At 43.4% G+C, this 230,686-nt stretch carries 202 protein-coding genes, 8 tRNA genes, 3 rRNA genes and 1 pseudogene (1 of these 214 only partly in view); 144 read left to right on the forward strand and 70 right to left on the reverse strand.

Annotated elements, in window-relative coordinates:
- The first annotated feature begins 219 nt into the window (after window positions 1-219).
- Window positions 220-1,008, forward strand: coding sequence for a 30S ribosomal protein S2 (gene rpsB, locus AC5JPT_RS11490; RefSeq protein ID WP_201607367.1), 789 nt, complete (start codon window positions 220-222; stop codon window positions 1,006-1,008).
- A 375-nt stretch (window positions 1,009-1,383) separates the two neighbouring features.
- On the forward strand, window positions 1,384-2,265 hold the full coding sequence (tsf, locus tag AC5JPT_RS11495) for a translation elongation factor Ts (RefSeq protein ID WP_201607368.1): 882 nt from the start codon (window positions 1,384-1,386) through the stop codon (window positions 2,263-2,265).
- Window positions 2,266-2,490: 225 nt separating this feature from the next.
- On the opposite strand, the gene AC5JPT_RS11500 is transcribed toward tsf, so the two are convergent.
- From AC5JPT_RS11500 to hflX, 4 genes are all read right to left on the reverse strand, one after another.
- Window positions 2,491-3,303: a lytic transglycosylase domain-containing protein gene (locus AC5JPT_RS11500; RefSeq protein WP_493858187.1), complete on the reverse strand. Its 813-nt coding sequence runs from the start codon at window positions 3,301-3,303 to the stop codon at window positions 2,491-2,493.
- Window positions 3,304-3,885: 582 nt separating this feature from the next.
- Complete coding sequence (locus AC5JPT_RS11505) at window positions 3,886-4,575, reverse strand: LrgB family protein (RefSeq protein ID WP_493858188.1); 690 nt, start codon at window positions 4,573-4,575, stop codon at window positions 3,886-3,888.
- Window positions 4,576-4,591: 16 nt separating this feature from the next.
- Window positions 4,592-5,026, reverse strand: coding sequence for a CidA/LrgA family protein (locus AC5JPT_RS11510; RefSeq protein WP_443525478.1), 435 nt, complete (start codon window positions 5,024-5,026; stop codon window positions 4,592-4,594).
- A 329-nt stretch (window positions 5,027-5,355) separates the two neighbouring features.
- Window positions 5,356-6,783 (reverse strand): ribosome rescue GTPase HflX, encoded by a 1,428-nt coding sequence (gene hflX, locus AC5JPT_RS11515; protein ID WP_493858189.1) that lies wholly within the window; start codon window positions 6,781-6,783, stop codon window positions 5,356-5,358.
- A gap of 306 nt (window positions 6,784-7,089) precedes the next feature.
- Here hflX and AC5JPT_RS11520 point away from each other — a divergent pair, with 306 nt between their 5' ends.
- A complete protein-coding gene (locus AC5JPT_RS11520; protein ID WP_493858190.1) occupies window positions 7,090-7,890 on the forward strand; it encodes a lysophospholipid acyltransferase family protein in 801 nt (266 codons plus the stop codon).
- A gap of 161 nt (window positions 7,891-8,051) precedes the next feature.
- On the opposite strand, the gene AC5JPT_RS11525 is transcribed toward AC5JPT_RS11520, so the two are convergent.
- Together AC5JPT_RS11525 and AC5JPT_RS11530 are read right to left on the reverse strand one after the other, a co-directional pair.
- Window positions 8,052-9,092 (reverse strand): aldo/keto reductase, encoded by a 1,041-nt coding sequence (locus AC5JPT_RS11525; RefSeq protein ID WP_493858191.1) that lies wholly within the window; start codon window positions 9,090-9,092, stop codon window positions 8,052-8,054.
- A 65-nt stretch (window positions 9,093-9,157) separates the two neighbouring features.
- Window positions 9,158-9,655: an FKBP-type peptidyl-prolyl cis-trans isomerase gene (locus AC5JPT_RS11530; RefSeq protein ID WP_493853585.1), complete on the reverse strand. Its 498-nt coding sequence runs from the start codon at window positions 9,653-9,655 to the stop codon at window positions 9,158-9,160.
- 192 nt (window positions 9,656-9,847) lie between these two features.
- Between AC5JPT_RS11530 and AC5JPT_RS11535 the strand changes: the two genes are divergently transcribed.
- Window positions 9,848-10,504: a DUF1294 domain-containing protein gene (locus tag AC5JPT_RS11535; protein WP_493858192.1), complete on the forward strand. Its 657-nt coding sequence runs from the start codon at window positions 9,848-9,850 to the stop codon at window positions 10,502-10,504.
- 143 nt (window positions 10,505-10,647) lie between these two features.
- Here AC5JPT_RS11535 and lspA read toward each other — a convergent pair whose 3' ends face one another.
- The 4 genes from lspA to AC5JPT_RS11555 all read right to left on the reverse strand — a co-directional run bounded on the left by lspA (window position 10,648) and on the right by AC5JPT_RS11555 (window position 16,929).
- Window positions 10,648-11,286, reverse strand: a complete 639-nt coding sequence (gene lspA / locus AC5JPT_RS11540; RefSeq protein WP_493858193.1) for a signal peptidase II — start codon at window positions 11,284-11,286, stop codon at window positions 10,648-10,650.
- Window positions 11,279-14,140 carry an isoleucine--tRNA ligase gene (gene ileS / locus AC5JPT_RS11545; protein ID WP_493858194.1) on the reverse strand — a complete coding sequence of 954 codons (2,862 nt, stop codon included), beginning with the start codon at window positions 14,138-14,140 and terminating at the stop codon, window positions 11,279-11,281. The genes lspA and ileS overlap by 8 nt, the downstream gene beginning before the upstream one ends.
- 460 nt (window positions 14,141-14,600) lie before the next feature.
- Window positions 14,601-15,164: a protein disulfide oxidoreductase gene (locus AC5JPT_RS11550; protein ID WP_493858195.1), complete on the reverse strand. Its 564-nt coding sequence runs from the start codon at window positions 15,162-15,164 to the stop codon at window positions 14,601-14,603.
- 127 nt (window positions 15,165-15,291) lie between these two features.
- Window positions 15,292-16,929: a carbon-nitrogen hydrolase family protein gene (locus AC5JPT_RS11555; RefSeq protein WP_443525495.1), complete on the reverse strand. Its 1,638-nt coding sequence runs from the start codon at window positions 16,927-16,929 to the stop codon at window positions 15,292-15,294.
- Between the two features lie 539 nt (window positions 16,930-17,468).
- On the opposite strand from AC5JPT_RS11555, the gene AC5JPT_RS11560 reads away from it, so the two are divergent.
- Window positions 17,469-18,098, forward strand: a complete 630-nt coding sequence (locus AC5JPT_RS11560) for a BLUF domain-containing protein (RefSeq protein ID WP_493858196.1) — start codon at window positions 17,469-17,471, stop codon at window positions 18,096-18,098.
- Window positions 18,099-18,192: 94 nt separating this feature from the next.
- On the opposite strand, the gene AC5JPT_RS11565 is transcribed toward AC5JPT_RS11560, so the two are convergent.
- Window positions 18,193-19,635 (reverse strand): FAD-binding oxidoreductase, encoded by a 1,443-nt coding sequence (locus AC5JPT_RS11565; protein WP_493858197.1) that lies wholly within the window; start codon window positions 19,633-19,635, stop codon window positions 18,193-18,195.
- Between the two features lie 345 nt (window positions 19,636-19,980).
- Here AC5JPT_RS11565 and serA point away from each other — a divergent pair, with 345 nt between their 5' ends.
- Window positions 19,981-21,207 carry a phosphoglycerate dehydrogenase gene (serA, locus tag AC5JPT_RS11570; RefSeq protein ID WP_319051872.1) on the forward strand — a complete coding sequence of 409 codons (1,227 nt, stop codon included), beginning with the start codon at window positions 19,981-19,983 and terminating at the stop codon, window positions 21,205-21,207.
- 106 nt (window positions 21,208-21,313) lie between these two features.
- Here the strand turns inward: serA and trhO are convergent, their stop codons facing one another.
- From trhO to metX, 4 genes are all read right to left on the reverse strand, one after another.
- The gene (trhO, locus tag AC5JPT_RS11575; RefSeq protein WP_493858198.1) at window positions 21,314-22,387 is read right to left on the reverse strand and encodes an oxygen-dependent tRNA uridine(34) hydroxylase TrhO; all 1,074 of its coding nucleotides are present in this window, start codon (window positions 22,385-22,387) and stop codon (window positions 21,314-21,316) included.
- A gap of 275 nt (window positions 22,388-22,662) precedes the next feature.
- A complete protein-coding gene (locus AC5JPT_RS11580; RefSeq protein WP_319051871.1) occupies window positions 22,663-23,244 on the reverse strand; it encodes a tetratricopeptide repeat protein in 582 nt (193 codons plus the stop codon).
- A 387-nt stretch (window positions 23,245-23,631) separates the two neighbouring features.
- A complete protein-coding gene (metW, locus tag AC5JPT_RS11585) occupies window positions 23,632-24,249 on the reverse strand; it encodes a methionine biosynthesis protein MetW (RefSeq protein WP_319051870.1) in 618 nt (205 codons plus the stop codon).
- Window positions 24,246-25,574: a homoserine O-acetyltransferase MetX gene (gene metX, locus AC5JPT_RS11590; RefSeq protein WP_493858476.1), complete on the reverse strand. Its 1,329-nt coding sequence runs from the start codon at window positions 25,572-25,574 to the stop codon at window positions 24,246-24,248. The genes metW and metX overlap by 4 nt, the downstream gene beginning before the upstream one ends.
- A 490-nt stretch (window positions 25,575-26,064) precedes the next feature.
- Here metX and hemH point away from each other — a divergent pair, with 490 nt between their 5' ends.
- On the forward strand, window positions 26,065-27,084 hold the full coding sequence (gene hemH, locus AC5JPT_RS11595; protein ID WP_493858199.1) for a ferrochelatase: 1,020 nt from the start codon (window positions 26,065-26,067) through the stop codon (window positions 27,082-27,084).
- A 115-nt stretch (window positions 27,085-27,199) separates the two neighbouring features.
- On the opposite strand, the gene AC5JPT_RS11600 is transcribed toward hemH, so the two are convergent.
- The 4 genes from AC5JPT_RS11600 to AC5JPT_RS11615 all read right to left on the reverse strand — a co-directional run bounded on the left by AC5JPT_RS11600 (window position 27,200) and on the right by AC5JPT_RS11615 (window position 32,489).
- Window positions 27,200-27,553, reverse strand: a complete 354-nt coding sequence (locus tag AC5JPT_RS11600) for a hypothetical protein (protein WP_493858200.1) — start codon at window positions 27,551-27,553, stop codon at window positions 27,200-27,202.
- 270 nt (window positions 27,554-27,823) lie between these two features.
- A complete protein-coding gene (locus AC5JPT_RS11605) occupies window positions 27,824-28,360 on the reverse strand; it encodes a hypothetical protein (RefSeq protein ID WP_493858201.1) in 537 nt (178 codons plus the stop codon).
- Between the two features lie 348 nt (window positions 28,361-28,708).
- Entirely contained in the window at window positions 28,709-31,696 is a 2,988-nt protein-coding gene (polA, locus tag AC5JPT_RS11610) for a DNA polymerase I (protein WP_493858202.1), read from the reverse strand.
- 379 nt (window positions 31,697-32,075) lie between these two features.
- A complete protein-coding gene (locus AC5JPT_RS11615; protein WP_493858203.1) occupies window positions 32,076-32,489 on the reverse strand; it encodes an Ohr family peroxiredoxin in 414 nt (137 codons plus the stop codon).
- A gap of 361 nt (window positions 32,490-32,850) precedes the next feature.
- Here AC5JPT_RS11615 and AC5JPT_RS11620 point away from each other — a divergent pair, with 361 nt between their 5' ends.
- The 12 genes from AC5JPT_RS11620 (at window position 32,851) to rimI (ending at window position 43,129) form a co-directional block, all read left to right on the forward strand.
- Window positions 32,851-33,756 (forward strand): hypothetical protein, encoded by a 906-nt coding sequence (locus AC5JPT_RS11620; protein ID WP_493858204.1) that lies wholly within the window; start codon window positions 32,851-32,853, stop codon window positions 33,754-33,756.
- Window positions 33,757-33,950: 194 nt separating this feature from the next.
- The gene (locus tag AC5JPT_RS11625; protein WP_319051785.1) at window positions 33,951-35,546 is read left to right on the forward strand and encodes a peptide chain release factor 3; all 1,596 of its coding nucleotides are present in this window, start codon (window positions 33,951-33,953) and stop codon (window positions 35,544-35,546) included.
- Between the two features lie 328 nt (window positions 35,547-35,874).
- The gene (locus tag AC5JPT_RS11630) at window positions 35,875-36,606 is read left to right on the forward strand and encodes an RsiV family protein (RefSeq protein ID WP_493858205.1); all 732 of its coding nucleotides are present in this window, start codon (window positions 35,875-35,877) and stop codon (window positions 36,604-36,606) included.
- Between the two features lie 115 nt (window positions 36,607-36,721).
- Window positions 36,722-37,978 (forward strand): FHA domain-containing protein, encoded by a 1,257-nt coding sequence (locus AC5JPT_RS11635; RefSeq protein WP_493858206.1) that lies wholly within the window; start codon window positions 36,722-36,724, stop codon window positions 37,976-37,978.
- Window positions 37,979-38,223: 245 nt separating this feature from the next.
- Window positions 38,224-39,720 carry an anthranilate synthase component I gene (gene trpE, locus AC5JPT_RS11640; protein ID WP_493858207.1) on the forward strand — a complete coding sequence of 499 codons (1,497 nt, stop codon included), beginning with the start codon at window positions 38,224-38,226 and terminating at the stop codon, window positions 39,718-39,720.
- Between the two features lie 193 nt (window positions 39,721-39,913).
- Window positions 39,914-39,989, forward strand: a tRNA-Thr gene (locus tag AC5JPT_RS11645).
- A 67-nt stretch (window positions 39,990-40,056) separates the two neighbouring features.
- A tRNA-Tyr gene (locus AC5JPT_RS11650) sits at window positions 40,057-40,140 on the forward strand.
- An 83-nt stretch (window positions 40,141-40,223) separates the two neighbouring features.
- A tRNA-Gly gene (locus tag AC5JPT_RS11655) sits at window positions 40,224-40,297 on the forward strand.
- Window positions 40,298-40,401: 104 nt separating this feature from the next.
- Window positions 40,402-40,476 (forward strand) — tRNA-Thr (locus AC5JPT_RS11660).
- Between the two features lie 211 nt (window positions 40,477-40,687).
- Window positions 40,688-41,005: a DUF6122 family protein gene (locus AC5JPT_RS11665; protein ID WP_493858208.1), complete on the forward strand. Its 318-nt coding sequence runs from the start codon at window positions 40,688-40,690 to the stop codon at window positions 41,003-41,005.
- A gap of 280 nt (window positions 41,006-41,285) precedes the next feature.
- On the forward strand, window positions 41,286-42,476 hold the full coding sequence (gene tuf, locus AC5JPT_RS11670; RefSeq protein WP_319050997.1) for an elongation factor Tu: 1,191 nt from the start codon (window positions 41,286-41,288) through the stop codon (window positions 42,474-42,476).
- Between the two features lie 164 nt (window positions 42,477-42,640).
- Complete coding sequence (gene rimI, locus AC5JPT_RS11675; protein ID WP_493858209.1) at window positions 42,641-43,129, forward strand: ribosomal protein S18-alanine N-acetyltransferase; 489 nt, start codon at window positions 42,641-42,643, stop codon at window positions 43,127-43,129.
- Between the two features lie 97 nt (window positions 43,130-43,226).
- Here the strand turns inward: rimI and AC5JPT_RS11680 are convergent, their stop codons facing one another.
- The 3 genes from AC5JPT_RS11680 to trxB are packed head-to-tail and all read right to left on the reverse strand — an operon-like array spanning window position 43,227 to window position 45,530.
- Window positions 43,227-43,661, reverse strand: a complete 435-nt coding sequence (locus tag AC5JPT_RS11680; RefSeq protein ID WP_493858210.1) for a MerR family transcriptional regulator — start codon at window positions 43,659-43,661, stop codon at window positions 43,227-43,229.
- A gap of 33 nt (window positions 43,662-43,694) precedes the next feature.
- Entirely contained in the window at window positions 43,695-44,507 is an 813-nt protein-coding gene (gene aat, locus AC5JPT_RS11685) for a leucyl/phenylalanyl-tRNA--protein transferase (protein WP_493858211.1), read from the reverse strand.
- Window positions 44,508-45,530 carry a thioredoxin-disulfide reductase gene (gene trxB, locus AC5JPT_RS11690; RefSeq protein WP_493858212.1) on the reverse strand — a complete coding sequence of 341 codons (1,023 nt, stop codon included), beginning with the start codon at window positions 45,528-45,530 and terminating at the stop codon, window positions 44,508-44,510. It abuts the gene before it with no gap.
- Window positions 45,531-46,090: 560 nt separating this feature from the next.
- Between trxB and AC5JPT_RS11695 the strand changes: the two genes are divergently transcribed.
- Both AC5JPT_RS11695 and AC5JPT_RS11700 read left to right on the forward strand, forming a co-directional pair.
- A complete protein-coding gene (locus tag AC5JPT_RS11695) occupies window positions 46,091-49,501 on the forward strand; it encodes a DNA translocase FtsK (RefSeq protein ID WP_493858213.1) in 3,411 nt (1,136 codons plus the stop codon).
- Between the two features lie 281 nt (window positions 49,502-49,782).
- Complete coding sequence (locus tag AC5JPT_RS11700) at window positions 49,783-51,276, forward strand: amidase (RefSeq protein WP_493858214.1); 1,494 nt, start codon at window positions 49,783-49,785, stop codon at window positions 51,274-51,276.
- A 61-nt stretch (window positions 51,277-51,337) separates the two neighbouring features.
- On the opposite strand, the gene AC5JPT_RS11705 is transcribed toward AC5JPT_RS11700, so the two are convergent.
- The 8 genes from AC5JPT_RS11705 to dapC all read right to left on the reverse strand — a co-directional run bounded on the left by AC5JPT_RS11705 (window position 51,338) and on the right by dapC (window position 60,289).
- A complete protein-coding gene (locus AC5JPT_RS11705) occupies window positions 51,338-52,231 on the reverse strand; it encodes a DODA-type extradiol aromatic ring-opening family dioxygenase (RefSeq protein ID WP_493858215.1) in 894 nt (297 codons plus the stop codon).
- Between the two features lie 84 nt (window positions 52,232-52,315).
- Window positions 52,316-52,804, reverse strand: coding sequence for a 23S rRNA (pseudouridine(1915)-N(3))-methyltransferase RlmH (rlmH, locus tag AC5JPT_RS11710; RefSeq protein ID WP_493858216.1), 489 nt, complete (start codon window positions 52,802-52,804; stop codon window positions 52,316-52,318).
- A 74-nt stretch (window positions 52,805-52,878) separates the two neighbouring features.
- Complete coding sequence (locus AC5JPT_RS11715; RefSeq protein ID WP_493858217.1) at window positions 52,879-53,427, reverse strand: DUF421 domain-containing protein; 549 nt, start codon at window positions 53,425-53,427, stop codon at window positions 52,879-52,881.
- A 126-nt stretch (window positions 53,428-53,553) separates the two neighbouring features.
- On the reverse strand, window positions 53,554-54,039 hold the full coding sequence (locus AC5JPT_RS11720) for an ABZJ_00895 family protein (RefSeq protein WP_493858218.1): 486 nt from the start codon (window positions 54,037-54,039) through the stop codon (window positions 53,554-53,556).
- Window positions 54,040-54,178: 139 nt separating this feature from the next.
- The gene (locus AC5JPT_RS11725) at window positions 54,179-56,158 is read right to left on the reverse strand and encodes a D-alanyl-D-alanine carboxypeptidase/D-alanyl-D-alanine-endopeptidase (RefSeq protein ID WP_493858219.1); all 1,980 of its coding nucleotides are present in this window, start codon (window positions 56,156-56,158) and stop codon (window positions 54,179-54,181) included.
- Window positions 56,159-56,350: 192 nt separating this feature from the next.
- A complete protein-coding gene (locus AC5JPT_RS11730) occupies window positions 56,351-56,956 on the reverse strand; it encodes a 3'-5' exonuclease (protein ID WP_443527217.1) in 606 nt (201 codons plus the stop codon).
- 17 nt (window positions 56,957-56,973) lie between these two features.
- Complete coding sequence (locus AC5JPT_RS11735) at window positions 56,974-58,926, reverse strand: DUF294 nucleotidyltransferase-like domain-containing protein (RefSeq protein ID WP_493858220.1); 1,953 nt, start codon at window positions 58,924-58,926, stop codon at window positions 56,974-56,976.
- Window positions 58,927-59,080: 154 nt separating this feature from the next.
- On the reverse strand, window positions 59,081-60,289 hold the full coding sequence (gene dapC, locus AC5JPT_RS11740) for a succinyldiaminopimelate transaminase (RefSeq protein ID WP_493858221.1): 1,209 nt from the start codon (window positions 60,287-60,289) through the stop codon (window positions 59,081-59,083).
- 264 nt (window positions 60,290-60,553) lie between these two features.
- Between dapC and AC5JPT_RS11745 the strand changes: the two genes are divergently transcribed.
- Window positions 60,554-61,225: a hypothetical protein gene (locus tag AC5JPT_RS11745; RefSeq protein ID WP_493858222.1), complete on the forward strand. Its 672-nt coding sequence runs from the start codon at window positions 60,554-60,556 to the stop codon at window positions 61,223-61,225.
- Between the two features lie 121 nt (window positions 61,226-61,346).
- Here the strand turns inward: AC5JPT_RS11745 and glnD are convergent, their stop codons facing one another.
- Window positions 61,347-64,064 carry a [protein-PII] uridylyltransferase gene (gene glnD / locus AC5JPT_RS11750; protein WP_493843694.1) on the reverse strand — a complete coding sequence of 906 codons (2,718 nt, stop codon included), beginning with the start codon at window positions 64,062-64,064 and terminating at the stop codon, window positions 61,347-61,349.
- Window positions 64,065-64,305: 241 nt separating this feature from the next.
- Window positions 64,306-65,097 (reverse strand): type I methionyl aminopeptidase, encoded by a 792-nt coding sequence (gene map, locus AC5JPT_RS11755; RefSeq protein ID WP_443527212.1) that lies wholly within the window; start codon window positions 65,095-65,097, stop codon window positions 64,306-64,308.
- A gap of 299 nt (window positions 65,098-65,396) precedes the next feature.
- Here map and AC5JPT_RS11760 point away from each other — a divergent pair, with 299 nt between their 5' ends.
- The 10 genes from AC5JPT_RS11760 to AC5JPT_RS11805 all read left to right on the forward strand — a co-directional run bounded on the left by AC5JPT_RS11760 (window position 65,397) and on the right by AC5JPT_RS11805 (window position 80,004).
- Complete coding sequence (locus AC5JPT_RS11760; RefSeq protein WP_443527211.1) at window positions 65,397-66,473, forward strand: esterase/lipase family protein; 1,077 nt, start codon at window positions 65,397-65,399, stop codon at window positions 66,471-66,473.
- A 90-nt stretch (window positions 66,474-66,563) separates the two neighbouring features.
- Window positions 66,564-67,667 carry a lipase secretion chaperone gene (locus AC5JPT_RS11765; RefSeq protein ID WP_493858223.1) on the forward strand — a complete coding sequence of 368 codons (1,104 nt, stop codon included), beginning with the start codon at window positions 66,564-66,566 and terminating at the stop codon, window positions 67,665-67,667.
- A 177-nt stretch (window positions 67,668-67,844) separates the two neighbouring features.
- Window positions 67,845-67,976, forward strand: coding sequence for a hypothetical protein (locus tag AC5JPT_RS11770; RefSeq protein ID WP_319051759.1), 132 nt, complete (start codon window positions 67,845-67,847; stop codon window positions 67,974-67,976).
- A gap of 374 nt (window positions 67,977-68,350) precedes the next feature.
- On the forward strand, window positions 68,351-68,839 hold the full coding sequence (locus AC5JPT_RS11775) for an META domain-containing protein (protein WP_493858224.1): 489 nt from the start codon (window positions 68,351-68,353) through the stop codon (window positions 68,837-68,839).
- Window positions 68,840-69,101: 262 nt separating this feature from the next.
- Window positions 69,102-70,106, forward strand: coding sequence for a Xaa-Pro aminopeptidase (locus AC5JPT_RS11780; RefSeq protein ID WP_493858225.1), 1,005 nt, complete (start codon window positions 69,102-69,104; stop codon window positions 70,104-70,106).
- A 181-nt stretch (window positions 70,107-70,287) separates the two neighbouring features.
- The gene (locus tag AC5JPT_RS11785; RefSeq protein ID WP_493858226.1) at window positions 70,288-70,944 is read left to right on the forward strand and encodes a hypothetical protein; all 657 of its coding nucleotides are present in this window, start codon (window positions 70,288-70,290) and stop codon (window positions 70,942-70,944) included.
- 116 nt (window positions 70,945-71,060) lie between these two features.
- Window positions 71,061-73,136 (forward strand): hypothetical protein, encoded by a 2,076-nt coding sequence (locus AC5JPT_RS11790; protein ID WP_493858227.1) that lies wholly within the window; start codon window positions 71,061-71,063, stop codon window positions 73,134-73,136.
- Between the two features lie 254 nt (window positions 73,137-73,390).
- Window positions 73,391-79,594 carry a DNA repair ATPase gene (locus AC5JPT_RS11795; protein ID WP_493858228.1) on the forward strand — a complete coding sequence of 2,068 codons (6,204 nt, stop codon included), beginning with the start codon at window positions 73,391-73,393 and terminating at the stop codon, window positions 79,592-79,594.
- A gap of 80 nt (window positions 79,595-79,674) precedes the next feature.
- Window positions 79,675-79,836, forward strand: coding sequence for a DUF2256 domain-containing protein (locus AC5JPT_RS11800; RefSeq protein WP_075106903.1), 162 nt, complete (start codon window positions 79,675-79,677; stop codon window positions 79,834-79,836).
- 27 nt (window positions 79,837-79,863) lie between these two features.
- Window positions 79,864-80,004, forward strand: a complete 141-nt coding sequence (locus AC5JPT_RS11805; RefSeq protein ID WP_493853551.1) for a DUF2256 domain-containing protein — start codon at window positions 79,864-79,866, stop codon at window positions 80,002-80,004.
- An 11-nt stretch (window positions 80,005-80,015) separates the two neighbouring features.
- Here the strand turns inward: AC5JPT_RS11805 and AC5JPT_RS11810 are convergent, their stop codons facing one another.
- From AC5JPT_RS11810 to metH, 3 genes are all read right to left on the reverse strand, one after another.
- Window positions 80,016-82,211, reverse strand: coding sequence for a KAP family P-loop NTPase fold protein (locus AC5JPT_RS11810; RefSeq protein WP_493858229.1), 2,196 nt, complete (start codon window positions 82,209-82,211; stop codon window positions 80,016-80,018).
- 225 nt (window positions 82,212-82,436) lie between these two features.
- Window positions 82,437-83,366 carry a bile acid:sodium symporter family protein gene (locus AC5JPT_RS11815; protein WP_493858230.1) on the reverse strand — a complete coding sequence of 310 codons (930 nt, stop codon included), beginning with the start codon at window positions 83,364-83,366 and terminating at the stop codon, window positions 82,437-82,439.
- A 210-nt stretch (window positions 83,367-83,576) separates the two neighbouring features.
- Window positions 83,577-87,380 carry a methionine synthase gene (metH, locus tag AC5JPT_RS11820; RefSeq protein ID WP_493858231.1) on the reverse strand — a complete coding sequence of 1,268 codons (3,804 nt, stop codon included), beginning with the start codon at window positions 87,378-87,380 and terminating at the stop codon, window positions 83,577-83,579.
- 592 nt (window positions 87,381-87,972) lie between these two features.
- On the opposite strand from metH, the gene AC5JPT_RS11825 reads away from it, so the two are divergent.
- Both AC5JPT_RS11825 and AC5JPT_RS11830 read left to right on the forward strand, forming a co-directional pair.
- Window positions 87,973-88,527: a fasciclin domain-containing protein gene (locus tag AC5JPT_RS11825; RefSeq protein ID WP_319051748.1), complete on the forward strand. Its 555-nt coding sequence runs from the start codon at window positions 87,973-87,975 to the stop codon at window positions 88,525-88,527.
- Between the two features lie 420 nt (window positions 88,528-88,947).
- Entirely contained in the window at window positions 88,948-89,562 is a 615-nt protein-coding gene (locus AC5JPT_RS11830; protein WP_319051747.1) for a fasciclin domain-containing protein, read from the forward strand.
- 544 nt (window positions 89,563-90,106) lie between these two features.
- Here the strand turns inward: AC5JPT_RS11830 and AC5JPT_RS11835 are convergent.
- A complete protein-coding gene (locus AC5JPT_RS11835; RefSeq protein WP_319051746.1) occupies window positions 90,107-91,645 on the reverse strand; it encodes an alanine/glycine:cation symporter family protein in 1,539 nt (512 codons plus the stop codon).
- Window positions 91,646-92,723: 1,078 nt separating this feature from the next.
- On the opposite strand from AC5JPT_RS11835, the gene AC5JPT_RS11840 reads away from it, so the two are divergent.
- From AC5JPT_RS11840 to AC5JPT_RS11855, 4 genes are all read left to right on the forward strand, one after another.
- Complete coding sequence (locus AC5JPT_RS11840) at window positions 92,724-93,350, forward strand: LemA family protein (RefSeq protein ID WP_443527198.1); 627 nt, start codon at window positions 92,724-92,726, stop codon at window positions 93,348-93,350.
- A gap of 124 nt (window positions 93,351-93,474) precedes the next feature.
- On the forward strand, window positions 93,475-94,653 hold the full coding sequence (locus tag AC5JPT_RS11845) for a TPM domain-containing protein (RefSeq protein ID WP_493858232.1): 1,179 nt from the start codon (window positions 93,475-93,477) through the stop codon (window positions 94,651-94,653).
- Window positions 94,654-94,721: 68 nt separating this feature from the next.
- A complete protein-coding gene (locus AC5JPT_RS11850; RefSeq protein ID WP_493858233.1) occupies window positions 94,722-95,270 on the forward strand; it encodes a TPM domain-containing protein in 549 nt (182 codons plus the stop codon).
- Window positions 95,271-95,502: 232 nt separating this feature from the next.
- On the forward strand, window positions 95,503-96,501 hold the full coding sequence (locus tag AC5JPT_RS11855) for an adenosine deaminase (RefSeq protein WP_493858234.1): 999 nt from the start codon (window positions 95,503-95,505) through the stop codon (window positions 96,499-96,501).
- A gap of 99 nt (window positions 96,502-96,600) precedes the next feature.
- Here AC5JPT_RS11855 and AC5JPT_RS11860 read toward each other — a convergent pair whose 3' ends face one another.
- Window positions 96,601-97,401 (reverse strand): NAD-dependent deacylase, encoded by an 801-nt coding sequence (locus tag AC5JPT_RS11860; protein WP_493858235.1) that lies wholly within the window; start codon window positions 97,399-97,401, stop codon window positions 96,601-96,603.
- Window positions 97,402-97,436: 35 nt separating this feature from the next.
- Here AC5JPT_RS11860 and AC5JPT_RS11865 point away from each other — a divergent pair, with 35 nt between their 5' ends.
- Window positions 97,437-97,796: a hypothetical protein gene (locus AC5JPT_RS11865; RefSeq protein WP_493858236.1), complete on the forward strand. Its 360-nt coding sequence runs from the start codon at window positions 97,437-97,439 to the stop codon at window positions 97,794-97,796.
- 604 nt (window positions 97,797-98,400) lie between these two features.
- Here AC5JPT_RS11865 and AC5JPT_RS11870 read toward each other — a convergent pair.
- The gene (locus AC5JPT_RS11870; RefSeq protein ID WP_493858237.1) at window positions 98,401-99,870 is read right to left on the reverse strand and encodes an ATP-binding protein; all 1,470 of its coding nucleotides are present in this window, start codon (window positions 99,868-99,870) and stop codon (window positions 98,401-98,403) included.
- A gap of 1 nt (window position 99,871) precedes the next feature.
- Complete coding sequence (locus AC5JPT_RS11875) at window positions 99,872-100,591, reverse strand: heavy metal response regulator transcription factor (protein WP_493858238.1); 720 nt, start codon at window positions 100,589-100,591, stop codon at window positions 99,872-99,874.
- A 220-nt stretch (window positions 100,592-100,811) separates the two neighbouring features.
- On the opposite strand from AC5JPT_RS11875, the gene AC5JPT_RS11880 reads away from it, so the two are divergent.
- The 14 genes from AC5JPT_RS11880 to AC5JPT_RS11945 all read left to right on the forward strand — a co-directional run bounded on the left by AC5JPT_RS11880 (window position 100,812) and on the right by AC5JPT_RS11945 (window position 113,457).
- Window positions 100,812-101,138 (forward strand): hypothetical protein, encoded by a 327-nt coding sequence (locus tag AC5JPT_RS11880; protein ID WP_189585232.1) that lies wholly within the window; start codon window positions 100,812-100,814, stop codon window positions 101,136-101,138.
- A 134-nt stretch (window positions 101,139-101,272) separates the two neighbouring features.
- On the forward strand, window positions 101,273-101,551 hold the full coding sequence (locus tag AC5JPT_RS11885) for a hypothetical protein (RefSeq protein ID WP_201588556.1): 279 nt from the start codon (window positions 101,273-101,275) through the stop codon (window positions 101,549-101,551).
- Between the two features lie 105 nt (window positions 101,552-101,656).
- Window positions 101,657-102,250 (forward strand): c-type cytochrome, encoded by a 594-nt coding sequence (locus AC5JPT_RS11890; protein ID WP_493858239.1) that lies wholly within the window; start codon window positions 101,657-101,659, stop codon window positions 102,248-102,250.
- Window positions 102,251-102,389: 139 nt separating this feature from the next.
- On the forward strand, window positions 102,390-103,025 hold the full coding sequence (locus AC5JPT_RS11895) for a DUF411 domain-containing protein (protein WP_493858240.1): 636 nt from the start codon (window positions 102,390-102,392) through the stop codon (window positions 103,023-103,025).
- A gap of 118 nt (window positions 103,026-103,143) precedes the next feature.
- Entirely contained in the window at window positions 103,144-104,844 is a 1,701-nt protein-coding gene (locus tag AC5JPT_RS11900) for a copper resistance system multicopper oxidase (protein ID WP_493858241.1), read from the forward strand.
- 25 nt (window positions 104,845-104,869) lie between these two features.
- Window positions 104,870-106,027: a copper resistance protein B gene (locus tag AC5JPT_RS11905; protein ID WP_493858242.1), complete on the forward strand. Its 1,158-nt coding sequence runs from the start codon at window positions 104,870-104,872 to the stop codon at window positions 106,025-106,027.
- 95 nt (window positions 106,028-106,122) lie between these two features.
- The gene (locus tag AC5JPT_RS11910) at window positions 106,123-106,599 is read left to right on the forward strand and encodes a DUF305 domain-containing protein (protein ID WP_037059145.1); all 477 of its coding nucleotides are present in this window, start codon (window positions 106,123-106,125) and stop codon (window positions 106,597-106,599) included.
- Between the two features lie 150 nt (window positions 106,600-106,749).
- Window positions 106,750-106,905, forward strand: a complete 156-nt coding sequence (locus tag AC5JPT_RS11915; RefSeq protein ID WP_201555241.1) for a hypothetical protein — start codon at window positions 106,750-106,752, stop codon at window positions 106,903-106,905.
- Window positions 106,906-107,020: 115 nt separating this feature from the next.
- Entirely contained in the window at window positions 107,021-109,642 is a 2,622-nt protein-coding gene (locus AC5JPT_RS11920; protein ID WP_493858243.1) for a copper-transporting P-type ATPase, read from the forward strand.
- A gap of 77 nt (window positions 109,643-109,719) precedes the next feature.
- The gene (tatA, locus tag AC5JPT_RS11925; protein ID WP_493858244.1) at window positions 109,720-109,992 is read left to right on the forward strand and encodes a Sec-independent protein translocase subunit TatA; all 273 of its coding nucleotides are present in this window, start codon (window positions 109,720-109,722) and stop codon (window positions 109,990-109,992) included.
- Window positions 109,993-110,050: 58 nt separating this feature from the next.
- The gene (gene tatB / locus AC5JPT_RS11930) at window positions 110,051-110,422 is read left to right on the forward strand and encodes a Sec-independent protein translocase protein TatB (protein ID WP_240216649.1); all 372 of its coding nucleotides are present in this window, start codon (window positions 110,051-110,053) and stop codon (window positions 110,420-110,422) included.
- A 113-nt stretch (window positions 110,423-110,535) separates the two neighbouring features.
- On the forward strand, window positions 110,536-111,252 hold the full coding sequence (gene tatC, locus AC5JPT_RS11935; RefSeq protein ID WP_371532759.1) for a twin-arginine translocase subunit TatC: 717 nt from the start codon (window positions 110,536-110,538) through the stop codon (window positions 111,250-111,252).
- A gap of 147 nt (window positions 111,253-111,399) precedes the next feature.
- Entirely contained in the window at window positions 111,400-112,692 is a 1,293-nt protein-coding gene (locus AC5JPT_RS11940) for an ATP-grasp domain-containing protein (protein ID WP_240216647.1), read from the forward strand.
- A 342-nt stretch (window positions 112,693-113,034) separates the two neighbouring features.
- Window positions 113,035-113,457: an ion channel gene (locus AC5JPT_RS11945; protein WP_371532716.1), complete on the forward strand. Its 423-nt coding sequence runs from the start codon at window positions 113,035-113,037 to the stop codon at window positions 113,455-113,457.
- A gap of 120 nt (window positions 113,458-113,577) precedes the next feature.
- Here the strand turns inward: AC5JPT_RS11945 and AC5JPT_RS11950 are convergent, their stop codons facing one another.
- Window positions 113,578-114,075 carry a hypothetical protein gene (locus AC5JPT_RS11950; protein ID WP_290176787.1) on the reverse strand — a complete coding sequence of 166 codons (498 nt, stop codon included), beginning with the start codon at window positions 114,073-114,075 and terminating at the stop codon, window positions 113,578-113,580.
- A 264-nt stretch (window positions 114,076-114,339) separates the two neighbouring features.
- On the opposite strand from AC5JPT_RS11950, the gene AC5JPT_RS11955 reads away from it, so the two are divergent.
- Window positions 114,340-114,729, forward strand: a complete 390-nt coding sequence (locus tag AC5JPT_RS11955) for a DUF6122 family protein (protein ID WP_290176786.1) — start codon at window positions 114,340-114,342, stop codon at window positions 114,727-114,729.
- 209 nt (window positions 114,730-114,938) lie between these two features.
- On the opposite strand, the gene AC5JPT_RS11960 is transcribed toward AC5JPT_RS11955, so the two are convergent.
- From AC5JPT_RS11960 to AC5JPT_RS11980, 5 genes are all read right to left on the reverse strand, one after another.
- On the reverse strand, window positions 114,939-115,532 hold the full coding sequence (locus tag AC5JPT_RS11960) for a hypothetical protein (RefSeq protein WP_290176785.1): 594 nt from the start codon (window positions 115,530-115,532) through the stop codon (window positions 114,939-114,941).
- A complete protein-coding gene (locus tag AC5JPT_RS11965; RefSeq protein ID WP_443526827.1) occupies window positions 115,529-118,594 on the reverse strand; it encodes a tyrosine-type recombinase/integrase in 3,066 nt (1,021 codons plus the stop codon). The genes AC5JPT_RS11960 and AC5JPT_RS11965 overlap by 4 nt, the downstream gene beginning before the upstream one ends.
- Window positions 118,594-121,131 (reverse strand): hypothetical protein, encoded by a 2,538-nt coding sequence (locus AC5JPT_RS11970; protein ID WP_371532714.1) that lies wholly within the window; start codon window positions 121,129-121,131, stop codon window positions 118,594-118,596. Before AC5JPT_RS11970 ends, AC5JPT_RS11965 begins: the two co-directional genes overlap by 1 nt.
- 118 nt (window positions 121,132-121,249) lie before the next feature.
- Window positions 121,250-122,425: an Arm DNA-binding domain-containing protein gene (locus tag AC5JPT_RS11975; protein WP_371532758.1), complete on the reverse strand. Its 1,176-nt coding sequence runs from the start codon at window positions 122,423-122,425 to the stop codon at window positions 121,250-121,252.
- 2 nt (window positions 122,426-122,427) lie between these two features.
- Entirely contained in the window at window positions 122,428-122,643 is a 216-nt protein-coding gene (locus AC5JPT_RS11980) for a hypothetical protein (RefSeq protein ID WP_021813684.1), read from the reverse strand.
- Between the two features lie 124 nt (window positions 122,644-122,767).
- Between AC5JPT_RS11980 and AC5JPT_RS11985 the strand changes: the two genes are divergently transcribed.
- The 3 genes from AC5JPT_RS11985 to AC5JPT_RS11995 all read left to right on the forward strand — a co-directional run bounded on the left by AC5JPT_RS11985 (window position 122,768) and on the right by AC5JPT_RS11995 (window position 128,663).
- On the forward strand, window positions 122,768-122,989 hold the full coding sequence (locus AC5JPT_RS11985) for a helix-turn-helix domain-containing protein (protein WP_371532713.1): 222 nt from the start codon (window positions 122,768-122,770) through the stop codon (window positions 122,987-122,989).
- 225 nt (window positions 122,990-123,214) lie between these two features.
- Window positions 123,215-123,493 (forward strand): hypothetical protein, encoded by a 279-nt coding sequence (locus tag AC5JPT_RS11990; protein WP_371532712.1) that lies wholly within the window; start codon window positions 123,215-123,217, stop codon window positions 123,491-123,493.
- A gap of 490 nt (window positions 123,494-123,983) precedes the next feature.
- Window positions 123,984-128,663 (forward strand): NACHT domain-containing protein, encoded by a 4,680-nt coding sequence (locus AC5JPT_RS11995; protein ID WP_493858245.1) that lies wholly within the window; start codon window positions 123,984-123,986, stop codon window positions 128,661-128,663.
- A 298-nt stretch (window positions 128,664-128,961) separates the two neighbouring features.
- Here the strand turns inward: AC5JPT_RS11995 and AC5JPT_RS12000 are convergent.
- A tRNA-Arg gene (locus AC5JPT_RS12000) sits at window positions 128,962-129,038 on the reverse strand.
- A gap of 367 nt (window positions 129,039-129,405) precedes the next feature.
- Between AC5JPT_RS12000 and AC5JPT_RS12005 the strand changes: the two genes are divergently transcribed.
- The 4 genes from AC5JPT_RS12005 to queF all read left to right on the forward strand — a co-directional run bounded on the left by AC5JPT_RS12005 (window position 129,406) and on the right by queF (window position 133,122).
- Window positions 129,406-130,071 carry a c-type cytochrome gene (locus AC5JPT_RS12005; RefSeq protein ID WP_443526831.1) on the forward strand — a complete coding sequence of 222 codons (666 nt, stop codon included), beginning with the start codon at window positions 129,406-129,408 and terminating at the stop codon, window positions 130,069-130,071.
- A 311-nt stretch (window positions 130,072-130,382) separates the two neighbouring features.
- Window positions 130,383-131,345, forward strand: a complete 963-nt coding sequence (locus AC5JPT_RS12010; RefSeq protein WP_319051738.1) for an ABC transporter ATP-binding protein — start codon at window positions 130,383-130,385, stop codon at window positions 131,343-131,345.
- A 29-nt stretch (window positions 131,346-131,374) separates the two neighbouring features.
- The gene (locus AC5JPT_RS12015; RefSeq protein WP_319051792.1) at window positions 131,375-132,148 is read left to right on the forward strand and encodes an ABC transporter permease; all 774 of its coding nucleotides are present in this window, start codon (window positions 131,375-131,377) and stop codon (window positions 132,146-132,148) included.
- 89 nt (window positions 132,149-132,237) lie between these two features.
- The gene (gene queF, locus AC5JPT_RS12020; RefSeq protein ID WP_493858246.1) at window positions 132,238-133,122 is read left to right on the forward strand and encodes an NADPH-dependent 7-cyano-7-deazaguanine reductase QueF; all 885 of its coding nucleotides are present in this window, start codon (window positions 132,238-132,240) and stop codon (window positions 133,120-133,122) included.
- Between the two features lie 100 nt (window positions 133,123-133,222).
- Here the strand turns inward: queF and AC5JPT_RS12025 are convergent, their stop codons facing one another.
- Window positions 133,223-134,941 (reverse strand): proline--tRNA ligase, encoded by a 1,719-nt coding sequence (locus AC5JPT_RS12025; protein WP_493858247.1) that lies wholly within the window; start codon window positions 134,939-134,941, stop codon window positions 133,223-133,225.
- Window positions 134,942-135,520: 579 nt separating this feature from the next.
- On the opposite strand from AC5JPT_RS12025, the gene AC5JPT_RS12030 reads away from it, so the two are divergent.
- On the forward strand, window positions 135,521-136,252 hold the full coding sequence (locus AC5JPT_RS12030; protein WP_493858248.1) for a DUF4230 domain-containing protein: 732 nt from the start codon (window positions 135,521-135,523) through the stop codon (window positions 136,250-136,252).
- Between the two features lie 8 nt (window positions 136,253-136,260).
- On the opposite strand, the gene AC5JPT_RS12035 is transcribed toward AC5JPT_RS12030, so the two are convergent.
- Window positions 136,261-137,880, reverse strand: a complete 1,620-nt coding sequence (locus AC5JPT_RS12035) for a cryptochrome/photolyase family protein (RefSeq protein ID WP_493858249.1) — start codon at window positions 137,878-137,880, stop codon at window positions 136,261-136,263.
- Window positions 137,881-138,125: 245 nt separating this feature from the next.
- Between AC5JPT_RS12035 and AC5JPT_RS12040 the strand changes: the two are divergent.
- From AC5JPT_RS12040 to AC5JPT_RS12070, 7 genes and pseudogenes are all read left to right on the forward strand, one after another.
- Window positions 138,126-138,815: pseudogene (locus AC5JPT_RS12040) on the forward strand (phosphoribosylanthranilate isomerase); the annotation flags it as partial.
- Between the two features lie 129 nt (window positions 138,816-138,944).
- Entirely contained in the window at window positions 138,945-140,219 is a 1,275-nt protein-coding gene (gene trpB, locus AC5JPT_RS12045; RefSeq protein ID WP_493858250.1) for a tryptophan synthase subunit beta, read from the forward strand.
- A gap of 141 nt (window positions 140,220-140,360) precedes the next feature.
- Window positions 140,361-141,185: a tryptophan synthase subunit alpha gene (gene trpA, locus AC5JPT_RS12050; protein ID WP_493858251.1), complete on the forward strand. Its 825-nt coding sequence runs from the start codon at window positions 140,361-140,363 to the stop codon at window positions 141,183-141,185.
- Between the two features lie 396 nt (window positions 141,186-141,581).
- Window positions 141,582-142,526 carry an acetyl-CoA carboxylase, carboxyltransferase subunit beta gene (gene accD, locus AC5JPT_RS12055; protein ID WP_319051791.1) on the forward strand — a complete coding sequence of 315 codons (945 nt, stop codon included), beginning with the start codon at window positions 141,582-141,584 and terminating at the stop codon, window positions 142,524-142,526.
- 181 nt (window positions 142,527-142,707) lie between these two features.
- Entirely contained in the window at window positions 142,708-144,066 is a 1,359-nt protein-coding gene (locus AC5JPT_RS12060; protein ID WP_493858252.1) for a bifunctional folylpolyglutamate synthase/dihydrofolate synthase, read from the forward strand.
- 247 nt (window positions 144,067-144,313) lie between these two features.
- On the forward strand, window positions 144,314-145,495 hold the full coding sequence (locus AC5JPT_RS12065) for a LysM peptidoglycan-binding domain-containing protein (protein ID WP_493858477.1): 1,182 nt from the start codon (window positions 144,314-144,316) through the stop codon (window positions 145,493-145,495).
- Window positions 145,496-145,799: 304 nt separating this feature from the next.
- On the forward strand, window positions 145,800-146,333 hold the full coding sequence (locus tag AC5JPT_RS12070; RefSeq protein WP_493843653.1) for a DUF2726 domain-containing protein: 534 nt from the start codon (window positions 145,800-145,802) through the stop codon (window positions 146,331-146,333).
- A 149-nt stretch (window positions 146,334-146,482) separates the two neighbouring features.
- On the opposite strand, the gene AC5JPT_RS12075 is transcribed toward AC5JPT_RS12070, so the two are convergent.
- The 6 genes from AC5JPT_RS12075 to gatC form a co-directional block, all read right to left on the reverse strand.
- Window positions 146,483-147,448, reverse strand: a complete 966-nt coding sequence (locus tag AC5JPT_RS12075; protein WP_493858253.1) for a DUF1853 family protein — start codon at window positions 147,446-147,448, stop codon at window positions 146,483-146,485.
- Between the two features lie 239 nt (window positions 147,449-147,687).
- Window positions 147,688-148,299 carry a DUF4760 domain-containing protein gene (locus AC5JPT_RS12080; RefSeq protein WP_493858254.1) on the reverse strand — a complete coding sequence of 204 codons (612 nt, stop codon included), beginning with the start codon at window positions 148,297-148,299 and terminating at the stop codon, window positions 147,688-147,690.
- A gap of 220 nt (window positions 148,300-148,519) precedes the next feature.
- Window positions 148,520-148,596 (reverse strand) — tRNA-Pro (locus AC5JPT_RS12085).
- Between the two features lie 114 nt (window positions 148,597-148,710).
- Complete coding sequence (gene gatB / locus AC5JPT_RS12090; protein WP_493858255.1) at window positions 148,711-150,237, reverse strand: Asp-tRNA(Asn)/Glu-tRNA(Gln) amidotransferase subunit GatB; 1,527 nt, start codon at window positions 150,235-150,237, stop codon at window positions 148,711-148,713.
- A complete protein-coding gene (gene gatA / locus AC5JPT_RS12095) occupies window positions 150,237-151,733 on the reverse strand; it encodes an Asp-tRNA(Asn)/Glu-tRNA(Gln) amidotransferase subunit GatA (RefSeq protein WP_493858256.1) in 1,497 nt (498 codons plus the stop codon). The genes gatB and gatA overlap by 1 nt, the downstream gene beginning before the upstream one ends.
- 94 nt (window positions 151,734-151,827) lie before the next feature.
- Window positions 151,828-152,142, reverse strand: a complete 315-nt coding sequence (gene gatC / locus AC5JPT_RS12100; protein WP_493858257.1) for an Asp-tRNA(Asn)/Glu-tRNA(Gln) amidotransferase subunit GatC — start codon at window positions 152,140-152,142, stop codon at window positions 151,828-151,830.
- Window positions 152,143-152,757: 615 nt separating this feature from the next.
- Between gatC and AC5JPT_RS12105 the strand changes: the two genes are divergently transcribed.
- The 33 genes from AC5JPT_RS12105 (at window position 152,758) to rplQ (ending at window position 172,570) form a co-directional block, all read left to right on the forward strand.
- A complete protein-coding gene (locus AC5JPT_RS12105) occupies window positions 152,758-153,795 on the forward strand; it encodes a rod shape-determining protein (protein WP_319052277.1) in 1,038 nt (345 codons plus the stop codon).
- Window positions 153,796-154,012: 217 nt separating this feature from the next.
- Complete coding sequence (gene mreC / locus AC5JPT_RS12110; protein WP_493858258.1) at window positions 154,013-154,870, forward strand: rod shape-determining protein MreC; 858 nt, start codon at window positions 154,013-154,015, stop codon at window positions 154,868-154,870.
- A 150-nt stretch (window positions 154,871-155,020) separates the two neighbouring features.
- Window positions 155,021-155,506: a rod shape-determining protein MreD gene (gene mreD, locus AC5JPT_RS12115; RefSeq protein WP_493858259.1), complete on the forward strand. Its 486-nt coding sequence runs from the start codon at window positions 155,021-155,023 to the stop codon at window positions 155,504-155,506.
- Window positions 155,507-155,610: 104 nt separating this feature from the next.
- Window positions 155,611-156,294, forward strand: a complete 684-nt coding sequence (locus tag AC5JPT_RS12120) for a Maf family protein (RefSeq protein ID WP_493858260.1) — start codon at window positions 155,611-155,613, stop codon at window positions 156,292-156,294.
- 149 nt (window positions 156,295-156,443) lie between these two features.
- The gene (locus AC5JPT_RS12125) at window positions 156,444-158,048 is read left to right on the forward strand and encodes an Rne/Rng family ribonuclease (RefSeq protein WP_493858261.1); all 1,605 of its coding nucleotides are present in this window, start codon (window positions 156,444-156,446) and stop codon (window positions 158,046-158,048) included.
- A gap of 419 nt (window positions 158,049-158,467) precedes the next feature.
- The gene (rpsJ, locus tag AC5JPT_RS12130) at window positions 158,468-158,779 is read left to right on the forward strand and encodes a 30S ribosomal protein S10 (RefSeq protein ID WP_010196670.1); all 312 of its coding nucleotides are present in this window, start codon (window positions 158,468-158,470) and stop codon (window positions 158,777-158,779) included.
- A 42-nt stretch (window positions 158,780-158,821) separates the two neighbouring features.
- Window positions 158,822-159,460, forward strand: a complete 639-nt coding sequence (rplC, locus tag AC5JPT_RS12135; RefSeq protein WP_319052266.1) for a 50S ribosomal protein L3 — start codon at window positions 158,822-158,824, stop codon at window positions 159,458-159,460.
- A gap of 14 nt (window positions 159,461-159,474) precedes the next feature.
- On the forward strand, window positions 159,475-160,077 hold the full coding sequence (gene rplD / locus AC5JPT_RS12140; protein ID WP_319052267.1) for a 50S ribosomal protein L4: 603 nt from the start codon (window positions 159,475-159,477) through the stop codon (window positions 160,075-160,077).
- Complete coding sequence (gene rplW, locus AC5JPT_RS12145) at window positions 160,074-160,424, forward strand: 50S ribosomal protein L23 (RefSeq protein ID WP_319052268.1); 351 nt, start codon at window positions 160,074-160,076, stop codon at window positions 160,422-160,424. Before rplD ends, rplW begins: the two co-directional genes overlap by 4 nt.
- Before the next feature lie 11 nt (window positions 160,425-160,435).
- The gene (rplB, locus tag AC5JPT_RS12150; protein ID WP_319052269.1) at window positions 160,436-161,263 is read left to right on the forward strand and encodes a 50S ribosomal protein L2; all 828 of its coding nucleotides are present in this window, start codon (window positions 160,436-160,438) and stop codon (window positions 161,261-161,263) included.
- A gap of 12 nt (window positions 161,264-161,275) precedes the next feature.
- Complete coding sequence (rpsS, locus tag AC5JPT_RS12155; RefSeq protein WP_010196682.1) at window positions 161,276-161,551, forward strand: 30S ribosomal protein S19; 276 nt, start codon at window positions 161,276-161,278, stop codon at window positions 161,549-161,551.
- A gap of 10 nt (window positions 161,552-161,561) precedes the next feature.
- On the forward strand, window positions 161,562-161,891 hold the full coding sequence (gene rplV, locus AC5JPT_RS12160) for a 50S ribosomal protein L22 (RefSeq protein WP_021813373.1): 330 nt from the start codon (window positions 161,562-161,564) through the stop codon (window positions 161,889-161,891).
- 3 nt (window positions 161,892-161,894) lie between these two features.
- On the forward strand, window positions 161,895-162,617 hold the full coding sequence (rpsC, locus tag AC5JPT_RS12165; RefSeq protein ID WP_057758704.1) for a 30S ribosomal protein S3: 723 nt from the start codon (window positions 161,895-161,897) through the stop codon (window positions 162,615-162,617).
- 3 nt (window positions 162,618-162,620) lie between these two features.
- Window positions 162,621-163,034 (forward strand): 50S ribosomal protein L16, encoded by a 414-nt coding sequence (gene rplP / locus AC5JPT_RS12170; protein ID WP_025644399.1) that lies wholly within the window; start codon window positions 162,621-162,623, stop codon window positions 163,032-163,034.
- Entirely contained in the window at window positions 163,034-163,231 is a 198-nt protein-coding gene (gene rpmC, locus AC5JPT_RS12175; RefSeq protein ID WP_102094164.1) for a 50S ribosomal protein L29, read from the forward strand. Before rplP ends, rpmC begins: the two co-directional genes overlap by 1 nt.
- Window positions 163,228-163,503 (forward strand): 30S ribosomal protein S17, encoded by a 276-nt coding sequence (gene rpsQ / locus AC5JPT_RS12180; RefSeq protein WP_319052270.1) that lies wholly within the window; start codon window positions 163,228-163,230, stop codon window positions 163,501-163,503. The genes rpmC and rpsQ overlap by 4 nt, the downstream gene beginning before the upstream one ends.
- A gap of 182 nt (window positions 163,504-163,685) precedes the next feature.
- Window positions 163,686-164,054, forward strand: coding sequence for a 50S ribosomal protein L14 (gene rplN / locus AC5JPT_RS12185; RefSeq protein WP_010196702.1), 369 nt, complete (start codon window positions 163,686-163,688; stop codon window positions 164,052-164,054).
- A gap of 8 nt (window positions 164,055-164,062) precedes the next feature.
- Complete coding sequence (gene rplX, locus AC5JPT_RS12190; protein ID WP_011279796.1) at window positions 164,063-164,380, forward strand: 50S ribosomal protein L24; 318 nt, start codon at window positions 164,063-164,065, stop codon at window positions 164,378-164,380.
- A gap of 21 nt (window positions 164,381-164,401) precedes the next feature.
- The gene (gene rplE / locus AC5JPT_RS12195) at window positions 164,402-164,938 is read left to right on the forward strand and encodes a 50S ribosomal protein L5 (protein ID WP_443526867.1); all 537 of its coding nucleotides are present in this window, start codon (window positions 164,402-164,404) and stop codon (window positions 164,936-164,938) included.
- A 12-nt stretch (window positions 164,939-164,950) separates the two neighbouring features.
- A complete protein-coding gene (gene rpsN, locus AC5JPT_RS12200; RefSeq protein WP_193006033.1) occupies window positions 164,951-165,256 on the forward strand; it encodes a 30S ribosomal protein S14 in 306 nt (101 codons plus the stop codon).
- An 11-nt stretch (window positions 165,257-165,267) separates the two neighbouring features.
- Window positions 165,268-165,666 carry a 30S ribosomal protein S8 gene (gene rpsH, locus AC5JPT_RS12205; protein WP_319052272.1) on the forward strand — a complete coding sequence of 133 codons (399 nt, stop codon included), beginning with the start codon at window positions 165,268-165,270 and terminating at the stop codon, window positions 165,664-165,666.
- Window positions 165,667-165,842: 176 nt separating this feature from the next.
- Complete coding sequence (gene rplF, locus AC5JPT_RS12210) at window positions 165,843-166,376, forward strand: 50S ribosomal protein L6 (protein WP_201599217.1); 534 nt, start codon at window positions 165,843-165,845, stop codon at window positions 166,374-166,376.
- A gap of 11 nt (window positions 166,377-166,387) precedes the next feature.
- Window positions 166,388-166,738 carry a 50S ribosomal protein L18 gene (gene rplR, locus AC5JPT_RS12215; RefSeq protein ID WP_319052273.1) on the forward strand — a complete coding sequence of 117 codons (351 nt, stop codon included), beginning with the start codon at window positions 166,388-166,390 and terminating at the stop codon, window positions 166,736-166,738.
- 2 nt (window positions 166,739-166,740) lie between these two features.
- Window positions 166,741-167,256 carry a 30S ribosomal protein S5 gene (rpsE, locus tag AC5JPT_RS12220; protein ID WP_010196711.1) on the forward strand — a complete coding sequence of 172 codons (516 nt, stop codon included), beginning with the start codon at window positions 166,741-166,743 and terminating at the stop codon, window positions 167,254-167,256.
- Window positions 167,257-167,276: 20 nt separating this feature from the next.
- Entirely contained in the window at window positions 167,277-167,456 is a 180-nt protein-coding gene (gene rpmD / locus AC5JPT_RS12225) for a 50S ribosomal protein L30 (protein ID WP_057758718.1), read from the forward strand.
- A complete protein-coding gene (gene rplO, locus AC5JPT_RS12230; protein ID WP_443526868.1) occupies window positions 167,456-167,896 on the forward strand; it encodes a 50S ribosomal protein L15 in 441 nt (146 codons plus the stop codon). The genes rpmD and rplO overlap by 1 nt, the downstream gene beginning before the upstream one ends.
- Before the next feature lie 19 nt (window positions 167,897-167,915).
- Window positions 167,916-169,247 (forward strand): preprotein translocase subunit SecY, encoded by a 1,332-nt coding sequence (gene secY / locus AC5JPT_RS12235; RefSeq protein WP_443526908.1) that lies wholly within the window; start codon window positions 167,916-167,918, stop codon window positions 169,245-169,247.
- 30 nt (window positions 169,248-169,277) lie between these two features.
- Window positions 169,278-169,394, forward strand: a complete 117-nt coding sequence (rpmJ, locus tag AC5JPT_RS12240) for a 50S ribosomal protein L36 (protein WP_010196721.1) — start codon at window positions 169,278-169,280, stop codon at window positions 169,392-169,394.
- A 252-nt stretch (window positions 169,395-169,646) separates the two neighbouring features.
- The gene (gene rpsM / locus AC5JPT_RS12245) at window positions 169,647-170,003 is read left to right on the forward strand and encodes a 30S ribosomal protein S13 (protein WP_021813384.1); all 357 of its coding nucleotides are present in this window, start codon (window positions 169,647-169,649) and stop codon (window positions 170,001-170,003) included.
- A 20-nt stretch (window positions 170,004-170,023) separates the two neighbouring features.
- Complete coding sequence (gene rpsK / locus AC5JPT_RS12250) at window positions 170,024-170,413, forward strand: 30S ribosomal protein S11 (RefSeq protein WP_045454458.1); 390 nt, start codon at window positions 170,024-170,026, stop codon at window positions 170,411-170,413.
- A gap of 48 nt (window positions 170,414-170,461) precedes the next feature.
- The gene (gene rpsD / locus AC5JPT_RS12255) at window positions 170,462-171,103 is read left to right on the forward strand and encodes a 30S ribosomal protein S4 (RefSeq protein ID WP_301449228.1); all 642 of its coding nucleotides are present in this window, start codon (window positions 170,462-170,464) and stop codon (window positions 171,101-171,103) included.
- 80 nt (window positions 171,104-171,183) lie between these two features.
- Entirely contained in the window at window positions 171,184-172,191 is a 1,008-nt protein-coding gene (locus AC5JPT_RS12260) for a DNA-directed RNA polymerase subunit alpha (protein ID WP_201599219.1), read from the forward strand.
- 19 nt (window positions 172,192-172,210) lie between these two features.
- Entirely contained in the window at window positions 172,211-172,570 is a 360-nt protein-coding gene (gene rplQ / locus AC5JPT_RS12265; RefSeq protein WP_021813387.1) for a 50S ribosomal protein L17, read from the forward strand.
- 85 nt (window positions 172,571-172,655) lie between these two features.
- On the opposite strand, the gene AC5JPT_RS12270 is transcribed toward rplQ, so the two are convergent.
- Window positions 172,656-173,276 (reverse strand): L-threonylcarbamoyladenylate synthase, encoded by a 621-nt coding sequence (locus AC5JPT_RS12270; RefSeq protein WP_319052276.1) that lies wholly within the window; start codon window positions 173,274-173,276, stop codon window positions 172,656-172,658.
- A gap of 260 nt (window positions 173,277-173,536) precedes the next feature.
- Window positions 173,537-174,265, reverse strand: a complete 729-nt coding sequence (locus AC5JPT_RS12275) for an elongation factor P hydroxylase (RefSeq protein WP_493858262.1) — start codon at window positions 174,263-174,265, stop codon at window positions 173,537-173,539.
- A gap of 199 nt (window positions 174,266-174,464) precedes the next feature.
- On the opposite strand from AC5JPT_RS12275, the gene AC5JPT_RS12280 reads away from it, so the two are divergent.
- Together AC5JPT_RS12280 and rpmF are read left to right on the forward strand one after the other, a co-directional pair.
- Window positions 174,465-175,058, forward strand: coding sequence for a YceD family protein (locus tag AC5JPT_RS12280; RefSeq protein WP_493858263.1), 594 nt, complete (start codon window positions 174,465-174,467; stop codon window positions 175,056-175,058).
- A 318-nt stretch (window positions 175,059-175,376) separates the two neighbouring features.
- Window positions 175,377-175,559, forward strand: coding sequence for a 50S ribosomal protein L32 (gene rpmF / locus AC5JPT_RS12285; RefSeq protein ID WP_057758809.1), 183 nt, complete (start codon window positions 175,377-175,379; stop codon window positions 175,557-175,559).
- 164 nt (window positions 175,560-175,723) lie between these two features.
- On the opposite strand, the gene AC5JPT_RS12290 is transcribed toward rpmF, so the two are convergent.
- Window positions 175,724-175,873: a hypothetical protein gene (locus tag AC5JPT_RS12290; protein ID WP_493853512.1), complete on the reverse strand. Its 150-nt coding sequence runs from the start codon at window positions 175,871-175,873 to the stop codon at window positions 175,724-175,726.
- 108 nt (window positions 175,874-175,981) lie between these two features.
- On the opposite strand from AC5JPT_RS12290, the gene fabD reads away from it, so the two are divergent.
- The 4 genes from fabD (at window position 175,982) to lysM (ending at window position 178,988) form a co-directional block, all read left to right on the forward strand.
- On the forward strand, window positions 175,982-176,950 hold the full coding sequence (fabD, locus tag AC5JPT_RS12295) for an ACP S-malonyltransferase (protein ID WP_319052062.1): 969 nt from the start codon (window positions 175,982-175,984) through the stop codon (window positions 176,948-176,950).
- Window positions 176,947-177,675, forward strand: a complete 729-nt coding sequence (gene fabG, locus AC5JPT_RS12300) for a 3-oxoacyl-ACP reductase FabG (protein ID WP_057758813.1) — start codon at window positions 176,947-176,949, stop codon at window positions 177,673-177,675. The genes fabD and fabG overlap by 4 nt, the downstream gene beginning before the upstream one ends.
- Window positions 177,676-177,935: 260 nt before the next feature.
- Window positions 177,936-178,172, forward strand: coding sequence for an acyl carrier protein (gene acpP / locus AC5JPT_RS12305; RefSeq protein WP_057758815.1), 237 nt, complete (start codon window positions 177,936-177,938; stop codon window positions 178,170-178,172).
- A gap of 306 nt (window positions 178,173-178,478) precedes the next feature.
- The gene (lysM, locus tag AC5JPT_RS12310; RefSeq protein WP_071003170.1) at window positions 178,479-178,988 is read left to right on the forward strand and encodes a peptidoglycan-binding protein LysM; all 510 of its coding nucleotides are present in this window, start codon (window positions 178,479-178,481) and stop codon (window positions 178,986-178,988) included.
- 128 nt (window positions 178,989-179,116) lie between these two features.
- Here the strand turns inward: lysM and queG are convergent, their stop codons facing one another.
- Window positions 179,117-180,289 carry a tRNA epoxyqueuosine(34) reductase QueG gene (gene queG / locus AC5JPT_RS12315; RefSeq protein WP_493858264.1) on the reverse strand — a complete coding sequence of 391 codons (1,173 nt, stop codon included), beginning with the start codon at window positions 180,287-180,289 and terminating at the stop codon, window positions 179,117-179,119.
- A 197-nt stretch (window positions 180,290-180,486) separates the two neighbouring features.
- Here queG and AC5JPT_RS12320 point away from each other — a divergent pair, with 197 nt between their 5' ends.
- Window positions 180,487-182,310, forward strand: coding sequence for an NAD(P)H-hydrate dehydratase (locus AC5JPT_RS12320; RefSeq protein WP_493858265.1), 1,824 nt, complete (start codon window positions 180,487-180,489; stop codon window positions 182,308-182,310).
- A 15-nt stretch (window positions 182,311-182,325) separates the two neighbouring features.
- Here AC5JPT_RS12320 and AC5JPT_RS12325 read toward each other — a convergent pair whose 3' ends face one another.
- Window positions 182,326-182,823 carry a DUF4124 domain-containing protein gene (locus tag AC5JPT_RS12325; RefSeq protein WP_443526875.1) on the reverse strand — a complete coding sequence of 166 codons (498 nt, stop codon included), beginning with the start codon at window positions 182,821-182,823 and terminating at the stop codon, window positions 182,326-182,328.
- A gap of 970 nt (window positions 182,824-183,793) precedes the next feature.
- On the opposite strand from AC5JPT_RS12325, the gene AC5JPT_RS12330 reads away from it, so the two are divergent.
- The 8 genes from AC5JPT_RS12330 (at window position 183,794) to AC5JPT_RS12365 (ending at window position 191,531) form a co-directional block, all read left to right on the forward strand.
- Window positions 183,794-185,506 carry an acetolactate synthase 3 large subunit gene (locus AC5JPT_RS12330; RefSeq protein WP_319052070.1) on the forward strand — a complete coding sequence of 571 codons (1,713 nt, stop codon included), beginning with the start codon at window positions 183,794-183,796 and terminating at the stop codon, window positions 185,504-185,506.
- Complete coding sequence (gene ilvN, locus AC5JPT_RS12335; RefSeq protein WP_319052058.1) at window positions 185,506-186,003, forward strand: acetolactate synthase small subunit; 498 nt, start codon at window positions 185,506-185,508, stop codon at window positions 186,001-186,003. Before AC5JPT_RS12330 ends, ilvN begins: the two co-directional genes overlap by 1 nt.
- A 149-nt stretch (window positions 186,004-186,152) precedes the next feature.
- Entirely contained in the window at window positions 186,153-187,169 is a 1,017-nt protein-coding gene (gene ilvC / locus AC5JPT_RS12340) for a ketol-acid reductoisomerase (protein ID WP_238038758.1), read from the forward strand.
- A 255-nt stretch (window positions 187,170-187,424) separates the two neighbouring features.
- On the forward strand, window positions 187,425-187,850 hold the full coding sequence (locus tag AC5JPT_RS12345; RefSeq protein ID WP_319052057.1) for a hypothetical protein: 426 nt from the start codon (window positions 187,425-187,427) through the stop codon (window positions 187,848-187,850).
- Window positions 187,851-188,219: 369 nt separating this feature from the next.
- On the forward strand, window positions 188,220-188,432 hold the full coding sequence (locus AC5JPT_RS12350; protein WP_057758834.1) for a cold-shock protein: 213 nt from the start codon (window positions 188,220-188,222) through the stop codon (window positions 188,430-188,432).
- A 249-nt stretch (window positions 188,433-188,681) separates the two neighbouring features.
- Entirely contained in the window at window positions 188,682-189,257 is a 576-nt protein-coding gene (locus tag AC5JPT_RS12355; RefSeq protein WP_493858266.1) for a DUF421 domain-containing protein, read from the forward strand.
- Between the two features lie 444 nt (window positions 189,258-189,701).
- A complete protein-coding gene (locus AC5JPT_RS12360) occupies window positions 189,702-190,451 on the forward strand; it encodes an electron transfer flavoprotein subunit beta/FixA family protein (protein WP_101204853.1) in 750 nt (249 codons plus the stop codon).
- A 147-nt stretch (window positions 190,452-190,598) separates the two neighbouring features.
- Window positions 190,599-191,531, forward strand: a complete 933-nt coding sequence (locus tag AC5JPT_RS12365) for an electron transfer flavoprotein subunit alpha/FixB family protein (RefSeq protein ID WP_443526879.1) — start codon at window positions 190,599-190,601, stop codon at window positions 191,529-191,531.
- 206 nt (window positions 191,532-191,737) lie between these two features.
- On the opposite strand, the gene AC5JPT_RS12370 is transcribed toward AC5JPT_RS12365, so the two are convergent.
- Together AC5JPT_RS12370 and AC5JPT_RS12375 are read right to left on the reverse strand one after the other, a co-directional pair.
- Complete coding sequence (locus AC5JPT_RS12370) at window positions 191,738-192,532, reverse strand: TrmH family RNA methyltransferase (RefSeq protein ID WP_493858267.1); 795 nt, start codon at window positions 192,530-192,532, stop codon at window positions 191,738-191,740.
- 105 nt (window positions 192,533-192,637) lie between these two features.
- Window positions 192,638-193,621: a class 1 fructose-bisphosphatase gene (locus tag AC5JPT_RS12375; RefSeq protein ID WP_493858268.1), complete on the reverse strand. Its 984-nt coding sequence runs from the start codon at window positions 193,619-193,621 to the stop codon at window positions 192,638-192,640.
- Between the two features lie 385 nt (window positions 193,622-194,006).
- Here AC5JPT_RS12375 and AC5JPT_RS12380 point away from each other — a divergent pair, with 385 nt between their 5' ends.
- The 3 genes from AC5JPT_RS12380 to AC5JPT_RS12390 are packed head-to-tail and all read left to right on the forward strand — an operon-like array spanning window position 194,007 to window position 196,891.
- Window positions 194,007-195,080, forward strand: coding sequence for an aspartate carbamoyltransferase catalytic subunit (locus tag AC5JPT_RS12380; RefSeq protein ID WP_493858269.1), 1,074 nt, complete (start codon window positions 194,007-194,009; stop codon window positions 195,078-195,080).
- A 58-nt stretch (window positions 195,081-195,138) separates the two neighbouring features.
- Entirely contained in the window at window positions 195,139-196,350 is a 1,212-nt protein-coding gene (locus tag AC5JPT_RS12385) for a dihydroorotase (RefSeq protein WP_493858270.1), read from the forward strand.
- The gene (locus AC5JPT_RS12390; RefSeq protein ID WP_493858271.1) at window positions 196,343-196,891 is read left to right on the forward strand and encodes a DUF2127 domain-containing protein; all 549 of its coding nucleotides are present in this window, start codon (window positions 196,343-196,345) and stop codon (window positions 196,889-196,891) included. Before AC5JPT_RS12385 ends, AC5JPT_RS12390 begins: the two co-directional genes overlap by 8 nt.
- A gap of 76 nt (window positions 196,892-196,967) precedes the next feature.
- Here AC5JPT_RS12390 and AC5JPT_RS12395 read toward each other — a convergent pair whose 3' ends face one another.
- From AC5JPT_RS12395 to AC5JPT_RS12405, 3 genes are all read right to left on the reverse strand, one after another.
- Window positions 196,968-198,242, reverse strand: a complete 1,275-nt coding sequence (locus AC5JPT_RS12395) for a cation:proton antiporter (RefSeq protein ID WP_493858272.1) — start codon at window positions 198,240-198,242, stop codon at window positions 196,968-196,970.
- A 135-nt stretch (window positions 198,243-198,377) separates the two neighbouring features.
- Window positions 198,378-199,997 (reverse strand): DUF2254 domain-containing protein, encoded by a 1,620-nt coding sequence (locus AC5JPT_RS12400; protein WP_493858273.1) that lies wholly within the window; start codon window positions 199,995-199,997, stop codon window positions 198,378-198,380.
- A gap of 131 nt (window positions 199,998-200,128) precedes the next feature.
- Window positions 200,129-201,706 carry a YihY/virulence factor BrkB family protein gene (locus AC5JPT_RS12405; RefSeq protein WP_493858274.1) on the reverse strand — a complete coding sequence of 526 codons (1,578 nt, stop codon included), beginning with the start codon at window positions 201,704-201,706 and terminating at the stop codon, window positions 200,129-200,131.
- 270 nt (window positions 201,707-201,976) lie between these two features.
- On the opposite strand from AC5JPT_RS12405, the gene wrbA reads away from it, so the two are divergent.
- Window positions 201,977-202,594, forward strand: coding sequence for an NAD(P)H:quinone oxidoreductase (wrbA, locus tag AC5JPT_RS12410; protein WP_319052043.1), 618 nt, complete (start codon window positions 201,977-201,979; stop codon window positions 202,592-202,594).
- Window positions 202,595-202,721: 127 nt separating this feature from the next.
- Window positions 202,722-203,174: a hypothetical protein gene (locus AC5JPT_RS12415; RefSeq protein ID WP_493858275.1), complete on the forward strand. Its 453-nt coding sequence runs from the start codon at window positions 202,722-202,724 to the stop codon at window positions 203,172-203,174.
- Between the two features lie 137 nt (window positions 203,175-203,311).
- Here AC5JPT_RS12415 and AC5JPT_RS12420 read toward each other — a convergent pair whose 3' ends face one another.
- Window positions 203,312-204,067 (reverse strand): DUF3108 domain-containing protein, encoded by a 756-nt coding sequence (locus AC5JPT_RS12420; RefSeq protein ID WP_493858478.1) that lies wholly within the window; start codon window positions 204,065-204,067, stop codon window positions 203,312-203,314.
- Window positions 204,068-204,532: 465 nt separating this feature from the next.
- Here AC5JPT_RS12420 and groES point away from each other — a divergent pair, with 465 nt between their 5' ends.
- Both groES and groL read left to right on the forward strand, forming a co-directional pair.
- Window positions 204,533-204,823 (forward strand): co-chaperone GroES, encoded by a 291-nt coding sequence (gene groES, locus AC5JPT_RS12425; protein WP_058024926.1) that lies wholly within the window; start codon window positions 204,533-204,535, stop codon window positions 204,821-204,823.
- Window positions 204,824-204,937: 114 nt separating this feature from the next.
- The gene (gene groL / locus AC5JPT_RS12430) at window positions 204,938-206,590 is read left to right on the forward strand and encodes a chaperonin GroEL (RefSeq protein WP_493843612.1); all 1,653 of its coding nucleotides are present in this window, start codon (window positions 204,938-204,940) and stop codon (window positions 206,588-206,590) included.
- Window positions 206,591-206,878: 288 nt separating this feature from the next.
- Here the strand turns inward: groL and AC5JPT_RS12435 are convergent, their stop codons facing one another.
- The gene (locus tag AC5JPT_RS12435) at window positions 206,879-207,334 is read right to left on the reverse strand and encodes an Lrp/AsnC family transcriptional regulator (RefSeq protein WP_493858276.1); all 456 of its coding nucleotides are present in this window, start codon (window positions 207,332-207,334) and stop codon (window positions 206,879-206,881) included.
- Between the two features lie 147 nt (window positions 207,335-207,481).
- Between AC5JPT_RS12435 and AC5JPT_RS12440 the strand changes: the two genes are divergently transcribed.
- Genes AC5JPT_RS12440 through AC5JPT_RS12450 form a run of 3 tightly spaced genes read left to right on the forward strand, consistent with a single transcriptional unit; the run spans window position 207,482 to window position 210,290 of the window.
- Window positions 207,482-208,399: a DMT family transporter gene (locus AC5JPT_RS12440; RefSeq protein WP_493858277.1), complete on the forward strand. Its 918-nt coding sequence runs from the start codon at window positions 207,482-207,484 to the stop codon at window positions 208,397-208,399.
- 18 nt (window positions 208,400-208,417) lie between these two features.
- On the forward strand, window positions 208,418-209,596 hold the full coding sequence (locus AC5JPT_RS12445; protein WP_493858278.1) for an amino acid aminotransferase: 1,179 nt from the start codon (window positions 208,418-208,420) through the stop codon (window positions 209,594-209,596).
- Window positions 209,597-209,621: 25 nt separating this feature from the next.
- The gene (locus AC5JPT_RS12450) at window positions 209,622-210,290 is read left to right on the forward strand and encodes a glutathione S-transferase family protein (protein ID WP_493858279.1); all 669 of its coding nucleotides are present in this window, start codon (window positions 209,622-209,624) and stop codon (window positions 210,288-210,290) included.
- 125 nt (window positions 210,291-210,415) lie between these two features.
- Here the strand turns inward: AC5JPT_RS12450 and yaaA are convergent, their stop codons facing one another.
- On the reverse strand, window positions 210,416-211,237 hold the full coding sequence (gene yaaA, locus AC5JPT_RS12455; protein ID WP_493858280.1) for a peroxide stress protein YaaA: 822 nt from the start codon (window positions 211,235-211,237) through the stop codon (window positions 210,416-210,418).
- 479 nt (window positions 211,238-211,716) lie between these two features.
- On the opposite strand from yaaA, the gene AC5JPT_RS12460 reads away from it, so the two are divergent.
- The 6 genes from AC5JPT_RS12460 to AC5JPT_RS12485 all read left to right on the forward strand — a co-directional run bounded on the left by AC5JPT_RS12460 (window position 211,717) and on the right by AC5JPT_RS12485 (window position 216,426).
- On the forward strand, window positions 211,717-212,871 hold the full coding sequence (locus tag AC5JPT_RS12460) for a Re/Si-specific NAD(P)(+) transhydrogenase subunit alpha (protein WP_493853490.1): 1,155 nt from the start codon (window positions 211,717-211,719) through the stop codon (window positions 212,869-212,871).
- 115 nt (window positions 212,872-212,986) lie between these two features.
- Entirely contained in the window at window positions 212,987-213,325 is a 339-nt protein-coding gene (locus AC5JPT_RS12465) for a proton-translocating transhydrogenase family protein (protein ID WP_319052069.1), read from the forward strand.
- Window positions 213,322-214,722, forward strand: coding sequence for an NAD(P)(+) transhydrogenase (Re/Si-specific) subunit beta (locus tag AC5JPT_RS12470; RefSeq protein ID WP_443526898.1), 1,401 nt, complete (start codon window positions 213,322-213,324; stop codon window positions 214,720-214,722). Before AC5JPT_RS12465 ends, AC5JPT_RS12470 begins: the two co-directional genes overlap by 4 nt.
- Before the next feature lie 205 nt (window positions 214,723-214,927).
- Window positions 214,928-215,464: an acyl-CoA thioesterase gene (locus AC5JPT_RS12475; RefSeq protein ID WP_493858281.1), complete on the forward strand. Its 537-nt coding sequence runs from the start codon at window positions 214,928-214,930 to the stop codon at window positions 215,462-215,464.
- Between the two features lie 174 nt (window positions 215,465-215,638).
- The gene (gene iscX / locus AC5JPT_RS12480) at window positions 215,639-215,848 is read left to right on the forward strand and encodes a Fe-S cluster assembly protein IscX (RefSeq protein ID WP_201572234.1); all 210 of its coding nucleotides are present in this window, start codon (window positions 215,639-215,641) and stop codon (window positions 215,846-215,848) included.
- 65 nt (window positions 215,849-215,913) lie between these two features.
- Entirely contained in the window at window positions 215,914-216,426 is a 513-nt protein-coding gene (locus tag AC5JPT_RS12485) for a GyrI-like domain-containing protein (protein WP_493858282.1), read from the forward strand.
- Window positions 216,427-216,526: 100 nt separating this feature from the next.
- Here AC5JPT_RS12485 and dapE read toward each other — a convergent pair whose 3' ends face one another.
- Together dapE and AC5JPT_RS12495 are read right to left on the reverse strand one after the other, a co-directional pair.
- Window positions 216,527-217,744: a succinyl-diaminopimelate desuccinylase gene (gene dapE, locus AC5JPT_RS12490; RefSeq protein WP_493858283.1), complete on the reverse strand. Its 1,218-nt coding sequence runs from the start codon at window positions 217,742-217,744 to the stop codon at window positions 216,527-216,529.
- A gap of 61 nt (window positions 217,745-217,805) precedes the next feature.
- A complete protein-coding gene (locus tag AC5JPT_RS12495) occupies window positions 217,806-218,561 on the reverse strand; it encodes a 2OG-Fe(II) oxygenase (protein WP_493858284.1) in 756 nt (251 codons plus the stop codon).
- A 141-nt stretch (window positions 218,562-218,702) separates the two neighbouring features.
- Here AC5JPT_RS12495 and AC5JPT_RS12500 point away from each other — a divergent pair, with 141 nt between their 5' ends.
- From AC5JPT_RS12500 to AC5JPT_RS12550, 11 genes are all read left to right on the forward strand, one after another.
- Window positions 218,703-219,590, forward strand: a complete 888-nt coding sequence (locus AC5JPT_RS12500) for a 23S rRNA (adenine(2030)-N(6))-methyltransferase RlmJ (protein ID WP_319052029.1) — start codon at window positions 218,703-218,705, stop codon at window positions 219,588-219,590.
- A gap of 58 nt (window positions 219,591-219,648) precedes the next feature.
- Window positions 219,649-220,551, forward strand: coding sequence for a CDP-diacylglycerol--serine O-phosphatidyltransferase (gene pssA, locus AC5JPT_RS12505; RefSeq protein WP_493858285.1), 903 nt, complete (start codon window positions 219,649-219,651; stop codon window positions 220,549-220,551).
- A gap of 746 nt (window positions 220,552-221,297) precedes the next feature.
- A 16S ribosomal RNA gene (locus AC5JPT_RS12510) occupies window positions 221,298-222,836 on the forward strand.
- A gap of 73 nt (window positions 222,837-222,909) precedes the next feature.
- Window positions 222,910-222,986, forward strand: a tRNA-Ile gene (locus AC5JPT_RS12515).
- Window positions 222,987-222,996: 10 nt separating this feature from the next.
- Window positions 222,997-223,072, forward strand: a tRNA-Ala gene (locus AC5JPT_RS12520).
- A gap of 350 nt (window positions 223,073-223,422) precedes the next feature.
- A 23S ribosomal RNA gene (locus tag AC5JPT_RS12525) occupies window positions 223,423-226,278 on the forward strand.
- Between the two features lie 161 nt (window positions 226,279-226,439).
- Window positions 226,440-226,553: ribosomal RNA gene (gene rrf / locus AC5JPT_RS12530) — 5S ribosomal RNA — on the forward strand.
- Together the 16S, 23S and 5S rRNA genes with 2 tRNA genes alongside form the textbook arrangement of a ribosomal RNA operon.
- A 134-nt stretch (window positions 226,554-226,687) precedes the next feature.
- A complete protein-coding gene (locus AC5JPT_RS12535; RefSeq protein WP_493858286.1) occupies window positions 226,688-228,358 on the forward strand; it encodes an ATP-dependent nuclease in 1,671 nt (556 codons plus the stop codon).
- Window positions 228,359-228,513: 155 nt separating this feature from the next.
- On the forward strand, window positions 228,514-228,927 hold the full coding sequence (locus AC5JPT_RS12540; protein ID WP_493858287.1) for an OsmC family protein: 414 nt from the start codon (window positions 228,514-228,516) through the stop codon (window positions 228,925-228,927).
- A 1-nt stretch (window position 228,928) separates the two neighbouring features.
- On the forward strand, window positions 228,929-229,393 hold the full coding sequence (locus tag AC5JPT_RS12545; RefSeq protein ID WP_493858288.1) for a flavodoxin family protein: 465 nt from the start codon (window positions 228,929-228,931) through the stop codon (window positions 229,391-229,393).
- A 107-nt stretch (window positions 229,394-229,500) separates the two neighbouring features.
- Window positions 229,501-230,160 carry a DUF938 domain-containing protein gene (locus AC5JPT_RS12550; protein WP_493858289.1) on the forward strand — a complete coding sequence of 220 codons (660 nt, stop codon included), beginning with the start codon at window positions 229,501-229,503 and terminating at the stop codon, window positions 230,158-230,160.
- A gap of 102 nt (window positions 230,161-230,262) precedes the next feature.
- On the opposite strand, the gene AC5JPT_RS12555 is transcribed toward AC5JPT_RS12550, so the two are convergent.
- Window positions 230,263-230,686, reverse strand: partial view of a dienelactone hydrolase family protein gene (locus AC5JPT_RS12555; protein WP_443524796.1) — the 3' portion only. 368 nt of this gene lie beyond the right edge of the window; only the last 424 of its 792 coding nucleotides appear in the window; its start codon lies beyond the right edge, outside the window; the stop codon is at window positions 230,263-230,265.

The raw sequence follows: 230,686 nt of genomic DNA on the forward strand, positions 1-230,686 counted from the left end.
TTTGGATTTGAGTGTTTCTTGAATCTAATGATAGCTTCTTTTTTAAACCAACCAATGACACACACATCATGGCAAAAAATTGCTGGGTGTTTGGCGACTTGATTAATTTGTGAACCGTTAGTGCTTTACTAATGAAAACTAACCGGTAGCAGATGCGTGTCGCTAAATAGGCTGTTTTTGTGATGTGGAGGCATAACCCAACCAATAGGATATATTCTCATGGCTACAAAGAACCCAACCAAAATCGAAATGCGCGACTTACTACAAGCCGGCGCTCACTTTGGTCACCAAACACGTTTTTGGAACCCAAAAATGGGACCATACATCTTTGGCGCACGTAACAAGATCCATATCATCAACCTAGAGCACACCGTAAAAGCATTCAACGAAGCGTTGACTTACGTAAACGGCCTAGCTGCTAAGAAAAACAAAGTATTGTTTGTTGGTACTAAGCGCGCTGCAAGTGGTATCGTACGTGAGCAAGCTGCTCGCGCTGGCATGCCATACGTTGACCATCGCTGGTTAGGTGGTATGTTGACTAACTGGAAAACTCTACGCCAGTCAATCAACCGTCTAAAAGAGCTAGAAAAGCAAGCAGAAGACGGTACTTTCGCGAAGCTAACTAAGCGTGAAGCGTTAGAGCGTACTCGCGATATGGAAAAACTTGAGCGTTCACTAGGCGGTATCAAAGACATGGGCGGCCTACCTGACGCTATCTTTGTAGTAGACGTAGATCACGAAGCGATCGCTATCAAAGAAGCCAAGAACTTGGGTATCCCAGTTATCGGTATCGTTGATACTAACTCTAGCCCAGACAACGTTGATTACATCATCCCAGCTAACGATGATGCTATCCGTGCTGTGACTTTGTATGTAACTTCTATGGCTGATGCTATCATCGCTGGTAAAGAATACGCACAAACTCAAGCTGGTGGCAAAGCTGAGCAAGCACCTGCTGCTACTGAAGAAGCACCAGCTGCAGAAGAAGCTGCTACTCCAGCAGAGTAAGTAACTGAATCAAAAAGTTTAACGTTGTAAGTATACCTTGATAACACGTTTATCAGTATTCATATAATACGTTGAACAGCGTATAAGCTCATAATAGGCATGATGTAGTTTTACTCGTCATGCCTTGTTATTGAATAAAGCCTTATTAATAACACCATGTGTATCAGCGAGTCGCTATCGGGCGAGTATTATCGTTCCTACTGGTCATATCGCTGTACTGTAGAGATGTTATTTTTTTGACATCAACTACGGCTATATTAGTAATCGTTCAAAACGAGCTGTCTGCTAGATTTTAAGTAATACCAAGATATCGAATAGAAATACAGCACTTAGAAGTACAGTGCTCCTATAAATAACTATACTAAGGTGACTCTTATGACAGAAGTAAAAGTATCTGCCAAAATGGTAAAAGAATTGCGTGACCGTACTGGTCTTGGCATGATGGAATGTAAAAAAGCGTTAGAAGAATCAAACGGTGATGTTGAAGTTGCCATTGATAACCTACGTAAATCTGGTCAAGCAAAAGCAGCTAAAAAAGCGGGTAACATCGCAGCTGACGGCGCTATCATCATCGCTCAAGGCGAAGGCAAAGCATTCCTATTAGAAGTTAACTGCCAAACTGACTTCGTTGCAAAAGATGACAGCTTCACTGCATTTGCAGAAAAAGTAGCTAACCTTGCACTAGAAAACAACGTCACTGACGTTGCTGCTATCTCTGCATTGCCTTATGGCGATGGTCAAACTGTAGAAGAAGCACGTGTATCACTAGTACAAAAAATTGGTGAAAACATCCAAATCCGCCGCGTTGAAACGCTTGAAGGCGCAAACATTGCATCGTACCGTCATGGTCTACGCATCGGTGTTGTGGTCTCTTATGAAGGCGGTGATGCTGATACTGGTAAGAACCTTGCAATGCATATTGCAGCGTTCAACCCTGTTGCTGTAGATGACGAAGATGTTGCGGCTGACGTACTAGCACGCGAAAAAGACATCATCGAAGCAAAAGCAAAAGAATCTGGCAAGCCTGACAACATCATTGAAAAAATGATCGAAGGTGGCCTACGTAAGTACCTAGACGAAGTTACTTTACTGCGCCAGCCATACGTTATGGACAATGAGAAAAAAGTTGGTGACGTACTAAAAGCTGAAGGCGTAAAAGTACTTGGTTTCAAACGTCTAGAAGTTGGCGAAGGCATCGAGAAGAAGCAAGAAGACTTCGCTGCTGAAGTTGCTGCAACTCAGGCTGCTAACAAGTAAGCACGACGTATATTGGACAAGGCTGCGGGTGCTCAATGAGCACCCGCAGCTTGGCTCTACTTTTTGCTTTAATCTAGAGTAGAGCATCCAAGCACAAAAAAGCCCGTTAGTCTTTTAACGGGCTTTTTTGTGTCTGATTATTTAGCGAATATTTAGTTAGAGAATGTTTATTTAAAAAGTCTTTAGAGCTAACAATGCCTAGACCTAATAGCATGTAAACTTATTTTAGCGCAAAGCATCATAAGCTGAGTTGGCGTAGCTGGCACTATTCACATTACTACTGGTACCGTAACTGACATTTTGTAAGCCGCTACCTGTAATGGTACTGCCTGTCTGATTACTAGCATTGATGCTTGCACCAGATAGACCTGCATCATTTTTATACAGGCTATGATAGCGGCTCATGACCTTTTGAACATAGTTACGCGTTTCTTTAAATGGAGGAATACCGCCGTATTTATCAACATTGCCTTCGCCAGCGTTGTAGCCTGCTATGGCATACTCGACGTTGTTGTTGAAGCGGCGCATGAGCCAAGCGATATATTTGGCAGAGCCTTCGATATTATCGGCAGGGTTCCAAGGGTTACTTACTTTGAACCGGCGGGCAGTGGCAGGCATCAACTGCATTAGGCCTTGAGCACCTACTGGCGAGCGGGCATTAGGATTAAAAGCAGATTCGGTATGCATCATTGCTTTCATCAAGCCTGGATCTACGCCATGACGTTCAGCAGAGGCGCGAATGTAGCTGTCATAAGCATTGCGGCTGCCGCTATTGCTAGCAGCGCTGCTGCCATAACTGTTGCTGCTACTGCCACTATCATACGTTTTAGAATCTTTATAATAAGTGACTTTTACTTTTTTCGTAAATTTATCAAAATTTCCACTAGGGTTTACGTTGGTCAGTAATACTTGCCCACCTTTGTCTTTATAGATATACATATTGCCAGCATTGGCAGCAACAGAAAAACTAGACAGAGCAAATGCACTTAATAAAATAGGAGACAAACAGCGAGTAATCAAAGTAGCAGTATTTATCATAGTGTTATCACTTTTCATCGAATAATGGCAAATTGTTTTGACTATAGACGCGTTGTTTTGTGCGTTTAAGCGGTTATCAGTAATGCCGGATTTTGTAGCTCATCATGAACACAGCTACTTAGCGGATACCACGTCTAATAAGAACCACTTGCAATAGATACAAAAAATAATAGTTGCTTACTATAACATATAATAACTTTTTGCCGTATTAGATTGGCAAAATAAGTTGTAAAATCAAGTTTTTACCATCGTGCAATGTAAGGTGCGTACCATGCTATAGGTTCAGAGACTTTCGAGCGAAACCCTCATATCATGCGACCTCTAATTGCTTGCAGTCTATTTCAAAGTGAATGCAGCATCTTAACGCTCTAAAGTTTAATCATGATGACAATGTTTAAAAATAACGCTCAGAAATAGTATTTAGTTCAGGTAGTGTCAAAAATTAAAAACAGTGCTTAGAACAGAGGTTGCCACACATACCAAGATCAAAATCGTGTTCAGCAACGGTAAAAAACGACAACATAGCTATCGACCAGTTATTATAGCCTGTTACTAAAGCCAGCAGTTAGAAAGGTCTAAGCGCTAAGCAATAAGGGCACTGATAAATACAGGTACCCAGACAGCAGTAACCAGACCATTAACAGCCAGTCCAAAGGCAGCATATCGTCCAGCCGTATGACTGATTTGCCATGCCTCTACGGTACCAAATGCATGAGCGGCCAGTCCGAGCGCCAGCCCTTTGGCACGATCGTCGTTAATACCGCGAAACAAAAAGCGGGCGACCGTGCCGCCGATGAGACCTGAGACGATAATAATGAGGTTAGCCATCGCTAATGGGGCCTTAATTAAGTCTGCGACACTGAGGCCAATAGGCGTGGTCACAGAGCGGGTAGCGAATGCCAGTATGGTGTCATGGCTGAGCGAAAACAGATAAGCCAGCGACATGGGCAGTAGGGCGCCAACGACGCTAGCAATTGCAACGATTATAGACAGTTTTTTGACTGGTAAGCCTTTAAAGTTCATCGCTGCTAGTGGCACGGCCAATAGTACAGTGACATATCCCAAGAGATGATCGAATACGGGCTTGGCTGCGCTATAGTAGTTGTTGTAGTCCCATTGCAATACAAACAAGAAGACCAGTACGAGAACGAGTGCGGTAATGACCATCGGTAACCAAGTCAATTTACGCGCCAAGACACGAGCAGTCACGTGTGCTACTAAAGTTAAGAGTACAGCTGCTAGGGTCGCCATCAATACGCTGTCAAAAGTCATAATATCTCTCCGCAGCTCACTGCTGTCCCTTTTGCTCATTAGTGGTCACACTATCAGCATTGGCATCTTGATTTAACCAACGGTTGGCTAGTATCGCAAGTCCCCACAGTGGTATGAGTGTACTGATCAGCATCGTTATCATCACTCCCCATAGCTCATCTCCTAACGCAAATAACAACAAGCCTGCACCCGCCGAAACAGGCAAAAAAGCGAAGCCACTATCGACTAACAAGGTGTTACTTGCTCTAGTCATCCAGTTAGGTAACCCCTTGCTCAGTCGCCATACCATCAAGATAACAAACATCGCGACCAATCCCACGATATTGGCGGCTTTTTCGATACCAGCCATTTGACAGAGAATGACAGCAGTTTCACGAACAGTGATAACCATGGTTAGCGTTAGAATTAACGCAAGCCACAGCGGTATATGTGAGGATTGAGTAGGCTTCATAAGTAGTGTGGCCAAGTCAGATATAGATAGACTATATGCAAAAGCGAGTAAGTAATAGCATCAAGAATACTATAGAGAGAGTGATGTTGTGAACACCGATAATTTTGAGATTCTGGCTTTTGGTTAGCTGATGCTATCTATCAATATTTGTTGAATGTATAACAGGCGATTATATAGAGAGTGAGCCAACTAATAAAGCGTACAAGCAATAGCAATGTATATCCAAAAAAATGGACGATATCGATTGATACCGTCCATTTATGATTGAACTATATACTAAGTACTATCTGGTATCACCCAATAATCAGTAGCCTTATCAGGATAATGGGTTATTTTTCTGAATCTATCGCTTCAGAGCTCAGCGCATCAAACTCGTCAAACGCCTTTTCTTCGGCTTCTGTCATCGTCGGCTCTTCAATATTGTCTACCTTCTCGAATTCCTCGAGTACCGGCATCAATAGTGTGGCTTGGGCAAGTGGTAACACATCTATTGGTTTTAGGTTGGCTTGACCGAGTAGCTGTCGCAAACGATCACTTGGTAGGCGAATAGTGAGACACTCACGCCCAGTATCGTCATAGCTTTCTTCTAAGATAACGCCCAGCTCATACAAAGTGTTTTTGAACTGTCCAGCATCATACGGCAAGGTCAAATCAAACGTAGTCAGCTTACCAGTAAGCAATTGCTGTACCGCAAGTGTTAGTCCTTCCACACCGAGGTTCTCTCTAGAAGAGACATAGACGCGGTTTGGCTGTCCTTCGCTCGCATAGCCGATATGAGCAGGCTCATCAGTCAGATCGATCTTGTTGTAGACATTGAGCACAGGCACATCGTTGTCGATCTCTGCCAATACTTCTTTGACCGCCTGAATTTGCTCATGCATGTCTTCGCTAGAAGAGTCAATGACGTGCAACAATAAGTCCGCCTCTAGCGTCTCCTCTAATGTCGCATGGAAAGACTCAACCAGTTCATGTGGTAGATGACGGACGAAACCAACGGTATCGACCAGTACCACGCGCCCAACACCTTGCCAGTCCAAACGGCGCAGCGTCGGATCTAGCGTGGCAAATAGCTTATCAGCAGCGTAGATATTTTCGTCGACCAGGCGGTTGAACAACGTCGATTTACCCGCATTGGTATAACCGACAAGTGAGATAGTCGGTACATCAGATTTTTGTCGACGGGCACGACCTTGCGCGCGGGTTTGACGAACTTTTTCTAGTTTGCTTTTGAGCTGATTGACACGAGTCTGTAGTAGACGACGATCGGTCTCAAGCTGGGTCTCACCAGGTCCACGCAGACCAATACCACCTTTTTGACGCTCCAAATGCGTCCAACCACGTACCAGACGGGTTGATAGGTGGTTGAGCTGCGCCAACTCTACTTGCAGCTTACCTTCGTAGGTACGGGCACGCTGCGCAAAAATATCCAAAATCAAACCCGTACGATCCAGCACGCGGCACTTCACTAGCGCCTCGATGTTACGCTCTTGTGATGGCGACAAGCTATGGTTAAACAATACGATATCGGCATCGTGCTCGCGAACCATTTCTGCAATTTCTTCTGCTTTGCCGCTACCGACAAAGTACTTAGCATCAGGACGTGAGCGTGAGCCCGTAACCAGTGCCAAACGATCGGCACCCGCCGAATCAGCCAATAGCTCAAATTCACCCAGATCGTCAGGATCTTGAATTTGGCGGATGTCTAAATGTACTAAAATGGCGCGCTCGCCACCTTCATGTCTTTCAAAATAATCCAAAGAGTATCACCTATTTAATAAAGTAAATGTCTCGCTATCATCAGCTTAGTAAGCTTTGTCGTAGCGTTCATATGGTTCTCTATATATGGTCTTATCACTTGATATTAAAGGGTATGAGCACAATTAGCGATAGTTTTATGTTACAGCGTTTGCTGCAGATAAATTGTTATAAATCTGCTTTATTGCCTATTTGTATAAAAGTAAAGATACACTGAGTGAACAAGCTATCACTGAGCGCACGAACTTTGCTATACTGGGCTCGTTTTTTGACTATTAAACACCCGTTATTTAATCATGAGGGCGCAGATGAGCCAAGCTAAATCAAGCTTTTCACTCAGACGACAGTTGGGCCGCGGCAAGCAAATCGCTGGTATGACCACGACCATGGTCGGCGGTTTACGTGCGGCACAGCGTATTGGTGCATTTAAGCAGCCACCACGCGAAAAACTACCACGTTATATTCAGACGTTTTGTCGTAAGATGGTAGGTTCGTTTGGGGTAAAAGTAGTTGAAGTTGAGCCTGTAGAGCAGCTTCACGGGCTATGGGTGTCGAACCATGTCTCATGGATGGATATCCCTGTTGTTGGGACGGTAAGTCCAGCATTCTTTTTGTCCAAAGCTGAGATTGGTGAGTGGCCTGTATTTGGCAAGCTCGCTCACGCCGCAGGAACGCTTTTTATTGAGCGTGGTTCCGGTGACGCAGGCTCAGTGGCATCACAAATTGCTGATTTCTTAGCCAAAGGTTTTTCAGTGGTTTTCTTCCCTGAAGCGACCACGACCAGTGGCAAAAAAATTAAGCGTATTCATGGGACACTGCTGCAATCAGCCATAGACGCTGACGTGCCTATCAGACCAATCATCATTGCTTATGTCAATAAAGATGGCACCTTAAGTGACGCGCTACCATATTATGGCAAACTGACCATGAAAGAGAGCATGAAAAAAGTGCTCGATAGCAAAGATGTCACTGCTTATGTCTTGCCATTAGCACCGATTGATCCAAAAGGCTGTACTAAAAGTGAGCTGACCAATGTATTGCAGGCACGCATGAACGAAGGGTTAGCAGAACTACATTCAAGAGTCCTTAGCGCACCAGTTGAAGACTGATAGACTTGTAGTATCGAGTGCTTGTAACGCAGTCTAGCCAATAAAAAGGCGCAAATCGCGAGTCATATGACTACGATTTGCGCCTTTTTTTGTGTTAGTGCTGATAGGCTGAATACAATATCATGCAGTAAACGCTATCAGCACTTATGTCCTCCAACGAGCTATGGTGATGGATTAGGCTGCTGCGCATGTACCGCTTCAATAGCCTCTAACACATCTGCTGTCAGCTCTACATTGACACTATCGATGTTTGATTTGAGCTGTTCGGTCGTCGTGGCTCCAATGATGTTACTGGCGACAAAGTGACGAGAGTTCACAAAGGCTAATGACATATGTGCCATGTCTAGACCTGCCTCAGCGGCTATCTTGGCATATTGCTCAGTGGCTGATTTGGCTTGTTCATTCACATAACGTCCGAAACGCTCATACATCGTCAGACGCGCACCAGCTGGACGTTTGCCATCGAGGTATTTACCAGACAACACACCAAAACCAAGCGGTGAATACGCGAGTAGACCAACATTCTCACGATGGGCAATCTCAGCCATATTAACTTCATACAACCGGTTCAACAAACTATATGGGTTTTGTACGGTAATGGGTGCAATCAAGCCGTTTTTATCCGCTTCCCATAAGTAGCGCATGAGACCCCAGGCGGTATCGTTTGATAAACCGTAAGCACGAATGCGACCTTTTTTGATCTCGTCATTCAGCGCCTGAATAGTCTCTAGAAAAGGCGTTAAGTCATCTAATGACTGCGCTGCCATGTCTTCTGTATAGCCGCGCTGACCGAAAAAGTTTGTTTTACGCTCAGGCCAGTGTAACTGATAGATATCGATATAATCAGTTTGGAGACGTTCAAGGTTGCCGTCAATAGCGCTACTGATATGCTGCGCGTTAAAGCGCGTTTGACCATCACGCAAAAAATCCATGGGTGATATTTTGCTAGCAAGAACAACTTTGTCACGCTGTTTGGTCTTGTCAAACCAAGTACCCATGAATCGCTCGGTATCACCCTGTTTGTCTTTGTCTGGTGGTGACGGATACATCTCGGCAGTATCCCAAAAGTTCACACCTTCAGAGAGTGCCATGTCCATTTGCTCATGAGCCTCAGCTTCATTGTTTTGCTGTCCCCAAGTCATCGTACCTAGACAGATCTTAGATACTTTTTCATCGAGTTGCGGTAATATTTGATACTGCATGCAAGTCTCCTTTTTGACTGTTTTTTATCGATATTTATTTTTAGAGGGGTTGTACTTATTGATGTTTACATCAATTTGATACCAGTAACACCAGGCGGTGTGACCTTAAAGACTTTTACTTTAAACAGAACATCTTGCCCTGCCAGTGGGTGATTAAAGTCTACTTCGACTTGGTCCTCATCGATGGCGCTGATCGTACCAGGTAGGGTATTTTTGCCTTTGTCTTCGAACTCAACCATCATACCAATCTCTGGGTTGTCAGCGACGAGGGCAAACTGAGTACGGCTAAAGTGTTGGATGTTTTCAGGATTCCATTCGCCAAACGCTTGCTCTGGCTCAAGGTGCGCAGTACGAGTGTCACCAGCGCGTAGGTTCATCAGCACTTGCTCAAAACCAGGCAACAAGCTCTCATCGCCGATAGTCAATGACACAGGCGCATCTCGATTAAAGGTCGAGTCGATGATGGTGCCGTTTTCTAATGACACTTCGAAGTGTAGCCTTACAAGGCTACCGTAAGCGATACGAGTGTCTTCGTTTGGATTAATAAATTGAGATTGAGTCATAATAAAAAGCCATCTGTTGCTAGAATAAATGAATAGAAAATGCTGCGTTGGATTGCAGTCTCTTTAGTTGCAGTAATTACAGTATTATAGTGTAAGAAATAATAAGCCATCTAAGGCCAGATGTAAGCGTCAATAATGTAACGCATATGGTGTACTATAATTGGCAATTCTAAAAGATATGAGGTGTCGGTGGTGAATAAACAACAAGGCACTGTCAAAAAATGGCAGGATGATAAAGGGTTTGGCTTTATCGAAACTGAGGCAGGGGATTCAATCTTCTTTCATGTGAGTGAATTTAGAGCGCAGCGCCGCCCCGATGTTGGCGAGCAGGTTGTTTTTAGCATTAGACAAGATGCAGAGGGTCGCAGGCAAGCCAAGCAAGTACAAGAGCTTGGCTTTGTGCAGCAAAAAATGGCGCAAAAGAACCAGCAAATCCGTCAGCGCAATCAGAAGCGTAGCCATCAAGCGGAGTTTGAAGCAGGACAGAAGAAACGCTCGTTCCTTGGCATTGCCTTTTATGGTGTCTTAGCCTTATTAGCAGCGACAGATAAGCTGAGCTGGCTGGTAGTCGGCTGGTACGTCGCATTAGGGATCATTACTTATAGCATGTATGCCAAAGATAAGGCGGCCGCGCAAAGTGGCGACTGGCGTACGCCTGAGTCAACCTTGCACATGCTGAGCGCGCTCGGCGGTTGGGTAGGCGCGCTATTGGCTCAGACGTATCTGCGTCACAAATCACAAAAGCCTGAATTTCGTGTGACCTATTATTTGACCGTTGTCATCAATATGGCAGGGTTGTTGTTTTTACTGGCAGGTGGCGGGTTAGAGGCTTTGACAGAGTTTTTCTAAAACGTTATCAGTAGGGCTTTGGTCGGTAGCATCAATACCTTTGCAATGAAAGTAATAAATAGGTCGAAAAAAAAGGTGGATTACGACTGCGTAACCCACCTTTTTTATTTATAAGTTGAACTAACGTCTCTAGTTATAGACGGTTATGACCGTGGCATTTCACGCTTTCTTTCCAAAAACAGCATATCGATGATAATCAGTACAACACCGATAGAAATACCAATATCCGCGATATTAAAAATTGGATAATGCCAAACATCAGCATAGTGCACATGGATAAAATCAATCACATGACCATGCAATAGACGATCGATGAGGTTACCAACTGCGCCGCCCAATACTAAAGCCAGACCAAATGATAGCAAGGTAGCCTTGCGCGGTGCTTTAATCAGATAAACAATCAAGACCAGTGACATAAGTAATGCCAGTCCCGAAAAAAACCACTTCTGCCAACCGCCCGCATCTGCCAAAAAGCTAAACGCCGCACCGTAATTATAAGCGAGTGTCCAATTGAGAAATGGCTCAATCACTGGCACTGGATCATGAAAGGTTAGTTTGGTTTCTGCCAGCCATTTGGTCCATTGATCGATAATGACGATAATTATCGCCAGCGCATACCACATAAAAGCGCGACTGCCGTTAGCTACCATCTTTGGCACTTTAGTCAGACGACTTCTAGGCGTGGTCGAGCTACCTGTGGTCGCATGAGCAGGTTTAGGCGAATGGTCAACCTCAACCTGCGAGTCATGCTGGCTATCAGATGAATCCGTTGGGTTAGGCATAGTAACGCACCTCGCCGTCACCACTGACATTGGTCACGCAGCGCGCGCATAGTTCAGGGTGCGCGCTATCTGTGCCGATGTCATCACGAATGTGCCAGCAGCGTACGCACTTAGTACCGCTAGCTGCACTTACTTGTACGACTAAGTCGACAACCTCTTCTGTACTCTCTGCGTCCGCATCGTCTGTCTGCTTGACGCTATCAGCAGGTGCTTCACTCATCGGTTTTAGAGCTGCCTTGCTGGTAATCAATACAAAGCGTAGTTCTTCACCCAGCTTGGCTAAGCTCTCATGCATAGCACCATCAGCATATAGGCTTACATCAGCAGACAAGTTAGCATTGATGATTTTTTCGCCACGTGCGGTCTCAATATGTTTGTTTACCATGTCTTTGGCAAACATAATGCGCTGCCAGTCATCGTTGCTGATGTCACTCAGCTCAAATGCTGGGAACTCGTACCACTCTTGAGTGAATACATAGCCGCCTTTGTCTGCTTCACGTTGGTTCAGCACTTCCCATGCCTCTTGTGCCGTGAATGACAAGATTGGTGTGATCCAGCGAATAAGGGCATGAGTGATATGGTAGATGGCCGTCTGTGCAGAGCGACGCGGCTGTCCATCCGCCTGCGTGGTGTACTGACGATCCTTGATAATATCTAGATAGAAACTACCCAAGTCTTGCGAGCAGAACGCCGTTACGTGCTGCGTGACCTGATGGAAGTCCATCGCATCATAAGCACTCATGATTTGCGCTTGTACAGTTTGCGCACGCTCAATAATGAATTTATCAAGGCTAACCAACTCATTGATGTCAATGCTGTCAGTTGCTGGATCAAAATCATCGGTGTTGGCAAGTAAGAAACGCAGAGTATTACGGATACGGCGATATTGATCTATCGCCCCTTTAAATGATGCTTTACCAGCGCTCATCTCGTAACGATAGTCACTAGAAGCAATCCACAGACGCAGCATATCAGCGCCCGTTTTATTGATCTCTTCTTGCGGGGTGATGATGTTGCCCAATGACTTACTCATCTTACGACCGTTTTCATCAACCACAAAGCCATGGGTCAATACCTGCTTGAACGGTGGACGCTCATATATGGCTTCTGAGGTCAGTAGAGAGGTCTGGAACCAACCGCGATGTTGGTCAGAGCCTTCTAGATACATATCAGCTGGATTGGTCAGCTCATCGCGCTGGTCAAGTACCGCAAAATGCGTCGTGCCTGAATCGAACCACACGTCCAACGTGTCCGTTGCTTTGTCATAGTCAGCTGCTTCATTGCCTAAGAAGTCCTCACAGCTGGCATCAAACCAAGCCTCAACACCGCCCTCAGCGATTTTTTGTGCGGCAGTTTCCATCAGCTCAAGCGTGTTTGGATGCAGCTCGCCTGTTTCTTTGTGGGTAAAGAACGTAATTGGCACGCCCCACGTACGCTGACGTGAGATACACCAGTCAGGACGACCATTCATCATCGCCTCGATGCGGTTCTGTCCCCATGCTGGTGTCCAGTTCACTGACGGGATATCAGCAAGCGCGCGAGCACGTAGACCTTGGGTTTCCATATTGATAAACCACTGCGGGGTTGCACGGAAAATAATTGGCGACTTATGACGCCAGCAATGCGGATAGCTGTGCTCGATTTTGGTATGGCTGACTAAGTGACCATTGTCATGTAGGGCAGCGATGATTTTTGGATTGGCTTTATAGATGTGCTCACCTGCAAATACCGCTGCGCTATCTAAATAAACGCCCGTACCGCCTACTGGGTTTTCAACAGGTAAGTTATATTTTAGACCCACGATATAATCGTCCAAACCATGACCAGGTGCGGTATGTACCAGACCAGTACCACTATCGGTAGTGACATGATCGCCCAAGATGAGTGGCACTTGACGGTCTTCAATCAGTGGATGCTGAGCACGTAGGCCTTCAAGCTCACTACCTGAAACAGTTGCTAATATACCGTTGTTGTCTAGTTTAAGCTCACTCAATGCTGTTTCAACCAGATCAGCAGCGAGTAGCAAGTTGCCCCTTGAAGTCGCAACGACACTATAGTTATGCTCAGGATGGACTGAGATTGCTTGGTTAGCAGGTAGTGTCCACGGCGTGGTCGTCCAAATAACCGCAGCGATGTTATCTGCGATATCTGCCAATGCAGCTACTTTGTCCGTATCAAGTACATCAAAACTGACATAGATCGCGTCAGAGACCTTGTCTTGGTATTCTACTTCAGCTTCTGCAAGAGCTGAGCTACAGTCCAAGCACCAGTTGACTGGCTTCATACCGCGAGTCACATGACCATTGTCATAGATTTTGGCAAGCGCGCGTACGATATTGGCTTCCTGCGCGAAGTTCATGGTTAGATAAGGGTTGTCCCAATCACCAAATACCCCTAAACGCTTGAAGTCTGCCTTTTGCAGTTCAATCTGCGTGCTCGCATACTCGCGGCATAGACCACGGAATTCGGTAGCAGACACTTTTTGACCGACTTTACCAACTTTGGCTTCGACCTTTTGTTCGATCGGCAGACCATGACAATCCCAACCAGGGACATAAGGCGCATCAAATCCTGATAGCGTTTTTGATTTTACAATAATGTCCTTTAACACTTTATTAACTGCATGACCCAAGTGAATCTGACCGTTGGCGTATGGAGGGCCATCGTGCAAAATATATTTGGTTGCACCAGCACGCGCCTGACGAATTTTACCGTACACGTCATCCGCTTCCCAAGCAGCTAACCAATCTGGCTCGCGTTTGGCAAGGTTTGCGCGCATTGCAAATGGCGTATCCGCAAGGTTTAGCGTATCTTTGTAATCTTGGCTTGGGGTATCAGTGCTTTTATCAGTCATAGAAGATATCTTTTTAAAAGGTAGGTTTGTGTGTCGGTTCAAAACCGGCTATAAGGCTCGATTTTCAGTGTGGTTCAATTCAGTGTGGTTCAATATAATACTGAGGGCCACGCGGTATTGATAATGCTTAATTACGAATAGTAGGTATATTGCTCATGATAGTCGGTTTATCAACCGTCATACCAGTAAATAGCCATTATCGCTTATTAGCCCATAAATAGTTATGTCAATAATAAATGGTAATGAGACGATTGCAACATAAAATATGCTTGTGTAAATAATAGGAAAAAATATTTAGATCGGCAGCTATTATATGACAAAAAGGGTAGGGTAAAAAGAGCTGAGCAATCTCATCCTCATTTTGACCAATATCAATCGTTTATCTACGTTATATGTCGTTGATGAGAGTATAACGATGACCTCTTTTTGAAATGATTTTAAAAAAAGTCAGGTTCAGTCGCTAAAAAACAGAGGCGAGCCATAAGCGTAGCTTCAACGACCATAATGGCTGTATGCCAGTCAGTCCTTGCGTCATTTTGCCATTTTCTAACACCACATATGATGGGGTAACTTGCCCTTGCCAATCGTCAAAGATATCGCCCTCTTGATCATTTATCGTCCTAAAACTAAAATCGTTTTCATCAAGGTAGCTATGTAAGTCCAGATCAGAGCCTGATTGGACAGCGATGGTGACAACAGGATAGTTATCTGCCACTAGCTTATTTATGGTAGGTGAAGTAAAACTACAGACTGAACACCATGTACCCCAAAAATAGACCAGCGTCGGCTGTTCATAACTCAACTCAGCCAGATCAATAGTCTCTCCCTGATAATCAGTCAGTTGCAATTGCGGACTGGCTGGCATGACTGGTTGTCGCCACCAGTTGACCGCTATATAGATGACCGCGAACATCAAGCTATATATCACGACCGTTTTTAGGATAGATAATATCTTTTGCTTTGTTGTCTTGGCAGGGTTTACTTCTTGATGCTTAACTTCTTGATGCATAGTATCAATTGTCATTACGTCAGCTTTTTGGTTTAGACAAGTCTATTTAATAAATGAGTGAGTAGATAGTAGATAAAAATAAACGGCTGAAAATCAGCCGTATTATTTATAAAGTCTACTATAAGTGCGCTACGTCAACCTATTATGGCTTTTGCGCGCGGTTTTGTAGCGGATCACCGATGAGTACGCTGCCTGAGTTTTCACGGCGCTGCTCATCAGTTAATTTGCTCGCTGGAACTTTGGATTTTCGCTTCCATTTCAAGCTAAACAAGTCATCACGGCGATCAATCAAGTTATGTACTGAACCTTCATGGCGGACATGAGTAAGTTTGTCTAAGTTTACATCAGAGAAGAATACCATTTCGGTGTTGGCCGTGGTTTCTGCCATAATCGCATCATGCGGGAACGCAAAATCTGACGGTGAAAAAATCGACGACTGAGCGTACTGAATATCCAAGCTCTCTACTTGTGGCAAGTTGCCTACCGAGCCGCAAATCATGACATAGCATTCGTTCTCGATCGCACGCGCTTGGGCACAATGACGTACACGCAGATAGCCGTTTTTGGTGTCTGTCCAGAAAGGTACGAATAAAATATCCATATCGTCAAGTGCCATCAGACGGGCAAGCTCAGGGAACTCAACATCGTAGCAGACCAAGATACCGATGCGCCCAGCATCTGTATCAAACACTTTGACTTCATCACCACCTTCGATAACCCAAGCACTACGTTCATGCGGAGTGATGTGGATTTTGCGCTGTTCTTCAACTGTACCATCGCGACGACACAAGTAGCTGACGTTGTATAGCGTATCGTCTTCATCCAAGTACGGCATAGAGCCTGTAATCACATTGACGTTATAACTGACCGCTAAGTGCGAAATCTCATTTTTGAACCACTCGGTATAACCCGCCAAAAAGCGAATGGCAATATTTTGATCTGTTTCTTCACATAGCCCCATCAATGGCGCATTAAAAAACTCAGGCAAGCACGCGAAGTCTGAGTTGTAATCAGCCATGATATCGACAAAGAACTCAACCTGTTGTAGGAGCTCTTCAGGAGATTCAACTTCACGCATCTGCCACTGAATACCACCGATGCGCACTTCAGATTTGCGTGTGTTTGGCTTGTAGTCTTTAGGCTCATAATAGATGTTGGCCCACTCGAGCAAGGTAGCAAAGCCTTTTGATTGCTTATCGTCTGGTAGATAAGCGGTCAAGATACGTTTGACAATAAAGCCATTTGATAACTGAAAAGACAGCGCTGAATCATGAATTTCGCGGCTTTCGACCGCATCGATGTACTCGCCTGGGGTCAGGTCTTTATGATTGTGGTAATTAGGAATACGACCGCCGGCAAGGATAGAGCGAAAATTCAACTGACGACACAGCTCTTTACGAGCATCATAAAGACGGCGACCAAGGCGATAGCCACGATAATCAGGGTCGATCAGCGCGTCCAAACCGTAAATTGCATCACCTTCAGGGTTGTCTCTGATGATTTCTTTTTGCCCAATCAAATCATCATAGGTGTGCGGGTTAGAGAACTTTGCGTAATCGACACGCATTGAGAGCACGATACCGATTAATTGGTCATGGTCAAACAAGGCAATCTGACCTTCAGGAAAAGCATCAATCAAAGTATGAATGGTTGTCTTTGACCATGCGCCGCCCAAGTTGACATAGACACGATCCATCAATGCTTTGAGTTGCGGGTAGTCTTTTTTCTTAATTTCAGCGATCGTAAGATGAAAGTCGTCTAGCTTTTCAATTTTGCTCATAATATTCCTGTGTTAAGTCTCTACTAAATTTGAGTATGTCTAAGATAAAGATATCAAAAACTGTATTCTGTCAATTTTTTATAAAAAAACCAATAAAAATATGTCAATAACCAGACAGAGCCGTTACAATGATTTATTGCCGTATTTACAATAGGTTATAGCCACATCTTATGCCGTATTGCTCAGTATGTTTGAGGTTTATTTTGACTACTATAGAAAGTAAACGGCAGTAACTATTGCATGCTGTATTGTGTGATCTTTATCGCATCATCGACAGCGAAAAAACATAATCATACAATGCTTTTATAACGGTTATTGTTTTGCTATTTATTATATAAATACATAATCTAAGTAATATCTATCAGTACCTTTCATTTTGCTTGCTATGATAGCAAGCTGCAGAGGTAATAATAGTCCTACGTAGTAACTATTTGCTACGTTTGTGTGAGTCAGTACCTTTATTTACTTCAGGCATAGTCATAGTATCGTTTTGCTTGTTTCATTTAGCCATATTTATCGGCTTTTAGGATTGTTTTATTATGCCCTCAAATCGTAGCAATAGAATCAAGAGATGGGAAGATATAGAAGAATCAGCACTGGTGCAGCTGGTTTATGTGAGTACATTGACCATCAGCTCACGCCTGAATACTTCTATTTTTGATGAAGTAGAAGGGCATGCACGTAATTACAACGAGCAGCACGGTATTACCGGTACTTTATGTTATGGCAATGGTCATTTTTTGCAGTGTATCGAAGGTGAGAAAAGACACGTATTTGAGCTCAAAGAGCGTATATTTGCGGACAGTCGTCACAAAAACATCGAAGTATTGTTGCTAGAGGTGATCGATCATCGTAGCTTTACGGATTGGCGTATGCGTTTACTGTTTTTGGAGCGCTGGCTATGGTCGCCTGCTACCAAAGAGCAAGCAGCACAGCTGTCGCCGTTTTTGCCATTTGCACCGCACGGTTGGTCATCTGATCGTACAGAGCGGTTTTTGCAAACGATAAAAACCTTTGATAGTCCACCGCATATCAAAGCGGCAGGCATCACTTACAATGCATTGGGTAACATGTTTCGCCATATTGCAGCACCGCATCAGGCATTTTTGATCATTCAAGGGTTTTTAAGTGTGTTACTGGTCGTCGCGCTGATACTGTTATATTTATAAACGATAGATATTAGTTGCAAAAAAGACGCTAAGCCTAATGGTTTAGCGTCTTTTTTGTGACAAAGCATTGGAGTATATTTGTGAACTCTAATGCTTACATATCAAAAATCTTACCACGGTTCATAATGTTATTTGGATCAAATACTTTTTTGATGTCTCGCAAGTAATTGATCTCTGTCTCGCTGCGACTATATTGTAGATAAGGCTTTTTTGTCATACCTACGCCATGCTCAGCAGATACTGAACCGCCGTATTTTTGTACGGTTTCAAACACGTGTTTATTCACTACCTGACACTCTGCAAAGAAATCATCCTTGCTCATGTTCTCAGGTTTTAAGATATTAAGGTGCAAATTGCCATCGCCGATATGACCGAACCAGCAGACTTCAAAATCTGGATAGTTAGTGCTCACAATACTGTCGATCTCTTCGATAAAATGAGGCACATGACTTATCAGTACAGAGACATCATTCTTATAAGGCGTAAACACTGAGATGGTCTCAGAGATGTATTCACGCAGTTTCCACAGCTCAGCCGCTTGTGCTAAGCTTTGGCTCATCACACCATCGACGACCCAGCCTTGCTCCATGCAGTGCTCAAATATAGCCATGGCCTTATCCATGATAGGCTCATAAGGTGCTTCGAACTCTAGTAAGGTATAAAACTTGGTACGTGATTCGAACGGCTCTTGTACTTGACCATGTGCCATCAACTTATCGATTGCCACGTCGTCAAAGAACTCAAAAGCGGTCAAATCAATCTTCGCTTGAAAAGCAGAGAGTACATTCATGACATCATTAAAGCTGTCCATGCCAAGCACCATGACATTTAAGTCTTGTGGCTGACGCTCAAGCTTGATTTGTGCATGGGTGACGAGGCCAAGCGTGCCTTCGCTACCAATAAATAATTGACGCAAGTCGTAGCCAGTAGCGTTCTTTACCATACCGCGATTGAGGTGCAAGATATCGCCTTTACCCGTGACGACGGTCAGCCCCATGATCCATTGACGAGTCATGCCATAACGAATGACTTTGATACCACCAGCATTGGTGCCGATATTACCGCCCATTTGGCTAGAGCCTGCTGAAGCAAAATCAACAGGGTAATATAACTCTTTTGATTCAGCAAACTGTTGCAGTTGTTCTGTGATGACACCTGCTTCAATCTCGACCATACGATCAGCAGGATAGAACTGCCCAATCTGGTTCATTTTATCCATACTAACGACAATCTCGCCATTGGCTGCTACTGCACCAGCAGACAGTCCAGTACGACCGCCACTTGGGGTCAGCACGACGTTGTGCTCATTAGCCAGTAGCACAATGGCTTGTACTTGCTCAGTGCTTTTTGGAAAGACGATGGCAGCGGCAGCAGGGGCGAAGTGCTTGGTCCAGTCTTTGCCCCAATGCTCTAAGCTCTCCGCATCGGTTTTGATTTGGCTGGGGTCAAATTGATGAGTGTCAGTCAGTGTGCTCAAGATCGTTTGCACAGCAGTGGTGTTGGTATCGGATATGGGCTGATCGGTAATGGTCGTCATGGTCAACTCTCAATATTAGCGTAAGCACGATGCTAGGAATGTTGGTACTGCTTATTATATAGCGAAACGACTATAAATTCAGTGATGAGTCTGCTCGTGATAACAATAAGTGGGTGGCGGTTTTTACAAATAAGAAGCGGTCAATGATAAAGAAGCAGTTCGATAGGTTTTAAGTAGAATGATTCACTATAGCATAAAAATTTTTCAGGCTTGATAACCAATAATTCATCTAATCTGCTAACATCGACCTCAAATTTTGTGTAAGATATCGGGACTGTTTTCGTTTCACTCATCATAGATTATCCAACAGATAATCTTATAAAACAATTATAGGACAGTTCTCATATGGCGTTATCACTACAAAAAGACAAAATCCGGTTTTTATTGCTTGAAGGTCTACATGACAATGCCCTAAAAGTACTAGAAGGCGCTGGTTATCACAACATCGAGAATATCAGTCACGCACTAGACAAAGATGAGCTGATTGAGAAAATCAAAGACGCTCATTTTATCGGTATTCGTTCGCGTACTCAGCTGACGCGCGAAGTACTTGAGCATGCGCACAAGCTTATCGGCATTGGGTGCTTTTGTATTGGTACCAACCAAGTAGACCTAGAGGCAGCTCGTGACTTAGGTATTCCTGTCTTTAACGCGCCATTCTCGAACACCCGTTCGGTGGCTGAGCTGGTACTGGCCGAAGCCATCATGCTATACCGCGGTATCCCTGAAAAGAATGCCACTGTACATCGCGGCGGCTGGGGTAAGTCTGCGACCAACTCGCATGAAGTGCGCGGTAAGACTATCGGTATCGTCGGTTACGGCTCTATCGGCTCGCAGTTGTCTGTGCTGGCAGAGAGCTTCGGCATGAAAGTTATCTATCATGACGTCGTGACCAAATTGCCGTTAGGTAATGCGGTACAAGTAGGCAGCCTAGAAGAGCTACTATCAACGGCTGATATCGTGACCTTGCATGTACCTGATGTGCCAAGCACTCGCTATATGATGAAAGCGGAGCAGTTCGCTCAAATGAAAGAAGGCAGTTACTTTATCAACGCGGCACGCGGTACCTGTGTCGAGATTGATGATCTGGCGGCTGTACTTGAGTCTGGTAAAGTATTGGGCGCGGCTATCGATGTGTTCCCAAAAGAGCCAAAATCAGCGGACGAAGAGTTTGAGTCACCACTGCGTAAGTTCGATAATGTGATTTTGACGCCGCATATCGGTGGGTCAACGCAAGAAGCTCAGGCCAATATAGGTCTTGAAGTTGCAGATAAGTTCGTTAGATACTCTGACCAAGGTGATACAGCGACTGCGGTAAACTTCCCAGAAGTATCTATTCCGTTCAAAGAAAACTCGCATCGTCTGCTACATATCCACAAAAACGTACCAGGTGTACTATCGCAGATTAACCGTCTGTTTGCTGAAGCAGGGATTAACATCCTAGCACAGAGCCTGATGACAGAAGGCGATGTGGGTTATCTAGTCATGGATGTCGATTACAACGACTCGACTGCTGCACTAGATCAGTTAAAAGATGTGGAAGAGACTATCCGCGTACGCATTTTATTCTAATATAGTCAATTCATTAGAAAAAAGTGACAGCGTTAACCTTGCTTGAAGTCAAAAAAAGAGAGGCTCTATTTAATAGAGCCTCTCTTTTTATTTTGCCAAATCTAAACTAGTTGGCTTTTGCTTTATTGGCAGCTTCTGCTTGTAGACGCGCTTCAGTCTTAGCGACTTTACGCTTTTCGATGACGTCTATTACGTCACTACCGATATGAGCTTCGCCGCGTTGTTTTGCCAACTGCATTTGGTGCTCACGCTCACGGAAGCGGGCTTTTTGCTCATCAGTCGCTTTGTCGATACAGTGCGGGCAGGATTCGCCTTTGATATAGGCTGGACTCTGTATATCATCGGCAGTGATGGGCATACGGCAAGCAAAACACTGCTCGTAGCTGCCTTTTTCTAAGTTATGATTGACCGATACACGGTTGTCAAAGACGAAGCAATCACCCTGCCACATAGAGTCGCTGGCAGGAACTTCTTCTAGATATTTTAAGATACCACCTTCTAGATGATAGACCTCTTCAAACCCTTGCTCGCGCAAATAGGCAGTAGATTTCTCACAGCGAATACCGCCCGTACAGAACATGGCGACTTTTTTGTGCTTGGTGGGGTCCAGCTCTTTTGAGACGTACTCTGGAAACTCACGGAAGGTTTCCGTATTTGGATTGACCGCATTTTGGAAAGTGCCGATTTGCACCTCGTAATCGTTACGCGTGTCGATCAAGGTGACCTCAGGATCTGAGATTAATGCATTCCATTCGCTTGGTTTTACATAGCGACCAACAGACTCCAAGGGGTCGATGTTTTCTACGCCCATGGTAACGATTTCTTTTTTTAGCTTTACCTTGGTACGATAAAACGGCTGTGCATCAGTATAAGACTCTTTGAAAGTAAACGTACCAATCGCCTCGATACTGCGTAGATAGTCAAGTACAGTATCAATACCTTGGCGCGTACCAGAAATCGTTCCGTTGATGCCTTCACTTGCCAGCAACAACGTACCTTTTACATCGTTACCTAGCATAGTATTTAGGATAGGCTCACGATAGTGCTCAAAATCGGCAAAGCGTGTGAACTTATATAATGCAGCAACGACGATGTTGTTGGTAATGCTATCGTAGACAGGTGCTGACTGGTTATCCGTTATCGCGTTTTCTTTGGTATTACTATCTTGGTTGGTGCTCATGTATCTCTCCTGCTGGCTAGGTCGCAAACCTAGTGCAATGTTAATAAAAAAGTAGATATATATAACATTAGCTCAATTGTGGGATTACTAATGCGCGCGTAGTGTAGCAAATTTTAATAAGGTTTTGAATAGCTTATCGTGTTTGAGCCGAAACCGTTAAAAAGGATCTGCAGTTTCTCTATTAATTGACGGTTTCTTCATAAGATAAAAAACAAAAAAGCCCAGTAAAATACTGAGCTTTCTTTTATATTCACTGCGTCATGCAAAACTAGCGTTTATTTACTCTGGAACCAAGTGTCTGCTTTGGTACGTGCGCTGGCAATGTCATCACTTGATAAGTTTAATGCCAACTGACCAATTTTACCGCGAGCTTTGTTACGGACTTTTTCATCTAGCATGCCATCACGGGCAGCCAAATCATACCACTTATAAGCATCGACCAGATTCTTTTGCTTTTCATCTAATAGGGCAAGTGTATAGCTGGCACGATTATCACCACGCATGGCGGCTTTTTCTAACCACAGACGTGCTTGTTGCAGGTTAGGCTGTACGCCTTCACCGCGTAAGTACATAATAGCAAGGTTTAGCTGAGCAGGAGCAACGCCTTGTTGAGCCGCTTTGGTGTACCACTGGATTGCTTGTTGGGTATTTTGGGCAATACCTTCACCTTTTTGCAAACGCTTGGCTAGATAGAACTGAGCGTGATCGTTACCTTGAGAAGCACGACTGGATAGCTCACTCACAGGCATAAGCTCAAAACGTGAGGTATCAAGCGGTACGTTTGATATTAACTCAGCATTGGCTAAACCAGCACAAGAGAATAATGCAGTAAACAACGCAGCTTTTAATAATTTCATAGCAGCTCCAAAATTAGGCAGTTAATAAGCAAAAAAATTGTACCGCCAAAGTGTTTTAGACGGCGATAACAACTAGGTGACATCTTGCGATATGAACTTACCTAATCATTAGCAATGGGTTTTATCATTTTTGTATCGTCGCTTGAACCCCAATAATTAGACAGACGGTCGTAATAGTAGGGTGGCTGACAACATTTTGCTAGCTTAACACCCAAACTTACGAAACTCAAATACTAATTACAAGATTTCATAGTCATCTATACCTGATTGTCCCTATTAAAATCATAGAGTTACTATAAGACAATAACCAATTAACGGTTTGACGGGCACGAATATCTACTGATGAGCACGTTGTTATTTGCGTCAGTATAAATCAAACAACTGACATTACTTCGGTTTTTTCTTCGTTACTCGGTAGATAGCAACATCTGCTAACAAATTAGGCGCTTGGCGTATGAGCGCTTTCATCAATGGTGTATGTCCTTTCTCAGAATCACTAACAGCAAAACGATTGATGATATGAATATCATGCTGCGCGCATAGCTGCTCAAAGTCCTTGAATGTACACAGATGAATGTTTGGAGTGTTGTACCACTCATAAGGCAGCGCTTCTGAAACAGGCATCATGCCTTTAAGCCCTAGATGGATACGGTTTTGCCAATGGGCAAAGTTAGGGAAGGTAATAACCGCTTCACGAGCAACTCTCAACATATCCAGCAATAGCACATCAGGGGACTTTACCGCTTGCAGGGCGCGCGCCATGACCACCGTATCAAAACTGTCATCAGCAAAACGTGCCAATCCATCGTTTAGATCCTGCTCAATAATCGATAAGCCATTACCAATGGCCTCATTGATTTTATCTTCATCAATCTCAAGCCCATAGCCTGTTACGCCTAGCTTGTGTTGCAAATGTGCGAGGAGTTCGCCATTGCCACAGCCCAGATCAAGTACGTGTGCTTGCGGCGCAATCCAGCGCTCTGCCAATTGGTGATCCATTCTCATGAGCGCGCTCCTGTGGCTTGGCGACTAGGGGTAATAAAAGGCGCCGTCAAAAACCCTTCGACCGCACCCATATAGCGTGGGATATCAAACAAGAAGGAGTCATGACCATGCGGGGCATCAATATTGATATAACTGACGGGTTTGCCCGTTGCCATTAGCGCGTCCACGATCTCTTGCGAGCGCTCGGGTGCAAAGCGCCAATCGGTGGTAAATGATACGACTAGATATTGACACTGTGTATGAGCAAGAGCAGCTTTGAGCGCAGAAAGTTCTTGCTGACGATCAGATTCAATCTCTTCAATCGTCGCTACTGCACCTTCTAACTCATTTTGTGTGTTTTTCTTATCCGTCTCAACAGCCGCTGCGATTGAATCCTCTAGCGGTACAGCAGACTCTGTACTGTTTTTTACTGCGACTGATGGGTAGCCACGTGTCGGATCAAAATAGTCTAACGCTTTGGTCATGAGCAGATAGGTATTGGCATCGAAGTTTTCGCTAAAGCGCTCGCCTTGATAACGCAGATAGCTCTCAACTTGGAATTCGACATCGTAGCCATACATAAATTTGCCAGATTTCAAGTCACGCCCAAACTTGGCTTTCATCGCGTCATCAGTCAGATAAGTGATATGACCGACCATGCGTGCGAGGATGAGTCCGCGGCGAGGGTATGTGCCCGCTTGGATATAACGTCCATCCTTAAAGTCAGGATCAGACAATATAGACTGACGTGCGACTTCGTTAAAGGCGATGTTTTGGGCAGAGAGCTTTGGCGTACTAGCAATAACCACGCAGCGTTTGAGTCTGTCTGGATAGTCGACAGACCATTGTAGCGCTTGCATACCGCCCATTGAGCCGCCAACGATAGCATGCCATACATCAATGCCTAGGCGATCTGATAGCATGGCTTGGGTTTTTACCCAGTCTTTAATGGTGATGAGCGGAAAGTCAGGGCCATAAACTTGTGGCTCACTGCTGCTATTTGTATTGCTAGTATCTGAGCCAACGCTATCTGGATTAATAGTAGTAGGACCTGTCGATCCAAAACAGCTACCGATATTATTGACACATACCACATAGAATCGATTGGTATCGATAGCTTTATTGGGACCGATCATATTGTCCCACCAACCCGCTTTTTTGTCGTCGCTGTTATGAAAACCTGCGGCGTGATGGTTACCTGATAGTGCATGACAAATTAAAATAGCGTTTGAGTGGTCGCTATTGAGTGTCCCATAAGTCTCTACCATTAAGTCAAAAGAGGGTAGAGTCCGGTTGCACTCTAGGGTTAATGGTTCAGCAAAATGGTAGTTCTGTGGCGTAACAATACCAACTGATCTAGCAGCAGAATTGGCTGGGCTGCTGGCTTTGGCATGAGAGTTGAGTTGCTGGTCATTAGTGTTATCAGAGCGTGCGTTCAAAGCTACCTCACAGGACGACAATCATCAATAAAATAAAAACAAAATGGCAAGCGGTTGGCAGACTATTTTGCCTACCCAGTTTTTATAAACAGGGCTTGCCTATTGTATGGCGATGCGCGTAGGAGTACAACCTTTGGGCAGACCTTTCGAACGCCATTTCTATAGCAAATGGATCATAGGCAAATAATGAATAAGTGCTAAATACAGTGAATAAGGGAAGAATAAAGGACAACTGCGTATCAAATTGTATAAGGGTGCTTTTGCCATGCGCTATTCATGGATAAAATGCTACACTAAAGATGTCTATATTCCATAGTGTCTACACAATCCTGCGTGCTCTCATTGTGATAGTTGTGACATTATCTCCAATAACTTACTGCTGATAAATAGTGCTGCTATGAAACCTGAATTGCCTCCACGTATTGCTGTCCTGTTAGTCAACCTCGGTACACCAGATGAGCCAACGGCACCTGCCGTACGTCGCTATCTCAAACAGTTCTTGTCAGACCCGCGAGTGATTGAGATTCCCAAGTTTTTATGGGCAATCATCTTGAATCTGTTTGTATTGCCCAGTCGTCCTAAGCGCGTGGCAAAAGCTTATGCCAGCATTTGGGAAGGTGACTCACCGATTCGTAAGATACTCAATAGCCAAGTTGAGCTATTGGAACCGCGTCTGGCAAACAGCGTGGCGCCATTTCGTGTCTCTGTGCATCCTGCGATGAGCTATGGCAATCCTGGACTGCCTGATGTCATGGATGCACTACGCGAAGAAGGGGTGGATCACTTTGTCATTCTGCCATTGTTTCCGCAGTATTCGGCCTCTTCTGGTGGCGCGGTATACGATGCGCTGACGAAGTGGACACTCAAGCAGCGTAATCTGCCAAACTATACGATTGTCAAAGACTACTTTGCTCATCCGCTATACATTCAAGCATTAGCCAACTCAATTCGCCGCTTCCAAGAGAAGCATGGCAAACCTGAAAAGTTGATGTTTAGCTTCCATGGTATCCCGCAGCCTTACGCGGATAAAGGCGATCCGTATCCTAAGCGTTGTAAATGTACCGCAGCACAAGTAGCGCACGCACTTGGTCTAAAAGAGGACGAATGGATTATTAGTTTCCAGTCACGTTTTGGTAAGCAAGAGTGGGTAAAGCCGTATACTGATGTGGTGTTAGAAGACTGGGGCAAGTCTGGGGTACGCTCAGTACAAGTGGTTAGTCCTGCATTTTCAGCGGATTGTCTTGAGACGCTAGAAGAGCTGGCCATTGAAAACCGTGATAATTTTCTGGAAGCAGGCGGGCAAGAGTATCACTACATTCCCGCACTTAACCTTGATGAGACCCATATTGAGTTGCTTGAAGCATTGAGCTTGCCTCTTGTAAAAGGGTGGGCGGGTACGCTTGATGGTTGGGCATAGCATGGTTAGCATCTATATAATTATCAACTGAATTACAAGCTATAAAAAAGCACACCTACTATCGTTAGGTGTGCTTTTCTGATTTAAAGAAGTACTCCAGTAGTCGTATTAGATTCTAAAAATCATCGTCATTGCTGCGCTCTGCAGCATCTCTATCGGCGATATCCATCGCATCTGGATAATCACTGTCATCAAGATTGTCCTGTACCAACACCTCATCTACGCGTGATTCATCAATGTTTTGACGGTGCATCGGCGTTAACCCCTGTGTAGCTGCGCTACCAACTTCTGAGTTATCAAAACCAGCACTGTTATCGATGACATCGTCATTATCGATAGTATGCAGCATTGGGTTGTCTAGATCGACCAACTGATTGTCTGCATCGGTTTGACCAACGGTACCGTCATTGCGGCTGTTGCCATCGATATGATCCATCTCTTCTGGTAGTGGGTTTTCTGAGTTTTCCATAAGTCATTCCTTATTGTAATTATTGGCAGTAAAATTATTGTACGCGCTTGTAAAAGCATTATTTATTTTGACAGTGTTATTCTACTGAACAGTCTGTACGGTTATTAGAATTTTCACTAGTAGTAAGGTGTGACAGGATGTTCAAAATATGTAAGGCGATTGCCAGAATGCAAAACGGCTACTCATATTGAGCAGCCGTCCGATTTTGCAGCATTTTTTATACAGTTTGAGCCACTAATCTATTAAGTATAAGCCATTATAATGATCGTTTTAGCTATTGGTATGCTTGAATTTATAATTTAATTTCTGCATCAGATACGACTCATAGTCAGCCAGTTTGAAACGCCATAGATATATTAAGGCAATCGCATAGATAGCCGTTTCCGACAATTCTTCGACAATTTCTCCCCATGTATGCGGGAATACAATGGCGTTCTCTCCCATATATTGGATGATTGCCAGTACTGCAGCGCTGAGATAGAGTGAGACAGGCACGTTCTTTAGTACTGCCCAGAGGTATTTTCTCGAATAAGCCAATAGACCAAGCGCCACAAGATAAATAACGGTCAGCACACTATCTTCCCACCAGTCATAAGACTGATTCAAAAAAGAGAAGTCGCTTGGAACCCATAAGTCTGGTAGATAGTTCAATTCCCGTCGTATCACAGCGACAAATACCAGTAGCGCTGCCAACCAAAAAGCCTGAATGTGTTTGATATGACTTTGTACAAGGTATTGTGTGCAACGTAGCAAACAGGCAAACAACAGGATCATACCGGGGATTTCAATGAGGCCATCTGAATTCAAAATAACTGGCTCCTGCGCGTCAAAAGAATGTGTTAAAAACAAAAAAGTGAGCCCGCAGGCTCACTCTAACCAAAACTGTCTCACTAAATACAGATAATCTATAGGACGCTATTATAACCTAGCTTGACGATGATAACGTCATAAAATATAACCAATTGGTCATAAGTGATTGTTTGTATAGGTAATATAAAGATAAATGTTACCCTTCACTCTATTGATAATTGTACTAATTGACTAAACATAGCAAACAATGGGTTAAGTTTGACTTTCAGTATTGGTAAGTATAAAAGCACAAAACCCATGTTATCTCTACGTTGTGGGAAGCTATAAACTCCCCAAAATCAATAATTAGTGTGCTTCATCCCAGTTCTGACCGCTATCAGTCTCAACCAATAACGGCACTGCAAAGTCGACAGTCCAGCCTTTATCGACCGCGGTAGTCGCTAGGACATCTTGCATAGCATCCGTAATCAATTGGCTAACCGTATCTACCTTATCGACATCCACTTCAAAAACGAGTTCATCATGAACCTGTAGCAGCATTTTGGCCTGATCTTTAGGCAGTACTTTATCAACAGCAATCATGGCAAGCTTAATCAAATCAGCGGCTGAGCCTTGTAATGGCGCATTAATCGCCGCGCGCTCGGCACCTTGCTTAACCATACGATTGCTATGATTGATATCAGGCGTATAGAGTTTACGACCCAATATCGTCTCGACATAGCCTTGCTCGTAGGCGCTGGCACGCGTGTTAATCATATAGTTTTTGACACCTGGATAGCGCTCAAAGTACATGTCGATATAGTCTTGTGCTTCGCCGCGGCTCATTTGTAACTGCTTAGCAAGTCCAAAGGCACTCATGCCATATAGCAGTCCAAAATTAATAGCCTTGGCATTACGGCGCTCCGTTGGCGTAACGTCCGCGACCTCTTTGCTTAGCACTTCGGCAGCAGTGGCAGCATGAATATCTAGACCTTCGTTAAAGGCATGAGTCAGGTTGCTATCGCCTGAGAAGTGCGCCATCAGACGCAATTCAATCTGTGAATAATCCGCCGCTAAGATCACACGACCTTCTGGTGCGATAAAGGCTTGGCGAATCAGGCGACCCGTCGCCGTACGAATCGGAATATTCTGTAAGTTAGGATCGGTTGATGATAGACGACCTGTACTCGTTAATGCCTGATGATAGCTGGTATGGACGCGATCCGTCTCGCTATCTGCGACGTTATCGAGCGCATCGGTATAAGTGCTCTTGAGCTTAGATAACCCGCGATACTCTAAGGTGATATCGACCAAAGGATGATCGATTTTTGATAAGACCGCTTCACCAGTAGAGTATTGGCCAGACTTGGTTTTCTTACCGCCAGGCACGCCAAGCTTATCAAATAGCATTTCACCAAGCTGCTTTGGTGAGCCTAAGTTAAATTCTTCACCCGCCACCTCGTAGGCACGCTGCTCGAGCGCGATGATTTCTTCATCAAAGCGTTTTGATAGCTCGTTCAAGAAGGAGCGTTTGATGAGAATACCCTTTGCTTCCATTTGGCAAAGTATCTCAGCCGTTGGGATCTCTAACTCGTGGAGTAATTTGGCATTGTTGGCATCATTCGCCAGCTCAACGCTGAATATGTCAAACAGCTGATAGGTGATATCGGCATCTTCACACGCGTAATCGCTCGCAATATCGATAGCTACTTGGTCAAAGGTGACTTGTTTCGCGCCTTTACCTGCCACCTCTTCAAAACTGATGGTCTGCGTTTGTAGATAATGGCGCGCCAAGTCGTCCATACCGTGGCGAGTGGCTGCTGCGTTAATGACGTAGCTTGCCAGCATGGTATCCATCGCCCAGTTGTTTGGCTCCTCATGTATCGCACCAACTAAGTCGATGTCATAGTGTGCGAGGATATGTGCGTCGTATTTTAGATGCTGTCCGATTTTACCGATATTTGGGTTTTCTAGCACAGGCTTTAAGCGTGCCAATACCGTATCGCGGTCGAGCTGTTTTGCTGTTAGCTCATCACCTTCTAAGCTATGGGTGAGTGGCACATAATAAGCCTCGTGTGCTTGCACAGCAAACGATATACCGACGATCTGGGCCTCGCGCCAATGGACGCTGGTGGTTTCGGTATCGATGACAAAATGCGGCGCTGCTTCTAATAATTTGACTAAGCTATCAAACGCTGGCTCGTCGAGTATAGTATGCCACGCTTTATCCTGATGGTTGACCTTGATGTCATCGCCACTGTTTGCTTGTAGAGATTTGGCGACTTGTGCTTGTGACTCAGCATTGGCTTGGCTATCCGCGACACTCTTTGAGCCGTTTGCAGGATGGTTTGGATGATCGAGCGATGCCAACTCGTTTCTAAACTCAAGCTCATTATACAATTCGCGTAGCTCGTCTATATATGCACAAGGGTCGGTGTTGATTTTTAGATCGTTCCAGTCCTGACCTATTTCTAGATTGGTGACGATGGTAGCGAGCTGTCTGTTAAAAGGGATATCATTGGCGTGTTCGATCAACCCTTTGGCGCCGCGACCTTTGATAAAGCCAATATGCTTGAGCATGTTGTCGATGTCACCATACTCAACCAGCAGGTCTTTTGCGGTCTTTTTACCGATACCCGGTACGCCTTTAATACCGTCAGAGCTGTCACCCATCAGGGTTAAAAAATCAATCATTTGATTTGGGTTGATACCGAACTTGTCGATGACGGCTGGCGTGTCCGTGACTTTACCCGTAAAGCTGTCTTCCAATATCACACAGTCATTGACCAGCTGCATCATGTCTTTATCACCCGTTGAGATAACGACATGATGACCTTGCTCGACCGCACGATGGGCAAGCGTACCGATGATATCATCCGCTTCTGCGCCTTCAATACGTAGCAGCGGAATACCTAGCGCGCTGACCAAACGATGGATATAAGGAATTTGCTCTACCAGCTCTACGTCTATAGGCGGACGGGCGGCTTTATAGTCAGGTGACATATGATGGCGAAAGGTGGGTGACTTGGTGTCGAAGCAGACCGCCATATGCGTCGGATGATAACGGCGCATCAATTTTAGCAGTGCATTTAAGGTGCCACGAATCGCATTGGTTATCAGACCTTGCGAGTTTTGCATGGTTTTTGGAAGAGCGTGATAGGTGCGAAACAGATAGTAAGAGCCATCAACCAAGATAAACGGTGGCTGATCTTTGTCCACATGACTGGTATCCATTAAAGCAACATTAGGCATATCGTCAAAATTTGGCAAGGCTTTTGGGTCTAGGGCTTGATGGGAGTGGTGGTCATTGCTGGTCGTATTACCAGCTGTATTGTCGGCTATATTATCAGTCATAAAGGTCACTTATCAGCTATTAGATAGAAATATGCTCTTATTATAACGATAAAATCCGCGTGTGCCGAACTCCTTAACCGTTACGAGATATTGTAGTGGTATTAGGGCGTGTCCCTAATTCAAACGCTTATCACTAAATGGGCTAAAAATGGCTAAATCTTTGATAAACGGCGCTAAATAGCTGATTAATCTCTCGATATTGTCTGCACTATTTTCCTTGTTTGCCTGCGATTTATTTCATTTTTATTACCATTTTTAAAATAGGGACACTCCCTAGTTTTTCACCAAAATGTCAAACAAAAAAAGAACCCAGACCAGCTGAGTTCTTTTATAATTAACTTATTCTTAATTACTTATTGATAATAAGTCTAATAATGCGTTATTTTACTTCTGAAGTGACTTCAACATCAATGTTGCCGCTGGTTGCTTTTGAGTATGGGCATACTTCATGTGCTTTTTCTACCAGTTTTTGGATGTCATCAGCAGATAGGTCTGTGTTATCAGCGATAACGTGGATTTTTACAGCAAGCTTGTATTCGTGATTGTCACCTTGTAGTAAATCGACAGAGGTCTCAACAGTTGAGCCAAATGTGGCGCTTTCCATTTTTTTGACCACACCTAGAGCGCCATCAAAACAAGCACCATAACCCATAGCAAGTAATTGCTCAGGGTTGTTACCTTTTTGATTACCGCCTGGTGGTACCATGTTGATTTCAAGATCACTATCGCTCAAGGTTGCTGTACCCATACGACCGCCAGTAACCGTAGATTTTGTAGAATATAGAGATTTCATGACACATCCTTTGTTTTGAGTTTTTATGTTGAAGTGGTAAATCTAAATGTCCAATCTAGGATAGCAAATCATTGAGGCAGCTCAGTGAGTCAGTAGTAAATATTTACAACAAGTTTGTAAATGATTCTTGAATAACGCTTGCATGAACAGTTTAAGTAGCAAAGCATGTCAGTATCGGTGATATCAGAACCTGTTGAATAAGTACTGGCAGTCATTAGTAGTGCTGCAAGCACATGATCAATGCTACAGGCATTCAGTGCTACAGGTGTCCATCACTATAGGCATTGCTATAATAGACTTTTAATCCGTCCTAATCTCCTCAAAACAGATAATAGAGTCTGACTCATAAGGATAGTATTCGATGAATAGAGTGGTTGCAATATCTGGTGTTCTATCTGTGGTAGCACTTACTGTAGTGGGCTGCGGAGAAGAGGACGGCGCCTCTTATGGTTCTGGTAGTAGCACGATAACGCTCACAAGCTTTGATAGTAGCTATGATAGTAAAGCCAATGATACTGCCATTGCCCGAATCGATGAGACGTATCGCACTGGGGCACGTGATATCAAAACCACCAACCTCATCAACAGTTATAGCAATCAGAGTCTTAATGATCTAGACAGAACGGTACTAGCAAATGATTTTGAAGGTCGACTCGAAAATAAAGACATCGAAGTCAATAACCGCACCGTTAAACGTCCTATTTATGAAGTAAACAGCAATAATAAACTAAACTACGAAACCACCTATCAGACGCTTAATCTATCAGGACTCCGTGCAAACAATTATAGTGCTGGCACGAATGTCGAAGATCGCCGCGGTATTCGGACCGCCTTGAGTAACTACACCAACATTCCTACTAATATTGCCTTCCCTGAAGGGTCTGTTTGTTACATACCGGTCGTGACAAGCGAACGTTCATTTTTGGCATTTAACGACAAAAACAAGACAGGTTACTCGTCATTAGATAAATGGCTTGATGCGGCCAAACAGCGCTTTAGCGACGACAGAGATCATAGAACCTCTCAATTCGGTGTGGGTATAGGAAACAAGCAAGCAGCCGCGCAAGTGATGTTCTTTGCATATAACAATCAGCCTGCTTATGAATATAGCGGTGTTGAATATGGCAACGACATCTATGAGGCAAACTATATTGCCAAGGGCAGTATTAATCCAAATACGGACAGTCGCTTTGGCGTCGTAGATTGTACGCTTGTCAATGAGGTAGCAGGAGATTTCTTAGCTGAGCAAATCAAACGCTATTATTAAAATCAAGCAAGCTCTACGATGACGGTTAAAAATTTTGTTAACACGCTTTGTCTGATTGACAGAGCGTGTTTTTTTATACGCTAACTCTGCACCCTAACGCTAAATCGGCTACAATACGCTCATTATTTATTCTATTTATTTAGATTACTGTCTAAAAGACAGCCTTTTTGAAGTTAAGGTTGAAGCCAAAAACTATGAGTGTAGATCCAAAGAAATTAAACAAAGAAGTGGCCAAGCGCCGCACCTTCGCTATTATCTCGCATCCCGATGCGGGTAAGACCACCATGACCGAAAAGCTGCTGTTATGGGGTCAAGCGATTCAGGTAGTAGGTGAAGTCAAAGGCCGTAAGACTGATCGTCATGCGACTTCAGATTGGATGAGTATGGAGCAAGAGCGTGGTATTTCGATCACCACGTCTGTCATGCAGTTTCCTTATCAAGATCATATGGTTAACCTGCTAGACACTCCAGGTCACGCCGACTTTAGTGAAGATACGTACCGTACATTGACCGCCGTAGACAGCGCCCTGATGATGGTCGATGGGGCAAAAGGTGTCGAAGAACGAACCATCAAGCTGATGGAAGTGTGCCGTATGCGCGATACGCCAATCATCTCATTTGTTAATAAGCTCGATCGTCAGATTCGTGAGCCGCTTGAGCTGCTAAGTGAAATCGAAGCGGTGCTCAAGATTAAATGCGTGCCTGTTACATGGCCAATTGGTATGGGGCAGGATTTTGTTGGGGTATATCACCTTGCAGAAGACAAAACCTATCTCTACGAAAAAGGCAACGGCGGCAAAATGACCGTCTCTGAGACTCGCGAGGGCTATGACTATCCGGATATACGTGAGCGTCTTGGGCAGTTGATGTTTGATGCGTTTGAAGAGTCATTAGAGCTGGTACAAATGGCGCTAGAAGAGTTCAGTGTTGACGCGTTCTTAGCAGGTGAGATGACGCCAGTATTGTTCGGTACGGCATTGGGTAACTTCGGTGTCAATATGGTCCTTGATACCTTAGTCAAATATGCCCCGCCGCCAAAAGCCCATCCAACGACTGAGCGCGAAGTATCAGCAACCGAAACTGATTTCACAGGTTTTGTCTTTAAAATTCAGGCAAATATGGATCCGCGTCACCGTGACCGCATTGCGTTCTTGCGCGTGTGCTCTGGTAAGTACGAGAAGGGCATGAAGATGAAGCACGTGCGCTTGGGCAAAGACGTCCGTATTGCCGATGCGCTGACCTTTTTGGCAGGTGACCGCGAGGCGCTAGAAGAGGCTTATCCAGGTGATATTATTGGTTTGCATAACCATGGCACAATCTCTATCGGTGACAGCTTCACGGAAGGCGAGGAGCTGAGCTTTACTGGTATTCCTCACTTTGCGCCTGAACTGTTCCGCCGTGTGGTGTTAAAAGATCCGCTTAAATCAAAAGCATTGCAAAAAGGGTTACAGCAGCTGAGTGAAGAGGGCGCAACGCAGGTATTTATGCCGCAGATCAACAATGATTTAGTCTTAGGTGCGGTCGGTGTACTACAGTTTGAGGTGGTCGCGCATCGTCTCAAAGAAGAGTACAAAGTACAATGTACGTTTGAGCCGGTATCGATTGCCACCGTACGCTGGATTCATTGTGATGATGAGGTGGCATTAGCGAAATTTAAGAAAAAAGCCCACGACCAATTATCAATAGATGGTGGTGGTTATTTGACCTATCTTGCACCATCACGCGTCAACTTACAGTTGATGCAAGACCGTTATCCAGAAATAACGTTCAGTAGTACGCGTGAACATTAATATCATTCGTATCAAAAATACCTGTACCGCTTATTTTTCATCGATTAAGACACGCTAGCCGTGTCTTTTTTATTGTCTATCGTTTATGGTCTGATATTGGTTTTTAATGATTAGCAATACTTCATAAACACAAACAGTGTTCCTACAATACAGCGTCATTGTTACGGTAGAATGTTACGCAATGCTTTATATTTATAAAAGAAAATGTATGTCAGCGATGATTCGATTCTATTTTAATAAGTCTATGTTTCAACTGTTATTGAGTAGGGCAGCGAATATTCAGCGAATTAGTACCTTAGCAAGTGGTTTACTAATCGGCGCTATCAGTATGTCTGCAACTGCAGGTAGCATTGTCAGTACGACAGAATATCTTGATTATCAACTGCCAGAAAAAATTCAGAAGATATGCGCTGAGCGTAATAATTGCCCAGAGATTGAGGTTAAATATCTCAAGAGCAGTCATAGCTGGATAGATACAACAATCAATGCACGTATTAACAGTTTGGTTGTCAATAGTAAGCCAACAGAATCAGCACCGATTAAAACGCCAAGCACTCAAGCAGACGTGAATGCTGCGATTAATGACTTTGCGGCGTCGCAGTTTCAAGATATGCCTGAAGAGGTTTCGTGGGCTTACAGTTTGACGGTGACGCCTGTCTATTTAGGTCACGTCAATAACTTTGAGCTGTTTGAAATCAACTCTTATGTTTTTACTGGCGGTGCGCACGGTATGCCATACAGCGAGTATTTGACGTTTGATCTAAGTACCGAAAAGCAAGTCACCCTCGATGATATGATTATTGCAGGCAAGAGACCTCGTTTTGAAGCACTCGCGCATGATGCGTACAAGACATGGGTGAAAACGGTCGCTGATGATGTCAGTAGCTATGAGAAAAACTGGCCATTTATGTTGAGCGACAATGTGACGTTGACAGATACAGGCATCAATATTCGCTATCAGCACTATTCTATCGGTCCGTATGCTTATGGTATGCCCGTGTTGAGCATTCCGTATAGTGAGCTTAATAAGGTGATAAAACCTTACTTTATACCAAAATAGACAGATAAATAACGACTACATTATGTTCTCTACTACAGATCGACCAGTTAATAACCATCAATAATAATTTGCTTAAAATCGTTTGAAAATTAATAGAAAAATAAGGAGTTACAGTATGACGAATAATACAGATAATACGACAGCAGCAACCAATACGTGGCAGTTGAATGCATTGACAGAGGCATTGGGCGATTTAACACTGACAGTTAGTGATAGTTTGTCTGTTGGCCGTGGCAGCGACAGTGATGTCGTGCTGGGTAGCAAACAGGTATCTCGCAATCATGCTGTGCTGAGCGTACTAGACGGTCAGCTATACGTAAAAGACTTGGATTCTTCCAATGGTACTTTTATCAACGATAGACGTATCACAGGTAACGAGTCAAATGTGCTACAAGCTAACGATACGCTTGGTTTTGCAAGTTTTGTCTTTCAGGTACAAGCATCTACCACTCCTGAAGAAAGTACAACGTTAGCACCAGCAACAGAAGAAGAGGTAATCACTGCGACAACCACTGAGACAGAAACAACCGCGGGAACTGTTGACGAGCAGAGCATAGCTAATGAGACTATCGACCAAAAATCTCTTGATGATAGACCAGTTATTGATGAGCTTGTTACTGAAGAGACTAGTATTAAAGAACAAACAAATGAGAGTCCTGTAGCAGCTAGCAACGAACCAGTCGTCAAACAAACAGGTATCGAAGAGATCCTACCTAGTTCTAATACAGAGAGAGTATCATCTGTCGATACCGACCCAACTAGAGCGCCAGACACCACGATGGACAAAACAGCAGACCCAGTAACAACACCTACCACTGAGGAAGTAGTTGCTGAATCAGTCTCTCCAGAGCCAGTAGTAAAAGAAACAGGTATCGAAGACGTATTATCAGCAGCAGACAGTGCAGCGCCCGCACCAATTGAAGAGACTTCAGTTGAAGCAGGCGAAACATCTGAATCAACTGTACCAACAACGCCAGAGCAGTCGACAGTAACTAATGAGAGAGCCTCGTTAGTAGAGCAGGAACCAGTGGTAGAGCAGCCAGTGGCACATAAAGAGACTGTAATACGTGAGGAGCGTGCAAACCAAATGGAACATGACAAAACAACAAAAACAGAGTTACAAGAAGAAGCTGACCCTGAAGTTTTAAAAGCCAAACAAGCAGCCAGTGCACAGTTTTCAGGTACAGCTAATTTAGGACAGGATCGTGATCTTGGTACTGAAGGCAATAATGCAATGGATCAAGAAATCAGTAATCCAGCGCATACAGGACAAGTAGAGAAAAAAGCGAGTGGCGGCTGGTTTATATGGGTCTTCCTAGCGATTTTGATTATCGGTCTGGCGTTGTGGTTATTTAATATGGGCGGTGTTTAATCCTATTCAACCTGGATACAACTTAGCTATGGCAGCTACTCTATAGAATGAATGTTGGAGTAGGAGACTATTGAGGCTACTAAGACTAAGTTATCAGTGCTAACGAGTATTGCTGAATACTTGATTAGCTATTTATCCAAATAATTTTTTTATAGCGCCAACATGACAACAAAATGTTGGCGCTATATTTTATTTAACAGTGTGCTGTTTTGTTTTTGCCGCGATGATGCAAAGTGAGCGTTACTATGATGACCTTCCAAGAATACCAAGCTTTCAAAGATCGTGGCTTTAGTCATGCGCCCTTGATAAAAAAACGTTTGATGGACGTACAGACCCCAGTGTCCGTCTTTTCTAAAGTGCGTGATCTAAATGGCTCTGCTTATCTGTTTGAGTCTGTAGTAGGCGGTGAGCGCTGGGCGCGATATTCGATGATTGGTTTGGGTAGTGATTTGATCCTACAATATGCTGATGGCAATATGACCATCAAAAAAAATGATCATATCGATACACAAGCCGTAGTAGATCCCTTCGATTATATCCGCAAGTTGATGGCGCAGTATCAGATGCCAACGGCTGAAGATGTGCCCACTGTACCAAGTTTTAGTGGCGGCTTAGTGGGATACTTCGGCTATGATATGGTACGTATTATTGAGCCTAGTGTCGGACCATCTGATGCTCCTAATCCCATGTCGATGCCAGATATGTGGCTGATGCTGTCAATGAGCGTCATCGTATTCGATAATCTAGAAAACACCTTGTCAATAATCGTTTATGCTGATTGCCAGACTGAAGAAGGCTACAGTACAGCCATTCGTGAATTAGAAAAAATCGAAGAAAAGTTGGCAGAGCCGTCAAATCTGTCTGCGCCAGTCATGCCTACGCCTACATTCACATCGCAGACAGGTAAGGATAAATACTGTAGCGACGTCAACAAAATAAAAGACTATATCGTAGCAGGCGATGTCATGCAGGTAGTCCCAGCGCAGCGCTTGACTGCTGACTATACAGGTGACTCTCTAGCTGTTTATCGCGCGCTCCGCTATCTCAACCCATCGCCTTATCTGTTTTTGGTGCATGGCTATACGCTCGACGACCATAAGCGATTTGATATCATCGGCGCGTCTCCTGAAATATTATCTAGGATCGAAAATGGCAAGGTAACTGTGCGTCCGCTAGCAGGGACACGTAAGCGTGGTCAAGATGAAGCAGAGGATCTGGCACTGGAGCAGGAGCTACTTCATGACAAAAAAGAAACTGCCGAGCATTTAATGCTTGTTGATCTAGGTCGTAATGATATCGATCGCGTTTGCGAATATGGTAGTGTCAAAGTGACAGAAAAGATGTTTATTGAGCGCTACTCACAAGTGATGCATATTGCGTCCAATGTAGAAGGCACAATACAAGCTGACAAAGATGCACTAGATGTGTTCTGTGCGACTTTTCCTGCTGGTACGCTATCAGGGGCTCCTAAAATTCGAGCCATGCAAATTATTGATGAGATAGAACCTGTTCGTCGAACGGTATTTGGTGGCTCAGTGGGCTATCTGGGCTGGAATGGCAATATGGATACCGCCATTGCTATTCGTACAGCAGTGATGCGCCGCGGCGAGATACATATTCAAGCAGGAGCCGGTGTCGTCGCTGATTCTGTGCCAGAAGCTGAGTGGGATGAAACCAATAAAAAAGCATTAGCATTGGTAAAAGCCGTAAAAATGGCCTGCAATGGATTGCGTATTCGCTAATTATTCTATTCTGATTTATCAAATACAAGTAAATCGGATACGAGAAGCTAAGATGATTATATTTTTCTATCAAAAAAATAACAACGTAATCAATGGCTTGTATATTTATATCAAAATAATTGAAAAAAAGGTAAAAAAGGGCTTGCGTCATTCAAAATATTTGATAGAATAGCCACCACTTTAGAGAGAACAAGCCGACTTAGCTCAGTTGGTAGAGCAACTGACTTGTAATCAGTAGGTCGCCAGTTCGATCCCGGCAGTCGGCACCATCTCTTTTAAAGTAGCTTTTTATGAATTTGTCTTAAATGAAAGTCATTTTTGTTCAAAGCACCCTAAGGTGGGATTGGGGAGCGGTCAAACCCAACAGACTGTAAATCTGTCGCGAAAGCTTCGAAGGTTCGAATCCTTCTCCCACCACCATATTTTTTAAAATTTTGTCACAGCGCCAAGCATGCTCTGTATTCAACAACTCTCGATTAGAGTTGATATAAACAAGAGTAAATGCGGGTGTGGTATAATGGTAACACCTTAGCCTTCCAAGCTAATGACGCGGGTTCGATTCCCGCCACCCGCTCCATATATACACCATCGCAAAGCCTAATAATCAATCATCACGACAGTCAGTTATTATTGCTGTATCGTGATATTTTTTTTAGTACAGCTCAAAGATTTTTAATATACGCTCATATAGCTCAGCGGTAGAGCACTCCCTTGGTAAGGGAGAGGTCTCGAGTTCAATTCTCGATATGAGCTCCATTTATTATTTATCTTCTTTATGCTTGTTTTGCTATTTATATATAGCTTTGCGTCGATATCGAAAATATAAAATATTGAAACATATAAAATTAGTAAGACATATAATGATTCAAAGGTGACACTGAGGTGTTGCCTTTTAGTGCTGTCAGCAGGTTAATGAATATTGTTTTTGGTAGTTTGATATCAACGCTATTAGAACTGGTAAACGAATATGCAGGCATTTATACACTATTTCTTGCATTTTGGTTTCCCTCTTTTTATTGCAATTGCGTTTTTTAGAAAAGAGTGGAAAAAAGCATATCTGATTTTGCTCGCGACCATGCTGGTGGACATAGATCACCTAATAGCGAACCCAATTTTTCAGGCAAATAGATGTAGCATTAATTTCCACCCATTGCATACGTATTATGCAATGTTGATATATGTGTTTTTGCTCTTTTTTCGTAAGCCTTTTAACATTATTGGCATTGGATTGCTTTTTCATATGTTGACGGACTTTACGGATTGTTTGATGATGTCATCGAGCTAATACAATAGATTTGTATATCGAGACAGTTAAAAGGTCATAGCTGACGTTGTAATGAATCAAGCGTGCTATGACATAGAGAAAAATTGGTTTGTATTGACAGAGTTATGACTATTTGAGACAAGTCAGCGTATAATAACGGATACAAAAATTAGTTCGGAGTGCTGTTTGATTAGGAGCAGTGGTTCGTGCGGTTGATAGCTAGGTTTATGATGATTTAATTTTATTATGAGCCATTAAACAGCTTTTTATTTATCATTCACCAAAAAAAGAGGAAATACCCATGGCAAAGGCCAAGTTTGAACGTAACAAGCCACACGTCAACGTCGGAACCATCGGACACGTTGACCATGGTAAAACCACCCTTACCGCTGCAATCGCAACCGTAGCTGCAATCACCTCTGGCGGCGAAGCAAAAGACTACGCGTCTATTGACTCAGCACCAGAAGAAAAAGCACGTGGTATCACCATCAACACCTCACACGTAGAATATGACACAGACAGCCGTCACTACGCCCACGTAGATTGCCCAGGTCACGCCGATTATGTTAAAAACATGATCACAGGTGCCGCTCAGATGGACGGCGCAATCCTAGTTGTATCTGCAACTGACGGCCCTATGCCACAGACACGTGAGCACATCCTGCTTTCACGTCAGGTCGGCGTACCGTACATCATCGTATTCATGAACAAATGTGACATGGTTGATGACGAAGAACTACTAGAACTAGTAGAAATGGAAGTTCGTGAACTATTGAACGACTATGACTTCCCAGGTGATGACACGCCTATCGTTAAAGGTTCAGCTACTGAAGCCCTAAAAGGCTCAGAAGACAAATATGGCCAACCAGCCGTAGTAGAACTACTAAACGTACTAGACACCTACATCCCAGAGCCAGAGCGTGACATCGACAAAGCATTCCTAATGCCAATCGAAGACGTATTCTCAATTTCAGGTCGTGGTACCGTAGTAACCGGCCGTGTTGAATCTGGTATCGTTAAAGTTGGCGACGAGATCGAAATCGTTGGTATCCGTGACACTCAAAAAACCACCTGTACTGGTGTAGAGATGTTCCGTAAACTGCTTGACGAAGGTCGTGCAGGCGAAAACTGTGGCGTACTACTACGTGGTACTAAGCGTGAAGACGTACAACGTGGCCAAGTACTAGCTAAGCCAGGTTCAATCACGCCTCACACCAAGTTTGACGCTGAAGTATATGTATTGTCAAAAGAAGAGGGTGGTCGTCACACACCATTCCTAAACGGCTATCGTCCACAGTTCTACTTCCGTACTACTGACGTAACTGGCGCAATCCAATTACAAGACGGTACTGAAATGGTAATGCCTGGTGATAACGTTGAGATGGGCGTAGAGCTTATCCACCCAATCGCTATGGACAAAGGTCTTCGCTTCGCAATTCGTGAAGGCGGCCGTACTGTAGGCGCTGGTGTTGTTGCTAACGTATTGAACTAATCATCAAGTCTCAGTAATGAGCTTATGAGCTAGTCATAAAAGAGCCACCCTATTTAGGGTGGCTCTTTTTATGATAAAGAATAAATAATGTAGCTACTTACTTATATAATCTAAGCCGAATCAAATGATAAAACTAATTAAATAACAAGCATAAAAGGGCAGTCATGTTTGCGATAGAAGCGTCACCAATTAATGTAGCAGAGTCTGAGAAAATAATTCAAGCCGTAGCCAATATCGAAGCCATCGTTCAGCCGCAAGATGCTTGGAGCTACCAGACTTTGCTTGAACTGCTTGAGCAAGATAGTATTAATATGCTAATTGTCTATAAACAAGAGTGGACTGAAGATAAGCAAGTGATTGGATATTGTTTATATCAGATGATGTTTGAGCAAGCAGAGATTTTGCGTATTGGTACGCATCCTGATTATCAACGACAAGGTATTGCTTCACAAGCTATTGATAAGCTACATAAAGTATTGCAGAGTAATCAAGTGGAAAGTTTGTTGTTAGAGGTGCGTGCAAATAATCATGCGGCGATAGCGTTATATGAGCGGCAAAACTTTGTCGTGATCCATAAGCGCAAAGGCTACTATCAATCATCACATCAGCCAGCAGTTGATGCGCTTATTATGCAGCACACTTATACCGAGTAGACTGGAGAAAATCTAGTTGATAGGCAAGATCGTAGTGTTTCTGAAGGCAAGTACAGAACATCAAGCAGAGTTATTATGATTACGGCGCTCAGCGTAGTTACTGTGAGGGTATCATCTTTTTACAAACTTCAATATCCAGCTGATACTCACTATCTGCCTGCATCTGAACAAGAATGTCGATGCGCTCGCTCAGTAGCTCTACCATCATACTGATATTGGCTTGTTGTTTTTTGACTTGTTCTAGCTTTTGCTGCGTTAGCAGAAGCTGTAAATCAATATCCAGTTGACCATCGTAATAATCGTTTAAGCTGTTTTTGATCTCGGTGAGTGTGAAGCCAATGGCTTGTGCACTCTTAATCAACTCAATACGTTCGATGCATTCAGGATGAAACTCAGTATACAACCGTGAGCCTGCTTGACGTTTACGTGATTTTAGTAGACCTAACTGCTCATAATGACGTACCGTGTCTTTGGTGGTATTAGCCTTCGCTGCCAACTCTCCAATCAATAAAAATGAGATATCAAGCGCCATAAAAACCTCGTTGTTGCTTAGCTATTGTCATTATCATGATATGCGTTGCCAAGGCTCTGTAGTATCAAGTCGCGACACTGCTAATGGTTTGTGCGAGATGTCATTCCATTGGACAAAACGATGACCTATCAGGCTATCTAGCTGGACAAGAAAATCAGGACGCGGCAGGGTAGTAGCGCCCAAGCTCATGAGGTGGTCATTTGGCAGTTGGCAGTCAACGAGTGCCACGTGACTTTGCTCACATAAGCGCATTAAACCCCAGAAGGCTATCTTTGAGGCATTAGATGCCCGATGGAACATAGACTCACCAAAATAAATATTGCCTATCTTTAGTCCATAAAGTCCGCCAATCAGCTGACCTTTATCATCCCAGACCTCAATACTGTGGGCAAAGCCTTGCGCATGCAATTTGGTGTAGGCCTCAATCATCTCATCATGAATCCAAGTATGCTCGCCTTCAGGCAAGTCATTATTAAGATCATCGCTTCGCGGCAGACTACAAGCATGTATGACCTCATCAAAAGCTTGATTGAGTGTCAACTGCCAACGCGCGCGACTTGCTTGCTTACGTAGCGACTTACTCGGTTGATAATCAGATGGTGCTATCACACAGCGTGGCTCAGGACACCACCAAGCAATAGGTTCGTCTTCATTGAACCATGGGAATAGTCCCCGTGCATAAGCAGATATTAATGTCTCAGGTGCCAGATCGCCACCCATCGCGACAATGCCAATCCCATCAGGATCGACAGAGATAGGATTAGGAAAGTCATAACGCCCAAGACTTTTTAGAGTCTCAGGCGTGATGTATTGAGTGGTATCATCGTGCTGCGTGAAGTTATCCATTTACTCTTCTTGATCAGCAGTTAGGGTTGATGCATAAGTATGGTCTTTTGCCGTTGCTTCACCGATAGCATCTAAGTACTTTTCAGCATCAAGTGCTGCCATACAGCCTGTGCCAGCAGAGGTAATAGCCTGACGATAAACATGGTCAGCGACGTCGCCAGCTGCAAATACACCCTCAATGCTAGTTTGTGTAGCGTTACCATTGAGACCACTATTGACAGTCAAATAGCCATCTTTCATGTCCAATTGACCGGTGAATAGGTCAGTATTAGGCTTGTGACCGATCGCGACAAACATACCCATTGCGTCTAGTTGTTTGGTGCTACCATCAATCATTGATTCGATAACGACACCATTGACACCCATATCATCACCAACCACTTCTTTTACCTGATGGTTCCATTCAATTTTGACATTGCCGTTTTTGGCTTTTTCAAACAGCTTGTCTTGTAGGATTTTTTCAGAGCGTAAGCTATCACGGCGATGCACTAGGGTCACTTCAGAAGCAATGTTAGACAAATATAAGGCTTCTTCGACGGCGGTATTACCACCACCAATCACAGCGACTTTTTGGTCCTTGTAGAAAAAACCATCACAAGTAGCACATGCAGATACGCCAAGACCTTTAAATTTGGTTTCTGACTCTAGCCCTAAATATTGTGCAGAAGCACCTGTTGAGATGATCAAGGCATCACAAGTATAGTTACCGTTGTTACCTGATAGCTGAAATGGACGCTCGTTTAGATTGACTTCATTGATATGATCATAAACCAGTTCTGTACCGAAACGCTCAGCATGCGCCTTCATGCGTTCCATTAGTGCTGGACCTGTCAAATCATGTGCATCGCCTGGCCAGTTATCGACTTCGGTAGTGGTCGTTAATTGACCGCCTACTTCCATACCCGTAACCATAACTGGTTTAAGGTTGGCACGCGCCGCATATACTGCAGCAGAGTAACCTGCAGGACCTGAGCCTAAAATAATGAGTTTTTCGTGACGTGGAGCGTTAGTGTCAGTTGCCATGAGGTGTTCCTTTCTAAAAATACGAATGAATAATGATAGTTATAAATATAGTAAAAAAATCAAAAATTATGACTAATATGGTTTTTCTAATTGCTGTGTGATAATAACATAAGGGCATAGGTCGAAAAGTGCAAGTTTGCTAAAACAAACACAGCTATCATTAGAATCAAAGCATAATAACCTTGAAATACTAGCGCTAGAAACAGCTGGTATTTTATAGCGTTTGTACAAAACCGCTAGCAGTATTCTGTTAGCAATACTCTATTGGTGGACGGTTTTTTTGCACAAATAGCGTCTCGAATTACGTTCCTACACGCTTTATTTATAAGACTGTCGCCACTGTACCTATGTATTTGTTATTATAAGGAGTTATGCCGAGTGCGGTAGGGTTTGGGTGATAATGACGGTTATGCGTTCTTATGATGCTAGCGTCTTATGATAAATGCCTCCCTACCAAAAATACTCTGCAAGGTACATCTATGTCAGCACTTTATGTCAGCATGATTAGGCTTAGTCATGGATTGGCGACCATTTAGTATTAACAACAAGGCAGATTTTACGTGATATCAGCACCGCATATTGAGTATTTAAAAAAGGGAATGTTTACCCTCCTTGGGTTAATACTGGCCGTATATCTGTTTGTCATTCTAATGACTTACACAGGTAATGATCCTAGCTGGTCACATATTAGTAGTGACATGACAACCATCAATAACATGGGTGGTCAGACGGGTGCTTGGTTATCTGACTTGCTCTACAGCTTTTTTGGGTTTGGTGCCTGGTGGTTTTTAGCATTTGTCGTTTATGAGTCGATTCTTATTTGGTGGGACAACAAACCCACGTTTTGGCTCATGCGACTGGTCGCTTACGTGTTTTTGTTGCTGACTGCTAGTGCGTTATTTGCACAACTGGTCGCCCTAATTCAACAAGTGACTAACCCTGCATCGATGGGACTTGAAGGTGTGGCTGGTGGTATTATCGGTCTTGAGTTACAAGAGCGCTTGGCACAGCTGCTATCACAGTGGGGTAGTGCGGCTTTCTTGGCGGTATTTGTCGTGATTACGGCTACCTTCGCTTTCAATATTCATTGGCTTGCGATATATCAGAGAATTACGGCGTTATCGTGGCTTGGCTCGGGTGTAAAAAACAAAGAGGATGTAGACGTTACTCTGCCAATCAGTGGGCCACAAGACGATAGCCACAGCGTAGATGATCAGGCTGAGCAGCAAGTAGAGCATGAACAACTGCCACTTGAGCTGCAATCAGCTGACCATACTGACAGTATTAATGAGGCAGATAACAGTAGCCGGTTCAGTAATGTGTTGTCAGACTTCTTGTCGACATCAGGGTTGGCAGACAGCGTCAAAGCCTCTATAGCGACCGCTAAAGAAGCTACTACGTTAAGCGATGAAAAAAGTGCGCCACTATACACAGCGCCAGCGACTGCCAGTGCTATGGCTGATAGCACAGCGGACCATATGGCACCACCAGCAATGTCAGCTCCTACCGCGATACCTGCTCGAAAAGTCGAGCCAAGTTTTGCATGGAACGATGCTAATACGGTTGATGACCTGCTCGCGAGTGAGCATATGGTTTATGGTGCCAGCAGTATAGAGAGCTCTGCTGCGCCTGTACCCAACTTTACTCAGACAGACACGACTATAGAAGTGCCTGAAGAGGAGTGGGCATTAAACTCCCAGACGATGCCAATTGCGCAAACAGCTGCGACTGAACCTGCTGAATACAACCAAGAGTTCGCTGGTCAGCCACAAGCTAATGAGCCTGAAACAACTCAATCAAGTGATACGAGTCAAAGCGTCGATCAGTTAGCAGAAGCATGGTTGGCTGAGCATGGTGACCTATCCGAACCTGCCACAAACGTTGCAATGCAAGACTCTCAGAGTATTCAAGATACTGCTATAACGGAACAGGCTCGAGTTGAGCAAGCCGTCATTGAGCAACCTGAAGTTGAACAGGCTAAAGTTCAGGACATAATCGAAAAGCCTGCAATTGAACAACCTGTCGCTAAACAAGCGGTGCAAGAACAAACGGTAGAGCCCATACCACAGGTATCTACTAGCCCTACAAATCAGTTGTCTCCCAAACCACCTGCTGGGCCAGCAGAACAGCCGTATGATGAGGCTTCACTATCTGTATCTGAAGAGCCGGTTGCTGCCGCAGCAATGGACGTCGCACCAACCGTGCCAGATATTTCAGACATGACACCAACCAATACACCACCTGCAAACCCGAAGGCAGCACCAACGGTAGAAGCAGTCAGTCCAGTCGCAGACACACAGCCAACAACCGCAGCAAAACCATCTGTTAGTTTTGCTGTACCTGAGGGTGATAGCAGCAACCATATCACTGATATGATGCCAGAAGATGACAGTGCTGAGGATGCAAGTGCCCCAGTCATGCCGCACATTAGCGATGATGCCGCATTCAGTCAAAAATCACGCTCGATGCAAACGGCGGCCTATCGCAGCAGCCTTACGCCCATTCCAGAGGTCTCTATACTGGATAAGCCCGATCCTGACCGTAAGCCTAGCTATACCGTCGCCGAGCTTGAACAGTTGTCTGAGCTGTTAGAGATTAAGCTACAGGAGTTCAATGTAAAAGCGTCTGTCGTCAACGCTATCCCAGGGCCTGTTGTGACTCGTTTTGAAGTAGAGCTGGCTGCTGGCGTCAAAGCGAGTAAGGTAACGGGTATCTCGCGTGACTTGGCGCGTTCACTATCTATGGCGTCACTACGTGTGGTCGAAGTAATACCGGGCAAGCCATATATCGGTATCGAAGTACCCAATAAAAAACGTGAGATGGTACGCTTAATTGAGTTGTTAAATACAGATACCTTTAAAGACCCCAAAGCACAAATCAGTATGGCAATGGGAAAAGATATCGGTGGCAACCCTATTATCACTGATCTTGCGCGCGCGCCGCATATGCTGGTTGCTGGTACGACAGGCTCTGGTAAGTCAGTACTGGTCAACTCGATGCTGCTCTCTATGCTACTGAAGTATACGCCCAACGAGCTGCGCCTGATCTTGATTGATCCAAAGCAGCTTGAGCTTGCCAACTATAATGATATTCCGCATCTATTAACGCCGGTAGTCACTGATATGACAGAGGCGGCCAGTAGTCTATCGTGGTGTGTGGCAGAGATGGAGCGCCGCTATCAATTAATGAGCCTACTCAAAGTGCGTAAGCTCAATGAGTTCAACAAAAAGGTTATGGCAGCAGAACAATCAGGCAATCCTATGCTCGACCCACTATGGCGACCGAACGATAGCGTCAGTATCAGTCAGGCACCAAAGCTCAAAACCTTACCAATGATTGTTATTGTCGCCGATGAGTTTGCTGATATGATCATGCAGGTTGGTAAACAAGCCGAAGAGCTCATCACGCGTTTGGCACAAAAATCACGGGCAGCAGGCATCCATCTGATGCTAGCCACACAGCGTCCATCCGTCGATGTTATTACTGGTTTGATCAAAGCAAACATTCCCGTGCGTGCAGCACTACGAGTCAACTCAAAAGTCGATTCACGTACGATCCTAGATAGTGGCGGTGCTGAAGATATGCTGGGCAACGGTGATATGTTGTTCTTAGGACCTGGGCAGATTGAGCCAGATCGTGTGCATGGTGCTTATGTGAGTGACGAAGAGGTCAACCGTGTCTGTGATGCGTGGCGTGAGCGCGGTGCGCCTGACTATATCGATAATATGGCGGGGAACTTTGAGCTGTCTAGTCCGGGCAGTGGTGGTAGTGCCAATGCTTCTGGTGAAGACGATGACCTATACAATGATGCGGTCGCCTTCATCATGGAAACGCGCAAGGTTTCAGCCTCTAGTATCCAGCGTAAGTTTAGTATCGGCTACAACCGTGCGGCGCGTATTGTTGACTCTATGGAAGAAGCGGGATTGGTCAGCTCTATGGGCAAAAGTGGTAAGCGTGAACTATTGATGTAGCGATAGGTTCAAGTTGATAACGAAAAAGCGAGTCACGAAAGTGGCTCGTTTTTTCTGCTTTAAGTTAAGATAGATATCTTTAAGTTGAAAGTGTTGAAGTGAACTGTGTCTATATTCAAGTAGACGTCATTGAATGCTTCAAATGACTAATGAGTTTGTTTATCCATTATTTGTAATGACTTTTTGTACTAAACTAAAAGAGGTATATTAGGCAAATATATATATTTTAAAAAGCAATCATTCCAAAATTTACGACAGTTACTCTCCAAGGAAGGTTAGTTATGTTTAAAGAATATACTCAGTATGATGCTATAGGGTTAGCGGCATTGGTCAATGCAGGTGAGGTCAGTGCAAAGGAGCTGTTGGACGCCGCGGTGTATCAAGCCAATGAAGTGAACCCTAAGCTCAATGCCATTGTGCATCGTTTCGATGAGCGCGCTTACGATGCTGCGCAGGCAGGACTGCCATCTGGCGTGTTTACGGGTGTACCTTACCTGCTCAAAGATCTATCGTTTAGCTTCGCTGATGAGCCTATTACAATGGGTAGCCGTAGTGTCAATATCATCTCAGAAAAAGACAGCGAAATCGTCAAACGCATGAAGTCGACAGGCGTCAACACCTTCGGTAAGACCAATACGCCAGAGTTTGGTTTAATTATCACCACCGAGCCAAAAGCGCATGGCGTCACTCACAACCCATTTAAAAAAGGCTATAGCTCTGGTGGTTCATCAGGTGGTAGTGCAGCAGCAGTCGCGAGCGGTATCGTACCGATGGCAGGCGGCGGTGACGGTGGCGGCTCGATACGATTTCCCTCTGCATGGTGCGGTACGTTTGGACTAAAACCCAGCCGCGGACGCAACCCAATGGGCCCTAACCTTGGTGAAGGCTGGGACGGGGCAGTTGCCGATCATGTAATCACACGCTCGGTACGTGATAGTGCCGCGATGCTCGATGCCACGAATGGTGCAGAGATTGGAGCGCCGTATGTCATTGCGCCACCAGATGGGACTTTTTTGCAAGCGGCCATGCGAGCGCCCAAACCACTCAAAATTGCGTTGCAGCAGCAGCCACTGATCGCCAATACTGCCGTGGATAAAGAAGTCCTTGCTGTACTAGAGCAAACCGCCAAGCAACTAGAGTCCATGGGTCATCAGGTCGTACACGCGGAGCCAGATATCAATATCGAGCAGTTTTGGCACGACTTTATCGTAGTGGTGTGCGCACATACTGCCTTTACGATTGATAATATCGAGCGGGAGTTCGGGTCTGAGCATATCAAAAACTTAGAGCCGCAAACCTATAATATGGCGCTACTTGGACGCTCGTTATCGGCAGTAGATTTGGTTCATGCTAAGCACGGTTGGCATCACAGTCAATACCAAACGGGTCTGTTATTAGACACCTACGATATGATTTTGTCGCCGACAGTGCCGACGCCTGCTGTCAAACATGGTGTGCTACCACCTAGTCGCATGGACGAGATGATGATGCGTAGTGCTGGAATACTCAATAAAGGGTTTGATATGGGTAGATACGCCTTTAAGTCAGGCATGATCGAAAAGCTGAGCGCTCCTGTATTAGGAAAAATGGGCTTTACGCTATTGGGCAATATCACAGGATTGCCAGCCATATCAGTACCTGTTGGCATGAGCAAAAAAGGCTTGCCAATCGGTATGCAGCTCATCGGTCGTATGAACGATGAGGCGACTTTGTTGAGTCTAGCAGGTGAGATAGAGCGGGCAGGTTGGTTTACTAAACCTGCTTTTGAAAAGTAGTTTTATGCGTTTTGATTAGATAAGTAGGCGCTAATAATAAGTAAGCGCTAATAAATAAGAGTTAATCAAAGCGATAGATATCCATGCCCAAGCTATGATGCGCCATGCTTTGATGAACGACAGAGACGCGCTGACCGGCACCTAACGCAAAAAACAGTGGCAGCAAATGCTCGTCGCTTGGGTGAATGTCTTTGTACTCAGGGTATTGCTGCCAGTCGAGGGCAGTAGGTATATCTATCTTGAGCTGCTGGAGCAACCACTGCTTAAAGGCTTTGGCCGCTTGATCGATGCTATCGGCTTCCCAGCGCAGTGCTTGCAGGTTGTGAGTGATATTACCTGAACCAATCACAAGGATCTGCTCGTCACGTAGCTGCGCAAGCTGCGCCCCCAATTGATAGCAAGCGATACTGTCATAATGCTGCGGCAAGGATACTTGGACAATAGGCACATCTGCCTCTGGGTACAGATGTCTCAGTGGCGCCCACACCCCATGGTCACAAGCGCGCATTGGGTTGACGCTACAGGTGATACCACGAGCAGTGAGCTGCTGAGCAAGTGTCTCAGCCAGTGCTGGCTGACCAGGTGCAGGATACTGCAGCTCGTACAGTTCAGGCGAAAAACCCGAAAAATCATGCCACGTCTTTGGCTGCGGGTTACTGCTAATCTCAAGCTTTGCGGATTGCCAATGTGCCGACATAATGACAATGGCACGAGGCTTAGGTAGGTTTTGCCCCATACGTGCCAAGGCGCTAGTCGTAGCAGATTGCTCAATCGCAAGAGTGGGTGCTCCATGCGAGATAAACAGTGCCGGTAGTTTGGCCGCATTAGACAGTACCGCAGACGCACTGTCCCATGCCGCAGCAGAGGTAATAGGCGTCGGTGTACTATCGTGATAATGGTCACGCTGTTGCGTAATTTGAGAGGTGTTAGAGGTCGCGCGTTTTGGATATTTCATGTAGCATTTATTAGGGCGCGCGCTGGTTTTTCAATCCGTTGTCTGATGGATATTTTAGAGTAAGACCGCTGTTATGGCTTTTATCTAATTACCACGATGATAAGGATGGTTGTTATTAATACTCATTGCGCGGTATAGCTGCTCCATGAGGACAACGCGCACTAGAGGATGCGGTAATGTCAGCGTCGACAATGACCATTTTACATCTGCCTTTGCCAGTACTTCTGGTGAGACCCCATCTGCACCGCCAATGACCAAGGCAATATCATCGCCTTGCTGCATGGCACCTGAGAGTTTATCTGCCAGTCCCTCGGTCGATAGCATCTTACCTTTGACATCGAGTACCCATAGCTGCTCACGGCTCGCAGCATTGTGAGCGGCCAATATCGCCTGACCTTCTTGCTCACGGTACTGTGCTAGATTAGCATCTGACGGATTTTTTGCCCGTTTTGCGGCAGCAATCTCTACAATCTCTGTGCTTAACATCGGCTGGATACGCTTAAAGTATTCATCAAACCCTGTCTGCACCCAGCTTGGCATTTTATTGCCAACGCTCAAAATTCTTACCTTCATAATACCTGCCATTTCAGTTATCAAAACTATCACAAAAAATGCTATGTATATTACAACACTTTATCTTTAAACACTTACATCAACGGCTTGAGCGTTTCTGATACGCTGCGATCTTTACTTTGGCTATCATCGCTTGTGTCTGATGGTTTTGGTTTTGGAATCACGCTGAGCTTGGCATCAGATTCAAAGACAACGGCTTCAATGTCGTCAAAGTTGTTTATACCTTCGTCGCGCATCGCACATTCGATTTCTTGGCGAGTTAAACGCTCCGCGCGCATCGCCTCTGGCAAAAACTGTCCTTGATAAAACACAATCCGTGGATCGGACAAAATCACACTGCTAAATTGCAGTGAGATAGAAGCGTACTTGGTCACCAAGAACTGTAAGAGGTACAGTACTAAAATAGAGGACACCCCTTCGATGAATGGGATGTTTTTTAGCAAGATAGTACTCGCACCCAACGAGCCAATCATGACCGTGACGATCCAATCAAAATTATTGAGCTGTGACGTCGATCGCTTACCTGAGGCTTTGGTGACCAGTACGATCAACACGTAGACCATGACCGTTGTCAGAACAATGCGACCAAGCTTGTCTATGTTGTCAAAAAAGACCATTTCCATGATGTTTGCTCCTCTTATAAGATAAAACACATAACCGCTAAAATCCTACTCGTTAAAGTTAGCCTAACGGATTTTACGTATGAGTAGGGGAAAACTTTGTAGCACCTTGTAGACAGTTGGCTGCGCTTAGGTGTTCTTGTGTATAGGGTTCAAAAAATGATTGATCACCCAGATGCTAAGGCGTGCGCTGACCAAGGTGAATACAAACATCATCACCAGAGAAGAGAGTAGTGGTAGCGGGCGTGCCATCGCCATCTCAAACAATACCTCACGGCTGACCATATCAAACAACCAAAACCATATTGCCAAAAAATAAATAGCCGTCAATAACCAGACAATAGCGACACCGCCAAACATAAGGGTATTGATTTCGCTTTTAGTCAAGGCTCGCTGGTGATGCTTAATAAATTTGCTCACAGCAATATAGGCGCCGACAATAATAGAGACCACCATCACCAGTTGTGAGTTGAGCGCAAACTGAGTCTGAATCATCATAAATATCGTACTGGCAAGCGTATAGCCAATCGCAAAAAAGCCAACATATTGCGCCAGTTTAGGATGAGGGCCTGCAAGCGTTAGCGACTTATTGAGCGTGGTTGTCTGGCGTGACATAGGCTTACCTTTGTAAAATAAAATAGTAGGGATATAGGGATAATACACGCAGCAAAACATCATAGCGCCTGCGTCAAAACACTGAATACGATGAGTGCCTATTTGAGTGTTTACGATTTGCCAAAAAATGTTGTTAGAGTCAGCGCTGAGCGGTCCAGTCAAGCATCGCATCGAGTACGGGTCTGGCGGTATAAGGATTGAGCGCTTGCTCGGTATTGATGATACCAACGACCACATAGTCTTGACCGGATACTCCTTTGACATAACCTGCCATCGAGGTGACATTATTTAGTGTGCCTGTCTTTATCCATGCTCGGCCAATCGCTGCCGACTCAGGTAAGCGCTCGCTATGAGCCGCAATTGTGCCACTGACCCCTGCGATACCTAACGAGTCAACGTAAGCAGCAAAGCTTGGGTGACCATAAGCATACGTCAACAGCTCGGCAAGGTTGGCAGCTGTAATGGTACAGCTACGGCACAGTCCTGAGCCATTGGTTAGGTAAGGGGACGGTGTGCTCAGATTGGCTTGCCACCAGTGATCAATGGTCTGTAAGGCTGATGAGTAATCGGTTGTATGAGGTTTACCAAACTGATATAAGCTATCGCTCTTTTGGGAATTATCTTGTGCACTTGGTTTTTTATTGCTTGTTGATGTGCTGTTTGGATCAGCGATAGATTCACCAGCAGACATGGCTGGCGCCATTTCTGATTTGTCGTACGCCCCTATAGATAGTGCTACTTGCTCAGCCATGACATTGTTTGAGAAGTGGTTAATATCATGAATTTGCTGCGTAAGATTCAAAGAAGGGAAGCTGACTATCGGCAGAGGTGACATCGCAATAGCTGTGAGACTAGGTGCTGTCTTTCGGATTTTATGATTATGGTAAGGCGTCTCTTGCGAGATAACTTTTCCGCTCAAGGTATTACCTAGCGCTTGCCATTTTGCCGCGACGACATAGGCGGCAAACTCCTTCGCATTAGGATACGCGACATAAAACACATGCTCACCGCAACGCTCTGGTAGGCTGGCATTGAGTGTGAGCTGCTCTGCTTGCCACTGCGGCGCTAGACTATAGCTTGCCTGTCCACAGGAAGCTTCGCGGGTGTTTATTTTATCTGGCAGGTTATAGCTTGCCAATCGCGGCTTATAGACTAGGCTGGCTTGACCATTCTCTAAAGGATAGGTTTTGATACCGATAGTGCTAAAATTCACCAAAAATCCATCGGGGCTTGCGTTATAAGGGCGCAAAGGCGAGTTATCAAAGGCAGCGGGATCTTCGCTCACGTTCTTAAATATGGCGCTATCGACAATGATATCGCCATCGATGTGGCGAATACCTGAGGCTTGTACTTTATAAAGTAGTTGTTTCAACCGCTCGTGAGTCATCTTTGGATCACCACTACCCTGAATGATCAAATCACCATACAGGCGGTCGCCGATGACGATACCAGTGTGGTAGACCCGTGTGTGCCAGACAAAATCCGCTCCTAACGTATCCAAAGCGATAAAACTGGGAACGAGTTTCATAGTGCTGGCAGGAGTACGTGAGATGTTCGACTGATGGTCTAGCAAAGGTGAAAAAGAAATCTTTATTGAGGTGCTTTCATTGTTAACAGTGCGACTAGTGTCAACAGCGCTATTCGTATCATGCGTCAGCTTAGGTGTGTCGTCCGGCAATACGGTTGGGACGCTCTCTACACTCTGATAAGTATAAGGGTCATCAGTATAAGCGTGTATTTTTTGCTCGTGTTTTTCAATAGTGCGCTGTTCTATCGTGATCAGTGCGCTCTGCTGGTCAGGATGATCTGCAACATGGCTAGAGCGGTTCTTGCCAGTAGTCATATCAGTCGCTGTATCTTTAGCTACTGCCGCCTGCGTCGATTGCTTATTAGAATTACTGCTGTCGGTCACCTGAATAGGAGAGGGCAGACGACTGGTATTCTTATCACCTACGGGTGTGATGACAATACTGATATCCGAGTCTGTGAGATCGGCCCGCGACAATGCCGATCGAATAGCGTCTGGCAGTGCGGCGTACGCGTGAACTGGCGTCACTAGCGCTGCTGACAATAGTGCCAACACAGATAGGTGTTTAGTCGATTGGTTGAACGACAGCATACGATTACAACCCCTGATACATGCTTTGATTTTAGGCGTGATAGATGGATGATTATTTCGCTTGGGTATATCGCACTTAGCAGGGTATCGCATGAGCAGGTTTCATCAGGTGGTAAAAACCGCCTATGGTAACATGAGTTACTGTTTTCGCCCATGCTGTCACAAGCTCAATTTTATCACCGATGGCAGATATTAGCGCACATGCAAAAATGCCATCGCTGTCATGATCGCATCGTTATAAGCGTCGTGAGTGCCAAGCTCAGGAATATCATAATGCGCTAGGATACGGGTTAAGTCCTGAGACTGACCAAGAAGGTTCTGGGCCTGACCACTCATACGCTGACTGTGTAAATGGCGTAAGTCGATAATGTCGTTTGGCAGCGCTGTGCCCATGTAACGTTTGACCAACGGATTCAAAAACGCCATGTCTAGCTGTGTGCAAAATCCGACAATCGGTCGATTGCCTATAAAGGGTAGCAATAACGCCAACATATCCTCATAACTCATACCATGTTCGACATCGGCAGTACGCAGACCATGAATGACAATGGTGTCGCGATCTGGCATCACAGGAGGCCTGCATACCACATGCATACCATCACCTGTGTTGATCGTATTGCCATTGATATGTATTGCCGCTACAGATAGCAAATGATGTTTTTTAGGATTTATTCCGGTCATTTCACAGTCAATCGCTACCCACTGCTCAGCCAAAGGTGTGGTGAACATGGTTTCTAGCTCTGGACGCTGTAGCTGCGTCTTTTGCCAAGCGCGAGATAACTGCTGTAGCCAGCTCATATTAATTACTCATCCATTTATGCTATTTCTAGCTGATAGTGTTGACGCAGCTGATTCTTAAAGCTTTTTACGACTGCCAGACACTCTTTGAATAGATCACGTTCAAGGGCAGTCAGCGTCATCGGATTGACCTGCCGTGCGTGTTTGTCATCGGTTGACAGAGCCACTGACAAACGCTGCGCCATAAAGAACTCTAAAGCCTCTAGTAATGTACTGGCGCGCTCTTGGCTCAAGGCGTCAGCCTGTACCAAGGCTTTTAAGCGACCTTTGCTACTAGGAACATCGAGCACATCATATTCTATTGCCAAGGCACGAATACCGTGAACCAGTGGAAAGATACCTGCTTTTTTTAGATCAATATCTGCTGATACTGGTTTACCGCCTATCAAAGGGACAAACTTTTGCCACCACTGATTGACATCACCAAACTGCAGTGCCGCACGTGCAAACTGACGTACAAACATTGGATCGGCTTGTCTATGAGCAAGTTTTAGATGCTGACGTACCTGTGTGAGCAAGGTCTCATCACCGCAGACGTATTCTCCATCTAGTATGGCAGATAGGTAAATAGCATGCATCGGGTCAGTGTTTCTAAACCATAAGCCAATTTGTGCGGTAAATGGTTTGAGGGGTTGCCGCCATATGGGGTTAGTCATCATGATATTACCATCGCACAGCGGATAACCGAGCGTTGCTAAGTGGGTATTAAACGTCTTAGCAAACTGCGCCAAATCAGGATGAGTATAATCATCACGAATGATGAGCGCATTGTCTTGATCGGTACGCATGATTTGCTCACCGCGACCTTCTGAGCCCATGACGATGAGGCAAGTATTGCGGATGACCTCATCAGGTACGATCAGTTGCCACAGTTTAGTAAATACTTGTGCATTTAAGGTCTGCACCATACGGCTAATATTACCGATTTTTACGCCGTTTTGATGCTGCGCCCGAATATAGCGCCCGATGAGTTCGACTGCCGTATCTAGGCTCGATAGATCAGTTGCTTGCTCTATTTGAATACTGATGAGCTGTGAATGATGACCAATATGAGCCAGCATATCGCTTTGCCCCAGTACACCAATGACACTACCATTACTATCAATTACTGGCAGTCTATGAATGCGGTAGCGGGTCATGGTGAGTAGTGCGTCACCAATTTCGTCAGTGGCTTTGATGGTACGTAGTTTAAAATTAGTATAGCGCTGGCAAAGGGTTTTGGCAGGATCTTGTCTGTCACTGATGGCACGGCAGATATCAGTATCAGTGAGAATACCTAGCACGAGCGGCATTTCGTCTTCGGTCCTTGATATATTTTCTATATGTTCAAGCGGTCGTACCAGCACATGCTTTAGCCCAGCTTGGGTCATGATACGCGCAGCGTCATATAAGCTGCTATTGGCATCGACGATATGCACTGGTAATAGATGAACCTCTCTCACCGGTTGTAGCATAATTTGCTGTACTTCTTGTTGATTGGTATAGCGGGTAGGATCTCGTGCTTTATGGTTGCTACGGCGCTGCTGCAAGGCTTTTAGTCGTTCTGGTAATTTGTCTGATAGCATTTGTCGTACCAGATGATTTTGTGCGCTGATCTTATCGACGGTAGTGCCATTAACTTGCAGTAATAAGGTCTCTTCATTGGCTCGAAATTGATACGATTGTACAGGCGAGATTGCAGTTTTTTGTGGGCTGCTTTTGATGCCTGTCTCAGGTAAACGCCGGCTATCAAACCAATCATTGTTGTTCGGATCATCAGAATGATTACTCCCTAGATAGGAGGCAACAAACTCACCACCGAGCGATTGCTCAATCTGTCCTTTAATGACCACATACAGATATTGCATCTCTTCTATCGGCAAGCTTTCATTTTTAGCAAGGTAGCGGATTTGAGTGTTTTTTCTGATGCTTTGACGCTCAGCTAAGCTCAATACATCAAATGGCGGCTGGGTAAAATCAAGATGGGGCATGGCATCATCCTTGATGGCATATTCTGCAATAGAGCTTTTACTATAGCACTATTACTACAAAACCCTTAATGCAAAAAGCCTCTAACAACCCTATTTATATTAAGGTTGTTAGAGACTGTTGTACTGCTTAGAGTGAAAATTTCTAAGTAGCTGTCTATGCTCCTAGTAATTTGCGAATACGATGTATCGCTTCGCGGCTTTCATCGACACTAGCAACGAGCGCAACACGGATAAACCCTTGTCCAGGATTGTTACCATCAACCTCGCGCGATAGATAGCGTCCTGCCAACGCGTGAATATTGGCCTGTTCATATAGGGCTTTGACGAAAACTTCATCGTCACCATCGAACTGCTCAGGCACTTTTATCCAAAAATAAAAACCAGCATCTGGCATCCGTAGCTCTAGCAGCTGACCCAGCTCAGACATCCATAGCGCAAACTTCTCTTGATACAGGGCGCGGTTGTGTGCCACATGCTTCTCGTCTTGCCATGCTGCAATAGAGGCAAGCTGATGTGGTATCGGCATCGCACAGCCTTGATAAGTACGATACTGCAAATACGCTTGCAAAATCTTGGCATCACCCGCCACAAAGCCAGAGCGCAGACCAGGTAGGTTTGAGCGCTTAGATAAAGAGTGAAAGACAACGCAGTTCTTAAAGTCACGTCGACCGAGCGCCGCGCAAGCCTGCAATAGTCCGATAGGAGCAGTATCAAAATACAGCTCGCTATAGCACTCATCACTAGCAATGATAAAACCGTACTGATCTGATAGGCGAATAAGGTATTCCCAATCCTCCATAGTCATAACCGAGCCGGTTGGATTATTCGGACTACAGACAAACAGAAGCTGCGTACGTGTCCACACCTCTTGCGGCACAGCGCGATAATCACCCTTAAAGTCATTGTCCAGTGTACAAGGAACAAAGTAAGGCGCTGCTTGTGCCAGTATGGCTGCGCCCTCGTATATTTGATAGAACGGGTTGGGCATGACAACGGTCGGTGACACCGCAGGTTCACCTGCATCTTGATCGACAACGGCTTGTACAAAGCTAAATATCGCTTCACGAGTCCCCATTACAGGCAGTACTTGGGTATTGGCATCAACATGATTGAGAAAAAAGCGCTTCTCTAACCAATGGGCAATCGTCTGACGCAACTCAAACATACCGTTCGTGGTCGGGTAACGACTTATTTTGTCCAAGTTTTCGCTTAGCACGTCCAGCACAAACGCAGGCGGCTTATGTTTTGGCTCACCAATACCTAGTTTGATTTCACTGTAACCGTTGGCAGGCTTGCTATCAGCCAACAACGTTGCCATCTTTGCAAATGGATAGGGGTGCAGATTCTCTAAGTTGTGATTCATATGTTTGGTAACTATAATAGACAATTAATAATAAAGTTATAAAGAAAGTTTACATAAGAGCAGTGTAGCACTTCTCTTATTTTTTGTCTTTTTTGTTCTTATACCGCGCGTGCGAATTCCTGATATCTGATGCCTAGGGCTGCTTCTACGACAGCCCATATTATAATACCCAAATCGATCAAATCGCTTTACGGTTAATACCTTATAACAATATAAAAGATGGCTACCAGCATAAGGGGTAGATCATTTTGAGGATGATTTGATATGTCTAATGTGATAAATAACGATGATCTCATCGCTCAAGATACCAACAATAAAAATCCTAATACTGACTTGCAGTCTACTAATTTATACAAGTTGCTAAAAGAGCGTGAACAGTGCTGGTGGCAAGCGCGGGAGCAACTGATTGAACGTCAAGAAAAGAAAGTGTTTTGGTTTGGCGAAAACAGCCTGATCATGTGGCTAGTGTGGCAGCTGGTTGGTTATGTGGTCGTAGCCATGGCATTGATGCTGCTTAATAACCTGCTGAATATATCGCTAACGGCATGGCAGTATGTATCGTTGTTTGTACTGCAGACCATACTCTATATCAGTGCTTTTGCTGCCAAAGGTCGATTAGAAAATAAACTACAACGTAAAATAGATAAAGATGAGCTCATGAGCGAAGAGATGCTCAATGAGATGGTTATTCTAGCAGAGGACAGCCTTTATCCTGATGTGCATGCCAAAGCACCTATCTCTTTAGCGCAGTTAGATGACTACCTCAAAGGACAGTTTCATTTGGCAAGCTTACAATGTTTGCTACAAAAAGAAATCAGCGCAGGACGTCTAATAATGACTCAAACAGCGCTTGAATTGGGCGTACTGCCACCTGATCTTGCTGACGCTGAACTGCATGAACATGCAGATAATATAATATATAAGAGCACGCTATAAAGCGTGCCCTTAATCCTATTGGCTATTATGTCAGCCATATCAGCCATATCAGCCATGCCAGTTAGTGGTTGACCGACTAGTGGACGTTATCCATGGCAGTCAATATCCAGTAGCGGTAACGCTAGTAGCTATAGACCACGTTATCTTCTCTTTTGGTCGTTAGACTGGCTAATAATGCTGACTTTAACGCTTCAAGCCTATCGGCAGATAGTGGTTTATCGTTTTGGTCACTGATATAAAACATATCTTCTGCACGCTCACCTAGGGTAGTAATACGCGCCGCATGAACCTCGATTTGCTCCTGCAAAAACATCTGTCCAACCCGAGCCAATAGTCCTGGCTGGTCCAGTGTCTCGAGACTCATGATGTGTTGGTTCGATGCTTCATTAAATTCAAAGCTAATAACTGTCTCAACCTCAAAATGTCTCAGCTGACGCGGCATACGTTTGTTTGCCAGCTTCAGAACGGTAGGATCTTTAAATGCATCAATCAAGCGCTGTTTAAGCTCTTGCTGACTGTCTTGATCCACCAACAGTGTGCCGCTAGGATCTAGTAATACATAAGAATCTAGGGCAAAATCGCGGGTCGCGGTAATAATACGGGCATCCAATACATCGAGATTCATCTGGTCAAAAACAGCCATGGTAACGGCAAACAGATTAATCTGATCTTGGGTATAGACGAAGACCTGTACCGCGTCAAGCGCCAGCTCACGATGCTCACGCAAGACCACCAGTGGCGGACTATCCGCATTAGAAGCAAGACCAATCGGTGGATGGTTCAAGATAGCTTCAGTGTGCCACAAAATATCCTCTGCAATCTCTCGCAAGAAGTATTCATCGCCCAGATCATCCCATAAACGCAACACTTCATCGCGGTTCATATGCTGATTATTGACGTTATCTAGCATGGTTAGCGCTTGTGTGCGTGTGGCGCTAATCATGTCTTGGCGGTTGGTCGGCGCATCGATATCAGCGCGCAAAATGCGCCGAGTCTGTGAGTACAGCTGTTTCATGAGTGTCGCCCGCCAGCTGTTCCACAGCTGTGGATTGGTCGCGTTCATGTCTGCTACTGTCAGTACATACAGATGGTTTAGGTGTGTAACGTTGCCAATAAGATCTGAAAAGATGGTCACAACTTCAGGGTCTGAGATGTCTTTTTTCTGGGCGGTGATCGACATCAACAGATGATAGCGAGTCAGCCAACCCACCAAGTTAGCATCTGCCAAACTCATCCCATGCGACAAACAAAACTCAATTGATTCAGTTTGACCAAGCTCACTATGATCGCCGCCACGACCTTTGGCAATATCATGGAACATCGCCGCGAGTACCAATATCTCTTTGCGTTCGATACGCTGAAAGATAGCACTAACCAGCGGAAAATCCTCAGAGAACATTGGATCGGTAAAGCGATGCAAAATTCGAATCAAAAATAAAGTATGTGCATCTACCGTATAACGATGGAACAAGTCATATTGCATGAGACCTGTGACTTGAGCAAAAGCAGGAATATAGTTGCCTAATACCCCATAACGATTCATAGTACGTAGGCGATGGAACAGATAGTTTTGCTCTTTTAAGTTAGATAAGAACAGCGCCTTATGAGCGGGGTTGTCTCGATAAACTTGATCAATACCTCGGGCGGCAATTTTTAGAGCACGTAACGTATGAGTGCGAACCTTATCGATACCATGCTGACCCATCAGTAAAAACATCTCTAAAATAGACTCAGGATGCTGGGCGAAAACGCGATGATGCGCTATAGCGATTTGATTACCAATACGGTTAAACCTAGCATTGATTGGCTGCTTTTTCGGACGCTCATCATCAGGCAGTTGAGGTTCTATGATGGTCTCATAATAATGACTGGTGAGCATCTCAGACAGTGTGGATATCTGCATAGCACAGCGATAATAGTCGCGCATAAAGCGTTCGACGGCAGCATTGGGCTGATCGTCTGGTTGGGTCTCGTAACCCATCAGCTGCGCAATCTCACGCTGATAATCAAACAATAATTTGTTTTCGTTGCGACCTGTCAATACATGTAAGTAGTGACGTATCTGCCATAAATAGCCTTCTGCAAAATTAAGCTCATCAAACTCTTTTTCAGTCAAAAAGTTCTGCTGTACCAAATCATAGAGCTTACTTACTCGAAAGTAGCGCTTGGTGACCCAACCAATAATATGAATATCACGTAGACCACCGGGCGCTGTTTTGATATTTGGCTCAAGGTTATACTCGGTAGAGTTGTGCTGTAGATAGCGCGCTTTAGTCTCTTCCATTTTTGCATCAAAAAAAGCGCGAGGAGACCATTGTTTATTCACAATTTGGATCGGCATATCTTGCAACGATTCGTTGCCGATAAGCAGTCGGGCTTCTAGCTGGGCACTAGCGATAGTATGATCAAGCGCAGCCTCTAGCGCATCACTGACACTACGTACAGAAAGCGCAGGCTCTAACCTAATATCCCACAGCAACGCAACTAGCTTATCGATCTTGCTACTGGCATCAGCGTCTATTTCGTCAGGAGACAGTAGCAAAATATCAATATCTGAATATAGAGATAACTCACCGCGTCCATAGCCACCAGTCGCAAAAAACGCCAAATCAGTTTTGTCTAGCTCAAACCACTTGAACAAAGCGACGAGTAAACTATCGATAGCGCAAGCACGTGCGCCAACCAACTGACGGATATTGGTGCCACGTTCGAGTTCGCGACTGATATCCTCGTTGACTTGTGCTAACCATTCAGGAATCCCAAGCAATGGTTTGTCGGTAGCGTTAGCTAGTAGTGGGAGAGGCGTGAGATCAATAGAAGCGCCATCGCAATTAAACATGAGCGTTATCCAATTAAGAGTTTATAAGTCAATCTATCAAGCTAATCTATGAAGTTGGCATATCCGGTCAATCAACACATTGCTTGCTGGCAAGAGCCATCAATAAAAAGGGTAAGGTCATTAGAGTATAAAGACAAAAACCCTGTCAGCACAATACTCAATATCGCTTAACTAAATATGTCCTAACTATAGGTCGAAAAATGAGCCAAAAAAAAGACCGCCTAGGCGATCTTTTATTGTCTTACTGTGTCAAAAAGCTTAAATCTTCTTCAGGGCGAGTCGTAAAGACTTCACAGCCATTGTCTGTCACGACCATAGTGTGCTCCCACTGAGCAGATAGCTTACGATCTTTGGTAATGGCGGTCCATTCATCTGGCAAAATCTTAGTCTGCCATGTCCCTTGATTGATCATAGGCTCAATAGTAAAGGTCATACCCGTTTTTAGCTCAAAACCAGTGCCTTTTTTGCCATAATGCATGACTTGCGGCTCGTGATGGAACTCATTACTGATACCGTGTCCACAGAACTCGCGCACGATACTAAAGCGCTCAGGTTCGACTACTGCTTGGATTGCAGCGCCAACATCGCCTAGACGCGCGCCATTTTTGACCACACTCATACCAGCATATAGAGCGTCTTGTGCCACTTTGCAAATACGCTGTGCCATGATAGAGCCGTTGCCAACGATCCACATTTTTGAGGTATCGCCATAATAGCCATCTTTAATAACAGTCACATCAATGTTGATGATGTCACCGTCTTTTAGTAGCTTGCTTTCAGTTGGAATACCGTGGCAGACCACGTGATTAACTGAAGTACAAATGGATTTTGGAAATCCATTATAGTTAAGCGGTGCAGGGATAGCCTGCTGTACGTTAACAATATAGTCATGAGCGATTTGGTTCAGTGCCTCGGTACTGACGCCAACTTTGACATGCTCATCGAGCATTACCAGAACATCACTAGCGAGTTTGCCAGCCACGCGCATTTTTTCTATGGCATCAGCCGACTGGATAAGGGTTTTTTTAGTCATCGTCATCTATCTTATAATTATGGGTTTCATGTGGACAGATTATACCATAAATGGAAGAACGGCAGTTCTAGGTTAAGTGATAGTCAACCTATCATTATGATTGATAATAATTGCTTTACAGCCTATAAAAACTGAACATGACCCCGTAGTCACAATAATATATTCATATTTTGACAATTTAGTTGAATGTTACAGAAGATATCAGTAATGTAATTTTGCCTGCTAAAGGAATTAGCAGCAATCTTTATCGCTTTTGTGCGGTACGGATAACCAAACTCAACGATAACAAGGATGTTGTTATGACACTCTCTTCATACGTTCGTGCCGCCATCACACCAAAAGCCTTTTTGCCAATACTGGGTTCAATCGGTACTGGTGTCTTGTTAATGACGCTACAAACCACATCAGCCCAAGCAGCAGGTCAGTACTATAATTGTGCCAATGCCAATGGTTGTAAGCTGGTTGACAGCAGGTACTTTACATCTAGCTATACCAAAACCAAATACCCAGTCGTTATGGCTCATGGACTTGGCGGTTTTACCCAGTTATTTGGGGTTATCGATTACTTCAACGGCATCCCTACAGAGTTGATGAAAGGTGGCTCGGAGGTATATACCACCAAGACGTCAGCCGTCAATAACAGTGAGATTCGCGGAGAGCAGCTGCTACAACAAGTCAAAACCATCGCCGCGATTTCAGGCGATCCTAAAGTCAATTTGTTTGGGCACAGTCAAGGCGGTATAGATATTCGTTACGTCGCTGGCGTCGCACCAAAGTACGTCGCGTCAGTCACAGCAGTGTCGAGCCCAGAGCAAGGGTCAAAAACAGCCGATTTTGTCAAAAACGTCCTCGAACCAAATAACAACACTGGTACGCCATCGAACATCACCACAGAGTTAGTATCAGGTGTCTTCAATTTGATTGGTGGTTTTGCAGATGTTGGTTCAGGTATCAGTTTTAAAGAGATACAAGAGCAAGATGGCTGGCAAGCACTCATGGCGTTATCGACTGATGGTGCAGCGCGCTTTAATGCCAAATTCCCTGCAGCAATGCCAAGAAATTATTGTGGTCAGCCAACCAGTACTGCGGTCAATGGCATCAAATACTACTCATTTAGCGGTGTTGGACAAATCACAAGCGCACTTGATCCTAGCGATTATCTATTGGCCGCGACGGGTGTACCGTTTGCAGGTGAGTCTAATGATGGGTTGGTATCTGCCTGTTCGAGTCGTCTTGGTTATGTGATTCGTGATAATTATAGAATGAACCATTTGGATTCAGCTGATCAGGTGCTAGGTCTGACAGCATGGGGTGATTCTGAACCAAAATCTATCTACCGTACTCAGGTCAATCGTCTCAAAAACGCTAACCTTTAAGAGCGTAAGGTTTTAAAACGCAGGATTTTAAAAACGCAAGATTTTAAAAACATAAGTCCTAAAGCTGACTAGTAAAAAGAACCCTCATTTATGTCGAATAATCGCCGCCCAGCCTATTTACCCATCGCTATAATCGCCGCGGTTATCATAGCGCTAACTGCGGTGGTGATTATGTGGTTCAAGCCTGATAATAATGAGATAAGCTCAGCTCAAACGACGGCTTCTGTTGAGGATAGTGAGTACAACGAGTCGATCTCAACTGAGTTAGCTGCTGGTCAAGTTGTGGAAGCGACAACTCTCCAAAACCAGTCTGCATTTGTCACTGGACTGGAGCGTCTGCCACGATCACTAAAGGACACGCAAATCGATGGCGAAATCATCATTGATGAAAACAAGCAATTGGTCGTTACAGAAGGGCTGCGGCGTTTATTCGATTATTTTTTATCCGCACTTGGTGAGGAGGACGAAACGGTTATCATCGCACGTGTTGAGAGTTACATCCGTCACCACACGCCAGAACCTGCTGCGAGTCAAGCAGTTGCTATATTTAACAAGTATGTCGCCTATCTCAAAGCACTGCCAGAGATAGAAAAGCGTTACGGTAATCTACAGTTACAAGCGACCAAAAGTGGCGAGCTGGACTTGAATGCAGTCGCTCAACAAAAGCAAGACGTGGCCAGCTTACGTCAGCAATATTTTGACAAAGCGACCATTACGGCGTTCTTCGGTGCTGCAGATGATTATGATGACTATAGTGTAGAAATGGTCAGAATCAATCAAAACCAGCAAATGAGCGATGCTCAAAAGCAGGCCGCTAGGCAAGACTATGTCAGTCGATTGCCAGACAATGCCACCAAAACCAATATCCAGCAGCAAGCCAATCTTGGTGAGCTGATGGCTCGTACCGAACAAATGAAAGCACGCGGTGCAACACCCGAAGCCTTATACAATATGCGTCGAGAGCTCGTCGGCGCACCAGCGGCAGAGAGACTGGCACAAGTTGATTTAGAAGACGCCAACTTTGACCAGCGTTTCAACCAGTATGAGACGCAAAAACAGCGCTTATTAAGTCAAAGTGCAGATCAAAACCAAGCAAAAATTCAGATAGAACAATTTGAGCAGCAGTTGTTTGATGATGCTGAGCGCAAGCGTTTATCAGGGTATGCTGCCTTGCAAGAAATGAAGGCGCAGTAAGCCTACTTCATTAACATTAATTAACTTACAGCAATGTAAGAGATGGGTATGCTAAAAGTGTGAATAAGCTACGGTCTCTGGGAGAAGTACGGCCCAATATCTGTAGTTTAATACAATGATAGTTATACTTCACTTGAACCAACCATAACGGTATATTAAAACTATTTAGGAGCTCATATGAAAAACATGACCAAAGCATTGATGACAGGTATTGTAATGGTAACGGTACTCGTCGGTTGCCAATCTATGTCGAGCATGACAGCACCTGCTACTGACCAGCCAGAGATTACAGGTACAGATGTGATCTAAAATGATAACTGATATGCTGACAAAACCCTTTTTAGATGTTTCATTTGAGGCGGTAGGGAGTGACAGCAATCACTAGTATCTAATAACAATATATAAAACACCTCACTATATAGTGGGGTGTTTCTGTATAAACACTCATCGAGCAAATCTGCTTTATCATTTGTTAGAATAGCATCCAAACGACTATAGAATTGAATCCATTAGTTTTAAATATAACACCCAGTTTATAATGACAGCCGATAATGAGTCAGGCTAAACGTAGTTATTCTTTAATACAGGAAATAACACAATCAATCATAATAAAACTAAAATTTTGGCTAAGCTTATTGGGGCTTATAACAAGAGTTTTCGGTTCAATATAGTAAGGAGAAGAAATGAATAACATGATGAAAGTAATGATGGTCGCTACTTTTACCACTGGGGCGCTTGCTGCTGGTTGCCAGACGACTGCTAATCTGCCTGCGCCAAGCAGTCAGGCAGTTACCAACGATGCCTTACAAGCTTACGCTTGGCAGCTGGTTGATGCCAAAGAGAGCAACGGTGAGCAGGTAGCGCAACTGTTCTTTGATCCAGCAAAACCTCTGACCCTAAGTTTTATGAACGATGAGGGCAGAGACTACGTAGCATTTATAAATACCTGCAACAACATGAGCGCAGGTTATAGCGTTATAAATGGTGATGTGCAGATCAAAAATGGTATCAGTACTTTGATGACCTGTCCTGAGCCGCAAGCCAGTTTTGATGCCGCAGCATTAGCCACAGTACAAGGCAAGTACAGCCTCAGTAAAAATGCCAATAATCTACCTATCTTAACGATCAAAAGTGAGAATCAAGTAGCTCACTTCAAAGCGGTCTCAAAATAGGTTTGCCATTTGTTGAGATGAGCACTTATTAAGCGTAAACAGACTAATAGACAAACAGACGAGTTAAACTTCGTAGAGCCCCACTAACTAGTGGGGCTTTTTTTATCCAAAGTTTGAGCCAGTTTAGGCTACACTAGAGTAATGCTCCTGCAATAAAATTAATTTTTAAAAAAGTAGCTACGGATTTAAATATCAGAGCAGTGATGCTCAATTTTAGCTATTTACCGTGCTTTTTCCCTCAGATGTTATTGGATACTACATTATGCTCAAAATCCACATGTCAGAACTCAAGTTGCCAAGAGTGACAGTGAGAGGTATCACTACGCTCGCTATCGTTGCGGCGCTGACAGGCTGTCAGACATTGCCTGATATTCAAACCAAAAAACCGATCAGTATCGTTGACAGCAATCCGCTGACTGCGCGTATGCCTGCCATTGATCGTCAAGGGTATATTGCTTACGTAGAAGAGCAAGGACTTGGAGCGGCTAAAGTATCGATACTCTATAGTATCCGTCCTGATGGTAGTGATCGTCAGCTCATTGATCAGTTGCGCGGCTATATCTATGCGCCGGCATGGTCAGCCGACGGGCAATTACTTGCTTATAGCAAACAAGCTGCACGTGAACATCCCAAGATCTATATATATGATCGTCGTAGCAAGACGCGCAATCTAGTCGTCAATGCTGAAGGCAGTAACATGTCAGCGTCATTCTCACCGGATGGTCAGCATCTACTCTACAGCTCGACCGTCGGCGGCAATGCTGATATCTATGAGATGCAACTGAGCGATGGCAAGACGCGGCAGCTAACAACCTTGCCGAGTACTGAGGTTCAGCCAAGTTATGCAGCAGATGGCAAGAGCTTTGTATATACCAGTGACAAAGTCCGTGCTGGACGTCCACGTATCTATCGCTACAACTTTGCAACCAGTAGTGCCACGCCTGTACCGACCAGCGGTTATGTCGCCAGTCCACAGCTTAGTTCAGACGGTCAACGTATGGCTTACCTTAATGGCCGTAAAGCCGCTGTTATGATGCTGACAACTGGGCAAGTATCCAATCTGGCAGAGACTGGACTTGATGAACCTGCTCGTCTGTCTCCTTCTGGAAACTATGCGGTTTATCCCACACGCTACTCAAAAATCAGTGGGCAAATCGGCGGTAAGAATGGGGGAGATCTGGTGATTCATTCGCTCTCAGGGAATACAAGCTATGTCATTAATAGTCAAGATGGTGGCGTCGTGCGCTCACCGATATGGGGACGTTAGTAACAATTCCTATATATTATGTAATGAAATGTATATATAATTACGAATAAGAAAACATAAGTTGATTCTGAAGGGTTTAAATAAATAGCGTCAGGTCGGTTAAGCATTATCCGCATCGTACTAAGCACTGCACTGAACGGTTAGCATATCAGATTAGGTGAATAAAGGGAGAGCAGGTGTCATGCAAGAAGCGTTTTTAGTATTTGTTACTAAGATCAGTTTATATCCCACGATTATTTTTACTGGGCTTGTGATGTTTGTCACCTTGTATTGGGTTGTGTCTTTGCTTGGCATGGCAGATATGGATACTGTCGGTTTTGGTGAGTCAGGCGGCGATACTGATATCGTCAACTTGTCATCGACTGGTTTTTTCACAGGTCTCATGCTCAAATTCGGTCTTTATGGTGTTCCGTTGATCATCATACTCAGTCTCGTTAGCTTGATAGGGTGGCTACTCAGCTACTTATATACCAGCTTTTTACATCAGTATCTTGATTCGGGTGCGCTGTATTATTTATTCGGTACAGGGGCACTTGTCTTTGTCTTGGTTGTATCGATGTGGTTGACAGGCATTATTATTTCCCCTATCCGCAAAAATATTGCCAAAATTCCCAAACGTAATTCGTCTAGTAACGTGGGTAGAGTCGCTGTAGTGCGTACGCTCAGTGTGACGGACAAACATGGCGAGGCGACACTCAATGATGGCGGTGCTGGACTGATACTCAAGATTCGATCAGACATGAACGACCATCAACTAAAACAAGGCGATAAAGTCGTGCTGGTAGAGTATTTAGATAGCACCAACACCTATCGAGTGACTCCTGTTGAAGACAAATAAAGCTCATCAATGATATTGCTCAGTGGATGATGGCTCAATAACATAAAAAATAAGTATTTAGTAAATATAGCAAGAGTTTTAAATTCGCTTGGAATGTTTTAATTAAAGGAATGAATATGGACATACTCATTATCGTCGGCGTGGTTGTGGTGCTGGCGTTTGTTTTTATGATGGTCGCACTTTTGATGCTCAAAGCCTTTTACTTCAAGGTTGAGCAGGGCAAAGCACTCATTATCAACGGTGTGAGTAAAATAGCGGTACGCTTTGATGGTGGCTTTGTGTGGCCAGTAATCAACAAAAAAGAGCTGATGAGAATCTCGCTCATCACGCTAGAGGTTGATAGGCGTGGTAAAGAAGGTTTGATTTGTGCGGATAATATGCGTGCTGATATCACAGTCGCATTCTATCTACGTGTCAATGAAACCGAAGAAGATGTACTCAAAGTCGCCAAGTCCGTTGGTGTTGAGAGAGCCTCCGATAAAGTCGCGGTCAATGAGCTGTTTAACGCTAAGTTTTCAGAAGCACTAAAAACCGTCGGTAAGCAGATTGATTTTGTCAAACTGTTCGAAAACCGCAGCGAGTTCCGCGACAGTATTGTCCAAGAAATCGGTAACGATCTCAATGGTTATGTCCTAGAGGATGTGGCGATTGATTATCTGGAACAAACACCAAAAGTATCACTAGACTCAAGCAACATCCTAGATGCTGAAGGTATCAAGAAGATCACTCAGCTAACAGCGTTCCAAAACGTCATTACCAATGAGCTTGAGCGTGACGAAGAGCTGGCCGTTAAGAAAAAGAATGTCGAAACCCGAGAAGCGATGCTAGAGTTGGAGCGTCAACAAGCCGATGCCGAAGCCAAGCAAAAGCGTGAAATCTCATCAGTGATTGCCCGTGAAACGGCCGAAACTCGCAAGATTGAAGAAGAAGAGCGCAAAAAATCAGAAACTGCCATCATTATGGTGGAGCAAGATTTGGCGATTCAGCGTGAAAATCAGCAACGTGAAATCGAAGTGGCGGGTCAAAATCGCCTGCGCGCCGTAGTCATTGAAGAAGAAAAAGTCACGCGTGCTCGCGATCTAGAAATTGTCTCGCGTGAGCGTGAAGTAGACTTACAAAAAATTGAAGCTGACCGTGCGATTGAGCTTGAGAAAAAAGAAATCGCTAACGTCATTCGTGAGCGCATTGCGGTGGACAAAACTGTGGCGCAAGAAGAAGAGCGTATCAAAGAAGTTCGCGAAGTCAGCGAAGCGGATCGCTCTAAGCAAACCCGCGTCTTGGCGGCGGAAGCAGATGCTGAAGAACTCAAAGTGCGTCAGGTGAAAAAAGCCGAAGCAGAAGAGTTATCTGCCAAGCATAAAGCTGTCGAGATTACCACGCTTGCCAATGCCAATCTGGAAGCCTCTGCAAAAGATGCAGAAGCCAAAATCAAAATGGCGGAAGGTATTAAAGCAGAAGAGTCAGCGCACGGCTTTGCTGAAGCGGCGATCCAAGAGGCTAAGTCAGGGTCGCTTGAAAAAGAAGGCATCGCGAGAGCCAATGTCATCAAAGCGACAGGGCAAGCTCAGGCTCAAACAGACCGTGAAAAAGGCATGGCTGAAGCCGAAGTTATTGCGGCTCGCGGTGCCTCTAAAGCAAAAGCGGAGCGTGACATCGGTATGGTCGATGCAGAGATTGTTGCTGCTCGCGGTGAATCTAATGCTAAAGCCGAGCGTGATGTCGGCATGGCCAATGCTGAGGTTATCGCTGCTCGCGGCGAGTCAAATGCCAAGGCAGAACGTGACGTTGGACTGGCAAAAGCCGAAGTCACTCGCGCGCACTTCCAAGCCGAAGCAGATGGTCTGGTAGAGAAATTCAATGCCATGGGTAGCATGAGTAAGGAAGCGCGTGAGCACGAAGAGTTCCGCATGGGTCTTGAGACCGCGCTACAAGAAGCGATGGCATCAATTGATGCTGGTAAAGAGATTGCCAAAGAAAACGCCGAAGTATTGGCAGTGGCGCTCCAAAAAGCCAAAATCGATATCGTTGGCGGTGAAGCGCACTTCTTTGACAACTTTGCCAAATCATTGTCGATCGGTAAAGCCATTGATGGTTTAGCGGGTAAGTCAGACACGTTAAGCGGTATTATCAATGGGGTCATGGCCAACCAAGCGATGAAAGCCAATCAGTCAAATGATGACAAAACTGCTTAAACGATGTGCGATTGGTATGAATATTAGTCGTTATAAACGCTCTGTTATCTAGATAGCAGAGCGCTTTAACCAACGCATTTTCAACGTTAGCGCCGAAAATGAGTTGGCTAATCTAAACAAACCCATATTGACCGTTTTCTTAGATTAGCCACGCGCTTCTTTACTTTTAATACTGTTTTATCTCAAATAGCTTCTTATTTCCTGATTGCCAGACAATTCTCTTATTATGTAAAAACAGAAACGGACGAGCAACGATGGCGGACACGCAATACCCAACCAATTCAGATAGTAAAAGCGATCCTAATGCGAACCAAGCAACCCAAACCGATCAGGCAGTAGCCTCTGGTAATGCGTATGAGCTCATCAAAAAACGCCTAACAGAGCAGGGCAGTCGTCTAGAGCAACAAACCGCCAAATTAAATGCTGCACGCCTGATGGAATTTGGCAGCACCCAAATGCAGGTCATTGCCCGCACGCGTATTCGTACCGAGCACAACTGTGTGGCGCAGGATATGGTGCAAGTTGGCGAATATTTGCTGTTTGGCTATAACGTGTTTATGGGGTTAAAGCGCGCCAGTAATATTAAAGATGTGCTGTCGCTATATCGCTTGATAGATCCTGCTAACAAAGGTGATAGCGATGAGAGTCCGAAGAGCAGTAGTGGTGATAGTGCGGAGCAAGAGTATCAGCTCGAAGAGGTCGATTTAACAGGGACGTTTTTAGATCAAGATGCCTTTGTACAAGATTTCAATGAGCTCTATCGCTATTACAAGCAAACACGCCTGATTCAACTGACCGTTAAAGACAGCAAGTTGCTATTGGCGTTTCAGATCGGTGAGCGCATCACTGATATTCGAGTGTTTCGTTTTGCGTTAGACTTTAGTCAAGGCACACCAGAGGCTGCCCAAGTCGCCTACGTGGACAATCGCGGCGAGCGTGATATTGAGTTGCCGCCTGCCTATGACTTTGATTGGATCGAAACCACGCGAGAGCAGATGGTCAATGGTAAGTATCCGCACATGAATATCTTGGACACGATATTTGTGGAAACGGTCGGCGGTGATTTGACCATCAAGATTGAAGACAATACGCAGTCAGGGCAGGGCATCTATAGCGAGCCCGTCAATGATCGCACCCAGTCGCTGACCGATGCTGAGATTGCCTATGCCAAAGTCGGTAGCTTAATTCTCCTCAAAATATTGCCTTATCGTGAGGACAGTTATCGTTATTTTGTTTATAACACCTTAACCGAAGCGGTGCTGCGTTTGGATGCGATTGGTCAGTCCTGCGTACAGTTGCCCGAAGATCACGGCATTATATTTCCGGGTGGCTATTATCTACAGACGGGCGAGTATAAGCTGTTCGATGCCCACAGTGCCGGTGCCAAAAATTTAAAGTTTAAGCGCAAAATCATCTCGACGAATGGCGAAGATGTTTTATTCTTATTTTATGATAGAGAGCTGGGTATCACGGGGTTATTTCCTTATAACCTGATCAAAAAACAACTGGCAAACCCGATTTATTGCAATGGTATGGCGTTGGCAGACAATGGTCGCTTGGTGCTATTTAGTGACCAAAGTGAGCCGTCGCGCATTCATCCGATGCAGATATGGCACACCCCTTATGCCTCGCCTGAGTATGTGAGCGAGTTGCCTGAAAGCACGAGCTTCTATGGCAAAATCGGTAACAAAGAGCTGGTACGCGGCATCTCTGATCTTTATAGCATTACCCGTCTTATCGATAACCAAAGCGTGTCGCAAAAACTCTATGAAGAGCTGTCGGACAATACTAGCAGATTGTTTGATAGCTACTACTGGCTGTCTGAGCCAGAGCTGACTGACGTCGCCAGTAGTATTAAAGAAGTGACAGCGACCGCTGAGTTGGTCATTGATGAATTTGCTAAAGTCCAAAGTATCCAAAAGCAAACCCAAACCGCGCTTGCCGATGCCGAATCTCAGCAAAATGAGATTTTGCGGCAGATACGGGTCACGACGTTTGAGTCTGCCAGCGACTATGTCGATCAGCTGTCGGCATTGAGACGACAAAAAGGTCGCTTGGTCAGCTTGGAGGATTTGCGCTATTTAGACAGTGATAAATTAGAAGCGTTACAGGCGCAGCTAGAAGAGGCAGAAAGCGAACTTGCCGAAAAAACCGTGCTGTTTTTAAGCGGTGAAGAAGCACTATCAAGCTACGAAGGGATATTGGTCGATGTCAGTGAGCGCCTAAACACGGCGGAGACCAATGCTGAGTTAAAGCCAGTGCTCGATAAAATTGAGGACACGGCGCAAGGGTTAGACTTGTTGACCGAGCTACTTGGTACGTTGGACGTTGCTGATGCCACGGTACGTACGCAAATCATCGATGACATCTCGACCATTTATGCTAGCCTGAATCAGAGCAAAGCCAAGCTCAATCATAAACGCAAAAACTTAGGATCAGCTGAAGCGGTTGCGCAATTTGGCGCGCAGTTCAAGCTGTTTGGTCAATCGATTGCCAACGCCTTATCGATTGCCAATACGCCTGAGAAATCAGATGAGCAAATGGCAAAGCTGCTCGTGCAGTTAGAGGAATTAGAAAGCCAGTTCGTGGATCCTGAGACCAATAGCGGCGATCAGTTTTTAGCCGATATCATCAGTAAGCGTGAAGAGATTTACGAGACCTTTGAAAATCATAAGCAGCAACTGCTCGATGCCCGCAATCGCAAAGCACAAAACCTAGGGGATGGCGCGCTGCGAATGCTTGAGAGTATCAAGAAGCGCACGCAAAGCACAGGCGTGACTGGCTTTACAGAAGAGGAAGCGCTCAATACGTACTTTGCCGCCGATGGTCTGGTACAAAAAGTCCGTAACATCGCAAAAGAGCTACAAGCGATGGGCTTTAGTGTCAAAGCCGATGACATCGATGCGCGCCTAAAAGCCATTCAAATCGAGAGCTACAAGAGTCTAAAAGACAAGTCGGACTTGTTTGAAGATGGCGGTCAGATCATCAAGCTTGGCAAGCATCGCTTTTCGGTTAACACCCAGCCATTAGATTTAACCTTGCTTAGTCGCCAGCAGTCGGATGGCAAGCGTGTGCTCAATTTGCACCTGACGGGCACTGACTATTATGAAGCGCTTAACAACGCTGAGCTAAATGCCTTGCGTCCGTATTGGGAGATGAATATCGCCTCCGAATCCGACAAGGTATACCGCGCGGAGTACTTAGCCTATAGCATTATCGAGAGCGCCAAAAACAGTCAAGATGGCCTGACCGAAACCCGTCTATACCAAGCATACGATGAAACCGTCATTACGTTAGATATTAATGGTGATATCGATAATGACAGTCCGCTGGCGAAATTGGTCAAAGCCTACGCGGCTCCGCGTTATCAACTCGGTTATGACAAGGGCATTCATGACCATGATGCCACGTTACTTTTGATGCAAATACTACCGACGTTACGCGAGGCAGGGCTACTGATTTATACCCCGCAAGTCCGCGCACTGGCGCAGTTATTTTATTGGCAGTTAAATATCGTGCAAGCGTTGGGGCTAGATAACCTACATCAATTTGGCTATGACAATTGGCTGAATGAGTCAGTGCTGACCCGCGCAAATAACTGGACGGATCGAGCGGCTACCGCCGAGCAGCTCCGCCGTGCATTGGGCAGCGACACGGCCAAATCCTTATTGGTCGAGGACATGAGCCAAGTGATGCACCGTTTTGTCGCGGTCTATCGTGACGAACGTATTGGCAGTAGTAACGATGCTAAGCAGCCATCAGACGCCGCATTGGGGTTAGAGCCAGATTCAACGACCAGTGACATTCATAACACCAATATTTTTAAGCCAAGCTATGTGCAGCTGGCGAGTGAATATTTAGTTAGCGTTATGGTTCAGTCAGCAGAGCCAAATGCCGCCGCATATAACACAATAAACTGGCAAACCAGTAAGCAGGCCGAGCAGCTGTGCGAGCAGCTAAGCCAAGCGCTAAGTAGCTCGCCCGTCAGCACGCAAAGTAATGCCAGTTTTGCGCAGCTGCAGTCCTCAATTGGCAAGCTTGGCTTCCAACCCAAATCAGCCTATGAGCTGTTAGCCACATGGTTTCATGCACTGCTTGATAAGACTTACGGCAATAGTGAGTCGGCTAACGTAGCAGATGATGGCACGGATGAGGCAGGCGAGGCGCTGAGTGAAGCGCAGTTGGCTGAACGTCAAGAAAAAGACGCACTACGCAAACAGCAACTAGAGAGCGGTCGTCATTATGTGCCAGAAGCCATTGCTGTCTTACTTACCCAGTTAAATGATGCGCAGCGTGAAGCCTTGGTACAGCGCCTGATTGATTCAGGTGCACGTTTTGATAAAGGCGGCGCGAATAAAGGTACAACTGATGCCACCTCCACTTTGTCGTTCTCCTCACCTTCAATGTCATCATCAACGTCACTGACCAGTATCAATAACCCGCTCAATCAAGTGCAAAGCTTCACGCGTCATACGGGCAAGGTGTCGCTTGAGATACAAGTTAACGATTTATTGGGTGAGCATATTCGTATTCATCAGCAAACCCTCAACTTTGCCGTTGATGACTTTTTAAACCGTTTGCATCACCATGACACCCAAGTCATTCCTGCCTATCGACGCTATCTGGCGATGCGCTCAGAGATATTGCACACGTCAAAAGCAACCTTGCGACTGGACGAGTTTATGCCGCGTCCCTTGTCTTCATTTGTGCGTAACCGTCTGATTAATGAGAGCTATCTGCCACTCATTGGCGATAACCTTGCCAAACAGATGGGCACAGTCGGCGAGGATAAGCGGACGGACTTGATGGGTATCCTAATGATGATATCGCCACCAGGGTATGGTAAGACCACCTTGATGGAGTATGTGGCAAATCGTCTCGGCCTTATTTTTATGAAGATTAACTGTCCGTCACTCGGTCATGACGTCACCTCATTAGATCCCGAAAAAGCCCCTAATGCCACGGCAAGAGAAGAGCTAAATAAAATCAACTTAGCCTTTGAGATGGGCAATAACGTCATGCTGTATCTCGATGATATTCAGCATACACACGCGGAATTTTTGCAGAAATTTATCTCATTGGGTGATGGTACACGCCGTATCGATGGCGTGTGGCAAGGAAAAACCAAGACCTATGACATGCGGGGCAAAAAGTTCTGCGTGGTCATGGCGGGTAACCCCTACACCGAAAGCGGCGAAGCCTTTAAAGTGCCTGACATGCTTGCCAACCGTGCCGATATCTACAACTTAGGCGACATCATGAGTGGTATGGAAGAGGTGTTTGCGCTCAGTTATATCGAAAACTCGCTGACCTCTAATAGTGTCCTTGCACCACTGGCAAACCGCGACCTAAGCGATGTGCATCGCCTGATTAAAATGGCAAAAACGGACAATGCCAACCTCGCGCAAGCGCAAAGTAGCGATCTGACCTATCCGTATAGTACCTCAGAGATCAATGAGATCATTGCGATCTTGCGTCATATGTTTAGGGTGCAAGCAGTCATTTTGGATGTCAATCAAGCCTATATTGCCTCCGCCTCGCAAGATGATAAATATCGCGTTGAGCCGATATTTAAGCTGCAAGGTAGTTATCGTAATATGAATAAGATGACCGAAAAGCTGTCGGCGGTCATGAATGAAAATGAGCTAAACCAGCTGATAGACGATCACTATCTGGGCGAGTCGCAGCTATTGACCCAAGGCGCGGAGAGTAACTTGCTCAAGCTTGGCGAGATGCGCGGCACCTTAACCGAGGCAGAAAAAGGACGCTGGGCGCAGATCAAAGCGGACTTCTTACGTAATAAGGCCATGGGCGGCGAAGACGGCGATACGGGCGCGCGTATCGTCGCGCAGTTGGTGGATTTGGCGAGTGGCTTCAATGCCATCAGTCGTCAGTTTGAGACTTACTTAACCAAAAATGACCCAGAGCAAATCGCCCGCTTACGAGAAGCAGAGCGTAAGGCCCAGTTAGAGACTCAGATGGAGGCGCAGCTAGCCTCACAAAAAATCCTCGCCGATAGCGTGATCAATAACGCCAAAGTCGTCAGCGATAGTATCGATAATGGCTTTGAGAAAAGCGTGAGCCAATTGCTACAAATATACAAGCATGACCACAAAGCCGAGGGCGAGTACCTCAAGCAAAACCAAGACGCGCAAAAAGCGCTGATGGTGCAGCTGGTCGATGCCGTGGAACAATTGGCACACAACATGGCAGATAGCTTGTCTCGTAGCTTAGCCGAAAGCCTAATTAAAAATGATGACAATAAAACTGTAGAGAGCGATGCGCCTGATATTCATGAGCAGACCACACTGATGGCCAATGCGCTCAAGCAAGCGCTGGCACCACTGACGATGCGCATGGATGAGAAGCTCGCGATTGATAGCAGTACTGATCAATCTGGTAAACTGATCGTCAACAGTCTCAATCGCCTCAATAAAATATTTGACGATTATGACTAGTCACTGTGACTAATAGCAATGATACGTAGTAGGCTATAGTGACACGCGACCGATGTTGTAAACAAACCAATGAGAAATGTATGGCGCACAAAAAAAAGAACGTTCGAAAAAAACTCTGCCCCGTCTGCGAGCGTGAGTTTAGTTGGACGAAGAAGCTCGATAAAAACTGGGAGAGTATGGTGTATTGCTCAGACCAATGCCGTCGAATTAAGAAGTATGAGGGCGTCGAGCATCAAAAATAGATAGATAAAGGTGTAAGGATAAAGGCAATGGCACATAAAAAAGTAAACCTACCGCAAAAAACCTGCCCCGTCTGCCAGCGCCCGTTTACGTGGCGTAAGAAGTGGGAGAAAGATTGGGAGCAGGTGATTTATTGTTCTGAGCGGTGTCGGCGTGGGAAAAAGGTGTAATAGAACAAAAACTAATCTTCACGAGGTTCATAAAATAAGCTTTTCATTTCAAGCTCTTTACTGTTCGTGGAATTTATACTATTTGCGATTAGTAGCTGTTCAAAATTATTTATATTAACGAAGCTAGAAATTAGATCTTTGTCTACAAATGTAGTTTCGCTTGTACCATAATTTGAAACTGTTCTACTAGTTCTTATAAATACGTTATATATTTGGAAAAAATCGGATGGATTGTGAAGCAGCTGACTTATGTAAGCTTTACAGCTATTTTGGTCATAACTATACCAGAATAACAAAAATGTCACGCGACGTTCATGCTTGACGAAATCTTCTAGTTGGTTTTTGATAAATCCTTCTATATTTGCAGCTATCTTATCTCTGATGATCTTAAGATCGTGTTCATTTATAGAATAATTTTCACTTCTTTGTTGAATTCTTGAGTAGATTGTAGGAAGTAAAGACGATAAATGATTATCATCAATGAATTTACTTAAAATATTAAACTGTTCATCTTTAAAGCTTTTTAAAGAGTCAAAGAATAAAAAGCTTACTCTCGTTTTGTCTGATATCATACCTTCATCTTTTACTATGCTGTATAAATAATCTAAAGAGTTAAAATAATTATTAATTAGATTATTAGGTATTTTATTGATATTGGAAAATGAGCTTTCAATAAAGCTATCAAACTTATCGTATCCATAGATATTATTCAAATATTCTCTAGTAGATTGCTCATTATCTAAATTTTTGAAAAAAACTATAACTTCGTAAGTAGATAATTTGTTAGATGATATTTTAAGTGTAAAGTATCTATCAAATCGACTTTCGTGAGAAATCATGTTTTTGACAATTTTTTCTTGCTGACTATTAGTATCGAATGACTCTTGAATGTAGTTATGGAAGTCTGGGAAGATAGTTTTTATCAAATTAATAGATTGATTGTTACAAAAATCACTTATAAATAGATTAGCTATATCCTTTCTTTCTTCATCTGTCATGCTTATCAGATTATTTGTATTTTTTAACCTACCTAGCATTAAATCTCTACTTGCATGTATAGCTGAATATAGTTTCGGCTCAAATATTCTAAATGTCTCCAAAACCATAAAATCCACGAAATTAACTTCTAGATAATCATTTTCTAGCTGTGATAGCAAATTAAATTCGAAAGAATTAAGAAATTTATAAACAGAGCGCAAGTTCGTAAAATAACTAGCTAAGCCTTGCTGGTAAAAAATATCGGTAAAATAGTCATTATCAAAAACTTGATCGAAGTTGTCATGTTTTATTTTATCTAAAATTAAATCTAAGCGATCTATAATATATTTTCTTAGCATAATGACATCAGGTTCAGGGACTTTAAACTCCACCTGAACTATTTTTTCCATATATTCATGACCAGTTTGAGTGTTATCTGTTATTTTTTTCTCTAAAACAGATTTTGAGTATAGGAGTAAAAATACAATGTTTTCAAAATCAGTATTAGTTTTAACTAATTGCATAACTGTAAGAATCTGATGACGTTGCAGTCTATCGATATCATCTATTATGATGATTATAGGATCATTAATCTTAGATAAGCTTTCCGCAATACCTTCTTTGAATTCATTAACAGACTGACTGTTTTCATTTGCTAAATATTCATTTCTATCCATCATGGATTTAAACAGCCCGCCCAGTCCTTCAAAAAAAACTAGCCAAATAGCTAACACGCTTATTATTAGGTTAGATAGTAATTCAGGTGAAGTATTATTAGAAAAAATTTCAATAAAGAAACTACCCCCAAGTAACACGCCTAACAGAAGTGGAATAATTTTTATTGCAGGGCTTGTAATGACTTGTATATTATTCAGATAATAACTATATCTCCGAAATTTTTCAGCTAATCCCTTATATTTTTTATTACTGTCTCTAAGCTCTAGCTCACTAGCTATTTCCTTAAAAAATGCACTCATGATCAGATCTTGAGATGACCACTCCCAAGGCTTAAATTCGATTATACGTGTATCCTGATTAGTTGTTTTAATTCTATTAACTACTAAATTTTTAACAGAAGTTTTCCCAATTCCCCAATTCCCTGTAAGGGCAATTACCCACGAATCCTTATGTTTCCATTCTATAATTTTATTAGCTAATTCATGTGAAAAATCTTTTCTGTTAAGGAAGTCATCTTCAGCTCTTTCAATCGGTTTGTCCTTATGTATCATCGAGTTTTCCTAGAGCCAAAGTTTACGTTAACTGTTAGTTTGAAAACATTATAATTACTTTAAGCATAAAGGTGAGAAAAAATTTGCCTTCTATTCTTAAATGAATAAGTTAGCATATTGATATTTATAGCGTAGATTGTAAAATTACATGCTCACCCTAACCATCCAGTAAACCACAACTAACTTCATCGACATTCAAGTGCTTATAATTAAGAAATAAAACCGCTACCTAGCATCTCTCTTCGCAAATATATTCGCAACCAGCGCGCCACTAAAGTTGTGCCACACGCTAAATATTGCACTAGGTAAGGCAGCGACAGGGTTGAAATAAGTTGCCGCAAGGGCAGCGCCTAGACCAGAGTTTTGCATACCCACTTCCACCATAATGGCGCGGCGCTGTCTCTCCGTAAATCCAGACAAGCGCGCGATCCCATATCCCAAGGTATATCCCAGCATATTGTGTAGGGCAACGACGATAAAGACGATGGCACCGCTATCTAAGATGGTCGCTTTAGACACGGCGACTACGGCCGCGATGATGATCGAGATACCCAAGACCGACACCATCGGCAACACCTCGGTGACGAACGCGATTTTTTTACCCAAAAACTTATGAAAGATAACACCGAGTAATATGGGTAAGATGACGATTTTAGTAATGGTTATCATCATACTCGCTAAGTCGATATCGATCAGCTGACCCGCAAACATATTTAATAGAATCGGGGTCAAAAAGGGCGCAAGTAAGGTAGAGATAGAGGTAATCGCGACACTTAGCGCTACATCCCCTTTTGCCAAAAATGTAATCACATTACTCGATGTACCGCCAGGGCAACAACCGACCAAGATGACACCGACCGCGATTAAAGGATCAAGGTTAAAGATGACGGTTAATAGGTAAGCGATCAACGGCATCAGCGTGAACTGTGCCAACAGTCCGACCAGTACAGGTTTGGGGCGTTTGACGATCTCTAGGAAATCTTCGGTTTTGAGCGTCATACCCATGCCAAACATGATGATGCCAAGTATCGGCACAATCAAAAACGCCAGCGAGGCAAAAAATTCAGGAAACATAAAGCCCAACACAGCACTGACCAATGCCCAGATTGCAAAGGTTTTGCCAATCCAACTAGAAAGTAATGCAATCTGATTCATAGCCTGTCTCACAACAATAAAAATAATATAGTAGACAATAATCTAGCATGGTTATTGCTAGTAAATCATAAAAGTATTTTGCTATGAACGTAGCGATAAGTTTGCTGATAGTAAATAAAGGATGCGCCATAAAAAATGGCTTACCCATATTAGATGAGTAAGCCAAAAAACTATCAGAAATTATTTAAGCATTAACTGAATGTTGAAAACCTACAAATTCGGATTTAACCATTTCTCAGCCGTTTTTATATCCCAGCCTTTACGCTCAGCATAACTCTCTAACTGGTCACGACTGATTTTACCAACATTGAAGTACTCACTATCAGGATGCGAGTAATAGAATCCGCTGACCGATGACGCAGGCCACATCGCATAGCTTTCGGTGAGTGTCGTACCAATTGCCTCTACTGTACCGAGCCAGTCAAACAATTTGCCTTTTTCGGTATGCTCAGGGCAAGCAGGGTAGCCAGGGGCAGGGCGGATGCCGACGTATTTTTCTTTAATCATTTCCTCATTGGTGAGTGACTCAGTTGGCTGATAGCCCCAATACTCTTTGCGGATCAGCTCATGCAGATGCTCGGCAAAGGCTTCTGCGAGGCGGTCAGATAGCGCCTGTACCATGATGGCGTTATAGTCATCGCCTGCCGCTTTATAGTGCTCAGCGAGCGCTTCTGTACCGACGATAGAGACGGTAAAGCCGCCTAGGTGATCAGTATGCGTCTCTGATGGCGAGATAAAGTCCGCCAAGCTAAAGTTTGGCTTGCCGCTTACTTTGTCGCTCTGCTGACGTAAGTGCTCGAACTGATAGGTCGGTTTGCCGTCATCAGCAGGCGCATTGTCATAGACAGTGACGGTGTCTGCGCCAGTACGGCGAGCGGGCATGAGTTTAAACACGCCTTTTGCTACGATTGATTTTTCCTCAATCATCTTTTGTAGTAGCTCTTCAGCATTGTCAAACAGATCACGAGCCGCTTCACCCACCACATCATCTTGCAAGATTTTGGGATACTTGCCCGTCAGGCCCCAAGAGATAAAGAACGGTGTCCAGTCGATATAGGGCAATAGGTTAGTGATTGGATAGTCATCCAATATCACTTGTCCTAACTTATTTGGCACTGGTGGCACGTAGTTTTCCCACTCATACTGAAAGCCAATCTTGACCGATTCAGCATAGGTGACCTTGGCGGCTTTGGGTTGACGCTTAGCCAGACGTTCACGGACTTTGATATATTCTGCGCGGGTCTCATCGATGAGGGCGGTACGGTGCTCTTTGGATAGCAATTTGGTCACCACCCCAACTGAGCGCGAGGCATCCGAGACATAGATGACCGCATCGTTTTGATACTGCGGCTCGACCTTGACGGCCGTATGCGCTTTAGATGTTGTTGCGCCGCCGATCATCAATGGCAGGGTCATACCGCGCTCTTGCATTTGCTTGGCGACATAGACCATCTCATCGAGACTGGGGGTAATCAGACCAGACAAACCAATGATATCGACTTTCTCTCTGATAGCCGTATCGAGGATGGTTTCGCACGGCACCATGACGCCTAGATCGACAATGTCGTAGCCGTTACAGCCGAGCACCACGCCGACGATGTTTTTGCCGATATCATGTACATCGCCTTTGACGGTTGCCATAAGGATTTTACCTTTGACTTCGCCTTCGACTTTTTCCGCTTCGATATAGGGATTTAGCCATGCGACGGACTGCTTCATTACGCGGGCAGATTTGACGACTTGCGGTAAGAACATTTTACCCGCACCGAATAGGTCACCGACGATATTCATACCGTCCATGAGTGGCCCTTCGATAACTTCGAGCGGTTTGGGGTATTTCTCCCAGGCTTCTTTGGTATCTTCTTCGATAAAGGTGGTCACCCCTTTGACGAGAGCATGAGCGATGCGCTCTTCTACTGTACCCTCACGCCAGCTCATATCGACGGTGCTGTCTTTTTTCTTGCCGCCATCTTGGTAGTTTTCAGCGACGGTCATTAGACGTTCAGTCGCATCCTGACCTGTCTCACCTTGGTTGCGGTTGAGCATGACGTCTTCGATGGCATCACGCGCTTCTTTTGGAATATCATCGTACAGCTCCAGCATGGCTGGGTTGACGATACCCATGGTCAGACCGTTTTTAATAGCATGGTATAGGAACACAGAGTTAATCGCTTCACGAATCGGGTTACCACGGAAACTAAACGAAACGTTGGACACCCCGCCCGAAACCATCGCATTTGGTAGGTTTTCTGTGATCCAGCGCGTGGCATTGATAAAGTCAGCGCCGTAGTTATTGTGCTCGGTGATACCCGTGGCGACGGCAAAGATATTCGGGTCAAAAATAATGTCCTCAGAAGGGAAGCCTACTTCGTTGACCAGTACATCATAGCTGCGTTTAGATATTTCAATCTTACGCTCATAGGTGTCAGCTTGTCCGTCTTCATCGAACGCCATGACGATAACGGCTGCCCCATAACGCATACACAGTTTGGCGCGCTCAACGAACTCAGCGTGACCTTCTTTTAGCGAGATGGAGTTGACGACAGATTTGCCTTGCGTACGCTTGAGGCCTTCTTCGATGATGTCCCATTTAGATGAGTCAATCATCAGCGGTACACGGCTGATATCTGGCTCGCCTGATACGAGGTTGACAAAGTGAATCATGGCTTGCTTGGAATCGAGCATGCCTTCGTCCATATTGATATCGACGATTTGCGCACCACCTTCAACCTGATCGCGCGCGACATCGAGCGCCTCAAGATAAGCTTCGGTCTTAATCAAACGCAGGAATTTTTTGGAGCCTGTGACGTTGGTACGCTCACCGACGTTAACGAATAAGCTATCAGCATTGATGGTAAAAGGCTCAAGTCCTGATAAGCGGCAGGCAGGCGCAATCTCTGGAATGACGCGTGGTGGATAGTTTGCCACGACTTTAGCAATCTGACGGATATGTTCAGGCGTCGTACCACAGCAGCCGCCCACGATGTTTAAGATACCCGCTTTGGCAAAACCTTCGAGTAGGGCGGCGGTCTCTTCAGCGGTTTCGTCATACTCACCAAACTCATTGGGCAGACCGGCGTTTGGATGCGCAGAGACATAGGTATCAGCGATGTTTGATAGCGTTTGGATGTGCGGGCGCAGCGCATCCGCCCCAAGCGCGCAGTTAAAGCCAACGGATAGTGGCTTGGCATGGCGAATCGAATTGTAGAATGCTTCCGCCGTTTGACCAGATAGCGTACGACCTGAGGCATCGGTGATCGTACCTGAGATCATGATTGGTAGCTCAAAGCCAATATCTTCAAACACACCCGTGATCGCAAATATCGCCGCTTTGGCATTTAGCGTATCAAAGATTGTCTCAATCAAAATAAGGTCGACGCCACCTTCTATCAGGCATAAGGTCGCTTCACGGTAATTAAGCACCAATTCATCAAAAGTAATATTACGAAACGCAGGGTCGTTGACATCAGGCGATAGCGAGCACGTACGTGAGGTCGGACCGACCACACCCGCGACAAAACGCGGTTTCTCAGGCGTCTTGGCGGTAAACTCATCAGCCGCTGCGCGCGCAATCTTGGCTGCTGTTTTGTTCAGCTCAGGCACCAAGTACTGCATGTCATAGTCAGCCATCGACAGGCGCGTACCGTTAAAGGTATTGGTCTCGATGATATCCGCACCAGCCAACAGATGATCATGATGAATGTCTTTAATCATGTGCGGCTGAGTCAACACCAGCAGATCGTTATTGCCCCGTACGTCTTGGTTGATATCAGCGAAGCGCTCACCACGATAATCTGCTTCCTCTAATTTATAGGTCTGAATCTGCGTACCCATCGCGCCATCTAACAGCAGAATTCGTGACGTCATTTGCTCGATGATACGGGCGCGTGCTGTCAGCTGCTGTTCTTTATAAGGAAAGACAGCAGGCGGCGTCAGAATAAAGTCATCAGCAGATGACGAGCTAGAAGTAATGTCAGAGTGAAAAGAAGTCTGTGAGGTCATCGTTTGAGTCATAGTAGCGCTGCTTATATCGTCAATATTATAAAAGGAAGGAATAACAAATAAATAGAGTACAAAATCTAATAAAGAGGGGTAGGCAAATTCGCATTATTCTAGCATGAAACATATCGCCTACGTGGATACTGCCTATTCTACTTTTGCCATAGACAAGCAGTTTGACTGTGGCACTGCTTACAGCATGATATCGATTCTATGTCTTGTAGCATGATACTGATTCTATGTCGTATAAAAAATAAGAACAAATGAATATCATTTCGCTTAGAGCTTACATAAAGCTTTGGTTTTGCAAATGAAAGTCAACGGTTGTTCTTATAAGTGCGACAGAGTTTACACCTGTACTACAAAAAGTTGCGTAAAGGCAGGTTGATAGTTGCCTTATAAATGTTAATTTGATTTCAGAAAGATAAGGTCTTCGTAAGTTCTGCTTATAAGTAAAAATCGCTGTTTAGGTAGCTCAGATTAGGTAGCTCAGACAAATATTCGTTTATTGACATGAGTTACTATGTAAAACCAGCAGCTTGTATAAGAAACCAATGTGACCTGTAAAACTATAGCTAATAAATAATCAATCATTAAGGATAATGTTATGAAATTAACCAAACTTGCTACTATCGGTACACTAGCCATTTCTGTTGCTGGTCTAAGTGCCTGTAATAACATGATGCCAGCACAAAGCGCAGACATGAAAGCACCAATGCACAGCCAAAATATGGCAAAAATGAACGTCGTACAGGTTGCTCAGGGCAACTCTGATTTTTCAGTATTGGTAGAAGCGGTACAAGCAGCAGGTCTAACAGGCATGCTATCTGATCCTAACGCACACTATACTGTATTTGCACCAACTAACGCTGCATTCATGCAAGCATTGCAAGAAACAGGCATGACCAAAGCGCAGTTGTTTGCCAATAAGCCATTGCTAACGAAAGTTTTGGGCTACCACGTAGTCAGCAGCGATATGGCAATGTATGCCAAAGACGTCAAGCCAGGTAATGTCATGACTGCAAGCAAAGATACATTGATGGTTACCAACCAAGGTAAGTTAATGGATGAAAACGGTCGTACTGCCAATATCGTAAAAACAGACATCGCAGCCACTAATGGTGTTGTACATGTTATCGATAGAGTACTACTACCTAAATAAGACCAGTAAAAACACTCAAATTTTATAGTAAGGCTTGAGTAGTAGACAGCTATTATTTGATGAATTTATCATCGAATAATAGCTGTTTTAAGATTTAAGCAAGAACTGACAACGATTATTTAACCAGTATGACAGATGTATCTTGTAAGTATTGATGGTCAAAAACGTGTTCGTATTTTAAATATCGCAATAACCAATATACAAGTTGATAATGCTGTATACGTGATTGATACAGTGCCACTACTTAAGTAAGTATCAATTAAAAATTAAACCGTTAGAATTGTAGTTATTGATATAGTGGACATAACATTATGACTGATTGATTGGTCATATTTACAATATATCAGTCACTGTTATATTTATTGAAAACAATCCATTGTTAAATAAATGACGCACCCAATTATATAAAAGGAAATACCCATGTTAAAGAAGAACTTATTATCTATCGCAGTCGTAACAGCAGCCATGTCACTAGCAGCCTGTAACGATACTGAAACCGTTGCTGAGCCAGTTGAGCCTGAAGTTACCACTGAAGAAGTGGCTATGGAGCCTGTTGTAGAGACTGATCCAATGGTTGAAGCAGAGCCAATGGCAGATGATATGGATATGGAAGCGACGCAAACCATCGCAGAGCTAGCAGCAGGTAATGAAAACCTAACTATCCTAACAGCCGCGCTACAAGCAGCTGGTCTTGACAGCATGCTAATGGAAGACACTAAGTACACTGTGTTTGCACCAACTGATGATGCATTTGCTCCTGTACTAGAAAAACTAGGTGTGACCAAAGAAGAGTTGTTGGCCAATACAGACCTATTAAAAACAGTACTTCCTTACCATGTCGTAGCAATGGAAGTTCAAGCTGCTGATATCCCTTATGGTACTGATATTGAAACCGCGAATGGCAACACAATCTCTATCAGCGAAGATAACGTGATTACCGATGCTACTGGTGGTACAGCAAACATCACTGGTACAGACATCATGGCGACAAACGGCGTAGTACATACTATCGATGCAGTGTTGATGCCTGAATAAACTATTCTGTAATGTAGGTTAGTTTTATGATTCACATTTGGTAACGTTGAACCATAGAACTGATTTTACAGAGAAAGCCTAGCCATAGTGCTAGGCTTTTTTGTACTTATAAGATAAGGAACCTGTAGGATAAGGAAATAGTCGTCACGTCTCAAACATCTAGAGCATCATCTGATAATAAAAAAGCTACGAAAGTGCTTTGAGTGTTCAGATAACAATAGCATATATCAGAAAAATACTTGGCGTTGCTGTCACTCTAAGAAAAGATGAGCAGTTTTTCTGATATAAGCATAAAAGAGTAGGCTACTCGTTGGGCTACTGCAAGCAATTATTATTAAGAAACGTTTTATCAGACAAGGCTACTATCAGAGTAAAGTTTGCATACGGTTAAGGTTTAAACTTATCTAAACCTACTGCAATAGTCGTTACAACGGTATGTACGAAAACAAGACAACAAAAAAGCCCGAGACCATTGCCTCGGGCTTTTTATTAGAGTGAGCAGTACCTACTCTAAAACATACTATGCGTATTATCTACGTATATATTATTTGCGTAGTGGATCTGCATTCATTCTTTTTTGCTCTTCTAGATGACGCTCTTCCCAGTAAGGTGCGTTTTTGATACCGAATTTAGCAGGATCAAAACTATAGCGTTTTACGCCAGCTTTACGCTGTGCTTCGTAGTCTTTAAGCATGGTAAGGGTTGGACGTGCCACAATGAAGATAACCAAAATACCAACAATGTTGAGCCAAGCCATAAGACCAACACCGATATCACCAATTGCCCAGATGTAACCAGCTGAGTTTAGACCACCATAAGCAACCATTGCCATGATCAAGATCTTAACCAAGAATAGACCTGTTTTATGCGCACCGCGACCGATGAAGCGAGTCAAGTAAGTGACGTTTACTTCAGCGATGTAGTAATAAGCTAGGATAGTTGTAAAGGCAAAGAAGAATACAGCGACAGCGATAAAGGTATCACCGAATGAGCCGTATACTGATTCCATTGCCATCTGCGTAAAGGCAGGCGCGTTGATTTCAGTAGTCGCTGCAACGTTTTGAACGATGAACTGACCATCAGGTAGCGTACCTTGGATGTTGTATGTACCCATCGTTAGGATCATAAAGGCAGTAGCAGAACATACTAACAGTGTATCAACATATACTGAGAATGCCTGAACCAGACCCTGCTGTGATGGATGCTCAACTTCAGCAGCAGCAGCAGCGTGAGGACCTGTACCTTGACCCGCTTCGTTAGAGTAGATACCACGTTTTACACCCCAACCAATCGCTGCACCAAAACCTGCTTGTGCAGTGAACGCATCACCAACAATCATACCAAATACTTGTGGGATCATACTGAAGTTAGCGAACATGATGATCAACGCTAGAACGATATAGCCAAGTGCCATGAAAGGTACGGCGTACTCGGTAAAGGTTGCAATACGCTTAATACCACCAAAGATGATGATACCTAGTACGACTAAGATAATAGCTAGTGCCACTAGACGCATAGAGCCAACTTCTAGGCCACCAACGTTCATGATCGTACCTTCGCCCATTACCTGTGCAAACGCACTGATAACACCGTTCGCCTGTACACCAGGTAAGAACATACCACAAGCTAAGATAGAAGAGATTGCGAAGAGGATGCCGTACCACTTTTGACCAAGAGCACGCTCAAAGTAATAAGCAGGGCCACCGCGATATTCGCCAGTTACCACATCTTTTTCTTTATAAATCTGTGCAAGGGTAGACTCGACGTAGGCAGTAGATGCGCCTAAGAAGGCCACAACCCACATCCAGAATACAGCACCTGGGCCACCGAAGCCGATAGCAGCAGCTACCCCAGCGATGTTACCCATACCCACACGTCCTGCGAGGGAAACGGCTAGTGCCTGAAATGATGAAATACCTTGTGCACTAGATTTACCAGTGAATAGGAGTTTGATCATTTCACCGAATAGACGCACCTGAACGAAGCGCGTCATGATGGAATAGAATAGACCAGCACCCAAACACAGATAGATCAGTGCTGGGCTCCAGATAATTCCATTTACTAAGTTAACTAAACCTTCCATATATATATTCCTAGTACTGTCTTGAGGTGGCTCTGTATGCTAGGAGTAAACTAACTGGTTAACTTACTTATCTAAGTTAAGCAGTTAAATTATCTGCATTGACTCATATCTTTATTAGTTAAGTCTCATACGTGCTTAGCCACCAAAAATGGACTGTAGTTGTCTGTATTTATCCGCTTGGCTTATCGACAATAAAACCATGTGCAGAGTACTTATCGTCGATAGCATTAATATCAGCTGCGTTTGTAAATGTTATACAGCATTAATTCGTGCGGTGTCCTATCATCACGCTATGAATGAGATGAGTCATCAGTTAACCCGCGGATAAAACAGGCGGTTATATAATTAAATACTCGTCATGATGATGGTATTCAATTTGCTATGAGCCATTACGATTGACTACACTGCTGATATGGCGAATTGATAGCATTAGAAGAGATTTGGTGGCTGGTTGACGTTTTTATGTCTCAGCTACCAACTCGCTAATACGTATCAAACTATAAGTCCACTACCAAATGTATTCAAACCGTACGGCTACGTAACTGCAATTTGCCATATTTTTATGCTAATTACTAGAAATTTCTTTGTAGAGAGCAGATATATTCGAATTTTATTTGATAGATACATCAGCAAGTTTTGGTTTAGATATAAATAATTGTTTGTATACATACAACTTTTCGTCTATCTGAACCAGTTTACTAACCTACCAATCTATGTACAGTCGCAAAATTAGATAACTGGTGACGTACGTGGTTGTGTTTTGGTAACGGTCAATTGTAAAAGCTTTGCGATAGCGCCATTATTATCATGACATCCTGTAAGCTATCGACGTTGTTAGCGGATTATCAATATATAGAAGCTGTCGATATATGGAAGTTATCGATGTGGCTGCCGATAATATTGTCGATAAGAATAGCGAGTTTTGCGCATATTGTATTTTGACTGCTTATAAACAGTCGCCTCGATACAAAATACAAAAAATATGTGACTGCTCGATGATTATTGGGACATATACGCAAAAATTATTAAAAATGGGTTATTAGATATTTGTTATTTATCATTATTAGGAGAAACAAAGATGACGCGCAAATCAATTATGAAGCCGATGTTGCTAGCAGCACTATTGACAACCTCTACGGTCGGTCTAAGCGGTTGTGGTTATAACAACTTACAGGCGCAAGATGAACAAGTAACAGCGTCGTGGTCAGAAGTGGTCAACCAATATCAGCGTCGCAGTGATTTGGTGCCAAACTTAGTCAAGGTTGTACAGCAGTATGCTGAACAAGAGCAAGAGGTCTTCACCCAAGTAGCTGAAGCTCGCTCACGTGCTGGCGGTATTACTGTGACACCTGAAGTGCTCAATGATCCAGAAGCAATGGAGCGTTACGCTGCGGCGCAAGAGCAGATGACTGGTGCGCTATCACGTTTAATGGCGGTATCGGAGCGATATCCTGAACTAAAATCAGATGCGTTGTTCCAAGATCTGCAGGCGCAGTTAGAGGGTACAGAAAACCGCATTGCCGTATCTCGTAATCGCTACATCCAGGAAGTGCAAGGTTACAATACGACGGTGCGACAGTTCCCAACCAATATCACGGCAAAAGTATTTGGCATGGATACCAAGCCAAACTTTAGTGTTGCTAATGAGGAAGCTATCTCGACCGCACCCAGTGTCGACTTTGGAGATTCTGCAGCAGCAGAGTAGTACTGGTTAAAAATATACAGAATAGAGCGGTGTATGCCGCTCTATTTATTTAGCTGATGACGTAATGACGCCTAGCTAATGTCTATCAATCTGTAAAAATGTCATTTGAGGTGGTATAGATTAGATGAATAATTCAAAAGCAATCTTATCAGCATTATTGTTTACACTGAGCATCGGTGGAACATCAGTGCTACATGCTGCACCAGGCGATGATGTTGGCAGTGCTGCTGCGACAGATAGTAGCTCAAATCTACAAAACCGTAGCGTTGAAGATCTGGTAGCCATTGCAAAAGTAGGAGAGTCCAACGAAGCCATCAATGATGCAGTGTTGAACAATGATGCCATTAATGGTGCGATCTTAGGTAATGATGCTATCAATCCAAGCGCGGCGAATGATGAGGCAATAGCTGAGGCGCAAGCCCAACCACCAGTAACTTCAAGCGCCCAGAGCGTCGATGCCGATAAACTCATACTCAATGAGCCAGTTGTCGATCAGGCCAATATCCTAAATCCACAAGAAAAACAGCGCTTAGAGGCGCAGCTGAGAAATATCTATCAGCAAGGGTTGGCTCAAGCAGCAGTTGTCATCGTACCGACGACCAATGGCTTACCTATATTTGATTATGCTTTGCAGGTTGCAGAGAAATGGGAGCTGGGTGATGAGGCTATCGATGATGGCTTGCTCATCGTCGTCGCAGTCAATGATCGAGATATGTATATTCTAACGGGTTATGGGCTTGAGGGCGTGCTACCAGATGCGGCAGTCAACCGTATCATTCGTGAAGACATCACACCACTGTTTAAACAGAACAACTACGGTGGTGGGATACTGGCAGGTGTGGATGCGCTCAAAACACGTCTGAGCGCTGATCCTGAAGTGCTGGCACGTGCTGATGCACAAGCTGCAGAGCGTAGCGCTCAGCAAAGTTCAGAGGAGATGCCATCTCCTATTTTCTTATTTATCATGGCGATGATATTTGGTAGCTTTATCACTAATATCCTAGGCCGAGTATTTGGCTCGATTGTCACGGCAGGTGGATTTTTTGCTGGTTCGTTGGCATTAGGCGGCGGCTTCTTTATGACGCTGATCATGGCGATATTTATATGGATGTTCTTGATTTCGCGTGGCGGCGGTGGTGGTAAAGGCGGCGGCGGTAAAGGTGGACGCAGAGGTGGTATGATCTTCTTGCCTGGTATGGGCGGTGGAAGTGGTGGCGGCTTTGGCGGCGGTGGTTTTGGTGGTGGCGGCTTCGGCGGCGGCGGCGGTGGTTTTGGCGGCGGCGGCGCTGGTGGCTCGTGGTAAGTGCCCATTAAGTTCTACGTAATAGACCAAAACAACCATCAGAACGATGTATTTGAGGAAACAATATAATGGCAGAAAACCATGCTACAAACTCCGTTTCAGCTTCTAGCTCAACATCCAGCTTTGCTCGCTGGTGGCGTCAGGTCTTGTTTGTCCCTTTACTACACAGTAAGTGGCTAACAGCAGCAGCTCGGGCACGTCTCACAGAAGCAGTGACACAAGCTGAGCTTGGACACCGCGGTGAGGTTTTTTTGATTGTAGAAAACCATTTGCCTATTCAAGATGCCTATCACATGGATTGCCGAGAGCGTGCGATTGATTTATTCAGTGAGTATCGCGTCTGGGATACTGAAGAAAACACAGGCGTTCTAATTTACGTCAATATCTGTGAGCATCAGCTAGAGATTGTCGCTGACCGCGGTATTAGTGCTCACGTTAGCCCGACTGTCTGGCGTGCGATGTGCGAAAAGGCAGTATCAGGTATTGCCAGTCAAAAAACAGAAGAGAGTTTGGCTGACTTACTCGATGAGGTAGGACAGCTACTGCGTCAGTATTATCAACTAGAACATGACCCGGCAGGCAATGAGCTGTCTGATACCGTAGTATTTTTAAAATAGCAGTGACCTGTAAGCTGTATATACGATAGTTGGCTCTATAAATAGGGTGACTGCTTGATTTATATGAGCAAAGGGTATAAGCAAAGCGTTTTGTTTTAGGCGATATGATTTTGATGTTAAAATAGAGCCTCTAGCGATAAATAATGCTTGATATATGTACGGTTGGAATACAGTACAAGAATATATAGCATTGATGACAAGCACGTCTCGATAACACCATTATTGGAATACTATGATTGAATTAATAAAGAAACTACCAAAAGCTGAGCTACACCTACATATTGAAGGGTCATTGGAGCCTGAGCTGATGTTCAGACTGGCCAAAAAGAACAATGTGGAGATTCCTTACAAAGATATAGAAGACGTACGCAACGCTTACAACTTCACCAATTTGCAAACCTTTTTGGATATCTACTATGCGGGTGCAAATGTATTACTCACCAAAGACGATTTCTATGATTTGACGTGGGAATATATTTTGAAGTGTATCGAAGACAATGTCGTTCATACAGAGATATTTTTTGATCCGCAGACACATACAGAGCGAGGCGTGCCATTTGATGCGGTAATTACAGGTATCAAAGAAGCATTAGCAGACGCCAAAGAAAAGTATGGCATCACTTCTTGCATCATCATGTGTTTCTTGCGCCATCTATCGCAAGAAGAGGCATTTGAGACCCTAGAGCAAGCACTAGATTACAAAGATGACATCATCGGGGTTGGTCTTGACTCTTCAGAATTGGGTAACCCACCATCGAAGTTCAAGGAAGTCTTCAAAAAAGCCAAAGAAGAAGGCTTTAAACTGGTAGCGCATGCAGGCGAAGAAGCAGATTTTTCATATATCTACGAAGCACTTGATCTGCTAAATATCAACAGAATCGATCATGGTGTACAGTCTATAAAGAGCCCAGAGCTGATGCAAAGGCTCAAAGATGAGCAAATGCCGCTGACCGTTTGTCCAAACTCAAACATCGAATTGAGAGTGTTTGATACTTACAAAGAGCACAATATCAAAGAACTCTTAGACTATGGTCTCAATATCAGTGTCAACTCAGATGACCCTGCATACTTCAAAGGTTACGTAAATCAGAATTTTATCAATCTACACGAGAATCTGCCGATAACAGAAGAAGATATTGTCAAACTGGTAAAGAACTCTTTTAGATCTGCGTTCATCAGTGATGAGCTAAAAGACGCTTACTTAGCGAAAGTTGATCTAGCGCTGGATTAGGCGTTACAGAATTTTTAATCGAAAAGGTTTAACGGTTTGTATAAATCGTTAAGCCTTTTTTATTGTCTATCTTGCGATACTACTGACCAGTAGTAGCTATTATAAAGACGTAATCTCTTCTATGAGTAACGGCAATATGATGCCGGCCTTTTCTGCTAATGTGATATCGACTATGGTATTGGGTGTTGGATCGGGGTTTATCTCAATGAGTTGCGCGCCGTTTTGTTTGGCTAACTGCGATAACCCAGCAGCAGGGTAGACCAAGCTTGAGGTACCGATACTGATGAACACATCACATTTGGCAGCTGCTTTTTCTGCAGTCTCCCACGCCTGCGCGGGCAACGCCTCTCCGAACCATACAATATCTGGTCTTATATAGCCGTTGCAATGTGGACAAGTAATTAGCTCATCTTCAAAACTTACAGTATCTTGGCCATCGTATGATGCTCTTAATTGATCTTGGTAGGGTATCTCACACTGTCCACAACGATTGCGCCATAGATGACCGTGTAAGTGAGTGAGCGTACTGCCTGCTTGCTCATGCAAATCATCGACATTTTGGGTGATAAGGGTCATTTGCTGATCGGAGGTTTGTGCATGATACTGCCACTGGGCCAGCGCATGATGTGCTGGGTTAGGTACTTTGTCTGCGACTATCTGTCTGCGCCACTGATACCATGACCATACTAGCTCTGGATCACGCATAAAGGCATCAGGTGTGGCTAAGTCTTCGACACCGTAGTTTTCCCACAGTCCAGTTTGTTTATCTCGAAACGTAGGGATACCGCTCTCTGCTGAGATGCCAGCCCCAGTCAAGATACAGATACGTGATTGTGCTGCCAACAGTTTTGCTGCACGTTTTACTTCTGCTATTAACGCTGGTGATAATTCTGCTAACATGAGCCAACCCTTGCTAATAATGGATATTTTTTCTTATGATAGACGGAATTTGGTGGCTTGTCATACTGTTTGCGGTCATTGCAATCTTATGGTTTATTGCAAAGTCCCGCGGAGTAAAGACAAGCAAAAAGAGTGGTAACCAGTCAAAAACAACAACATCTAATGATGCCTTGCACAAGACATCCGCATTATTAAAGCAGTATTTCCCTGATTACAACGTTGCCCGCAAGGTGAATCATTTGCTTATTAGCAAACAAGGCAGAAAAGTCGCTATGATTACGATCGATAAGAAGATTGCCGCGAGTCAGCGCCGTCTAGGAGATGTGCCAGTGATCAATTATCACCGTGTACCCAGCCGTGCTCAACTGACTGCCAATTTGCAAGAGGCAGAGTAGGCTTGTATAAAGTATATGGACACAGCAACGCCAGCACTTAGAAGTATTACCTTGCTATGTACTTATCTGTAGCAGATAGTGGATGTCATGCTAAGGAAGGGTGAAATACAATGATTGGTGCGCTCGGCGGGAATCGAACCCACGACCCTCGGCTTCGGAGGCTAGAACCACCATATTTCATTAAGTTATATTAATGTATAACAACCTACCATACTATACAAATAAAGGGGTGTAAAGGATTTATCGGTGTGACGTTTAGCGTCTTTTAAAGGAGTTTATAGCAACATGAATATCAATTTTGGTCACTGGTTAAGTATAGAATTCAATCATTTTTTATGGTTTTAATGTACGTATTTTATACTTAAATTTTTCAGAAATTACTGATTAAGCGAATTATTAACTCATCAAAGTAATATCGGAATAAATTACTGTAGAAATGGGGTGCTATAATTTCGAAAAAACAGTCAGGCATTTCAGCCGTAGTTTAGATCTTAACGATTTTTCGAATGCATTGAAGAAACGGTTCTGGACTACACTTGCAAATACTCCGATATTGAGTTTTTGACAACAACGTTTTGAGTTTATCTTCTTTTGATTTACCTTGTTAAGCCATCAATAATCTTACAGTAACCTCAAAAAAATACTCATCTTTGATAGTGATACCAACCGTACCTTTATGTGCATTAGCGATAGCCTGCACGATAGATAATCCCAACCCTGTACCTGCATACTTATGGCTAGTTTTATCATGACGATAAAATCGCTCGAATAATTTATCGGCTTGACTCTGATCTAACGGTTTGTCTAAACGATTGGTTATCGTTAGTCTCAACCATGGCTGCTTTGAGGGTCGAACCTCGTCTTCTGCTACATTAAGTGAGGTGGTTGAGGTGAAGACGGTAGCGGATATCATGATAGTACTATCACTAGCTGCATAATAAATCGCATTTGACATCAGGTTGGCAAACAGCCGTTGCAATAAGCCTTCATCACCTAATACTCTTTCGAACTTACCTGATTTCTCAAAAGTTATCCCTCGATCTTCTGCAATCATTTCATAGTAATCAACGAGCTTTGTGATTAAGCTGTCTGTATCCACGTGACTGATTTGCGAGTCACTTAATCCTTTTTGGGTTTTTGCCAGTAGCAGCATATTGTTAATCATGGCGGATAACTGCTCTAACGTATCATGCTGATGATGTAGCTGCTCGATATATTCGTCGCCTTCTCTTGGCTTAGTTAACATGACCTGCGTTTGTGTACTCAGTGTCGCTATTGGCGTACGTAGCTCATGGGCAATATTGTCTGAAAACCGAGACAAAGATTCAAAGTTGCTTTCAAGCTTGACCATCATCGAATTATAAGACTCTGCTAGTGGCCGCAGTTCTAACGGCATATCGTCAACCCCAACTCTTTCGTCTAACCTTTGGAGGTTTATGCCTTTCATTTTTTGTACGATAGTGGCCAGAGGAGCAAAACCCCAATAAACACTTAATGCCGCTACTGAAACTAATAATAAGGTGATGGCAGTAAGTATCAAGCTCAGCTGGCGATTGAACTGGATAAGATATTGATGATGCACATCGATAGGTAATGCAATAAACGCCAAAACCTCTTGATTTGGAATAATAATTGCTCGGTAATGCCTATTATTTATCTTGATCATAAACTGCTGATCGTGATGATCCTGCCATAGTGATAACAAGCTAAAATCGGGCGGTAAATTATGAATGAAATTACTAGGGTCACTGGATAATAATTTGCCTTTTTTATCTGCTACTAAGGTTTTTAAATCATAATCTAGCCAAGAGGAATGCAAGTGATTGTCATTAATGAGTGATTGGGACTTTGACACTGTGAATGGTTCTATGTGATCGTTAACATCAATCATGCGTTTGCGCAGGTTAAAAGCCGCATGGGTGACAATCTCTGAGTCCATTTGCTCAAAGTGTCCACTCACAGAGCGCTGCACCCACGCATAGATGATGACCTGAGAGATGATAACGAAGACTGTCAATAAGAAAATAGTTCGCCATAGCAATGACCAGCGCCGATTTTTGAGTTTATAGTTCATGCTATTTAGAATAGTCTCCGTCCGCACCACTTTGGACTTCAGTAGCTAGTGCCTCCAATCGGTAACCCATACCACGCACAGTATGAATCAGCTTCGCCTCATGCTCATCATCTATTTTTATGCGAAGACGCCTTATCGCCACATCAATCACATTGGTATCATTTTCAAAATTCATATCCCATACTTGAGAGGCGATGACTGAGCGCGGTAGCACCTCACCTCGGCGATCTAATAGAAACTGTAATAATGAGAACTCTTTTGCCGTGAGCTTAATAGCCCTGTCTTTTCTATGCACAGTGCGCTTGGCAATGTCCATTTTAAGATCTGCTATTTGCATAATCGTACTTTGATAATCGGATTGATTGGCACGTCGTAATAAGCTTTTGATTCTAACGATCAATTCTGCAAACGCAAAAGGCTTGGTTAAATAATCATCGCCCCCAATCTCAATCCCTTTTATTTTGTCACTTAAGCCATCTTTTGCCGTTAGAAAGAGCACGGGAGTACGCTTACCTGCCGCTCGGTAATTGCGCACCAGCTCAAAGCCACTAACATCAGGTAGCATGACATCCATCAGTATCACGCTAAATTCTTCCGTCATCAATGCATGATAGCCATCTAAACCTGTTATGTGATGATCCACAATAAACCCAGCTTCCGTTAAGCCTTTTTTTATATACTCGCCAAGCTTCAACTCGTCTTCTACCAGCAGTACTTTCATAGTAATTCCTCAGTACGATTATAATTATTTAATGTTTTAACCCACACAGATGACAAAACTGACTGGTAGCTGACAAAGATGTCATCTGTTCGTAATCAGATTGTCAGTCTTCTTTTGCTAATCTGTATGAATGAAACATAGTTGTTCATACCTAGCGACTATGAATTATTTTCACAGGTAATCAATTCAAATATCTAACAACTTACAAAAGAGGTTTTACATGAAAACATATGGTTCATTCAAAAAAGCAGTACTGCTATCGGCTTCTGTACTTATTGGTATTACTGCGGCTAATGCGCACACTACCGAGCTAAGTACTTCAGTCATCAATAACTGTGATGCGGTTACTGACTTTGCAAAAAACTTGGATCACAACGATGCTCAAGTTTCTAGTACGCAAATGAAGCGCTATAATGATGCACGAGTGGCTTGTGAGATCGAACACAAAGATCAGCATCTACAGTCTGAAAAGTATTTCGTAGATAAGTATGGACGTGATCGTGATTCTAATGCTGCCTCAATACTAAATGAATACAAGCAACATTAAAAACTAAAAACAGCAAGATGACAATATTGTAATCTTGCTGTCATCTCTCTGTCAGAATCAATGAAGTATGCTTTAAAATAACTTAACACCCCAAAGATTTTTTGACTTTATACCAAATCAAATAAGGATTTACCATGTCATTATTCAAATCAATGCCACTATCTAAATCAATCGTAGCCACTGCTATAGCCTTAGTTGTTTCAACGTCAGCTTTGGCACATGACCCAAAAATGCATGCGCAGAAAGATCAGATGAACTGCGAAAAGATGGAAAAACACATGGATATGATGGGAAAAATGGATCATAGCAAAATGGATATGAACGATCCTGCTATGAAAGCCATGATGACCAACATGAGCAAAATGAAAGCGATGTATCAAAAGCACTGTGTTACTAGTAAAAGTGACTCTTAGGCATTGATCTTATAGAAGTGGATCGTAGAAATTCAATATTATTGTTAGATGGTTTTGTCGAGCAGTAATTGGATATTAACAAAAATGGATTTTTAGGACAAACCTATGAAGTTTTTACTAGGAATACTGTTTACCGTCTTTGTCGCGATTGTGGGTATTTTTATTGTAGTGACTAGTGGTGTGATAAATATCGGCGCTGATCAAGCCCATAGTCCGCTAGTTTACAATTTTTTAGAGACTGCCCGCACGCGTTCAATAGCGAATGCTAGTAAGGACATTACGGTTCCCAACTTAGAAAAGACAGAAATGATCAGCTCGGGCGGTGCCGATTACAAAGATATGTGTGCAGGGTGTCACTTGTCTCCTGGGGTGGAAAGCACTGATTTTAGCGCCAGTTTATATCCTAAGCCGCCAAGTTTTACCAATGTTGACTTGGTTGAACGCTATAAAACAGATGCCGGTGCTCAGCAAGCCTTTTGGGCCATTAAACACGGTATTATGGCATCAGGTATGCCAGCATGGGGCGCTTCGCACGATGATGATAGAATGTGGGCAATGGTCGCTTTTATCAGATCGTTACCTGAATTAAATGAAAACCAGTACACCATGCTAACGACTAGGATAGACGATGATATGTTGGGCATGTCATTTGATGGTGAGATGGATATGTCAGGTGATGGATCCGGAATGCAACATTGATTTTTCGTAAAAGATGCAGTGCTTAATAGTGCTGCCTTTTGCGATTTGAGTTTTAAGCTTTACCAGTACTACTTTGGTCAGTGTTACGGCTTTAATTTTTATAAATGTGATCGTCAGATAAATGCTCAGGAGTGATTTTATGAGACGCTATACCAATATATTTTCTAGTGAACAAAACCGGTTATCTGGTCGTGTTCTTTTAGTGATGATGACATCTTCACTATTATTAGCGGCTTGTAGTCAACCTAACGCTGCTGCTGACTCAACACCAGCGACTGAGCCAACTACCGCTACGCAAACCGCGCAAACAGAGCAACCAAAAGCGGAAATAATGCCTGTCAGTGCTCATTCAGACACCCAGCCAACTATCCTAAAAAATATCTCAGTCACCGTTTATAAAGATGCCAATTGTGGCTGCTGTAAAGAATGGGTCGGTTATGCCGAAGGTCATGGCCTAAATGCAACCGCACAGAACGTCGAAGATTTGTCCTTGTTTAAAGAGCGCTACAGCGTACCGCAGCAGATGCGCTCTTGTCATACCGCTGTCACTACTGACGGCTACGTATTTGAAGGTCATGTCCCTGCCAAATATATGGCACAGTTCCTAAAAAACCCACCAAGTGATGCGATCGGTCTTGCCGTACCTGGGATGCCAGTTGGTAGCCCTGGTATGGAATATCAAGATAAATTTATGCCGTATAAAGTGATGCAGCTTAACAAAGATGGCTCAACAGCCATTTATGCAACCATTGAGTCACCGCAGCAGCAATTATAGTTTGAGTGACGTTTAAATAGCTTATCCAGCTCTACTAATGGGCTGTCGAAGACATAAGCTTGACTGATAAATATATAGACTCAACTCCCATTTCATGGATTAAGTTAGGTAAATAATTATGAACAAGAATATGCTTAACCGCAGGCGTTTTTTGACAGGGTCCTCTACTCTATTAGGGGCATCCATGCTATCCACACTGCCATCTATTGCCAATAGTGCGCTCGGTAAAGGTCAACAAAACGTAGCCGTCAACAGTGATAAATCTGACCATATCGTACCTATCCTAACCGGTAATGAGTTTGACCTGTATGTCAGCAAGAAGCCCGTTACTGTCAATGGCAAGTCGAGTATGGCAACCCTCATCAATGACTCGCTGCCAGCGCCAACGCTAAAGATGCAAGAAGGCGATACCGTGACCATCCGTGTCCATAACCAGATGAATGAGTCGACCTCTATTCACTGGCATGGCTTGCTCGTCCCATTTGAGATGGATGGGGTGCCAGGTATCAGCTTTGATGGTATTCCTGCGAACAGTACCTTTACCTATAAATTCAAACTCATTCAATCGGGTACGTATTGGTATCACTCCCATACTGGCTTTCAAGAGCAAACTGGAATGCGCGGCGCTATCGTCATTGAGCCTAAAGGCCGCGAACGTCATCCAGTCGCCGAAGATCACGTGATTTTATTGAGTGATTGGACACATCGTGATCCGCATAACTTGCTAAAGCTATTAAAGCAGCGCGCTGACTTTGATAACTACCACTTGCCAGATTTTAAAAAGCTATTGTCTGATATTGCCGCAACAGATTTAGAAGCCGCTTATGACAAGCGCAAAATGTGGAATAAGATGCGCATGATGCCGACAGATTTTACGGATCTGTCTGGTGAGAAGACATTCACTTACCTTATGAATGGTAAAACCACCGCCGCCAATTGGATACAGCTAGTGAAAGCGGGACAGCCCGTCAAACTGCGCTTTATCAATGGCTCGGCGCAGACGATATTCGATGTGCGTATACCGGGTCTGAAAATGACAGTCGTCTCAACGGATGGTAATGATGTCGCGCCTGTCGATGTTGATGATTTCCGCATTGGGGTGGCTGAGACTTATGATGTCATCGTCACGCCGACCAAAGATGCACATACCATATTTGCCCAAAACATTGATCGTTCGGGCTATGTCGCGACCACGCTTGCGACCAAAAAAGGCGCTCGTGCTGCAATACCTGCTATGGATAAGATCGAATGGCTGACCATGGCTGATATGATGGGGGCTATGGGTGACAAAGGCTACAAAGCAAAGCACGCTAAGACCGAGTACGACTTTAAATCTGATATGCGTGTCGACAGTCCACGTATGAACCTCGATGACCCCGGTATTAACCTGCGTGATATTAATAGAAAGGTGTTGACTTATGACCAATTGCGCTCCGTGGATGAGCAAGTACTGGCAGAGCAGCGCAAACCTACTAGAGAGATCGAATTACATTTGACTGGCAATATGGAACGCTATATTTGGGCGTTAGATGGTGTCATGTTTAAGGATGCAACGCCTGTCAATATTAAACCTAACGAGCGCGTACGCATTACCTTAGTCAATGACACCATGATGAACCATCCGATGCACCTGCATGGTATGTGGAGCGACTTGCGAACCCCATCTGGAGACTTTCAGGTACGTAAGCATACGATTGTGGTGCAGCCAGCGCAAAAGATTAGCTTCGATGTGACGGGTGAAGTTGGACGATGGGCATGGCATTGCCATCTGCTTTATCACATGGAAGCCGGTATGTTCAGAGAAGTTGCCGTCGTTTAACAAACCTTCGAATATGAGGCTTATTATGAAAATATCTAAGAAAAATCTGCCATTCATTGGTTTGTCATCGCTAGTCTTGCTCACATCATCGTTTGCAACGGCTGCTGATATGTCTGGTATGGATCATAGCGGTATGGATATGTCAGGCGATATGTCTGGTATGGACCACAGTGGCATTGACATGTCAGGCGATATGTCTGATATGGATCACAGCGGCATGGATATGTCGGGCGATATGTCTGGTATGGATCACAGTGGCATGGACATGTCGGGCGATATGTCTGATATGGATCATAGCGGTATGAGTATGTCGGGCGACATGTCTGGTATGGATCACAGTGGCATGGACATGTCGGGCGATATGTCTGGTATGGATCACAGCGGTATGGATATGTCAGGCATGGATCACAGCGGTATGGATATGTCAGGCATGGATCACAGCGGCATGGATATGTCTGGGATGCAAGGCGGGCAGCCGCCAGCCGATGCTCGTAGTCCAGACTATTCAAATGGGGTTCCCTACGGGCAGTATGGTAAGCCAATGATGATGGGCAGCATGCCATTATGGGGAGTATCAGTAGACGACTTGGGCTATCAGTTTGACGAAGATCAAATCAATTTCGAAGCTGAAGGCTGGTACGGTACTGATAGCAATCGTATAAGGCTACGCACGGAAGGTAGTGCTCAGACTAAGGATGATGATAAAGAAATTGATAGCTTGAGCTCGCTTGCTTATTGGAAACCACTGAGCATTTTCTGGAATGGTGAAGCTGGTGTCGCTTACGATACTGAAAACGATAACGCTGCCCTTATAGCAGGTATTGTCGGTACCGCGCCGTATTTTATCGAAACAGATGCGAGAGCCTATTTATATACCGATGGTCAACTTCGTCTTGATTTAGGCGCAGAGTACGAATGGCGTTTGGATCAGCATTGGGTAGTGATTCCAGAAGTAGAGCTGACGGCATTTAGCAAAGATGATACAGATAACCATATTACTAAAGGCTTTAATGAGTTTGGGGCTGACGTTAGGCTTACTTACGAGATGTTAAGTCGTCAGCTCGCGCCTTATGTGGGTATCAGCTATGAGACCGCTTTAGGCAACGCAAGAGATTTGCGACGTCAAGAAGACGAAGCTGTTGATTCTAGTAGCGTTACAGCTGGTGTGAAATTTTGGTTCTAGTGTTAACCATGTAAGTAACAACAGTTTATAACACTAGCTCTAAAAAAAGGCACCTCTTTATTTAGGTGCCTTTTTACTAAATTAAGGACAAGAATATGAATAACCATATGGATAATAAACAGAAGCAAATGAACCCTTATGTAAAGTTCACAATCATGATTTTAACATCGACAGTCGTGATGTTTATCATGATGTATTTTAATACTTATCAATGGGATCACGTTTATTTTAGCGAAACCAGAGCTTATATGGCGTTATATATGGGCGCTATGATGGCTATTATTATGCTCGCCTTTATGACCAATATGTATAAAAAGACTAAGGTCAATCTAATGGTTTATGGGATTAGTGTCGTGCTATTTGCCTTTGGTTTATGGGGTGTTAGATCACAACAAACGGTCGATCAAGTGGATTGGATGCAGGCGATGATACCGCATCACTCGATTGCTATTTTGACCAGTTCGCGTGCTGATATCGAAGATCCACGTGTACGCCAGCTTGCTGATGACATTATCGAAGCACAAAAGCGTGAAATCGGTGAGATGCAAGCGCTTATTGATGAGTTGGAATAGGCAGTCACAAATTTTGAGCACTTTGTATTAGGTGTTATTAAGTAAGCAGACTATTGAGAGGTGTACGTTCACACACTAGCACTATATCATTACTTATACTAAGGAAATAACAAATAAGGAGTCCTTGTAATGGTTATTATGATGCACGGTATGATGAACGGGACTATGCACGGCATGATGAATGGATCGATGCACGGTATGGGTTGGGGAGAATCTATTGTCTCCTTATTGTTTACAGTACTGGTTTTTGCGGTACTGATATTGACTATTATGGCCTTACTCAAATATTTGCGTAATAAAGATTAAGTTCCAATTGAAACTTAATTTTCGAGATATCTAGATTAGTAATTAGATGAATAGCAATTAAAGGTTGATGATTGTGCTTTAAAAGCTTTATTTATTGTCTCCAAGGAGTGGTTTTATGAAACATATTGCCGATGAAAAATCTATCAAAGGTGGTCAGTACGATAAAGTACCAGAAAATTATAGTGGTACGGTTTATATCTGCCCGATGCATCCTGAGGTTAGAGATACTGAAAAGAGCGATTGTCCGATATGTGGCATGTTTCTTAAACCTGAAGACGAGGTTGCTGAATCCAACAACCATGAAGATAGTCATGCGCATTGTCATGGAGCGGATGCTAATAATAGTAATGAGGTAAATTCTGTCGAAGACGATAAGTACGACAAGATACCGGAAAATTATAGCGGTACGGTCTATATTTGTCCTATGCATCCAGAAGTAAGAGATGTGGAAAAAAGCGATTGCCCAATATGCGGTATGTTTCTCAAACCTGAGAACGAGGTTACTGATGAAGACAGTCATGCACACTGTCATGGAAAGGATACTTCTAACAGCACTGATGTAAAATCTATCAAAGGCGGTAAATACGACAAAGTTCCTGCTGATTATGATGGCACGGTCTACACCTGTCCTATGCACCCTGAAGTCAGAGATGTTGAGAATAGTGGCTGTCCAATATGCGGCATGGCACTTGAGCCTGAAACGCTTACTATCGGTGAAGAAGATACCTCAGAGCTCGATGATATGACTCGTCGATTCTGGGTTTGTACAGTACTGACTGTACCGCTATTAATATATGTGATGAGCGGTATGTTTGACGTAAACGTAGTTAATTTCAGTCAGTATGGTATCTCATCACAGATCTTACAATGGGCTGAGTTAGTGCTTGCGACCCCTGTCGTGCTTTGGGGCGCCGCCCCGTTTTTTGTCCGTGGTTGGCAGTCTATAAAAAGCCGCAATCTCAATATGTTTACTTTGATTGCGATAGGCGTAGGCGCTGCTTATATTTTTAGTATTGTCGCGACCTTTTTTCCCAATATTTTCCCAGACAGTTTCAGAGACGCTAATGGTCAAGTCGGTGTGTATTACGAAGCGGCAGCTGTCATTGTAACCTTAGTACTTTTGGGTCAAGTATTAGAGCTCAAAGCCAGAAGTCAAACTTCAGGCGCGATTCGAGCATTGCTTGAGCTCGCACCGCCGACTGCAAGACGTGTCGATGAAAATGGCAACGAAGTCGAAGTCTCGCTTGATGAGGTCGTCACTGGCGATAAGCTACGGGTTAAACCGGGTGAGAAACTACCCGTAGATGGTACAGTGATCGATGGCAATAGTAATGTTGATGAATCAATGGTAACGGGTGAGCCAATCCCTGTGTCAAAAGCACAAGGAGATACGGTTACTGGCGGTACGGTAAATGGCACTGGAACGCTATTGGTCGAAGCGGTCAATGTTGGAGCAGATTCGGTATTATCCAAAATTGTACAAATGGTTGCCGAAGCTCAGCGTAGCCGCGCACCTATACAGAAATTGGTAGATAAGGTAGCTGGGTGGTTCGTACCGATCGTGCTTATCTGCTCCGTCATTACCTTTATTGTCTGGGCGATATTCGGCCCTGAGCCCGCTATGGCCTTTGCACTGGTCAACGCTATTGCAGTGTTAATCATCGCTTGCCCTTGTGCTTTAGGACTCGCCACACCTATGTCGATTATGGTCGGTACTGGCAAGGGTGCTCAGAATGGCGTGCTTATCAAAAATGCTGAAGCGTTAGAGAGTATGGAAAAAGTCGATACTATTGTCGTCGACAAGACCGGAACACTGACCGCTGGTAAGCCCGAGCTTACTGCAATTGACGCGCAGGTAGGTCAAGATGAAGACGAGTTCCTCGCATTGGTAGCCGCAGTAGAAAGTGCAAGCGAGCATCCTTTAGCAGAAGCTATCGTTAGAGCGGCTCAAGAAAGATCTCTCATTATTCCTAAAGCTACTGACTTTAATTCGACTACTGGCGAAGGCGTACAAGCCGTGGTCGATGGTAAGAAAGTCGCTATTGGTAACTCTAAGCTTATGGAAAGCCTAAATAGTTTTGATAATGAGCTGTCCATTAAAGCTGATGTCCGTAGAAAAGACGGTGAAACGGTAATGTTTGTGGCTATAGATGGTAAAGCTGCTGGTATTATTTCAGTTGCTGACCCTATTAAACCAAGCACCAAAGAGGCTATTTCACTGCTTCATGACGCGGGACTAAAAGTCGTCATGCTAACGGGTGATAACGAAAAAACCGCGCAGGCAGTCGCCAATAAATTAGGTATCGATGAAGTCCATGCCGACGTCTCACCAGAGGACAAAAACCGTATCGTCAAAGAGATGCAAGATAGCGGTAAATTGGTAGCAATGGCAGGTGACGGTATCAACGATGCGCCCGCACTAGCGCAGGCTAATGTTGGTATCGCTATGGGAACGGGTACCGATGTGGCGATGGAGAGTGCGGGTATTACCCTGCTAAAAGGTGATTTAATGGGCATTGCTAAAGCTTATAAGCTTAGCCACGCCACCATGCGCAATATCAGACAGAACCTGTTTTTTGCCTTTATTTACAATGCACTTGGTGTCCCAATTGCCGCAGGTGTGCTCTATCCCGTATTTGGGCTTCTACTTAGTCCAATGATAGCAGCGGCAGCTATGAGCTTGTCGTCATTCTCGGTGATTGTTAACGCGCTTAGACTACGTAGGTTGGACTTGTGATATGAATGTTAGGAAAAATTGTCAAAACGTAATGCCCAATACGGGTTTTATTAGAATTTAAAAATAAGGATATCGTTATGGGTAGTTTTTCTATTACACATTGGCTGATTTTGTTAGTAGTCGTAGTGGTTGTATTTGGTACCGCTAAGCTCAAAAACGCGGGTAAAGATTTAGGCGGTGCGGTAAAGGGCTTTAAAGAAGCGGTAAAAGATGAAGAGACCGAGCATACTCGCAAAAACCGCGCATTTAGTCATGAAGGCAATCTGCCAGTACCAGATACTGACTCAAATACACAGGCTGATGATATAGAAATCAACCCTGCTACCACTGATAATAAGCAGAAAGTATGAAATGCGCCGCTATAGATGGCGATACTCAATAGCCTATTAATTAATATATTTGTCTGTTATGTTTGATATCGGGTTTTCCGAGTTACTCTTGTTTGGCGTCATAGCCTTAATCGTATTGGGCCCAGAAAAACTGCCGCAGGCCGCACGTACGGCTGGGCAATGGTATGCCAAACTGCGCCGTACAGTATCCATTTTACAGTCTGAAATAGAAGCTGAGCTTGATCTGGCTGAAACGCGCCAACAAATGCAAAATGAGCTTGCAAAAATCCGTCAGACTGAGTCAGATATGAAGCGTGAACTAGCAGAGATGCGCGGTAGTATGCAAAAGTTTGAAGACTCGCAGAATCAAAGCTTAGACGCTTCACATCAACCAACCGATCCTCATCAGCCAAATATTTCTTCTTCACCTATAGAAAAGGTGAATGAATGAGCTTATTTAAACGCCAAAAAAATCGACAAAAAAAGTTAGCGGATACAAATATTAAAGCCCCAGACACTGCCCATAGTGATGAGGCTGATAATGTGCTGAATGCGCTCAGTGATATGCCTATTACTGAACACTTGATTGAACTACGCAAGCATCTCATCAAAATATGCGTAGCCGTTTTGATTGTTTTCTTAGCATTGGTAGGGTTTTCGCGTGAACTCTACAACCTTTTATCAGACCCTCTAGTTGCACAGTTGCCTGCGAACTCGACTATGATTGCCACTGACATTACCTCAAACTTTATGGCACCTATTCGCTTGACAATTTTCGTTGCTGCATTTGTAGTGATGCCTTATATTCTGTATCAAATTTGGTCATTTATAGCTTCTGGCTTATATAAAAAAGAGAAGAAAATTGCCATTCCTGTGCTGTTTTCTTCGATATTTCTATTTTATACGGGTGTTGCCTTTGCCTACTTTGTGGTACTCAAAGGCGTATTAAAGTTCTTTATCCTATTCGCTCCGCAGAATGTCATACCTATGACCGATATTGATAGTTATCTGAGCTTTGCACTCAAGTTGTTTATGGTGTTTGGACTGACTTTTGAGATTCCAGTGGTTACTTTACTATTGATAATGGTCGGTATCGTATCCACTCAGAGTCTAGAGAGTAAGCGCCGATATATCATTGTTGGTTGTTTTGCTGTGGCAGCTGTAGTTACACCACCCGATGGTGTCTCAATGCTATTGCTAGCGATTCCGATGTGGCTACTGTTCGAGTTAGGTTTGTTTTTAGCAAAAGTGCTAATCAAAGAAGAGCATAAAACTGTTTAACCTCGCAAAGTAGCTATGGCGCACAATGACTATTTTATAAAACAACTATAAAAACAACCTTATCTTAAACATTTCAAATACCTTTTTTACTTTGGCTGTCTTCTAAACCTTATCAGCATACCCACTAAACTTAGTAATGAGATTTAAATGGAACACCTAAGCAATAACCAAGATAAAGTGAATGACAATCTTGCAGATCAACTTAATAAAGAGTGCTATTGCCGTACTTTAGATCGTAAAGTACTTAATACTAGCCTTCAAAATCAATTGTCAGACACTAGAGACAACCCAATAGGAGCTAATGAGCTTAATAAAATTTTTTCAGCAACACCGGTGTTTGTCCCCAAAACAGAGATAGAGACAATGGTGCGAATTGTCGCAGCTATTGAGTCGGCTGCTAGACTTCCATCTTACCAACAGCAAGTATTGTCATGGGCACCCAAAATTGCTGCTTTCGATCCAGGGCCAATAGGAGCCTTTATGGGTTATGACTTTCACTTAGGTAGCGATAGCCCTCAACTTATTGAGATCAATACTAACGCTGGAGGCGCATTTTTAAACGTAGCACTTGCCCGCGCACAAAAACAATGCTGCCACCCTTCCGAGCAAAGTGCTGATACTACTAAAATGCTTGATGGCTTTGAAGAAGCCGTCACTAACATGTTCATACAAGAGTGGCAGCGACAATCGGCTACTGCCATGCCTAATCGCATAGCTATTATCGATAATGATCCCAAAAGTCAGTTCATGTATTTAGAGTTTCAGCTGGCTTGCCGACTACTTCAAGCTAAGGGCATTGATACCGTTATACTTGATCCGTCTGAAATTAACTATGTTGATGGCAAGCTGACAGCGCATGGTAAGCCCATTGATATGATCTATAATCGGTTGGTCGACTTTGCATTTGAAAACCCTAACCACGCCGTGCTTAAAAGTGCCTATCTAGAGGGTGCGGTAGTAGTAACGCCTAATCCTCATGTCCATGCTATATTTGCGAATAAGCGCAACTTAGCCTTACTATCCGATCCGCAAACTTTGCAGTCGTGGGGACTAGATAATGATGATGCAAAATGTCTAGAAAGGGCAGTGCCAACTACCAAAATGGTTATAAAAGAGGATGCAGCAGAGTTATGGCGTACTCGGGGACAATTGTTTTTTAAGCCAGTTGCTGGATATGGAAGCAAAGGCGTCTATCGCGGTAGCAAGCTCACTCGACGCGTTTTTGAGAACATTCTGGATGAGGATTATATTGCACAGACCTTTATACCTGCTACAGAGCGATCAATAAAAATCGATGATGTTGTGACGACCAAAAAAGTAGATATACGTCTTTATACCTATGCAGGACAGCTGTTACTAACTGCTGGGCGTATCTATCAAGGTCAAGCGACTAATTTTCGCACACCAGGGGGTGGATTTGCGCCTGTTTTCCAAGTGTGATCATTTGGGTTTGGCTTTTAAGCAGTGTTTACTATTTGGATTATTCTAAGTACTAATGCAATAATCAAAATATCATGCTGAACTGGAAAAATGATGATTCAACTCTTTATTCATTACTTTCTGCATCAAAATAATTGGCTTAGGATTACTATATCCGATACTGAATAAAAGGGATACGTTATCTTATGAGGCGAAACGGGCATAAGTTTTTCTGGCTTATTGTGCTTACACCGATAGGAAGAAACAACTACAGTTGATAGATAGAGCGTGGTAATCTGTGCCGTTCCTTCGACTATAACATGACTTTCTTGAAGAGGGTAAAAAGTGGTTCTGGCAATCATAATGGCAGCGATTCTGATCGCTGTCTGCACGACAATACATTACGGCGCGTTAAAGTTCTCGTCACAGTTTGTGACGCCGTCTCGCCGTCTAGGACACTGTCTTGGGGTCGCAGTCGGCTCAATCGTACTTGCCCATACGTTCGAGGCGTTGCTCTACGCTGCTGGCTTCTGGTTTGCTGTGCACGACCTTGAGGTCGGTAACCTCGTATCGTCCTCATCTAGCGATGGTAGCTCTCTTAATTTTATGGACTACTTTTACTTTTCGCTAGTCAACTTCACAACGCTTGGGCGAGGCGATCTCATGCCCAACGGACATCTACGATTCATGACTGCTATGGAGGCTTTCCACGGTTTCCTATTGATTACAGTATCCGGAACCTTTGTTCTTCAGATCATGAGTGGTAAAAAACCCCTTTCAAATTAGCTAAACGCCCTCTCAACGATATATCGAGCAGAGTTTCATACCTCAGGTCAGGTCAGGTCAGGACATGGATGTTGACTGTTCCGGAAGCGCTTTGAGAGAATGTGGTTGTCTTTACTCGATCTACTCGCGTTCGGTACGCTTCGAAACCAGCCACCCAAGGAACATCCATTTGACAGCGTAGATTAATATTATCGGAATGACCATCCACTGAAAGAGCGGCAACGCACCTATGCTTAGTAACGGAACATCAGGCATCAGACCACTATAATTCCACCTTTGGCCAGCTCCAGTTGCCCAGTATTCAAAGAGTATTGTCACAATCAGGCCAACGCCAAGGTATATCGATAAAGTCGACAGAAGCCACTGCTTTGAAATCCAGAACCAGTCTTTTACAAACAACGCCCCAAGCACGTAGGCGCCAAAGGCAATATTGGCATCACCGAAGGTCGCACGTGTACAAAGCCAGACCACCTCCCAGTGGCTCGCTTCTGCCATGCCTGAGAAGAACGGTACCTGTGCCATCTCCCAAAAAAAATGGAGAAAGAAACTTACGCTCCACACCATCAGGGCAAGCACAGCTAACGCTGCTGCTCGGCACGATTGGTTTACAAGAGTCATAATTCCTCCAAAAATAGCCATAGCAATAAATACAGTTGCATGTTTACTCGTTCCTCATTACCAGACCGAGTTACCGTTTACTGGCGTCTCTCAACGGTAGATTAGCATGTTACCTGCTGCGCGTGTTTATCACGGTCAGATGACCAACTTCCGTATGCCAGGTGGTGGATTCGCGCCTGTCTTTCAGGTGTGAAGGTATACCTCAGATCGTGTATGATACTCTTAGAACACTTTCTAAAACACCCTCTTAAATCGGAAAAAGCGATGACTCAAACCGTTATCCATTATTTTCTACACTTTGGTATGCCGTTTATCATCGCCTATATGTTTTTTCGTAGTGACTATAAGCGAGTTTATTTGATCCTATTAGCAACCATGCTAGTTGATTTAGATCATCTGCTAGCGACACCTATCTTTTCGCCCAATCGTTGTAGTATTAATTTCCATCCGCTACATACTTATTATGCGATGGCAGTATATGCGGGCATGTTGTTTTTACCAAAGCCCTATAAGGTAATTGGTTTAGGGTTATTACTACATATGTTGACTGATTTAAATGACTGCATAATGACCTATATTAATTGTCCGCAGTGTTTGAGTCAGGCTCCTGCCCGTGAGTTGGTAGCGTGGTTAGGCAGAGCTATTAAGTTTTAATACGGTTGTGAATACATCCCTTTGTATCTCTCTCATAAATCATCTCTTTAATGACTCCTAGAAGTAGATATATCGCTATCCAATCCTGAATAAGTCCTCGCATTAGATCGCTTGTGTTCCAATTCGAGGATTAAGGTTGTCTAGCTTGTTACTCTAAGCTTAGTGAGATAGCTCTGTTTCTAATCAGGCATAGCGGAAAGAACTAACCGCTACTTCTTTAGTTTAGTATGACTATTCAATGTGCCACGTGTTGTATCAAGCAGATCGGCGACGTTATTTAATAAAATGTAATCTTTTGGGGTTTTTGATTCCCTATTGAATATTTCACTCCATATCTGACTTTTATACTCTTGCGTTATTGTTTTAAGACTTGGATACATAAGCCCAGGTTTAGCTAACGAGAGTATTGATATTGCTCGGATAAAGTCCATGTATATAAAGTCAATCACATCCTGATCAAATTCTTTCTTAACTTGTTTCTTATGCTCAGGCTTAGAGTCTTTTTTAGAGGTTTTATAACTTAAGAAAATAGTGTTGTTGTTATTAAGATCTTTTAGGTTAAATACAGGTAAAAAACAACCACCAATGAGTAAATACTCATTCACATCATTATTCACTAACGATACATTATGAATAGGTACACTGTTATAACAATCAAACTTAGTATGCATAGATTTAATATAGGCTTCTTGACCACCAATTAAGTAGGCTTTCACTATTAGCTTATTTAGTTGGCTAGCCAACGGATGAAGACTAATTTTAGTGCTATTGTTAATGCTGATAGACTTTGCTGACAGATTCATGGCTTGTGATCTCCTAAATTAATTCTTTGCCCTATCATAATGAAAGCGTAATGACAGAAAATTTGTAAAGTTCTAACGGTCCATTGCTTGATTGGGAGATTTGATTTCTCTCTATTATTAAGCCTAGTCTGCTCAGTTTGGCTAGATAGTGATAATTCAGCACGGATCTTCTTTTTGTATACGTTGCCGTTCAATTTATCTGCTACATTACAATTTTTTATTTGAGATGAGGCAAGTAATTTCATTACAGGTTGCCATTCCTTTTTATCGTCATCTTTAGCTTGTGCATAATGGTATATTTTTAAATTAATATTCTTCTTTAAGACTAGTTGTCTCAGTATTTGTATATAACTATATAGATCCAGAGCTTCATTAAAACTAATATGATTTTTGTAGTATTGAGAGTTCGTAAGCGTAAGCCCTACAAACTGAAGCATAGGTTCTCGATTGTCTTTTATCTTATATAAGTCACGAAATTTATTGGTCATCTGCATGAGCATGTGGTTGTCTTCAGCATACCTATCGAGAACTGGTAATAAACTCCTGTTATCATCAGAGGCAAACAATCTGGAATTACCGTGTGTGGTTTTAAACGCAGAATCGTTTCTGAGCCGTCTAGCATTCTCAAGCCACATTTCAAAAGTATTTTGATCAAGTTTATAAACATCCATTTTTTCCTTGAAATCTTCCTCTCTATTATGTACCTCTAGAATCTGACGAACTTCATCGAATGAGTATCTTTTTGGCTTTGTAGATTTTTTATCTGCTCTCTTTAGTCGTTTACTATGTTTTGGTTTAGGCAGTGGTTTAAGTTTGAGCTTGTTAAGCAGATAGTCATTAACTGCAACAGGTGAAGCGGCTAACTGCTTTTTCAAACGTCTAGGAATGCTTATTAATTCATGGTGTTTAGACGTTAGGTGGTAATCCATATGCCAAAGTAACAATCCAATCTGAATGTCAGTCAAATGAACATAAGATTCAAAAGTGGTACTAGGACTGGCATGACCAGCAACCCCTGCTAAGGCATAGATTTTTTTGTATTGTAGTGATGTCTCAATATAAGCTAATATTTCACAAGACTTTTCTTCGTCATAAGGTAATAGGTCTTTTAAAGCCTGAGTACATTTGTGTCCCTTAAAATTATTAGCTTGGTCATACATAAATGACATTAATTGAAAATTAGTCAAAAAGCTGTGTCTTAGATGATGAGTCGTAAGATGAGGAAGTCCTGTAACAGTTTTAATTAACTGAGATAAAATTTTAGATAAATCACTGGCACGATAAGCCATACCCGCTTGGTTAGCGATTAAGGTGTCACCTTTACCCTCACCACGAATAAGCTCGACTTTTCTAAAAAACAACATATCTGAATCTGTCAAAAGTTGTTCTAACAACGTCCGTCTTAATGCAGAACCCGTTTTATTATTACCATATTTGTTGTCACGCACCTCTAGATAAGCTGAAGTTATAGCCACATCTTTTAATCTAATCTTAACTATCTCACCTATTCTAAGTCCACAGCGTTGACCTAAAATCAGAGCGAGCTTTACCGCTTCTAGCTCATCTTTAGTCATTTCAAGATTGTCAGCACTGCTAAGAATAGCCTGAAACATAGTTTCTGAAAGATAACCTGTCCTATGATGTGCTCTCTTGGTAGACGAAAGAGGTGCAATAGGTTCAATATTATGTTGATTAACTAAATATTCATGAATCTCATCAATACGAGTAGCAATAGTATTCTTAGCGTCTTTTGACTTCCCAAGTTCAATAAGTTCGCTATAAAATTGAATATAATCCTCTTCAGTGTGCTCCTCAAGAGCAACACCCTGCGTCAGAGATAACCAACGATTCGTAATAGTGCCGCTGTAAGTCTGAACACTACTTACTTTTTTGCAAGTTACTGTTTTCGTCAGTAACCAACCTACAATTGCGATCTCACTTAAAGGAGCATCGCTCGTGGATAAACGTTCATATAGCTGTTTGAGGCCAGCTGAGAATGTAGTCATTGAGATTTTTTCATCTTTATTCTTTTTGAATAGCTTAGCAATCTCGACAGTGATAGTAGGGTTAGCTTTTCTAGGCTCTACAACGACATCGTTATGATACTCAATGCTAGTAGTTACATTGGCAAGGGTCTCATGAGATATGTTAAAGATTAGAGACTGCCAATTGGCTGTTGACAGACCATAGGTAGAGTCCCAACCAATTAATAGATACCAAGTATGTTCTGGCAGATCTAAAAATAGATAATCTTCTAAAACATAGACTGCACCTATTAAAAACTTCTTTAAAGTCATAGATAGTTGGTTTTGACTAAGAGATTTAGTCATCTGCAATGTTTGGTATAGCTTATGAATATCAGTACTAAGCGATACCTTTTTAGTCTTGCCCTTTTTGTTATAGAGCTTAATTAAATAGCTCGTTAATGGCGATAAAAAGACTTTTACTTCATGTACAGCTGTTGAATCGTTGTAAGTGTTAGTATGGTAGCTATCGTCATCAATAATGAGTGTTGTCACAGGCAGTTCAAATATGCTTTCTATAGTTAATGATTTGTCACTGATGCGAGATATAAGCGTTTGTAATATTAGCTTTTTTAATACAGCACTATGGAAAATTAACGATAGCATTAAATCTGTGATAGTAAGCTCATAAGCTTTGCTAGCTATACCATCTATCCAATACAAATAAAAATCTAATATTTGTTGGTTTTCAGAAAAGGTTACTTCATTTCTAAAAGACTTTGGACGGTATGAGGTAACAATAAGCTTTGGAAAACCAATATCAATGTCCTTATTTTCAATATAATCTTGACAGCACTTTACTGCTTCGTTATATCCTTCTACATAACCAAGATAGCCCTGAAAATGTTTGTTTTCTAATAATCTTTTATCAAGCTGCTCCCACATAGCATTAAATATTGTTTGAGGATCATTTGATGCAATAATTTTGTCAAAATCTATAGACTCTCTAACTATTCGTTTAGACAAGTTTTTACGCTTTAAGGTTTCTTTGCTTCTATTCTCTGCACGCTCCTTGATACCTGATTTACGCTGAGCCATTAATTATTCTCCAAATAGATAATTTTAAAGCCGTTATACTCAAGTATTTTATTAAGCTCATAAGCAAACCTGCGCAACTCACTTCTTTTAAGACCACTATGCTTATCGTAGTAATCGAAACCAAGTTCATCAGCATGCCCCATCCAAGCTCCAATAACATCATGACCAAAACTATCAGATAATGATGAACTGCTTTTAGCAGAAAAGATTCCAACTTCTGGGCTTTTATATGAGCGTATAAAATGACGATGCCAGTTTGACGGTAACTCTAAAATCCTAGATAGTCTTTCTTGAATAAATGTTTGAGTGAGACTGACTTCAGTAATAGTATTAGTTTTTTCATCCAGCTTTAGATAACTGATAAGTCCAATATTGCTAGCAAGAATATTTGAATAAATATCGCATAGACTATTATCTAGATTATTTAAAATAAAGACATTTGTCTTTAAATACTTGATGTACTGCTCAATCTGATGATTTGCTATATCAGGTAGATAAATATATCTACCTCGAGTATGTTGGCGGTTTTCCTTGTCGCTGATGAAATATTTCTTGGTTCTAACATCTATATCTATAAGCCTACCAAAAGGTTCACGCACTGGACGATAACCACTTGAAACCGATAGCAAAATATATAAGTAATCAGTAAAGGTATTATGTAGGTCAACTATAGATCTAGAGTTTAGGGTATTCCTATCTAGCAATGAAGAATTGATCCGAGTGATTAAATCGCTAACTATAGATGTTAAGCGGCCTTCTTGTACGGCTAAAACACTACCTATCTGTTTGTCCCAGTAATTTATTTCTCTATCATCAGGTAATTTAAAAAATAGATATTCCTGATTTTTTTTTGATTCATCGTTGACCTTATCAAATGTTATTTCATACAAATGCTCATTAAAGTCGTCCTGGCAAAGGAATAAATCTAGTTGGCTAACATTGAAATAAGGAAGTGCCGAAGAATGGTGTATTGGTTTACTAATTAGGACATTGATTAAAGCGTGATCTCGTCCACTGTGTATAAGGAAGTGCTCTAAATAATTCTTAATTTTATTAATAGTTAATCTAGTTTTGCTTTTCTTATTTAGAGCTTTTAAATTTTCATTAGCCTTGTTTCTAATTTCTTCTAGATCCTTTATGCTTATGTCATGTAATAGATAATAGTGTATATCACCAATAACGGTAGGGTAGATAAGATGAAGGATGGAACTATTTTCTGCATATAGTTTAGAGTCCCAGCTTTCTTGAGCTTTACTACGAGTAGGTGTGAATTCCAGTGGATACCGATAGCACAGGTAACTCTTCTTTAAATCTTCGGATATTAATAATTGAGGTCTACCTGTCAATAGAACTATTAGTAAATACAAAGAAGCTTGATGGTCCAGATCATATTCAATATTTGAAGGTTTTTTTTCGCTGTTCTCATTATCATTTATCCTTCTGAGATCTAAACTCATCAGATTTCTCAGCAAGTATTTGACTAAAACCTGTATTTCATCAGCATGTGCAACATTTACATCAGTTACCTGACTTAAAGTCCGTTGATGTCTACAGTTAACTTGTTGTTCAGCTCTAATTTTATCTAAATAGTAGTTTGTAGGCTGCTCGAAACTGACTTGTTCAAATGATTGCTCTTCATCGTCTTGTCGTTCTCGATCTTCAAATCCGTTTTCTTCGCTAGTATTTTCTGATATGTAGGTAAGATCGCTAACGGTATTACCAGTGATGTCATCCTTATCTTGTAAGATAGTTATAATCTTATGAGTCTCAGTCGTTACTCGGGTAATACCTGAGTCATTTTTAAAGTAGTTTTCGAGTGGTAGGATATACTCATACAGATATTTGGCTATACGTTCGTTAATCTCAAACTGAGCATCGCTAGAGAATAATGAAGCTCCTGCGCTTAATAGCTTATTCTTATATCTTCGCACCTCTAATTCGAATGTTTTTGGAGATCTATTTAGCCATCTAGTGTAGTTATCATCTTCTTGCGTTTGAATAAGACGCTCTTTAATATCTTGCAGATTTTTCGACTGAGTGACGTCTGGTAAAAACGGAACTAAAAATTCACGAGTTTTGTTCGTTAAAAATCTGCATTCATCGAGCGTAGTTTCAATTCGACTATCATAGTCAGTTAACTCAACCATCCTTAAACATAGAAAAAAGTAGACAGCACGGATAGTATTTATTTTAGACGAGTCTGCTCGATGGATTAAAAAGGTAATTAGATAGAGCTCTTTTAAATGCAGATGAGGCTTTCTAATATTTTCTAAAAATACTTTATGAGCAATTCCATTTTCGTATATCTGTAATTCATGCGTCTTCGTCAAATTACTATCCACATCTAATGTTTTTATCCATTCAGACAATGTTCGATACTCATCTTTCAATTCTGATCTAAATTGCTCAGGTAAGGTATCTTTTAAAAATTTTAGCTCGATAAGTAATATTTCAAGATCATGGCCATTAGCGAAATCAAGGAGATTTAGCTTCAACCAATCCTTAATATTTGTAGAGTTACTATCTTTACTAGCCATTATTCTGCTACCGTTACAAGGCATTCAAATAACTGTAGCTTCATTAATGTAAAGCATCCAGCATTAAAATCGAAAAAAGACATCTATTTGGATGTCTTTTTGTTAAACATAGGTATTTTCATGGATTTTGTATTATACCTCGCTCTATCAGTAGCTTATCTAAAGCACTCCCATCCTGACGAGTTAGATTGGGCACATAACGTGAATACACTGTGAATAACATTGTAGTGCTGCTATGACCCATTTGCGCAGCAATCCACTCAGGAGACTCGCCTGCAGCAAGCCAAAGAGTGGCAGCCGTATGTCTACTTTGATAGGGATTACGTATATCAAGCTCTAGATATCGCAATAACGGATACCAAACTCTCTTTGTCACATTGCGATGACTCAAAGGAGTACCTGCTTTTGTACTAAAAACAAACTCACTTCGATGTTTAGTCAAGCTCTGCTGCTCAATCAATGCATCGTAAACCAGTTGATTCATGTGGATAATACGATTAGAGCTGGAAGTTTTAGTGTCACCTATAACACCTCCAACAATTGCTTGATCAATAACGATTTGTCTACGTTCAAAGTCAATATTTTTCCACGGTAAACCGTCAATTTCACCTGTCCGCATGCCTGTAAAAAACCGTACTGTGAAATATGGCTTATAGTCTACTCTGACGTTGTCAATGATGAGCATGACTTCCTCTAAGGTAAAAGGACTAACATTACTTTTAGGTACACTTAGTGGCTTTATATTCTTCCAAGGGTTCTCAAAATCAAAACGCTCAGATGCTTCGGTAATCACCATACGTAATGGCGTCATAATGTGGTTGATTCGAGATGCTGATAAAAGTCGTCCACTATTTCCTTCCTTGACTAGATTACCCCGAAAAGCCATTATTTTAGCTTTGTTAATGGTATTTAGTGGCACATTGCCAAAATAGGGAAATAGATAAATCTTAAGTATGTTTTCTACATTAGTTATCTGAGAGCACCGCCATTCCGGTTTTTTTTCCTCTAACCAAACTCTGCTAAAGCAATCAAATCCTGAGCTTGAGTCCTTATGGCTATTCGTTGATCTCATGAGCTCTAAGCTTTGAAACTGCTCAAGCTTTTTACTCTGCGGAAAATAGTTTTCATATCGAAAACTACCTAGTTGAATCTCTGCTTGCATTTTACTAACGAAATTTTCTAGACGCTTTCGATTAGGCTTAGTGTCTGCCAGTAAGGTTTGCTCTCTACAACGTTGGCCTATGTATCGGAAATCTACATATAGGTTGCCATTACGGCTATTGATACTCGCCATGATTACGCTCCCGCTGCAAATGGAATGTTATCGTCGTAGCCTGTCAGCATTAACTCTTCAATCTTTTGCCATATGAAAAGAATTTTTCTACCTCCAAATGGTTTGATGTAATGAACGCCCTCAATGAATACCGCATCCTTAAGTTGATTGCGTATTGTCTTGCTGTCATATTTAATACGTTGTGACAGCTCTTCGGTTGTTAAATAGGTATAACTCATAGTAAAATCCTTACTAAAGATTAAAGTGTTATTATCTAATAGCTTTATGACCTGCTATAGAACATAATTTACACTAAAAATCATCTTTTGCAAGACATTTTTATCTACAGTAGGTTATTTTATTATGGAGGAGGTTGTGGTGAAATGTAATTTATCTAGAATTATGGGCGAAAAAAGACTTAAGATTGCCGATGTGTCTAGAGATACAGATGTCAACAGAGGCACAATCACACGTATGTATAACGAAGAAGCGACCAGAGTGGATCTAGAGGTAGTAGAAAAGCTATGCTTATATTTGGATATTGAAGTGGGCGACCTTTATGAGCTAGTTAAGGAAGAAGAATAAACTTTCCTCCTTTTAAAATTCAAGATAGTGCTGCGCTTATCAGTTATTACACCAAATAATACGCAGCAATATAGTTTCTCAAATGAGTTAAATGTTCTATTAAGTAATAAAAAGTTCTATAGAAGGTTATTTTGAGTTGCATCAGCTCAAAATATATGTATAATTCAATCTGTAGGGAGTCATTACGACTAACAGAAAGAAATATTAATCTACAGGAGATTATACATGAACACCTTTATTAAATCGCCGCATGCTTCAATCTGGTTAAGCGCCGAAGCGATATCGCTATCTACCAAGCTTATGGTAAATCTGCAAATACAACAGGGCTCGCAGTTAGCAAGAATGCTAGGGGTTAACCCCCTTTTCTACAATGATGAAGCGGTTAGGATATGGGTCCAACGTGAGCTCAATGAGGGGTTAGTGCTAAATCATTATGCATTAACGAATCTTGAAACCAAATTTTTGGCCATTATGAATCATTACGAGATTCCTTATTCGTTGTGATTACTATCAACTATTTGGTTTGGAGATAACCATGAGCTTAAAACTTATTTTTAGCGCCAATGCAGATCAGTCCGACATACAACTATGTGAAGACTATTGGGCATACGGGCATGATGGATGGTATGTAGAGCATATAGAAATGCTCTGTAGACAGTATAGTGTTGATTATCATGTTTTGTTTGGTGTATTAGCAGAGTGTCAGGCTTACTTAGATGATGTGCACTGTGAGTACTGTGGACGGCCGTATCAACTTGATGTACCAGCGGATATACCTTATATCAGAAAACGATCATCTTGGTTCTGCGAATCATGTATTAGCTTTGCTGGTGGTCAGCTTACAATGGGCAGGTAACAATTTGAAATGTACTTGATAACCAGATTGCTAATGCTCTCTGGTTTTTTTGATTAAGGATTTCTATATTTATCTTCTCTAAACATTCTTTCATGCTACTATTTTCAGTATACTGATATTAGTGAAGGTAGTTCAGCTATGGCATTAGAAGGTGGTGGGTTTGCAGATAAATTCGGTAATAGCTACGAAGAATTTTGGGTTGCTGAGCAATTATTAAGACTAGTTGAGGAAGAGATAACCTCCGTAACTGTAGAGCCATTAGGTGAAGATGAAACAGGCGTAGATTTGATTGTTGAAAAATCAAACGGATCTAGAGAGTTTCATCAATGTAAATCTAGTCACAATAATTCGGATGTATGGACCTTATCATCACTAGAGATTTCGGGTGTATTGATAAAAGCCTTTAATCAAATACAGAGAACAGATTGTACCTTTAAAGTCGTATCTCCATTATCATTCACTCAGCTATCCCAACTAAGTTTGAGCGCTAAAAATACAACATCTAATCCTCAAGATTTTATTGAACTTCAGGTTGACCAGAGCGGTAAACGTCGAAAGTTATTTGAAGATTTGTGTCATAAGTTAGGTTTAAACATTAATGTAGAGATTGATATTGCAAAAGCTATTCAGTTTTTGAAAAATTTTGAGGTTATTGCTTTTCCTGCTAACTCTGAATCTCAACGTAATATTATTGGAAAAATCGATAAGAATTTTAGTAGTAACTCTAATAACATAGTTGACTACTTAAAAAATTATCCCACTGATAACAATTTACGCTCATCAATTACATCGTTTCAGCTCCTCGAAAGTATGAAAGGCCAAGGTTTTAACCAAAGAATTTATGAAAACGACACAAGATTATTCCCTATTATAGAGCGTGTTAATCAGGCTTTTCGAGATTCAATTACACCCTTTTTAATTGAAGGTAGTTTAATTGAGCGTTCTGAAATGGCAAATTGTATTGACTCAATAGATAACTATCCAATTACCTTGATTAAAGCAGAAGCGGGTATGGGTAAAAGTGCTTTTCTATTGCAGTTGTGCGATGAGATGCAAAAGAAGGGTCATATATGTCTACCAATACGATTAGATCGAAACCGTCCTAAAAAAAATGCAGATGCTTTTGGAGATGATTTAGGTTTTAGCCATTCACCTGTATTTAGCTTAAATAAGTTTGCAGGCGCTAAAAAAGCTATTATTATTTTGGATCAATTAGACGCCATACGTTGGACAGCTAGTCACTCAAGCAGTGCTTTACAAGTCTGTCAACAAATTGCGTATCAAGTGATTCAACTAAGGAAAGATAACTATGATATTAGTCTAGTTTTAGCTTGTAGAGACTTTGATTTAAACGAAGATATTCAATTACAAAGTTGGATTTCAAGTCTAAATAATAAAGTAGCGCATATAACAATAAAAGAGCTATCTGTTGTAGAAGTTAAAAAATTACTTTCACCATACGAAAATTATGACTCGTTATCACCTGTCAAGCAGACTATTTTGAAAATTCCAATATGGTTAAGTTTTTACATACAGCTTATAAAGAATGATCAGGGCAGCCTCAATTTTAACAGCAAAAGCGACCTTATAAGTTTGTATTGGGTTGATAGATTGAAGCAACTAAACAATGCTATAAATGATTTAAGTTCGGCTAACACCATTATTGATGACTTTATAGAAAAAGCAAGCCGAGAGATGCAGTTTTCTATATCAATTAACGCTTTATGCAGTCACAATCCCAATGTTCTTGAGGCAATAATATCTGTCGGTATTTTTAATAAGACAGGTAATCAGGTTAGCTTTCAGCATCAAGCACTATTCGATTACCACTTGGGAAAACGCCTTTTTGATATTGCTCGACAGTCAAGCGACGACTTTCTTAAAGAAATTGGCTCTAAGTCTGAACAAACACTAATACGAAGAGAGCATATCAAATATGCCTTAAAACTATTATCACAATCCAGACAATCAGTGTTTTGCGAAAATATTTCAGCATTGTTTGATAGCTCCGAAATTCGTTTCCATGTCAAGTACTTAGCTATAAATATGGTTGGCGAGATCAAAGTTATTAAAACGCCTATGCGTAATTTGATTACAAGTCTTATAAATAATGAAGAGTTAAGTCAGCCTTTTATTGACCATGCTTGTTTTGGACATTCACAACTAGTTACGGTGCTTTCAGAAAAAAATATAATTTCCAGATGGCTGAATGGATCTGACTCGGAAATTGGTTTGGCTATTCGATTGTTAAGCTCTATAGCTGACAAAGCACCTGATATTGTTTTAAAAGAAATTGAGCCATTTATCGGTATATCTGAGGAGTGGAATAATAGATGCTATTCTGCTTTGAGCTGGAACATTCAAAATGATTCAGAAAAGATGTTTGAAGTACGCAAAAAGCTTTTACAACTAGGTTGTGCAGTCAATTACATTGATTGGAATGAGTTAGCAAAAAGCTATCCGAGAAAGGCGATTGATTTAATACAGTTAATTTTAGAAGGTTATAAAGAAGAATTAACAGACTCGAGTCTGGATATAAAGGAGTCTGAAGAGTCGGTTAAGCATCTACACCGAAAGGTATGGAGAGAAGGTCAAATCGAAGACTTAGAAAGTATCTCAGAAGCTCTGCCTTACGATGTTCTTAAAGAGTTAATGCTTCAGGTCTTCGAAATAATTAATAGCTCAATTAATGAAAGCTCTTATACAAGAATATGGCTCTACAGCGCAAGACATTCATTTAATGAACATAGAGATTCTTTAGTAAGAGGTGTATTAGGTATTTTTTTCGAAGCAGGTAAACAGTATACAGATAAACCAGATGAGCTATTCAATTTACTGACGTTATATTTAACGAATAAGCATCCAGTTGTAGAGCACATTATTGCAAATCTGTTGCTCAATCTACCCATTGGGTATTCTGATCAAATTATTAAATGGCTCCTAGATAATCCGACTACTAGGTTAGCTTGTGGGAATGATTATGAAGAGCCGAGATGGGTACTGGCTGGAAAATTGATTGATAAATTTTCACCATATTGTGAGGACGAGATTTTTAATTGCCTTGAAATTGTAATATCAGGTATCGGGCTTAGTAAAGATCTTGAGAGTATAGAGTATGCGTTGGAGATGAGAAGAAAATTTGGAAACTTTTGGACAAGTTATTGGGGAGAAGCTCAATATTTCTTACTTAATAAACTTGATGATAATCGTATCAGCAAAAAATCCATAGACTTATATAATGTTTTACAAAGAAGATTTAAAGGTTGTAGCGATACTTATTTTTATTCATATGATTCTTCATATGGTGGTGCAGTTGTTTCACCTATACCACAAGCGAATAAATTATCTGATAGAGCATGGACAAAGCTTATACTCACAAACGAAGAACGTTTCAGTACTTGGAAGATGAAACCTTTAGATAGGGGGAATATTACAGAATCCAGTATACGCGCATTTTCTAATAGTCTAAGTACAGCTGTAAAAAATGAGCCTGAGAGGTTCGCAAAACTATCATTAACACTGCCAAAAAATATCAATGAGAAGTTTATTGAGAATATTTACTATGGACTGGCAGATAACAATTCATCTAATTTAGCGGAAGATTTTAAAGAAAGCTGGCAACCTTGCCTATTAGACCTTCGTTACAAAGTTATTAGACATTTTGAAGGTTTTGATGAGAGTCAAGCACTGACAAGATTATTAACAGATACTCCAAAGATTATAGACCATCCTGATATGCTAGATAAGCTTATTGATATTGCTCTTCACTCATCCAATCCGAACAATAACAAGCTCAATGTATATGACCCTCAAGAGGGAGAAGGTGCTGAGCACACTACTGCTGAGAGTCTAATGCAAAATTCTATAAACTGTTATAGAGGGATTGCATACGGTGGTATTGCCAAAATATTTTGGGATAATGAAGAGTATGCACGGGATAATCTGAGTTTGATTGACTCTGCTATAAATGATCCTCATCCAGCTGTAAAAATAGTAGCAGTCAGATTATTGACTCCTTTCTTAAATTACGACATAAATTATGCATTGCAAAGGTTTCTAGATTTATGTAAATCTGACTTAAGAATGAGCTGTGCTTATGAATCTTATAATTTTTTTAATTCAGCTTTCATAGATAAATTTAAAGATCAGTATATAGATTTAGTTAGACTTATGCTTACTTCTGAGTACGAAGAGGTTCGTAGGCAGGCTGGCACACAAATTTTCGCCCGTTACTTCTTTAACGATTTATTTGCAAAAGAAATATTCTCTGTTTTAATGGCTGATGAGTCAGTTAAGCTAGGTGTTGCTCAAGTTTTAGTTCAACTTCTGACCACGGATGATTATGCAGAACAAGAACATAAACTAGTTGAAGTATATAGGTCCTTACTTAACGATGATTCACAGAAAGTAAGAGGAAATTTGCTATCTTGTATTCGAGAAAAGAATTTTTGGAATAAAGGTATTACTGAAGAACTAGTTGATATATATATGAACTCTCAAGTAGTGAACAAAAAGCTATACCATTTATTTTACGCTTTAGAAAACCATGTTTTATGTTTAAGTGATTTTAAAAGTATGTTATTACAGTTATTTATTGAAATAGCTACAGCCAGTCTATCTGATGAAACTAAACAAATTGTTTACAGTGAAATGGATAAATTAACCAAAATATTGCAGAGAATATATGATGAAGCGGTCGATGATGAGGATGATGTTACTCTGAGTCTATGCTTAGATGTTTGGGATAATTTATTAAAGTCAGATAGCTATGAGGTGAAGCGAGCAACTAGGTATATTGAAAATGGGTTGCTAAGTTAGCGATTAACTACCTCGACAATGGAGTCGATAACCATCACCGACCTTCAACAACCTTGGTCACAAAATGGTCACCGTTTGGTCACCGAGCAGGTGGTCACCAATTTTTAAAGGGTAGAGTGCATGCCCACAAACTTATCGCGATTATGTTATTAAAGAGTAGACTGCTTCTTAAGGGTTGATGAAGACACAATAGCTAGGCTTTATAGATAAAGGTTTTAAAGGAAATTATAGACACAAAAAAACCTCAAACAATATAATGTTTGAGGCGAAACTTGAATAAAACTTAAGCTATAAATAATGGTGCGCTCGGCGGGAATCGAACCCACGACCCTCGGCTTCGGAGACCGATACTCTATCCAACTGAGCTACGAGCGCATATGATAACGTTATGCCAGATTGTCACGCTTAGATCAGCATGATAACCAGCATAAGATGCCTATAAATAAAGACCGCTTAGTCTAACAAATAAAAAGCATAAAGCCAATGAATGACAGCTGTGATTGAGGTTTTTTGAGAAAAAACAGTCAAGTCATTAAACAAGCATGGCAATTTACCTGCCTTTTCCCTTATAATGTTGGGGAGAATTCATATTTATAATCACCGATTACAAGTGCGCTGGCACGCGGGATGGCTGTCTGCTATTGAGGACTTAGAGGTCATCAAAGGAGGACAGACAGAATGTCCGAGCCGTCTCAGCCCTTGTATACGTAATAAGAGAACGTGACGAATGAGAAAAGTAGTTATGTTATCGGCAGCTGCCATTCTAGGAATCGCTAGTATCGCGGTGAGCCAAGCTGAAGATATTGTAGACACCCCTGTATCTGTGTCTGATGTAGCAGAAGGACAAGATGCTGTAGAAGAGGCGCCGCAAACGTTAGGTGGTGAGCCTATAGCTGCTGCAGATACCACAGATGGCGCTGCGACTACGGACGAAGCTGCACTAGCAGACGGCGCAGAGACGGCAGCAGCAGATGGCGAAGAAACAGCCGCTGTAGCACCTGCCGCTGACGAAGAGCCGATCCCGCAAGATACGCCACAAGTCCAAAAACTGATCGCGCTGTACCCGAATCTAATTGCTCGTATTCAGCCTGTTGCCAATATCTGTTTTGAAGACGATGAAGTTTGTGATGTAACAGCACGTGCTGCTGGTCCATCAGCGGGTGATGGTCCTCGTGATGGTAAAGCTGTCTATAACGCGGTATGTCAGACTTGTCACACAGCAGGTTTGCTGGGTTCACCTATCTTTGGTGATGCTGGTGCGTGGGGACCACGTATAGCAAAGGGTAAAGAAACCTTATACACTCATGCTATCAACGGTTTTAATGCGATGCCTGCCAAAGGTGGCGCGGACATTCCTGACGAAGAAGTCCAAAACGCTGTAGATTATATGGTTGCAGAAGCCAGCTAATTCTTATTAACTATCTCTCAAAGCTTTTAGGATAGTTATCTATAAAGCGCCTATTTCAGCAATGAGGTAGGCGCTTTTTCATGATGAGTATTATTAATACGGTACTTCGAATATAAAGCAGTTGAAATTCATCATTGGTAGCCTCATTTTATGAGATTGTACCGTCTCTTCTAGGTAGTAGAGTGTGTTGAACATTCTCATACTCTTGCGTTTCTATATGGCTTTTGCCCATATGACAGTCGAATGTTCAACACAGCCTATTATTCTAAAATGGCACTTTATATACACCGATAACAAATAAAGAGGTCTTCATGTCTGATGTACCAGCACTTTCTATCCAAGGCTTATCCAAGACCTACGATAACGGCTTTTCGGCTCTAAAAGGGGTCGATTTAATGGTACCACAAGGTGGGTTTTTTGCGCTGCTCGGCCCAAATGGTGCAGGTAAATCTACGATGATCGGTATTATCAGCTCACTGTTCAAGCCAACCACAGGCAGTGTGCATATCTTTGGGACAGATCTACTAGAAAACCCTTCGATTGCTAAGCAATACCTTGGCGTAGTACCGCAAGAATTTAATTTTAATATGTTCGAAAAAGTCGAAGATATCTTGATTACTCAAGCGGGTTACTTCGGTATTCCTGCCAAAGAAGCCAAACCACGGGCGAAAAGGCTACTTACCGCACTTGGGCTGTGGGATAAGCGCGACAGTAAATCACGTGAGCTGTCCGGCGGTATGAAGCGCCGTCTGATGATCGCACGAGCATTAATTCATAAACCAAAGCTATTGATTCTTGATGAGCCAACGGCGGGTGTTGATATCGAGCTGCGCCGTTCCATGTGGGAGTTTATGCAGCAGATTAACATCGAAGAAAACACTACGATTATTTTGACGACTCATTATTTAGAGGAAGCGGAGCAGCTATGTAAACGCATTGCTATCTTGGATCATGGTGAGATTCGTATTAATACGGAAATGAAAGACTTGTTGGCACAGCTGTCAGTAGAGACGTTTGTTTTTGATTTGGACACGCCGCTCACTGAGCAGTTGGCTTTGACTGGGGTGACAGATATATTACAACCGGATGAGCAAACACTAGAAGTCACATTGACAGAAGGCGAGTCATTGAATGGTGTCTTTGATCAGTTGTCTGATAAAGGCATTAAGGTAGGAAGTATGCGTAATAAAGCCAACCGATTAGAAGAGTTGTTTATGCGCTTGGTAGACAAAAATATTGAAAGTGCAGACAGCATGAAGGAGGCGGGATTATGAGTCAGGAATTAACCGATCATAATAAAACCATGTCATTGAGCAAAAAGTGGATTGCGTTTCGTACGATATGGTTCAAAGAAGTACGCCGCATTTTGCGTATTTGGCCGCAGACGTTACTACCGCCAGTGATCACGATGAGTCTGTACTTTGTCATCTTTGGTAAGATGATTGGCTCGCGTGTGGGTGAGATGGGCGGCGTGCCATACATGCAGTTTATCGTACCTGGTTTGATCATGATGTCGATCATTACCAACAGTTACTCGAACGTGGTGTCGAGCTTTTTTAGTGCCAAGTTCACATCTAGTATTGAAGAGTTATTGGTATCGCCTGTATCCAAACATGCCATTTTGATGGGTTATATCAGCGGTGGTATTTTCCGCGGACTGGCTATTGGGGTCATTGTTTCGATAGTGGCGTTATTCTTTACCGATCTTGGTATCGAGCATTTATTTGTAACGGTGTTTACGGTGCTTGGCACGTCGATTTTGTTCTCACTAGGCGGTTTTATCAATGCGGTGTTTGCACGCTCATTTGATGATATCTCTATCATACCGAGTTTTGTATTGACCCCATTGACCTATCTTGGTGGTGTTTTTTATTCGATGGAGAACTTATCGCCTTTTTGGCAAAATGTCTCGCTACTGAATCCTATCGTGTACATGGTCAACTCATTCCGCTACGGGATTCTTGGCTATTCTGATGTCAATGTTTGGTATTCGATGGCAGCGATTTTTGTATTCTGTGCGATATTCTATACGATTGCTTATCGCTTACTAAGCAACGGTTCGCGCGTGCGCTTGTAGTATGTATGATGCAAAAGGGTAGTACAGATACTATCCACTGAATGTATTAGTTATAGCAAGTTTTTAACAGTCCAATATTAGGAAGACAGATGAGTATCCACGGTATCTTGGGTGAGCAAACCACAGACTATCCTACAGAGTATAGTCCAGAGACGCTATATCCTATTGCACGTAGTATGGGTCGTGATGCGATTGGCTGGCAGGATGACAAGTTAACGGTTGGTGTGGATTGGTGGCAGGCGTTTGAGATGTCTTGGTTAAATACACAAGGTATCTCGCAAGTGGCTATTGCGCGCTTCGGTATTCCTGCCAGCTCGCCCTTTATCGTAGAGTCAAAGTCACTTAAGTTGTATTTGAATAGTATTAACTTTACTGAGTTTGCTAGCTGGAATGATGTACAGACGTTGATTACCAAAGACTTATCAGCCTGTCTGCAAGCTGACGTACAAGTAGAGCTATTTGGCTTGAATGACGACTTGAATGACAAAGCCACAGGATTGCTGATTGCTCAGCCTGAAGGGGTTTGTATTGATGATGCTCTCGCAAATAGCAGTGAAAAAGTAAGGTTAACTGAGCATCCTGATGCGTCATTGCTGAGTACTAACGAAGTAGAGGCGAGCGGTGAAAGGATGGTAAGTGATGGTACGCAGCCGCATACTTTTTATTCCAATCTACTGCGTAGTAATTGCCCAGTGACTAATCAGCCAGACTGGGGCACTTTGGCCGTATACATAACGACTGAAAAGGGTTTTAATAACGCTAATATGCTGCGTTATATATTGAGCTTTCGTCAGCACAATGGTTTTCATGAGCAGTGTGTTGAGCAGATATTTGCTGACCTGAGCCGTTACTACGAGCCAAGCGAGTTGATGGTTCGCGCATGGTATACACGCCGCGGCGGTATCGATATCAATCCTTGCCGTGTGAGCGATATTAGCCTATTACCTAAGCCTAACCGCTTGATTCGTCAGTAGTGCTAGCACTACTAGGGCTAGAGTACGAACCATGCTAAGCCAACAAAAAAGCGCCTATCTCATAAGATAGGCGCTTTTTTTATCGTTCTTATTGATACTGCTATTTGCTGGTTACTTTTGCCATGACTTCTTCGCGGTTTAGCATCTGCTTCTCAGCTTCGCGGCGGTTGACGTACTCGTACTTGTCTTCAGCAAGGTTACGATCAGAGACGACAATACGATGCGGAATACCAATCAACTCAAGATCAGCAAACTTGACGCCTGGACGCTCGTTACGATCGTCGAGCAGCACATTGATACCTTGAGACTTCAGCTCTTCGTACAATGCTGTTGCTGTTTGCATAACGGTTTCTTCTTTTGACTTCATCGGTATGATGGCGACTTCAAAAGGTGCGATTGAGTCATCAACCGTTGGCGTTTTTGGCCACATGATGCCATTGTCATCGTTGTTCTGCTCGATTGCAGCAGCAATGATACGACTGACACCAATACCGTAGCAACCCATCATAAGAGTTACAGGTTTGCCATCTTCGCCAGAGACCGTGCAATTCATCGCTTGTGAGTACTTATCACCCAATTGGAAGATATGACCCACTTCGATACCGCGTTTGATTTTTAGGCTACCTTTACCATCAGGAGAAGGGTCGCCTTCTTGCACATTGCGTACATCAACGACACGCGTGATGCTGGCGTCGCGTTCCCAGTTCATGCCGATAGTGTGCTTATTGATTTCGTTGGCACCGCAGACAAAATCTGACAATGCTGCTGCTGAGCGATCAACGAATACTGGCATATCTAAATTGACGCCGATATAGCCTTTATGCAGACCCGCTGCCTTTAGCTCTTCGTCAGAGGCGAGCGTTAGTGGAACGTTGGCTTCTTCAATCTTTTCAGCCTTGATCGTATTGAGCTGATGATCGCCACGTAGCACAACAGCGATTAGCTGTGGCTCATCGTTTTCGGTATGACCGTGTACGATTAATGTTTTGACCGTGTTTTCTAATGGGATGTCTAAGTGCTCAGCGACCATTTTACAAGTGGTCATCTTTTCTGTTAGTACGTCTTCACGATCCATGCTAGGTGTCTGACGCTCAGCGGTGCTGACAGATTCAGCCAGCTCGACGTTGGCTGCATAATCAGAAGAGTCTGAGAAAGCAATATCATCTTCGCCGCTATCTGCCAATACATGAAACTCATGTGAGGCAAACCCGCCAATAGAGCCTGTGTCTGCTTGTACCGCACGGAAATCTAAACCCAGACGGGTGAAGATACGGGTATAAGCGTCATACATGTCATCATAAGTTTTGGCCAATGAGGTTTGATCCACATGAAATGAATAGGCATCTTTCATGGTGAACTCGCGTGCACGCATCACACCGAAGCGCGGACGAATCTCATCACGGAATTTGTTTTGAATCTGAAAGAAACTTATCGGCAGTTGCTTGTAACTACGCAGCTCACCTTGGGCAAGGTTGGTGATGACTTCTTCGTGCGTTGGACCCAGCACAAAGTCGCGATCATGACGGTCTTTGAAACGCAGTAGCTCAGGACCATAATCATCAAAACGTCCAGTCGTCTGCCAAAGCTCAGCTGGCTGAGTCATGGGCATCAGTACTTCTTGCGCCCCAATGTTTTGCATCTCTTCACGAACAATACGTTCGACTTTTTGCAAGATGCGCAAACCCATAGGCAACCAAATATATAACCCAGAAGCGATCTTACGGATAAGACCAGCACGCACCATCAATTGGCTTGAGGCGATGTCAGCATCACTTGGGGTTTCTTTTAGTGTAGCAAATAAAAATTGACTGGCTTTCATAAATAAAGCGTAACCTTATCAACGATAAAAAAATAAGAAATAGTAGGATGTTGAGCGTATGGCTAATCGTTTCACTGCCGTCGCAAGCTTACCTTTATTACTTAGCAATAATCTAGGGTATTTCCTAGTTACTGATATGCCCATATAAAAGCACATTAGTAAAAACCGCTCTCACAATAGAGTGGCAAATTTAGACTGATATATCACGATGCCGAAATGCAAAGTAGTTATGATAAATACTCAGGTCAAAACCCGAGAAGCACACTTATGCTGACATTTTATACATACAGTCTGACTATGTTAGGTAAAGTTAGCCTAAGACGCAATGACTTTTTGACTTTTCAGACCGAACGTTACGCAAAGGTTTGAATAACAGCCGAATAATTAAGTTATCCCTATGGTTTTATGGCAAACCGTAAGATGTTTTATGGACAGCTCAGCTAGATATTATGTAGAGGATTGGTAGTCATTACTTGAATTTACTGCACAATAGTCGCATTTATACCGTGAGTACTTGCTCCGGCTGTACAGCGCCATTGGCCTTATAAAAACAATGCAGCATCAATAAAGGGAATCTCTATGAACAGTCCTGATAACAATCATACCAATGGCACTCAAAAATCAGCTAAGAGACCTATTGCTATGATGTCTTGGGTGATACTACTCATTGGCTTAGCCGCAATCGTTTTTGCTATTTATAGTGCGCAAAACGTGACAGAAGAAGAGCCAATAGAGACCATCACACGAGAGGGTGTGGTCACGCAAATTCAGCAGCTTAACCGCTTACATACCGTTGCATTTAGTGTGGATACCGTGATTACCAGTGAGCGACCGGGCAGTTGGATGAAGCTATGGCAAGATGAACAAAAAGCATTGTTTATCGCTCATGGGCGCGTAGAGGCAGGGGTTGATCTGAGTGCGCTAACACCTGAAATGGTACAGGTCATTCAGCCCGTTCAAGCTGATGACGCGCAAGCCGCGAACAAGGCACCTGACTCAGCCATGCCACAAATCAACATTACCTTACCACCTACAGAGATATTTTCAGTATATTTGGATGATATCGAGATTTATGATTGGCAGACTGGTGCGTTTGGCATGATGCAAGTCGATCCTAAGATATTAGATGAAGCGCAGCGTATGGCAAAAGCAGAAGTGCTAGAGCGTGCTTGTAGAGGCGACGTGATGAATATGGCGCTGCAAAATGCCCAAACGCAATTGCAGCAACTATTTGCGTTAACAGGTGCCGTCGTCACTGTTAACAATCAAGGTGCAGGCGCATGCCAATTGCCAGTCACTACTAAAAGCTAAGTTAGTGGTTACTCTTTCTTGAATTCCGCGATAGCCAGTTTTCGGACTGATTTGTGTTCGACCATTGGTGCAGGGTAATCAACATCGGCAAACTCCCCATCCTTTGACAGTGCTTTACGCATTTTGTCTTCACTATGCAGGGTGCTCGCGGGGATATCTTTTAGTTCCGGTAGCCATGTTTTGATGAACAATGCTTTTTTGTCATGCGTACTGCCTTGGCTAAAAGGATTCATAATACGGAAGTAGGGCGCTGAGTCAGTACCTGTTGATGCGCTCCACTGCCAGCCGCCATTATTGGACGCAAAGTCACCATCGATGAGCTGCTGCATAAAGTAGCGCTCACCTAAGCGCCAATCAATCAATAAGTCCTTGGTCAAAAACATCGCTGTGACCATACGCAATCGGTTGTGCATAAATCCAGTCGCATTTAAGCAGCGCATTGCCGCATCAACGAGTGGCACACCGGTCATGCCGGTATACCATGATTTAAAATCATCTTCATCGTATGACCAACTGACTTTGGTATCGGTGTCTTCTTTGTACGCTTTGTGACGAATCAGGTTGGGCTTGTCAACCAGCACATGACGATAGAAGTCGCGCCATGCAAGCTCACTTATCCAGCGGTTGATGTCTTCATTATCGCTATCATTGCCGTGCAGTTCTTCTTGAGCTATGCTTGCTTGTAGATAGCAGAATCTAGGGCTGATAGAGCCTATAGTGAGATAAGCCGATAGCTGACTGGTAGCATGCAGATGTGGTACATCACGGCTGACATCATAATCATTGATATCATCAGCGATAAATGCCTCTACACGCTGGCAAGCAGCAGATTCGCCTGCAGGATAGGCGTCTCTTGCGGCAGTCAACTGGGTTTCTATATCGATATGCGCTAATGAGTCTTCTTTCTCTAGCGTCTTTTGATAATCATTGAGCATTTTTTTACTGAGTGTTTCGATATCATCGATTGTGGTCGCCGTATGTTTTGACGATTTTAGATTGAGCTTATCATCGCAGTCGACCGCTGATGCGTCATGCATTTGGATGGTGCTCACGTCCAAGGTATGTCGCCATTTCTTATAAAACGGCGTAAAGACTTTATACATACTGTCGCCGTCGTTGGTCGTAATGCTCAGCGGTGGCAAGATACATTGATCATGCCAGCGGACGAACTCGATATCATCTTTTGTAAGCTGGTTGCTTACCTGCTCATCACGATCGATCTCATTACCCTCATACTCATGATTGGCCATAACGCAGCTGATATCGTTGTCACTGCATAAGCTTGTCAGAGCCTCTATACAGTCAGAGAAACTAGGACAGAGCTGTACGATCAAGGTAATATTGAGTTTTGATTGCAAGTCCTTTGCTAGATTAGGCAAGGTGCGGATAATGTGATCGACTTGGACAAGAGAAGTGTCATGCTCTTGCCACTGCTCAGGTGTCAAAAAAAACACAGCAGATACTGATGCATTGTCCTCATTAGCGCGTTCGCACAGCGCTGCCAATGCGGTATTATCATGAAGGCGTAGGTCCCGACGAAACCACATTAAGTAATGCAACGGACTATCGCTACTGCTACTGTCGCTATTCTTATTATTGCTACCACTGTTGTTAGTAGTCTTAGACATCAAAGTATCCCTATATTAATCAATCGCAATCATAAACAAAACTGGTGATAAAAGTATGCTAGGATAAGTTTTTGGATGCAATGGCTTTGCCGTTTGAGTAACAAATCATCATCATATCTAACGATTTACCTTTAGCTCAAACCTGTCTGATGCCGTTATAATCGGTGTCATGCTTAGAAATACGAAATCTCAAAAGATAAGCAGTTCTAAAGAAGTCATCAGTTTTAAGAAAGAAGAAGTCCCAAAAAATCAAAGGTCACGACATGCACGTTAAGTTTTGCGGGTTTACTCAGCTTAGTGATATTCAGACTGCAGCACAGTTAGGTGCTGATGCGGTCGGTTTGGTGTTTTATCCACCAAGTCCGCGCGCAGTCACACTGACGCAAGCGCAGACACTCGCTGCTGCCGTGCCTGCTTTTGTGAGCGTCGTGGCGCTAGTGGTTAATATGCCTGAAGATGCGCTAGTCAAATTAGCAAACGATGTACCTTTTGATATCATTCAGTTCCATGGTGATGAGACGCCTGAACAATGCGCGCAGCTGGCAAGCATGGTCAATAAGCGCTGGATCAAAGCGCTACGTATCAATGCAGAGCAAGACACGCCCGATAGCGTTCGTGCTCAGATCGCGCAGTTTGCTAGCGCAGGGGCCAGTAGTATCTTGTTAGATGCTTATCATCAAGCGACATACGGCGGTACAGGGCAGCGCTTTGACTGGAGTCTTATTCCACAAGACAGTACGCTGCCAGTTGTATTGGCTGGTGGTCTCGATGCGCAGAATGTTGCAGAAACTTCTAATCTACCTATCTATGGCGTCGATGTCAGTGGCGGTATCGAGAGTGACAAGGGCAAAAAAGACACTGCCAAAATGCGTGCCTTTATGAAAGCAGTCAAGCGTGATCGATGGCAAAACGAAACGGTCACTGACGTCGCTTAAGTTTTTTATGATAGGTGATTTTCTATATATAATAGGCTTATCTGATCGTTATTCCGATCTTTCTGTTCGAATCTTATTTTCCCTTTATATTTATTCTAAAAAATACCACTTATTACAGTAGGAATTATCATGAGTCATGTCGCTAATAAAGATTTATCTGATACAGCACAGTCTTTAAACACCTTTACCAATCCTGAAAATGTACAGGACTTTAACCAGTATCCCGACGTACGTGGACACTTTGGTGTACATGGTGGACGTTTTGTCTCTGAGACGCTAATGGCTGCCCTAGAAGAACTAGAGACGCTCTACACCAAAGTCAAAGCAGATCCAGCGTTTTGGGAAGAGTATCACAACGATTTGGTCAATTATGTCGGTCGTCCAACACCGTTGTATCATGCCAAGCGTCTAAGCGATGAAATTGGCGGAGCGCAAATTTACTTTAAGCGTGAAGACCTTAACCATACAGGCGCGCACAAAGTAAACAATACGATCGGTCAGGCATTGCTTGCCAAAATGTGCGGCAAGAAACGCATTATTGCTGAAACTGGCGCAGGACAGCATGGTGTCGCGACGGCAACGATTGCAGCACGCCTAGGACTAGAATGTATCGTCTATATGGGTGCCGACGATGTCGAGCGTCAAAAGATGAACGTCTATCGTATGCGCTTGCTTGGTGCGACAGTAGTACCAGTTACTTCTGGTTCACGTACGCTCAAAGACGCAATGAACGAAGCCATGCGTGACTGGGTAACTAATGTCGATAGCACGTATTATATTATCGGTACGGTGGCAGGTCCGCACCCTTATCCTCTATTGGTGCGTGATTTCCAAGCGATTATTGGTAAAGAAGCCCGTATCCAGCATTTAGAAAAAACAGGCAAGCTTCCTGATGCATTAGTCGCTTGTGTGGGTGGTGGCTCAAACGCTATTGGTCTGTTCTTTGATTTCCTCAATGACACCGATGTCAAAATGTATGGCGTCGAAGCCACGGGCGATGGTATCGAATCAGGTCGCCATTCTGCGCCATTGGCGGCAGGTCGCATCGGTGTACTGCATGGTAACCGCACCTACCTAATGGCAGATGATGATGGTCAGATTCAGGAGACACATTCCATCTCAGCAGGTCTTGATTATCCTGGCGTTGGCCCTGAGCACAGCTTCCTAAAAGACATGAAGCGTGTTGAGTATGTCGGCTGTACTGACAAAGAAGCGCTAGAAGGCTTCCATGAAGCCACGCGTAAAGAAGGTATCATCCCTGCGCTTGAGACTGCTCATGCCGTCGCTTATGCATTGAAACTGGCTAAAACCATGACCCCTGATCAGACGATTATCGTTAATATGTCAGGTCGCGGTGATAAAGATTTGCATTCAGTCATGAAGGCAGAAGGGATCGAGATGTAGTAGCGACTGCCTCTGTAAGCTAATAATCTTACAAGTTACTAGACACTCCCTCATAAGAAAAATAGCTTAGCATCCTTTGTCTGACAGATACTGTTAGATAAAGGGTCAAATAAGCCAGTTTATAATAACTAAGAGATCACTATGACCCGAATTGAAAGTACCTTTGAAACCTTAAAATCACAAAATAAAAAAGCCCTGATTCCTTATGTGATGGCAGGCGATCCTAATCCTGCAACCACTGTCGGTCTACTGCATGAATTGGTCAAGCACGGCGCCGACATGATCGAAGTTGGCTTACCGTTCTCTGACCCAATGGCAGATGGTCCGACTGTTGCGTTGGCAGGCGAGCGTGCATTAGCCGCCGGTACCAGTACGCGTGATGCGCTCAAGATGGTGGCAGAGTTCCGTCAAACCGATACGCAAACGCCGATTATCCTAATGGGTTATCTCAACCCTGTGGAAATCATCGGCTATGACAACTTTGTGGCACTATGTGAGCAGTCAGGCGTTGACGGTCTATTGATGGTAGATTTGCCACCAGCCGAGGCGGGCAGCTTCACTCAGCATCTAACTGACCATGCGATGAATGAGATTTTCTTGCTATCGCCAACGACATTACCTGAACGCCGTGAGCAAGTATTGACCCATTGCGGCGGTTATATCTATTATGTGTCGCTAAAAGGCGTGACGGGTTCAGCCACCCTAGATACAGATGACGTTGCCACGCAAGTTCAGGCGATCAAAGCGGAAACAGACTTACCAGTATGCGTTGGTTTCGGTATCCGTGATGGTGCCTCTGCAAAAGCAATCGGTACTCATGCAGATGGTGTTATCGTCGGTAGTGCATTGGTACAGAACTTTGCCGATATTGATGCCAATGATGCTGCGGCAGTTGCCAATGCCCAGCAGAGAATCATGGGAAAAATGGATGAGCTACGTAGTGCGCTGGACAGTTTAAGTGCTTAGTAGCTATTGCCTTAGTATTACTGTTATTTAAAGAGATAGTTATTTGAAACGGCAAAGTCAAATCGCCGCTATTGTCTTCTTAAAGACTTTACTCAAATGCTCTACGTAAAGACAATACTAAATGACTTTGCTAAATAATGACTTTGCTAAATTTAGTTTACGAGTGTAAACTAACATGATTATTATATGGCGTCTGATAGCAGTGTATTGTGAGTGATTATCCTCATAATTGCATCGTCTATCAACAAGCATACCGCCAGAGTACCGACATATTAGCCTAACATCTGAGATGTCGCATAACTGCTCATGTTGTGACTGGGTTTGACGCTTTGTTTAGACGACCATTACACTCTCAATGACAAGCCAATGAGCAAACTTGTCAATAAGCCTTTTATGATGGCAAATAATATGACTGATACAATAACAAAATCTGAAAACAATACTGCTAACGCTGAGCCAAATAACACAGGCAAGCAGTCATGGTTCAACCGTCCTATCCCGGGTATCAAGCAGCAACTGACTGCACCACTGACGGCGGTAGAGACTGAGCCATCAACTAAGTGCAGTAACTGTCACTCGATGATCACTAATACAGCGCTAATTTTTAATTGTTATGTGTGCCCGCATTGTGATCATCATCTACCAATGAGTGCTCGTGAGCGCTTGAACTGGTTACTTGATCAAGTAGATGGGGAGACTGGTCAAGAGTTCACGGCAAAAGACCCGTTGAGCTTTGTGGACAGTAAACCATATCCTGCACGTATGAGTGAAGCACAAGAAAAAACAGGTGAGTCTGAGGCGCTGGTTGCTATGTATGGCAAACTGCGTAACCTTGATATCGTCGCTTGTGCCTTTGATTTTCGCTTTATGGGTGGCTCGATGGGATCGGTCGTCGGTGATCGTTTTGTCCAAGCTGCCGAAAAGGCGCTAGAGCAGAAGATACCGTTAGTATGCTTTGCCGCTTCTGGCGGTGCGCGTATGCAAGAAGGTCTATTGTCATTGATGCAAATGGCACGCACGGCAGCAGCGATTGAACGCTTAAAAATCGCTGGTATTCCATATATTGTAGTATTGACCAATCCTGTCTACGGCGGTGTCACGGCGTCGCTTGCGATGCTAGGTGATATCCATTTAGCAGAACCAAAAGCCATGATCGGCTTTGCTGGTAAGCGTGTGATCGAGCAGACCGTTCGTGAGACATTAGAAGAGCCATTTCAGCGCGCTGAGTTCTTGCTAGAGCACGGTGTGGTAGATGAAGTGGTGCATCGTCATCAACTGATTGATACGATCTATCGTTTGCTCGCAAAACTATGCCGCGTACCGAACGTAGATGCTCAGTAGCATGAATGGCTTGGTAGTCTGAGCCATTTATTGAGTGCATAACCGCATGGCTGCGTGCTACTATCTACAGCATATGCAAGACCCCTAATAGCATTTATCGTCATTGCACGGTAAATGCTATTTTTGGTTTTAGCCAACACATATAGTTTATCTCTTATCAAATTTTATATAGGTTTTATTCATGTCTGATTTTTCAGCGTCTAATCTTAGTAGCCCTAATGACAAAGTTGGCTTAGCTAGCTTGACCGAATGGCTAAACTATATGCAGCAAATACATGTGTCTGCGATAGATATGGGACTGTCACGCGTACTGCCTGTCGCTGAAGCGCTAGGCGTAGTACAGTCAGCCAAAGATGATGCTTATGTATTCACTGTAGCAGGCACCAATGGTAAAGGCTCTACGACCGCTGTCATCGCTGAAATGTGTAAAGCCGCAGGTTATAAGACAGCGCTATACCAGTCACCGCATCTTAGTGTCTTTAACGAGCGCGTGCGTATCAATGGCGAAATGGTCAGCGACGAGACACTGATTCACGCATTTAGCAAGGTAGAGTCAGCTCGATTAGCGTGTGACTTGACCTTGTCGTTCTTTGAAATGACGACGCTTGCAGCACTACTGATATTCGCTGAGGCTGACTGTGATGTTTGGGTGTTAGAGGTGGGGCTCGGCGGCAGGCTTGATGTCGTCAATATCATCGATCCTGATATGGCGGTGATTACCAATATTGGTATCGATCATGTCGACTGGCTAGGTGACAATGTCGAGGATATCGGACGCGAAAAAGCAGGTATCTTACGACAAGGCATTCCTCTTATTTATGGGGCTACTGCAATGCCGTCTAGCGTGCAACATGCTATTGACGAGAAACAGGCAACTTGCTATCAGATTGGACAAGATTTCAACTACCGCGATATTGACTCAACGACTTGGCAATACAGCAATGCGGCTGTCACCCTGCAATTACCTCGTCCCGCACTATCCTTGACCAATACAGCTAACGCTCTATCGGCAGTGCTCGCAAGCCCGCTAGAGGTTGATATCAGCGCTATTGAGCACGCGCTACATACGGTCAAACTGGCTGGGCGCTTCGACTATCGTGAGAGTCATGGTCGACATTGGTTGTTTGATGTGGCGCACAATGAGCAAGGCGTTGAGTTTTTGATCGCGCAGTTGCTACCATTTTGGCAGCAACATGTGGCAAAACACAGCAGCCAAACTGATAAAGGTATGCCAAAGATAAACATGCTGTTCTCTATGTTGGGTGATAAAGACATCGATATGGTGGTGCAGCGTCTGACTCAAGCAGGTCTACCGATTAGTGATTGGTATCTGGCTGAGATTGACTATCCACGTGCTGCGAGCACTGAGCAGCTAGAGGGTGTGTTGGCTAAGTATATTGATAGCGACAACATTCATGAGTGCGATGGTTTGCACGCCGCGACTCATGCAGTGGTAGAGGCCAGCCAACCGCAAGACCTCATTGTGGTATGTGGCTCGTTTCATACCATTGGCGAGGCATTGAGTGCACTTACCATATGATAATTTAATTTAAAATAACGCCAGTTTAATGTTAATCTTAGTCGTAGCCGGATAGCAGACAGCACAAAAATTATGCTTTATAATCAAAATGATTTGTAAGACTGGTAGGCGATAGTCGGCACAAATCTTGAACACTGATGGCATTAACTGGCGGCAAGCGATATGTCTTGTATCAATGGTACTATTGATACAAGACAGTCAAAGCACCGCCCAATCAACCTTATCACCAACTAAGAGACGTAAACGGATGAACTTTTCGAGACAAGCCTTATTGGGCATTGGGATGATTCTAGGCGGTAGCGTGATGCTATATGCCATGGTGCAGCAGATCGGTGAGAGCAATCAGCCAGAGCCTGCAACCGCGCTGATAGAAAAGCCAAGTGTTGAAGAGGAGGTGCCGCAGCCGCTAACGACTGATATAGAGACAGAAAAACGCATCCTTGCGCAAAAGCAAAAAGAACGGGCTGCGCGTGTCGCAGAGCAAGAAAAGCGTGCAAAAGAGTTTTTGACTGAGCAAGAAGTTGCTGAAGCAGAAGCACTGGCCAAAGCCCGTGCCGAGAGTCAGCAGTATGTGCAGAACATTGCTGCGACAAGTGAGCAGACCGATGAATCAGCAGATGCAACCAACACGCAAAGTAATGCGACAAGCAAAGAAGTACAGGACGCTGATAAACTGATCAAAGCCGCGGACGATGCAGTAAAAGAAGCACAGGCGAAAAAGCAGCAAGAGGCTCAAGAGCAAGCCGCAGCCAAAAAACTGGCAGAGAGTAAAAAAGAAGCAGAAGCCAAGAGACAGGCTGAAGCTAAAAAGCAAGCTGAGGCGCAAGCAGCCGCTGAAAAAAAGCGGGAAGCAGCCGAAGCGGCTAAAAACGAACCACCAAAATCATCCTCTGATTATCAAGTAAAAAAAGGTGATGGACTGATTAAACTGGCAAGGCAGTACAATATGCCTGTCGAAGTATTGGCTCAGGCAAATAATATCTCACCATCGACCTCACTACAGTTGGGTCAAGAAATCACTATACCATCTCGTAGCCAAGTACAACGTCTAGAGCGTGAAGCGGTAGCAGCTGAGCAAGCGCGTGAGAAGAAGCGCGAACAAGAGGAAGCGCTTGCGAAGAAATCTACCGATGCCAAACGTGACGCCCAGCAAAAACTTAGCGAAGCGCGTAAAGAAGTAAAAGAGACCGATGCAAAAGGTAGCTTTGGAGTACAAGTGGCATTAGCAGACAACCAAGCCAAAGCAGATCAATTAGCAAAAAAATTCCAATCCGCAGGCTATCAAGTAAAGACCAGTCCTACCAGTCGCGGTGTACGTGTTGTCGTCGGTCCTGAGCGCGGCAAAGTTGCTGCATTGGCACTAAAAGACAAGATCAATAGCGATCCGAATGTCAACACGACGAGTGCTTGGGTACTATACTGGCGTTAAGCCATAGACTAAAAGGCGTAGCGATGCAGTTGTGTTTGGATAAATGAAACACGCGTTATGATGCCGAGCTAATATGTGCTGGTCTAATATCTACTGATTTATCAAAACACGACATCTACTGTCGTGTTTTTTGTTTTATTGTTTGCCGATTGAGGTAAGCTTGGGTACGATGAGCACCATTTTATTATTTGTCTTTGTATAACTTGTCAGCCTATATAGGTTGCCGCGTTGTGATTGGTCAGTCATCGATGCCTTTTGATGCGAATGACTGACAGATCATATTCATATTGTATAAGGTAAAACCATGTCATTTGGCGTTATATTTTTAATTTTGGCCGTTGGGTTTTTAGGGCTGATTACGTTACCGAAACTGTCAGCCAGACGACGCCCAATCGTTGAGCCTGACCCAAAGCCTGTGCGCGGCGACGAGCTGGCCATCTGGCCATTTGCACCGATGCCGATCATGACAGATACCGAGGTCATCTTTTTTAATAAATTAAAAAACGCATTGCCTGAGTATCATATATTTGTGCAGGTTCAGCTGTCACGAATCATCGAGGCCAATAGTGATGAGACATCTGAGCGCAGCTTTTGGTTCAATCGTATCTGTCGTCAGAGTGTTGATTATGTGATTGTAGACATTGATGCTCAGACCACGCTGCTTGCTATCGAGCTCGACGACTGGACTCACAATAGTAAAGCGCGGCAAAAAGCCGATGACAAAAAAGACAAAGCCCTTGCGAGTGCAGGTATCGCTATTGTCCGTTTTCACGCTGAGCGTATGCCGAGTGCCGATATGCTGAGATATGAGCTGATGCAAGTCATCGAGAGTTATTGAGTAGCTCATTAGATAGATTTGACGCTTGAAACAATATTGTTATTTAAGCCATACCGTCCAAACCATGTTCCTTATTACAGTACTGTTTGGGCTATGAGCCTTTAATCTACCTAAGCTAACTAAGTTGGTTTATCAATTTATTCTGGGTTTTATTCTGATTCTGTGTCTGAGTTTAGCCTTCTTGGGTAAATGACGATGGGCCTATCACCCTCAAAGTACAAGCCTGTCCCAGGTAACTCGCTATCTGACCAGCCTAGCTGCTGCTGACGGTCATTATAAAAGCTGCGCTGAGTAAACCACTCAATATAATGCGCAGCTCGCAATGCAGTGGTGTCAATCGTAGCAAGACCTGCCTTGTCCCTCTTGTCACACCATTCATGTATCGGAAAGCTAAGTGTAAGCCACAAAGGCCACTCATAATCGCCAAGGTTAGTGGTATTAATCGGCAAAAAGAATCGTCCTTTTATTACACCATAGCGCTTATCGATTTTGACTTGTCCTTGATCTTCAGTATCTACCCACACCGCTCGAAACTGCTTAGTCTGCATGTGCGTCATCTTACGCTGTAGATTATCGTTGGAGTTGATCCCAACCCAGTTCTCAGGTTCAAACGGCGCTGAGCCCATGAAGAATTTAATCGCCAGTTCCCAATGCTCTACCGAACCTTCTGCATGGTTGTACAAAATCAAATCAAGTTCACCGACCGTCTGCTTACCATTATACAGCTGCACATTATTCGCCAGTGTCTCATACGGATGCAGGTTACGCGCATAGCCATCCTCTAACCAAAATGACAGTAACCCTTCAAAATGAAAACCTAATCGATTGGGGCTGGGGCGCTTGAGTAAATAGCGGGTCAACTCTTGATAGGCAGTGGTAGTATCTAGCTCAGTTAAGCGTTGTTCGTACGCCTCAAACTGCGTCTGCCAAAATTGTGCACTATGCACGGCAACCGCATGTGTGTTCTCATGCGGCGCAAAATCTAACCACTGGGTCAAAACATTGGGGCATGCCAGCACATAAGCCAAATCACGCACATAAGGTCGACGGTATGCTTCCCAAGGGGCGTTATCTATAAGATGGTTAGATGTGGGCTGATTGACAGGCTGTGACATAAGATAAACCAGTGTAAGGGGTAGCATTTACCCTAACGGCTCGCTCTATAAAAGTCTGTAGGATACGAGTATCGGTTAGGGTTGAAGTGATTAGATCAGGATAATAAAAAACTAATTTCATTCAGTTTTGAGGGTATTAAATCTAAAATGTCTATCTTTAACGATCAACTGAGTAATTTGGATAAGGAGTATGTGCAGTAATGATTTAATGGTGGCCAGCATCAGAAAAACGATAACAGCTATAGGTTTTCACTTTCTTTCTTCCATTTTAATGCTAGTCTTTCAAATTCCTCACCAATCTTAGAATTGTTTTCTAAACTTCTCAATTGAGCAAGCCATGGGGAGATAAACTCATAATCTTTTATCAATATCCCTCTATATACACTTTTGTATATTTTCTCATCTAAAGCCTTCTCTCGTATACCTGTAGATATAAACTCATATTGGTTTAACACTGTCATTATAGGTCTATTATCTTCACGTCTAAAAACAGGGTTGTCATTCAACTGTGTCGTCAAATCTGCGTTTTCTGCTCTAAGTTTTGCAAAGTTGTCTCGCATATCTTGATAATTAGAATCGGAATTCTGTGCTAGCATCAGGTCAATAGTGGCTCTTTGACTAGATGTTTTTTCATGGGATCTAAAGGCTAGGTAAGCGAAGAAAGCAGAAAGTCCAATTAGAGTTGTTTGAACCCAAAAAGCTAGATTAGTACCTAAAAAACAATTTAAACAATTGATATTGTCTACTATATAGTTAATGAGTATATGAGATAGAAATAGGAGCGTCAGCACTGATACTATCATAGGAAGATTTTGTTTGAAGCTATTGAACATAGTTTGTTGACTAAACATTAATACGCCTACTATTTTATGCACATAAGTTAGATTAACTTAGTTAGGTCTATGATTATTGCTGAACTATTATCTTTGTACAACCTAATAAAGTAAGAACACTTAATAGGAATTGTTGATAAACTATTCTTTAAGAAATCCATAGTTCAAGATTTAGAACAGCACAAAAAAAAGCCAACCATTGAAAACAATGATTGGCTTTTCTCTTTACTGCTATGTTTGGTCGGAACGGCAGGATTTGAACCTGCGACCACTACACCCCCAGTGTAGTGCGCTACCAGACTGCGCTACGCCCCGAGTGACTGACTATTTTACGCAAAATTATGTATATTGCAAGGGCTATTTATATCAGCCAAAATCTACCACATTATTCTACGCATCACAGCCAGTATTGCTATTGTATAGGTAGCTTTAACCCAATAGCTCTTTTAAAATTTGGTTCACTTGCTGCGGGTTAGCACTACCGCGGCTGGCTTTCATGACCTGACCGACTAGACCGTTAAAGGCTTTTTCTTTACCGCCGCGATATTCTTCTACCATGGCTTCGTTTTTTGCGATGACCTCTTCTACCATGGCTTTGATAGCGCCCGTGTCAGTTTCTTGCTTGAGACCTTTGTCTTTGATGATCTTATCTGCCGCGTCATCATCATTGCCACCTTCGCGCTCATATAGAGCACTAAAAACTTTCTTGGCCAGTTTGCCAGATAGCGTGTCATCTTTGATACGCTTTAGCATGCCAGCCAACTGTTTGGCGCTGATAGGGGAGTCGACGATGTCTTTATCATCCTTGTTCAGTGCACCGAGCAAGTCGCCCATGACCCAGTTACCAGCCATTTTGGCATCTGACTGACCGATTTCAGCCACCACATCTTCGAAGTAATCGGCAAGTTGACGACTACCAGTCAGGATACGTGCGTCATACTCTGATAGACCAAGCGCTTCTTCGAAGCGTGCACGGCGAGCCACTGGTAGCTCAGGCATGGCGGCTTTGATGGCATCAACCGTGTGCTGCTCGATACGGACAGGTAGCAAGTCAGGATCAGGGAAGTAGCGATAGTCGTTGGCGTCTTCTTTGGTACGCATGGTACGCGTTTCATCACGCTCTGGATCATATAGCATCGTTGCTTGAACGACTTTGCCACCGTCTTCGATGATATCGATTTGACGCTCAATCTCACGATTGATGGCACGCTCGATAAAGCGGAACGAGTTCAAGTTCTTGAGCTCAGTACGGGTACCGAGATCAGCGCCTGGTTTGCGCACAGAGACGTTACAATCACAGCGGAACGAGCCTTCAGCCATTACGGCATCTGAGATACCGAGCCACGTGACTAGCTGATGAATGGCTTTGATGTAGGCAAGTGCTTCGTGAGCTGAGCGCATGTCTGGCTCAGAGACGATTTCGATCAGCGGCGTACCAGCGCGGTTAAGATCGACACCAGTCATACCGTCGACAGCATCATGCACTGATTTACCTGCATCTTCTTCTAGATGCGCGCGGGTGATACCCATACGTTTAGGATATTCGTTTTTATCCCCTTCATTGACCACGACATCGATGTAACCTTCACCCACGATAGGGTTGGCCATCTGGGTGATTTGATAGCCTTTCGGCAAGTCAGGGTAAAAGTAGTTCTTACGGTCAAACGTATTAAACAGACCCAGCTCAGCATTGACACCGATACCGAATTTTAGCGCGCGATCGACCACGCCAGCATTTAACACGGGTAATACGCCAGGTAGACCTAAGTCAACGATACTCGCTTGGCTGTTTGGCTCATGACCAAAATCAGTCGGTGCACTTGAGAATATTTTACTTTCTGTGTTTAGCTGGCAGTGAATCTCAATGCCGATGACCACTTCATAACCATCGACAAATAGTTCTTTACGCACGGCGTGTTCACGGACGGCATTGTTATCAGTAGTTGCTGTGTTCATTATACCGTCTCCTTTGCGATGGCTGAGTGTTGTAAGTGATGGTCTGTATGCTGCTGGAATAGATGCGCAGTCGTAAGCAGTTGACTCTCTTGCCAGTGCTTACCGATTAACTGCAGGCCAATAGGTAGACCTTCCTTAGTCAAACCAACTGGTTGGCTAAGTGCAGGCAGACCTGCTAGGTTGACCGCGATGGTATAGACGTCGCCTAAGTACATGGTTGCAGGGTCAAGATCTTCACTCAGCTTATAGGCTGCTGTCGGTGCCGTTGGACTAGCAATCACATCACAACTAGCAAACGCTTCATCGAAGTCTTTGACGATTAGGCGGCGAATCTTCTGTGCTTTTGTATAGTAAGCATCGAAGTAGCCAGCCGATAGCGCATAAGTGCCGGTCAAGATACGGCGCTGTACTTCAGGGCCAAACCCTTCAGAGCGTGAGCGTGTATATAGATCGATCAGATCCGTTGGGTTCTCACAGCGATAGCCAAAACGTACGCCATCAAAGCGTGATAGGTTCGATGATGCTTCAGCAGGCGCTAACATATAGTAAGTGGCAAGCGTGATCTCAGGATCAGTGATGTTTACTTCTACAATCGTTGCGCCCAGCTCTTCGTATTTTTTCAAGGCAGCACGGGCTGCTTGCTCAACTTCACTATCAAGCCCTGCACCAAAGTATTCTTTTGCCACACCGATACGAAGACCTTCAAATGGCTTATCACCAGCAGCAGCCTGAGCATCATTGATATCTTGTACGTAGTTAGGCATTTCATGTTTAATAGAGGTGGCATCACGCGGATCATGACCAATCATTGGCTGTAGCAGGTAAGCGCAGTCTTTTGCGCTACGTCCCATGCTACCGGCTTGGTCTAGACTTGAGGCATAGGCAATCATACCAAAGCGTGACACACGGCCGTAAGTAGGCTTGATACCGGTTAGTCCGCAGAATGAAGCAGGCTGACGAATAGAGCCACCCGTGTCACTACCGGTAGCAACTGGCACAAAACCAGCGGCAACCGCGGCAGCACTACCACCTGATGAGCCACCAGGGACGCGCTCTAGGTTCCAAGGGTTCTGTACCGTACCGTAGTACGAGCTGCTGTTGTCTGAGCCCATCGCAAACTCATCCATGTTGAGCTTGCCCAAGCTAATCATGCCAGCGTTGTCGATGTTAGAGACGATGGTCGCGTTATATGGTGAGACAAAGTTATGCAGCATCTTTGAACCACAAGTCGTCAATACGCCTTGGGTACAAAAGATGTCTTTGTGCGCCATCGGCACGCCAAGTAGCGGACGCTTATCGCCTTGTGCACGCATCTCGTCTGCCGCTTTTGCTTGTGCACGTGCAGTCTCAGAAGTATGCGTGATAAAGCTATTGATCTTGCTGTCTAGCGCGTCGATGCGCTTGATATAGTGCTCGGTTAATTCCGCGCTGCTAAATTGTTTGTCTTGTAAGCCCACAATGAGCTGATCGGTACTTAATAGATGAAGTTCAGACATAAGGTGTCGTCCGTCAAAATGTTAATAGCATAAAATAAGATGAGGTAATGGTAAATACGTGATTAAGCGCGCTAATCACTGTCACGTGACATGACTATTCGATCACCTGTGGTACCAGATACAAGCCATATTCAACGGTAGGCGCTACCGATTGATTGCGCTCGCGTTCGATATCGTGTTTTGCCACATCGACACGTAGCTCTTGGCAAGCTTCGTGGATATTGGCTAATGGCTTGATGTCTGTGGTATCTACGTTAGATAACGTGTTCATAAGTTTTAATACTTTACTGATATCGTCGGCATAGCTATCGGCCGTGCTTTCATCGACACCCAAGCGTGCAAGGTTGGCCACTTCTAGGATTTCTTCACGGCTGACAGTGTTGTCAGACGTTGCTGATTGCTGAGACATAGTTTCTCCAGTTAAGGACAGTTTTTGTTAGAGTAGGGGCAGGGCGAATATATAAGTGCTCAAATGTAATTGGCTATAAAGTTGGCTTATTATAAAGCATCTGACTCAAGTTTACAGAGTATGAGGCTTGATTGATGCACAATATCAACCAAGATGGACTGATGATCTAGGGGTATATAAACGCAGCGACACAAACATTTGCAAAACTACGCGTATAATTGGCGATTGATTCTCAATTGCTCCCCAATTAGGTTCTAAAATACGTTACAGTATGCATCTGCTGTTAAGTAAAACAATCATCTGCCTGTAGAGCCTTGTTAGTTATCAGAATAAATGATGTTTCATTGAATGGAATGATAGTCACTACTATTTCAAACTTTGTAACAACTTTTGGCGTCTAAGACAAAAATCCTTGCTTACTGATGCAAATAGCTATGTTTTTTTCGAGCTAAATCGGTATAATTTAGCTCAGTTTTTCATTTCATCATTATTGCTTAGGTTTGACGGGTTGCGATGACTTAATTTCGCTGCCGTTACTGTCTAACGATGACCTGCTCAACACTGACGAGTAACCCCTCAGTCAATCTCATTCGCCTCATTCGTAAGACGCTGGATATATTAGTCATGAACCTGTTTGGATTTTTATCAAATAATATCGCTATCGACCTCGGTACTGCGAACACCCTAATTTTTATTCCTAATAAAGGCGTCGTGCTTGACGAGCCCACGGTGGTCGCGTTACGAAGCAATCGTACTCAAAACCCGACCGTCGCTGCTGTTGGTATTGATGCCAAGCAGATGTTAGGCCGTACGCCTGCGAACATCACAGCGATTCGCCCGTTGAAGGACGGCGTGATTGCTGATTTTGAAGTGACGCAAAAAATGCTAAAGCACTTCATCGCTAAAGTAAAAGCCAAGCGTTTTATGGCGCAGCCTAACGTGGTGGTTTGTGTACCCTGTAAGTCTACGTTGGTTGAGCGTAAGGCGATTCGCGAAGCGGTATCATCAGCGGGCGCAAGCAAGGTGTTACTACTAGAAGAGCCTATGGCTGCGGCTATCGGTGCTGGCATGCCTGTCCACGAAGCCAGTGGTTCTATGGTCGTTGATATTGGTGGTGGTACGACTGAGATTGCCGTTATCGCGCTGTCTGGTTGTGTCTATGCTGAGTCTATTCGCATCGGTGGCGATATGTTTGACGAAGCAATCATCACACACGTACGTCGTACGCACGGTTGTGTGATCGGTGAGACGACTGCTGAGCGTATCAAAAAAGAAGTCGGCTCTGCATTGAATGAAGACAGCAAGCTAGAGGTAGAAGTGCGTGGTCGTAGTATGGCAGAAGGCGTACCAAAGACCTTTATCGTCAATTCAGAAGAAGTGCAAAAAGCATTAACCGACCCATTGAGCGGTATTATTAGTGCTGTAAAAGTAGCCCTTGAGCAGACACCGCCAGAGTTATCATCAGACATCGCTGAGCGTGGTATTGTATTGACGGGTGGCGGCGCATTGTTACGCGATCTTGATAAGCTTATCTCACAAGAGACAGGCTTGCCAGTGACTGTAGCAGAAGATCCATTAACCTGTGTTAGCCGCGGTGGTGGTATTGCGCTTGATTTCATCAATAACAAAAGCTTGAACATGATTTTTGTTTAAGTAGCGTTTACTCATGAGTGTGAGGTTGTCGTTATAGCGTCTATCATGCTTTATGACAGCTAAATACTCTGTGAGATCGCAGTTTACAATATTAAAGGTAGCCAGTTGCGCTGCCTTTAATTGCATTGAACCATGCTACAACCTAGTATTATCGATAAACACTCACGCTCTAACCCCGTGCTATTGCTCATTTTAGAATTCTTAAATTAGACGACTTATGACCCCAAGTATTTTTGCGCGCCAGGCATTATCACTTCGTAAGACTGCTATCGTATTGATAGTGGCCTCAGTATTGATGTGGTTTGATAGCAAAAATTCGGAATGGTTCAATCCAGTGCGTAATACCAGTCATGCCGCTATGCAGCCTATTTATGAGCTGTCTTTATTGCCCAGTTATGCCAAGCATTGGGCAAGTGGTAGCCTACAATCAAAAGAAGCACTGCGCCGCGAAAACATGCAACTAAAATCGCAGCTTATTCATGCACACGCAAAGCTGCAGCAGCAAGATTACATCTTGGCACAAAATGCGCGCTTGCAAGGTATTTTGTCGACGACCAAACCCGAGCAGTTTGATCTTAACTTGGCGCAAGTCATCGGTACCGATACCAACCTGCTCAGACAGATTGTTGTGCTCAATAAGGGCGAGCAAGATGGCGTGCAAGTCGGACAGACAGTTATCGATGAAGATGGTATTTTGGGGCAGATTATCAATGTCTATCCTAATACTAGCCGCTTACTACTGATTACTGATGAGCAGCAGTCAGTTGCAGTCACTGTCAAGCGTACTGGTCAGCGAGCTATTGTGACAGGTCAGGGTATCCCATCTGCGTTAAGCCTTAACTATGTCTTTAAAACCTCAGATATACGCGTCGGTGATGAGTTGGTATCGTCGGGATTGGGTGGACGTATTCCAGCAGGCTACCGTGTTGGCCGTATCGCTCATATCAAAGACGAACAAGCCGATAATTTTAGAAGTATTGAAATTACGCCCGCCGCCAACTTTATTGATAATGCCTATGTGTTGATACTCCAAGACAAGATGCTCCATAAAAACAAAACTGTCGTTGGTCAGTAAGCACTGGTCGCATAATGTTTGGTGCAAAGCTGTCAAATGGCTTACTCGTTAAGTAATACTTTTATCAAATAGTACTCATAGTATTTGCCCTTTCAGTATTCATCCCACAAAATAACAGTAGCCACTACACAATCGCTAAGGTAAGTACTCATGTCGTATCCTGATTCTGAGAATTCAACGGCGCTATTGATTGTAGTCATTGCCCTAAGCTTTATCGTTGCCTCATCACTCAATGTCTACCCATTAAGTCCTAGTATGGCAACCTTGCGTCCTATGGTTATGATTATGGTGCTGATCTATTGGCTGCTATTTCAGCCGCGCTATGTCGGTATCTTTACCGCATTTACTATTGGGCTTATTGCAGATTTACTGATGGACACGCATTTAGGGCAGCAAGCTTTCGCAGCAGTTGTGGTTGCCCTTGTAATCAAGATTGTTAGTATCTATGTCAGACAGTTAAACACGATTAGCGCCTGGTTGATCGCTAGCCTAGGGCTGTTCGTTTTTCAGTTGAATCTATGGATACTGCAACTGTTTGTCCAAAACATCTTTGTCGCAAAATCTGCGCTGTCACTCATCATGAGTATTATCAGCTGGCCACTTGTACTATTGGCGCTACGCAAGTTCGCACGTTAATGACAACACTGTTATTGATGGTTGCATTGTCATAGGTGCTCTTGTATTTGCCAATCTATTCAGCAAACCCATATATTATATTTTGATAAATAAAGAGAAAAGTGATGAATATCATTTTAGCGTCTGGTTCGCCGCGTCGTCGAGAGTTACTAGCCAGAGCACAGTTAGATTTCAGCGTTCTGAGTGTAGATATCGATGAGACCCAGCAAGTTGATGAATTACCAAAAGACTATATCGAACGTATGGTTGCGACCAAAGCCGCCGCTGCGATAGCACAACTGAATAAAACACGAAGTATAGATGAGGGTAATGGTGACAGCTTTGCTGAGTCACTTATTATCCTGACCTCCGACACTATTGGTGTACTGCCGGATGGTAAGACAGTTCTGGTCAAACCAGTTGATCGCGAGCATGCTTATCGCATGTGGCAGCAGATGTCTGATAATGTTCATGAAGTGTGGACAGCCGTGCAAGCAACCCGAGTACAGCTGCTATCAAAAAAAGCAGAAAACCATACATCAGACTGTATTGAAGACTTCCAAATTGTCGATCAGCAGCAGCTCACTGAACGTACAGAGGTGACCTTTATACCGTTAACCATACAAATGATGAGTGATTATTGGGATAGTGGAGAACCCGCTGATAAAGCAGGCGGCTATGGTATTCAAGGTTTGGGCGCAGCTTGGGTTGACCGTATTAACGGTAGTTATACCAATGTTGTTGGTCTACCATTGGCACAAACATTGGCATTGATCAAAGATATGGCAGAGGGTAGCGAGAGCACATAGCACAGGGTAAACGCAATCAACCTATCATATCGGTTATGCACATAATGACACGGTAGGGTAATGGGCAAGAGTAAGCTGCATTTGTTACACTGTAAAAAGAATAGGCGATGAACGTCTAACAAAAAAGCTGAGAGATAAGAGAAAAAACTATGTCCGAAGAGCTGCTGATTAATATTAGTCCAATGGAATCCCGTGTTGCGGTTTTAGATAACGGCATCTTGGGTGAGATTTATATTGAGCGACATCACAAACTGGGTTTGGTCGGCAATATCTATTTAGGTACGGTTGTGCGTGTCCTTCCTGGTATGCAGGCAGCTTTTGTCGATATCGGACAGTCAAGAACCGCGTTTTTGCATGTCAACGACATGCAACGAGAGCCTCGCCCAGTCGTAGAAAATAAAAATAAAACGGCTACAGAGACTAAAAAAGAAACTAATGATAGTAGGTCCGCTATAGAGACCTCTGCAGATAACTTAGAGGTAACCCCACCAGTTATCAGTGCAAAAAGCACTGAAGTCGTGCCCGCTTCAAAGACTTTGATTCAGCACCGTCTGCATGAAAGTCAGCGCATCTTGGTGCAGGTGACCAAAGATCAGTTAGGGAGCAAAGGTGCGCGCTTAACGACTAACATATCGCTACCATCACGTTATTTGGTTTATTTACCGTCAAGCGATCATATTGGTATATCACAGCGTATTGATGGTGACGAAGAACGCACGCGACTGAAAACTGAGCTCAGTAGCTTGATGCAGACAGTCAATCTAAAAGGCGGTCTCATTGCTCGTACTGCCGCTGAGCGTGTCCCTGTTGATAAGCTAGAAGAAGACATCTATTATCTACTACAGCTGTGGCGTACTATCTGTGCTCGTCGTCAAGAGATCAACCATAACCAGAGCTCAGAGCTGATTTATCAAGAGTTATCTTTACCGCTGCGTTCTATCCGCGATCTAGTGCATGCTGATACCGAAAAAGTCATCGTCGATAACACACAAATTTATGAGCAAATCAGATACTTTGCCAAAGAGTTTGTACCCTTCATCTATGACAGAATTGTGCATTATACGGCAGAGCTGTCACTGTTCGATGTACACCGTGTCGAGGATGACTTGCGTGATGCCCTAAAACGCCGTGTTGATCTAAAGTCCGGTGGGTATCTGATTATCGATCAAACAGAAGCCATGACCACTATTGACGTCAATACAGGCTCTTTTGTGGGTGGCCGGTCATTAGAAGACACTGTCTATAAGACTAATCTAGAAGCCACGCATGCCATTGCGCGTCAGCTGCGTCTACGTAATCTGGGCGGTATTATTATCCTAGACTTTATCGACATGCTGGAGCAACAGCACAAAGATGATGTACTAGAGAGCCTACAGTCACAGCTTACTCAAGACTATGCCAAAACCAAGATTACACAAGTCAGTGAGCTTGGATTGGTGGAGATGACACGTAAGCGTACACGTGAGTCATTAGGTCAGCAGCTTTGTGAGCCTTGTTCTACCTGTCAGGGTCGCGGGTTCGTAAAAACTGCAGAAACGGTTTGCTTTGAGATATTCCGTGAGATCATGCGCTGCGCTCGCACCTATAACTCTCCCAAAAAGTTCACGGTAGTGGCTCATGCGGCAGTTATTGACTTACTACTCACAACAGAGTCAGACACAGTAGCCGATTTAGAGTACCTACTAGGTAGAGTGATTACTTTTGATGTAGAAAACCTATATACCCAAGAACAGTACGATATTGTTCTGGATTAGCGATATCAATAGTTATTATTAAGCGCAGTTAATAGGTCTAAGTAATAAATGAATTTATATGCGAGAAATTTTTAGAGTTGTCATGTGAAACTCTCAAATATATTGCCCTTGCAATGACCAAAATACTGTGTATAATATACACCACTGAATTATATACGCGCAGCTGAACAGAAAAGCTGGCGCTATTACAGCTGGAGCATCGTTTCTAGCACTATTTCATTATGCCTTTGCTGACATCCATTATAGGAGGGTCGGCGGGGCTTTAAACTATTTTGCTTTTGGCACGCTATAAGTTCGGATAAAGAACTCATTCTGGTTAAGAACAGAAGGCCGCTTTAAGTGAATATTTAACCAAACTGCTTTTGATCATGATCTTGCAACGCAAGAATGACGAAAGCACATATTAGGAGCTTGCTGGCATGGCTAACCAGAGAATCCGTATCCGTCTTAAGTCTTTTGATCATCGTCTGATTGATCAATCTGCACAAGAGATTGTTGATACTGCAAAGCGCACCGGTGCGCAAGTTTGTGGTCCTGTACCGTTGCCGACTCGCATTGAGCGCTTCAACGTTCTAACCTCACCACACGTTAACAAAGACGCTCGTGATCAGTACGAAATCCGTACTCATAAGCGTATGGTTGATATCGTTCAACCTACTGACAAAACTGTGGATGCGCTAATGAAATTAGATTTAGCGGCGGGTGTTGACGTTCAAATTGCTTTGGGTTAATGCACACCCAACCCATTAATATAAGATATAAAGAGGTCTAAAATGGCGATCGGTTTAGTCGGTAAAAAGTGCGGCATGACCCGTGTCTTCACTGAAGCAGGCGCATCTATCCCTGTAACAGTAGTTGAGGTCGATGCAAACCGCATTACTCAAGTAAAAAGTACTGATGTAGATGGTTATCAAGCTATCCAAATCACTACAGGTACCCGTCGTGACAGCCGCGTAACTGCAGCACAAAAAGGTCACTTCGCTAAAGCTGGTGTTAAAGCTGGCCGTGGTGTTTGGGAATTCCGTGCCAACGAAAGCGATCTTGAAGGTCGTGAGATTGGTGGCGAGATTCTAGCTGATTTGTTCGAACAAGGTCAGATGGTTGATGTGACAGGACAGAGCAAAGGTAAAGGCTTTCAGGGTCCAGTAAAGCGTCACAACTTTAGTATGCAAGATGCTACTCATGGTAACTCAGTGTCTCATCGTGCGCATGGTTCAACTGGTCAAAACCAGTCACCAGGTAAAGTATTCAAAGGCAAAAAGATGGCGGGCCAGATGGGTAACAAGCGTGTTACTGTTCAAGGCCTAGAAGTGATTTCGGTTGATGCCGAAAAAGGGTTACTTGTCATCAAGGGTGCTATCCCAGGTGCCACCGGTGGCGATGTTATCGTACGTCCGTCAGTCAAAGCCTAAGCAAGGGGATTAACGTGGATTTAAAAACAGTTACAGGTGCGGCGGTTGAGCTTTCTGATACGGCTTTTGGTCGTGAATTCAACGAAGCACTAGTGCATCAAGTCGTCACCGCTTATTTAGCTGGTGCTCGCCAAGGTACACGCGCACAAAAAACCCGTGCCGAAGTTTCTGGCGGTGGTATCAAGCCATGGCGCCAAAAAGGTACTGGTCGCGCTCGTGCGGGCTCTATTCGTAGCCCAATCTGGCGTTCAGGTGGTCGTGCATTCGCTGCAAAACCACAAGATTGGTCACAGAAAGTAAACCGTAAAATGTATCGCGGTGCGATGCAGTGCATCCTAGCAGAATTGATTCGTCAAGAGCGTCTGATTTTGGTAGAAGAGTTGAGCGTTTCTGGGCCGAAAACTAAAGAACTGATTGCAAAGCTAAATGAGCTTGGTGCACCTCGTGCATTGATCGTCACTAAAGAAGTTGACGAGAACTTATACTTAGCTGCTCGCAACATTCCACACGTCAACGTACTTGGTACAGGCGAAGTGGATCCAGTGAGCTTGATCGCATTTGATAAAGTGATCATGTCAGTTGAAGCTGCGAAACAATTTGAGGAAGCACTAGCATGAACAACGCAAGACTTTATCAGGTCTTAAGAGGACCTGTATTCTCAGAAAAATCTCAAATGCTTGGCGACTCACTTGGTGTGCAGGTATTTAAAATTGATTCTAATGCTACTAAGCTTGAAGTCAAGAAAGCAGTTGAGTTGATGTTTGAAGGTGTTGAAGTTACTAAAGTAAACACTTTGAATGTTAAAGGTAAGACAAAGCGTTTTGGTAAAAGCATCGGCCGTCGTAATGACTACAAAAAAGCCTATGTTACCTTAAAAGCTGGTCAAGATGTACAAATGGCTGATGCTGGTGAAGACGTAGCGAACACTACTACTTCTACTAGTGAAACAGCGAATAACGAATAAGGATTACACTCATGCCTATCGTAAGAGCAAAGCCAACATCACCAGGCCGTCGTTTTGTTGAAAAAGTTGTGCATCCACACCTTTATAAAGGTCGTCCTTATGCAGCGCTTCTAGAATCAAAAAGTAAGTCAGGTGGTCGTAACAATAATGGTCGTATCACTACTCGTCACATTGGCGGTGGTCATAAGCAACATTATCGCATTATCGACTTCAAACGTACTAAAGACAATATCCCAGCAACGGTAGAGCGTATTGAATACGATCCTAACCGTACTGCACATATTGCACTACTTAAGTATGCTGATGGCGAACGTCGTTACATCATTGCTGCTAAAAAACAAGCAGTTGGTGATACTGTAATGTCAGGTGAGACTTCTCCAATTCGTCCAGGTAACTGTTTACCGCTAAAAAACATCCCATTGGGTACTGTGATTCACAATATCGAGCTTAAAATCGGTAAAGGTGCACAGATGGCTCGTTCTGCGGGTGCTAGCGTTCAGTTACTAGGCCGTGACGGTATCTACGCTATTATACGTCTACGCTCTGGTGAAACACGCCGTGTACACGTAAATTGCCGTGCTGTTATTGGTGAAGTTTCTAACACTGAAAACAACTTGAAATCACTTGGTAAAGCTGGTGCTTCACGTTGGCGTGGTGTTCGTCCTTCAGTTCGTGGTGTCGCTATGAACCCGGTTGATCACCCACATGGTGGTGGTGAAGGTCGTAACAAAGGTCGCCATCCAACTAGCCCTTGGGGTCAGAAGTCTAAAGGACTTAAAACGCGTCATAATAAGCGTACTGACAACATGATCATCCGCCGTCGCGCCAAGAAGAAATAAAGGAAGAATTTCATGCCTCGTTCATTGAAAAAAGGTCCATTCATAGACGCGCACTTATTTGCTAAAGTTGAGAATGCATTAGACACCAACTCACGCAAGCCAATTAAGACTTGGTCGCGCCGCTCGATGATCCTACCACAAATGGTTGGCTTAACTTTGTCTGTCCACAACGGCCGTACTCATGTACCGGTTATCGTAAGTGAGCAGATGGTTGGTCATAAACTAGGTGAATTTGCCCCGACTCGTACGTATCGTGGTCATGGCATTGACAAAAAAGCTAAGAGATAAGGTGCTTACCATGGAAGTAACTGCAAAATTACGCGGTGCCGCCATATCGGCACAAAAAGTTAGACTCGTTGCTGATGAAGTTCGTGGCAAATCTATTGAGCGTGCTTTGGATATCCTAACGTATAGCAATAAAAAGGGCGCTGTGTTTGTTAAGAAATGTCTTAACTCAGCCATCGCCAATGCCGAACATAATCACGGCCTAGATATCGACGATCTTAAAGTCGCGACTATCTATGTTGATGAAGGCATTACGCTAAAACGTATCCTACCACGTGCCAAAGGTCGCGCTGATCGTATCAGCAAGCGTACTTGTCACATCACTATAAAGGTAGGAGAATAAGTTATGGGTCAAAAAGTACATCCAATCGGAATTCGTCTTGGTGTTGTAAAAAAGCATAATGCAAACTGGTATGCTAACCCTAAACAATACTCAGAATACCTAATCAACGATATTCAAGTTCGTGAATATCTACGCAAGAAGCTAGACAACGCAATGATCAGCAACATCATGATCGAGCGTCCTACTGGCGCTGCTAAGATTACCATCGCCACTGCGCGCCCTGGTATCGTTATCGGTAAGAAAGGCGAAGATATCGAAAGACTTCAAAAAGAATTGACCAAAATTATGGGCGTACCTGCTCAGGTCAACATTGAAGAAATCACGTCACCTGATCTTGATGCACGTTTGGTAGCAGACGGTATCGGTAGTCAGCTTGAGCGTCGTGTTATGTTCCGCCGTGCGATGAAACGCGCTGTACAGAACAGCATGCGTTCTGGTGCTAAAGGTATCAAAGTTGAGCTGTCTGGTCGTCTTGGCGGTGCTGAGATTGCTCGTAGCGAATGGTATCGTGAAGGCCGTGTGCCATTGCATACACTTCGTGCTGATATTGACTACTCGTCAATTCGTGCAGAGACAACTTACGGCACCATCGGTGTTAAAGTTTGGATTTTCCGTGGCGAAATCCTTGACGGTATGAACAGTGTTTACAATCCCGTCAAAGAAGAGCAGACTCGTGCGCCAAAACGCCGTGGTCGTGGAAACCGTCGAAACTCAGACAGAGGTTAAACTATGTTACAGCCAAAACGTACCAAGTTTCGTAAAATGCACAAAGGTCGTAACACTGGGCTAGCTCATCGTGGAAGCACCGTTGCATTCGGACAAATTGGTCTAAAATCATTGACGCGTGGTCGTATGACAGCTCGTCAAATTGAAGCAGCACGTCGTACCATCACTCGTAAAATTAAGCGTGGCGGTAAGATTTGGATTCGTGTATTCCCAGACAAGCCAATTACCAACAAACCATTAGAAGTACGTATGGGTAAAGGTAAAGGTCCAGTTGAATATTGGGTATGCGAAATCAAGCCTGGTAAAGTGCTATATGAAATTGAAGGGGTATCTGAAGAGCTTGCTCGCGATGCTTTAACGCTTGCTGCAGCAAAACTGCCCTTTAAAACTACCATTGTTAAGCGGACGATAATGTAATGAAGATCAGTGAATTACGTGATAAATCATTAGAAGAACTGACCCAGTTACTTGATGAAAAGCAACTTGATGCTTTCCGTATTCGTATGGCTAAAGCAACTGGTCAGTTGGGTAATACCCATGAAGTTAGAGACAATCGTCGTACGATTGCCCAGCTTCAGACTTTGATTAACGAGAAACAACGAGGCGACTCATGAGCGATAACAATCAAACAGCTACCAATGCTAGCGTAGTGACAGGACGAGTTGTCAGCGATAAGATGGACAAGTCCATCACAGTTTTGATTGAGCGTCTGGTTCGTCATCCTTTGTATGGCAAGCAGCTTCGTCGTTCTACTAAAATCAAAGCACATGATGAGAACAACGTTTGCCAACAAGGTGACCTTGTCCGTATCAAAGAAACGCGTCCAATCTCAAAAACTAAGTCTTGGACTTTAGTTGATGTGGTTGAAAAAGTAGAAAAAATCTAAGTAAATTGCATTAAAAGCCAGAAGCTGTTAAAATAGCCGCCTTTTTAAGGATGCTGATTGCGCCGAGCGTATATCACTCACATGAAGAGTAAGTCGCGGCTATTTCTATTAAAATGCCGTCTACTCATTCTGTGCTAGCGGCAGCAACTGGTTTTTATTGCTCATACGTGTGGAGTAACGCTATGATTCAGGTTGAGTCAATGCTGGAAGTTGCAGACAATAGCGGTGCAAGGCGAGTTCAGTGCATTAAAGTACTGGGTGGTTCTCATCGTCGTTATGCATCAGTTGGCGACATTATTAAAGTAACGGTTAAAGAAGCCATTCCTCGCGGTCGTGTTAAAAAAGGCGACGTGATGAATGCAGTAGTTGTACGTACCAAAAAAGGCGTTCGTCGTCCTGATGGTTCTGTGTTACGTTTTGATGACAATGCTGCGGTATTGTTAAACCAAAACAAAGCGCCGATTGCAACTCGTATTTTTGGACCGGTAACTCGTGAACTACGTGGTGATCAGTTTATGAAAATTGTATCACTAGCACCAGAAGTATTGTGAGGTAATCCATGTCAAAATTACGTAAAGGCGATACAGTTATCGTGATTGCTGGGAAAGACAAAGGCAAGCAAGGTACTGTACAAGCTGTAAAAAATGATCGTATTAAAGTTGAAGGCATTAATATTGTTACTAAACATCAGAAGCCAAATCAGGCAACTGGCGTTGAAGGTGGCATTCTTAAGCAAGAAGCTTTTCTGCATATTTCAAATGTCGCAATCTTAAATGCGCAAACCCAAAAAGCAGACCGTATTACTTATCAGTTTGGCGAAGACGGCAAGAAACAACGCGTCTATCGTTCAAACGGTGAAGTAGTGGCGACTGCGTAAGACACTAAGGGTGTAATGGTAATGGCAAGATTAAAATCTTTATATAACGATGAACTAAAGCAACAAATCAAAGAAGAACTTGGTTTGGGTAATGTGATGCAAGTGCCGAAAATCACTAAAATCACACTTAATATGGGTGTGGGCGGCGCGTCTCAAGACAAGAAATTGCTTGAAGGTGCTGTAGCTGATATGACCGCTATCGCTGGTCAAAAGCCTGTCGTCACTAAAGCGCGTAAATCAGTCGCTGGCTTTAAGATTCGTGAAGAATGGCCAATTGGTTGTAAAGTAACGCTACGCGGTGAGCAAATGTACGAATTTTTAGATCGTCTCGTTGCCATTGCAATTCCTCGTATTCGTGATTTCCGCGGTTTTTCACCTAAAGCCTTTGACGGACGTGGTAACTACTCATTGGGTATCAAAGAACAGATCGTATTCCCAGAAGTAGATTTTGACAAGATTGATCGTATCCGTGGTATGGATGTGACTATCACCACGTCAGCTCAATCTGATGAAGAAGGTCGTGCGTTGCTTAAAGCATTCGGCTTCCCATTTAAATAAGGTAAAGACGTTATGGCAAAGAAGAGCATGATTAACCGCGAATTAAAGCGCGAAAAAATGGTTGCTAAGTATGCTGAAAAGCGTATCAAGCTAAAAGAAACTATCAGTGATATGACTGCAAGTGACGAAGCTCGTATGGAAGCAATGTTAGAGCTACAAGCTCTTCCACGCAATTCATCACCAGTACGTCTGCGTAATCGTTGTGCTATCACCGGTCGTCCTCACGGTTACTTCCGCAAGTTTGGCTTATCACGCAATATGCTGCGTGAGCGTGTCATGCAAGGCGATGTGCCTGGTGTTCGTAAAGCAAGCTGGTAAGGAGTAACTATATGAGTATGCAAGATACCGTTGGGGATATGCTAACCCGTATCCGTAACGCACAAATGGCTAACAAAGTATCGGTAGCAATGCCGAGCTCTAAATTACGTAAATCAATTGCTGATTTGCTAGTTAGCGAAGGTTATGTGGCTAGCGCTGTTGTTGCTGAAGAAGAAAACAACAAAGCGACCCTTACTATTGAATTGAAATACTTCGAAGGCCGTGCTGTCATCGAAACTATTCAACGTTATAGCCGTCCTGGTCTACGCCAGTTCCGCGGTAAAGATGAAATCCCTACTGTTAAGCAAGGTATGGGTGTTGCTATCGTATCTACTAGCCAAGGTATCATGAGCGATCGTGCTGCACGCGCTGCTGGTATCGGTGGTGAAATCGTCGCATTTGTAGCGTAAGCTATACGACGATGAAGTCTACTTGATGAGTGTTAGGCTTCTATTGATTGAGTAATGTTAAATTATTTCAAATTGATAGGTGTCTAACATAGTCAACTATGCTAAACTAACACGCTTTTTAGCCTGTTAGTTTTTTCGCTAATATAAAGAAGTTAAATTTTTTAAGGAATATTCCTATGTCTCGTGTGGCTAAAGCCCCAGTGACGCTGCCTAACGGCGTAAGCGTTACTTTGAACGATCGGCAGGTCGAAGTTAAAGGCAAGAACGGTACAATGTCTTTACACCTGCATGAATTGGTCGAGCTGAAACAGGAAGATGATGCTATCATTTTCTCACCTACAGTCGATTCAAAAGAAGCTATGATGCACACTGGCACCATGCGCGCTCTTATTAACAACTATGTTAAAGGCGTGAACGAAGGCTTTGAAAGACGTCTTCAGTTAATTGGTGTTGGTTATCGTGCTCAAGTTGCTGGTAACAAGGTAACCCTAAACGTTGGTTACTCTCATCCAGTAGAGTACACGTTACCTGAAGGTGTGTCAGCTGAAACCCCAACGCAAACTGAAATTGTTTTGAAATCAAACAATAAGCAGCAGCTTGGTCAAGCAGCGGCTAATATCCGTGGTTTCCGCCCACCTGAGCCTTATAAAGGTAAAGGTATTCGTTATAGTGACGAGCATGTGATTCGCAAAGAAGCTAAGAAAAAATAAGGTGAGTTGAAATGTTTGATAAAAAAGCAGCTCGTCTGCGTCGAGCTAAGAAAACACGCGCACATATCCGTTTCTTAGGCGTTCATCGCTTAACGGTTAACCGCACGTCAAAACATATTTATGCCCAGATTATCTCTCCAAATGGTGGTGAAGTGATTGCTCAGGCATCTACCTTAGACAACAGCTTGCGTTCAGGCGCGACTGGTAATGCTGATTCAGCAACGTCTGTAGGCCAAATGATCGCAGAACGCGCAAAAGCAGCTGGCATTACTAAAGTTGCCTTTGACCGTAGTGGTTTTAAATATCATGGTCGAGTTAAAGCTTTAGCAGAAGCTGCTCGCGAAAACGGATTGGAGTTTTAATCATGGCTAGAAATGATAAAAATGATAAAAATGAACAGACTGACGGTCTAGTAGAACGCTTAGTTACCGTTGATCGCGTTGCAAAAGTTGTTAAAGGTGGTCGTATTTTCTCTTTCACTGCGTTGACCGTAGTGGGTGATGGTAATGGCCGCGTTGGTTTTGGTCGTGGTAAAGCACGTGAAGTGCCAGCTGCTATCCAGAAAGCACTAGAAGCTGCTAAACGCAATATGATCACTGTTGAATTAAATGATGCAACTTTGTATCATCCGATCAAAGCACGTCATGGTGCTAGTAAAGTCTATATGCAACCTGCATCTGAAGGTACTGGCGTAATCGCTGGTGGCGCAATGCGTGCTGTATTAGAAGTTGCTGGTGTCAAAGATGTTTTGACTAAATGTTATGGTTCTACCAATACTGCTAACGTTGTTCGTGCAACGTTTAACGGTTTACGTGATATGTCAACTCCAGAGAAGATGGCAGCTAAACGTGGTAAATCTGTAGACGAAATCTTGGGTTAACTTAGACTAGGTGAGTTACGATGAAAAAAATGAAAGTCACTCAATTTAAATCGGGTGCCCATCGCCTAAAGAGCCACAAAGCGAGCTTGAAAGGATTGGGTTTACGCCGCATTAATCACACTGTTGTAGTAGAAGATACTCCTTCAACACGTGGCATGGTTAATCGCGTTAACTACATGGTAAAAGTGGAGGAAGCGTAATGGGTCTTAGATTAAATGAATTATCACCAGGTGTTGGCGCAAAGAAAACTGCCCAACGTCGTGGTCGTGGTATCGGTTCAGGTCTTGGTAAGACTGGTGGTCGTGGTGTAAAAGGTCAGAAGTCTCGTTCAGGTTCTAGCGTTCGCTCAGGATTTGAAGGTGGGCAAATGCCTTTATATCGTCGTCTACCAAAATTTGGTTTTACCAGTAAACTGGCTATGAAGACTGCTGAAGTACGTCTTTCTGAACTGAATAAAATTGATGGCGATGTGGTTAGCCTTGAGACACTTAAAGCTGCTAATCTTGTCCGTCATGACATGAAGCGTGCCCGTGTTATGCTATCAGGCGAAGTCACCAAAGCTTATACCTTTAAAGGTATCAAAGTGACTAAAGGTGCTAAGCAAGCGATCGAAGCTGCTGGTGGTAGCATCGAGGAGTAGTAACGTGTCAAAACAATCAATGTCATCGACTGGTATACCGCTTAATCCATTCGCATTCATACGCAAGTATGATGAGTTATGGTCGCGTTTATTATTCTTAATCGGCGCATTGATTGTTTATCGTTTAGGGTCACATATTCCAGTGCCGGGTATTAACCCGGTTAATTTGGCTGATCTGTTTTCGCGCAACGAAAACACCATTTTGAGCATGTTTAATATGTTCTCAGGTGGTGCGCTAGAGCGTATGTCTATCATGGCACTTGGCATTATGCCATATATCTCAGCATCGATTATTGTACAGATGATGTCTGCAGTATTGCCATCGCTTGAGGCTCTCAAAAAAGAGGGTGAAGCAGGACGACGTAAGCTAAACAAGTACACCCGTCAGGGAACGCTTGCTTTAGCACTAGTACAGTCATTAGGAATGTGTGCTGGTTTGATCAGCCAAAATCTTACTTTATCATCTGGTTTGACCTTTTATATTCCAGCTGTTACTTCATTAGTAGCGGGCGCAATGTTCTTGATGTGGCTCGGTGAGCAGATTACAGAACGTGGCGTTGGTAACGGTATTTCAATGCTCATTTTTGCGAGTATTGTGGCTGGTACACCAGGTATGATTTCGCAATCTATCGAACAGGTCAATCAAGGTCAGATGAACTTGATTGTACTATTTATTTTTGTATTACTGGGAATTGCGGTAACTGCAGGTATTGTTTATATTGAACGTGCTCAGCGCCGTGTCCCTGTTAACTATGCTCAGAAACAACAGCAAGGTCGTAAGATCTACGCTCAGCAGCAGTCACATTTGCCGTTGAAGCTTAACATGGCAGGCGTTATCCCAGCTATTTTTGCAAGTTCTCTATTGTTGTTTCCTGCAAGTTTAGGGCAGTGGGTAGGTCAATCAACTGATCCTACCTTTGTACAAAAGATATTACAAAATATGGCATTGGTGTTGTCTCCAGGACAGCCGCTGTATCTAGTATTGTTCGGTGCAATGATTATTTTCTTCTGTTATTTCTATACGGCATTGGTATTCAGTCCTCGTGAAGTAGCAGAAAACCTTAAACGTAGTGGTGCTTATATCCCAGGTATTCGCCCAGGACAACAAACTCAGCGTTACCTCGATCATGTATTAAACCGACTGACCTTTATTGGCGCGATGTATATGACGGTTATTTGTTTAATGCCAATGGTCGTCCAGTCATCGTTTGGTGTACCGTTTCAACTTGGTGGTACGTCGCTACTGATTATGGTGGTTGTGGTAATGGACTTCATTTCGCAGATTCAAGCGCATTTGATGACCCATCAATATCATGATCAGACGTTAATTCAATCGCCCACTCAACCTTAATGAGCGGTACGATATTTCAAGGAGCATGCTATGAAAGTTCAAGCATCAGTTAAGAAGATTTGTGGTAGCTGTAAAGTTGTGCGCCGTAAAGGCCGTGTACATATTATTTGTACGGCAGAACCGCGCCACAAGCAACGTCAAGGTTAATATCTAGTATCACAAAGTTTTAAACTTTTGTTACTATATAAATTAATGCTTGAAAAATAACGGCGGATGGGATATCATCCGCCACTTGCCGTGTTTATACAGAATGTTTTATAATGATTTTGAGGTGCAGGCTTTTTACTAAGTCTAAGCATCGATGATGATTATAGAGTGTCTCGTATCAACAGCAACAATTCTGAAAAATAACGCCTTATTGATAAATAACGCTTATTTTTCTTTAATGGAGAGAAATCAATGGCTCGTATTGCCGGCGTAAACATTCCGGATAATAAGCATGCTGTTATTTCACTAACTTACATCTTTGGTGTAGGTCGTACCACTGCTCAGAAAATCTTAGAAGCAGTTGGCATTGCCCCTACTACTAAAGTTAGCCAGTTAGATGATACACAGTTAGATGCTATCCGTGCACAAGTTGCAAATTACATGACTGAAGGTGACCTTCGTCGTGAAGTTTCAATGAATATCAAGCGTTTAGTTGATCTTGGTTGTTACCGTGGCATCCGTCATCGTCGTAACCTACCAGTTAGAGGTCAGAACACCAAGAACAACGCTCGTACTCGTAAGGGTCCGACACGCCCTCTCAAAAGATAATTAACTTAGGAAGCTAAAAGATGGCAAAAGACACTCGCAGTCGCAAAAAGGTGACTCGTCGTTCAGTATCGGAGGGCATTGCCCATATCCATGCGTCTTTTAATAACACCATTGTTACGATTACCGATCGTCAAGGTAATGCATTGGCTTGGGCCACTTCAGGTGGACAAGGCTTCCGTGGTTCACGTAAATCTACACCATTTGCAGCTCAGGTTGCAGCTGAAGTCGCTGGTAAAGCGGCTCAAGAATACGGTGTTAAGAATATCGACGTTTTGGTCAAAGGACCAGGACCGGGTCGTGAGTCTGCGGTAAGAGCACTAGGTGCATTGGGTTATAAAGTTAACAGCATCTCTGATGTAACCCCAATCCCACACAATGGTTGCCGTGCGCCGAAAAAGCGCCGCGTCTAATATTAAAGACGAAGCTTTTTATTCCAAAAGCTTATAGGAGACATAACAATGGCCCGCTATATTGGACCAAAACTGAAATTATCACGTCGTGAAGGTACAGACTTAGGTCTTAAGTCTGGCGTTAAACCATACGACGTAAAAACGAAAAAAGCTGGTCGTCCACCAGGTCAGCACGGTGTAAGCCGTAATAAGACCTCAGAATATGCTCTACAGCTGCGCGAAAAGCAGAAAGTTAAGCGTATTTATGGTGTATTAGAGCGTCAGTTCGCTAACTACTATAAAGAAGCTGCTCGTAAGCGCGGTGCTACTGGTGAAAACCTTTTAGCTATGCTTGAGAGCCGTCTAGATAACGTTGTATATCGCATGGGCTTTGGCTCAACTCGCGCTGAAGCACGTCAGCTAGTTAGCCATCGTACCGTAATGGTAAAGAAAGCTGGTCGTGATGAGTTTGTTCGTGTGAACATTCCATCAATTCAGCTTCAAGATGGTGATGTCATCGCTATCCAAGAGAAATCTCGCGAACAGCTACGTATCAAAAACGCTATTGAACTAGCGTCACAACGTGGTATTCCAGAATGGCTTGATGTTGACCACAGCAAACTACAGGGCACGTTCAAAAAAGCGCCTGATCGTATTGATCTACCTGCTGAAATCAACGAAAGCTTGATCGTTGAGCTATACTCTAAGTAATGACGTAATGCTCAATGCTATGAAAATAGCATTGAGCACTCAACGTTAATTAAACCAGTTTAATAAATCGAGGTGACATCATGATGCTAAATGCAACTGAGTTTCTAACGCCGAATGCCATTAATGTGGACACGGTTAATGAAACGATTGCGAAAGTCACGCTCGAACCGTTAGAACGCGGCTTTGGGCATACCCTTGGTAATGCTCTGCGTCGCATCTTGTTATCTTCATTACCTGGTGCTGCAGTCATTGAAGCTGAGATTGATGGTGTTGACCATGAATATTCTACGCTTGAAGGACTACAGGAAGATGTACTTGACTTGCTTTTGAACTTAAAAGGCTTGGCAATTACGCTTCATGACCAAAATGAAGTATTTTTGACCTTGGATAAACAAGGTCCAGGCACTATTACTGCTGCAGACATCGCGTTACCGCACAATGTTGATATTATCAATCCAGAATTGGTTTTGGGTACATTGAGCGATCGTGGTCATCTTAAGATGCGTTTGCGTGTAGTAATGGGTCGTGGATATGAGCCAGCAAACCAGCGCCGTGAAGATGGTGATACTAGAGCAATTGGACGCTTAAAGCTTGATGCAAGTTTTAGTCCTGTGCTACGTGTTGCTTATCAGGTTGAGAACGCTCGCGTTGAGCAGCGTACTGATCTTGATCGTCTTATCGTTGAGCTTGAAACTAATGGCACTATAGATCCAGAAGAAGCAATTCGTAAAGCAGCAACTATTTTACAGCAACAGATTTCTATCTTTGTTGACCTAGAAGCTGAAGAAGCGCCTGAGCCTGTGAAAGAAAAAGAAGAGGTTGATCCGGTGCTATTACGCCCTGTGGACGATCTTGAACTAACGGTTCGCTCAGCCAACTGCTTGAAAGCTGAAAACATTTACTATATCGGTGATTTGGTACAGCGTTCAGAGACTGAACTTCTAAAAACCCCAAATCTTGGTAAGAAATCATTAACAGAAATCAAGGACGTATTAGCGTCTAAAGATTTAGAGCTCGGTATGCGCCTAGATAACTGGCCACCAGCTGATTTACGTGTTGATGATCGCTTTTCTTATCGTAGCCGTTAAACTTTAAGGATTTTTGACTATGCGCCATCGTAAGAGTGGAGTCAAGCTGGGTCGTACCGGCAGTCATCGTAAGGCAATGTTTCAGAACATGACTAACTCATTATTTGAGCATGAACTGATCAAAACAACTTTACCAAAAGCTAAAGAACTACGTCGCGTTGCCGAGCCATTGATCACTATGGCTAAAGAAGACAGCGTTGCTAACCGTCGTTTAGCATTCAGCCGTATGCGTAGCAAAGCTATGGTAGGCAAATTATTTGGCACGTTAGGTCCTCGTTACCAGACACGTCCAGGTGGTTATTTGCGTATCGTAAAGTGTGGTTACCGTGATGGTGACAATGCGCCAATGGCTTATGTAGAATTGGTTGATCGCGACTAATTTTGCACCATAGATATATTTCAAAAAAAAGCTCCAATTCAATTGGAGCTTTTTTTTGTTTGAAATTTAATTATTTATTATCTGTTTATAGTAACAACGAATCAACGTCAGCAGCACCCTGTCTAATCACTTCAGGCTGACTATTGGTCATGTCTACAATGGTGGTAAGTTTGGTTGTCTTTATGCCTGCATTGATAAGACCGTCTATTTGATTACCTAACAAGTCTTCAATTTCAAACGGATCATCTAAAATATCGTCTCTATCAGGAAGAATCAAAGAACTGGTCAAAATAGGTTCATCCATCGCTTCCAATAGCGCTTGGGCAATAGGATTGCTAGGCACACGAATACCAATCGTTTTCTTTTTTGCGTGGGCGAGTTTCTTAGGCACATCTTTTGTAGCATTGAGAATAAAAGTAATTGGCGCTGGCGTATGCGCTTTAAGCTGTTTAAATTGTACATTGTCGACTGTAGCGTAGTTTGCAATCTCACTAAGATCACGGCATAACAAAGTAAATTGATGCTTGTCATCAAGCTCGCGAATTTGCTTTAGCTTAGTCAAGGCGTCCTTTGCGCCCAACCGACAACCAAAAGCATAACTGGTATCTGTTGGATAAATGATCAGTTGATCCTTGCGTAGCATATTGGCAGCTTGTTCGATGAGACGTGGCTGCGGATTTTCTGGATGAATATAGAGGACTTCCATAATAATTCCTTATTTTATAGTTATTGGTTTTTTTATTAATACAAATAATTTGTCAGCTGGTTAAAGCTAATTTAATCAGAAGTAGTGTCGCTGAACACTACTTCGTATATTGTTAATGCAATCTATTCAAAAATGCTATTTCAATTATCAGTATAGCTCAAAGCCAATAGAGCTTTAGTGGTAAGGCGTTACCAATCGTAGAAAATCGTTAACACCAAAAAAATGAGTAGCTCAAATAAAAGCCTTATTGGCGTTTGATATTATTTATCTTTGCAAGCACGGAGTAGGGTGCTGAGTAATGTTTTAGCATCACGTGGTAAAATTTTTGGATTTTCAAGATAGGTTTCTACTTGTTGATAGACGTCATTAGCAAATGCACTCTCGCTAGTGTCAAAGTCAGCAAACAAGTTATCTTGTGAGACTTGAAAATGTCGCCCACATGCTAGAGTAAATAGACACTCTAGTGCTTGCGGCTTGATTTCTACACGCTCAAATGCCTGCTGCTGAGCTGCTGTTCGACCGTCTGGGGCATACCAGTAGCCAAAATCAGGTAGTCGCCTACGAGCCTCACCAGCCACACACCAATGACTGATTTCATGCAAAGCACTTGCAAAAAAACCATGGGCGAATTCGATTCTGGCAGGTTGATTACCTTGAATAGGAAAGTATTCAGGCTCACTATTACTACGGACCAACATAACCTGCTGCTCACTGAACAATGTATTGAATAGACTTATCAGCCAATCAGTAGCTGCACGCTCGCTATCAGTCGCTTCTACTGCTTGACGACCGTACTCAAGATTGATGCTAGACAGTTTTTGCCACTGACGTTTCCATTCTTTTAAGCATTTATTACTGTCAGAACATTCTGACTTAGTAGATGTTTTTGCTAGGTCGCTGTTTTGCTGAGTAATGCGCTCGACAAGTACATTAACGTCAATAGAAGAAAGTAAGTTAGAAAAATCAGTTTTGTTGTTAGACAGATCCATAAATAAAATATTGACTCAATAAACACTAAAAAATAGGCACCAAGAACAGAAAGATTATCTGAATGAAAAAGGAGCAAGTATAGAGGTTTAGATAGGTTTTCTGTCAAAAAATATTAACATACTACCGCTAGCGTAGCCTGATACTTTCCGTTAGTATGGCAGGCAATATTATACACCGTTTTTATGAATGAGGCCTCGCATGTCAAGCACTTCAGAAACCAAGCCGTCAGCACCTTATGCTGATAATAAAAAAGCGTCCGTATCTACTAGCATGCCTGAGCACATTTCATTAGATAAATGGGCTGATACGGGTTATGAATGGTCAGGAGAAGTTGATCCAAAACTATTTGATCGTCTTGCTACTACACTAAGTACAGAGCATGAACAATCACATATCCAGTTGAATGCGACGCTTTATCGCCGCAATAATGTTCTGCATCTGGCATTCACTTTGGCAGGTGATGTCTGGTTGACGTGTCAACGTTGTTTACAGCCAATTGCGATAGACTTGTCTGATGACTACGATATTGCGCTACTTGAAAACGATAGCCAAGTACGCTTGGTCAATGATGAGCAAGATTACTTGTTGCTCGATGAAATCGTCACTGAGCAATCTCCTGAGCGTTTATTGCCATTCAAAAAACTGGTAGAAGATGAGATTTTGCTCAAAACACCAATGGCGCCAAAACATGACGACTGTGAAATGTCAGTTGAGCAGTTCGGCGAGCTACCAGAAGAAGAAGAAACCGAAAACCCTTTTGCAGCTTTAGCTTCATTAAAAGGCAAATTATAAATACAGAATTGACTTGCTAGATGTATTTATTGAGCCTTTTGTCGGCTTTGCACAGAAGAGTGCAAGGCAGGGCTTTATTAATTCAATAAACATGCGTATAATGTCCGGTTTATTGCATTCGAGCAACCTGTTGCGTGCTGATAGAAGCTGACTAGGTAAATTTTTCATAAATTTCAGACATAGTTAGCGCTTTATGTAAGTGACAATTTATTTAACTAATGATGCTTAAGACTTAGGTTGTTATGATTATATAGCCTCTGTCAGTATCGACTAAAGCTGAATTTTAAGCTTATCCCTTTTAAGTATAGGAGCTATATCATGGCTGTTCAAAAAAGTCGTAAAAGCCGTTCTCGTCGTGACATGCGCCGTTCACATCACCGTATGGAAATTGCTGAACTAAGCGTAGACGCTACTACTGGTGAAAAACATCGTCGTCATCACATGACTAAAGATGGTTTCTATCGTGGCCGTCAGCTATTTAAAGTAAGTCAAGACGCCTAAGACATTGACTCTATGATAATTTGAGCAAAGCAGTGATAGTACTGGTGACTGTCATTGTTTTGCCTGATTATTATCAGTCAATAAGCTTCGAGCTAAAAAAGCCAAGTTATTTCGCTATCATATATTATGTGGCTGGATAACTTGGCTTTTTGTTATTTATGACTCTACTCATTACCCAAACGAGCTTCTGTTCCTAGTAGATAATAGAGCATGATAATGTCATTAGTCTTTTGGTTCGCACAGCGCTTCACTATCATCGCTTGATACGCATCCGCTATGATAATGGCTTGCGTCAGTGTATAGTTTACTGACAATCCGTTGTCGTAGACAGGTAGTCGAAGTAGCGGCTTTGTATAACATCTAATAATATAATAAACCCCATTGTTTTTAGGGATATTCTAATCAGATAAGGAATATTGGTTATGGCTTCTGTACCCGATATGGTAAAAAAGCAACCCGCTCGTATCGCGGTTATTTTTCCTGGTCAAGGATCTCAAGCCGTCTCAATGACAAGTGAGCTTGCTGAAACTTACCCAGAGATACGTGATACGTTTACCGAAGCGAGTGAGGCGCTTGGTGAGGATTTGTGGGCAATCTGTCAAGATGAAGATAAACTCAATCAAACTCAATACACTCAGCCAGCGCTATTGACAGCTAGCATTGCTATTTGGCGTGTTTTACAACAACAACTAAAAGAAACGCCTTGTTATTTAGCGGGGCATTCTCTTGGCGAATATAGCGCGTTATGTGCTGCCAATGTGATATCGCTTGGTGATGCCGTAACCTTGGTACATAAGCGTGGTCAGTTGATGCAAGAGGCTGTTGTAGGGGTTGATACTGCTATGGCTGCCGTATTAGGACTTGAAGACAATAGAGTCGAAAACCTATGTGAACAAGCAACAGAACATGTTGAAGCTGCTGTAGTTGGTGCTGCTAATTTTAATAGTCCAGGGCAAGTGGTTATTTCGGGTAATGCTGCGGGCGTCAACGCTGTTATCGACAAAGTAAAAAATACTGGCAAAAAATCTGTGCCCCTAAAGGTAAGTGTGCCATCTCATTGCGCACTGATGGAACCTGCCAGCAATGCCTTAGCTGAGATATTAGCAGAGATCAAATTTGATCAGGCTACTATCCCTGTGATTCAAAATCGCCATGCGCGTGTTGAGACCAGTGCAGCGGGCATCAAGCAAGCCTTAACTGAACAGCTAAGTGAACCTGTATTGTGGTCAAAAACCATGCAAGAGTTGGCTGACAAACAAATTAATATATTAATCGAGTGTGGCAGTGGTAATGTCCTCAGCAATTTGGCGAAGCGTCAAGCACAGCCGATCGCAAGCTATCCGACTGACAAGCCTGCCCGTCTAGAAAAATTATTAGAGGTGTTATTATGAGCCGTACGATTACATTAGTGACTGGTGCTAGCCGCGGTATTGGAAAGGCAGTTGCTAAACGCTTTGCGAAAGAAGGACATTTCGTCATTGGCACAGCCACTACAGAGAAAGGTGCTGAGCTGATTGATGATTATCTTCACGATACTGGCGGTATTGGTCGTGTTTTAGATGTACGTGATACTGCCCAAATTGATAAATTGTTCGAAGAAATCGAAAGCGTTTACGGTGCGGTACAGGTACTCGTCAATAACGCAGGTATCACCCAAGATGGTCTATTGATGCGCATGAAAGATGAAGACTGGGAAAACGTCATCGATACCAATTTGACATCAGTATACCGTATGAGTAAGCGTGCAGTACGTGGCATGATGAAAGCACGTCGTGGTCGCATTATCAATATAACCTCCGTCGTCGCTCAAATGGGTAACGCAGGTCAATCTAACTATGCTGCGACCAAAGCCGGTGTAGAAGGGTTCAGCCGTACGCTTGCACGTGAAATCGGTTCACGCCAAGTGACTATCAATTGCGTCGCACCAGGTTTGATCGAAACGGATATGACAGATGAGCTTGATGAGCGCCTATTGAACTCTATGCTAGATGCTGTTCCTATCAGCCGTCTTGGCCAGCCAGAAGACATTGCAGCAGCCGTACATTTCTTAGCCAGCGATGAGGCCAGCTATATCACAGGTGCTGTTATTCCTGTCAATGGTGGCATGTATATGTAAGCGTTACACAGTTATAATAAAAAACTGTGTGAACGAGTGTAAACTATAATAAAGGGTGCTATAATGACGGATACTTTTGAGTCAAAGCCCTGTATGATAGCAGGGCTTTATTAGACATCAGACAGACTGTACACTATGTCATAGAGTACTCAGACAGCAATGCTGATCTGGCAAATACATTTTATATACCATGCTATAGAGCTTAGATTAAGCGCTATAGCAGTTTATCAAAAATAATAGATGATAACGGAGTGATCTATATGAGTAATGATATCGAACTAAGAGTAAAAGCAGCAGTAGCTGAGCAATTAGGTATGAATGTTGAAGACATCAACAATGATGCTTCATTCATGGAAGACTTAGGTGCAGATTCATTGGACCTAGTTGAACTGGTTATGTCTTTTGAAAGTGATTTTGGTATCACTATTCCTGATGAAGATTCTGCAGAATTGACTACTGTTCAAAAAGCAATCGATTACGTACAAGCTCAGCTATAATTTGCTATACAGTTGATAGTTTTGTGATGCCGCTTATCTTATAGATAGGCGGTTTTTTTATGCGTCTGTTCTTCTTTATATGCTGACTATGCTAGATATACTGGTTTTCATATGTATGAACTTTGGACTACTAAGTTGTATTAACATAAGCTACGTCAATCCAACATTACTCAACATACTCTTACTATTTACTTTATTCTCCTTTGTCTATACTCATCATGGTAATTAGGAATAGAGCAAGACAATGCTTTATTACACATCATCAAAAAAACAACGATGAATAATAAAAATTTAAGGAGTAGTTATATGGGTATGTTTAGTTTCGCAAAGGATATCGGTGACAAGATTTTTAACCGTGATGACGAAAAGCATGACGCAAAATCTGAAACCAAAGCAGATGCCAATACACCAGTACAAAGTAGTGAGCCTTCAGCACAGTCAGTCGCTAACATATTGCTACGTCGTATTCAGCAGCAAAACCTAAATATCAGCAATCTCAAAATCAAATATAATGGTTCTACAGATACTGCAGAGATCAGTGGTAATGCTAAGACTCAAGCTGATCGCGAAAAAGCCATCATCGCTATTGGTAATGTGCAGAACGTCGCAAAAGTTATTGACAACATTGATATCGAAGAAGATGCGCCTGAATCAACTATGTATACCGTAAAATCTGGCGATAGTTTATCTAAAATTGCTAAAGATGTTTATGGCGAATCTGGTGATTATATGAAAATATTCGAAGCTAACAAGCCAATGCTATCTGATCCAGATAAAATCTATCCAGGTCAAGTGCTACGCATCCCTAAGCCATAATCATAATTCTTAAAAGTGCTTAGAAATTTAGCACAGTAGACTAAATATAAAAAAGCCTCTTATGTTTAAGAGGCTTTTTTTATGGGTTTCTATCAGATCAAATAATGAGTTCACATGTTTATTTGTATCTATGAAGTGGTTAGCTCGCTACTAGGATTTAATTTTTTATACTGCTCATCCAATGCCCATTCGATATGTTCGTCGAGCATAGCATTATGTATAGTCAACTTAGGTTTCAGCTGCTCAACCACTTCCAAACTGCCACTAGCGTTACCCAGACCAATCGCAATATTACGCAAAAAATTGATATAGCCTGTGCGTCTAAGGGGACTACCTTGTGTATTTTTTAAAAAGTCCGCTTCCTGCCATTGCCATAATTCAAGCAAACTGCTGTTATCAAGACCATGTCTTGGCGCGAAGTCCTCGACGGTAGTGATATTGGCGTAGCGATTCCATGGACATATCAGCTGACAATCGTCACAGCCGAATACTCGATTGCCGATTGCACGTCGATACTTGGTATCAATAATACCATCGTGTTCAATCGTTAAATAAGAGATACAGGCAGATGCATTGAGCTCATAAGGCGCTACAATCGCTTGAGTAGGACATATATCAATACAAGCGCTGCAACTACCACAGTGTTCCTTGACAGGCTCATCATCGGGTAACTCAAGGCTCAAAAATAACTCACCCAGCACAAAGAATGAGCCCGCTTGTTTGTTGATCAATAACGTATGCTTGCCTGTCCAGCCAAGACCCGTAGCATCTGCGATAGGTCGCTCAAATATAGGCGCAGAATCGCTAAAAGGTCTAAAAACAAACTCGTTTTCTGCACCGATATCTAGATGTTGCCACTCAGGAAGCATGGCTTCGATATTTAAGGCCAATTGCTTCAAACGGCTACGCATTGTCTTATGATAGTCGCGACCTCTAGCGTACCGCGCGATGATACCTTGATTGGGATGTTCGTTGTCCGTGACAGCACGCGGCGTCGGTACCTGAGTGAGATAATCCATTCGTACACTGATAATGGTCTTTGCACCATCTACTAACTCCTCGGGATGAGCACGCAGATGGTGGTTGTTATGCATGAACTGTAATTGACCCTCATAGCCTTTACCGAGCCACTGCTGTAACTGTTCAATTTGCTGAGTAAACAAAGGGTGGTGGACAGATAGAAATCCACAGTCAGCAAACCCTAGTGCTTGTGCTTGCGCTTTGATCCATTGCTTAACCTCTGCTGTGGTTGAAAATACATAGGCGTCGCTAATGGCAATCTTGTTTTTATCAGTATGCATAAATATAGATGCTTATTTGGTTCGATTGAAGGTTTTGTGTTTGATCATGAGTGATGGGTATACCGATATGATAAGCCAGTGAGTGACGAGCGCAAGTATAAAAGAAAATAAACCTACAGTCATATCGATACACAAGTCGATATTAGCTTTTGCTAAGCTATTACGAAATATAAGAAAAGACCAGTAGAGGACATAAAATGGAAAATAAGACCATTATATTACCCATAAAAAACACAAAACCTGTGGCACTGTATAGTAGCAAGCAAGTATACGCGATGGAGCAAGTATGGTTTGCAGAAGGGTATGATAGCTTTGGGCTAATGAAACAAGCCGCTTGGCAGATGACGCAGCGGATAGAAAAGCTTTACGAGCAAAAATACTTTGAAAACAGTCACCCCAATATTCATATTTATCATCATGATACTTGTCCGCATCGGGCATGTATCTGGGTAGGAAAGGGTAATAATGGCGGGGACGGCTGGCTCATGGCTCATTACTTGCAGCAAGCAGGCTGGCAAGTCGAAGTAATCACTGTCGGTTTTGATAAAAGTGATCTTGCCATAAACAATCAGGCAGTAATTGCTAATCATAAAAATAGTGACAGTAGTAACATGATTGATGCTACCAAAGCGCTACAGATAGCCTTATCTGCCAATTGCAACTATCAACGTTTTGAAGAGATCAATAACCGTCAAGATAGTTCAAACGAGAGTATCTTATCTGCGGATATGCATATCGATGCTCTCTTTGGTATTGGACTGGACCGTGCGCCAGAAGGTATCTACAAAGAAGCGATTAATACTTTTAATGATAGTACGCAACGATATAAAGCATTAGCAGTGGCAGTCGATATTCCAAGTGGGTTGGTGGCCTCTACTGGTGAAGTGTTCGATCGCGTTGCGATACAAGCTGATGTAACTTTGTGTCTGATAGCACGCAAGTTTGGTCTGCATACCAAAGATGGTATAGATTATAGTGGAAAAGTCACTGATATACCGCTCATACCTTATGAGTTGACGCAACCACAAAAAGCTAGCAACCATACGATAGCCAATGAAAGCACGAGCCCAGCATCTGAACCCATTGCTATGCTACTGAAGGCTGCACATAGTATGCAGACACGCCGTCAAAACAGTTATAAAGGCAGATATGGTCATGCGCTTGTCATTGGCGGAAATCGTATCGATGGCTCACAAGGTATGGGCGGTGCCGCAATACTGGCTGCATCTAGTACAATGGCTACTGGTGCTGGAAAGATAACCGTTGCCTGCCATGAGGCTTTTCATGGTGCATTATTAACCTCTTTGCCAGATGCCATGACCATTAATCTGCACGATACAGATAGTGTGAAAGGCTTAATAAAACAAGCCAGCGTCATTGCTATCGGTATGGGATTAGGCCGTGACGAAAAAGCAAAAGCACTATTCATCGATTATATAAAGGCAGCTATAGAGTATGAAAAATCAATAGTGATTGATGCTGATGGGCTTTATCATTTAGCATCGCTGCATATGGACAGTCATGAACTGGTAAAAGAGCTACAAGAATACAGCTCCAATCATCGAGTATGCATGACACCACATAGTGGCGAAGCCGCTAGGTTACTTGATCAAAAAATTAGCGAGGTAGAGCGTGATAGACTGCAAGCTATAACACAATGCGCTAAGGTTTATGGTGGTGACTGGGTGCTAAAGGGAGCAGGGTCGTTAGTGTTGGAGCAAAAATCAGGGCGAAAACAGGTATACGTCTGCAATGCTGGAAACGCTGGTATGGCAACGGCTGGCATGGGTGATGTATTATCTGGTGTGACTGCTGGATTGCTGGCGCAGCAGGACTTAGTATCAGCGTCGCGCAGCTTGCATCAAGCAGTACTTATACATGGGTTTGCAGGGGATGTGTTGGTAAATCAGACGGGCGATTGTTGTAGTAACAATGCGCTATTAATCGGACAGCGAGGGCTACAAGCTCAAGATATGCCAGCAGCCATTCGCCATGTTATGCAGCTGATGATTGTTGAGTAATCATCGCTACAAAAACTAGGTCGTAGCGCTACCACAGTACTGATTGATTGCTTGTTGTACGCGCTCACGTTTTAGCTCAATTTCACGTCCATCTAAGTATTGACGTTTGCCATCTGCATCCATCTCATAGATACGTCCGCCAACATTTAGGTTGGTTAGGTTATTGCGCAGCGATTGACAGCGCTGGGCATTGGCCTGTGCTTCTTGTTCTTTAATACGTGCTTCAAGAGCGGCTACACGCTGCTCTTCTGCCGTTTGGGTATTATTGCTTTGGCTGGCATCTGTTTTGCCTGCCATTTCTCCAGCGTTGTTTTGTCTGCCGTCACTACGAAACTCAATCAATTCGATGTTTTTGCCATTCTGCGGAGCATGTTGACTGTACTTGACTTCACCATGTGCACCAATGGATTTATATACCTGAATAGCCTGACTGGCATTCATAGACAGCATTAGCATACACGCAGTGCTCGTTAGCAGTTTGGCAGCAGTAGTGATTATAGATGCATATGCCATAGCGGCAATCCTCTTGTTTGGTAGAAGCAGATAGGTATAAGGTTAAATATAACATTTAAGCCTGTTATTGATAGTAATAACCTGCCGACTTTTGATTTTAGCAAAAAATACTTATCAATGTATATTATTTAATAACTAATAGTTAGGTATAGGGTTTAGAAGTTTTTCTTGACAATAGGGCCTAAACCATCGAATATAAGAGCAGTTGATTGGTCAGTGAGCGGCTTTTATGATATTGCCGTGGCACTTGTGAATGCAAACTACGGGTTACTTATCGGTAGCTTACGCAGTTTTATTTCCTTTGTGATCATGATTGGCAGACGTAGTGGTCAAGCGACTACTAACCGCTAATCATCGTCTCCGGACTTATCTGTCTACAATGACTAAGATAAACTTATTATTTAAAATGTACTACATGTGATTCTATCAGTTGTGTTAAACATAAGGTAAGTATAAGGTTTTTTAAAAATCTATCGTAAGGGTCAATACGCTTGCGAGACAGTCAAATTATTGGCTATAGAATTTATCTTATTTGTTTATATCTATACGGCTGTATCAATGAATTTGTCATCAGTGCTTGCTTGTATTCACTTGCAATAATAAGCCTCTTTTTTAGATGCACTCGTATCTTGTCACTGTATATCGATAAATGTCCATCACAAAGCTGACCTTAAATACATTGCTGTGTTTGAGCGATTTGTTGTTTTTAAAAACAACGTAACTCAATACATTAGGCAAATATTCTTGATATGGACAAGAATTGGCAGTCATTTTACGAACTTAGAAGTAATGCCTACATGGATTCTCTCTCCTCATAAAATACTGCAAATTCTCGCCGCAAAAAAAGGTGATGACAGTGACGCAAACCACGCAAAGTCCGAATATGACGGGACATACCCAAACGGGTAATGCCGCCAAAAATTTTGAAGAAAAGCAACAACGTCTCGCAGAGGGCAGTGCAGAGCCTGTAATGCTATCGGGCGCTGAAATGCTGGTACAAGCGCTGACTGACGAAGGTGTCGAATACATCTTTGGTTACCCAGGTGGTGCTGTTCTACACATTTATGATGCGCTGTTTCAGCAAGAAGCCGTTGAACACATTCTAGTACGCCACGAGCAGGCTGCGGGTCACATGGCAGATGCTTATTCACGAGTGACTGGCAATACTGGTGTGGTGCTCGCAACCTCAGGTCCTGGTGCAACCAATACCGTTACTGCAATTGCTACTGCCTTTATGGACTCAGTACCGATGGTAGTGATTTCAGGTCAGGTACCAAGTAGCCTAATCGGCGAAGATGCTTTCCAAGAAACAGATATGGTTGGGGTGTCACGCCCTATCGTTAAGCACAGCTTCCAAGTACGCCATGCTAGCGAAATTCCTATGATTGTCAAAAAGGCATTCCATATCGCGCAGTCTGGACGTCCAGGTCCTGTGGTTATTGATGTGCCAAAAGACATGACCGCCCCTAGCGAAAAACATGCCTATGAGTACCCAGAAGAGGTATTTATACGTTCGTACCAGCCTTCGCTCAAAGGCCATAGTGGTCAGATCAAAAAGGCGGTTGAGACGTTACTAGCGGCACAGCGTCCAGTCGTGTATGCAGGCGGCGGCGTGATCTGGAGTAAGGCGCACGAAGAGTTAACTGACCTTGCGCATCGTCTAAACTTGCCAGTGACTAATACATTGATGGGTCTGGGTACTTTCCCGGGCTCAGATGAGCAGTTCTTAGGCATGCTCGGTATGCACGGTACCTATGAAGCCAATATGAGTATGCATCATGCTGATGTTATTTTGGCAGTCGGTGCGCGTTTTGATGACCGTGTGACCAATAACGTCAAAAAATTCTGCCCTAACGCGACTATTATTCATATTGATATTGACCCTGCTTCGATTTCAAAGACCATTCTGGCGCATATTCCTATCGTTGGTGACGTAAAATCTGTCCTAACAGATATGTTAGAGATCGTCGGTCAGGACAAGCAGCTAGAGCAGCATGCCCTACTAGACTGGTGGTCACAGATCAACGAGTGGCGTAAGCGCCATGGTCTGCGTTATGACACCAGTACAGACAATGGTATCAAGCCACAAAGCGCAGTACAGGCTCTAGATAAAGTGACTAACAGTAACGCTATTATCACCAGTGACGTCGGTCAGCATCAGATGTTTGCAGCACTTTACTACACGTACAATGAGCCTCGTCAGTGGTTGAACTCAGGTGGTCTAGGTACCATGGGTGTTGGCTTGCCATATGCGATGGCAGCAAAGCTTGCTAACCCTGAGCGTGATGTGGTGTGTATCACGGGTGAAGGCTCTATTCAGATGAATATCCAAGAGCTATCGACTTGCCTACAATATAATTTGCCAGTAAAAATCCTAAACCTGAATAACGCACAGTTGGGTATGGTGAAGCAGTGGCAGGACATGTTGTATGAAGGTCGCCACGCCCAGTCTTACATGAACTCATTACCAGACTTTGTCAAATTGGCTGAAAGTTATGGTCACGTTGGTATCAAAATTACTGACCCTGCGACTATGGAAGCGCAATTGGCAGAAGCTATGGCAATGAAAGACAAACTGGTATTTATCGATATTTATGTCGATCGTAATGAGCATGTATATCCAATGCAAATCGCTGGACAGGCAATGCGTGACATGTGGTTAACAAAAGGGGAGCGTACCTAATGCAACAACAACATCTGATTTCGGTATTGATGGAAAACGAAGCGGGTTCGTTGTCGCGTCTAGTCGGCTTGTTCTCACAGCGTGGCTACAATATCGAAACGCTAAACGTCGCACCTACTGATGACCCAAGTATCTCTCGCCTAACATTGACAACTATCACGTCACCAGAGAGAATCGAGCAGATCACCAAACAATTGCATAAATTGATTGAAGTGGTTAAAGTGCACAATCTAACAGAGAATGTACACGTCGAGCGTGAGTTGATGCTGATCAAAGTACGAGCAACTGGTAGTGTGCGCGAAGAGATCAAACGCAGTGCAGATATTTTCCGTGCGCAGATCGTCGACGTCAATGCCAACTTATACACGATTCAAATCGTTGGTGACAAGGCAAAGCTTGACGGCTTTATTGATGTGCTCGGACGTGAGCGCATTATGGAAGTGGTTCGCTCGGGTGTGATCGGTATTGCTCGCGGTGAAAAGACGCTTAGTATTTAGCACTCAGTACAACCTATTTTAATCAAGCTCTACTTTAATCAAAAACTATTTATCTAAATAAACAAGACGCTTGTGCCAGTGACTATATTAATTACAGCATAAGCGTTTACTATCCATGGCAAGCCATGATTGAGACAAGGACTCTATTTATGAACGTTTTTTATGACAAAGATTGTGATTTATCAATTATCCAAGGTAAAAAAGTTGCCATTATCGGTTACGGTTCACAGGGCCATGCGCACGCGCTTAACCTACAAGATTCTGACGTTGATGTGACGGTTGGTCTACGTGCTAACTCAGGCTCATGGAAAAAAGCTGAAAATGCCGGTCTAAAAGTTGCTGAAGTAGAAGAAGCGGTAAAAGCTGCTGACGTTATCATGATTTTGACACCTGATGAGTTTCAAAAAGAGCTTTATAACGACGTCATCGAGCCAAACATCAAGGAAGGCGCGACCTTAGCTTTCGCTCATGGTTTTGCTATTCATTACAATCAAGTGGTACCGCGCGGTGATCTAGATGTCATTATGGTTGCGCCAAAAGCACCAGGTCATACTGTACGTTCAGAATTTACTAAAGGCGGCGGTATCCCAGATCTTATCGCCATCTATCAAGATGCTTCTGGTCAAGCCAAACAACTAGCACTATCGTATGCTGCTGGTGTTGGTGGCGGTCGTTCAGGTATCATCGAAACCACGTTCAAAGATGAGACGGAAACGGATCTATTTGGCGAGCAAGCAGTGCTTTGTGGCGGTGCAGTAGAGCTAGTAAAAATGGGCTTTGAGACACTAACAGAAGCAGGCTACGCACCAGAAATGGCTTACTTTGAGTGTCTACATGAGCTAAAGCTAATTGTTGATTTGATGTATGAAGGCGGTATCGCTGACATGAACTATTCAATCAGTAATAACGCTGAGTACGGTGAATACGTTACGGGTCCTGAAGTTATCAATGAGCAGTCACGTGAAGCCATGCGTAATGCGCTAAAACGCATCCAGTCTGGCGAATACGCGAAGATGTTTATCTCTGAAGGTGCAACCAACTATCCATCAATGACAGCACGTCGTCGCAACAACGCTGAGCATCAAATCGAGACAACTGGTGCCAAGCTACGCGGTATGATGCCTTGGATCGGTGGTAACAAAATTATCGATAAAGACAAAAACTAAATCGATATCACTTTAAAGTATACTGACAGATAGTCCTAGAACCCGTGTTATCACTCGATAGCACGGGTTTTTTAAGTCATGCTTGGTAGAGACACAAGTTATTATATATGCTGGTTGAAAAGTAGTAATAACTGCCCAATATAAGCAGTCATCTTTACACTGCCCAAAGTGCTTTTACCACGCTTATTTGTCTTTGAATAACAGATGTAAATGGGTGTCTCATTCTTATTTTCTACAGATTACAGGTTGTATGTTGTGCAAATATCTTATCCAGACTGGCTAACGCCGCAATTCGTGTATGTGACTCTCAGTGCTGTGGTAGCAGTTTTAATTTGGATAGAAGGGGAGATGCTCAAAAAAACAGATGGCAAATTGCCCAAATCTAAATTTTTTCAATTCAGCTCGCTTTTAGATACGATATGGTTCTTCATCTCTGTAGTCGCTCTATATGTGATTGATTTGGCACCGTTAGCGATTGCGGTTCCTGCTGCTTATGGTATCTATACTACCTTTGGTTGGATATATGGCACACGGTTACTAAAACGTAAGGGGATTCCAGACTCTCCGAAAGACCTTGTGATACCAGCCAAATATATTGCCTACAGTCAGTCGTTCTCATTAATCTTTTTTGCGTTATGCTTGTTAGTATTGAGCGCACCATGGCTACCTATATCGCAATAAGTAATGATTAGTATAAAGTCCTAGAATGGTTTGATTGTTTGAGTTGTTAATAGATCCACTAACACGTCATTTAGTATAAGAAAACTTAAAAATCATTTAATATCAGCATGATATGTTCACAAGTATGGTTTATCCTAGGTCGAAATAATAGCTAAAATTTATTTACAAAAATTATTAATTTAGACTGTTACCCACATCGAAAACTGTTATAATCAGGCTGTACCCAAAGTATTTTAGGTAAAAATTTTGAATTTTCTTTCAGATTATTTAAATTTTTTATGATTGCATCAAGCAAAAAATACGCAGGTATATATCAATTAATCGGTGATGACACAAGTCTCGCCAACAGTTAAAGAGTCAGGAAAATTTATGTCAGATAAAGTTGAAGGCACTGTAAAGTGGTTTAATGAAGCTAAAGGTTTTGGTTTTATCGCTCAAGACAACGGCGGACAAGACGTATTTGCTCACTACAGCGCTATCCAAGGTAACGGTTTCAAAACTCTAGCCGAAGGCCAAAAAGTGTCTTTCATCTTAGGTGATGGCAAAAAAGGCCCACAAGCTGAGCAAATCGAAGCTATCTAATTTTATTTATTATTGAGTTGGCTTCCTAAGCAGACTTGATAACAGTAATATGACTAATATGCATTGATTACTTTGTTTGTTAAAACAATAAAAATACTGTATCGACTTTAAAGAAAAGCAACCTCTTATCAGGTTGCTTTTTTTGTATCATCATATTTATAGCAGAGCGATTTGTAAGAAATATCGTTGATATTTTCACAAGTATCATCAGTTCGTAATAGACACTGACTAAACTAAAAATAAGGTTCTATGATGAAATGGGAAACTTGGCTTTCAATTGACTGGCAACAGATACTGGGTATTTCTATATCCGCAGTAGGTTTTTATTTGGGTCTGATGCTGTTTACACGCCTCATGGGTTTACGTAGCTTTTCTAAGCTATCAAGTCATGATTTTGCTATGACCGTTGGTATTGGTAGTATATTGGCCTCTACCGTATTGTCTGATGAGCCCTCTCTGCTACAAGGGTTGTGCGCTGTTGCGGTGCTGTTTGTGATTCAAGGCGTGGTCTCAGTAGTAAGGCGTAAAATAAAGCCACTCAAAGCGCTAATAGACAATCAAGCTATCATATTGATGGCACATGGTGAGTATTTTCCAGATAATTTGCAAGAAGCTAACCTAAGTACTAGCGATGTCCAAGAAGTGCTGCGTAAAAACGGTATCAAATCTAAAACTGAGGTATTTGCTGTCATAATGGAAACAACAGGGGATATGAGTGTTATCAAAAATAGTGAAGTAACTCCTGATCGGTCATTATTTGATGATATACGTGATAGTGAATTGCTGATTGGTTCTAGTATCAGCTCTAACGAAGATAACCAGTAACAAGTGCTGAGTCCCTATCTATTAACGCTAAAGAGATAAATAATAACAAAATGTTAAGTAAGGCTAGGGCTGAGAATGCTATAAAGGTATCAGTAATTACGACTGCCAACCAAAAAATCGTGGAATAACGTGCTTATAGACCAATTATTTTAGAATGGTGACAAATTTATGACGCATTATTCACGGCGTTGTCTTGACCTTATCTGCATGCTGACGCAAGATACATAGGTCTGATAATAACGGTTGGCTTAGCTTTAGCAGATTTATCGATAAAGTACACATTGCTAATATGATTGTTGATATTGGCTTGTATTTCTTGAGTAATCACATTCTGTTGATGTAGTAATAACCTTGAGTAGTATTTTGAACGACAATTCGAACCACAACGAAAATTTGGTTCTTAACTGATATTTTTAATTCATAACATTAATAAACGAGGAACGTATGAAAGCATTAGTAGCGGTCAAGCGTGTCATTGATTATAACGTAAAAGTTCGTGTAAAAGCCGACAACTCTGGCGTTGACTTATCAAACACTAAAATGTCAATCAACCCTTTTGATGAAATCGCAGTAGAAGAAGCGGTTCGCCTAAAAGAAGCTGGCGTCATTGATGAGATCATTGTTGCTTCAATCGGTCCAAAAGAATCACAAGAGCAGATTCGTGCAGCCTTAGCATTAGGTGCTGACCGTGGTGTATTGGTAGTAAGTGACGAAAAACCATATCCATTGCAAGTTGCTAAGATCTTAAAGAACATCGCTGAAACTGAAAGCACTGATATTATCTTGCTAGGTAAACAGGCGATTGATGATGACAACAACCAAACGGGTCAAATGCTAGCGGCATTGATGGGCATCGGTCAGGGTACGTTTGCATCAGAAGTGAAGGTTGAAGGCGATAAAGTAAACGTAACACGTGAAATCGATGGTGGCCTGCAAACAGTCGCACTTGATTTACCAGCGGTCATCACGACTGATTTACGTTTGAATGAGCCACGTTATGCTAAATTGCCTAACATCATGAAAGCTAAGAAAAAGCCACTTGATGAAAAAACGCCAGCGGATTTTGGTGTTGATATGGCATCTAAGCAAGAAATTATTAAAGTCGTGCCACCTGCTGAACGTAAAGCTGGTATTACAGTAGGGTCAGTTGATGAGTTGGTCGATAAGCTGAAAAACGAAGCAAAAGTTATTTAATATTTTAATGACTGAATGCTTTGTTACGGCATATCTTGTACAAGGCTATGGATTGAGCCGTTCTATATGAACTAATAGCCTCTCAAATAGTATTGTACACAAACAACCGCATGAATAGATAACACGAATAAATAAAGGATTAAAACCATGGCAATTTTGGTATATGCAGAACACGACAATGCCAGTCTAAAAAAGGCAACTTTGAACACTATTGCTGCTGCTAAGCAAATGGGTGATGATATCCATGTGTTGGTTGCAGGTAGTGGCGCTCAAGCGGTGGCTGATGAAGCGGCTAAAGCAGAAGGCGTGACCAAAGTACTATTGGCTGACAACGCGGCTTATGAGCATCAACTAGCAGGCAACGTTGCGTTACTGGTTGCAGATATTGCTAGTAACTATAGCCATGTCTTGGCTGCTGCAACGACTACTGGCAAAAACTTTATGCCACGTGCTGCAGCATTACTTGATGTCAGCATGCTGTCAGAGATCTCTGGTGTGGTAGACGCACAAACGTTTGAACGTCCTATCTATGCAGGTAATGCAACAGCGACAGTAAAAACGACAGAAGAAAAGGTCGTACTAACCGTACGTACCACTGCGTTTGATCCAGTAGCAAGCGAAGGTGGATCAGCGACTGTCGAAACTATCGATAACGTACAAGAAACTGGCAAAGCAAGCTTTGTGAACGAAGAGATGGCTAAGTCTGACCGCCCAGAATTGACGTCAGCTGGTATCGTGGTTTCTGGTGGTCGTGCACTGGCGAACGGTGAAAACTTCACTAAGTACATTGAGCCATTGGCTGACAAGCTAGGCGCAGCTGTCGGTGCATCACGTGCTGCTGTTGATGCAGGCTATGTACCAAACGATATGCAGGTTGGTCAAACAGGTAAAATCGTTGCACCGCAGCTATATATCGCCGCTGGTATCTCAGGCGCGATTCAGCATTTGGCTGGTATGAAGGACTCTAAAGTTATTGTTGCTATCAACAATGACCCAGAAGCCCCTATCGCTAGCGTTGCTGACTATTTCTTAGAAGCTGATTTGTTCGAAGCACTGCCTGAGCTAACCAGCAAGGTATAGTACATAGTCACAGAACTACTAAACGGCTACGGCGTTACCCTCCTTAGATGTACTACTTGTGTAATCTGCAGTCGGCTGCCTTGTATCCGTTTTAGACTTCTATAACTATATCAGTAGTAGACAGATAATAAAAAACCCACTATCAAGTGATAGTGGGTTTTTTCATGCTTGATAGATTGGGTTTTAATAGTAGTTATAAATAGACGCTAAGAGTATTGTCTTTGACGTAAGGTCTCATACAGACATAAAGACCCTGCAATGGCTACGTTTAAACTCTCTTGACCATTTGGCTGCGGTAGCGCTATAGGCGTCGCACATTGCATTAGATCGTCACTAACGCCTTGACCTTCATGACCCATAATCCAAGCCACAGGTGCAGATAAGTCGTGATCGTAAATGATAGTATCTGTATGTGAGCTAGTCGCCAATAGCGGTACCTGTACTTGATCCAGGATGTCTTGCGTACTTAAGCCCTCAAAAATAGTCAGTGCAAACTGTGCACCCATACCGGCTCGTAACGTCTTAGGAGACCAAGCCTGAGCTGTCGCACTGGTACATAGGATATTACGAATACCAACGGCAGCCGCTGTGCGCAGTAGCGTACCGACATTTCCACTATCTTGTACATCATTTAAGATCAGGCAATCCTCATTGATCATCGGCAAGCTAGGCGTTGGCACCTTGATGATTGCCATAATATCGATGCCAGTACCTAAGCTACGTATGCTCTCATAGAGCGCGTCTGACAAAACAAGAATAGGCGTATAAGTGGGCAGGCGAGTGAGCACTTGCTGAACCTCGGGATGACTACGCGCTGATTCAGATAGTAAGATTTGAACAAATGGGTAGTCACTACGCAGCGCAGCATCTATTAAATGGACGCCCTCTATAACGGTCTGACCGTTCTTTTTGCGTTGGCGCGCTTGTGCTAATAGCGCTTTTACAAGCTTTACGGTTGTGTTCTTATCTGAGGTAATCAGCTCGGTGGGATTGTGTACCATAGTGGATCGCTTAGAGAAGAGTAAAGGAGTCGTTTAGATAGCCAGCACAATGTCTATTGTCTATTTAGCATTTTGCTGGCTGTCTCTAACATGGGCGCAAACTAATTATTTTTCAGAATAATTAACGTGCAAGTCTTTCACATAATTGACTTCGTTTTTGCTGCCGAGTACCACAGGGACACGCTGGTGAATGTCGGTCGGCTCAATGTCCAGGATACGATTGACAGCGTCTGTCGCACCGCCACCTGCGCGCTCTATTAATAGGCTCATTGGATTGGCTTCATACATCAAACGCAGCTTACCTGCTTTATGAGCGTATTTGGTATCAAACGGATAAGTGAAGAGACCACCGCGACATAAGATACGATGAACGTCACCAACCATAGCAGCGACCCAACGCGTATTGAAGTCGCGTCCGCGTACGCCAGTTTCACCTGCGATTAGCTCATCAATGTACTGTTGCATCGGCGCGCGCCAATAGCGATAGTTTGAGCTATTAATAGCATACTCGCTCGTGTCAGCATCGACTTGGACATTGTCTTCTATCAGCACGTAGTCAGATGTTTCTGGATCTAGGCTGAACATGACAACCTTGTCTGCGATGGTTAACGCCAGTACGGTAGAGGTGCCATACAATAGGTAACCTGCGGCTAGCTGCTTATTACCTGCTTGTAGGTAATCGCTATTTTCGCTGGTTTGACCTTGACGCTCATAGGGCAGAACAGAAAAAATCGTACCCACTGCCATATTGATATCGATATTTGATGAACCATCTAATGGGTCAAAGAGTACCAATAGGCTGCCATCATTATTGGCAGGGGTAGCGTCATCTAGTTCTTCTGATGCAACGCCTGCACAATGTGAATTACTTGCTAACGCCTCTAGTAATAAGTCATTGGCCAGTACATCGAGTTTTTTCTGGTCTTCACCTTGAACGTTTTGGTTGCCAGCTTCGCCTAAAATATCTGCTAGAGCACCTTTTCTGAGTAGCTGCGAAATTGTCTTACCGACATCAGTGACGGTGGTAATAACATCATTGAGCGCAGTGTTGGTAGCATTTTCGTTGAGATAGTCTGCTAGGGTGGTCATGAGGCTTCCTAATAAATGGTATAAAACGTAAAAAATGGATAGTATCGGAGTAAAGAAGAAAGTGCTATTTGGCACACTCTAACGGGTTAAATGTTTAATTAGCCTGTATGGCATCTTTGTCGTAACTACAAAATCGGCTACACTATATCTATTGTTATTCATTTATAGTTTTGTCAGACTTGTTCTCTATGAGAATGCAGTATGTCTGCTTATGCTTCCTGACTGATTGCTGATGCTGTTTTGGTCACATTCGATTACGGTAAATTGTAGCAAATAAGCATCAAAATGTCCTTTGTATCTATGCTTATCAGTGATAAATGATCGAACAAAGATAAATAAGTGATTGCTATAGACTCATATAAACCCACAATGAAGACTTGTCATTATGTCAAATTCTATCGATAGTAGCGCTACACAAGCAGTTTCGCCAACTGATTATGCAAAATTTGATCCTAATACCATTCACCATAGACTCAATACCTCACTGAGCCGTCCGCAGCTCAATACTGATGGCAGTATCCGGCATTTTCTAGGTGTGGAAGGTCTCAATAAAGCGCAGCTCAAAGCAATCATCGCAAAAGCAGAGACTTTCTTTGATGATAATGGTCAATTAATCAACCGTCCTGAGTTGGATGGCTATACCGTAATGAATTTGTTCTTTGAGCCATCGACTCGTACGCGAACGACGTTTGAAGTGGCAGAAAAGCGATTGGGCGCCAACGTACTCAATATCGATATCGAACGCTCCAGTACGAAGAAGGGCGAGAGTCTACGCGATACGCTATGGAATCTACAGGCAATGACCGCAGATATCTTTGTGGTACGTCATTCAGCGTCAGGTGCTGCGCATTTCATGGCAACAGAAGTCACCCCTGATATCGCGATCATCAATGGCGGTGATGGCTGGCATGCGCATCCTACCCAAGGGATGCTTGATATGTTGACCATCCACCGTGAGGCGCCGCGTCCATTTGAAGAATTGTCTATCGCAATCGTTGGTGATATCAAGCATTCACGCGTGGCACGCTCTGATATCAGTGCACTGCAAACGCTAGGCGTGACAGATATTCGCGTTTGTGCGCCGCGTACGTTACTACCCAAAGGTATCGAGCGTTTTGGTGTAACCGTGTATGAAAGTATGGATGAGTGTGTCATGGACTGTGATGTCATTATGGGATTAAGAATACAAAATGAGCGTATTGGCTCGCCGCTTTTGGCCTCATCTAATGAGTACTATAAGCATTATGGTATTACGCCAGAGCGAGTCGCTCTTGCCAAACCTGATGCATTAGTCATGCATCCAGGTCCAATGAACCGAGGCGTTGAGATTGCTTCTAGCGTGGCAGATGGCGCACAATCTGTCATCTTAAAGCAGGTAAACAATGGTATAGCCATACGTATGGCAGTCTTATCGCTTGCGATGGAAGGCCAGCGCGCTCACCAAGAGGCTGGTAAGTAACAGCCGGCCGCGCGACTTATTCTCATTTATTTTATTTTATTGATACGGTAATAACGTTATGTCTACCATGCTTAATACTGATGCACCTATCCTTGACCATTTACCAGTAGCATTCAGAGATGCGCTACCGCCTACTGTGATAGAGAAGCTATCTACTCTCGAGGCTGGGCGAGAAAAATGGCTGCTACCGCCTTTGGTAGATTTATGTGCTCGTTTACGTGAGCCAGGTCAGCAGCAACACGGCACGCTAAAATCAGAAGGCAGCGCTGCTCGTGGTAATGGGTTCTTGCATGTCGTTATCCCACCAGATACCAATCCTATTTTAGAAAACGGTTCACTCTTAAAGGGTTTGCGTGAGCGTGCGCTTGGTGATGGTGGTATTCATTTACACATTTTGGGTGCGCTGACTGCAGGGCTAGAGGGCGAGCGTCCCTCTAATATAGCAGGGCTAAAAAAAGGCGGCTGTATAGCTGTGTCTAATGCTCGCAGACCGTTTCGCAATGATTTGGTGCTATTACGTACCCTAGAATATGCAGCGACCTTTGGTATGAAGGTGTTCTTTTATCCTGATGAGGCAAGCCTGTCTGGAGATGGGGTTGCTCATGAGGGCTATATTGCCTCTTATCATGGTCTAAAAGGGATTCCTTGGATTGCTGAAACCGTTGCCTTATCTACGCAGCTGCTCATGGTTGAAGAGACTGGAATCGCCGCTCACTTTAGTCAGCTGTCATGCAAGTCCTCTATTGAGCTCATGCGCTGGGCAAAAGACAAGGGTCTACCTGTTACGTGTGATGTTGCAATGCATCAGCTGTACTTAACCGATGACAATCTTGAAGGCTTTAATGCACAAGCTTACGTGTTGCCACCACTACGTAGTAATACCGACCAACAAGCTATCCGCCGTGGACTAAAAGATGGCACTATCGATGCGATCTGTAGCCATCATGAGCCGTTGAACAGTACGGCAAAAAAAGCGCCGTTTGCCGAGAGTACGCCTGGTATCTCAAACTTTGATACTTTTATGGCGCTGGCGTGTCAGTTGGTACATGATGAGGTCTTAACACTCGCACAATTGGTCGATAAGATCTGTCTCAATCCTGCCAAAATCGCTGGTATCAGTGATCAGTACGAAGCCATTGGCGGCGCTGTATTGGTTGATCCAACTATCGAGTGGCAAGTGACCGCGCAATCTATGTTGTCAAATGGCAAGAACACGCCATTCTTTAATCAGCAATTGCAAGGCCGAGTCGTGGAGACGTTCTTTGGCTAATTGGTCCCGACAGGATGACAGTTTGCCGCCATCCTCGAAGGACAAAGAGGTTGACGTTGACGACCATCTAGACAAACCATACAGCACTGCTAGTGAGTCCATCAAAGCGGTAGCGGTTTATGAAGTGGTTAAAGGCATTGGGGCCATATTGGGGGCGGGCGCTCTGTGGTCATGGCATACGGATCTCGACCATTGGTTAAAAACTGCCACATCTTCTTGGGAGCAAACCTTTGGTCAACTGCTTGCACCGCAAATCGATAGCGTAGTGCGTATTGCTCAACAGGCGAGCAAAAACTGGTCATTATTTCTATTACTGATATTTGCATATGCCAGCCTGCGTTTTCTTGAAGCTTATGGCTTATGGCATGATAAAACATGGGCGTATTGGTTTGGCGTTTTAGGCTATGGCATATTTATTCCTATAGAAGTCTACTATCTGATTGTTAGCCCATTTGATTGGTTTAAGCTTGGCATACTTATCTTTAATCTAATCATTATTATGGTGGTATACCGTAGTATGAAACAAAAAGGTCTGATATAACCCTTGTACGTACGTAAAAGGCCAGCGTAGGAGGCAGCTCTTGCGCTGGCTTTTCTATGACTATTGCACTTAACGATTATACGTCTACGGTTTTATCCTCTGTGCGAATGCTTTTTGCAACTTTGCCGACGCTGAGGCCTTGTACCAGAATAGAAAATATCACGACGGCATAAGTAAGGGCCAATAAGATATCGCGCTCTGTACCAGTGGGCAGTTGTAGGACTAACGCGACAGAAATACCACCGCGTAGTCCGCCCCATGTCAGCACTTTCCAAGCACCAGTAGGTAAGTCCAATTGACGATGAAAAGTTTTGGTCGTCATACCCACGACAATAAACCGAGCAATCAGAGCAATCAAAATGGTCAAGCCCGCTGCAATAAATAAATTGCCAGAATAAGCTATCATCACTACTTCTAGACCGATGAGCACAAACAAAATCGCGTTTAAAATCTCATCGATTAATTCCCAAAATAGGTCAATGTAGTGACGCGTCTGATCACTCATTGCAAGCTCCCGCCCGCGATTACCAACCATCAATCCCATCATAACCATAGCGAGCGGTCCTGACAAATGCCAGTGGCTGGCAAGCGCATAGCCGCCAATGACACCAGCTAAAGTCAATAGCACCTCTTCTTGATAGCTATCTATGCTCTTGAGCAAATAGTATAAAATTGCGCCAAGGACCAAGCCAAAGACCACACCGCCGCCAGCCTCGACAGCTAGCGTATGTGCCACATAGTTAGCAGTTGGGATATCACCACTGGATAGGATACCAAGCAGCAAGACAAAAATGACCACGCCGATACCATCGTTGAACAACGATTCACCAGCGATGACGGTCTCGATGCTTTTTGGCGCACCAGCTGATGAGAGAATGCCCATCACTGCAATAGGGTCGGTAGGGGATATTAGTGCACCAAATAGTAAGCACCACAGAAACGGCAAACCAAAACCAAACAATGGCAGCATAAAGTAGATTGCTGTAGCAATCAGCAGTGCTGATACAATAGTGCCAATACCAGCTAATATGCCGATAGGTAGTTTGTAGCGTCTAAGATCATTAATATTGACGTGTAATGCGCCTGCAAATAGCAGCATCGAGAGCATACCGTCTAACAGTACTTCGGTAAAATCAAGCTGCTCTAACAGACTGACTTCATAATCAATCAGCTGATCGAACCCCAAGAACCCCAAAAATATCGCGCCGATAGACAATAATATAGAGATGACCATCACACCGATGGTGGTGGGTAAGCCAATAAAACGGTGATTGATATAAGTCAGTGATGCAGTAATTGACAAAAATATGGCGCTGATTTCAAGTATGGTCAAGCTGGTTGCAGATGCCATAAAGTAGGTCTCTTATGTATATAAAATTTACCCTAAGCCAAAGACTTATAAGTGCTACGTAACTGTTGTTCTTTCATCTATCAATATTGGCGCACCAAGTCAGCCAGTACTCTATTTCATTGACTGGCCATACAATCAGCTTGACTGCGATTCTAATGCTTGGCGGATATTGATAGCAAACTCGCTGACGTAATCAAAGTGTTGATGCCGAGCATCCTCATTGAGAATAAACTGCTCGGCCTGATCACACATAGCGACTAGATCATCTATCAACTCTTGATAGCTCAAATTTTCTTCACCAGCTCGTTTCACCAGCTTTAGCTCATGCAGTAGTGTCTGCTGCTGTGCACTGTTCACCCGTGCATAGTTCAGATTGACCATGGCTCGACACAGTGCTTTTAACACCATTAAGTCAGCCGCCGCATAACGGCGTATCTCACCAAGCGACACATTGATAAAATCAGATATTTTGGGTGTATGTGTGACTAAGGCGAGTATGGCAAGTCGCTTTTGTTTGACTGCGTTTTCAGAACCATCACTCTCTGGATGTGGTATATAAAAATGATAAGGACTTGGCGGTTGGCGCCGCATCATAATACTCAAGCAGCTGGTCAGAGACTGGACACAGTTGACGGCTGTCTTTGGATCATTGATACCAGGAGACAATGCCCGTACCGCGATTTCAGTCATTTGACCTAAACTGTAGGCGATGTCATCAGAATGAGCCAGTCGTTGTTCGATTCGCACGCAGCCTGCAAAGCGTTGCCAAAACATACCGTCAGGTGACCGCGGTATCATAGCCAGATGCGCGGTGGCGGTCTTCTGTTGATTATACGGATGGTCTGCTGGACGCTGATAAAAGTACCCAATGACGTTTTTGTCAGTAATATACTCGCCAAGATTGACATGCATCTGTACCACACCGCCATAATCTTGCGACAGTGCTATTAGTGACTCAAGATAGATCTGCTGCAAATAGCCTGAGCGTGGTGAGTAGATGGGCATGGCAGGCCAATTGTGAAATTGTTCGACATCATGATGTTCAGCATCACGCTGATGTTGGATATCACACTGATCGGTGTACCAATAGTAGATATTTGCCAAAGCATCGTTGCTAGCGTTTTGTATCACATGAGATGCCTGAATAGCATGTACCATATGCTGTACAAAATAAACCAACAACAGCGCACAAACAATAGCCATGATAATGGCAAAGGTGACGGCTAACTGCGGTACACCAAAAGACACATCGTATTTATGAATAGACTTTAGGACGAGTAAGCTATAGCTAAACGTGCCGATAAAGGCGCCAAGGACAAACTGGTTTGGCGTATCTGTCAAAAAGTTACGTAATAACCTAGGACCAAACTGTGATGAAGCCATAGACAGTACAGCAATCGTAATTGAAAACGTCGTGCCAGCCACACCTAATACCGCACCAGCAATAGCGGTCATGATAGCGCGTGCCGCATCATCATCACCTGTAAACGCAAAAGAGATTTCTCGAACCCTTTCACGATCAAAATGCTGATCTATTGTCACCAACAACGGCGCAAGCAAAATGCCGACAATCACACAAGCGGTCGGGATAAACCAGTAAGATCCAATAAGCTGCTGCCACAAGTTTCTTAAGCGATCAGGCAAGTCGGTAAGTGTCTGTAGCGACCATAACTGAGTAAACTGTTTGAGTTTGCTTTGACCTGTACTGATAGTACGGATCCACATGCTTGTGTCATCGTCTTTGTGCGCTGCCATATACTCAAAGTATCCAAAAATAATAGTAAAGTGGCTTGTTGTCGCAGAGTCGTCAGAACATCTCGCTACAAGCTTTTGGGTTCACGTACCCTTAGATTCAAGCGCCTTTAAATTCAGTGCTCGTTGATGGGTTACGAGTTTGCTTTTGGGTTATCAGCCTCGGTAATAACAGCATGCTTATAGCCACGTCTGTTTGATTCCGTCTTATCCGAGTGCTCAGTAGAGCCTATGGGAATAACGGCTTCATTATTGTGATCATCGTAATCAACATTGCTGTCTTTGTCATAGGCAATAGGGTCAAAATGCGGTGACGCTTCACCGTTTATGTTAGTTGAGTGGGCTCTATAAGCACCGCTTTTATCCAAGTCATTTTGTGTTAGAGACGCGTCCGCTGCTGCCGTTTTTCTAAATAATTTACCATGACTTCCTTTTTTGCCAGAAGCAGATTTTTTGCGCGGTTCACTATTGGTAAAAATAGCATTTAGCGGTAGATGCAGTTGCTGTTTGGCATAGGCTTCAGTATGTTCAAAGCGATCTACTAACAAGCTGAGCCAAGGTTTCTGATCCTCTAACCTCATCTCATCAAGCTCGTCTTTGATTGGTAGCGGATAGGGCAGCGTACGATAAAAGTCCCATAACGTCATTGCGCTCAAGTCTTTTTTGAGTACATAGTCATCGTCTTCTGTCATAGTGATGAGATTACTGTCCTGTAGGTAGTTGATATAGGTATACCATTTGGGGAGCTCTTTTCGCCCCAGTACATTGCGCAGTGCTTGTTCGCTAACCGCTTCGCCTCTTAGATGATGGGTGTATACCAAGTTCAGCATGTCCAACAAGCTAAGCAACGGATGGCGAGGATAGACCTCTTCTGTCTCAAAAATAGTTAGGGTATAGCTGATCTCAACACCCAGTAAGATAAGGTTCCACGACAGAAATATCCATAGCAAGAATATAGGAAGCGCTGCAAAAGCTCCATAAATCGCCTCGTAACTTGTAAAGTTGGCCATCACAGTACCAAACAGATGCTTCATCAGCTCAAAAACGATGGCGACAAATACACCAGCAATGGCTGCATTTTTTATAGGCACGCGTGCTTTCGGTATGAACCAATACATACCAATAAAGCCTGCGACAGTGATACCAATCGATACGGCCTGTACCCAAAACCCCCAGTCGATACCATAACCTGCGATTTGTCGATTGAGAAAGCTCAGACTCTGAACCGTACTAGAGGCAATAAACGCTGTACCCAATACCAACGGTCCTAGGGTTACGATCGTCCAATAGCGCATCATGCTTTTGAGACCACCTGAACGGTTTTCTACCCGCCAGATTTGGTTAAAAGCGCGCTCAATAGTGGTCAGTGTCAGAATGGTCGTCAAAAACAGAATCATGGCACCGATGATGGTCAGGTTGGATGATTTTTCGGCGAAGTCATTAATATACTCACTAACTTGTAGGCTGGATTGTGGCAATAGATTGCTATAAATAACCTCATATATCTGTGCTCTCACTGAGGCAAGGGCTGGTACAGACGATAAGATCATCAATAATACCGTTAATACAGGCACAATCGACAGCATGGTGGTATAGGTGAGCGATGCTGCTTTTTGCTGACAGTTGTCTTCAAAAAAATGTCGAACCAAAAATCGCAAGAATTGAAACCAGCGTTGCTGCAAAAACGGGACTTTCTGTGATAATTTTTCCATGTCGACCAGTTAGCAAAAGTAAGAGTGACAATAGTGTAACAAACATGCGCGGTCGTCATCTGCGGTTTAATTGTGTCAAAATGCACAGAGCGCACCAATAGAGCATGGCATTCGCTATAATAAGAACTAGGGTTATTTGCTGTCAGTGAATGACTCGGGCATAATGTGCCCATATCCTACAATGCTATAACACAGACGTTTCGGTAGTATCAGACTACTGACAATGGTTATAAGTGCTAACGTTGATAATTTTATAAGGAAGTGTTGCCAATGAGTCAGACCGCCCCTTATGTTTTGGTGCTCTATTATTCTAACTATGGTACGACGAAGACATTGGCATATGCTATCGCTCAAGGGATCGAAGATGCTGGCATGACAGCCCGTATCCGCACAGTACCGACAGTTGCGCCTGAGACGACGTCGAGCAAGCCTGCGATACCTGATGAAGGCGACCTATATTGTACGATGGACGACCTAAAAGACTGTAGCGGTTTGGCGCTCGGTAGCCCAACGCACTTTGGTAATATGGCAGCGCCTATGAAATACTTTTGGGACAATACCGTAACGCTTTGGTTAGCAGGAAACCTACAAAATAAGCCAGCGTCCGTATTTACCGCGACAGGCTCTATGCATGGTGGTCAAGAGACCACGTTGCTGACAATGATGTTACCATTGATGCATCACGGTATGATGATTGTGGGCGTCCCTTATGCTGAACCTGCGCTGAATCGTACTGATCGCGGTGGTACGCCTTATGGTGCCAGTCATGTCAGCGGCGCCTCTCATGATCAGCCAATATCGGCTGATGAGCGTGAGCTCGGGGTTGCACAGGGACACCGTTTGGCAATTACAGCTACTGCTTTAGCACAGGCGAACTGGGGTCGTTAACCGACTCTTTATAGTTTGTACTGTCATTTATTTACTGTCATGCAGCGCTTATATAAGAATTGCATGATTAGCGACTTATTGTTAGGCGCTGATAGCCAAATATTAATCTAGGAAATACATACCTCTAATGGCCACAAACCGTTCTGACAGTAAGACCCTAAAAGCTGCCAAGCCTATTGCACCTATTGCAAAGCGCTTGACGATTACTTGGTTGATATGGCTTGTTTATAGAATGATTGGATTACCTGTTTTTATCAGTGTGTTCAATCCAAGTAGTCCTGACATCATTGGCGGTATTGCTTGGCAAGCGTTATGGCTTGTGCCCGCATTTATCTTGACACCATGGATACTGCGTGGGCGCTCGCCTTATGCCTTGCTGATAAGCAGTATGTTTACGCTTGTCTATCTGGGCGCAAGTGGGGTGGTGCTGTTCACTCGTATATATGGCAGTAGCTGGTCTGAGATAGCCGTATATTTGACCGACTTTGTGCTGTTATTTGCTATCAATGTCTGGTTGTTCATTTTACTAAAACGTCTACCGTCAATGAATAATGTCGTTAAGCAGCCGCGCGCTCGCTAACATTTCTATATTATCCAAGAGCCTTTATTTATCGTGAATAGGTCTCATTAAGACACAGACTTGGAACAAAAAAAGCGGCGTCCTACATAGGACGCCGCTTTTTTAATACGATAAAACGATTTTTGTGCTTACTGGTATTAGTTGACCTTGGTCAATTCTAAATCCATTTTTTTGCCATCATTGATCTGACTGACCTTTATAGGCAAATAGTCTAAGCTTGGGGCTAACCAAAAACTGGTAGAGCGGCTGTCATCATCGTGGACGCGGTCAACACGCACGGTATCAAACGTTCCAGCTGGTACGGTAATCTTGGTATTGCCTGATTTTTTAAATGGTGTCTTTTCAACTTTATTTTTCTTTGCCATGTAGTAATTGCCAGAGAACTTACCATTTAATAGGTCTTGGCGAATTTGCACCTCAAGGCTTAGGTCGTCAAAGGCTTGTTGCGACATATTCATGGTCGTGGTTTTGCCTTTATAGTTGCTAGTGACTTTTTTGGCACTTGGGTTAAAGTCCAGCTTATGTGTACGACCAAGACCTAGTAGCTTATAAGTAGTGCTCGCCTGCGTAGGACTGACGTTATTACCATTGATCGTAAAGGTACTGTTTTGCGAAGCACTAGCCACCCCAGCGACGCGTGCCTTTACGTTATATTTCCACGTGCTACCGGACTTACTTAGCGTACGAGTCGCCGATCCCTTGTATTTGTCTTCAACCGTAAAGCTATAATCGGCAGTAGATGGCTGAACGGTCTTTGCGCTGGCAAGCGTGGGTGCGGTCATACTTAAGGCTCCAATGGTAGAAATACTGATACCTGTCATTAAGGCAGATACAAACGTAGATGGTTTGCGTTTCGTACTATTAGACTCGTTGTGCAGTGATTTTTTGTGCATTAACGTCAAACTCATAGATACCTCTTTATTAATATGATGCTGATATAGCAGCATTTATCGATCATTCTTATTATGCTCACACTGCTTATAATGGTCATACTCTGTTACATTTTCAAGAGTTACAGTCGACTGAAGCGTGTAGTGCTTGTAGCGAATGTTGCTATAGACAGGAATAATTTGATAAGGCGTAACGTGCTGTAAAGCCAGCAATAGAGGATAAATAAAACATAGAGTCTCTATTAGGCGCCATTTCTCTTGAGTGCCATTAACAACCAGCAGAATAATCTTGTAAATTTTTGGGCTTTACACTTGAAGCCAACCTATCTTGCCCCCACTTTTTGTTACAAGCTCAAAGCGTATCTTTAGATTGCTGTTATTGAATGGCGACTCTTATAGATACTGGTATTGAGACTATTAATTCAAATAAACCCTTTATTCAAACAACTAATTTTTGGAGTCATATCGATGAACATTCGTCCCTTACATGACCGTATCGTCGTCCGCCGCATAGAAGAAGAGACAAAAACTGCGGGTGGTATCTTATTACCGGGTTCTGCACAAGAAAAGCCTTCACAAGGTGAAGTAATTGCTGTTGGTAATGGTCAAGTTCGTGACAACGGCGAAACTCGTGCGTTAGACGTAAAAGCTGGTGATAAAGTATTGTTCGGTCAGTATGCTGGTCAAACGGTAAAAGTTGACGGTGAAGAGTTATTGATCATGAAAGAGTCTGATGTATTGGGTGTGCTGGAAGGTTAATCTGCTTTGAGTGTGGTTTCACATTCAGCGCATATCTAATAACTAACATCGACTCTCGATAAGAATAAATCATCTCATTGTATTCTCATACTTATAATAGTGGAGTAATTTAACATGGCAAAAGACGTAAAATTCGGCATTGATGCTCGTAAACAAATGATGGACGGCGTAAACGTTCTAGCAAACGCAGTACGTGTTACCCTAGGCCCTAAAGGTCGTAACGTCGTTATCGATAAATCATTTGGCGCACCTACCATCACGAAAGATGGTGTTTCAGTTGCTAAAGAAATCGAGCTTGAAAACAAATTCGAAAATATGGGCGCACAGCTCGTTCGTGAAGTGGCTAGCCGCACTAATGATGTCGCTGGTGATGGTACAACGACTGCGACTGTATTGGCTCAGTCAATCTTGCAAGAAGGCATGAAGTCAGTGGCTGCTGGTATGAACCCAATGGATCTAAAGCGCGGTATCGATAAAGCTGTTCGTGCTGCAGTGCAAGAAATCCATAACTTATCAACGCCTGCTGATGACGAAAAAGCTATCGCGCAAGTAGGGTCTATCTCTGCTAACTCAGACACCAAAATCGGTGAGTTGATCTCGCAAGCGATGCAAAAAGTGGGTAAGCAAGGCGTTATCACTGTTGAAGAAGGTTCAAGCTTCGAAGATACCCTAGAAGTTGTCGAAGGTATGCAGTTTGACCGTGGTTATATCAGCCCGTACTTTGCCAATAAGCAAGACAGCCTAACTGCTGAATTTGAAAACCCATATATCTTATTGGTTGATAAAAAAATCAGCAACATTCGTGAAATCGTGCCATTACTTGAGCAAGTCATGCAGCAAAGCAAGCCATTGCTTATCATTGCTGAAGACGTAGAAAACGAAGCATTGGCAACCCTAGTTGTAAACAACATGCGTGGCGGTTTGAAAACTTGTGCTGTTAAAGCACCAGGTTTTGGCGATCGTCGTAAAGCCATGCTAGAAGACATCGCAACGCTAACGGGCGGTACGGTAATCTCTGAAGAGATTGGTTTGAGCTTAGAGACTGCGACGCTTGAGCAGCTTGGTACTGCGAAAAAAGTCACTGTTGGCAAAGAAAATACTGTGATTGTTGATGGCGCTGGCAACAAAGCTGATATCGAAAACCGTGTTGAGTCTATCAACCGTCAGATCGCTGAATCTACTTCTGATTATGATAAAGAAAAGCTACAAGAGCGTGTTGCTAAACTAGCAGGCGGCGTAGCAGTAATCAAAGTCGGTGCAGCAACTGAAACCGAAATGAAAGAGAAGAAAGACCGTGTTGACGATGCACTACATGCCACTCGTGCTGCGGTTGAAGAGGGCGTTGTACCTGGCGGCGGTGTTGCATTAGTTCGTGCGATGAATGCCTTGTCTGAGCTAAAAGGCGACAACGATGACCAAGATGCTGGTATCAATATCCTACGCCGCGCGATGGAAGCACCATTACGTCAAATCGTCACTAACGCTGGTGAAGAGGCCTCAGTCGTCGTGAACGCAGTAAAAAATGGCACTGGCAACTACGGCTACAATGCTGCCTCTGGTGAATACGGTGATATGCTTGAGATGGGTATCCTTGATCCAGCCAAAGTATCTCGTTCAGCACTAGAGAACGCAGCGTCTGTTGCAGGTCTCATGCTTACCACTGAAGCCATGATTACTGATTTACCGCAGAGCGATGACGGTATGGCTGCTATGGGCGGCGGTGCTGGTGGAATGGGCGGTATGGGTGGAATGGGCGGTATGATGTAATTTTACTTCTGCTGCAAAGCGATTTATCTTTGTCAGATACGCTCAATGTACAACAAGTACTATTTTCGCCTATCTTCCTTGATAAATCACTTTTCGCAAAAAGTAAAATCAACCTCATAAAGTCTATTTGACTACTAAAGGCTCTGCTATCGGAAGATAGCGGGGCTTTTTTATGCTCGATAATAAAGTTATGTAATAGTTCAAATTAACTAAGTATTTGTACTTGTATTAATAAACTTAACGTATATGAAAGCCATGCTCGACATTGCTCATTAGTATGAAAGAATCTCACACAAAAATAGGTAAAGTCGTTTTCTTAATTACCTTTCTCACCGATAGGTGGGTATGTATGTCTTTTACGCTAGCAAGTTTATTTAGCTTACGTGTGAAGCGCTCATAACCATCGAGATTGGGGCTAACCACTTCCAATAAATAATCATAAGAACCCGATACCACATGTCCGTTAATGACCTCGTCCATATTGGATAGGGCTTGCTCAAAAGCTGCAATAGAGCCTTCTTGGTGGTTGTTGAGACTGACCTCCACAAAGAAACTCATCATAATGCCCGCTTTGGCTTTGTTTATGTTCGCTTGATAGTTCTCTATATAACCTTCGTCCTCTAGACGCTTTAAACGCCGCGCACAAGGAGATGGCGACAGCCCTACGCGTTCGGACAGCTCCGCCGTAGATAAGCGCGCTTCTTTTTGGAGCACTTCCAAAATATGACGGTCTATTTTGTCCATAATTTACCCTTTGGCTTTTTAAGCCAATAATTTTAATTTAATTGGCATTATCCACCAAATATTTGCAAAATTGCAATGAATAAATAGAGATAAAAGCGCGTATTTTAATCGATAATTGGTCTTTGTATACCAGCATAAGACACGACTATGAATACGATATTCCACCCCTCATCGCGCAAAAACCCTTTGTTTATATTGTCGCCACTAACCAAAGGCTATGTGGCGATGAGCGTCGTCTTATTGATTTGGTCAGGATTTGCGTTGACTGTACGAGCGGTTGGGGCATCGTCGCTCAGCATTGCCGATGTTATGCTCATTCGCTTTAGTGTACCGCTAGTTTTGTTAACTCCTTGGGTACTCTCTAGTTGGCATGAAATCAAAAATATAAGATTGCCAGATATCATGTTTATTTTATTTGGCGGTGTGCCTTTTCTTTTGTTGGCGGCTTTTGGTGCAAGTACGGTGCCGGCCGCTTACATGGGTACTATTTTGACAGGGACACCAGTTTTCTTTGCCGCATTATTGTCTTTTATTTTTTATCGTCAACGAATATCATTAAGAAAATTTGCCGCACTAATCCTTATTCTCTTTGGTATCGCTACTATGATTGGCGGACACGCACAGGCAATACCAAATAGTCTGCTGTACGGCGTGGGGTTATTATTAACGGCAAGCCTGATTTGGGCAGGTTTTACCTTGGGGTTAAAAAGCACCAAGTTAAGTCCAATAGCTATCGCGATCGTGCTCTCTTATAGCTCGTTTTTTCTAACATTAGTGATTGTTCTATCTGGTATTGTGGAGACGAACATAGGGTCTGTGTCTTTTGATGACGCGCTTCCATTTATCCTGGTACAAGGCCTTGGTGTAGGGGTGGTATCAACCATTGCGTTTTCTTATGCTGTTAAACAATTGGGTTCTATTCGTACATTATTACTTGGCTCTTTGTCCCCAGGACTAACCGCTATACTGGCTGCGCTGATACTCAACGAGTCTCTATCAGTCATCATGATAGGCGGCATCGTACTCAGTACCATTGGTGTCATCTTATCCAATCGAGCGAAATAAACTAATTAAGGAAGTATCATGATGTTAGATAATATGCCTGTTATCAATGGTGATCCACTGTGGGCATTGTTAGGTAGGTTCCGCGCTGACCAACGCAAACATAAAATAGATCTATTGGTTGGTGTTTACCGAGATGAGTATGGCAATACGCCCGTGATGAAAACTGTGCAAGATGCAGAAGTACATCTGGCTCATCAAGCGCATTCAAAGGCTTATGGCATGCTATCGGGTAACGCTAATTTTAATCAACAAATGGCAAAACTTGTATTAGGTGAGAGTCCAAGTCTAAAAAACCAATGCACGATTCAAACGGTTGGGGCATCAGGGGCGTTACGGCTCATTGCTGACTTTATCGCTATGCTCTCTCCAGATTCAACTGTTTGGATCAGTGATCCTGGCTATATCAATCATCGTCCGCTAATGCAAGGTGCTGGGTTAACGGTTGAGACGTATCCGTGGCAAAATAAAAATGGTCAATTAGATATTGATGCGTGTTTTGCCGCGCTAGAAAAAGCAAAAGAAGGGGACGTACTGCTATTACATGCGTGCTGCCACAACCCTACCGGTATAGATCCTTCTTTAGAGCAGTGGCAACTGTTCTCTGATAAGTGTAAACAGAAAAATATTGTCCCATTTATTGATATGGCATATCAAGGTTTTGGAGATGATCCTGATAGCGATGCTGCAGGGCTTCGTCTCATTATTGAAGACGCTGATTTTGCATTTATCGCTGCCAGCTGTTCGAAAAATATGGGACTATACAACGAGCGTACAGGTATTGCCTCGGTGGTAACGACGCACCATGAGCGTCACGCAGATATACAGACACTTTTAGAAACCATTACACGTGCCAATTACTCTATGCCGCCCAATCACGGTGCCGCAGTGGCTTCTCATTTGTTAGACAGCCCAGATGCTTGGCTAGTCGAGCTGGCAAGCTACCGTGATAGGGTCGATACTATTCGCCAAGCGTTAGGCGCAGCTTTGAAGGATAGGAATGCACCTGTAGAGTTTTTGGACATCTCGCATCAAAAAGGTATGTTTTCTCTACTACCGCTAACAGAGAGTCAAATGCTCGTATTGCAAGATGAGTTCGCGATTTACGGCATGCCAAATGGGAGAATTAATATTGCCGGTTTGAAAATGACGGAAATTCCTCAATTGGCTGATGCTATCATGTCGATTATTTCACGTTAGAGCATAATTTTTATAACTTAGTACAATGGTTTTATTCGATAATCGCTACAGCAAGAAGGACACGACTATTTATACTTTATATTGGGATAAGGGCGGCGCTAACATGGCGACCCATGCTGTCTTTGAAGAGCTAGGCGCGTCTTATGAGATGATAGAAATAGACCTGTCTAAAAACATGCAAAAATCAGCTGAGTATCTAGCCATCAATCCAAATGGTAAAGTACCTACGTTAGTGCATCAGAGGCAGGTTATTTATGAATCTGCGGCAATTTTGATGTATGTGTTAGATCAACATCCCGAGTCTGGGCTAGCACCTGACACAGGATCGGCTAGGCGCGGTGTCTATTACCAGTATTTATTTTGGATGTCTTCTACACTACAAGAAGCCGCTAATCGCTGGGCACATCCTGAGCAGTACATCAGCGGTGAGCGCAATTTGCAGCAAGTAAAAGATAAAGCAAATGACACGCTAACCCACTGCTGGGATATTGTTGAAAAGGAGTTAGCTAATTATGGTCCATGGTTGTTGGGTGATAAACTAAGTGGGGCTGATTTTCATTTATTTATGGTTGCTCACTGGAGTCAGCGATATACAAGTCGAGCACAAGACTGGACACACCTAAATGCACACTATCAAGCCATGCTAAACCGCGCCTCGGTACAGGAAATGATGGCACAAGAAGGATTGTTGTAATCCGTTCATACGTTTAACTATCCATACGTTTAACTAAGAGATATTTTACGAAGTCACTAGAAGCACTGAATGCCGTAACTTTAGTGACTTCTAGCGTTTGTAGTAAATATCGTTTTTATATCAAGTTACTGATCCGCCGCATCTCGTCTAAACGTCCACGTCTTATTATCGGATGCTTCTTCACAATAGTAATAGCCTGCCAAATCAAACTGCTTTAGCTGCTCAGCATTGGTCAGCTTGTTATCTGCTGCATATTTTACCATCAGACCACGGGCTTTTTTGGCATAAAAGCTAATCACTTTATATTGACCATTTTTCTCGTCTTCAAATCGTGGTGTAATGATGTCTGCCTTCAGTGCTTTTTTCTTTACCGATTTAAAGTACTCATTAGAAGCCAAATTCACTAATACCTTGTCATTGCTGTCAGCCATACGCGCATTGATAACGTTAGTCACTTCCTCATCCCAAAACTCATAAAGATTGTCACCGCGTTCATTTTTAAGCTTGGTACCCATCTCCAAGCGATAAGGCTGGATAAGATCCAATGGTTTTAACACACCGTATAACCCAGACAAAATCCCCAGATGCTCATTGACATAGATGGCGGTATCTTTATCCATATGATACATATCAAGACCAGTATAGACATCACCGTCGAATAAATACCCTGCAGGCTTGGCTGCATTGTTAGCGTCGTCAGTGCTGTCATCAGTAAACGGCTTATCCTTGCTCCAGCTCCATTGCTGATTGCGTGCCGCATTGAGCTGGGCAAGATCATCAGAGATACTCATCAATTCTTGTAAATCGACAGGCTCTTTTGACTTTAGTATTTTCATTAATGACTGGGAATGCTCGATAAGCTCTGGCTGACTATAGTAGTTACCGAGATTCACAGGTACATCGTCTGTCTCATTCAAAGATTTGGCAGGGGAGAGTAAAAAATACATGATTATTCCTTATTATAGTGAGTCGATGACCAACCGCTCTGGGTGTCAAGCGTTCTTATTATACGATACATGGGAGTTTAACTTGACTTAGCCTTGGTTTTTTATGTTTTCTTGATGTTATCTATCAGGTTATGAGCATGTGCAAAGTCGGATCACTAGCGATGGCAAGCCATACAGTACAAGGGCTAAAGAATTCTGAAAAAGATGATACGTTCAATATAACAACAAAAAGTATGCCAATGGTATAAATCCCAAAATTTTTATTTTACTTGTGGGTCATCATTAGACAATGAAAATTGTTGGGTGTTGTCTCTATAATAAAAAGACATGATGGTAAACAATCCATCATTTATTAAATTGATAGTCTTTATTCTTGATAGTGAATAAGTCATAGAATAAGGGTTTTTTGTCCCCTGTGCTTTTTGAAAATGCGTTGAGGGTATTAAGGGTAAGTCATTATATATAAGTAAGGAGACGATATGAAAATCGGTGTAATCAGTGCAGATATCGCGAGCGAAAGCCGTGTCGCACTAACCCCAGACGCGGTCAAAAAACTGCGTAAACTTGGGTTTGAGGTCGTCATACAGTCAGGTGCCGGTCAAGCAGCATACTATGCTGACGACATGTATCAGGCTGCTGGTGCCGATATTGCCAATAGCAGCACCGAGGTCATTACCCAGTCTCAAATTATTACCACCGTCAATGACTTGCCGACGGAGGCTACCCAAAGCCTATCATCGGGTCAGATCGTCATTGGCATGTTGGACCCTTATCGCAATACTCAGCTTGATACCTATGCGTCCAAAGGCACAACCGCTTTTGCTATGGAATTGTTGCCACGTACGCTTTCACGTGCCCAAAACATGGACGTCTTGTCATCACAGGCCAACCTCGCCGGCTACAAAGCAGTGCTGCTAGCAGCCAATGAATACTCTCGTCCATTTCCAATGTTTATGACCTCAGCGGGTACGGTCAAGCCAGCCAAAGTGGTTATCTTGGGCGTTGGTGTTGCGGGCCTACAGGCGATCGCCACCGCAAAACGTTTGGGTGCCGTCGTAGAAGCCAGCGATTTGCGTCCTGCGGCAAAAGAGCAGGTCGAATCACTTGGCGGAAAATGGCTTGATGTACCAATGAGTGAAGACGAAGCGCAAAAAGCCAAAGCAACAGGCGGCTATGCGTGGACCCCATCAGAGCAATACATCAAAGATCAAGCCGCTGTCGTTGATAAAGCACTCAGCAATGCTGACATCGTCATCACAACCGCGCAGATTCCTGGTCGTCAAGCACCGCGTTTAGTGCACGGGACAACGCTTGCCAAAATGAAGGCAGGCTCAGTCCTGATCGATATGGCTGCTGGTACCGGTGGTAACGTCGAAGGCAGTCTACCTAACGAGACCGTCACCACAGATAACGGCGTACGTATTGTTGGTGCTGCCAACATCCCATCGATGCTTGCAGCGCAGTCATCAGATCTATATGCCAATAACCTTGTCAACTTTATCACGACGTTGATCAAGCCTGCTAGCGATGACGCGCCAGCAAACGACCTTTCGCTTAACTTAGACATGGAAGACGAAATTCAGGGCGCACTGGCAGTGACACATGACAGTCAGGTACGACTAGCCAAGCGCTAGGTTCGACTGCCTATCACGATATGTTTTGTCACTATACATTTGCCAGTAATGAATAAATTTTTAGGAGGATAAGATGATTGCCACTATTTTAGCTGCAGCGCCAGCTGGTGCGGCCATGAGTAGCACACCATTTGTAGCGATTTTCACCGTATTTGTACTCGCTATTTTTGTCGGATATTACGTCGTTTGGGGCGTTACCCCTGCATTGCATACGCCCTTGATGGCGGTAACCAATGCCTTATCAAGTATTGTCATCGTAGGTGCGATGCTGCAGACCGTTCATATTGACGGCTCGATGTTCACACCAACCAGTTTGCTCGGTGCCTTTGCCGTATTTTTGGCCAGCATTAATATTTTTGGTGGTTTTGCGGTGACTGAGCGTATGCTTGCAATGTTTAAACCCAAAGTAAAAAAAGCACCAGTAGCAACCACTGATGTTGGAGGTGACGCATGAATGATTTTTCAACAATGATTGCGGCAAATGCTGATTGGTTCTACCTAGTTGGTGCCATCCTCTTTGTATTAACGCTACGTGGTCTATCTAGCCCAAAAACCGCTATCCGTGGTAATCGTTTTGGTATGGCAGCGATGGCTATCGCTGTTGTGACGACGTTCTTTTTAGCAGAAGGTCCTGTGCTTTGGCTCATTATCGGGGCAATGATTTTAGGTGCCCTTGTTGGTATGTGGAAAGCGAAGACAGTCGCGATGACACAGATGCCAGAAACCGTTGCGTTGATGCATTCATTCGTCGGTTTGGCAGCGGTAGCGATTGCCCTCGCCACAGTATTACATACTGAGCAGCAGCATGGCGCGGTGGCCCGTGTTGAGCTATTTATCGGTTGCTTTATTGGTGCGATCACATTCTCAGCGTCTGTTTTTGCCTTTGGTAAACTGGCAGCGAAAAGCTGGGCTAAGACACTGGTCGGCGGCTGGGTAAAACCGGTTCAAGCACTACTATTCATTGCGATGATTGGTTTCGGTGGCGTATATTTCGTCACAGACTCATTACCAGCATTTTATACAATGGCAGTGATTGCGGTTATCTTTGGTTGGATGTGGATTGCGCCAATCGGTGGCGGTGATATGCCAGTGGTGGTATCACTATTGAACTCATTCTCTGGTTGGGCGGCAGCGGGTATTGGTTTTACCCTTGGCAACTCAATGTTGATTATCGCAGGTTCGCTGGTCGGTTCATCAGGTGCGATCTTGTCTTACATCATGTGTAAAGCCATGAACCGCTCATTACTCAATGTGTTGTTCGGTGGTATGGGTACAGGCGCTGTTGCAGCAGGCGGTGATGATGGTGCACCCAAAAACTACAAAGCAGGCTCGGCAGAAGACGCAGGGTTCCTTATGTCTAATGCCAGCAACGTGGTTATCGTACCGGGTTATGGTATGGCACAGGGCCGTGCACAGAATGCAGTAAAAGAGCTATACGAGCTATTAAAAGAAGAAGGCGTCAATGTTCGTTTTGCGATTCATCCTGTCGCTGGTCGTATGCCAGGTCATATGAACGTACTGTTGGCAGAAGCTGACGTGCCTTATGATGATATTCTAGAGATGGATGAGATCAACTCAGACTTCGCGAGTACCGATGTGGTTCTAGTTATCGGTGCAAACGATGTGGTAAACCCATCTGCAAAAGATGATCCGACTTCACCTATTTTTGGTATGCCGATTCTAGAAGCCAGCAAAGCCCAAACGGTTATGGTTATCAAACGTTCAATGAGCACTGGTTATGCTGGTCTAGATAACAGTCTGTTCTACATGGACAAGACCATGATGATCTTTGGTGATGCTAAGAAAATGGTAGAAGAGATGGTACGTAGCATCAATGGTGGTGGTCACTAATCGCTAAGGCATGTGTTTGATCATAAGCATTTACCTATAAGTTTTTAGATAAAGCCAAACAAAGCAAAATAAAGCCAAACAAAGAAAGTCACTCAGGTGGCTTTTTTTGCGTTAAAGTGGCCTGCGTTTATGGCGGGTTTATAAGCGGGTGTCAATGCCTATTACCATCAGCAATTATAAATACAATGAAATAAGAGAAAGATTTATGAATATGTTACTGCGTTTTTTTATTATGGTCAGTTTGCTCAAACAACAGCTCAAGCGTCAACCGGCGAGCGAGACAATTAGCTTAGAGACATTAACCGCGCCGACCGTACGCCATTATCGCGTATTACCCCACGATATGGGTTTCCGTGATCATCTGCCCAATTATCGTTATCTGTCATTTATTGAGCTAAATGTTACCCGTTGGGTGATGGCGCATTGTCATCAAAAAGGCATCAAACCTCTAAACTGGGTCATTGCCATGCAGGAGATGATTTATCTCAAACAAATTAAATTTTTAGATAAGATGACGCTGAGCAGTACAGTTGCAGGCTGGGATCATAAGTACGTCTATTTTGAGCATCGCTTTTTTGTAAAAAATCAGTTGATGGGCGTTGGTATGACTAAATTTGTATTCACCGATGATACCGGCATACGCACACCAGAGGTGCTAGATATGACAGGTGAGCAATTGACGGATACCATTAACACATGGAACGAGCACCAAGTCGCTGTCAAATCCGCCAAATCAGCATAAACGACACCAAAAACAGCACTAAGAAACTGTATTGAAAGTAGCATCGCAAAGTAACTTGGCTATAATCATTTAATAAATTTTGGTAGGATAGAGCCCATAAAGTCGTCGGTCTCAAGGCGACTGTACTGTGTTTAAAATAACTATTTCAAAACCATCAAAGAATAAGGTACCGTTATGATCCCGCAAAAATTAAAATGGACAGACAGCTTAGATATCGCAATTGAGCTATATGAAAAGTTTCCTGAGACTGATCCGCAGTACATACGCTTTACCGATTTGCACCGCTGGGTGACTGAGCTTGAAGGCTTCGATGATGATCCACAACGCTCAAATGAAGGCATCTTAGAAGCCATTCAAATGAACTGGATCGATGAAGCAGACTAATCGACTTAGTCTGTAAGCATAACTGTAAATAAGAAATTAAACCAACAGATATAAAGGGCCGCATCATGACATCACAAATTAAAGAGCTACCAGAAGCGATAGCGTGTAGCGGTATCAGCGTGCGTACCACCAATAACGCTGAGATTAGCCATGACACTGCCAAACTGGGCAGATTATGGCAAAAGTTCTACCAAAATTATGCGGGTGAGCTGCCTGAAGGTGAAGATATCTATGGCATCTATCACAACTACGAAAGCGATGACCTAGCAGGGGCGTTTGATGTTGTTGCCAGCTGGAAAACGGCTACCGAGCAAGAGGATCAATTAGACAGCTCAGATAGTAAAATTGTGGCTAACATGAGTGATGTGGTAGAAGTAAATATACCTGCAGGAAAATACTTGGTATTTTCCGAAGAAGGGCACATGCCTAACACTGTCATGAATGCTTGGGAGAATGCTTGGGAGTATTTTAATACGGCAGACTGTGAGCATACTCGTACATTCAATGTCGACTTTGAGCATTATATCGGTGGTAATCTAGAGTACGGTCAAGTCGATGTGTATATTGGTATTGAGTAGAGCTGTTATATCCTTTATAAAAGCAAGCTAGTGTATAAAGATGCAAAAAAGCGCCACATTCGCATACGATGTGGCGCTTTTTTACTTTGAATCTCAGTAATTAATCTAACAATAAATTTTCTAAAATACCCTCATAAATCTGCGCAAGTTTTCCTAAGTCATCGACTTCTACTTTTTCATCAACTTGATGAATCGTCGCATTACGGACACCAAGCTCGACGACTTGTGCCCCTGTTGGCGCGATGAAACGTCCATCAGACGTACCGCCAGAGGTTGATAACGTGGTATCGACATTGGTGACTTTTTTGATGGCGTTTTGGCAAGCTGAGACCAGTTTTCCTTCAGGAGTCAAAAACGGTTGGCCAGATAATTTCCAATGAATATCGTAGTTTACCTTGCTATCAGCAAAATATTTGTCAAAAATAGCATACGTTTTTGCCTTTAGTTCATCTTCAGTGGTTTCAGTTGAAAAACGGAAGTTAAAGACAACATTTAGCGTTTCAGGAATGACATTGGTTGCACCTGTGCCGCCATTGATATTTGATATTTGCAATGACGTGGCTGGGAAGTAGTCATTGCCATTGTCCCATGCAGTCGACGTCAGCTCCGCAAGGGCAGACATTGTTGCATGGATTGGGTTACAAGCTAAATGCGGATAAGCAACGTGACCTTGCTTGCCTGTGACCGTAAGCTCTGCGCCAAGAGAGCCACGACGACCATTTTTGATGATATCACCTAGCGTATCAGTACTTGATGGCTCACCAACGAGACAGTAGGTGATTTTTTCTTGCCGCGCTTCTAAAGTCTCGATCACTTTAACCGTGCCATTGATTGACGGGCCTTCTTCATCTGAGGTGATTAAAAAAGCAATTGAACCATTGTGCTCAGGATGATTGGCGACGAAGCGTTCAGCTGCGATAGTAAAGGCAGCAATGCCGGTCTTCATATCAGCGGCACCGCGTGCCCATAGATATCCATCAGCAATGGTTGGGGTAAACGGAGGGTATGTCCAGTTTTTTTCGTCACCTGTTGGCACCACATCTGTATGACCAGCAAAACAAATGACGGGATCAGTCGTGCCACGGCGCGCCCACAAATTTTTGACTTCAGCATGCTCGCCCTTTGCTTGTCTATCACCATAGTACATAAACTCGCAATCAAAGCCTGCTTGCTCCAAACGCTCTGACAATATATCTTGGCAACCATCATCGTCTGGTGTCACTGAAGGGCGCTCTAACAGCGCAATACTCAAATCTAAGGTTGCTTGCTGGTGAGTCGTGTGTTGAGACGTGCTTGTTTGGTTGTGAGAGTCAGACATGAATAAGCCTTTTGTATAATAAGTAAAATATTAAATATAAATGAGTAAAGAAGGGTAGGTGTTAAACTTCTACTTCGACAAAGGGAACAAGGCCATCACGGCGCATCCAAGTGGCAATAGAGTAGCGTTGGCGATAGGCAGTTTGTACTTGGTGACGTAAATCACTGTCAAAGATAATGAGTCTATTGGCAACTGGCATCACTTCATGGTGAACACCATATTTATCCACGACTTCTAGCGCGCCACCGTCAGTTGTTTCCCAATCATCATTAAGATAAAACACTGCCGAGATCACTCGTTCATCGCGTCCAGCAGGATTGTCACTATGCCATTGATAACCGAAGCCAGTCGGATAGCACGCATAATGCGCTTCACTATGGCGAATACCCGCGAACAAGCTACGATTAAATAATGAAGCCAGCGCATTGATGCTTTGTAGATAGTAATAGCCTGCAAAGAAGTTTTCGGTAATCCAGCGTATTCTATCACCGCGAATATCACTGATGCGAACGCCAGCGGTCAGCTCTGCATCACGATAGTCAATAAAACCACTCTCAGCCTGTAGCGCGAGCAATGCGGTACTATCAAAAACCTCATCAATGATCAGCCAGCCATCAGCGACAAAGGTATCAAGTTTTTGGTCCGTTAGCTTTTGTTCCCAGTCCACCGCAAAGTCAGACATTTGCAATACGTGCTGAGTAGGAATTTCTTGGCTATCATTATGAGTGTCTGGCAGCAGTAATGGTGGATTGTCTTGACCTATCGGATGATCAACGACCAGCTCTGTCGTGCTCAAGTTGCTAATAATCTGTGTCATTTCATCTCATTATTATCAATCAGCTGTCAATATACCGGTATTCAATGCGTTTTTATTGAAAGTGCTTACTAAAACCACATTATCTTTTACTCTGCCTATGCTACCATAGATGCAATTTTTCTTATTTAAACTTTTGAGATTATGAACTATAAACACGCCTACCACGCTGGTAACTTTGCTGATGTGGTTAAACACATTTTATTGGTACAACTGCTTAACCAACTGGGGCAGAAAAACAAACCGTTTTATGTGCTTGACGCTTATGGCGGCCGTGGACTGTATTCACTGAGCAGTGAAGAATCACGTAAGACAGGTGAGGCTAAAGGCGGTATTCAAGCTTTTTTGAAAGCAGATACTGAAAAAGCACCAGCTGCTGTCAAAGATTATATGGAAGGCATCAAACAAGCCAAATTCACATATGATAATAAAGTCTACCCTGGTTCGCCATGGTGGGTAGCCCATCACGTCGAAAAAAGCGCGGCTAAAAAGCCTGATGCTGGCGTGCGTGCTGAGGCGTTTGAAGCCAAAGCGACTGAATACGATGCGTTGAACTATCAGCTACATAAGCTGCCAATTGGTATCCAGCATCGTGATGCTTTTGAAGGTATCACCGCTGTTATTCCACCAAAAGAAAAGCGCGGTTTGATTTTCCTTGATCCGCCTTATGAGCAGGAGCACAAAGATTTTACGCGCCTCATCGATTTATTGGTTGCGGCTTATAACAAATGGCCACAAGGCACTTATGCGCTTTGGTTCCCAATCAAAAACATCGAAGCCGTAGAGCTTTTTTATAAAAAGCTCAAACGTACTGAAATGAGACGTCAGCTGGTTTGTGAGCTAAATATTTATCCTAATGATGTTGCGGTTGGTCTGAACGGTACCGGTCTGCTGGTTATCAATCCACCATGGCAGTTTGATAACCATGCACGTGAGATATTACGTTTCTTGCAGCCAGTACTAAAAGTAGAGGACGCGCCAGACTTGACACCTGATAGCGCGACCAATGTGCGCTGGCTCGTTGGCGAATAAAAGCGTCAGCAAATAACGGTGTCAGTGAATAGCAGTAGCGGCCAATAAGGATATTAAGATGACAAATGTGCAACCACCTACTGGCCAATCCCATAATGAGACAGTGAATGATGGTTTATTACAAGATAATGCAGCCACTCAGCCACCGTTTGTTGATGAGCATGATTTTAATATACGCTTAGCAAACAACGATAACTATGATGGCTTGACCTTTGAAGTCGTTGAAGCTGAAGTGGCTGAAGGTAAGCGGGTCGTTAGTCGCGGTGTCTATTTAGCGCCCAACTTGATTACGACTTTATCGTTGCTATCAGGCTTTTACTCGATTTTGGCGAGTACGCAAGGTGAGTTTTACAAGGCTTCTTTAGCAATCTTCTTATCTGCTATTTTAGACGGGGCAGATGGTCGCGTTGCTCGTATGCTAAATGCGCAAAGCCCATTTGGCGAACAGTATGATTCATTAGCCGATATGCTAGCGTTTGGTGTGGCACCTGCTATTTTGATTTACAGTTTTGCACTACAGCCATTGGGTCGCATTGGTCTCGGCTGTGCTTTTGTGTTTACCGCTTGCGGTGCCTTTCGTTTGGCGCGATTCAATGTGCAGATTGGCGCTGTGGACAAAAAATATTTTGTCGGATTGGCAAGTCCGCTGGCTGCTATCTTAGTAACCTCTGCTGTTATGGTGGCAGTCGATCATAACGAGTGGATTGGGCAATATGATACCGCTGTCATGTTCTTGTTTGCAGCATGGGTAGTGACTTGTGGCTTATTAATGGTCAGCAATGTCAAATACTATAGCTTTAAGGAATTTGATAAAAAGAAAGTGCCTTTTGTAGTACTTATCATCGGTGTGCTGGTTATGAGTATTGTACTTTATGATATTCCTGTAGGCATCTTGGCGATTGGTATTATTTACGCATTATCAGGTATCGTCACTACCGTTAAGACGAAAGTAAAAGGTTAACCTCTATATATTCTATTGGTTACATACGTACCGACGTATAAAAGTACTGATAAAAAAGGCACTTACCGTCAGGTAAGTGCCTTTTTTATGCGCTCTGTATAATGGATTAGAAAATTTATTGCAATGAAAAGTTTTGCTGATAGAAAATGACAAAGATTATTTATAGACTTCCCTTGCGTTCTGATTAGATATGCGTATAATGCCACCCAGTCGAAAGGGAAGTAGATGGATGGTTTGAATGACTTAAATTGTTTAAACTAAATAAAAAATACTTCTTGACTAAATAAATAAAACGTCTATAATACGCCCTCATCGGACGGACTAGCGGCAACTAATATGTATATTACATATTAATAACGCAGTTAACCTGGTGAAACGAAATTATAAAAAGTCTTGACAATTCAAATCAATATGATAAGATAGTCGGCTCGCTAGATAGCTTAACCGGAGACGGATTGGCTAGATGGCAAAAGAAATACCCTATATATCGATGACTGGACGACAGTGATTGAGACTATTTAAAAGCATAACTAAAGAACAACTTGTGTGGATTTTTGCTGATTCAGAATGCTAAAAAATAAAGTTGACTATCTTTTCTTTTCGGGAAGATTATTAACTATAAAAATTATCATTTAAGACAGCAGAAAAACTCAAAGTTAATTCATTACGAACATAATTTTTAGCGATTTTGCCAGATTAGATGAGCCAAGTTTAGAAGCTTCTTTAAAGAGCTTCATAGCAAGATTAAACTGAAGAGTTTGATCATGGCTCAGATTGAACGCTGGCGGCAGGCTTAACACATGCAAGTCGAGCGGAAACGATGGTAGCTTGCTACCAGGCGTCGAGCGGCGGACGGGTGAGTAATACTTAGGAATCTACCTAGTAGTGGGGGATAGCACGGGGAAACTCGTATTAATACCGCATACGTCCTACGGGAGAAAGGGGGCAACTTGTTGCTCTCGCTATTAGATGAGCCTAAGTCGGATTAGCTAGATGGTGGGGTAAAGGCCTACCATGGCGACGATCTGTAGCTGGTCTGAGAGGATGATCAGCCACACCGGGACTGAGACACGGCCCGGACTCCTACGGGAGGCAGCAGTGGGGAATATTGGACAATGGGGGAAACCCTGATCCAGCCATGCCGCGTGTGTGAAGAAGGCCTTTTGGTTGTAAAGCACTTTAAGCAGTGAAGAAGACTCTTCGGTTAATACCCGGAGACGATGACATTAGCTGCAGAATAAGCACCGGCTAACTCTGTGCCAGCAGCCGCGGTAATACAGAGGGTGCAAGCGTTAATCGGAATTACTGGGCGTAAAGCGAGCGTAGGTGGCTTGATAAGTCAGATGTGAAATCCCCGGGCTTAACCTGGGAACTGCATCTGAAACTGTTAGGCTAGAGTAGGTGAGAGGGAAGTAGAATTTCAGGTGTAGCGGTGAAATGCGTAGAGATCTGAAGGAATACCGATGGCGAAGGCAGCTTCCTGGCATCATACTGACACTGAGGCTCGAAAGCGTGGGTAGCAAACAGGATTAGATACCCTGGTAGTCCACGCCGTAAACGATGTCTACTAGTCGTTGGGTCCCTTGAGGACTTAGTGACGCAGCTAACGCAATAAGTAGACCGCCTGGGGAGTACGGCCGCAAGGTTAAAACTCAAATGAATTGACGGGGGCCCGCACAAGCGGTGGAGCATGTGGTTTAATTCGATGCAACGCGAAGAACCTTACCTGGTCTTGACATATCTAGAATCCTGCAGAGATGCGGGAGTGCCTTCGGGAATTAGAATACAGGTGCTGCATGGCTGTCGTCAGCTCGTGTCGTGAGATGTTGGGTTAAGTCCCGCAACGAGCGCAACCCTTGTCCTTAGTTACCAGCGGGTTAAGCCGGGAACTCTAAGGATACTGCCAGTGACAAACTGGAGGAAGGCGGGGACGACGTCAAGTCATCATGGCCCTTACGACCAGGGCTACACACGTGCTACAATGGTAGGTACAGAGGGCAGCTACACAGCGATGTGATGCGAATCTCAAAAAGCCTATCGTAGTCCAGATTGGAGTCTGCAACTCGACTCCATGAAGTAGGAATCGCTAGTAATCGCGGATCAGAATGCCGCGGTGAATACGTTCCCGGGCCTTGTACACACCGCCCGTCACACCATGGGAGTTGATTGCACCAGAAGTGGATAGCTTAACCTTCGGGGGAGCGTTCACCACGGTGTGGTTGATGACTGGGGTGAAGTCGTAACAAGGTAGCCGTAGGGGAACCTGCGGCTGGATCACCTCCTTATAGATGGCATTCGGTCAGCAAGAATTCACAACAAGTTGTTCTTTAGTTTAAGCTTACGTTTTAGGACGTATTAGGGTCTGTAGCTCAGCTGGTTAGAGCACCGTGTTGATAACGCGGGGGTCAGTGGTTCGAGTCCACTTAGACCCACCATTTATATAATGGGGCCATAGCTCAGTTGGTAGAGCGCCTGCCTTGCACGCAGGAGGTCAACGGTTCGACTCCGTTTGGCTCCACCACTACTTTAGTTAAGCTTAGAGTGCTAAATAAAAATAGGTATCAAATAGAAACAAGTGATTCATCTTGAATAAAGACACGATTACTTCTTTCTGTTTTATACAGAATCTGTGACTCGACGAGAGCATAGAGACTATTTAAAAACATAGATATGAGTCTGGGTTAGGAAGAGCGTGTTCACGCGCACTTCTTAACCTTAATAACTCACCTCTTAACGACATCAGTTGTTATCCCAGGGGTGAGTTATTAAAAAAGTAAAGAGAACTGAATCAAGCGTATAAACATAGGTGATATCGTTATCATAATTAGATTGTATGACACTTAGAAGTCGAGAGACTACTTGGGGTTGTATGGTCAAGTAATGAAGCGCACATGGTGGATGCCTTGGCAGTCAGAGGCGATGAAAGACGTGACAGCCTGCGATAAGCTTCGGGGAGGCGGCAATATCCTGTGATCCGGAGATTTCTGAATGGGGAAACCCACTTACCATAAGGTAGGTATCCTAATTTATTAGGAAGCGAACGAGGGGAAGTGAAACATCTCAGTACCCTTAGGAATAGACATCAATTGAGATTCCCCTAGTAGCGGCGAGCGAACGGGGAGAAGCCGATTAGTACTAATGTAGAAGAACAGCGTGGGAAAGCTGACCGTAGTAGGTGATAGTCCTGTATTCGAAACATTAGCATTAACATATTAAGTAGAGCGGGGCACGAGAAATCCTGTTTGAAGATGGGGGGACCATCCTCCAAGGCTAAATACTCCTGACTGACCGATAGTGAACCAGTACCGTGAGGGAAAGGCGAAAAGAACCCCTGTGAGGGGAGTGAAATAGAACCTGAAACCGTGTGCGTACAAGCAGTGGGAGCCTACTTGTTAGGTGACCGCGTACCTTTTGTATAATGGGTCAGCGACTTATGTTCTGTAGCAAGGTTAACCGTTTAGGGGAGCCGTAGGGAAACCGAGTCTTAATAGGGCGATTAGTTGCAGGGCATAGACCCGAAACCGAGTGATCTATCCATGAGCAGGTTGAAAGTGCCGTAACAGGCACCGGAGGACCGAACCCACTGTCGTTGAAAAGCCAGGGGATGACTTGTGGATAGGGGTGAAAGGCTAATCAAACTCGGTGATAGCTGGTTCTCCCCGAAAGCTATTTAGGTAGCGCCTCGGACGAACACCATTGGGGGTAGAGCACTGTTTCGGCTAGGGGGTCATACCGACTTACCAAACCGATGCAAACTCCGAATACCGATGAGTGATATCCGGGAGACACACAGTGGGTGCTAACGTCCATTGTGGAGAGGGAAACAACCCAGACCGCCAGCTAAGGCCCCAAATTCCTAGTTAAGTGGGAAACGAGGTGGGAAGGCATAGACAGCTAGGAGGTTGGCTTAGAAGCAGCCATCCTTTAAAGAAAGCGTAATAGCTCACTAGTCGAGTCGGCCCGCGCGGAAGATGTAACGGGGCTCAAACTAGGAGCCGAAGCTGCGGATTTGAATTTGTTTTCAAGTGGTAGGGGAGCGTTGTGTAAGCCTGTGAAGGTGTGTTGTAAAGCATGCTGGAGGTATCACAAGAGCGAATGCTGACGTGAGTAACGATAATGCGAGTGAAAAGCTCGCACGCCGGAAGATCAAGGGTTCCAGTCCAACGTTAATCGGGGCTGGGTGAGTCGACCCCTAAGGCGAGGCCGAAAGGCGTAGTCGATGGGAAATCGGTTAATATTCCGATACTTGTTTATAATGCGATGGAGGGACGGAGAAGGTTATGTCAGCCTGGCGTTGGTTGTCCAGGTGAAAGGATGTAGGTTTATAGCTTAGGTAAATCCGGGCTATTTCATACCGAGATCTGATAGCAAGTCCTACTTGTAGGACGAAGTGGCAAATACCATGCTTCCAGGAAAAGCTTCTAAGCAATAGTTATAAACGAATCGTACCCTAAACCGACACAGGTGATCAGGTAGAGAATACCAAGGCGCTTGAGAGAACTCTGCTGAAGGAACTAGGCAAAATGGTACCGTAACTTCGGGAGAAGGTACGCTGTTGATGGTGATAGGACTTGCTCCTTGAGCTGTTGGCAGTCGCAGATACCAGGCTGCTGCAACTGTTTATTAAAAACACAGCACTCTGCAAACACGAAAGTGGACGTATAGGGTGTGATGTCTGCCCGGTGCTGGAAGGTTAATTGATGGGGTTAGCGTAAGCGAAGCTCTTGATCGAAGCCCCAGTAAACGGCGGCCGTAACTATAACGGTCCTAAGGTAGCGAAATTCCTTGTCGGGTAAGTTCCGACCTGCACGAATGACATAATGATGGCAGCGCTGTCTCCAGCAGAGACTCAGTGAAATCGAAATCGCAGTGAAGATGCTGTGTACCCGCGGCTAGACGGAAAGACCCCGTGAACCTTTACTACAGCTTTACATTGAACTTTGACCTGACTTGTGCAGGATAGGTGGGAGGCTTTGAAGCCGAGACGCTAGTCTTGGTGGAGCCAATCTTGAAATACCACCCTGGTCATGTTGGGGTTCTAACTCAGGTATAACAATACCGAGGACAATGTATGGTGGGTAGTTTGACTGGGGCGGTCTCCTCCTAAAGAGTAACGGAGGAGTACGAAGGTGCGCTCAGACCGGTCGGAAATCGGTCGTAGAGTATAAAGGCAAAAGCGCGCTTAACTGCGAGACCCACAAGTCGAGCAGGTACGAAAGTAGGTCTTAGTGATCCGGTGGTTCTGTATGGAAGGGCCATCGCTCAACGGATAAAAGGTACTCTGGGGATAACAGGCTGATACCGCCCAAGAGTTCATATCGACGGCGGTGTTTGGCACCTCGATGTCGGCTCATCTCATCCTAGGGCTGAAGCAGGTCCTAAGGGTATGGCTGTTCGCCATTTAAAGAGGTACGCGAGCTGGGTTTAGAACGTCGTGAGACAGTTCGGTCCCTATCTACCGTGGGCGTTGGAAATTTGAGAGGATCTGCTCCTAGTACGAGAGGACCAGAGTGGACGAACCACTGGTGTTCGGGTTGTCATGCCAATGGCATTGCCCGGTAGCTACGTTCGGATGGGATAACCGCTGAAAGCATCTAAGCGGGAAGCCCACCTCAAGATTAGATTTCCCTAAAGAGCCGTTCAAGACTAGGACGTTGATAGGCAGGGTGTGGAAGCACAGCGATGTGTGTAGCTAACCTGTACTAATTGCTCGTTTGGCTTGACCATACAACACCCAAGTGGTTTGTATACAAGTCTAATTATCTGTCATAGACAGAACATTTCGATATCACCTTTAACCTTGATTCAGTTAGGTTACAAGTTGATCGACTAAAAGTGAATTCTTGAAGTCAACAATAAAAACAACAGACTCATATCTAACCCCCTTTGCTGACGACAATAGCGCGATGGCCCCACCTGATCCCTTCCCGAACTCAGAAGTGAAACATCGTTGCGCCAATGGTAGTGTGGTTCGCCCATGTGAGAGTAGGTCATCGTCAGCTCTCTATTCTAAAGTAAAAGCCCCCTTTGCGAAAGCAGAGGGGGCTTTTCTTTGTGCGCGGTTTTATTAATAGCTTTAGTTAATACATTTGTAGCATAATACTATATTAGAAATAGATAAATAATAGAGTAATAAATGCTAAAAGATATAAAATTAAAATTTGGGCGTGCTGAAGGCTTAGAAAATCAGACAATAAAGGCTATGCCTATAACTGTTTTTGTAGGCCCAAATAATTCAGGGAAAAGTAAAATATTATTTGAAATTCAGCAGTTTTGCATAAGCGGTAACCAGAACACCAATAATTTAATTATCGAGAGTATTGACTTAGAGGGAATGGAAGAGTCGATTCTTGATGACAAAATTAAATCATTTACTCTTAAAGCTAACCCTGGTGAAGCGATTTACCCTGATCATATTTTAGTTGGAAAAGGACAAACTAGGCATCAAGTACATGAGTCACAGTTTAGACAAGCTTTACTTACTCCAAATGTTCAACCAACACATACTTGTTCATGGTTTCTTTCGTACAACACCCTAATCCTTGATGGTAGTAATAGGATTAATCTAGTTAATCAGCAGGGAGCAGGAGATCTACAACAACCACCTCACTCAAGTTTTCAAGTTCTATTTAGGGATGATGATAAAAGGCAGGAAGTTAGTCGAATAATTCATGAAGCTTTTGGTCAATATTTAGTTATAGATCCTACAAATCTGGGGCAACTGAACCTTCGCCTTTCAAAAGTTGCCCCTAAAGACACTATGGAAGAAAGAGGGATTCATCAGGAAGCCGTTGATTTTCATGCTAAAGCTCTACCCATATCTCTAGCAAGTGATGGTGTGAAAGCCTTTACTGGTATGGTAACTGAAATGATTGCAGGTGATCCTTCGGTATTATTAATGGATGAACCTGAAGCTTTTTTACATCCATCGCTTTCCTTTAAACTTGGAAAAGAAGTCTCTCAAATAATGTCAGGAACAGATAAAAGACTCTTTGTAGCCACTCATAGCCCCAACTTTGTAATGGGATGTATTCAATCAGGTGCACCCGTAAATATTGTTCGTCTAACTTATAGAAATGATGTAGCTACTGCTAGAATCCTTCCTAATGAAGATATTTTGAAGCTCATGAGAAATCCTTTATTACGTTCAACGGGCGTTTTAAGTGGACTGTTTTATGAGTTTGTTATTGTTACAGAATCAGATGCTGATCGTGCATTTTATCAAGAGATCAATGATCGCCTTTTAAAAAGTTCTGAGCATGAAGGAATACCTAATTGCCTATTTCTTCATGCTCAAAATAAGCAAACAGTTAAAACTATAATAAAACCATTACGTGAGTTAGGGATACCTGTTGCAGGTATCGTTGATATAGATATTATTAAAGACGGTGGTACAGTGTGGACAGGGTTCCTTGATAGTGGCTCTATACCAGAATTAGAAAGAGCGCCATTGGCTTCTTTAAGACAGGCTTTGAAGAAAAAGTTTGAAGAATCAGGGAAAAACATGAAACGAGATGGGGGAATTAAAATTCTCTCAGAGGATGATAAAGAAGCACTGCAAAACTTTTTTGATAAACTAGCCGATTATGGTTTATTTGTTGTTCCTAATGGGGAACTAGAATCATGGTTAATGGGATTATCTGCCTCGGGACATGGACCTAATTGGCTGGTTGAAATTTTTGAAAAAATGGGTGAAGACCCCTTATCAGAAAACTATCTAAAGCCTGAAAATAATGATGTTTGGCAGTTTATTGACTCAATTGCAGCTTGGTTTTTAAACCCTAGAAGAAAAGGCATTCCTAAATAGCAGCTAATAAATCTTTAAAAATAAAAAACAGCTAGCTTGACTTTCTCAATTTTAATTTAATAAATAGGTTCACATCGTTTAACTAAATACATAAATTCTTTTTCTAAAAATTTCTAAGCCTAAGAACTTACGTTTTAAATACCAAAGAGAACCCCATGACCACCTCAAAAGTAACCTATCAAGGTAATTTACGTACCCAAGCTATCCATTTACAGTCGAATAATCAAATCATTACCGATGCGCCGATGGACAACCACGGTAAGGGCGAGGCTTTTTCTCCGACTGACTTGCTAGCGACCAGTTTGGGCAGTTGCATCTTAACGATTATTGGTATCAAAGCCGAAGCAATGGATATCGATATCTCAGGTACGACCGCAGAAGTTACCAAAGTCATGGCTGCCAAACCAAGACGTGTGAGTGAAATACATGTGATAGTTAATTTTTCAAAAGCATTAGATGAAAGTACCTTAAAACGTTTTTATAAAACTGCATTGACCTGTCCGGTAAGCAATAGCTTGGATCCTGCCATTACTCAAAACTTAGTGTTTAATAATGGCACGGACGCTTAATATGCCTACTAAGACTCTACTTATCGTTGCTCATGCACCATCTCCCAATACTCAGAAATTGGCGCAGGCGGCTTTTGACGGTGCTAATCATCCTGATATAGATATCACTGTCATTTTGAAATCACCGCAGGACACGCAGCCAGAAGATGTATTGGCTGCTGATGCGTTACTGCTAGGCACAACTGAAAATCTAGCGTATATGGCAGGGCTGACCAAAGACTTCTTTGATCGCTGCTACTATCCAGTGTTAGAAGAAAAGCAGGGCATGCCGTTTGCAGTATATATTCGCGCAGGACATGATGGTACAGGTACCAAGCTTGCGCTAAAAACGATTACAACGGGGCTACGTTGGTCATGGATGCAAGAGGCGCTGATACTACAAGGCGATTGGCAGGATAGCTTTGCTGAGCAAATAGAAGAGCTTGCTATGACGCTGGCCGCTGGGGTAGAGGCAGGTATTTACTAGTAGTGAGTTGTTTGGTAGTCATTATACCACTAGGTCAGTCTTCGACAATGCTTGTTAATCTATTGCTATCAATACTGAGGCATAATAAACGGTCTGGAATAATAGTAATGCATGACAATAATATCGACAGTGATAATCCAAATAATAAAGTAGATATTGCTGCCTTGCCGTTTTCTCAAGCCTGTGAGAACAACAAGCAGGCTATCTTAGAAGCGCTACAAACAGAGTTGAAAGGCTTTAGTCATGTATTAGAAGTTGGTTCTGGAACGGGACAACATAGCGTTTATTTTGCGCCTAACTTGCCTGAGATACAGTGGCAAACGAGTGATGTGATCAGTAATCATCGCCATATAGTCGCTTGGCACGACGCTTACCCTGCACCTAATTTATATTCGCCATTGGCATTTGATTTGAATACAGATCCGATACCTTTCAGCAGTCGTGCAGACAGACCCTATGATGCGATATTCACTGCCAATACCTTGCATATTATCAGTTGGGGTTTAGTCGAGCGCTTATTTGCATTGGCTGGTGATGCGCTACCTGTTAATGGCAAGCTGATTGTATATGGTCCATTTAACGAGCATGGTACATATACTAGTGAAGGCAACCAACGATTTGATACGATGCTAAGAGCAGGCAACGCTAAGAGCGGTATTCGGAATAAGGAAGACGTAGTCCATTTAGCAAATTCGCATCACTTGAAATTTATAAATACTTATACGATGCCCGCCAACAATCAGCTCTTGGTATTTCAAAAACATTGAATACTAAGTAACTGATGCTGCAAAAAAACACCTCAATAGATCGCTATCAGATCTTAATTGAGGTGTTTTTTTGCGTCTACTTATTTAATTTATGCAGCTATATTACTTATATTCTTCTGCCAAAAAGTCCAAGTAGCGTTTCCAAGAACGTTCGTCTGCACGAGCATCATATCTGTCGCTACCAAATACGCTAAAGGCATGTGGCGCGCCACTGTATGTCACCATTTCATGCGGTATCTTAGCTGCTTCTAATGTCTTACCCAAGGTGGCGAAGCTCTCTAGCGAGACTGATTGGTCGGCAGAGCCATGAAATACTAAAATCTCTCCAGTGGTGTTGTCATAGCTCTGACCTGTTGGTATCTCAAAGGCACCGTGGAAGGGTACAAAGGCTTTCTGCTCAAAGCCTGAGCGTGCGAGCTCTAACGCTACCGTACCACCAAAACAATACCCCATAGTTGTGCCTTTACGCACATCATTACCTTGTAGTTGTCCTGCTGTTAATGCCCCTGCCAATATGCGGCGCATC

This window comes from Psychrobacter sp. H26, assembly GCF_059073035.1.

Bases quoted from the DNA above. Each gene is read 5' to 3' on its own strand.
- rpsB (WP_201607367.1), top strand. From the start codon at position 220: ATGGCTACAAAGAACCCAACCAAAATCGAAATGCGCGACTTACTACAA.
- tsf (WP_201607368.1), top strand. From the start codon at position 1,384: ATGACAGAAGTAAAAGTATCTGCCAAAATGGTAAAAGAATTGCGTGAC.
- AC5JPT_RS11500 (WP_493858187.1), bottom strand. From the start codon at position 3,303: ATGATAAATACTGCTACTTTGATTACTCGCTGTTTGTCTCCTATTTTA.
- AC5JPT_RS11505 (WP_493858188.1), bottom strand. From the start codon at position 4,575: ATGACTTTTGACAGCGTATTGATGGCGACCCTAGCAGCTGTACTCTTA.
- AC5JPT_RS11510 (WP_443525478.1), bottom strand. From the start codon at position 5,026: ATGAAGCCTACTCAATCCTCACATATACCGCTGTGGCTTGCGTTAATT.
- AC5JPT_RS11520 (WP_493858190.1), top strand. From the start codon at position 7,090: ATGAGCCAAGCTAAATCAAGCTTTTCACTCAGACGACAGTTGGGCCGC.
- AC5JPT_RS11525 (WP_493858191.1), bottom strand. From the start codon at position 9,092: ATGCAGTATCAAATATTACCGCAACTCGATGAAAAAGTATCTAAGATC.
- AC5JPT_RS11530 (WP_493853585.1), bottom strand. From the start codon at position 9,655: ATGACTCAATCTCAATTTATTAATCCAAACGAAGACACTCGTATCGCT.
- lspA (WP_493858193.1), bottom strand. From the start codon at position 11,286: ATGCCTAACCCAACGGATTCATCTGATAGCCAGCATGACTCGCAGGTT.
- ileS (WP_493858194.1), bottom strand. From the start codon at position 14,140: ATGACTGATAAAAGCACTGATACCCCAAGCCAAGATTACAAAGATACG.
- AC5JPT_RS11550 (WP_493858195.1), bottom strand. From the start codon at position 15,164: ATGACAATTGATACTATGCATCAAGAAGTTAAGCATCAAGAAGTAAAC.
- AC5JPT_RS11555 (WP_443525495.1), bottom strand. From the start codon at position 16,929: ATGAGCAAAATTGAAAAGCTAGACGACTTTCATCTTACGATCGCTGAA.
- AC5JPT_RS11560 (WP_493858196.1), top strand. From the start codon at position 17,469: ATGCCCTCAAATCGTAGCAATAGAATCAAGAGATGGGAAGATATAGAA.
- AC5JPT_RS11565 (WP_493858197.1), bottom strand. From the start codon at position 19,635: ATGACGACCATTACCGATCAGCCCATATCCGATACCAACACCACTGCT.
- serA (WP_319051872.1), top strand. From the start codon at position 19,981: ATGGCGTTATCACTACAAAAAGACAAAATCCGGTTTTTATTGCTTGAA.
- trhO (WP_493858198.1), bottom strand. From the start codon at position 22,387: ATGAGCACCAACCAAGATAGTAATACCAAAGAAAACGCGATAACGGAT.
- AC5JPT_RS11580 (WP_319051871.1), bottom strand. From the start codon at position 23,244: ATGAAATTATTAAAAGCTGCGTTGTTTACTGCATTATTCTCTTGTGCT.
- metW (WP_319051870.1), bottom strand. From the start codon at position 24,249: ATGAGAATGGATCACCAATTGGCAGAGCGCTGGATTGCGCCGCAAGCA.
- hemH (WP_493858199.1), top strand. From the start codon at position 26,065: ATGAAACCTGAATTGCCTCCACGTATTGCTGTCCTGTTAGTCAACCTC.
- AC5JPT_RS11600 (WP_493858200.1), bottom strand. From the start codon at position 27,553: ATGGAAAACTCAGAAAACCCACTACCAGAAGAGATGGATCATATCGAT.
- polA (WP_493858202.1), bottom strand. From the start codon at position 31,696: ATGACTGATAATATAGCCGACAATACAGCTGGTAATACGACCAGCAAT.
- AC5JPT_RS11615 (WP_493858203.1), bottom strand. From the start codon at position 32,489: ATGAAATCTCTATATTCTACAAAATCTACGGTTACTGGCGGTCGTATG.
- AC5JPT_RS11620 (WP_493858204.1), top strand. From the start codon at position 32,851: ATGAATAGAGTGGTTGCAATATCTGGTGTTCTATCTGTGGTAGCACTT.
- AC5JPT_RS11625 (WP_319051785.1), top strand. From the start codon at position 33,951: ATGAGTGTAGATCCAAAGAAATTAAACAAAGAAGTGGCCAAGCGCCGC.
- AC5JPT_RS11630 (WP_493858205.1), top strand. From the start codon at position 35,875: ATGTCTGCAACTGCAGGTAGCATTGTCAGTACGACAGAATATCTTGAT.
- AC5JPT_RS11635 (WP_493858206.1), top strand. From the start codon at position 36,722: ATGACGAATAATACAGATAATACGACAGCAGCAACCAATACGTGGCAG.
- trpE (WP_493858207.1), top strand. From the start codon at position 38,224: ATGATGACCTTCCAAGAATACCAAGCTTTCAAAGATCGTGGCTTTAGT.
- AC5JPT_RS11665 (WP_493858208.1), top strand. From the start codon at position 40,688: ATGCAGGCATTTATACACTATTTCTTGCATTTTGGTTTCCCTCTTTTT.
- tuf (WP_319050997.1), top strand. From the start codon at position 41,286: ATGGCAAAGGCCAAGTTTGAACGTAACAAGCCACACGTCAACGTCGGA.
- rimI (WP_493858209.1), top strand. From the start codon at position 42,641: ATGTTTGCGATAGAAGCGTCACCAATTAATGTAGCAGAGTCTGAGAAA.
- AC5JPT_RS11680 (WP_493858210.1), bottom strand. From the start codon at position 43,661: ATGGCGCTTGATATCTCATTTTTATTGATTGGAGAGTTGGCAGCGAAG.
- aat (WP_493858211.1), bottom strand. From the start codon at position 44,507: ATGGATAACTTCACGCAGCACGATGATACCACTCAATACATCACGCCT.
- trxB (WP_493858212.1), bottom strand. From the start codon at position 45,530: ATGGCAACTGACACTAACGCTCCACGTCACGAAAAACTCATTATTTTA.
- AC5JPT_RS11700 (WP_493858214.1), top strand. From the start codon at position 49,783: ATGTTTAAAGAATATACTCAGTATGATGCTATAGGGTTAGCGGCATTG.
- AC5JPT_RS11705 (WP_493858215.1), bottom strand. From the start codon at position 52,231: ATGAAATATCCAAAACGCGCGACCTCTAACACCTCTCAAATTACGCAA.
- rlmH (WP_493858216.1), bottom strand. From the start codon at position 52,804: ATGAAGGTAAGAATTTTGAGCGTTGGCAATAAAATGCCAAGCTGGGTG.
- AC5JPT_RS11715 (WP_493858217.1), bottom strand. From the start codon at position 53,427: ATGGAAATGGTCTTTTTTGACAACATAGACAAGCTTGGTCGCATTGTT.
- AC5JPT_RS11720 (WP_493858218.1), bottom strand. From the start codon at position 54,039: ATGTCACGCCAGACAACCACGCTCAATAAGTCGCTAACGCTTGCAGGC.
- AC5JPT_RS11725 (WP_493858219.1), bottom strand. From the start codon at position 56,158: ATGCTGTCGTTCAACCAATCGACTAAACACCTATCTGTGTTGGCACTA.
- AC5JPT_RS11730 (WP_443527217.1), bottom strand. From the start codon at position 56,956: ATGAGCTGGCTACAGCAGTTATCTCGCGCTTGGCAAAAGACGCAGCTA.
- AC5JPT_RS11735 (WP_493858220.1), bottom strand. From the start codon at position 58,926: ATGCCCCATCTTGATTTTACCCAGCCGCCATTTGATGTATTGAGCTTA.
- dapC (WP_493858221.1), bottom strand. From the start codon at position 60,289: ATGAATCACAACTTAGAGAATCTGCACCCCTATCCATTTGCAAAGATG.
- AC5JPT_RS11745 (WP_493858222.1), top strand. From the start codon at position 60,554: ATGTCTAATGTGATAAATAACGATGATCTCATCGCTCAAGATACCAAC.
- glnD (WP_493843694.1), bottom strand. From the start codon at position 64,064: ATGTTTAATTGCGATGGCGCTTCTATTGATCTCACGCCTCTCCCACTA.
- map (WP_443527212.1), bottom strand. From the start codon at position 65,097: ATGACTAAAAAAACCCTTATCCAGTCGGCTGATGCCATAGAAAAAATG.
- AC5JPT_RS11760 (WP_443527211.1), top strand. From the start codon at position 65,397: ATGACACTCTCTTCATACGTTCGTGCCGCCATCACACCAAAAGCCTTT.
- AC5JPT_RS11765 (WP_493858223.1), top strand. From the start codon at position 66,564: ATGTCGAATAATCGCCGCCCAGCCTATTTACCCATCGCTATAATCGCC.
- AC5JPT_RS11770 (WP_319051759.1), top strand. From the start codon at position 67,845: ATGAAAAACATGACCAAAGCATTGATGACAGGTATTGTAATGGTAACG.
- AC5JPT_RS11775 (WP_493858224.1), top strand. From the start codon at position 68,351: ATGAATAACATGATGAAAGTAATGATGGTCGCTACTTTTACCACTGGG.
- AC5JPT_RS11780 (WP_493858225.1), top strand. From the start codon at position 69,102: ATGCTCAAAATCCACATGTCAGAACTCAAGTTGCCAAGAGTGACAGTG.
- AC5JPT_RS11785 (WP_493858226.1), top strand. From the start codon at position 70,288: ATGCAAGAAGCGTTTTTAGTATTTGTTACTAAGATCAGTTTATATCCC.
- AC5JPT_RS11790 (WP_493858227.1), top strand. From the start codon at position 71,061: ATGGACATACTCATTATCGTCGGCGTGGTTGTGGTGCTGGCGTTTGTT.
- AC5JPT_RS11795 (WP_493858228.1), top strand. From the start codon at position 73,391: ATGGCGGACACGCAATACCCAACCAATTCAGATAGTAAAAGCGATCCT.
- AC5JPT_RS11800 (WP_075106903.1), top strand. From the start codon at position 79,675: ATGGCGCACAAAAAAAAGAACGTTCGAAAAAAACTCTGCCCCGTCTGC.
- AC5JPT_RS11805 (WP_493853551.1), top strand. From the start codon at position 79,864: ATGGCACATAAAAAAGTAAACCTACCGCAAAAAACCTGCCCCGTCTGC.
- AC5JPT_RS11810 (WP_493858229.1), bottom strand. From the start codon at position 82,211: ATGATACATAAGGACAAACCGATTGAAAGAGCTGAAGATGACTTCCTT.
- AC5JPT_RS11815 (WP_493858230.1), bottom strand. From the start codon at position 83,366: ATGAATCAGATTGCATTACTTTCTAGTTGGATTGGCAAAACCTTTGCA.
- metH (WP_493858231.1), bottom strand. From the start codon at position 87,380: ATGACTCAAACGATGACCTCACAGACTTCTTTTCACTCTGACATTACT.
- AC5JPT_RS11825 (WP_319051748.1), top strand. From the start codon at position 87,973: ATGAAATTAACCAAACTTGCTACTATCGGTACACTAGCCATTTCTGTT.
- AC5JPT_RS11830 (WP_319051747.1), top strand. From the start codon at position 88,948: ATGTTAAAGAAGAACTTATTATCTATCGCAGTCGTAACAGCAGCCATG.
- AC5JPT_RS11835 (WP_319051746.1), bottom strand. From the start codon at position 91,645: ATGGAAGGTTTAGTTAACTTAGTAAATGGAATTATCTGGAGCCCAGCA.
- AC5JPT_RS11840 (WP_443527198.1), top strand. From the start codon at position 92,724: ATGACGCGCAAATCAATTATGAAGCCGATGTTGCTAGCAGCACTATTG.
- AC5JPT_RS11845 (WP_493858232.1), top strand. From the start codon at position 93,475: ATGAATAATTCAAAAGCAATCTTATCAGCATTATTGTTTACACTGAGC.
- AC5JPT_RS11850 (WP_493858233.1), top strand. From the start codon at position 94,722: ATGGCAGAAAACCATGCTACAAACTCCGTTTCAGCTTCTAGCTCAACA.
- AC5JPT_RS11855 (WP_493858234.1), top strand. From the start codon at position 95,503: ATGATTGAATTAATAAAGAAACTACCAAAAGCTGAGCTACACCTACAT.
- AC5JPT_RS11860 (WP_493858235.1), bottom strand. From the start codon at position 97,401: ATGTTAGCAGAATTATCACCAGCGTTAATAGCAGAAGTAAAACGTGCA.
- AC5JPT_RS11865 (WP_493858236.1), top strand. From the start codon at position 97,437: ATGATAGACGGAATTTGGTGGCTTGTCATACTGTTTGCGGTCATTGCA.
- AC5JPT_RS11870 (WP_493858237.1), bottom strand. From the start codon at position 99,870: ATGAACTATAAACTCAAAAATCGGCGCTGGTCATTGCTATGGCGAACT.
- AC5JPT_RS11875 (WP_493858238.1), bottom strand. From the start codon at position 100,591: ATGAAAGTACTGCTGGTAGAAGACGAGTTGAAGCTTGGCGAGTATATA.
- AC5JPT_RS11880 (WP_189585232.1), top strand. From the start codon at position 100,812: ATGAAAACATATGGTTCATTCAAAAAAGCAGTACTGCTATCGGCTTCT.
- AC5JPT_RS11885 (WP_201588556.1), top strand. From the start codon at position 101,273: ATGTCATTATTCAAATCAATGCCACTATCTAAATCAATCGTAGCCACT.
- AC5JPT_RS11890 (WP_493858239.1), top strand. From the start codon at position 101,657: ATGAAGTTTTTACTAGGAATACTGTTTACCGTCTTTGTCGCGATTGTG.
- AC5JPT_RS11895 (WP_493858240.1), top strand. From the start codon at position 102,390: ATGAGACGCTATACCAATATATTTTCTAGTGAACAAAACCGGTTATCT.
- AC5JPT_RS11900 (WP_493858241.1), top strand. From the start codon at position 103,144: ATGAACAAGAATATGCTTAACCGCAGGCGTTTTTTGACAGGGTCCTCT.
- AC5JPT_RS11905 (WP_493858242.1), top strand. From the start codon at position 104,870: ATGAAAATATCTAAGAAAAATCTGCCATTCATTGGTTTGTCATCGCTA.
- AC5JPT_RS11910 (WP_037059145.1), top strand. From the start codon at position 106,123: ATGAATAACCATATGGATAATAAACAGAAGCAAATGAACCCTTATGTA.
- AC5JPT_RS11915 (WP_201555241.1), top strand. From the start codon at position 106,750: ATGATGAACGGGACTATGCACGGCATGATGAATGGATCGATGCACGGT.
- AC5JPT_RS11920 (WP_493858243.1), top strand. From the start codon at position 107,021: ATGAAACATATTGCCGATGAAAAATCTATCAAAGGTGGTCAGTACGAT.
- tatA (WP_493858244.1), top strand. From the start codon at position 109,720: ATGGGTAGTTTTTCTATTACACATTGGCTGATTTTGTTAGTAGTCGTA.
- tatB (WP_240216649.1), top strand. From the start codon at position 110,051: ATGTTTGATATCGGGTTTTCCGAGTTACTCTTGTTTGGCGTCATAGCC.
- tatC (WP_371532759.1), top strand. From the start codon at position 110,536: ATGCCTATTACTGAACACTTGATTGAACTACGCAAGCATCTCATCAAA.
- AC5JPT_RS11940 (WP_240216647.1), top strand. From the start codon at position 111,400: ATGGAACACCTAAGCAATAACCAAGATAAAGTGAATGACAATCTTGCA.
- AC5JPT_RS11945 (WP_371532716.1), top strand. From the start codon at position 113,035: ATGGCAGCGATTCTGATCGCTGTCTGCACGACAATACATTACGGCGCG.
- AC5JPT_RS11950 (WP_290176787.1), bottom strand. From the start codon at position 114,075: ATGACTCTTGTAAACCAATCGTGCCGAGCAGCAGCGTTAGCTGTGCTT.
- AC5JPT_RS11955 (WP_290176786.1), top strand. From the start codon at position 114,340: ATGACTCAAACCGTTATCCATTATTTTCTACACTTTGGTATGCCGTTT.
- AC5JPT_RS11960 (WP_290176785.1), bottom strand. From the start codon at position 115,532: ATGAATCTGTCAGCAAAGTCTATCAGCATTAACAATAGCACTAAAATT.
- AC5JPT_RS11965 (WP_443526827.1), bottom strand. From the start codon at position 118,594: ATGGCTCAGCGTAAATCAGGTATCAAGGAGCGTGCAGAGAATAGAAGC.
- AC5JPT_RS11970 (WP_371532714.1), bottom strand. From the start codon at position 121,131: ATGGCTAGTAAAGATAGTAACTCTACAAATATTAAGGATTGGTTGAAG.
- AC5JPT_RS11975 (WP_371532758.1), bottom strand. From the start codon at position 122,425: ATGGCGAGTATCAATAGCCGTAATGGCAACCTATATGTAGATTTCCGA.
- AC5JPT_RS11980 (WP_021813684.1), bottom strand. From the start codon at position 122,643: ATGAGTTATACCTATTTAACAACCGAAGAGCTGTCACAACGTATTAAA.
- AC5JPT_RS11985 (WP_371532713.1), top strand. From the start codon at position 122,768: ATGGAGGAGGTTGTGGTGAAATGTAATTTATCTAGAATTATGGGCGAA.
- AC5JPT_RS11990 (WP_371532712.1), top strand. From the start codon at position 123,215: ATGAACACCTTTATTAAATCGCCGCATGCTTCAATCTGGTTAAGCGCC.
- AC5JPT_RS11995 (WP_493858245.1), top strand. From the start codon at position 123,984: ATGGCATTAGAAGGTGGTGGGTTTGCAGATAAATTCGGTAATAGCTAC.
- AC5JPT_RS12005 (WP_443526831.1), top strand. From the start codon at position 129,406: ATGTTATCGGCAGCTGCCATTCTAGGAATCGCTAGTATCGCGGTGAGC.
- AC5JPT_RS12010 (WP_319051738.1), top strand. From the start codon at position 130,383: ATGTCTGATGTACCAGCACTTTCTATCCAAGGCTTATCCAAGACCTAC.
- AC5JPT_RS12015 (WP_319051792.1), top strand. From the start codon at position 131,375: ATGTCATTGAGCAAAAAGTGGATTGCGTTTCGTACGATATGGTTCAAA.
- queF (WP_493858246.1), top strand. From the start codon at position 132,238: ATGAGTATCCACGGTATCTTGGGTGAGCAAACCACAGACTATCCTACA.
- AC5JPT_RS12025 (WP_493858247.1), bottom strand. From the start codon at position 134,941: ATGAAAGCCAGTCAATTTTTATTTGCTACACTAAAAGAAACCCCAAGT.
- AC5JPT_RS12030 (WP_493858248.1), top strand. From the start codon at position 135,521: ATGAACAGTCCTGATAACAATCATACCAATGGCACTCAAAAATCAGCT.
- AC5JPT_RS12035 (WP_493858249.1), bottom strand. From the start codon at position 137,880: ATGTCTAAGACTACTAACAACAGTGGTAGCAATAATAAGAATAGCGAC.
- trpB (WP_493858250.1), top strand. From the start codon at position 138,945: ATGAGTCATGTCGCTAATAAAGATTTATCTGATACAGCACAGTCTTTA.
- trpA (WP_493858251.1), top strand. From the start codon at position 140,361: ATGACCCGAATTGAAAGTACCTTTGAAACCTTAAAATCACAAAATAAA.
- accD (WP_319051791.1), top strand. From the start codon at position 141,582: ATGGCAAATAATATGACTGATACAATAACAAAATCTGAAAACAATACT.
- AC5JPT_RS12060 (WP_493858252.1), top strand. From the start codon at position 142,708: ATGTCTGATTTTTCAGCGTCTAATCTTAGTAGCCCTAATGACAAAGTT.
- AC5JPT_RS12065 (WP_493858477.1), top strand. From the start codon at position 144,314: ATGAACTTTTCGAGACAAGCCTTATTGGGCATTGGGATGATTCTAGGC.
- AC5JPT_RS12070 (WP_493843653.1), top strand. From the start codon at position 145,800: ATGTCATTTGGCGTTATATTTTTAATTTTGGCCGTTGGGTTTTTAGGG.
- AC5JPT_RS12075 (WP_493858253.1), bottom strand. From the start codon at position 147,448: ATGTCACAGCCTGTCAATCAGCCCACATCTAACCATCTTATAGATAAC.
- AC5JPT_RS12080 (WP_493858254.1), bottom strand. From the start codon at position 148,299: ATGTTTAGTCAACAAACTATGTTCAATAGCTTCAAACAAAATCTTCCT.
- gatB (WP_493858255.1), bottom strand. From the start codon at position 150,237: ATGAACACAGCAACTACTGATAACAATGCCGTCCGTGAACACGCCGTG.
- gatA (WP_493858256.1), bottom strand. From the start codon at position 151,733: ATGTCTGAACTTCATCTATTAAGTACCGATCAGCTCATTGTGGGCTTA.
- gatC (WP_493858257.1), bottom strand. From the start codon at position 152,142: ATGTCTCAGCAATCAGCAACGTCTGACAACACTGTCAGCCGTGAAGAA.
- mreC (WP_493858258.1), top strand. From the start codon at position 154,013: ATGACCCCAAGTATTTTTGCGCGCCAGGCATTATCACTTCGTAAGACT.
- mreD (WP_493858259.1), top strand. From the start codon at position 155,021: ATGTCGTATCCTGATTCTGAGAATTCAACGGCGCTATTGATTGTAGTC.
- AC5JPT_RS12120 (WP_493858260.1), top strand. From the start codon at position 155,611: ATGAATATCATTTTAGCGTCTGGTTCGCCGCGTCGTCGAGAGTTACTA.
- AC5JPT_RS12125 (WP_493858261.1), top strand. From the start codon at position 156,444: ATGTCCGAAGAGCTGCTGATTAATATTAGTCCAATGGAATCCCGTGTT.
- rpsJ (WP_010196670.1), top strand. From the start codon at position 158,468: ATGGCTAACCAGAGAATCCGTATCCGTCTTAAGTCTTTTGATCATCGT.
- rplC (WP_319052266.1), top strand. From the start codon at position 158,822: ATGGCGATCGGTTTAGTCGGTAAAAAGTGCGGCATGACCCGTGTCTTC.
- rplW (WP_319052268.1), top strand. From the start codon at position 160,074: ATGAACAACGCAAGACTTTATCAGGTCTTAAGAGGACCTGTATTCTCA.
- rplB (WP_319052269.1), top strand. From the start codon at position 160,436: ATGCCTATCGTAAGAGCAAAGCCAACATCACCAGGCCGTCGTTTTGTT.
- rpsS (WP_010196682.1), top strand. From the start codon at position 161,276: ATGCCTCGTTCATTGAAAAAAGGTCCATTCATAGACGCGCACTTATTT.
- rplV (WP_021813373.1), top strand. From the start codon at position 161,562: ATGGAAGTAACTGCAAAATTACGCGGTGCCGCCATATCGGCACAAAAA.
- rpsC (WP_057758704.1), top strand. From the start codon at position 161,895: ATGGGTCAAAAAGTACATCCAATCGGAATTCGTCTTGGTGTTGTAAAA.
- rplP (WP_025644399.1), top strand. From the start codon at position 162,621: ATGTTACAGCCAAAACGTACCAAGTTTCGTAAAATGCACAAAGGTCGT.
- rpmC (WP_102094164.1), top strand. From the start codon at position 163,034: ATGAAGATCAGTGAATTACGTGATAAATCATTAGAAGAACTGACCCAG.
- rpsQ (WP_319052270.1), top strand. From the start codon at position 163,228: ATGAGCGATAACAATCAAACAGCTACCAATGCTAGCGTAGTGACAGGA.
- rplN (WP_010196702.1), top strand. From the start codon at position 163,686: ATGATTCAGGTTGAGTCAATGCTGGAAGTTGCAGACAATAGCGGTGCA.
- rplX (WP_011279796.1), top strand. From the start codon at position 164,063: ATGTCAAAATTACGTAAAGGCGATACAGTTATCGTGATTGCTGGGAAA.
- rplE (WP_443526867.1), top strand. From the start codon at position 164,402: ATGGCAAGATTAAAATCTTTATATAACGATGAACTAAAGCAACAAATC.
- rpsN (WP_193006033.1), top strand. From the start codon at position 164,951: ATGGCAAAGAAGAGCATGATTAACCGCGAATTAAAGCGCGAAAAAATG.
- rpsH (WP_319052272.1), top strand. From the start codon at position 165,268: ATGAGTATGCAAGATACCGTTGGGGATATGCTAACCCGTATCCGTAAC.
- rplF (WP_201599217.1), top strand. From the start codon at position 165,843: ATGTCTCGTGTGGCTAAAGCCCCAGTGACGCTGCCTAACGGCGTAAGC.
- rplR (WP_319052273.1), top strand. From the start codon at position 166,388: ATGTTTGATAAAAAAGCAGCTCGTCTGCGTCGAGCTAAGAAAACACGC.
- rpsE (WP_010196711.1), top strand. From the start codon at position 166,741: ATGGCTAGAAATGATAAAAATGATAAAAATGAACAGACTGACGGTCTA.
- rpmD (WP_057758718.1), top strand. From the start codon at position 167,277: ATGAAAAAAATGAAAGTCACTCAATTTAAATCGGGTGCCCATCGCCTA.
- rplO (WP_443526868.1), top strand. From the start codon at position 167,456: ATGGGTCTTAGATTAAATGAATTATCACCAGGTGTTGGCGCAAAGAAA.
- secY (WP_443526908.1), top strand. From the start codon at position 167,916: ATGTCATCGACTGGTATACCGCTTAATCCATTCGCATTCATACGCAAG.
- rpmJ (WP_010196721.1), top strand. From the start codon at position 169,278: ATGAAAGTTCAAGCATCAGTTAAGAAGATTTGTGGTAGCTGTAAAGTT.
- rpsM (WP_021813384.1), top strand. From the start codon at position 169,647: ATGGCTCGTATTGCCGGCGTAAACATTCCGGATAATAAGCATGCTGTT.
- rpsK (WP_045454458.1), top strand. From the start codon at position 170,024: ATGGCAAAAGACACTCGCAGTCGCAAAAAGGTGACTCGTCGTTCAGTA.
- rpsD (WP_301449228.1), top strand. From the start codon at position 170,462: ATGGCCCGCTATATTGGACCAAAACTGAAATTATCACGTCGTGAAGGT.
- AC5JPT_RS12260 (WP_201599219.1), top strand. From the start codon at position 171,184: ATGATGCTAAATGCAACTGAGTTTCTAACGCCGAATGCCATTAATGTG.
- rplQ (WP_021813387.1), top strand. From the start codon at position 172,211: ATGCGCCATCGTAAGAGTGGAGTCAAGCTGGGTCGTACCGGCAGTCAT.
- AC5JPT_RS12270 (WP_319052276.1), bottom strand. From the start codon at position 173,276: ATGGAAGTCCTCTATATTCATCCAGAAAATCCGCAGCCACGTCTCATC.
- AC5JPT_RS12275 (WP_493858262.1), bottom strand. From the start codon at position 174,265: ATGGATCTGTCTAACAACAAAACTGATTTTTCTAACTTACTTTCTTCT.
- AC5JPT_RS12280 (WP_493858263.1), top strand. From the start codon at position 174,465: ATGTCAAGCACTTCAGAAACCAAGCCGTCAGCACCTTATGCTGATAAT.
- rpmF (WP_057758809.1), top strand. From the start codon at position 175,377: ATGGCTGTTCAAAAAAGTCGTAAAAGCCGTTCTCGTCGTGACATGCGC.
- fabD (WP_319052062.1), top strand. From the start codon at position 175,982: ATGGCTTCTGTACCCGATATGGTAAAAAAGCAACCCGCTCGTATCGCG.
- fabG (WP_057758813.1), top strand. From the start codon at position 176,947: ATGAGCCGTACGATTACATTAGTGACTGGTGCTAGCCGCGGTATTGGA.
- acpP (WP_057758815.1), top strand. From the start codon at position 177,936: ATGAGTAATGATATCGAACTAAGAGTAAAAGCAGCAGTAGCTGAGCAA.
- lysM (WP_071003170.1), top strand. From the start codon at position 178,479: ATGGGTATGTTTAGTTTCGCAAAGGATATCGGTGACAAGATTTTTAAC.
- queG (WP_493858264.1), bottom strand. From the start codon at position 180,289: ATGCATACTGATAAAAACAAGATTGCCATTAGCGACGCCTATGTATTT.
- AC5JPT_RS12320 (WP_493858265.1), top strand. From the start codon at position 180,487: ATGGAAAATAAGACCATTATATTACCCATAAAAAACACAAAACCTGTG.
- AC5JPT_RS12325 (WP_443526875.1), bottom strand. From the start codon at position 182,823: ATGGCATATGCATCTATAATCACTACTGCTGCCAAACTGCTAACGAGC.
- AC5JPT_RS12330 (WP_319052070.1), top strand. From the start codon at position 183,794: ATGCTATCGGGCGCTGAAATGCTGGTACAAGCGCTGACTGACGAAGGT.
- ilvN (WP_319052058.1), top strand. From the start codon at position 185,506: ATGCAACAACAACATCTGATTTCGGTATTGATGGAAAACGAAGCGGGT.
- ilvC (WP_238038758.1), top strand. From the start codon at position 186,153: ATGAACGTTTTTTATGACAAAGATTGTGATTTATCAATTATCCAAGGT.
- AC5JPT_RS12350 (WP_057758834.1), top strand. From the start codon at position 188,220: ATGTCAGATAAAGTTGAAGGCACTGTAAAGTGGTTTAATGAAGCTAAA.
- AC5JPT_RS12355 (WP_493858266.1), top strand. From the start codon at position 188,682: ATGATGAAATGGGAAACTTGGCTTTCAATTGACTGGCAACAGATACTG.
- AC5JPT_RS12360 (WP_101204853.1), top strand. From the start codon at position 189,702: ATGAAAGCATTAGTAGCGGTCAAGCGTGTCATTGATTATAACGTAAAA.
- AC5JPT_RS12365 (WP_443526879.1), top strand. From the start codon at position 190,599: ATGGCAATTTTGGTATATGCAGAACACGACAATGCCAGTCTAAAAAAG.
- AC5JPT_RS12370 (WP_493858267.1), bottom strand. From the start codon at position 192,532: ATGGTACACAATCCCACCGAGCTGATTACCTCAGATAAGAACACAACC.
- AC5JPT_RS12375 (WP_493858268.1), bottom strand. From the start codon at position 193,621: ATGACCACCCTAGCAGACTATCTCAACGAAAATGCTACCAACACTGCG.
- AC5JPT_RS12380 (WP_493858269.1), top strand. From the start codon at position 194,007: ATGTCAAATTCTATCGATAGTAGCGCTACACAAGCAGTTTCGCCAACT.
- AC5JPT_RS12385 (WP_493858270.1), top strand. From the start codon at position 195,139: ATGTCTACCATGCTTAATACTGATGCACCTATCCTTGACCATTTACCA.
- AC5JPT_RS12395 (WP_493858272.1), bottom strand. From the start codon at position 198,242: ATGGCATCTGCAACCAGCTTGACCATACTTGAAATCAGCGCCATATTT.
- AC5JPT_RS12400 (WP_493858273.1), bottom strand. From the start codon at position 199,997: ATGGCAGCGCACAAAGACGATGACACAAGCATGTGGATCCGTACTATC.
- AC5JPT_RS12405 (WP_493858274.1), bottom strand. From the start codon at position 201,706: ATGGAAAAATTATCACAGAAAGTCCCGTTTTTGCAGCAACGCTGGTTT.
- wrbA (WP_319052043.1), top strand. From the start codon at position 201,977: ATGAGTCAGACCGCCCCTTATGTTTTGGTGCTCTATTATTCTAACTAT.
- AC5JPT_RS12415 (WP_493858275.1), top strand. From the start codon at position 202,722: ATGGCCACAAACCGTTCTGACAGTAAGACCCTAAAAGCTGCCAAGCCT.
- AC5JPT_RS12420 (WP_493858478.1), bottom strand. From the start codon at position 204,067: ATGCACAAAAAATCACTGCACAACGAGTCTAATAGTACGAAACGCAAA.
- groES (WP_058024926.1), top strand. From the start codon at position 204,533: ATGAACATTCGTCCCTTACATGACCGTATCGTCGTCCGCCGCATAGAA.
- groL (WP_493843612.1), top strand. From the start codon at position 204,938: ATGGCAAAAGACGTAAAATTCGGCATTGATGCTCGTAAACAAATGATG.
- AC5JPT_RS12435 (WP_493858276.1), bottom strand. From the start codon at position 207,334: ATGGACAAAATAGACCGTCATATTTTGGAAGTGCTCCAAAAAGAAGCG.
- AC5JPT_RS12440 (WP_493858277.1), top strand. From the start codon at position 207,482: ATGAATACGATATTCCACCCCTCATCGCGCAAAAACCCTTTGTTTATA.
- AC5JPT_RS12445 (WP_493858278.1), top strand. From the start codon at position 208,418: ATGATGTTAGATAATATGCCTGTTATCAATGGTGATCCACTGTGGGCA.
- AC5JPT_RS12450 (WP_493858279.1), top strand. From the start codon at position 209,622: ATGGTTTTATTCGATAATCGCTACAGCAAGAAGGACACGACTATTTAT.
- yaaA (WP_493858280.1), bottom strand. From the start codon at position 211,237: ATGTATTTTTTACTCTCCCCTGCCAAATCTTTGAATGAGACAGACGAT.
- AC5JPT_RS12460 (WP_493853490.1), top strand. From the start codon at position 211,717: ATGAAAATCGGTGTAATCAGTGCAGATATCGCGAGCGAAAGCCGTGTC.
- AC5JPT_RS12465 (WP_319052069.1), top strand. From the start codon at position 212,987: ATGAGTAGCACACCATTTGTAGCGATTTTCACCGTATTTGTACTCGCT.
- AC5JPT_RS12470 (WP_443526898.1), top strand. From the start codon at position 213,322: ATGAATGATTTTTCAACAATGATTGCGGCAAATGCTGATTGGTTCTAC.
- AC5JPT_RS12475 (WP_493858281.1), top strand. From the start codon at position 214,928: ATGAATATGTTACTGCGTTTTTTTATTATGGTCAGTTTGCTCAAACAA.
- iscX (WP_201572234.1), top strand. From the start codon at position 215,639: ATGATCCCGCAAAAATTAAAATGGACAGACAGCTTAGATATCGCAATT.
- AC5JPT_RS12485 (WP_493858282.1), top strand. From the start codon at position 215,914: ATGACATCACAAATTAAAGAGCTACCAGAAGCGATAGCGTGTAGCGGT.
- dapE (WP_493858283.1), bottom strand. From the start codon at position 217,744: ATGTCTGACTCTCACAACCAAACAAGCACGTCTCAACACACGACTCAC.
- AC5JPT_RS12495 (WP_493858284.1), bottom strand. From the start codon at position 218,561: ATGACACAGATTATTAGCAACTTGAGCACGACAGAGCTGGTCGTTGAT.
- AC5JPT_RS12500 (WP_319052029.1), top strand. From the start codon at position 218,703: ATGAACTATAAACACGCCTACCACGCTGGTAACTTTGCTGATGTGGTT.
- pssA (WP_493858285.1), top strand. From the start codon at position 219,649: ATGACAAATGTGCAACCACCTACTGGCCAATCCCATAATGAGACAGTG.
- AC5JPT_RS12535 (WP_493858286.1), top strand. From the start codon at position 226,688: ATGCTAAAAGATATAAAATTAAAATTTGGGCGTGCTGAAGGCTTAGAA.
- AC5JPT_RS12540 (WP_493858287.1), top strand. From the start codon at position 228,514: ATGACCACCTCAAAAGTAACCTATCAAGGTAATTTACGTACCCAAGCT.
- AC5JPT_RS12545 (WP_493858288.1), top strand. From the start codon at position 228,929: ATGCCTACTAAGACTCTACTTATCGTTGCTCATGCACCATCTCCCAAT.
- AC5JPT_RS12550 (WP_493858289.1), top strand. From the start codon at position 229,501: ATGCATGACAATAATATCGACAGTGATAATCCAAATAATAAAGTAGAT.